General features: G+C 40.6%; 190 protein-coding genes, 21 tRNA genes, 9 rRNA genes, 3 pseudogenes and 1 riboswitch (2 of these 224 only partly in view). Of the genes and pseudogenes, 146 read left to right on the forward strand and 77 right to left on the reverse strand.

Features of this window, described 5'->3' with window-relative positions:
* From rho to fre, 5 genes are all read left to right on the forward strand, one after another.
* On the forward strand, positions 1-330 hold the 3' portion of the coding sequence (gene rho / locus AC2IP4_RS00240) for a transcription termination factor Rho (protein WP_105056658.1). Its footprint begins 930 nt before the window's first position; only the last 330 of its 1,260 coding nucleotides appear in the window; the start codon falls outside the window, past its left edge; its stop codon occupies positions 328-330.
* A 161-nt stretch (positions 331-491) separates the two neighbouring features.
* Complete coding sequence (locus AC2IP4_RS00245; RefSeq protein ID WP_486310455.1) at positions 492-1,271, forward strand: hypothetical protein; 780 nt, start codon at positions 492-494, stop codon at positions 1,269-1,271.
* A 315-nt stretch (positions 1,272-1,586) separates the two neighbouring features.
* Positions 1,587-3,431, forward strand: a complete 1,845-nt coding sequence (ubiD, locus tag AC2IP4_RS00250; RefSeq protein WP_486306877.1) for a 4-hydroxy-3-polyprenylbenzoate decarboxylase — start codon at positions 1,587-1,589, stop codon at positions 3,429-3,431.
* A gap of 182 nt (positions 3,432-3,613) precedes the next feature.
* Positions 3,614-3,877 (forward strand): 2Fe-2S iron-sulfur cluster-binding protein, encoded by a 264-nt coding sequence (locus AC2IP4_RS00255; RefSeq protein WP_105056661.1) that lies wholly within the window; start codon positions 3,614-3,616, stop codon positions 3,875-3,877.
* Positions 3,878-3,974: 97 nt separating this feature from the next.
* The gene (gene fre / locus AC2IP4_RS00260) at positions 3,975-4,685 is read left to right on the forward strand and encodes an NAD(P)H-flavin reductase (RefSeq protein WP_375321501.1); all 711 of its coding nucleotides are present in this window, start codon (positions 3,975-3,977) and stop codon (positions 4,683-4,685) included.
* A gap of 73 nt (positions 4,686-4,758) precedes the next feature.
* On the opposite strand, the gene AC2IP4_RS00265 is transcribed toward fre, so the two are convergent.
* From AC2IP4_RS00265 to hemC, 4 genes are read right to left on the reverse strand one after another with little or no spacing between them, the layout of a single operon-like run.
* Positions 4,759-5,943, reverse strand: coding sequence for a heme biosynthesis HemY N-terminal domain-containing protein (locus AC2IP4_RS00265; protein ID WP_486310456.1), 1,185 nt, complete (start codon positions 5,941-5,943; stop codon positions 4,759-4,761).
* A complete protein-coding gene (locus AC2IP4_RS00270) occupies positions 5,940-7,163 on the reverse strand; it encodes a uroporphyrinogen-III C-methyltransferase (protein WP_375321503.1) in 1,224 nt (407 codons plus the stop codon). Before AC2IP4_RS00270 ends, AC2IP4_RS00265 begins: the two co-directional genes overlap by 4 nt.
* Entirely contained in the window at positions 7,160-7,921 is a 762-nt protein-coding gene (locus AC2IP4_RS00275) for a uroporphyrinogen-III synthase (protein ID WP_375321504.1), read from the reverse strand. The genes AC2IP4_RS00270 and AC2IP4_RS00275 overlap by 4 nt, the downstream gene beginning before the upstream one ends.
* A gap of 1 nt (position 7,922) precedes the next feature.
* Positions 7,923-8,858: a hydroxymethylbilane synthase gene (hemC, locus tag AC2IP4_RS00280; RefSeq protein ID WP_375321505.1), complete on the reverse strand. Its 936-nt coding sequence runs from the start codon at positions 8,856-8,858 to the stop codon at positions 7,923-7,925.
* Positions 8,859-9,114: 256 nt separating this feature from the next.
* Here hemC and AC2IP4_RS00285 point away from each other — a divergent pair, with 256 nt between their 5' ends.
* Positions 9,115-11,637, forward strand: a complete 2,523-nt coding sequence (locus AC2IP4_RS00285) for a class I adenylate cyclase (protein WP_486310731.1) — start codon at positions 9,115-9,117, stop codon at positions 11,635-11,637.
* A 152-nt stretch (positions 11,638-11,789) separates the two neighbouring features.
* Positions 11,790-13,994, forward strand: coding sequence for a DNA helicase II (gene uvrD, locus AC2IP4_RS00290; RefSeq protein WP_375321507.1), 2,205 nt, complete (start codon positions 11,790-11,792; stop codon positions 13,992-13,994).
* A gap of 403 nt (positions 13,995-14,397) precedes the next feature.
* Here the strand turns inward: uvrD and rarD are convergent, their stop codons facing one another.
* Complete coding sequence (gene rarD, locus AC2IP4_RS00295) at positions 14,398-15,312, reverse strand: EamA family transporter RarD (RefSeq protein WP_375321508.1); 915 nt, start codon at positions 15,310-15,312, stop codon at positions 14,398-14,400.
* Between the two features lie 181 nt (positions 15,313-15,493).
* Between rarD and recQ the strand changes: the two genes are divergently transcribed.
* The 5 genes from recQ (at position 15,494) to spfP (ending at position 22,224) form a co-directional block, all read left to right on the forward strand.
* Positions 15,494-17,329 (forward strand): ATP-dependent DNA helicase RecQ, encoded by a 1,836-nt coding sequence (gene recQ, locus AC2IP4_RS00300; protein ID WP_486310457.1) that lies wholly within the window; start codon positions 15,494-15,496, stop codon positions 17,327-17,329.
* A 3-nt stretch (positions 17,330-17,332) separates the two neighbouring features.
* Positions 17,333-17,623, forward strand: a complete 291-nt coding sequence (locus AC2IP4_RS00305) for a DUF3630 family protein (protein ID WP_375321510.1) — start codon at positions 17,333-17,335, stop codon at positions 17,621-17,623.
* 138 nt (positions 17,624-17,761) lie between these two features.
* Positions 17,762-18,433 (forward strand): 7-cyano-7-deazaguanine/7-aminomethyl-7-deazaguanine transporter, encoded by a 672-nt coding sequence (locus AC2IP4_RS00310; protein ID WP_375321511.1) that lies wholly within the window; start codon positions 17,762-17,764, stop codon positions 18,431-18,433.
* A 699-nt stretch (positions 18,434-19,132) separates the two neighbouring features.
* On the forward strand, positions 19,133-21,937 hold the full coding sequence (gene polA / locus AC2IP4_RS00315; protein ID WP_486310732.1) for a DNA polymerase I: 2,805 nt from the start codon (positions 19,133-19,135) through the stop codon (positions 21,935-21,937).
* 239 nt (positions 21,938-22,176) lie between these two features.
* On the forward strand, positions 22,177-22,224 hold the full coding sequence (gene spfP, locus AC2IP4_RS00320; RefSeq protein WP_438616993.1) for a small protein SpfP: 48 nt from the start codon (positions 22,177-22,179) through the stop codon (positions 22,222-22,224).
* 438 nt (positions 22,225-22,662) lie between these two features.
* On the opposite strand, the gene yihA is transcribed toward spfP, so the two are convergent.
* On the reverse strand, positions 22,663-23,310 hold the full coding sequence (gene yihA, locus AC2IP4_RS00325) for a ribosome biogenesis GTP-binding protein YihA/YsxC (RefSeq protein WP_375321512.1): 648 nt from the start codon (positions 23,308-23,310) through the stop codon (positions 22,663-22,665).
* 288 nt (positions 23,311-23,598) lie between these two features.
* Here yihA and AC2IP4_RS00330 point away from each other — a divergent pair, with 288 nt between their 5' ends.
* From AC2IP4_RS00330 to hemN, 5 genes are all read left to right on the forward strand, one after another.
* Positions 23,599-24,216 carry a c-type cytochrome gene (locus AC2IP4_RS00330; protein ID WP_060993401.1) on the forward strand — a complete coding sequence of 206 codons (618 nt, stop codon included), beginning with the start codon at positions 23,599-23,601 and terminating at the stop codon, positions 24,214-24,216.
* A gap of 154 nt (positions 24,217-24,370) precedes the next feature.
* Entirely contained in the window at positions 24,371-25,012 is a 642-nt protein-coding gene (locus AC2IP4_RS00335) for a class I SAM-dependent methyltransferase (protein ID WP_060993400.1), read from the forward strand.
* Positions 25,012-25,566, forward strand: coding sequence for a Der GTPase-activating protein YihI (yihI, locus tag AC2IP4_RS00340; RefSeq protein ID WP_105056674.1), 555 nt, complete (start codon positions 25,012-25,014; stop codon positions 25,564-25,566). The genes AC2IP4_RS00335 and yihI overlap by 1 nt, the downstream gene beginning before the upstream one ends.
* Before the next feature lie 2 nt (positions 25,567-25,568).
* On the forward strand, positions 25,569-26,060 hold the full coding sequence (locus tag AC2IP4_RS00345) for a DUF2489 domain-containing protein (RefSeq protein ID WP_105056675.1): 492 nt from the start codon (positions 25,569-25,571) through the stop codon (positions 26,058-26,060).
* 106 nt (positions 26,061-26,166) lie between these two features.
* Positions 26,167-27,540: an oxygen-independent coproporphyrinogen III oxidase gene (hemN, locus tag AC2IP4_RS00350; RefSeq protein ID WP_375321513.1), complete on the forward strand. Its 1,374-nt coding sequence runs from the start codon at positions 26,167-26,169 to the stop codon at positions 27,538-27,540.
* A gap of 458 nt (positions 27,541-27,998) precedes the next feature.
* Here hemN and asnC read toward each other — a convergent pair whose 3' ends face one another.
* The gene (gene asnC, locus AC2IP4_RS00355) at positions 27,999-28,460 is read right to left on the reverse strand and encodes a transcriptional regulator AsnC (RefSeq protein WP_105056677.1); all 462 of its coding nucleotides are present in this window, start codon (positions 28,458-28,460) and stop codon (positions 27,999-28,001) included.
* A 152-nt stretch (positions 28,461-28,612) separates the two neighbouring features.
* On the opposite strand from asnC, the gene AC2IP4_RS00360 reads away from it, so the two are divergent.
* Positions 28,613-29,395, forward strand: coding sequence for a class I SAM-dependent methyltransferase (locus AC2IP4_RS00360; RefSeq protein ID WP_486306882.1), 783 nt, complete (start codon positions 28,613-28,615; stop codon positions 29,393-29,395).
* On the opposite strand, the gene AC2IP4_RS00365 is transcribed toward AC2IP4_RS00360, so the two are convergent.
* Positions 29,392-29,817 (reverse strand): universal stress protein, encoded by a 426-nt coding sequence (locus tag AC2IP4_RS00365; RefSeq protein WP_486306883.1) that lies wholly within the window; start codon positions 29,815-29,817, stop codon positions 29,392-29,394. The genes AC2IP4_RS00360 and AC2IP4_RS00365 overlap by 4 nt on opposite strands.
* A gap of 182 nt (positions 29,818-29,999) precedes the next feature.
* On the opposite strand from AC2IP4_RS00365, the gene ftnA reads away from it, so the two are divergent.
* From ftnA to AC2IP4_RS00385, 4 genes are all read left to right on the forward strand, one after another.
* The gene (gene ftnA / locus AC2IP4_RS00370) at positions 30,000-30,527 is read left to right on the forward strand and encodes a non-heme ferritin (RefSeq protein ID WP_060993393.1); all 528 of its coding nucleotides are present in this window, start codon (positions 30,000-30,002) and stop codon (positions 30,525-30,527) included.
* A 103-nt stretch (positions 30,528-30,630) separates the two neighbouring features.
* The gene (uspB, locus tag AC2IP4_RS00375; RefSeq protein WP_060993392.1) at positions 30,631-30,969 is read left to right on the forward strand and encodes a universal stress protein UspB; all 339 of its coding nucleotides are present in this window, start codon (positions 30,631-30,633) and stop codon (positions 30,967-30,969) included.
* A gap of 50 nt (positions 30,970-31,019) precedes the next feature.
* Positions 31,020-32,204, forward strand: coding sequence for a BaiN/RdsA family NAD(P)/FAD-dependent oxidoreductase (locus AC2IP4_RS00380; RefSeq protein WP_486310458.1), 1,185 nt, complete (start codon positions 31,020-31,022; stop codon positions 32,202-32,204).
* Positions 32,205-32,321: 117 nt separating this feature from the next.
* On the forward strand, positions 32,322-34,808 hold the full coding sequence (locus AC2IP4_RS00385; protein WP_486306884.1) for a bifunctional diguanylate cyclase/phosphodiesterase: 2,487 nt from the start codon (positions 32,322-32,324) through the stop codon (positions 34,806-34,808).
* Between the two features lie 12 nt (positions 34,809-34,820).
* On the opposite strand, the gene AC2IP4_RS00390 is transcribed toward AC2IP4_RS00385, so the two are convergent.
* Positions 34,821-35,441, reverse strand: coding sequence for a tRNA-uridine aminocarboxypropyltransferase (locus AC2IP4_RS00390; RefSeq protein WP_375321518.1), 621 nt, complete (start codon positions 35,439-35,441; stop codon positions 34,821-34,823).
* Positions 35,442-35,443: 2 nt separating this feature from the next.
* The gene (locus AC2IP4_RS00395; RefSeq protein WP_486310459.1) at positions 35,444-36,460 is read right to left on the reverse strand and encodes a COG3650 family protein; all 1,017 of its coding nucleotides are present in this window, start codon (positions 36,458-36,460) and stop codon (positions 35,444-35,446) included.
* 146 nt (positions 36,461-36,606) lie between these two features.
* On the opposite strand from AC2IP4_RS00395, the gene AC2IP4_RS00400 reads away from it, so the two are divergent.
* A complete protein-coding gene (locus AC2IP4_RS00400; protein WP_375321520.1) occupies positions 36,607-37,242 on the forward strand; it encodes a bifunctional 4-hydroxy-2-oxoglutarate aldolase/2-dehydro-3-deoxy-phosphogluconate aldolase in 636 nt (211 codons plus the stop codon).
* Between the two features lie 141 nt (positions 37,243-37,383).
* Here AC2IP4_RS00400 and add read toward each other — a convergent pair whose 3' ends face one another.
* The 6 genes from add to glnA form a co-directional block, all read right to left on the reverse strand.
* Complete coding sequence (gene add / locus AC2IP4_RS00405) at positions 37,384-38,385, reverse strand: adenosine deaminase (protein ID WP_486310460.1); 1,002 nt, start codon at positions 38,383-38,385, stop codon at positions 37,384-37,386.
* Positions 38,386-38,519: 134 nt separating this feature from the next.
* Positions 38,520-41,072, reverse strand: a complete 2,553-nt coding sequence (gene gepA / locus AC2IP4_RS00410) for a phosphodiesterase GepA (RefSeq protein ID WP_375321522.1) — start codon at positions 41,070-41,072, stop codon at positions 38,520-38,522.
* 212 nt (positions 41,073-41,284) lie between these two features.
* Positions 41,285-42,685, reverse strand: a complete 1,401-nt coding sequence (gene glnG / locus AC2IP4_RS00415) for a nitrogen regulation protein NR(I) (RefSeq protein ID WP_375321523.1) — start codon at positions 42,683-42,685, stop codon at positions 41,285-41,287.
* Between the two features lie 73 nt (positions 42,686-42,758).
* A complete protein-coding gene (gene glnL / locus AC2IP4_RS00420; RefSeq protein ID WP_375321524.1) occupies positions 42,759-43,802 on the reverse strand; it encodes a nitrogen regulation protein NR(II) in 1,044 nt (347 codons plus the stop codon).
* 121 nt (positions 43,803-43,923) lie between these two features.
* Positions 43,924-44,463, reverse strand: a complete 540-nt coding sequence (locus tag AC2IP4_RS00425) for a DUF4124 domain-containing protein (RefSeq protein ID WP_375321525.1) — start codon at positions 44,461-44,463, stop codon at positions 43,924-43,926.
* 370 nt (positions 44,464-44,833) lie between these two features.
* Complete coding sequence (gene glnA / locus AC2IP4_RS00430) at positions 44,834-46,243, reverse strand: glutamate--ammonia ligase (RefSeq protein ID WP_060993380.1); 1,410 nt, start codon at positions 46,241-46,243, stop codon at positions 44,834-44,836.
* A gap of 558 nt (positions 46,244-46,801) precedes the next feature.
* Between glnA and typA the strand changes: the two genes are divergently transcribed.
* The 4 genes from typA (at position 46,802) to AC2IP4_RS00450 (ending at position 51,557) form a co-directional block, all read left to right on the forward strand.
* A complete protein-coding gene (gene typA / locus AC2IP4_RS00435; RefSeq protein WP_375321526.1) occupies positions 46,802-48,637 on the forward strand; it encodes a translational GTPase TypA in 1,836 nt (611 codons plus the stop codon).
* 229 nt (positions 48,638-48,866) lie between these two features.
* The gene (locus AC2IP4_RS00440) at positions 48,867-49,799 is read left to right on the forward strand and encodes a virulence factor BrkB family protein (protein ID WP_375321527.1); all 933 of its coding nucleotides are present in this window, start codon (positions 48,867-48,869) and stop codon (positions 49,797-49,799) included.
* Positions 49,771-50,205 carry a D-aminoacyl-tRNA deacylase gene (gene dtd, locus AC2IP4_RS00445; protein WP_486310461.1) on the forward strand — a complete coding sequence of 145 codons (435 nt, stop codon included), beginning with the start codon at positions 49,771-49,773 and terminating at the stop codon, positions 50,203-50,205. The genes AC2IP4_RS00440 and dtd overlap by 29 nt, the downstream gene beginning before the upstream one ends.
* A 452-nt stretch (positions 50,206-50,657) precedes the next feature.
* Positions 50,658-51,557, forward strand: a complete 900-nt coding sequence (locus tag AC2IP4_RS00450) for a bifunctional GNAT family N-acetyltransferase/hotdog fold thioesterase (protein ID WP_375321529.1) — start codon at positions 50,658-50,660, stop codon at positions 51,555-51,557.
* Positions 51,558-51,962: 405 nt separating this feature from the next.
* On the opposite strand, the gene trmH is transcribed toward AC2IP4_RS00450, so the two are convergent.
* The 4 genes from trmH to gmk all read right to left on the reverse strand — a co-directional run bounded on the left by trmH (position 51,963) and on the right by gmk (position 56,025).
* A complete protein-coding gene (trmH, locus tag AC2IP4_RS00455) occupies positions 51,963-52,652 on the reverse strand; it encodes a tRNA (guanosine(18)-2'-O)-methyltransferase TrmH (RefSeq protein ID WP_375321530.1) in 690 nt (229 codons plus the stop codon).
* Positions 52,653-52,840: 188 nt separating this feature from the next.
* Entirely contained in the window at positions 52,841-54,967 is a 2,127-nt protein-coding gene (gene spoT, locus AC2IP4_RS00460) for a bifunctional GTP diphosphokinase/guanosine-3',5'-bis pyrophosphate 3'-pyrophosphohydrolase (protein WP_375321531.1), read from the reverse strand.
* Positions 54,968-55,020: 53 nt separating this feature from the next.
* Entirely contained in the window at positions 55,021-55,293 is a 273-nt protein-coding gene (rpoZ, locus tag AC2IP4_RS00465) for a DNA-directed RNA polymerase subunit omega (protein WP_060993374.1), read from the reverse strand.
* A 108-nt stretch (positions 55,294-55,401) separates the two neighbouring features.
* The gene (gene gmk, locus AC2IP4_RS00470; protein WP_375321532.1) at positions 55,402-56,025 is read right to left on the reverse strand and encodes a guanylate kinase; all 624 of its coding nucleotides are present in this window, start codon (positions 56,023-56,025) and stop codon (positions 55,402-55,404) included.
* Between the two features lie 231 nt (positions 56,026-56,256).
* On the opposite strand from gmk, the gene AC2IP4_RS00475 reads away from it, so the two are divergent.
* Both AC2IP4_RS00475 and ltrA (AC2IP4_RS00480) read left to right on the forward strand, forming a co-directional pair.
* Positions 56,257-56,682: a phosphate-starvation-inducible PsiE family protein gene (locus AC2IP4_RS00475; protein ID WP_130087352.1), complete on the forward strand. Its 426-nt coding sequence runs from the start codon at positions 56,257-56,259 to the stop codon at positions 56,680-56,682.
* An 857-nt stretch (positions 56,683-57,539) separates the two neighbouring features.
* Entirely contained in the window at positions 57,540-58,775 is a 1,236-nt protein-coding gene (gene ltrA / locus AC2IP4_RS00480) for a group II intron reverse transcriptase/maturase (protein WP_486310462.1), read from the forward strand.
* A 99-nt stretch (positions 58,776-58,874) separates the two neighbouring features.
* On the opposite strand, the gene AC2IP4_RS00485 is transcribed toward ltrA (AC2IP4_RS00480), so the two are convergent.
* The 3 genes from AC2IP4_RS00485 to rsmD form a co-directional block, all read right to left on the reverse strand.
* Positions 58,875-59,468, reverse strand: a complete 594-nt coding sequence (locus tag AC2IP4_RS00485) for a YhgN family NAAT transporter (RefSeq protein WP_375321387.1) — start codon at positions 59,466-59,468, stop codon at positions 58,875-58,877.
* Between the two features lie 137 nt (positions 59,469-59,605).
* On the reverse strand, positions 59,606-59,878 hold the full coding sequence (locus AC2IP4_RS00490; protein WP_105056957.1) for a DUF1145 domain-containing protein: 273 nt from the start codon (positions 59,876-59,878) through the stop codon (positions 59,606-59,608).
* The gene (gene rsmD / locus AC2IP4_RS00495; protein WP_105056958.1) at positions 59,879-60,481 is read right to left on the reverse strand and encodes a 16S rRNA (guanine(966)-N(2))-methyltransferase RsmD; all 603 of its coding nucleotides are present in this window, start codon (positions 60,479-60,481) and stop codon (positions 59,879-59,881) included.
* 70 nt (positions 60,482-60,551) lie between these two features.
* On the opposite strand from rsmD, the gene ftsY reads away from it, so the two are divergent.
* The 8 genes from ftsY to glpG all read left to right on the forward strand — a co-directional run bounded on the left by ftsY (position 60,552) and on the right by glpG (position 68,181).
* Positions 60,552-61,790 carry a signal recognition particle-docking protein FtsY gene (gene ftsY, locus AC2IP4_RS00500; protein WP_486310463.1) on the forward strand — a complete coding sequence of 413 codons (1,239 nt, stop codon included), beginning with the start codon at positions 60,552-60,554 and terminating at the stop codon, positions 61,788-61,790.
* Positions 61,791-61,793: 3 nt separating this feature from the next.
* The gene (gene ftsE, locus AC2IP4_RS00505; RefSeq protein ID WP_060993993.1) at positions 61,794-62,462 is read left to right on the forward strand and encodes a cell division ATP-binding protein FtsE; all 669 of its coding nucleotides are present in this window, start codon (positions 61,794-61,796) and stop codon (positions 62,460-62,462) included.
* The gene (gene ftsX, locus AC2IP4_RS00510; RefSeq protein WP_375321385.1) at positions 62,455-63,408 is read left to right on the forward strand and encodes a permease-like cell division protein FtsX; all 954 of its coding nucleotides are present in this window, start codon (positions 62,455-62,457) and stop codon (positions 63,406-63,408) included. Before ftsE ends, ftsX begins: the two co-directional genes overlap by 8 nt.
* Before the next feature lie 866 nt (positions 63,409-64,274).
* Positions 64,275-65,195, forward strand: a complete 921-nt coding sequence (ltrA, locus tag AC2IP4_RS00515; RefSeq protein WP_486310412.1) for a group II intron reverse transcriptase/maturase — start codon at positions 64,275-64,277, stop codon at positions 65,193-65,195.
* 97 nt (positions 65,196-65,292) lie between these two features.
* Positions 65,293-65,499: a hypothetical protein gene (locus AC2IP4_RS00520; protein WP_486310464.1), complete on the forward strand. Its 207-nt coding sequence runs from the start codon at positions 65,293-65,295 to the stop codon at positions 65,497-65,499.
* A gap of 236 nt (positions 65,500-65,735) precedes the next feature.
* Positions 65,736-66,596, forward strand: coding sequence for an RNA polymerase sigma factor RpoH (gene rpoH, locus AC2IP4_RS00525; protein ID WP_060993991.1), 861 nt, complete (start codon positions 65,736-65,738; stop codon positions 66,594-66,596).
* Between the two features lie 421 nt (positions 66,597-67,017).
* A complete protein-coding gene (gene glpE / locus AC2IP4_RS00530; RefSeq protein WP_375321384.1) occupies positions 67,018-67,341 on the forward strand; it encodes a thiosulfate sulfurtransferase GlpE in 324 nt (107 codons plus the stop codon).
* Positions 67,342-67,347: 6 nt separating this feature from the next.
* Complete coding sequence (glpG, locus tag AC2IP4_RS00535) at positions 67,348-68,181, forward strand: rhomboid family intramembrane serine protease GlpG (RefSeq protein ID WP_486306811.1); 834 nt, start codon at positions 67,348-67,350, stop codon at positions 68,179-68,181.
* 71 nt (positions 68,182-68,252) lie between these two features.
* On the opposite strand, the gene AC2IP4_RS00540 is transcribed toward glpG, so the two are convergent.
* Positions 68,253-68,663 (reverse strand): flagellar basal body-associated protein FliL, encoded by a 411-nt coding sequence (locus tag AC2IP4_RS00540; RefSeq protein WP_375321382.1) that lies wholly within the window; start codon positions 68,661-68,663, stop codon positions 68,253-68,255.
* Positions 68,664-68,784: 121 nt separating this feature from the next.
* On the opposite strand from AC2IP4_RS00540, the gene AC2IP4_RS00545 reads away from it, so the two are divergent.
* Together AC2IP4_RS00545 and ubiA are read left to right on the forward strand one after the other, a co-directional pair.
* Positions 68,785-69,324 carry a chorismate lyase gene (locus tag AC2IP4_RS00545; protein WP_375321381.1) on the forward strand — a complete coding sequence of 180 codons (540 nt, stop codon included), beginning with the start codon at positions 68,785-68,787 and terminating at the stop codon, positions 69,322-69,324.
* Positions 69,324-70,181, forward strand: coding sequence for a 4-hydroxybenzoate octaprenyltransferase (gene ubiA, locus AC2IP4_RS00550; protein WP_486306810.1), 858 nt, complete (start codon positions 69,324-69,326; stop codon positions 70,179-70,181). The genes AC2IP4_RS00545 and ubiA overlap by 1 nt, the downstream gene beginning before the upstream one ends.
* Positions 70,182-70,265: 84 nt before the next feature.
* On the opposite strand, the gene plsB is transcribed toward ubiA, so the two are convergent.
* Complete coding sequence (gene plsB, locus AC2IP4_RS00555) at positions 70,266-72,689, reverse strand: glycerol-3-phosphate 1-O-acyltransferase PlsB (protein ID WP_486306809.1); 2,424 nt, start codon at positions 72,687-72,689, stop codon at positions 70,266-70,268.
* A 240-nt stretch (positions 72,690-72,929) separates the two neighbouring features.
* On the opposite strand from plsB, the gene lexA reads away from it, so the two are divergent.
* The 3 genes from lexA to dinF all read left to right on the forward strand — a co-directional run bounded on the left by lexA (position 72,930) and on the right by dinF (position 75,925).
* A complete protein-coding gene (gene lexA / locus AC2IP4_RS00560; protein WP_375321378.1) occupies positions 72,930-73,550 on the forward strand; it encodes a transcriptional repressor LexA in 621 nt (206 codons plus the stop codon).
* A gap of 143 nt (positions 73,551-73,693) precedes the next feature.
* Complete coding sequence (locus tag AC2IP4_RS00565) at positions 73,694-74,488, forward strand: class I SAM-dependent methyltransferase (RefSeq protein ID WP_486306807.1); 795 nt, start codon at positions 73,694-73,696, stop codon at positions 74,486-74,488.
* Between the two features lie 108 nt (positions 74,489-74,596).
* Positions 74,597-75,925 (forward strand): MATE family efflux transporter DinF, encoded by a 1,329-nt coding sequence (gene dinF, locus AC2IP4_RS00570; protein ID WP_486310465.1) that lies wholly within the window; start codon positions 74,597-74,599, stop codon positions 75,923-75,925.
* Between the two features lie 102 nt (positions 75,926-76,027).
* Here dinF and sthA read toward each other — a convergent pair whose 3' ends face one another.
* The gene (gene sthA, locus AC2IP4_RS00575) at positions 76,028-77,443 is read right to left on the reverse strand and encodes a Si-specific NAD(P)(+) transhydrogenase (protein ID WP_486310466.1); all 1,416 of its coding nucleotides are present in this window, start codon (positions 77,441-77,443) and stop codon (positions 76,028-76,030) included.
* Between the two features lie 233 nt (positions 77,444-77,676).
* Here sthA and fabR point away from each other — a divergent pair, with 233 nt between their 5' ends.
* Both fabR and AC2IP4_RS00585 read left to right on the forward strand, forming a co-directional pair.
* Entirely contained in the window at positions 77,677-78,354 is a 678-nt protein-coding gene (gene fabR, locus AC2IP4_RS00580) for an HTH-type transcriptional repressor FabR (protein ID WP_486306806.1), read from the forward strand.
* A 51-nt stretch (positions 78,355-78,405) separates the two neighbouring features.
* Positions 78,406-78,780 carry a YijD family membrane protein gene (locus AC2IP4_RS00585; protein WP_486306805.1) on the forward strand — a complete coding sequence of 125 codons (375 nt, stop codon included), beginning with the start codon at positions 78,406-78,408 and terminating at the stop codon, positions 78,778-78,780.
* A 102-nt stretch (positions 78,781-78,882) separates the two neighbouring features.
* On the opposite strand, the gene trmA is transcribed toward AC2IP4_RS00585, so the two are convergent.
* Positions 78,883-79,989 carry a tRNA (uridine(54)-C5)-methyltransferase TrmA gene (trmA, locus tag AC2IP4_RS00590; RefSeq protein ID WP_060993978.1) on the reverse strand — a complete coding sequence of 369 codons (1,107 nt, stop codon included), beginning with the start codon at positions 79,987-79,989 and terminating at the stop codon, positions 78,883-78,885.
* Between the two features lie 148 nt (positions 79,990-80,137).
* Positions 80,138-80,367, forward strand: a riboswitch (cobalamin riboswitch).
* Positions 80,368-80,413: 46 nt separating this feature from the next.
* On the opposite strand from trmA, the gene AC2IP4_RS00595 reads away from it, so the two are divergent.
* The 3 genes from AC2IP4_RS00595 (at position 80,414) to murI (ending at position 83,841) form a co-directional block, all read left to right on the forward strand.
* On the forward strand, positions 80,414-82,258 hold the full coding sequence (locus tag AC2IP4_RS00595) for a TonB-dependent receptor domain-containing protein (RefSeq protein WP_486306804.1): 1,845 nt from the start codon (positions 80,414-80,416) through the stop codon (positions 82,256-82,258).
* A 57-nt stretch (positions 82,259-82,315) separates the two neighbouring features.
* Positions 82,316-82,987 carry a Dph6-related ATP pyrophosphatase gene (locus AC2IP4_RS00600; RefSeq protein ID WP_486306803.1) on the forward strand — a complete coding sequence of 224 codons (672 nt, stop codon included), beginning with the start codon at positions 82,316-82,318 and terminating at the stop codon, positions 82,985-82,987.
* A 65-nt stretch (positions 82,988-83,052) separates the two neighbouring features.
* The gene (murI, locus tag AC2IP4_RS00605; RefSeq protein WP_486306802.1) at positions 83,053-83,841 is read left to right on the forward strand and encodes a glutamate racemase; all 789 of its coding nucleotides are present in this window, start codon (positions 83,053-83,055) and stop codon (positions 83,839-83,841) included.
* Here murI and AC2IP4_RS00610 read toward each other — a convergent pair.
* Positions 83,804-84,286, reverse strand: coding sequence for an RNA-binding protein (locus AC2IP4_RS00610; protein ID WP_061013898.1), 483 nt, complete (start codon positions 84,284-84,286; stop codon positions 83,804-83,806). The genes murI and AC2IP4_RS00610 overlap by 38 nt on opposite strands.
* A gap of 587 nt (positions 84,287-84,873) precedes the next feature.
* Here AC2IP4_RS00610 and AC2IP4_RS00615 point away from each other — a divergent pair.
* From AC2IP4_RS00615 to AC2IP4_RS00685, 15 genes and pseudogenes are all read left to right on the forward strand, one after another.
* A 16S ribosomal RNA gene (locus AC2IP4_RS00615) occupies positions 84,874-86,416 on the forward strand.
* 69 nt (positions 86,417-86,485) lie between these two features.
* Positions 86,486-86,561: transfer RNA gene (locus tag AC2IP4_RS00620), tRNA-Ala, on the forward strand.
* 378 nt (positions 86,562-86,939) lie between these two features.
* Positions 86,940-89,830, forward strand: a 23S ribosomal RNA gene (locus AC2IP4_RS00625).
* 136 nt (positions 89,831-89,966) lie between these two features.
* Positions 89,967-90,082 (forward strand): 5S ribosomal RNA (gene rrf, locus AC2IP4_RS00630).
* Positions 90,083-90,483: 401 nt separating this feature from the next.
* Positions 90,484-92,026 (forward strand): 16S ribosomal RNA (locus AC2IP4_RS00635).
* A 96-nt stretch (positions 92,027-92,122) separates the two neighbouring features.
* Positions 92,123-92,198, forward strand: a tRNA-Glu gene (locus AC2IP4_RS00640).
* Positions 92,199-92,200: 2 nt separating this feature from the next.
* Positions 92,201-92,276, forward strand: a tRNA-Lys gene (locus AC2IP4_RS00645).
* A gap of 31 nt (positions 92,277-92,307) precedes the next feature.
* Positions 92,308-92,383: transfer RNA gene (locus AC2IP4_RS00650), tRNA-Val, on the forward strand.
* A gap of 268 nt (positions 92,384-92,651) precedes the next feature.
* Positions 92,652-95,542: ribosomal RNA gene (locus tag AC2IP4_RS00655) — 23S ribosomal RNA — on the forward strand.
* Between the two features lie 136 nt (positions 95,543-95,678).
* A 5S ribosomal RNA gene (gene rrf / locus AC2IP4_RS00660) occupies positions 95,679-95,794 on the forward strand.
* Between the two features lie 399 nt (positions 95,795-96,193).
* Positions 96,194-97,736: ribosomal RNA gene (locus AC2IP4_RS00665) — 16S ribosomal RNA — on the forward strand.
* 362 nt (positions 97,737-98,098) lie between these two features.
* Positions 98,099-100,989 (forward strand): 23S ribosomal RNA (locus tag AC2IP4_RS00670).
* A 136-nt stretch (positions 100,990-101,125) separates the two neighbouring features.
* Positions 101,126-101,241: ribosomal RNA gene (rrf, locus tag AC2IP4_RS00675) — 5S ribosomal RNA — on the forward strand.
* Together the 16S, 23S and 5S rRNA genes with 5 tRNA genes alongside form the textbook arrangement of a ribosomal RNA operon.
* Positions 101,242-101,308: 67 nt before the next feature.
* Positions 101,309-101,385 (forward strand) — tRNA-Asp (locus AC2IP4_RS00680).
* 156 nt (positions 101,386-101,541) lie between these two features.
* Positions 101,542-102,424 (forward strand): annotated as a pseudogene (locus AC2IP4_RS00685) (IS630 family transposase); the annotation flags it as partial.
* 19 nt (positions 102,425-102,443) lie between these two features.
* On the opposite strand, the pseudogene tnpC reads toward AC2IP4_RS00685, so the two are convergent.
* From tnpC to tnpA, 3 genes and pseudogenes are all read right to left on the reverse strand, one after another.
* Positions 102,444-103,912, reverse strand: a pseudogene (gene tnpC, locus AC2IP4_RS00690) (IS66 family transposase).
* Positions 103,913-103,978: 66 nt separating this feature from the next.
* Complete coding sequence (gene tnpB / locus AC2IP4_RS00695) at positions 103,979-104,158, reverse strand: IS66 family insertion sequence element accessory protein TnpB (protein ID WP_486310467.1); 180 nt, start codon at positions 104,156-104,158, stop codon at positions 103,979-103,981.
* 41 nt (positions 104,159-104,199) lie between these two features.
* Positions 104,200-104,499, reverse strand: coding sequence for an IS66 family insertion sequence element accessory protein TnpA (tnpA, locus tag AC2IP4_RS00700; RefSeq protein WP_486310468.1), 300 nt, complete (start codon positions 104,497-104,499; stop codon positions 104,200-104,202).
* A 74-nt stretch (positions 104,500-104,573) separates the two neighbouring features.
* Between tnpA and AC2IP4_RS00705 the strand changes: the two are divergent.
* Positions 104,574-104,717, forward strand: a pseudogene (locus tag AC2IP4_RS00705) (IS630 family transposase); the annotation flags it as partial.
* Positions 104,718-104,808: 91 nt separating this feature from the next.
* On the opposite strand, the gene pssA reads toward AC2IP4_RS00705, so the two are convergent.
* Positions 104,809-106,161 carry a CDP-diacylglycerol--serine O-phosphatidyltransferase gene (gene pssA / locus AC2IP4_RS00710; RefSeq protein ID WP_105053806.1) on the reverse strand — a complete coding sequence of 451 codons (1,353 nt, stop codon included), beginning with the start codon at positions 106,159-106,161 and terminating at the stop codon, positions 104,809-104,811.
* A gap of 71 nt (positions 106,162-106,232) precedes the next feature.
* Positions 106,233-106,664: a GNAT family N-acetyltransferase gene (locus AC2IP4_RS00715; protein WP_105053807.1), complete on the reverse strand. Its 432-nt coding sequence runs from the start codon at positions 106,662-106,664 to the stop codon at positions 106,233-106,235.
* 72 nt (positions 106,665-106,736) lie between these two features.
* Here AC2IP4_RS00715 and murB point away from each other — a divergent pair, with 72 nt between their 5' ends.
* Together murB and birA are read left to right on the forward strand one after the other, a co-directional pair.
* Entirely contained in the window at positions 106,737-107,786 is a 1,050-nt protein-coding gene (gene murB, locus AC2IP4_RS00720; protein ID WP_375321367.1) for a UDP-N-acetylmuramate dehydrogenase, read from the forward strand.
* On the forward strand, positions 107,770-108,729 hold the full coding sequence (gene birA / locus AC2IP4_RS00725) for a bifunctional biotin--[acetyl-CoA-carboxylase] ligase/biotin operon repressor BirA (RefSeq protein ID WP_486310469.1): 960 nt from the start codon (positions 107,770-107,772) through the stop codon (positions 108,727-108,729). Before murB ends, birA begins: the two co-directional genes overlap by 17 nt.
* Here birA and coaA read toward each other — a convergent pair whose 3' ends face one another.
* Positions 108,730-109,653: a type I pantothenate kinase gene (gene coaA, locus AC2IP4_RS00730; RefSeq protein ID WP_486310470.1), complete on the reverse strand. Its 924-nt coding sequence runs from the start codon at positions 109,651-109,653 to the stop codon at positions 108,730-108,732.
* A 195-nt stretch (positions 109,654-109,848) separates the two neighbouring features.
* On the opposite strand from coaA, the gene AC2IP4_RS00735 reads away from it, so the two are divergent.
* The 12 genes from AC2IP4_RS00735 (at position 109,849) to rpoC (ending at position 123,557) form a co-directional block, all read left to right on the forward strand.
* Positions 109,849-109,924: transfer RNA gene (locus AC2IP4_RS00735), tRNA-Thr, on the forward strand.
* Between the two features lie 43 nt (positions 109,925-109,967).
* A tRNA-Tyr gene (locus tag AC2IP4_RS00740) sits at positions 109,968-110,051 on the forward strand.
* A gap of 35 nt (positions 110,052-110,086) precedes the next feature.
* Positions 110,087-110,161: transfer RNA gene (locus AC2IP4_RS00745), tRNA-Gly, on the forward strand.
* A gap of 91 nt (positions 110,162-110,252) precedes the next feature.
* Positions 110,253-111,437 carry an elongation factor Tu gene (gene tuf / locus AC2IP4_RS00750; protein WP_375321364.1) on the forward strand — a complete coding sequence of 395 codons (1,185 nt, stop codon included), beginning with the start codon at positions 110,253-110,255 and terminating at the stop codon, positions 111,435-111,437.
* Positions 111,438-111,665: 228 nt separating this feature from the next.
* Positions 111,666-112,043: a preprotein translocase subunit SecE gene (gene secE / locus AC2IP4_RS00755; protein ID WP_023604471.1), complete on the forward strand. Its 378-nt coding sequence runs from the start codon at positions 111,666-111,668 to the stop codon at positions 112,041-112,043.
* Between the two features lie 12 nt (positions 112,044-112,055).
* On the forward strand, positions 112,056-112,601 hold the full coding sequence (nusG, locus tag AC2IP4_RS00760) for a transcription termination/antitermination protein NusG (protein WP_060992739.1): 546 nt from the start codon (positions 112,056-112,058) through the stop codon (positions 112,599-112,601).
* Positions 112,602-112,719: 118 nt separating this feature from the next.
* Positions 112,720-113,148 carry a 50S ribosomal protein L11 gene (rplK, locus tag AC2IP4_RS00765; RefSeq protein WP_060992738.1) on the forward strand — a complete coding sequence of 143 codons (429 nt, stop codon included), beginning with the start codon at positions 112,720-112,722 and terminating at the stop codon, positions 113,146-113,148.
* A 4-nt stretch (positions 113,149-113,152) separates the two neighbouring features.
* Positions 113,153-113,857, forward strand: coding sequence for a 50S ribosomal protein L1 (rplA, locus tag AC2IP4_RS00770; protein WP_105053811.1), 705 nt, complete (start codon positions 113,153-113,155; stop codon positions 113,855-113,857).
* Between the two features lie 243 nt (positions 113,858-114,100).
* Entirely contained in the window at positions 114,101-114,595 is a 495-nt protein-coding gene (gene rplJ, locus AC2IP4_RS00775) for a 50S ribosomal protein L10 (protein WP_060992736.1), read from the forward strand.
* Between the two features lie 55 nt (positions 114,596-114,650).
* On the forward strand, positions 114,651-115,019 hold the full coding sequence (rplL, locus tag AC2IP4_RS00780) for a 50S ribosomal protein L7/L12 (protein WP_105053812.1): 369 nt from the start codon (positions 114,651-114,653) through the stop codon (positions 115,017-115,019).
* A 232-nt stretch (positions 115,020-115,251) separates the two neighbouring features.
* Positions 115,252-119,280: a DNA-directed RNA polymerase subunit beta gene (rpoB, locus tag AC2IP4_RS00785; RefSeq protein WP_105053813.1), complete on the forward strand. Its 4,029-nt coding sequence runs from the start codon at positions 115,252-115,254 to the stop codon at positions 119,278-119,280.
* Between the two features lie 71 nt (positions 119,281-119,351).
* Entirely contained in the window at positions 119,352-123,557 is a 4,206-nt protein-coding gene (rpoC, locus tag AC2IP4_RS00790; protein WP_486310471.1) for a DNA-directed RNA polymerase subunit beta', read from the forward strand.
* A gap of 79 nt (positions 123,558-123,636) precedes the next feature.
* On the opposite strand, the gene AC2IP4_RS00795 is transcribed toward rpoC, so the two are convergent.
* Entirely contained in the window at positions 123,637-124,578 is a 942-nt protein-coding gene (locus AC2IP4_RS00795) for a curlin associated precursor, CsgA like protein (RefSeq protein WP_105053815.1), read from the reverse strand.
* 22 nt (positions 124,579-124,600) lie between these two features.
* Positions 124,601-125,170, reverse strand: a complete 570-nt coding sequence (locus AC2IP4_RS00800; protein WP_486310472.1) for a curlin subunit CsgB — start codon at positions 125,168-125,170, stop codon at positions 124,601-124,603.
* A 258-nt stretch (positions 125,171-125,428) separates the two neighbouring features.
* Between AC2IP4_RS00800 and AC2IP4_RS00805 the strand changes: the two genes are divergently transcribed.
* Genes AC2IP4_RS00805 through AC2IP4_RS00820 form a run of 4 tightly spaced genes read left to right on the forward strand, consistent with a single transcriptional unit; the run spans position 125,429 to position 127,798 of the window.
* Complete coding sequence (locus tag AC2IP4_RS00805; RefSeq protein ID WP_105053817.1) at positions 125,429-126,070, forward strand: LuxR C-terminal-related transcriptional regulator; 642 nt, start codon at positions 125,429-125,431, stop codon at positions 126,068-126,070.
* Complete coding sequence (locus AC2IP4_RS00810) at positions 126,070-126,531, forward strand: curli production assembly/transport protein CsgE (protein WP_375321361.1); 462 nt, start codon at positions 126,070-126,072, stop codon at positions 126,529-126,531. The genes AC2IP4_RS00805 and AC2IP4_RS00810 overlap by 1 nt, the downstream gene beginning before the upstream one ends.
* A 9-nt stretch (positions 126,532-126,540) precedes the next feature.
* On the forward strand, positions 126,541-126,942 hold the full coding sequence (locus AC2IP4_RS00815; RefSeq protein ID WP_105053819.1) for a curli assembly protein CsgF: 402 nt from the start codon (positions 126,541-126,543) through the stop codon (positions 126,940-126,942).
* 22 nt (positions 126,943-126,964) lie between these two features.
* Positions 126,965-127,798: a CsgG/HfaB family protein gene (locus AC2IP4_RS00820; protein WP_375321360.1), complete on the forward strand. Its 834-nt coding sequence runs from the start codon at positions 126,965-126,967 to the stop codon at positions 127,796-127,798.
* A gap of 47 nt (positions 127,799-127,845) precedes the next feature.
* Here AC2IP4_RS00820 and rsd read toward each other — a convergent pair whose 3' ends face one another.
* Complete coding sequence (gene rsd, locus AC2IP4_RS00825; RefSeq protein ID WP_486310473.1) at positions 127,846-128,328, reverse strand: sigma D regulator; 483 nt, start codon at positions 128,326-128,328, stop codon at positions 127,846-127,848.
* A gap of 162 nt (positions 128,329-128,490) precedes the next feature.
* On the opposite strand from rsd, the gene nudC reads away from it, so the two are divergent.
* The 3 genes from nudC (at position 128,491) to AC2IP4_RS00840 (ending at position 131,041) form a co-directional block, all read left to right on the forward strand.
* A complete protein-coding gene (nudC, locus tag AC2IP4_RS00830; RefSeq protein WP_375322828.1) occupies positions 128,491-129,267 on the forward strand; it encodes an NAD(+) diphosphatase in 777 nt (258 codons plus the stop codon).
* A gap of 136 nt (positions 129,268-129,403) precedes the next feature.
* The gene (gene hemE / locus AC2IP4_RS00835) at positions 129,404-130,471 is read left to right on the forward strand and encodes a uroporphyrinogen decarboxylase (protein WP_375321358.1); all 1,068 of its coding nucleotides are present in this window, start codon (positions 129,404-129,406) and stop codon (positions 130,469-130,471) included.
* 117 nt (positions 130,472-130,588) lie between these two features.
* Entirely contained in the window at positions 130,589-131,041 is a 453-nt protein-coding gene (locus AC2IP4_RS00840) for a tellurite resistance TerB family protein (RefSeq protein WP_375321357.1), read from the forward strand.
* Between the two features lie 40 nt (positions 131,042-131,081).
* Here AC2IP4_RS00840 and AC2IP4_RS00845 read toward each other — a convergent pair whose 3' ends face one another.
* Complete coding sequence (locus AC2IP4_RS00845; RefSeq protein WP_375321356.1) at positions 131,082-131,996, reverse strand: D-2-hydroxyacid dehydrogenase; 915 nt, start codon at positions 131,994-131,996, stop codon at positions 131,082-131,084.
* Between the two features lie 71 nt (positions 131,997-132,067).
* On the opposite strand from AC2IP4_RS00845, the gene AC2IP4_RS00850 reads away from it, so the two are divergent.
* Positions 132,068-132,661, forward strand: a complete 594-nt coding sequence (locus AC2IP4_RS00850; RefSeq protein WP_060992721.1) for a YjaG family protein — start codon at positions 132,068-132,070, stop codon at positions 132,659-132,661.
* Between the two features lie 96 nt (positions 132,662-132,757).
* Here AC2IP4_RS00850 and AC2IP4_RS00855 read toward each other — a convergent pair whose 3' ends face one another.
* Entirely contained in the window at positions 132,758-133,819 is a 1,062-nt protein-coding gene (locus AC2IP4_RS00855) for a CNNM domain-containing protein (protein WP_375321355.1), read from the reverse strand.
* 221 nt (positions 133,820-134,040) lie between these two features.
* On the opposite strand from AC2IP4_RS00855, the gene AC2IP4_RS00860 reads away from it, so the two are divergent.
* Positions 134,041-134,313 carry an HU family DNA-binding protein gene (locus AC2IP4_RS00860; RefSeq protein WP_375321354.1) on the forward strand — a complete coding sequence of 91 codons (273 nt, stop codon included), beginning with the start codon at positions 134,041-134,043 and terminating at the stop codon, positions 134,311-134,313.
* A gap of 39 nt (positions 134,314-134,352) precedes the next feature.
* Positions 134,353-135,057, forward strand: a complete 705-nt coding sequence (locus AC2IP4_RS00865; RefSeq protein WP_375321353.1) for a DUF1481 domain-containing protein — start codon at positions 134,353-134,355, stop codon at positions 135,055-135,057.
* A 72-nt stretch (positions 135,058-135,129) separates the two neighbouring features.
* Here the strand turns inward: AC2IP4_RS00865 and purD are convergent, their stop codons facing one another.
* On the reverse strand, positions 135,130-136,422 hold the full coding sequence (gene purD, locus AC2IP4_RS00870) for a phosphoribosylamine--glycine ligase (RefSeq protein ID WP_375321352.1): 1,293 nt from the start codon (positions 136,420-136,422) through the stop codon (positions 135,130-135,132).
* Between the two features lie 293 nt (positions 136,423-136,715).
* The gene (gene purH / locus AC2IP4_RS00875) at positions 136,716-138,308 is read right to left on the reverse strand and encodes a bifunctional phosphoribosylaminoimidazolecarboxamide formyltransferase/IMP cyclohydrolase (protein ID WP_375321351.1); all 1,593 of its coding nucleotides are present in this window, start codon (positions 138,306-138,308) and stop codon (positions 136,716-136,718) included.
* Between the two features lie 284 nt (positions 138,309-138,592).
* Between purH and zntR the strand changes: the two genes are divergently transcribed.
* Both zntR and AC2IP4_RS00885 read left to right on the forward strand, forming a co-directional pair.
* Positions 138,593-139,012: a Zn(2+)-responsive transcriptional regulator gene (gene zntR, locus AC2IP4_RS00880; RefSeq protein WP_105055523.1), complete on the forward strand. Its 420-nt coding sequence runs from the start codon at positions 138,593-138,595 to the stop codon at positions 139,010-139,012.
* Between the two features lie 89 nt (positions 139,013-139,101).
* Positions 139,102-139,410: a hypothetical protein gene (locus AC2IP4_RS00885; protein WP_060992715.1), complete on the forward strand. Its 309-nt coding sequence runs from the start codon at positions 139,102-139,104 to the stop codon at positions 139,408-139,410.
* 152 nt (positions 139,411-139,562) lie between these two features.
* Here AC2IP4_RS00885 and fis read toward each other — a convergent pair whose 3' ends face one another.
* The 9 genes from fis to AC2IP4_RS00930 form a co-directional block, all read right to left on the reverse strand.
* Positions 139,563-139,859: a DNA-binding transcriptional regulator Fis gene (gene fis, locus AC2IP4_RS00890; RefSeq protein ID WP_005421285.1), complete on the reverse strand. Its 297-nt coding sequence runs from the start codon at positions 139,857-139,859 to the stop codon at positions 139,563-139,565.
* Between the two features lie 22 nt (positions 139,860-139,881).
* Positions 139,882-140,850, reverse strand: a complete 969-nt coding sequence (gene dusB / locus AC2IP4_RS00895) for a tRNA dihydrouridine synthase DusB (RefSeq protein WP_274442524.1) — start codon at positions 140,848-140,850, stop codon at positions 139,882-139,884.
* A gap of 195 nt (positions 140,851-141,045) precedes the next feature.
* Entirely contained in the window at positions 141,046-141,930 is an 885-nt protein-coding gene (prmA, locus tag AC2IP4_RS00900; RefSeq protein WP_375321350.1) for a 50S ribosomal protein L11 methyltransferase, read from the reverse strand.
* Between the two features lie 115 nt (positions 141,931-142,045).
* On the reverse strand, positions 142,046-143,389 hold the full coding sequence (accC, locus tag AC2IP4_RS00905) for an acetyl-CoA carboxylase biotin carboxylase subunit (protein WP_375321349.1): 1,344 nt from the start codon (positions 143,387-143,389) through the stop codon (positions 142,046-142,048).
* A gap of 11 nt (positions 143,390-143,400) precedes the next feature.
* Complete coding sequence (gene accB / locus AC2IP4_RS00910; protein WP_375321348.1) at positions 143,401-143,856, reverse strand: acetyl-CoA carboxylase biotin carboxyl carrier protein; 456 nt, start codon at positions 143,854-143,856, stop codon at positions 143,401-143,403.
* 30 nt (positions 143,857-143,886) lie between these two features.
* A complete protein-coding gene (aroQ, locus tag AC2IP4_RS00915) occupies positions 143,887-144,336 on the reverse strand; it encodes a type II 3-dehydroquinate dehydratase (RefSeq protein ID WP_375321347.1) in 450 nt (149 codons plus the stop codon).
* Between the two features lie 439 nt (positions 144,337-144,775).
* Positions 144,776-146,725 (reverse strand): acetate--CoA ligase, encoded by a 1,950-nt coding sequence (gene acs, locus AC2IP4_RS00920; RefSeq protein ID WP_486310474.1) that lies wholly within the window; start codon positions 146,723-146,725, stop codon positions 144,776-144,778.
* 205 nt (positions 146,726-146,930) lie between these two features.
* Positions 146,931-147,572 carry a 3'-5' exonuclease gene (locus AC2IP4_RS00925; protein ID WP_375321345.1) on the reverse strand — a complete coding sequence of 214 codons (642 nt, stop codon included), beginning with the start codon at positions 147,570-147,572 and terminating at the stop codon, positions 146,931-146,933.
* A 2-nt stretch (positions 147,573-147,574) separates the two neighbouring features.
* A complete protein-coding gene (locus AC2IP4_RS00930; RefSeq protein ID WP_486310475.1) occupies positions 147,575-149,407 on the reverse strand; it encodes a DUF294 nucleotidyltransferase-like domain-containing protein in 1,833 nt (610 codons plus the stop codon).
* Positions 149,408-149,619: 212 nt separating this feature from the next.
* On the opposite strand from AC2IP4_RS00930, the gene AC2IP4_RS00935 reads away from it, so the two are divergent.
* Both AC2IP4_RS00935 and AC2IP4_RS00940 read left to right on the forward strand, forming a co-directional pair.
* The gene (locus AC2IP4_RS00935; RefSeq protein WP_375321343.1) at positions 149,620-150,765 is read left to right on the forward strand and encodes a 3-phenylpropionate MFS transporter; all 1,146 of its coding nucleotides are present in this window, start codon (positions 149,620-149,622) and stop codon (positions 150,763-150,765) included.
* Between the two features lie 128 nt (positions 150,766-150,893).
* Entirely contained in the window at positions 150,894-154,334 is a 3,441-nt protein-coding gene (locus AC2IP4_RS00940) for a PAS domain-containing hybrid sensor histidine kinase/response regulator (protein WP_375321342.1), read from the forward strand.
* 120 nt (positions 154,335-154,454) lie between these two features.
* Here AC2IP4_RS00940 and AC2IP4_RS00945 read toward each other — a convergent pair whose 3' ends face one another.
* From AC2IP4_RS00945 to AC2IP4_RS00960, 4 genes are all read right to left on the reverse strand, one after another.
* Positions 154,455-156,158 (reverse strand): sodium:solute symporter family protein, encoded by a 1,704-nt coding sequence (locus AC2IP4_RS00945; protein WP_130088035.1) that lies wholly within the window; start codon positions 156,156-156,158, stop codon positions 154,455-154,457.
* A gap of 11 nt (positions 156,159-156,169) precedes the next feature.
* Positions 156,170-156,436 carry a DUF4212 domain-containing protein gene (locus AC2IP4_RS00950; protein WP_130043815.1) on the reverse strand — a complete coding sequence of 89 codons (267 nt, stop codon included), beginning with the start codon at positions 156,434-156,436 and terminating at the stop codon, positions 156,170-156,172.
* Between the two features lie 194 nt (positions 156,437-156,630).
* Positions 156,631-157,254, reverse strand: coding sequence for a MarC family protein (locus tag AC2IP4_RS00955; protein WP_130048526.1), 624 nt, complete (start codon positions 157,252-157,254; stop codon positions 156,631-156,633).
* A 90-nt stretch (positions 157,255-157,344) separates the two neighbouring features.
* On the reverse strand, positions 157,345-157,974 hold the full coding sequence (locus AC2IP4_RS00960; RefSeq protein ID WP_486310476.1) for a response regulator transcription factor: 630 nt from the start codon (positions 157,972-157,974) through the stop codon (positions 157,345-157,347).
* A gap of 226 nt (positions 157,975-158,200) precedes the next feature.
* Between AC2IP4_RS00960 and AC2IP4_RS00965 the strand changes: the two genes are divergently transcribed.
* Together AC2IP4_RS00965 and glmS are read left to right on the forward strand one after the other, a co-directional pair.
* Positions 158,201-158,965 carry a DeoR/GlpR family DNA-binding transcription regulator gene (locus AC2IP4_RS00965; RefSeq protein WP_274440847.1) on the forward strand — a complete coding sequence of 255 codons (765 nt, stop codon included), beginning with the start codon at positions 158,201-158,203 and terminating at the stop codon, positions 158,963-158,965.
* 121 nt (positions 158,966-159,086) lie between these two features.
* Complete coding sequence (gene glmS, locus AC2IP4_RS00970; protein ID WP_375321339.1) at positions 159,087-160,919, forward strand: glutamine--fructose-6-phosphate transaminase (isomerizing); 1,833 nt, start codon at positions 159,087-159,089, stop codon at positions 160,917-160,919.
* A gap of 57 nt (positions 160,920-160,976) precedes the next feature.
* Here glmS and AC2IP4_RS00975 read toward each other — a convergent pair whose 3' ends face one another.
* Positions 160,977-161,969, reverse strand: a complete 993-nt coding sequence (locus AC2IP4_RS00975; protein WP_486310477.1) for a sensor domain-containing diguanylate cyclase — start codon at positions 161,967-161,969, stop codon at positions 160,977-160,979.
* 257 nt (positions 161,970-162,226) lie between these two features.
* Here AC2IP4_RS00975 and AC2IP4_RS00980 point away from each other — a divergent pair, with 257 nt between their 5' ends.
* The 4 genes from AC2IP4_RS00980 to arsJ all read left to right on the forward strand — a co-directional run bounded on the left by AC2IP4_RS00980 (position 162,227) and on the right by arsJ (position 165,380).
* Positions 162,227-162,556: a metalloregulator ArsR/SmtB family transcription factor gene (locus AC2IP4_RS00980; protein ID WP_486306790.1), complete on the forward strand. Its 330-nt coding sequence runs from the start codon at positions 162,227-162,229 to the stop codon at positions 162,554-162,556.
* Positions 162,557-162,572: 16 nt separating this feature from the next.
* On the forward strand, positions 162,573-163,574 hold the full coding sequence (locus AC2IP4_RS00985; RefSeq protein WP_375321336.1) for an ArsJ-associated glyceraldehyde-3-phosphate dehydrogenase: 1,002 nt from the start codon (positions 162,573-162,575) through the stop codon (positions 163,572-163,574).
* A 30-nt stretch (positions 163,575-163,604) separates the two neighbouring features.
* Positions 163,605-164,102: a phosphatase domain-containing putative toxin gene (locus tag AC2IP4_RS00990; protein ID WP_375321335.1), complete on the forward strand. Its 498-nt coding sequence runs from the start codon at positions 163,605-163,607 to the stop codon at positions 164,100-164,102.
* A 66-nt stretch (positions 164,103-164,168) separates the two neighbouring features.
* Entirely contained in the window at positions 164,169-165,380 is a 1,212-nt protein-coding gene (gene arsJ, locus AC2IP4_RS00995) for an organoarsenical effux MFS transporter ArsJ (RefSeq protein WP_486306789.1), read from the forward strand.
* 441 nt (positions 165,381-165,821) lie between these two features.
* Here the strand turns inward: arsJ and nagB are convergent, their stop codons facing one another.
* On the reverse strand, positions 165,822-166,622 hold the full coding sequence (nagB, locus tag AC2IP4_RS01000; protein WP_375321333.1) for a glucosamine-6-phosphate deaminase: 801 nt from the start codon (positions 166,620-166,622) through the stop codon (positions 165,822-165,824).
* 104 nt (positions 166,623-166,726) lie between these two features.
* The gene (locus AC2IP4_RS01005; protein ID WP_375321332.1) at positions 166,727-168,580 is read right to left on the reverse strand and encodes a protein-disulfide reductase DsbD; all 1,854 of its coding nucleotides are present in this window, start codon (positions 168,578-168,580) and stop codon (positions 166,727-166,729) included.
* Positions 168,581-168,793: 213 nt separating this feature from the next.
* Here AC2IP4_RS01005 and AC2IP4_RS01010 point away from each other — a divergent pair, with 213 nt between their 5' ends.
* Together AC2IP4_RS01010 and ltrA (AC2IP4_RS01015) are read left to right on the forward strand one after the other, a co-directional pair.
* On the forward strand, positions 168,794-169,219 hold the full coding sequence (locus AC2IP4_RS01010; RefSeq protein ID WP_375321331.1) for a universal stress protein: 426 nt from the start codon (positions 168,794-168,796) through the stop codon (positions 169,217-169,219).
* 841 nt (positions 169,220-170,060) lie between these two features.
* Positions 170,061-171,296 (forward strand): group II intron reverse transcriptase/maturase, encoded by a 1,236-nt coding sequence (gene ltrA, locus AC2IP4_RS01015; RefSeq protein ID WP_375321735.1) that lies wholly within the window; start codon positions 170,061-170,063, stop codon positions 171,294-171,296.
* A gap of 110 nt (positions 171,297-171,406) precedes the next feature.
* Here ltrA (AC2IP4_RS01015) and AC2IP4_RS01020 read toward each other — a convergent pair whose 3' ends face one another.
* Both AC2IP4_RS01020 and aspA read right to left on the reverse strand, forming a co-directional pair.
* Complete coding sequence (locus tag AC2IP4_RS01020; protein ID WP_375321329.1) at positions 171,407-172,708, reverse strand: anaerobic C4-dicarboxylate transporter; 1,302 nt, start codon at positions 172,706-172,708, stop codon at positions 171,407-171,409.
* A gap of 174 nt (positions 172,709-172,882) precedes the next feature.
* A complete protein-coding gene (gene aspA / locus AC2IP4_RS01025) occupies positions 172,883-174,331 on the reverse strand; it encodes an aspartate ammonia-lyase (RefSeq protein WP_375321328.1) in 1,449 nt (482 codons plus the stop codon).
* Positions 174,332-174,761: 430 nt separating this feature from the next.
* On the opposite strand from aspA, the gene AC2IP4_RS01030 reads away from it, so the two are divergent.
* A complete protein-coding gene (locus tag AC2IP4_RS01030; RefSeq protein ID WP_375321327.1) occupies positions 174,762-175,277 on the forward strand; it encodes an FxsA family protein in 516 nt (171 codons plus the stop codon).
* Between the two features lie 102 nt (positions 175,278-175,379).
* On the opposite strand, the gene AC2IP4_RS01035 is transcribed toward AC2IP4_RS01030, so the two are convergent.
* Entirely contained in the window at positions 175,380-176,525 is a 1,146-nt protein-coding gene (locus AC2IP4_RS01035; protein WP_375321326.1) for a murein hydrolase activator EnvC family protein, read from the reverse strand.
* Positions 176,526-176,747: 222 nt separating this feature from the next.
* Between AC2IP4_RS01035 and AC2IP4_RS01040 the strand changes: the two genes are divergently transcribed.
* The 4 genes from AC2IP4_RS01040 (at position 176,748) to cysE (ending at position 179,836) form a co-directional block, all read left to right on the forward strand.
* Positions 176,748-177,200, forward strand: a complete 453-nt coding sequence (locus tag AC2IP4_RS01040; RefSeq protein WP_375321325.1) for a rhodanese-like domain-containing protein — start codon at positions 176,748-176,750, stop codon at positions 177,198-177,200.
* A 130-nt stretch (positions 177,201-177,330) separates the two neighbouring features.
* Positions 177,331-177,801, forward strand: a complete 471-nt coding sequence (gene secB, locus AC2IP4_RS01045) for a protein-export chaperone SecB (RefSeq protein ID WP_375321324.1) — start codon at positions 177,331-177,333, stop codon at positions 177,799-177,801.
* A gap of 163 nt (positions 177,802-177,964) precedes the next feature.
* Positions 177,965-178,996 (forward strand): NAD(P)H-dependent glycerol-3-phosphate dehydrogenase, encoded by a 1,032-nt coding sequence (gene gpsA / locus AC2IP4_RS01050; RefSeq protein ID WP_486310478.1) that lies wholly within the window; start codon positions 177,965-177,967, stop codon positions 178,994-178,996.
* Positions 178,997-179,014: 18 nt separating this feature from the next.
* Complete coding sequence (cysE, locus tag AC2IP4_RS01055; protein WP_375322827.1) at positions 179,015-179,836, forward strand: serine O-acetyltransferase; 822 nt, start codon at positions 179,015-179,017, stop codon at positions 179,834-179,836.
* 75 nt (positions 179,837-179,911) lie between these two features.
* On the opposite strand, the gene trmL is transcribed toward cysE, so the two are convergent.
* The 3 genes from trmL to AC2IP4_RS01070 form a co-directional block, all read right to left on the reverse strand.
* Positions 179,912-180,385 (reverse strand): tRNA (uridine(34)/cytosine(34)/5-carboxymethylaminomethyluridine(34)-2'-O)-methyltransferase TrmL, encoded by a 474-nt coding sequence (trmL, locus tag AC2IP4_RS01060; RefSeq protein WP_375321322.1) that lies wholly within the window; start codon positions 180,383-180,385, stop codon positions 179,912-179,914.
* 117 nt (positions 180,386-180,502) lie between these two features.
* Positions 180,503-181,894 carry an envelope stress sensor histidine kinase CpxA gene (gene cpxA / locus AC2IP4_RS01065; RefSeq protein WP_375321321.1) on the reverse strand — a complete coding sequence of 464 codons (1,392 nt, stop codon included), beginning with the start codon at positions 181,892-181,894 and terminating at the stop codon, positions 180,503-180,505.
* 3 nt (positions 181,895-181,897) lie between these two features.
* Positions 181,898-182,584 (reverse strand): response regulator, encoded by a 687-nt coding sequence (locus AC2IP4_RS01070; protein ID WP_375321320.1) that lies wholly within the window; start codon positions 182,582-182,584, stop codon positions 181,898-181,900.
* 201 nt (positions 182,585-182,785) lie between these two features.
* Here AC2IP4_RS01070 and AC2IP4_RS01075 point away from each other — a divergent pair, with 201 nt between their 5' ends.
* The 3 genes from AC2IP4_RS01075 to pfkA all read left to right on the forward strand — a co-directional run bounded on the left by AC2IP4_RS01075 (position 182,786) and on the right by pfkA (position 185,537).
* On the forward strand, positions 182,786-183,292 hold the full coding sequence (locus tag AC2IP4_RS01075) for a CpxP family protein (protein ID WP_486310479.1): 507 nt from the start codon (positions 182,786-182,788) through the stop codon (positions 183,290-183,292).
* A 159-nt stretch (positions 183,293-183,451) separates the two neighbouring features.
* Entirely contained in the window at positions 183,452-184,357 is a 906-nt protein-coding gene (gene fieF, locus AC2IP4_RS01080; protein WP_375321318.1) for a CDF family cation-efflux transporter FieF, read from the forward strand.
* Between the two features lie 217 nt (positions 184,358-184,574).
* On the forward strand, positions 184,575-185,537 hold the full coding sequence (pfkA, locus tag AC2IP4_RS01085; RefSeq protein ID WP_375321317.1) for a 6-phosphofructokinase: 963 nt from the start codon (positions 184,575-184,577) through the stop codon (positions 185,535-185,537).
* Between the two features lie 88 nt (positions 185,538-185,625).
* On the opposite strand, the gene epmB is transcribed toward pfkA, so the two are convergent.
* Positions 185,626-186,648 (reverse strand): EF-P beta-lysylation protein EpmB, encoded by a 1,023-nt coding sequence (gene epmB / locus AC2IP4_RS01090; RefSeq protein WP_486306786.1) that lies wholly within the window; start codon positions 186,646-186,648, stop codon positions 185,626-185,628.
* Between the two features lie 32 nt (positions 186,649-186,680).
* Here epmB and efp point away from each other — a divergent pair, with 32 nt between their 5' ends.
* Entirely contained in the window at positions 186,681-187,247 is a 567-nt protein-coding gene (efp, locus tag AC2IP4_RS01095) for an elongation factor P (RefSeq protein ID WP_375321315.1), read from the forward strand.
* A gap of 159 nt (positions 187,248-187,406) precedes the next feature.
* On the opposite strand, the gene frdD is transcribed toward efp, so the two are convergent.
* The 4 genes from frdD to frdA are packed head-to-tail and all read right to left on the reverse strand — an operon-like array spanning position 187,407 to position 190,721.
* On the reverse strand, positions 187,407-187,769 hold the full coding sequence (gene frdD, locus AC2IP4_RS01100) for a fumarate reductase subunit FrdD (RefSeq protein ID WP_375321314.1): 363 nt from the start codon (positions 187,767-187,769) through the stop codon (positions 187,407-187,409).
* A gap of 11 nt (positions 187,770-187,780) precedes the next feature.
* Positions 187,781-188,164, reverse strand: a complete 384-nt coding sequence (frdC, locus tag AC2IP4_RS01105; protein WP_012551226.1) for a fumarate reductase subunit FrdC — start codon at positions 188,162-188,164, stop codon at positions 187,781-187,783.
* Between the two features lie 2 nt (positions 188,165-188,166).
* The gene (locus tag AC2IP4_RS01110) at positions 188,167-188,910 is read right to left on the reverse strand and encodes a succinate dehydrogenase/fumarate reductase iron-sulfur subunit (protein ID WP_130043849.1); all 744 of its coding nucleotides are present in this window, start codon (positions 188,908-188,910) and stop codon (positions 188,167-188,169) included.
* The gene (gene frdA, locus AC2IP4_RS01115; protein WP_130043850.1) at positions 188,910-190,721 is read right to left on the reverse strand and encodes a fumarate reductase (quinol) flavoprotein subunit; all 1,812 of its coding nucleotides are present in this window, start codon (positions 190,719-190,721) and stop codon (positions 188,910-188,912) included. The genes AC2IP4_RS01110 and frdA overlap by 1 nt, the downstream gene beginning before the upstream one ends.
* 407 nt (positions 190,722-191,128) lie before the next feature.
* Between frdA and epmA the strand changes: the two genes are divergently transcribed.
* Entirely contained in the window at positions 191,129-192,103 is a 975-nt protein-coding gene (epmA, locus tag AC2IP4_RS01120; protein ID WP_375321312.1) for an elongation factor P--(R)-beta-lysine ligase, read from the forward strand.
* Between the two features lie 16 nt (positions 192,104-192,119).
* Here epmA and AC2IP4_RS01125 read toward each other — a convergent pair whose 3' ends face one another.
* The 3 genes from AC2IP4_RS01125 to rsgA form a co-directional block, all read right to left on the reverse strand.
* Complete coding sequence (locus AC2IP4_RS01125; RefSeq protein ID WP_130048554.1) at positions 192,120-193,007, reverse strand: DMT family transporter; 888 nt, start codon at positions 193,005-193,007, stop codon at positions 192,120-192,122.
* Between the two features lie 104 nt (positions 193,008-193,111).
* Positions 193,112-193,975, reverse strand: a complete 864-nt coding sequence (gene asd, locus AC2IP4_RS01130) for an archaetidylserine decarboxylase (protein WP_130048555.1) — start codon at positions 193,973-193,975, stop codon at positions 193,112-193,114.
* Between the two features lie 58 nt (positions 193,976-194,033).
* Positions 194,034-195,089: a small ribosomal subunit biogenesis GTPase RsgA gene (rsgA, locus tag AC2IP4_RS01135; RefSeq protein ID WP_375321311.1), complete on the reverse strand. Its 1,056-nt coding sequence runs from the start codon at positions 195,087-195,089 to the stop codon at positions 194,034-194,036.
* Between the two features lie 99 nt (positions 195,090-195,188).
* On the opposite strand from rsgA, the gene orn reads away from it, so the two are divergent.
* The 14 genes from orn to AC2IP4_RS01205 all read left to right on the forward strand — a co-directional run bounded on the left by orn (position 195,189) and on the right by AC2IP4_RS01205 (position 197,643).
* Positions 195,189-195,734, forward strand: coding sequence for an oligoribonuclease (gene orn, locus AC2IP4_RS01140; protein ID WP_375321310.1), 546 nt, complete (start codon positions 195,189-195,191; stop codon positions 195,732-195,734).
* A 142-nt stretch (positions 195,735-195,876) separates the two neighbouring features.
* Positions 195,877-195,952: transfer RNA gene (locus tag AC2IP4_RS01145), tRNA-Gly, on the forward strand.
* 77 nt (positions 195,953-196,029) lie between these two features.
* Positions 196,030-196,106: transfer RNA gene (locus tag AC2IP4_RS01150), tRNA-Met, on the forward strand.
* Positions 196,107-196,140: 34 nt separating this feature from the next.
* Positions 196,141-196,216 (forward strand) — tRNA-Gly (locus AC2IP4_RS01155).
* A gap of 60 nt (positions 196,217-196,276) precedes the next feature.
* Positions 196,277-196,353 (forward strand) — tRNA-Met (locus AC2IP4_RS01160).
* Between the two features lie 34 nt (positions 196,354-196,387).
* Positions 196,388-196,463 (forward strand) — tRNA-Gly (locus AC2IP4_RS01165).
* Between the two features lie 182 nt (positions 196,464-196,645).
* Positions 196,646-196,722: transfer RNA gene (locus tag AC2IP4_RS01170), tRNA-Met, on the forward strand.
* A gap of 33 nt (positions 196,723-196,755) precedes the next feature.
* Positions 196,756-196,831 (forward strand) — tRNA-Gly (locus AC2IP4_RS01175).
* A gap of 84 nt (positions 196,832-196,915) precedes the next feature.
* Positions 196,916-196,992: transfer RNA gene (locus AC2IP4_RS01180), tRNA-Met, on the forward strand.
* Between the two features lie 34 nt (positions 196,993-197,026).
* Positions 197,027-197,102: transfer RNA gene (locus tag AC2IP4_RS01185), tRNA-Gly, on the forward strand.
* An 85-nt stretch (positions 197,103-197,187) separates the two neighbouring features.
* Positions 197,188-197,264: transfer RNA gene (locus tag AC2IP4_RS01190), tRNA-Met, on the forward strand.
* Between the two features lie 33 nt (positions 197,265-197,297).
* Positions 197,298-197,373, forward strand: a tRNA-Gly gene (locus AC2IP4_RS01195).
* An 85-nt stretch (positions 197,374-197,458) separates the two neighbouring features.
* Positions 197,459-197,535, forward strand: a tRNA-Met gene (locus AC2IP4_RS01200).
* Between the two features lie 32 nt (positions 197,536-197,567).
* Positions 197,568-197,643: transfer RNA gene (locus AC2IP4_RS01205), tRNA-Gly, on the forward strand.
* Between the two features lie 569 nt (positions 197,644-198,212).
* On the opposite strand, the gene queG is transcribed toward AC2IP4_RS01205, so the two are convergent.
* Positions 198,213-199,325, reverse strand: coding sequence for a tRNA epoxyqueuosine(34) reductase QueG (gene queG, locus AC2IP4_RS01210; RefSeq protein ID WP_375322826.1), 1,113 nt, complete (start codon positions 199,323-199,325; stop codon positions 198,213-198,215).
* Positions 199,326-199,543: 218 nt separating this feature from the next.
* Here queG and tsaE point away from each other — a divergent pair, with 218 nt between their 5' ends.
* The 11 genes from tsaE to motX all read left to right on the forward strand — a co-directional run bounded on the left by tsaE (position 199,544) and on the right by motX (position 211,155).
* Complete coding sequence (gene tsaE, locus AC2IP4_RS01215; protein ID WP_375321309.1) at positions 199,544-200,008, forward strand: tRNA (adenosine(37)-N6)-threonylcarbamoyltransferase complex ATPase subunit type 1 TsaE; 465 nt, start codon at positions 199,544-199,546, stop codon at positions 200,006-200,008.
* Positions 200,002-201,741 carry a LysM peptidoglycan-binding domain-containing protein gene (locus AC2IP4_RS01220; protein ID WP_486310480.1) on the forward strand — a complete coding sequence of 580 codons (1,740 nt, stop codon included), beginning with the start codon at positions 200,002-200,004 and terminating at the stop codon, positions 201,739-201,741. Before tsaE ends, AC2IP4_RS01220 begins: the two co-directional genes overlap by 7 nt.
* A 13-nt stretch (positions 201,742-201,754) precedes the next feature.
* The gene (gene mutL, locus AC2IP4_RS01225) at positions 201,755-203,752 is read left to right on the forward strand and encodes a DNA mismatch repair endonuclease MutL (RefSeq protein ID WP_486306783.1); all 1,998 of its coding nucleotides are present in this window, start codon (positions 201,755-201,757) and stop codon (positions 203,750-203,752) included.
* Positions 203,745-204,677: a tRNA (adenosine(37)-N6)-dimethylallyltransferase MiaA gene (miaA, locus tag AC2IP4_RS01230; RefSeq protein WP_375321306.1), complete on the forward strand. Its 933-nt coding sequence runs from the start codon at positions 203,745-203,747 to the stop codon at positions 204,675-204,677. The genes mutL and miaA overlap by 8 nt, the downstream gene beginning before the upstream one ends.
* 104 nt (positions 204,678-204,781) lie before the next feature.
* Complete coding sequence (gene hfq, locus AC2IP4_RS01235; RefSeq protein ID WP_017022675.1) at positions 204,782-205,048, forward strand: RNA chaperone Hfq; 267 nt, start codon at positions 204,782-204,784, stop codon at positions 205,046-205,048.
* 44 nt (positions 205,049-205,092) lie between these two features.
* Entirely contained in the window at positions 205,093-206,412 is a 1,320-nt protein-coding gene (gene hflX / locus AC2IP4_RS01240; protein ID WP_486310481.1) for a ribosome rescue GTPase HflX, read from the forward strand.
* An 18-nt stretch (positions 206,413-206,430) separates the two neighbouring features.
* Entirely contained in the window at positions 206,431-207,648 is a 1,218-nt protein-coding gene (gene hflK, locus AC2IP4_RS01245) for an FtsH protease activity modulator HflK (RefSeq protein WP_375321305.1), read from the forward strand.
* A 2-nt stretch (positions 207,649-207,650) separates the two neighbouring features.
* A complete protein-coding gene (gene hflC / locus AC2IP4_RS01250; RefSeq protein WP_486310482.1) occupies positions 207,651-208,535 on the forward strand; it encodes a protease modulator HflC in 885 nt (294 codons plus the stop codon).
* A gap of 88 nt (positions 208,536-208,623) precedes the next feature.
* Positions 208,624-208,809 carry a DUF2065 domain-containing protein gene (locus AC2IP4_RS01255; protein ID WP_105053859.1) on the forward strand — a complete coding sequence of 62 codons (186 nt, stop codon included), beginning with the start codon at positions 208,624-208,626 and terminating at the stop codon, positions 208,807-208,809.
* 178 nt (positions 208,810-208,987) lie between these two features.
* The gene (locus tag AC2IP4_RS01260) at positions 208,988-210,304 is read left to right on the forward strand and encodes an adenylosuccinate synthase (protein ID WP_375321304.1); all 1,317 of its coding nucleotides are present in this window, start codon (positions 208,988-208,990) and stop codon (positions 210,302-210,304) included.
* Positions 210,305-210,522: 218 nt separating this feature from the next.
* On the forward strand, positions 210,523-211,155 hold the full coding sequence (motX, locus tag AC2IP4_RS01265; RefSeq protein WP_375321303.1) for a flagellar protein MotX: 633 nt from the start codon (positions 210,523-210,525) through the stop codon (positions 211,153-211,155).
* 113 nt (positions 211,156-211,268) lie between these two features.
* Here motX and hmpA read toward each other — a convergent pair whose 3' ends face one another.
* The gene (gene hmpA, locus AC2IP4_RS01270) at positions 211,269-212,453 is read right to left on the reverse strand and encodes an NO-inducible flavohemoprotein (protein WP_375321302.1); all 1,185 of its coding nucleotides are present in this window, start codon (positions 212,451-212,453) and stop codon (positions 211,269-211,271) included.
* Positions 212,454-212,560: 107 nt separating this feature from the next.
* Between hmpA and nsrR the strand changes: the two genes are divergently transcribed.
* From nsrR to metF, 8 genes are all read left to right on the forward strand, one after another.
* A complete protein-coding gene (gene nsrR / locus AC2IP4_RS01275) occupies positions 212,561-212,986 on the forward strand; it encodes a nitric oxide-sensing transcriptional repressor NsrR (protein WP_486306782.1) in 426 nt (141 codons plus the stop codon).
* Between the two features lie 87 nt (positions 212,987-213,073).
* Positions 213,074-215,590, forward strand: coding sequence for a ribonuclease R (gene rnr / locus AC2IP4_RS01280; protein WP_486310483.1), 2,517 nt, complete (start codon positions 213,074-213,076; stop codon positions 215,588-215,590).
* 70 nt (positions 215,591-215,660) lie between these two features.
* Positions 215,661-216,404, forward strand: coding sequence for a 23S rRNA (guanosine(2251)-2'-O)-methyltransferase RlmB (gene rlmB / locus AC2IP4_RS01285; RefSeq protein ID WP_060992651.1), 744 nt, complete (start codon positions 215,661-215,663; stop codon positions 216,402-216,404).
* A 233-nt stretch (positions 216,405-216,637) separates the two neighbouring features.
* Positions 216,638-217,018: a 30S ribosomal protein S6 gene (rpsF, locus tag AC2IP4_RS01290; RefSeq protein ID WP_045101091.1), complete on the forward strand. Its 381-nt coding sequence runs from the start codon at positions 216,638-216,640 to the stop codon at positions 217,016-217,018.
* 8 nt (positions 217,019-217,026) lie between these two features.
* Entirely contained in the window at positions 217,027-217,329 is a 303-nt protein-coding gene (gene priB, locus AC2IP4_RS01295) for a primosomal replication protein N (RefSeq protein ID WP_060992650.1), read from the forward strand.
* 15 nt (positions 217,330-217,344) lie between these two features.
* Positions 217,345-217,572 (forward strand): 30S ribosomal protein S18, encoded by a 228-nt coding sequence (rpsR, locus tag AC2IP4_RS01300; protein WP_005421136.1) that lies wholly within the window; start codon positions 217,345-217,347, stop codon positions 217,570-217,572.
* Between the two features lie 40 nt (positions 217,573-217,612).
* The gene (gene rplI, locus AC2IP4_RS01305) at positions 217,613-218,062 is read left to right on the forward strand and encodes a 50S ribosomal protein L9 (RefSeq protein ID WP_060992649.1); all 450 of its coding nucleotides are present in this window, start codon (positions 217,613-217,615) and stop codon (positions 218,060-218,062) included.
* 299 nt (positions 218,063-218,361) lie between these two features.
* Positions 218,362-219,252: a methylenetetrahydrofolate reductase gene (gene metF / locus AC2IP4_RS01310; RefSeq protein WP_375321298.1), complete on the forward strand. Its 891-nt coding sequence runs from the start codon at positions 218,362-218,364 to the stop codon at positions 219,250-219,252.
* A gap of 133 nt (positions 219,253-219,385) precedes the next feature.
* On the opposite strand, the gene ppc is transcribed toward metF, so the two are convergent.
* On the reverse strand, positions 219,386-222,016 hold the full coding sequence (gene ppc / locus AC2IP4_RS01315) for a phosphoenolpyruvate carboxylase (protein ID WP_486310484.1): 2,631 nt from the start codon (positions 222,014-222,016) through the stop codon (positions 219,386-219,388).
* A gap of 178 nt (positions 222,017-222,194) precedes the next feature.
* Positions 222,195-223,331, reverse strand: a complete 1,137-nt coding sequence (gene argE, locus AC2IP4_RS01320) for an acetylornithine deacetylase (protein ID WP_486310485.1) — start codon at positions 223,329-223,331, stop codon at positions 222,195-222,197.
* Positions 223,332-223,537: 206 nt separating this feature from the next.
* On the opposite strand from argE, the gene argC reads away from it, so the two are divergent.
* From argC to argH, 4 genes are all read left to right on the forward strand, one after another.
* Complete coding sequence (gene argC, locus AC2IP4_RS01325; RefSeq protein ID WP_486306778.1) at positions 223,538-224,542, forward strand: N-acetyl-gamma-glutamyl-phosphate reductase; 1,005 nt, start codon at positions 223,538-223,540, stop codon at positions 224,540-224,542.
* Positions 224,543-224,557: 15 nt separating this feature from the next.
* Positions 224,558-225,340, forward strand: coding sequence for an acetylglutamate kinase (gene argB, locus AC2IP4_RS01330; RefSeq protein WP_486306777.1), 783 nt, complete (start codon positions 224,558-224,560; stop codon positions 225,338-225,340).
* Between the two features lie 69 nt (positions 225,341-225,409).
* On the forward strand, positions 225,410-226,621 hold the full coding sequence (locus tag AC2IP4_RS01335) for an argininosuccinate synthase (protein WP_486306776.1): 1,212 nt from the start codon (positions 225,410-225,412) through the stop codon (positions 226,619-226,621).
* Positions 226,622-226,921: 300 nt separating this feature from the next.
* Positions 226,922-228,796, forward strand: coding sequence for an argininosuccinate lyase (argH, locus tag AC2IP4_RS01340; protein ID WP_486306775.1), 1,875 nt, complete (start codon positions 226,922-226,924; stop codon positions 228,794-228,796).
* Positions 228,797-228,948: 152 nt separating this feature from the next.
* Here argH and AC2IP4_RS01345 read toward each other — a convergent pair whose 3' ends face one another.
* On the reverse strand, positions 228,949-229,212 hold the full coding sequence (locus AC2IP4_RS01345) for a DUF3624 domain-containing protein (RefSeq protein ID WP_375321292.1): 264 nt from the start codon (positions 229,210-229,212) through the stop codon (positions 228,949-228,951).
* Between the two features lie 124 nt (positions 229,213-229,336).
* A protein-coding gene (locus tag AC2IP4_RS01350) for a dihydrolipoyl dehydrogenase (RefSeq protein WP_486310486.1) crosses the window boundary here: on the reverse strand, positions 229,337-230,686 show its 3' portion. 117 nt of this gene lie beyond the right edge of the window; 1,350 of the gene's 1,467 nt are visible here — the last part of the coding sequence; the start codon falls outside the window, past its right edge; the stop codon is at positions 229,337-229,339.

Consider the following 230,686-nt stretch of genomic DNA (forward strand, 5'->3'; position numbering starts at 1 on the left):
GGTAGTTTAACTATCATTGCAACGGCATTGGTTGATACTGGCTCTAAAATGGATGAGGTTATCTACGAAGAGTTTAAAGGTACTGGTAACATGGAATTACATCTAAACCGTAAAATTGCGGAAAAACGTGTATTCCCTGCAATCGACTTTAACCGTTCAGGTACTCGTCGTGAAGAGCTTCTGACTAAGACGGATGAGCTACAAAAAATGTGGATTCTGCGTAAAATTGTTCACCCAATGGGCGAAACAGATGCAATGGAATTCCTAATTGATAAATTATCAATGACAAAAACGAACGATGAGTTCTTTGATGCGATGCGTCGTCAATAATTGAGTCTTTACTCAGTAATTGATACTTAGTTCTATAAATAATAAAACGCTGCCTACTTAGGTGGCGTTTTTTGTTGCTTATTTGTTAATTTGACGGCATCATCATCTGTACTAAGCTTTGGAATAGGAATGTCCGCTTAGTTTATCTAAAGGAGCAACATATGCGACAAGGACTGTTAGCATCGATCCTCCTCTCTGCAAGTTTGCTGGTTGGTCACGTATCTGCGTCAGAAATTCAACCTAACTTTGCACAAAGTTTATTAGTTGATCAGCGACTTAATAAGAAGGTGGATGAACTACATCAATATTTGATTGATGGAGATATCATTACTCTCAACTTTTCTCTTAACCGCCTTTCAATGCCGCAACAAGAAGCGGTTCGTTTTATGTTGCTACAGCAAATAGAGCAACAAAATTTAGTTTTAGATCCCAAAGGCACTCTCTGGCTAAAAGAACAATTATCTATTCACCCAACGTATACAATTAAAGAGCAAGGCAATGGGTATGTCGTGACTAAACTGGCTTTTGATTATTCGAGTATAGCTTCTCGTGTGTTAAGCCAAATGTCGAAAGACCAACAAGTTTTAGATTTTATTCTTGCAGCAGAAGAGCATCGTTTAGTGTTGTCTGAATGGCTAGTAGGTGAACCCCATGAGGTTCGAGTTCGTCAATCTATTGTATTGGCAGAGTTAGACAGTTTAACGCCTGAAGCATTGGACAATTTAGTTTCTCAAATTACTGGTGATCCATTATCAGTATGGCTACCAACGACAGAGGTGATGGTGCGTTTGGCACAGTTATCTAAAAGTAATGATATGTATAAAATCTTATGGAAGATGCGTAAAGATCAATACAGTATTTCTGAATTGGAGCGTTTATCGAATGCCGCGCCAGATCCATTTGCGACTCAACAATTAATGGCTGCAACGAATAACCCTTAGTTAAAACAAAGTGCGTTTGCCTCGCTTGCAAAGCTTCATCCGCTTCCTCAGGAAGTTCAAATTTTTCTATTAGCTAAGATTGATCATATACAAGATGGTGGTGCGGTTGCTATGCATCTGGCGAATTACGGTCATGTTCCTTGGTTAGAGAGTTTATCAACAACGAGAAACAAGGTACGCCAACAACATGTACGTTTAGCATTATCACAACGTTAGTGTAATTAGACTTAACTCCAGTTAATGGCTTTGAAGTAGGTTGGGGATATGAGGGAGTTTGGGTATAATCTATCCAAACTTCACTACATGTAGATAGCGATGCAATATAAGGATTTACGTGATTTTCTCGATCACTTGGAAGAGATCGGGCAGTTAAAACGCATTTCACACCCCATTGACCCTCATTATGAAATGACAGAGATCAGCGATCGTACTTTACGTGCGGGTGGTCCAGCATTGTTGTTTGAAAATCCTATCGGTTACGATATTCCTGTATTAACGAATCTATTTGGTACACCTGAACGTGTTGCGATAGGTATGGGACGTAAAGACGTTCTTGAACTGCGTGAAGTGGGTAAATTACTGGCGTATTTAAAAGAGCCTGAGCCACCAAAGGGTTTTAAAGACGCACTAGATAAATTGCCTGTATTCAAGCAAGTATTGAATATGCCAACTAAGAATATTCGCAAGGCAAATTGCCAGCAGATTGTTTGGCAAGGTGGTGAGGTTGATTTAGATAAAATCCCCGTAATGAGTTGTTGGGCAGATGATGTTGCCCCGCTATTAACTTGGGGTTTAACTATCACTAAAGGCCCAAATAAGAAACGTCAGAATTTGGGTATTTATCGTCAACAGAAACTGAGTAAAAACAAAGTCATCATGCGTTGGCTTGCTCACCGTGGTGGTGCGCTTGATTTACGTGATTGGATGGAAACCAATCCCGGTGAACCTTTCCCTGTCTCTGTCGCATTTGGAGCCGATCCTGCCACTATTCTTGGCGCAGTAACGCCTGTCCCTGATACCTTATCTGAATACGCATTTGCGGGTCTTTTGCGTGGTAGTCGAACTGAGATCACCAAGTCTATTAGTAATGATTTAGAAGTTCCTGCCAGTGCTGAAATTGTATTTGAAGGTTATATCGACCCAACAGAATTTGCCGATGAAGGTCCTTATGGCGATCACACCGGTTACTATAACGAAGTTGAAAAGCATCACGTATTTACCGTAACGCATATCACCATGCGTAAAGATCCTATCTATCACAGCACCTACACAGGCCGTCCACCAGATGAGCCAGCAGTATTAGGTGTGGCATTAAACGAAGTGTTTGTGCCGATCTTACAAAAGCAGTTTCCTGAAATTATTGATTTCTATTTACCACCAGAAGGTTGTTCGTATCGCATGGCGGTAGTGACGATGAAGAAACAGTACCCAGGACACGCAAAACGCGTGATGATGGGAGTGTGGTCGTTTTTGCGCCAGTTCATGTACACTAAATTTGTTTTAGTATGCGACGAAGAAGTAAATGCTCGAGATTGGTCACAAGTAACAGCAGCAATGTCTCAGCATATGGACCCATCACGTGATAGTTTGATGATAGAGAACACACCAATCGATTCATTAGATTTTGCTTCGCCAGTCGTTGGTTTAGGCTCAAAAATGGGTTTAGATATCACTAAGAAATGGGATGCTGAATTAGCACTGTCACCAGATGTTGAATGCTTACTAACCAATAAAGAAAATATTGAAGGTTGTCTGGCTGAAATTACTAAAACGTGCCCTGAAATCATTGATATTCATTTGCAGAATGACAATGCGAGCATGGTAGTGGTGTCTATTGATAAACAAATCTCAGGTAATGGCAAAAAGGTCATGGAGGCTGTTTGGTCTCAATTTGATGAGAATAAGTTTGTTATTGTATGTGATGGCGATGTTGATGTGAGTGATTGGAACGACATTATTTGGGCGGTCACCACTCGAATGGATCCAGCAAGAGATACGCTGTTCTTACAAAACGGAATTGGTCATTCAAAAATGGGGTTTGATGCGACCAATAAATGGGAAGATGAGTGCCTTCGTGAGTGGGGTACACCAATCAAGAAAGACTCAGAAGTTGTTGCTAAAATCGATGCCATTTGGGATGAATTAGGTATTTTCAAATAAGTATTGGTTTACTACATATTTTAGTGAAGTGTAATGTCTTGTAGCAAAACAGCTGTTGTTATCGATAAGCTATCAACATTAATTAAATCCATTCTGCTTTTGCGGAAAGACATTTCATTTCACTGGATAAAGTAAACGAAAAGGTATTTCATTAAGCTCTGAAAAAGATAAAGAAAGGTGTGATGAAAAAAATAACCTTACTCCCACAGCAAAAAGAATTCAACATCGAAGAAGGGCAAACCATCTTAGATGCGGCATTAGAAGCGGGGATAAACTACCCAAATCGATGCCAAGTAGGTGCATGTGCCATGTGCTTATGTAAAAAGTTAGAAGGGGAAATAGAATACGATTTAGAACCGCTTCTAACCGACAAAGAACAACAAGAAGGGTGGGTATTTGCGTGTCAGGCAACAGCAAAAAGTGATTTAGTGCTGTTGTTAGAATAAATCCTCCCCGTATAATTAGAGCTTAATGCTCAATACACATAATAATTACAGCGTATAAATACCATTTTAAATAGGTATCAGCTGAAAAAGGAAAGTCATGCCAATCAATTGCAAAGTAAAGTCTATCGAGCCATTGGCTTGTAATACTTTTCAAATATTACTTCACCCAGAACAGCCCATTGCTTTTAAAGCGGGTCAATATCTAATGGTTGTTATGGGAGAGAAAGACAAACGCCCATTCTCAATCGCTAGTAGCCCTTGCCGCCATGAAGGCGAAATTGAGCTTCATATTGGTGCAGCAGAGCACAATGCTTATGCGGGAGAAGTGGTTGAATCAATGAAAGCCGCGCTAGAGAATGGCGGAGATATTCAAATTGATGCGCCTCATGGTGAAGCATGGATCCGTGAAGACAGTGAGCGCTCAATGCTGTTAATTGCTGGCGGTACAGGTTTCAGTTATGTGCGCTCAATTTTAGATCATAGCATCAGCCAAAACATTCAAAAGCCAATCTTCCTATACTGGGGTGGCCGTGATGAATGTCAGTTATATGCTAAAGCAGAGATTGAAGCGATTGCCGCAGCACATGAACACATTACGTTTGTACCTGTTGTTGAGAAAGCAGAAAACTGGGCAGGAAAAACAGGTAATGTACTTGAAGCGGTAAAAGCCGATTTTAATTCTTTAGCGGAAATGGATATTTATATTGCTGGTCGTTTTGAAATGGCAGGCGCTGCGCGTGAACAATTCATAACAGAGAAACAAGCGAAGAAAGAGCAATTGTTTGGTGATGCATTCGCTTTTATCTAATTTTAGCTTTAGTTAATACAAATAAAAATGCCACTTTTGAAGTGGCATTTTTATGAACAGTATTTAAGTATAATTAGTTGTTATCATCAACCATAGTTAATGCTTTACGAGAAAGATCAGCCGCCGCTTGCTTACGGTTTTGTTTATCTAGCACTCGTGCAAGGTAGGCGTAATCAGACATATTTTCACGTACTTCCAATGCAGCTTCGAAATGTTCACGCGCAGGCTGCCATTTTTGCGTCCGCATATAAAGCTGGCCAAGTGTACTTTGAATCACAGGGTTACGAATATCGTAATTTGCCATGTCTTCAAGCAATATCGTTGCAGGGTGATAATCTGCAAGATTTAGAGTCGGTAATAATTCAACTAAGCGATCATCACTGCGTTTTTTTAGGTTATCTCGCAAGATAATATACGCTTCAGAATCGGCTTTACGAGCATGTAATTGTTTAATTAAACATATCAATATAGGAATGTGCTTCTTTAGTTTTTTAGGTAAAGAGTTCCAATGTTCTAATAAGCCAGCAGTGCCTTTGTTCGAAGTAATAAAGGCCATCAATCCACATTCAGCTTTTTCTTCTAACTCTAAAGCTTGTTGATCTGAAATCAAATTTGCTTTCGTTAATGGATGGATGATGTTTTTCAATGCTTGCCATTCATTTAGGGCTAAATAACATTCTTTAAGCAACTCTAATAAAACAGGGTTGCGAGGGTAATCGACTTTTACAGATTGGAGTGTAGCAAGAGCCAATTCATATTGCTCTTCGCGCATTTGCAGTTTAGCACTAGTGAGCGCAACAGCGAGTGTGCTATCAGCTTGCTCTGAGGCTAATTGTAAGTAGCGATCACGTTGTTCTATTTGTTGGCGACCTTGTGCGGCTTCTGCTGCTGCAAGGTAATTCAATAATGGAAAGTCGTTGTGGCGACCGCCTTTAGTGATTAGACGTTCAGCTTCTTTCCATTCACCTTCATGCAGTTTAATCATACCTTTGAACGTGTTGTAGCGTGCTTTTCGTAAATGACGAGCACTAAACCAACCACGAGTAAAATTACTGACAGAGAGAATACGTTTAACTACTATTTCTAATAAGAATAATCCGGCGATTAGCGCACCGATAAAGAGAACTAACGTTGTTAAGCTCATTTCAACCGTTGTATTTGCGACTGAAATTAATACATAACCTTGTTGATCGGCGAACGTCGTTCCCACGATTAATCCACCGACTAAGACTATTGCCAGAAGAAGTAATCGGATCATGATTTATCTCCTTCAACCATTTCAGCTTTTTTTGTTGGCGTTGCTTTGACTGGATCGGACCCAACGGCTTGAACATTTCGGCGTAAGCGCTCAGAAATGAAGTCTGATAATAAAGCCTGTGTTTCCATTTTTTGTGGGTAGCGAACATCAACCTTGAATTTTGCTAGTGAGTCCAATTGCGCCATGAAACTCTTAACCGCGGGATCATCTTGTTGGAAGTACTGAGAAGACCATAGCTTAGCACTCTCTAGTGAGGTCGCATAAACTTCACTTTGTTCACGATATAGCGCTTTAGAAGCAAGCAGTAGTTTTCCTTTGATGTTCTCTTTTAGGTAAAAATGTTGTTCGGGACTAAGCAAAGGAATGACATTGCCTTCACGGACACGATAAGTAATGAAATGACCAGCAAAGTCATCCAGAGACTGCATTAAGTTTGATTGCCAATCATTAATGTTAGTTGACACTTTCTTTTGTTCTACTGCATCAGCTTCAGGGAGTACAGCACTAGCAAGAGGCAGTTTATTAATCTGTTGTTCTAGGCTATTCAGTTTTAACACCAAGCCATCACGGTCAATTAATGGAATCGCTTTTAACGTAGCAATATCGTCTGCCATAGCACGGCGAAGAGGCGTTAGGCTTGGATCGTTAAGTGCGGAGATACGTTGATCGGCATTTTCCATCAAACGCGTCGCACTGACGACATCATGTTCAAGCCATAATTTACGACCTGCGATTTTTACTAAGTAATCAGCCTCTGCTAGCAACCAATCATTAGGACGGCGGCCTTTTATATCGGCAATTGCCAATTGGAGGCTGGCAATACTTTTATTTTGTTGTTGCATTAGTACCGTTGCTTTACGAACAGTCTCATCTGCTTTATCTGTAATGCGTTGCTCTGCTGTGACTAATTTTGCATCAAAAGTACTGTCTGCACTTTTTAATTGTTGTTCAAGTTGAGCAATTTTAATCTGTTGCTGAGTTACTTGCTGTTGCGATGCTAAAAAGGCACCACCACTTAATAAGATCGAAATAATAATCGCAACAGTGCCTAAACGACGTCCTTTTTTATCAACAAGTTTTTCTTGTTTTTTAGGTGTTGCGGCAGAAGTTGAATACGTAGTTGGTTCTGTTTTTTTCTGCTCTTGTGCAACTGAAGAAGACGCGATAACCGGCGCTGCGTTTTCTTCGGCAGGCTGTGGCTTATTGTTATTTTTTGTCATTTGAAAGTCCCATCATGATGATGCTCACTGAGATAGTGCAGCAAGTCGGAATTAGAGGCTCCGCCAACCGTTTCAATATGTTGATAACCAAGCTGTTGTCCAATTTGGTTAATTCGTTCGCTAGGCACTAATAATCGACACGTTAATACCCAATTTAAGTCTGTGTTGGTAAATTGTGAAGTGAAAAAAGTGAGTTGTTCACCACTGGTTACCACCAATGTATCTACGTTTTTCACTTGCCACTCTTTGGTTTTTATTGAACCATTAAATGACGTAAGTTGTCGTTGATAAGTTTCACAATAAGTAACTTTTACCCCAAGGCCTTCGAGTGCTTGATAAATAAGGTCTCGTCCACCATTGCCTCTTAGAATTATAGCTCTTTTTCCAGTAACGTTTTCTAAGACAGGAAGTGCGAGTAAATGTTCACTGTCGCTTGGTGTTGGAAAGTGTACTGGATCTGAGATATAGGTTTTGAGCTGTTGAGCGCTCTTTTGACCAACCGCTATATAATTAACACCTTTTTTCCACTTTTTGTTCTGTTTTTCGAGGAAGTTTTGTGCGTGTTCAGCGGCATGTTGACTGACTGAGATGATAAAATCACCATCAGACAAAGAAGAAAAAAGCGATGGTAACAGAGGGAGTTCTTTTCCTGGGTGAATAGTTAAAAGAGGATGAGAAATAGCATGATGCCCTAATGCTTTTAGGGCATCACACAATGCTTGGCTCTCTTGCTCAGGGCGAGTCACCAATATGGTCATATTAAGCGTCTGCGTATAGGCGATCTAAAATATCTTTCGCGCCATCGTTAAGTAGTTGCTCAGCCAATTGCGTACCTAATGCTTCAGCATCTGACACTGGCCCCGTAATTTCGCCACGAACCATGATAGTGCCGTCCGGTTCACCAACTAAAGCGCGTAACCAAATCTGGTCACCGTCAATTAATGAATAACTACCGATCGGAACCTGACAGCCACCTTCAAGACGGTTGTTCATTGCTCGCTCACACAATACACGATGTGCGGTTTCTGGGTGATTAAGTGGTTCAAGTAGAGCACGAATACGAGTGTCATCTAGGCGAGTTTCAATACCGACAGCGCCTTGGCCAACAGCAGGTAACGATTGCTCTGGTTCAATTGAGCTTTTGATTCGATCTTCTAGACCAAGACGAATAAGACCTGCACAGGCAAGAATGATCGCGTCATAATTACCGTCGTCTAATTTCTTTAGACGAGTACCTACATTACCGCGAAGTTCTTTAATAATTAAATCTGGACGTGCTTCTTGTAACTGGCATTGGCGACGTAAACTACAAGTACCAACAACTGAACCTAGTGGTAAGTCTTCAATACAAGTATAAGTATTAGAGACGAATGCATCTCGTGGGTCTTCACGCTCACAAATTGTGACTAAACCTAATCCTTCAGGAAACTCAACGGGCACGTCTTTCATTGAGTGAACCGCAAGATCAGCGCGACCTTCTAGCATCGCAACTTCAAGTTCTTTTACGAATAATCCTTTTCCGCCAACTTTTGCTAATGGTGTATCAAGAATGATGTCACCTTTAGTTACCATGGTAACTAATTCTACTTCCAAACCAGGGTGAAGAGACTGTAGCGCGTCTTTAACAAAATGAGCTTGCCATAGAGCTAAAGGGCTTTTACGAGTGGCAATACGAACTGGTAATTGCTGTGACATAGTAGTATCCGATCAAAATAATTACCTTATCCTACCACTACTTGAGGGTGAGGTGAAAATACAGGATGACAACAGTGTGATTATAGGTTAAAAACAACACCGCAATTACTAGGGGACCTAGGATTGCGCTTAATGCGTAAACTTTACGCCAGTAATGAAAAGTGTTATCTTGATCACGTTTTATAGTCGGTATTGGACGAGTTATGTTCAATATGAATCGTCATCATTGATGACAAAGATGAGCCAGGCTTTCTATTTGCAAACCTATATTGAAACATTAATCGCCCGACAACAGCGTCTTACTGAACAGCGTATAGATCGCGCGTTAGCATTAATGAAACCACTTGGGCAAGAGATCTTCCATCAATTGCCATTGCTGCTGCATTTCAATCACTCGGAGCTTCCGGGGTTTATTGAAGGTGCACCTAGTGGTATTAAACAATTTCATGCAAATAAGAAACAGCGTGAGTGGATGGCTCAACTGACGCTTCGTTATCCTCTTTCTACTTCTAACCAAGGCAATATTCTTGGTTTGTATTCAATGGGCAGTACTTCATCTATCGGACAAACTGTCACCAGTGATCTTGATATTTGGGTGTGTATACCAGAGCACCTTCCAGCAGAGAAAAAAAACCTCTTGCAACAAAAATGCGATGCTCTGACTGAGTGGGCTGCGCAGTTTTATATTGAAGCAAATTTTTTCTTGATGGAACAAACGCGTTTCCGTGACACTTATTCTGAAGAAATGACAGGAGATAACTGTGGGTCTTCACAGCATCTGTTGTTACTTGATGAGTTTTATCGAACCGCAGTATGTCTTGGTGGGCAACAATTATTATGGCAGATCATTCCTCCAGAAATGGAAGAAAGCTATGACGAATATGTTGATCAGCTTTGTCAGCAAGGTGTAATTAGAAAAGAAGAGTGGATTGACTTTGGTCGTCTAAATCATATCCCTGCTGAAGAGTATTTTGGGTCGAGCTTGTGGCAACTTTATAAAAGTATCGACTCACCGTTCAAATCGGTATTAAAAGCGATTTTATTGGAAGCCTATTCTTGGGAATACCCACACACTCAATTATTAAGTATTGATAGTAAACGTCGTTTTTTTGCCGATGAGCCAGATCTCTATGGTATGGATGCGTATTATTTAATGCTGGAAAAAGTAACGCGGTACCTTGAGCGAACCAATGATATGGCTCGTTTAGAACTTGTACGTCGTAGCTTTTATTTAAAAACTCATGAGAAACTGTCTCGTAAGCAAGGAAAAGGTTCAGTTGAGTGGCGTCGTAAGGTGTTAACAGAGCTAACATCACAATGGGGGTGGTCTCAAGCAACGATAGTTGAGCTTGATTCTCGTCGTACATGGAAGGTTGAGCAAGTTAAAAAATCACATAATGATTTGCTTGAAGCCTTAATGCAAAGTTACCGTAACTTGATCCGTTTTGCGCGTAATAATGACATAACATCGTCGATTAGCCCCGAGGATATCAGTATTCTTGCTCGTAAGCTTTACGCTGCATTTGAAGAGCTTCCTGGTAAGGTTACTTTACTTAATCCACAAATTTCCCCTGATCTGCATGAAGCTGATTTAAGCTTTATTGAAGTGCAAGATACTGGCGTTAATAAAGCGGGTTGGTATGTATATAAACAACCACTAATCGCTAAAGAATTGATGGGTGCAAAGCAATTAGAGCATAATAGATACTTAAGTAAATTGGTGGCGTGGGCATTCTTTAATGGCCTGCTGACGGAATCAACACGATTAGATGCGGTTGTACGCCAAGCCGATCTGAATATTGATAAGTTTTACCAAATGGTAAGCGACTTAAGAAATACATTTTCTGTGCATATGCCACAGCCGACCAAAGAAGAGTTAGGCAGCCCATGTGAGGTTCGCCAATTATCAATATTTATCAATTTAGAAAGTGATCCTACTGAAACATTGAAGATGAAGCCTGAGCGTATGAATCAGACGGATGCAGATATCTTTAGTTGCGGTAGCGAGCAGAACAATCTTATTGGTAGCGTGGATTTAGTATATCGAAACTCATGGCATGAAGTTAGAACGCTTAATTTTAGTGGTGAGACGGCAATTCTTGATGCTCTGAAAACGGTATTATGCAAAATGCATCAAGATGCAGCTCGTCCTGAATCGGTTGATGTTTTTTGCTATAGCAAACAAATGCGTGGCATTATCCGTAACAACATTTACCAACTATTGGCTGAATGTATCGAACTTCGTTTAAAACCTGTCGAAAATAACGAAAAGCGTCGTCGCTTTAAGGGCATTAAAATTGGATCGACTATGTATGGCTTGTTCTTTGAGCGTCGTGGTGTATCTATTCAGAAATTAGAAGATTCAGTACAATTTTATTCAAGTATTTCAACTAATAAAGCGATTGGTTCAACGACAATACCTTTAGGTGATAATAGTGGTGTTGTTATTCCTGATGTCGTGGATTCATTTGCGAGTGAAGGACTCATTCAGTTCTTCTTTGATGCCTCAGACTATAATGATGATGGTTTTAATATTTACGTCTTAGATGAAGATAATAAGATTGAAATTTATCATGAGTGCTACGGCAGCAAAGATGACATGGTGAATAGTATTAATCATTACTACACCTCAAGTCGTAATAATATTGATTTAGAATTCCCAGATAAAGTGAACTTTAATTTACCTCAATTTTATGAAGTGGTTTACAGTGATATAAAAGAAGCGTCAGTGCTTTCTTACCGCAGTGGACAGCAACAATGTAAATCAAAGCAAGTGTAATTTATCTCTAAATAAAGCATAAAATAAACAAAGTTAGGTTGCGAGTCAGTCTTAGCTTTGTTCAATTCAAAAGCAAATCTGACCTCTAGGTTGGGTCTCACCTCATTTCAGTATATACTTCACTCACATGTATAAATAACCAGTGTGATGTGATGGACGTTTCTTTTCTTCTTGATGGTCTTAATGACAAACAGCGCGAAGCCGTAGCCGCTCCGTTAGAAAACATGCTTGTACTTGCGGGTGCTGGTAGTGGTAAAACTCGAGTACTTGTTCATCGTATCGCATGGTTAATGCAAATCGAGCAAGCTTCTCCCTTCTCTATTATGTCAGTGACGTTTACTAACAAAGCGGCAGCAGAAATGCGTGGTCGTATTGAAGAGTTAATGCATGGCAGTGCGGGCGGAATGTGGAACGGTACTTTCCATGGTATCTGTCATCGTATTCTTCGTGCACATTATCTGGATGCGAAATTACCTGAAGGCTTTCAAATTATAGACTCTGATGATCAACAACGTTTATTGAAACGTTTGATCAAAGCTCAGAACTTGGATGATAAGAACTGGCCTGCGCGTCAAGCAGCTTGGTTTATTAATGGCAAGAAAGACGAAGGATTACGTCCTCATCAGATTAATACCTTTAATGATCCTATCGCTCAAACATGGTTAAAAGTATATACCGCTTATCAAGAAGCGTGTGATCGTTCAGGTCTGGTTGATTTTGCTGAAATCTTACTTCGTGCTCATGAATTACTGCGTGATCACAAACACGTTCGTAAGCATTATCAAGCGCGTTTTAAGCACATTTTGGTCGACGAATTCCAAGATACCAACAACATCCAATACGCATGGTTACGTATGATGGCGGGTGCTGATTGTAAAGTGATGATCGTGGGTGATGATGATCAGTCTATCTATGGTTGGCGTGGTGCTCAGATCGAAAATATTCAGAAATTCTTAGATGAATTTGTGGGAGCAAAAACCATTCGCTTAGAGCAAAACTATCGCTCAACAGCTAACATCCTAAACGCCGCCAATGAACTGATCAGTAATAACACTGAGCGCATGGGTAAGAAGTTATGGACTGAAGATGCTGATGGCGATTTGATTTCTATTTATTCTGCTTATAACGAAATGGATGAAGCTCGTTTTGCTGTAGGTAAAATTAAAGAGTGGCGCGATAACGGTGGCACTCTGCAAGATTCTGCATTCTTATACCGTAATAACGCCCAATCTCGTGTATTAGAAGAAGCCTTAATTCAAGCAGGATTACCGTATCGAATTTATGGTGGTATGCGATTCTTCGAACGACAAGAGATCAAAGATGCTTTGTCTTACCTTCGTTTAATGAACAATCGCCATGATGATGCGGCTTTTGAGCGTGTTGTAAATACACCAACGCGTGGCTTGGGTGATAAAACATTAGAAACGGTACGTTTTGCAGCGCGTGAACGTGGGGCGACCATGTGGCAAGCCAGCCTTGCTTTGATTGAAGAGCAAGTATTACCGGGTCGTGCTGCGGGGGCGCTAAGCCGTTTTATCGAACTAATTAATGCATTAGAAGACGATACTCGTGATTGTCGTTTACATGAACAAACGGACCAAGTAATTAAAAGCTCAGGACTGTTTACCATGTATGAGCAAGAGAAAGGCGAAAAATCAAAAGCACGTATTGAAAACTTGGAAGAATTGGTAACGGCGACTCGTCAGTTTGATAAGCCTGAAGAAGCAGAAGAGATGACCGATCTTACTGCTTTCTTAACTCATGCAGCATTAGAGGCCGGTGAAGGTCAAGCAGATGAGTTTGAAGATGCGGTTCAACTGATGACATTACACAGTGCCAAAGGGTTGGAATTCCCATTAGTATTTATGGTAGGTGTTGAAGAGGGCATGTTCCCAAGCCAAATGTCAGCAGAAGAAGCGGGGCGTTTAGAAGAAGAACGTCGTCTTTGTTATGTCGGTATGACGCGAGCGATGGAAAAGCTGTATATTATTTATGCAGAAACACGCCGAGTGTATGGCCAAGAGAAATACCACAAACCGTCGCGCTTTATTAAAGAGTTACCAACTACTTGTGTTGAAGAAGTTCGTATGAAGGCCAAAGTAAGTCGAACTGGATCTTATGGTAGCTATGGTTCTCAAGAAGGGTCATCTGACAGTCGGTTTGGTCAAAAAGCGATTAATAATAACTTTAATGAAACCGGTTATGCACTAGGTCAACGAGTTAAACATCCTAAGTTTGGTGAAGGTACGATCATTAACTTTGAAGGTGCAGGTGCACAAGGTAGAGTACAAGTTGCCTTTAATGGCGAAGGTATTAAATGGCTTGTTACTCAATATGCAAAGTTAGAGTCAATGTAATATAAAGTTATACATAGAGTATAAAAAAGAGAGCGAATTCGCTCTCTTTTTTTATTTTGCCATGTCTGTTTTTACTGAATCAAAGGGACTCGTAAATTGTAATTCATTACATTCATGACATTTAAATTTCTTTGTGTTGCGTTGTGTTATATGTCTTTCTACAAAGCTTCTCTTAGATGGTAATAACGGTAATTCCGCTTTACAATTTTTACACCTAGCCATAGTTCCAACCTATTTACAATATTGTCAGTTATTTATAATTTTATTATTGGCTTAGTGTCACATATTAAGGAATAAACTTCATGACTAGGTTTGGTTTTCTTTGTTAAAATGACAAAAATAAAACATAAATCGAAAAAACACAGTGTAAATGCTGTAATTTTGTTTGCTTATTGTTTTTGCACTAGGGTTGTATTTGTTTTTTCTTTTTGTTGATGATAAATGCATCACTAGTAAAGAGGATTAATGCACACCAAATGAATCCAAAGGTAGTGGCCTTATCTGCACTAAAAACTTCATCGTATAAACCAACCGCAAGAATAAACATTAGGCTTGGTCCAACATATTGAAAGAAACCTAATGTGGTTAGTTTTAATCGAGTCGCAGCACCAGTAAAACAAAGTAAAGGTACGGTTGTGATAATACCTGCAGCAATTAATAGCAAATTTAGGTTTGTGGAATTCGTTGTGAAATCAGAAGTCGGAGAATTTGCGATAAATAATAAATAAGTTGTAGCTATCGGCAATAGAACTAAGGTTTCAATAAATAAGCCAGATTGTGCATCCATCGCTACTTTTTTACGTAATAAGCCATAAAAACCAAAACTACAAGCTAGTGCTAATGCAACGATAGGGATAGAGCCAAAAGTGACTAGCTGAATAACCACACCAATGACGGCAAAAGTAACCGCAAGCCACTGTAGTTTGCGTAGCCTCTCACCCAAGAAAACCATTCCTAGCATGACGTTAAAAATAGGGTTGATAAAGTACCCGAGACTGGCATCCAACATATGATCGGCGGTAACAGCCCAGATAAAGATGAGCCAGTTAGTCCCTATTAATAATCCTGAGGTTGCCAGATAAGCCATTTTTTTCTTATCTTTTAACGTGTTAGAAACGGTTTTCCAGCCTTTAGATAGAAACAGTAATCCAGCCAGAAAAAAGAAAGACCAAATTACACGGTGGCTTAAAATCTCAAAAGGCGAAACTTCACTGATGGTTTTAAAATAAATAGGTGCAATGCCCCACATGGTGTAAGCACCAAGAGCAAAAAAAACACCCTGGCGAGTGCGCTGTTGTTCGAGTTCTGTGGCTGGCATAAGCAAATTCTTAATGAAGTATTGTAATAGATAAGGTGTTTTTATGATCACACCTTGTAGGCGTTATTATGCGACGAAGTATAGAGTGGAGTGTCGAATGTGCCTAGTATTTTCCTATTGCTCTTTTCCTCACCAATAACCATAGGTAGAATGAGCCTCCCATAGTATTGATGAGTTTTTTATGTCCAGCATTATCGCAGAGCAGTTAATGGAACAGGTATCGCCAAGTTATACCGTTTTAAAAGACGTGTTTGGCTACCAAGAATTCCGTGTTGGACAAGAAGAAGTCATTAATGCCGTCCTTGATGGTAAAGACAGCCTCGTTATTATGCCAACAGGTGGTGGTAAGTCGCTGTGTTATCAAATTCCCGCGTTGGTTTTTGACGGGCTAACCTTGGTTATTTCTCCTTTAATCTCATTGATGAAAGACCAAGTTGATCAGCTTAAAGCCAATGGGGTAAGAGCGGAGTGTTTAAATTCAACCATTGATCGCGAAGAACAAATAGCGATTTGGAATCGTGTGAATTCGGGTCAGGTGAAAATGTTGTATGTTTCTCCTGAGCGCGTGATGATGCGTGATTTTATGGATCGTTTAGAGTCCTTAAACCTATGTATGATCGCTGTTGATGAAGCGCACTGTATTTCACAATGGGGGCATGATTTCCGTCCAGAATACGCCTCTCTTGGCCAAATCAAACAACGCTTTCCTGCTGTTCCTATTATGGCCTTAACCGCGACAGCTGATGATGCTACGCGTAAAGACATTTTAAATCGTCTCTCTTTACCGAATCCTCATGAATATTTGGGCAGTTTTGACCGCCCAAATATCCGATATACGGTATTAGAAAAACACAAGCCAGTAAGTCAAATTGTTCGTTATCTTGCCACACAGAAAAACCAGTGTGGTGTGATCTATTGTGGCAGTCGTAAAAAAGTAGAAATGCTGACGGAAAAGCTCTGCAACAATCATATTCGAGCGGCGGCTTATCATGCTGGTTTGGATTTGGATGAGCGCAACTACGTACAAGAAGCGTTTCAGCGAGACGATATTCAGATAGTAGTCGCTACGGTTGCTTTTGGTATGGGGATTAATAAATCAAACGTCCGTTTTGTCGCACACTTTGATATTCCTAAGAACATTGAATCTTACTACCAAGAGACAGGACGAGCAGGGCGTGATGGTTTGCCAGCAGAAGCGGTAATGTTATACGATCCTGCGGATATTGTATGGCTAAGAAAACTGGTAGAAGAGAAGCCTGAAGGTCCTCAAAAATTGGTAGAAAGCCATAAACTGAATGCCATGACCGCTTTTGCTGAAGCCCAAACTTGCCGTCGCCAAGTACTATTAAACTACTTTGGAGAATACAGCGCTAAGCCTTGCGGTAACTGCGATGTATGTTTAGATCCACCAAAACAATTTGATGGTACAGAAGCGGCACAAAAAGCATTATCTTGCGTATATCGAGTAAACCAAGGTTTTGGTGTTAGCTATGTGGTGGAAGTATTACGAGGGCTAAAGATCGCCCGTATTCGTGAACATGGCCATGATAAGTTATCGACTTATGGTATTGGTAAAGAACACAGTCATGAGTACTGGGTTAGTATTATTCGCCAATTGATTCATAAAGGCTTATTAGCTCAAAATATTACCCGAAATTCGACATTGCAATTAACCGAAGAAGCTCGCCCAATTTTAAAGGGGCAAGAAGCGTTAGAACTTGCCGTTCCGCGATTAGATACTGCTGCGAAAACGGCTAAATCAGAGAAATTAAATAATCGTCATTATGATAAACAGCTGTTTGCCAAGTTACGAAAATTGCGTAAATCGATTGCAGATCGTGATGACTTACCGCCTTATGTCGTTTTTAGTGATGCGACATTAATGGATATGGCAGACATAACTCCAACCTCATACGGTGAAATGCTTGCTGTGAATGGCGTAGGGCAGAAGAAGTTAGAAAAATATGCCGATCCATTCTTGGATTTAATAGAAATGCACATTACCGGACAAGGATAAGTCATGAGTTTATTTTCAGTGGTGGAGTTTGATGAAGAAGCTGGGCGTATTATTTTTTCTGTACCTGAATTTCATTTTGACTCATTTGAAGTCATTGGTAAGCAATTAATTACAGCAATGGACGCTACAATAGTGGAACAACAAATGGATGCCGATCTTCATTCTTGGTTGATTGATTTTGAAGGTGCACAATTTATGTTACGTGCTGAGCATTATTCTAATTCAGTGTGGTTAGAGGCATTAGCACGAACTGAGCATCAAGAAGAGTTAGCATTTATTGCGGGTTTGTTCTAAGCTGTTCTTGTGATCAAAAGCGGTTAATGTATAATCACCGCCCTGAAAATTGGCTAGAGTCATTACGTAAATAAACGGTGATTTTAGCTTTGTGTTTAATTTGGGTTCCCTCGCCCCCAATGACAAAAAGGTACTTGTATGAGTACATTTACGCTCGCGCAACAGCGCAACGCTTTATCCTTCCTTGTTGTGTTCCACCTTGTGATTATTGCATCAAGTAACTATTTGGTTCAGATCCCATTCACTTTGTTTGGATTTCATACCACGTGGGGTGCATTTACCTTCCCATTTATTTTCTTAGCAACGGATTTAACGGTTCGGATCTTTGGTGCAAAAATGGCAAGAAGTATCATCTTCTTTGTTATGTTGCCAGCATTAGCGGTATCGTATTTCTTATCTGTTGTCTTTTTTGAAGGCCAGTATCAAGGTTTTTCCCAGCTTGGCGAGTTTAATTTATTCGTTGCGCGTATTGCGATAGCAAGCTTTATGGCTTATTTACTTGGGCAGATATTAGATGTTCATGTGTTTAATCGTCTTCGTCAGTTAAAACAGTGGTGGATAGCACCAACGTGTTCAACTCTATTTGGTAACGCGATTGATACCTTAGCGTTCTTTGCTATTGCTTTTTATCACAGCCCTGATGCTTTCATGGCAGAACATTGGACTGAAATTGCGTTGGTTGATTACGGTGTAAAATTAGTGATTAGCTTAGGCTTATTTGTTCCAATGTATGGTGTGCTACTGAATTACTTGATTCGTAAGTTAACGTCAGAAGGGCATCAATTAGCAACTCAGCCTTCTCAGTCGTAGAGTTTCACTAAAATGTATACCAAGGTCAGCAATTTGCTGGCCTTTTTTATTTTCTATCTTATTGATTATTAATGTGTTGAAAAATTAAGTGAGATCTTTTCTCATTTAACCATTGCAATACAAGTGAGAATGGTTATTATTACCTTGTCTTCAGGGAATAACGCAAACACAAGTTACCCCGCACTATTTCAAGAAGGCACGACATTGCTCACATTGCTTCCAGTGTAAATCAGCTATATGAGTAGTGGTGACGTTTCTAAGTTAACGACTGCCATTATTCTCTTTTTGCTGAGCGGCGCTTCTTTACGAAGACGCCGCTTTTTTTTGTCTTTTTTTTGAGTTGTTAGCCCATTTTTTAGAAAAACATACGTTTTTAAATGATCAGTTTTTTAATAGAAAATGTCATGGTTAATATTATTGTCCACAAGGGATGATCAAGTGAGGATCTCTTTGTTGATCGTTTTAGTTGAACTAAGCTTTTGATTTTTTAGTTTTTAATCTGCTTTTTTTGAAATGATAAAATAGTTATTAATTGCGCGAAAAATAATTACAAACAGAGTTATCCACAGATGAGTTATAAATGTAATGTGAACTTTTGATAAATAAAATGAGAAAAAAGGAATGAAGAGCAGCATTTTGATGTGGCTTGGGTATAAAATGAAACTCATTGATCATAATAACTTCTGGATAATACCGACTATGGCAAGAATTCCTGATAATCCATTCATCTTAGTGGATGGCTCTTCGTATCTTTTCCGTGCGTATCACGCAGCGCCTAATTTTACTAATGGCGACGGCCAACCAACGGGTGCGGTGTATGGCGTTATCAACATGCTACGTAGTCTTCTTAAACAATTTGAAACGGATCGTGTTGCGGTTATTTTTGATGCGAAAGGAAAAACCTTCCGTAATGATATGTATCCAGAATACAAAGCAAATCGTCCGCCAATGCCAGATGATTTACGTTGCCAAATAGAGCCTTTACATAAATTGATCAAAGCAATGGGCCTACCATTGATCTCTATCTCAGGTGTAGAAGCCGATGATGTGATTGGTACATTAGCATCTCAAGCATCGAAAGCGGGTATTCCAGTACTGATCAGTACTGGTGATAAAGATATGGCACAGCTGGTTGATGAAAACGTAACACTTATTAATACCATGACAAATGTGATCATGGGGCCTGAAGGCGTTGAAGAGAAGTTCGGCGTTCCACCAGAGCTGATTATTGATTATCTCGCACTAATGGGTGATACCTCAGATAACATTCCGGGTGTTCCTGGCATTGGTGACAAAACAGCAAGAGCACTATTGCAAGGTGTGGGTGGCTTAGATGCGCTTTATGCCAACCTTGATGATATAGCACCATTAGGCTTCCGTGGCTCAAAAGGCATGGCGAAGAAGTTAGAAGAGAATAAAGAAGGGGCTTACCTTTCTTATGAATTAGCAACGATTAAGCTTGATGTTGAATTAGAGCAAACCCCTGAAGATCTTGTAAAACAAGAGCCAAATGTGGATGAGTTAATTCAGATGTTTGGTCAAATGAATTTTAAGCGTTGGCTTACGGAAATGCTGGACGGCAGTGATGGCAAGATCGTTTCACATGAAACATCAGCAAATCGAGCGGTAAGCTCATCATCAGACAGCGCTAATGAAGCTGAAGAAGAAACAATTGTTGCAGCTCAAGTTGATCGCTCAAAGTATGAAACTATCTTGACCCAAGACGCTTTCTTGTCGTGGTTAGAAAAATTAAACAATGCTGAAGTGGCTGCATTTGATACAGAAACTGACAGTCTAGATTACATGGTGGCTAACCTAATTGGTCTGTCATTTGCCATCGAAGAAGGTGAAGCGGCGTATGTGCCTGTTGCTCATGACTACCTTGATGCCCCTGAGCAACTTGATCGTGATTGGGTTCTTGAGCAATTAAAACCGTATTTAGAAGATGACAGCAAAGCAAAAGTGGGTCAAAACTTAAAATACGATGCAAGTGTATTGGCGCGTTATGATATCGAAATGAAAGGCATTAAATTCGATACCATGTTGGAGTCATACGTTTATAACAGCGTCGCTGGTAAGCACAACATGGATAGCCTAGCACTGCGTTACTTACAGCATAATACGATTTCATTTGAAGAGATCGCAGGTAAAGGTAAGAAACAACTTACGTTTAACCAAATTGCATTAGATGAAGCGGCACCTTATGCGGCGGAAGATGCTGACATCACACTGCGTCTACATAATGTATTGCACGCAAAATTAGTAGCGGATGAAAAATTAAATACCGTCTTTACTGATATTGAGCTTCCTTTGATTTCTGTTCTTTCTCGTATGGAAAGAAAAGGGGTTTATATTGATGACATGCTGCTTTCTGCACAATCACTTGAGATTGGCCAGCGTCTTGATGAGTTAGAAAAAGCGGCGTATGAAGTTGCAGGACAAGAGTTCAACATGAATTCTCCAAAACAGCTTCAAGCGATTCTATTTGAGAAAATGGAACTACCAGTTATTAAAAAGACGCCATCAGGTGCTGCATCAACCAATGAAGAAGTACTGCAAGAATTGGCTTTAGAGTATGAACTTCCTAAGCTGATTTTAGAATACCGTGGTTTAGCCAAGTTGAAATCAACCTATACAGATAAACTACCGAAGATGATAAATCCGTCTACGGGTCGTGTACATACCTCTTATCATCAAGCGGTAACAGCGACGGGGCGTTTATCATCGACTGATCCAAACTTACAAAATATTCCAATTCGTAACGAAGAAGGTCGCCGTATTCGTCAAGCGTTTGTGGCTCCTCATGGTTGGAAAATCTTAGCAGTCGATTATTCTCAAATTGAACTTCGTATAATGGCGCATTTATCTCAAGATAGAGCGTTACTAGAAGCGTTTTCAGCAGGTAAAGATATCCACTCAGCAACGGCTGCAGAAGTAAAAGGTGTACCGATTGAAGAGGTGACATCGGAAGATCGTCGCCGAGCAAAAGCCATTAACTTCGGGTTAATCTATGGCATGAGTGCGTTTGGCCTTGCGAAGCAAATAGGCATCCCTCGTGGTGAAGCACAAGATTACATGAATGTGTATTTTGAGCGTTATCCTGGTGTAATGCAGTATATGGAAGAAACTCGTTTGCTAGCAACGGAGCAAGGTTATGTTGAAACCCTATACGGGCGTCGTCTGCATCTACCTGAAATTAACGCTCGTAATGGGATGCGACGTAAAGCTGCAGAACGTGCAGCAATCAATGCGCCAATGCAAGGTACTGCAGCGGACATTATCAAAAAAGCGATGATTCTAGTGGATAACTGGATTGAAGCGGAAGGTAATGGTCGAGTTAGCTTATTAATGCAAGTACACGATGAATTAGTATTCGAAGTGAAAGAAGATGCATTAGAGGAAGTTATTAAACAAGTGACAGCATTAATGGAAGGAGCAGTGACGTTAGATGTCCCATTAATTGCAGATAGTGATTTTGGTGATAACTGGGACGAAGCACATTAATCCAAAGTGCTAATCATGAAAGATGAGTAAAGTGTTACTGATTAGATTGTAATTCAGTTACACCTGAAATTAAAACTATGAGCCAGCGCACGCGTTGGCTTTTTTTTGCCTAAAATAAAGTGAGCTATGTCAGGTGTTTGTTGTGTTTTTATGAACAAAACTGAAAAAAAATTACAAAAAAAGGTTTTCAAAACTGTTCGTTTGTTGTACATTTATCTGCGTAGGGTACAGAGGTAAAGATGTTCTATCTTTCAGACCTTTTGTTTCACGTTATTGGATTTGGCTAAATTCAGCCGCCTCAGTCAACCTTTTTGACTGGGGCGTTTTTTCTTTCTAGGCCTTCAAAAAATACGTTCTCACTTTCTTCTAAAATACGTCTTTCTGTAATTTTCCCACGAAATGTAATTTTCACTACACGTTGCGATATTGATAATTTACTTACATTATTATCTTAACTATCTGTTTATAAAGGATTGATTCTGTATTTTGTATCAACTTTTAGATGGGTTTAAAGACAGTGTGAGGTTTTGGAACATTAGAGAGAGAATTGCTAGGAGTGATATTTGTTTCGTAAGAGGGCTTGGTGCATGATGCGTGGCAGAAAAATAATAACACCTCTTTATCTCTCCCATTTCCCCACCAGTTAAGGTGGGGTTATTTTTTGTCACAGGCTGAACCTGTAATATCAATCTATATAGACAATGCTTATACAGATTGAGGTTAGATTATTCAGCGTCTAGCTCTTCAATGAGGTCTTCATCGATTTCAAAAGCAGGAGCAAACCAAGTGTCTAGCTTCGCGCGAAGAATATCAACACCAATGCCCTTTAATGAAGAAAACGCATCAACGACCACTTCACCGCCAAAATCAACTGCAGCTTCACGTACTTTAAGTACTTGAGCTTTACGCGCGCCGCTTTTCAGCTTGTCAGCTTTCGTTAACAAGATTTGTACTGGGATGTTTTGATCAACAGCCCAAAACACAAGTTGTTGGTCAATGTCTTTTAACGGGTGACGGATATCCATCAATACCACTAAGCCTTTTAAGCACTGACGTTTCTGTAGGTATTCACCTAAAGACTTCTGCCATTTCTTTTTCATCTCAATCGGTACTTGAGCAAAACCGTATCCTGGTAAATCCACAATATGACAGTTTTCATCAACTTTGAATAAGTTAATCAACTGTGTACGACCCGGAGTCTTAGAGGTTTTAGCCAAGCCTCTTTGGTTTGTTAAGCGGTTTAATGCGCTTGATTTACCCGCATTCGAACGGCCAGCGAAGGCAACTTCAATACCTTCATCTTCAGGTAGATGGCGAATATCTGGTGCACTGGTAATGAAGTGCGTCTTTTGGTAGTGAATGATTTTGCTCACTGTTAACTCCGTCTCGAAGGAAACCAAGCTGTAGATAATGATCCAAGTAGGATTATTGTAGTCAGCTGATTACTTTTTTGTGAAAATGTGTAAAATAACCGCAGTAAGGATGTCATAATTAACGTTATAGTGACAAACTTGTAATAAAAACGGTAAAGGTCGCTCATTGTACCATGCTGTAGCCAATTTAGAGCGGTACTGGAAGCTTAATATCCAACACAATGTAAATAAATCCTGTTTACAAGGATAACTCATTGTGAGGGAACGATAATAATAAAATGGAATGTCATGAAAAAATTAGCGCTGATATTAACTCTCCTAGCTAGTTGCTCAACATGGGCTCAAGGAGACATCGAAGCTGGAAAGCAAAAATCTGCAACATGTACAGCTTGTCATGGTCAAGAAGGTAACAGTACTTTGACCCAATATCCAAATTTAGCTGGCCAGCATGCAGGCTATCTTGAAAAGCAAATCAATGAATTTAAATTGGGTATGCAAACTCAAGGTAAACAAGGCCGTATGGATCCGGTTATGGGGGCAATGGCAATGGGTGTTGATGAGCAAGGAGCAAAAGACATCGCAGCGTATTATGCCTCTTTACCAATGGCAGATAATACGACACCTGAAGAGTCTATTCCTGAAGGCAAAGCTTTGTATTTAGCCGGTGATATGGAGCGTGGTATTACAGCATGTGTTGCGTGTCATGGACCTCGTGGTAATGGTACATCACTGTCAGGATTTCCTAAGATCTCAGGTCAACATTCTGATTACGTTAAAGCGCAGTTAGAAAAATTCAGAGCGGGCGATCGTGCAAATGATATGAATGGCATGATGCGCGATATCGCGAAAAAGCTGACTGATGAAGATATTACAACACTATCTAAATATGTTGGTGGCCTACATTAATTGCTAATGTAAGCTCGATAATTAAGACCAAATTTGAAGAAGCAGCTCTCGTAGCTGCTTTTTTTTTATGAAAAAGGCGTTAAAACGATTATCTTTGCACCAGTATCGGGTATACTTCCCGCCCTAGAATTTTCAGGCAGTGGAGTGAGTTTATATGCAATCTTGCCCTTTGTGTCAGCATTCACAGGCTGATGACTTCCATCAAGATAAGCGTCGACGTTATTATCGTTGTCAGCAATGTTATCTTGTTTATGTGGATGAGGCGGATCGTTTAGACCCAGAGACAGAGAAAGCTCACTACGATCTCCATGAAAACAATCTTGACGATGAAGGATATAGAACCTTCTTATCACGATTTGCTGAGCCTTTGTTGTTACGTGTTGGTGAGACACCTCAACAGGGACTAGACTTTGGATGTGGCCCTGGACCATTGCTTGCTCATATGATGAGAGAAGCGGGTCACCATGTCGAACTCTATGATATTTATTACGCCCCAGATAAGCACGTGCTTACTAAGCAGTATGACTTCGTCAGTTGTACAGAAGCGATTGAGCATTTTTACCAACCTCAAAACGAATTGGAATTGTTATTGAGCTTGGTGAAACCTGGTGGTTGGTTAGGTATCATGACGAAACTAGCCAGGGACGAAAGCGCGTTTGCCACTTGGCATTACAAGAATGATTTAACCCATGTCAGCTTTTTCAGCAGAGAAACGTTTGAGTTTGTAGCAAAGCGCTACCAACTTGACTTAGAGTTTGTTGGAAATGATGTCATCTTACTGAGGAAAACCCAGTAATGAGCCGTACTAAAAAAGCCCGTACTCCGGGAATGGCGAGTGAGCCAGTTGTTGTTACACGTAACCGTACCGATCGTGACGTAGACAGTCGTGAAATTAAGCGTAAAAGAAAACGTAAAGGCCTAAAAGCCGGTGCTCGTAATGCTGAAAGTAATGCAGAACAAGCGCGTCGTTTCGCTCAGAAAAAAGATCCTCGTATTGGTAGTAAAAAGCCAATTCAACTTGTTGTTGAAGAGAAGAAGAAAACAAGTAAGCAAGAGCGTCGTCTAACGAACGAACAAGAATTAGCAATGCTAGAAAATGATGCACAGCTAATGGTTCTTCTGGATCGTATCGATAATGGTGAAAACCTAGGTACAGGTCTTCAGAAATACGTAGATGAGAAATTAGCACGTATCGAACACTTAATGGGTCGTTTAGGCTTATTAGATGACGAAGAAACAGAATCAGAAGAAGAGATTGCAGAATTCCCAGAATTTGAAGATCGTAAAGCGAAAAGCGACGATGATCTACTGGCAGAATTCGATAACTTCAATATGGACGATTTTAAATAATTATGTCTACAGTAACCCTGTTAGCACTGCTTGGCGGTGCAATTATTCTTGCGCTAGCTGGTTATGCTGGCAGCTTACTGATGAAGTTAAAAAAGCAGAAGGAACTGCAAGAACAACACAGAAAATTGGCGATACAAAAACGTAACGCCAATATTTTTGAGAATGTGGTTTTACTTTGCCAAGCAGGAATGCAAGAGCAATGTGATTACTCTGAGCTGTCTATTCGCTTGTACAGCATTATGGATTATCTACAAGAAGATGACCGTATTGATGTAGAGCAAGATTACCCGGCCTTATCTGAATTATTTCATGTTGTTAAAGACATGCCACGTGGTGATGCAAGACAAGAACTCGCTAAGCAAGAGCGAATGAAAGATAATTTAGTTCGAACTAAAGCGGAAGCTCGTCTGCAAGATACGATTAAAATTGAAATTCAACAATTGCACGATCGTATTAAGCCACTGAATCAAAAAATTGATATTAAAATGATCTGATCGACACTTCTATTTATCACTGCATTGAAGTCATCGGCTTTATGAAGCAAATGCTTTATGATGCAGAAATAGTGTCAATGCAGATATAAAGAGATGGAAGTAAGTCATGTCAAATCAACAAATCGTATGGGATCAAGAGATCATCGAGAAGTATAACTACTCTGGTCCACGTTACACCTCTTACCCAACGGCTTTAGAGTTTCACGAAGCCTATACTCCTGCTGAATTTGATATGGCGTGTACTCAGTACCCTGAGCGTCCACTGTCTCTTTATATTCATATCCCATTTTGTCATAAGTTATGTTACTTCTGTGGCTGTAATAAAGTGATTACTCGTCATCATCATAAAGCGGATATTTATTTAGATTCATTAGAACTTGAGATCCGCCAGCGTGCAGCTCTATTTACTGAACGTAAAGTAACGCAACTGCACTTTGGTGGTGGTACGCCTACCTTCTTAACTAAGGTGCAATTTACGCGTCTTATGAATTTATTACGTGGAGAGTTCACGTTTGAAGAAGGTGCAGAGATCAGTATTGAAGTTGATCCACGTGAAATTGAGCTAGATATGCTTGATCACCTGCGTGACGAAGGCTTCAATCGATTAAGTATTGGTGTGCAAGATTTCAATAAAGAAGTTCAGTTGTTGGTTAACCGTGACCAAGATGAAGATTTCATTATTTCGATGGTACAACGAGCAAAAGAGTTAGGCTTCCGCTCAACCAATCTTGATTTGATTTATGGCTTACCAAAGCAATCTGCAGAGTCTTTAGCATTAACGATTAAGCGCGTTCTAGAAATGGAACCGGGTCGTTTGTCTGTGTTTAACTATGCACACATGCCAACTCTGTTTGCTGCGCAGCGTAAAATTAAAGACGCTGATTTACCAGCACCCGCTGAAAAACTAGTGATGCTGCAAGAAACCATCGAGAACTTAACTGGTGCCGGTTATCAATTCATTGGTATGGATCACTTTGCACTTCCTGATGATGAACTTGCAATCGCACAACGCGAAGGCATTCTTCACCGTAATTTCCAAGGTTACACCACTCAAGGTGAGTGTGATTTATTAGGAATGGGCGTGTCAGCTATCTCAATGATTGGCGACAGCTACGCACAGAATAAGAAAGACTTAAAAGAATACTACGCTCAGGTTGATGAAAAACGTCATGCTCTGTGGCGCGGTGTTGCGCTTGATCAAGATGATTTAATCCGTCGTGAAGTGATTAAACAGCTTATCTGTAATTTCACTCTAGATACCACAGCAATTGAAGCTGAATTTAATTTAGACTTTGATAAATACTTTGCGGAAGATATTAAATTACTGCAAACGTTTATTAACGATGAATTAGTAACAATGCATGAAGGGCGTATTGATGTTGAATTACGCGGTCGTTTATTGATCCGTAATATCTGTATGTGTTTTGATAAGTACTTACGAGACCGTGCGCGTCAGCAGCAGTTTTCTAGAGTTATCTAAGAGCGGATAAAACGGGGAAGAGCGGTCCTATGGTCCTGTGAAAGCCTGATTTTTTGTCTAAAAATTTGAAGCCGTAGGTGTTGATGCATCTGCGGTTTTTTTGTTTTTAGAGCAAGGTTTCAGGATTTGTTATTTTTAGCCTTGGTGTTAGCAACCCCCTCTAACTCCCCCTTGCATTAGCTTGATCGATTTCAAGGATTCAGTGTTAAAGGGGGGGGAATCATCTTTGGCGCTGTAATTACAACGATCACAATACAATTCCTCCCCTTGGGCGAGAAACTAATGAGATTAGTAATGTTGATATAAGGGGAGGTTAGGAGGGGTTGGTAAGGAACAACTAGAAACTATGCTCAGTTCTAAATTTCAGGAAATAAGCTCAAGAGTTCGTTTTATACTGTAATTACAGCGATCACCCCTGAACCCTTTAAGGGAGCTTGCGACCGATCTGAACCCTGCTCTTAAGGTTTCACATTCCTACTGATCGGATTCTGCAACGAAATCAGCGTCTCTGTTGATTGCACTTCTTCAATCGCCTGTAGCTTGTCAATCAATACAAATTGAAGCTCTTGAATACTCTTACACATCAGTTTCACGAAGATATTGTAAGCGCCAGTCGTGTAGTACGCTTCGACCACTTCTTCTAAGGCATCTAATTTAGCGAGAGCTGAGTGATAATCACGAGCGGCGTATAAATTAATACCAATAAAACAACACACATCGTAACCTAAGGTTTTAGGATTCACGATAACTTCAGTGCCTTCGATGATTTTTGCCGATTTCATTTTTTCAATTCGTACATGGATAGTTGCAGGGCTAACGTCAAAGCGCTTAGCTAATTCAGCGTAAGGGGTTCGAGCGTCATTCATCAAGGCTTGTAGAATTGCTCGGTCAAGATCATCGATTTTACTAGTGTTGTTCATTAAGTGCTTTATCCCTGTACCTAAAAGTATCTAACTATTTAAACTACCCTAAGATAAAGCGTTCAGCGAGCACTTTATCTAGTCGTTTTTATTAATATCTATTACCATAGGCGCTTGCTGTTCCTAATTGATTGAGCCTGTTGGAGTACCCTGTGCAAATAGCGTTATTGTGTGAAGACCAAACCCGTAAACCTGAGTTAGAGGCGATTGCCGCTCGCTGGGGGTTAACGCATGACGAAGAGAATGTTTTTGCATTGGTATTAACCACAGAGCAGCTTGAGCTACGAAAAAGAGATGAATCTAAACTCGGTGCAATATTTGTAGATTTAGTTTCAGGTGCGGTTGGGCATCGCCGTAAATTTGGTGGTGGTAAAGGGCAGTCAATAGCAAAAGCAGTTGGATTGAATAAAGGGGCAACTCCGATTGTTCTCGATGGTACGGCTGGATTAGGCCGTGATGCGTTTGTATTAGCTTCTTTGGGTTGTAAAGTGCAAATGGTAGAGCGTCACCCTGTGGTTGCAGCTTTGCTTGATGATGGGTTAGCCCGTGCAAAACAAGACGCAGATATTGGGGTGTGGGTTTCTGAACGAATGTCTTTGTTGCATGCGTCGAGTCATGATGCTCTAGCTCAATTAATGGCTCAAGATGATTTTGTTCAGCCTGACGTGGTTTACCTTGACCCAATGTACCCGCACCCAGAAAACAAAAAGAAAAGCGCATTAGTAAAAAAAGAGATGCGAGTTTTTCAATCATTAGTAGGTGCAGATAATGATGCCGATGCATTGTTAGCGCCGGCATTATTAATGGCAACCAAACGTGTTGTTGTTAAACGACCTGATTACGCTGAATGGCTAGATAATCAAAAGCCATCAATGGCAATAGAAACGAAAAAGAACCGTTTCGACGTGTACGTAAATGCAGGTATGAAGTCTTAGTCTTTAAATGGCACAACCAATACATCAATTGGGCAGGTATTAATAACTTGTCTGGTTGATGATAATAACTTACTCCAGAAATCTTGGTGATGACCACACACGACAAGGTCGACATCAAGATTATCAATAGCCTCACATAATTCATTACTTAAATCGCCACTGCTGACCAATGTTTTATGAATAGGGTACTCAGCAAACTCAACCAAGTGCTTCATTGCTTCTTTCGAGGCTTCCATCGCTTGGTGCTGTGTTTCAGCAAGGTTGATATCAATTAAGCCGGTATATAGTTCTGCATAGCTCACATCAATGTGAATAAAAGAAACTTTAGCCTCTAGCGCTTTGGCTAAGTCCGCAGCTTTAGTGACCAATGATTTACTCTCTTCTGTTAAATCGACAGCGACAAGAATATGTTGGTAACTCATGATGTTTCTCCTATAAATCCAATATGGAATCTGTTCATAAACATAGATTAGCACCAGATCTATTCTTTTTTTGTCGTTTAGATCTCGTTCTGATTGATGATTATTGATTAATCAAGTCATGCGTGAGTTATGTTATAGTTGTATGAATTTTGAATGTAAATAGCTCATAAAGGAACCTGAATATGTTAGCTAAAACGATGGTCGATCATCTAAATGCACAAATTAACCTAGAATTTTTCTCATCTAACCTATACTTACAAATGAGTGCTTGGTGTGAAGATAAAGGATTTGATGGTGCTGCGTCATTTTTTAGAGCGCATGCAACAGAAGAAATGGAACACATGCAGCGTCTATTTACTTATGTAAGTGAGACGGGAGCAATGCCTATTTTAGGAGCGATTGAAGCACCACAATCAGAGTTTTCTGGTTTAGGTGATGTATTTCGTACCACGCTAGAGCATGAGCAAATGATCACACAAGAGATCAATAAACTGGCTCATGTAGCCTTTACTTCTCAAGATTACTCAACGTTTAATTTTCTTCAGTGGTATGTAGCAGAGCAGCATGAAGAAGAGAAATTATTCAAAGGTATTTTAGATAAAATTGACTTGGTAGGTGAAGACGGTAAAGCGTTATTCTTTATCGATAAAGATTTAGCGGTATTAGCAAAATCTGGCTCTACATCTATTATGGATAACACTGCTGGGTAAGTTTCCCCCCACATGTAGTAAGCGTGTAATATCTTCTATAGATACATAAGCGCATAGGGTCGTTACTTTCCTAAGCACACAGACAAGTATGTCGGAGGTGATTATGATAAGTGGCGACCTTATATTATTAGCATTATTTTCAGTAACGGGTATCAATATTATTCGTTATTTGAGCACATTAAAAACACTCCTTTTTGTGATGAAAGAAGCCCATCCAATGCTATACCAACAGGTGGATGGTCGAGGTTTCTTTACTACTCACGGTAATATCGGCAAGCAAACCAAACTATTTCAGTATCTCTGGCAAGAAGAGTATCTGGATCATTACGACACACTCTTTGTCTTCAAATGTGAAAAAGCACGTTATTTATTTATGCTCTCTAGTGCGTTGCTGCTCGTGAGTGTAGCGGTGTTTTTCTTAGTAATTAGTTTGGGCATCTAGCGCCGATAATAGTACACTCCCTGCCAATTGAATTTGTGGTTGAGAGTGACATGAAAAAAGTAGACGTAGTAGTTATCGGTGCCGGTGCTGCGGGATTAATTTGTGCAGCAGAAGCAGGTAAGAGAGGCCGCAGTGTATTGGTGGTTGATCATGCTAAAAAACCAGGCCGAAAAATTTTGATTTCAGGCGGTGGTCGCTGTAATTTTACTAACTACGATGTTACTGCTCATAACTACGTTTGTAAGAATGCGCATTTTGTAAAGTCTGCATTATCTCAATACACTAACTGGGATTTCATTTCATTGATTTCTAAGTACGGTATTGAATTTGAAGAACGCGATCATGGACAATTATTTTGCGCTGATTCAGCGAAAGAGATTGTCGATATGCTGCTTAAAGAATGTGAATTGGCGGGTGTTAATTACCGTTACCGTTGTGCTATCTCAGACATTACTAAGCAAGATTCTGGTTTTTCTCTAAAATTAGATAGCGATACTATCGAATGTGAGTCTCTTGTTGTTGCAACAGGAGGCTTATCTATGCCTAAACTTGGAGCTACTCCGTTTGGTTATCAATTAGCAGAGCAATTTGGTTTGGCTATGATACCGACAACGGCTGGTCTTGTTCCATTTACCCTTCATAAAGAAGATAAAGAGGCTTTTTCTGAGCTATCAGGGATAGCAATCCCTGTTGTTGTAGAATCAGAAAGTGGTGATTTTTTTAAAGAAAACTTACTCTTTACCCACCGTGGTTTATCTGGCCCATCTATTTTACAAATATCTTCATATTGGAACGCAGGTCAAAAAGTAATAATAGATCTATTACCTAATGACGACTTATCTGAAGAATTAGATAAGATGCGTGAAGTCCATCCAAATCAAAGTGTTAAAAACTCATTAGCTAAGCTTTTACCAAAAAGAGTCGTAGAAACGTTATTAAATAAGACGATTTTTCAAGAACGCTCTTTAAAGCAAGTTAATCATAAAGAGCAAGAATTATTATGTTCTTTAATTCATCAATGGAAAGTATTACCAAATGGTACTGAAGGGTATCGTACGGCCGAAGTCACTCTTGGCGGTGTCGATACAGATGAGTTGTCATCAAAAACAATGGAATCAAAAAAAGTATCTGGTTTATACTTCGTTGGAGAGGTGATGGACGTGAGTGGTTGGCTTGGTGGCTATAATTTCCAATGGGCATGGTCAAGTGGTTACGTTGCCGGGATCAATGTGTAAGCTTATCTAATTATTGTTAAGTTAATATTGACTGATTCTGGAAGTAGAGGTGCGTGCGTACCTATTTTTGTGCAGCGTATTAAACAGGTGTTTACAATAATAAGGGCTTAATTAACAATGCAAACTCTCTCGTTTAGTGTTCAAGGACTTAAACAACTTAAAGAGGAGTGTGATTCCCTATCTATAGAGCTGGGAACTGCGTGTTTAATTCAACTATTTTCTTCTCAACAACCAGAGATTGTTGATGAATATTATGCTTACCTACAGCATTTTTTCCCTAATTCTGAGGTGATTGGACTTAGCGTCATTCATTCAAGTATTGGTGCTTCTATTTTTACTGATTCAACCGTAATCAGTGTTTCTATTCTCAATGTATCTCAGCTTACTTCTGCTTCTGTCTTCCATTCTCAAGATGAAAACCGCGTCGGTCATCATCTATTAAAACGACTCTCTATTAGTGATGCAACAAAAGCGATCATTGCTTTTGGTTGTCATGGTTCAGCAAGTAATTACCCTCTTTTTGATGCCTTTTCTGAGCATGAGAATCAAGTACCAGTCTCTGGAGGTGTTGCTGCGGATACTGGAAAAGGAACGTGGGTATTTTTAAATGGTCAATTTTACCATGACCAAATTGTTGCCGTTGCATTGCATGGTGAGCAGTTACAAGCGTGGTCTGAGGCGTTTGTTGAATGGAACCCAATTGGTAAGCGCTTTCGCATTACTTCCTCAGAAGGTAACGTTGTAAAAACGATAGATAATATTTTAGCGTATGACTTTTACTGCAAGTATCTCTCAGATAAAAAATCGACGCAGCTAAGTCAAATCCAAGCCTTTCCTTTAATGCAAGAAGAAGATACTGCGCGTCACATTAATGCGGTTGAAGAAATAACAGAAGAGGGTTACCTTAAATTTGCTTCAGCTGTACCTGTCGGCAAAGAAGTGAGGTTATGCTATTACCATCCTTCTCTAACTCAAGAGCAAGTAAATCAAGGTGCTATGAGGCTCGCCCAAAAGCAGCCTGAGTCTATTTTCATTTATAATTGTGAATCTCGAATAGAAAGCAGCTCTGAGTCAACAGAACTACAAACTTTTTCTGATATTGGCCCTTGCCAAGGGATCTATGGTATGGGGGAGTTTTTCCGCTCTCATAAGCAATTAATTTTGCACCATAGCTTAACGTATTTGGCATTAAGAGAATCCGAATTAACAGCAATGGACTCTTTATATTCTCATTCACCGAGAGAGCATAATTTAACGCCGTTATTTTCATTAATAAAAAACTCAATTCAAGACGTTGATCAGATGACGCTTGCGATGGAGAAAAAGATTAGTGACCAATCCATGCGTTTAATGCATACCTATCGTACGGATCGACGTACGGGGTTATTCAATCGAATGGTTTTAAAAGAGCGTCTTGAAAGTATTACTCGAACTGATCATCTACTGTCTTTTAAGTTAACTAATTTAAGTCAAGTGAATGAAAAGTATGGTTATCAGGTTGGGGATAAATTACTGCAAGACGTCAGTCATTATTTAGTTACACATTTAGCCGATGCCGTTCATGCACCAATAGAGCTTTATAGTATTGGTATTGCTGAATGGGGGGCTGTATTTAACAGTGATATTAATAGTGAAGTACTTCGTAAATACATTACTGATTTTATAGAAGATATTGAGCACTTTAGCTTTGAGCCTTATGGGTTAGGTGATGTCGATTATCTCAGTGTTTCTATTTCTGGAGGCTTGATCAGTCGTCGAGACTTTATAAATACGACCGTAGAAGAATTGATTTTGAAGGCGGTAGAAGCTCGTCGAATTGCGATGCGCAGAAATCGTCATCTGTGCAATGCGCGTGATTTATTAAAAGAAGAGCGCTTACGCCAGAGTCAGCTAGATTGGTTAACAAGCGTCAATCGTGCAATCTCTCAGAAAGGCGTTTTGGTGTATGGGCAGCCAATTTTTAGTGCTGGTAGCCATGAGCTAGTTTCTACAGAGTGTTTAATGCGTATTTGTGAAAATGGACAGGTGTTTGCTCCGGGGCAGTTTTTACCTGCGGTTGAGGGAACTCATCTTTATACCCGTTTAAGCAGAGAAATGATCACTCGTACGTTTGAAATCATGCAATCGAATAATATGGATTTTTCAATCAACCTCTCTCCTCAAGACTTAATGAGTGACCGAACATTGGATTTGTTAGAATCATCTGTCATTCGTTTGGATAATCCTTTTCGAGTGGGGTTTGAAGTATTAGAAACAGAACAAATTCAGGATTATGACCGTATGATTGAGGTATGTAATCACTTTAAACGTTTAGGGGCTCGTATTATTGTTGATGATTTTGGTTCGGGCTACTCTAACGTTGATGAGATCATGAAATTGGAGCCTCAAGTGATTAAGCTTGATGGGTCGATCATTAAGAATGTACATCAAGATAAGCGTCAGCGTTTGATATCTCAGCAAATGGTACAGCTTTGTCATGCACTAGAAGCCAAAGTGGTGGCTGAATTTGTACATAACAAAGAAGTTTGTGACATTGTTGAAGACATGGGAGTTGATTACTTACAAGGGTACTTCTTAGGTGCACCTAAGTCGCTCATGTCATAACATAATAGAACGCTACTCTTCTGACTTTTTATGGGCATCGAGAAATTGATGCCCACTGCGTTCTGCTTGAAATACGGTTAGAAAGCGTTCGTAATAATGAGCAATCGCTTGAGCATGTTCAGGTTCTTTGACCATGTCTAATATTTCAATTCCTGCTTCGCAAGTACACAAATTACCTTCACTTTGATTTCGACGTAAATGATAACAAGAAGTTGTCGTTGCCTGTATTTCGAGGCAAGGTAAGTGTTTAAGCCAAGGGGTCTTATTGACCATTTTCTTCGCTTCTTGCCATGTAGCATCTAAAAAAATAAAAAGCTGTTTTTTGTTTGAAGAATGGCGAATTGGGTAATCGCCACTTAACGTAGAAACCTCATTTGGAAATAATAACCAAGTTTCAGTATCCTCCTGATTTATTTTTTTAATTAAAGTTTCAGGGTGTTCTTTTCTTTTCCATAAATAGCTTTTGGCATTAGGTAGGCTATTTAATAATAAACGGCCCGTATTGGTCAGTTTATTCATCTCGTTTTCGTGATAAAGCAAGGCAAATTCAATCTGTGAATTTAAGGTAGGTTGATGGTCGCAGATGCAATTATGTATAAAGCCACATCTTGAGCAAGGATCTTTTTTGTCCATTGTTATTTATTTAATTCCGTCGGTGTAGAGTAGAGAGTTAATCCTGATTGAATTGGAAAGGTAACGCCATTTACCGTTTCATTTTTGGTGGATAGTTTGTTTTCATCTTTTGAAAAGGTTCGTTCTGAAATCATATATTGACGCTGATGACGACTCATTAAAACATGGACTTTATCGTTATTGGTTGCTTGCCACACTCCAGTTTCAACGAGTTGCGGCTCATCGGTATTGTAATCATAGATCGTAATAGCTGAGTGATCGGCATTGAGTGTTAATCCAACAGTTAACCCTGAAACGCTTGATCCAGTGTAAGTATTGGCCCAGTTAAGTGTTGTGTCTTTAGCTGAAAGCGTAGCGCAACCTTGATATGTTTTATCATGAATGACCACTTCGGAATTCCATCCGTAAATTGATTCAACCATGTTGTCTTTACAGATCCCTTTAGTCATCGTTAATGAGAAATCATCACTTTGGTAGTGACGTTTGTTCACTGAAAATTCTTGGTCCGTGATTGACTGCTTCTGCTTTGATTTTCCTATTTCAGAGAAAACTAAAGAGCCATCAACTACTTGAATATTCCAAAACGGGTCATTACCAAACGCTTTGGTTGGTTGAATGCCCTTTTGACAAGAAGCCCCTTCACCAGCAACCAATGTGTTGATTTGAGAGACGACAAAACGAGCTGGGTAATCATTAGCAAATCCACCTTTAGGTGGTGCTTCAAAATGACCAATTAATTCGCCATACATCGCTTGGTAAGGGGTAGATTGGATATCATTACCTGCCTTCCATTGTTTTGGGGTTAGGTTTACCCAATATTGTTGGTCACTGCCACAAGGTTGAATACTTTGAGATTCATGCCCAATAATAACAGTGCCATGCAGTGTAAAAGTATGAGGGACTTTTGGTTCGTTTGCATTGCTATTTTTAGGTTCTGAGTGGGATGTCCCCGCCGAAAACTGTTGGCTACATCCAGCTAAAAATAATAAAGGAGCCAAAGCCAGTAGTGATTTTTTCATCCTATTTTCCTGCATGATTAACATAAAGATTAGTATGCCATATGACACTAAAAATAGATTGGAATTCACCTTTATCAGAGCTATTGATAATAAATTAGCGTAAAATAGTGGGGTTATTTAAATAAGCAAAGAGAGCTAAGAGCAATATGAGTTGGAACCTTTCGCCTTCAGACGTATTTAGCGCATCACCAGTTGTTCCAGTTATGGTTATTGAACAGCTTGAAGATGCGGTGCCAATGGCTCAAGCATTAGCCGCTGGTGGCATTAATGTATTTGAGATTACCCTACGAACTGCAGTTGCTTTAGAGGCGATAACCGCAATTCGTAAAGCTATGCCAAAAGCACTGGTTGGTGCTGGTACAGTGATCAGTACTCAACAATATGATCAAGCAGTTGAGGCTGGTGCTCAATTTATTATTTCACCAGGATTTACTCCAAGCTTATTAGCACATGCAAAAACCGCTGACACTCCATTGATTCCAGGGGTTGCAACACCATCAGAAGTAATTCGAGCTATCGAGCTTGGTTATGCGCACTTAAAATTTTTCCCTGCAAGTGCATTTGGTGGTCCATCAGTATTAAAAGCGATGGCAGCACCATTACCTCAAGTTCAATTTTGCCCAACCGGTGGCATTAATCCACAGAATGTTAATGATTATACTGCGTTAGATTGTGTTGCGACGGTGGGTGGCTCTTGGATGTTGCCAAAAGAAGCAATAGCTAATAAAGATTGGGCTCAAGTGACGAGACTTGCAAAAGAAGCGGTTGAATTGATTAAGTAAGTATTGAGAAGCTATGCGCTTCGCTAACTAGATACTATAAGAGTAAGGGAAGAAAGGTAGAATTCAGGGCTCAGGCTTCAGGAATTTCAGAAGCAAAAGCTCCTGAAACCTGCAAGCGTAGCGCCCTGAAACCTGTTTTAATTAGCGTTTTGCTGCAATATCACGCAATGCTTTTTTCTCTGCATCTGATAGGAAAGCCAGATCCAAACCATTAATTTGAATTTGACGAAGTTGTTCCTGAGTTAGGCCAACTTTTGGTGCCGAAACTTCGTATTCATGAGGCAGTTCAATGCCTTCTACCGCCGGGTCATCTGTATTTAAACAAACCTTAACACCGTGAGAAAGGAAGGTTTTGATTGGGTGAGATTCAAACGAAGCCACTGTACTTGTTTGGATGTTAGATGTTAAACATGATTCGATACCAATATTATTTTTAGCTAAGAATTCCATCAGTTTAGGGTCTTCAATGGCTTTCACACCGTGGCCGATTCGAACCGCCCCAAGCTCATTGATTGCTTGCCACATGCTTTCTGCGCCTGCCGCTTCGCCGGCATGAACAGTTACACGTAAATCGGCATCACGTACTTGTTTAAAGTGGCTAACAAAACGATCGCCAGGTTGACCGAGTTCATCACCAGCAAGGTCGATAGCAACCAGTTTGTTCTTTTGAGTTAATAGACCATCAAGTTCTTGCTGACAGGCATCTTGGCCGAAAGTACGGCTCATAATTCCGATTAAATTAGCTTTCACACCAAAATCACGACAACCCGCTTCAACACCATCAACAACAGCTTCAACAACACCTGCAATTGGCAGGTTATGTTTCATTGCCATGTAATATGGTGAAAAACGTAGCTCTGCGTAATCGATTTGTGCGTTCATAGCATCTTGTACATTTTCATAAGCAACACGTCGACAAGCGTCTAGATCGCCCAATACAGCAACACCCCAATCAAGTTTAGATAGGAAAGCCACTAAGCTAGGCTCTGCTTCAACGATCTGAACGTGTGGGCGTAGCGCTTCTAAGTCATAAGCGGGTAATGCAAGAGCAAATTTTTGGCCTAGATCTAAAATGGTTTCAATGCGAATGTTGCCATCAAGGTGACGGTGAAGATCCGTAAGAGGGAGTGTTTTAGTTATCATTATTGAACTATTCCTACAAAGAAGACGTGAATGCGTATAAATATTAAGAATAAGTATAGAGAGTCGTGATGGTTATGTCAGCAGTAAAACGAATGAAAACAGCGCAATCTTAGGGATTACGCTGCGATGTTTACTTATTCTGTTGGCCACTCAGTCAATGGTAATGGTCGACTATAAAGAAAGCCTTGGGCGTGGTTATAGTTTAATTTTGCTAATAGATCTGCTTGCTCTTGCGTTTCAATTCCTTCGGCGACAAGGGTAATATTAAATCCTTTTGTCATGTTATATACGGCTGCAGCAATGGAAGATTCAACATTTTCAGCAGTCAGATCTTTAATAAAGGTGCGGTCTACTTTTAATACATCAAAGGGTAGTTTATGGATGTAGGCTAATGAAGAATAACCAGTACCAAAATCATCAATGGCAATTTGTATTCCTAAATCACGAATTTTTTTCATGGTATTGGTAGTACTTGTATCGTGATTCACTAAGCGAGATTCTGTAATCTCAAGGGTTAAGTTTTGCGCTGGTATTTTAGTTTGTTGGAGTATGCTGTTTAACTCATCTAAGAAACCATCTTGGGTTAATTGGCAGACAGATAGGTTTACGTGCATATGGAAATCTTTCGGCCACAATCCTTTATTTATTCGCTCAACTGTATCCAAACAGGTCTGAGTTAATATTTGAGTGCCTATTGGAATGATCATACCGTTGTCTTCTGCTAGAGGGATGAAATCTAAAGGAGAAACTAAGCCTCTTCGTGGATTCATCCAACGGATAAGAGCTTCAGCGCCAATAATTCTCCCTGTTTTAAGATCAATAATGGGCTGATAAAAAGGCAGCATTTCGTTATTTTCTATTGCAGAAGCGAGCTCAGCTGTAATGTTCGCTTTGTACTGTGAAGCGATTGCCATTTCTGGGGCGTAAAGAGAGGTATCTAAATTATTTTTCTTTGCTTGGCTTAAAGCAATGCTGGCATTTCTTAGCCATAGAGTCATGGCATCGCAATTTAAATTATCGTAGACAAGCCCAATTGATATCGAAATTAATGTAGGGTTTGCGCTGATATGAAAAGGCGTCATGAAGCAAGCGTGCACATCGAGCGCATGTTGTTGTAATTGATCAGTGCTATTTAAATTGGAAAAGAATAATCCAAACTCATCCCCACCAACACGAGCAATCGCTATGTTTGATGTATGGAAGCTAGCTTTTAGGCGCTCAGTAATGCGTTGTAGTAACTGGTCACCCTCTAAGATACCTAAACTGTCATTGATGTCCCTAAAGTTGTCTATCCCAATTAATAATAAGCCTTGCTCGTATTCTTTTTGTTCACTAAGCATGGTACGACTATGTTCGATAAGACCTTGCCTGCTGAGTACTTGAGTTAGAGGATCAAAGAGTATTTGTTGGCGCATGGTTTCAAACGAAGATTGCAATTTATGGGTCATGTCATTGAAGGCATTCATTAACAAGGTGGTTTCATAAATACTGCCTTTGGCTTCAACGTTATTATCCCAATTCCCTTTGGCGATATTTCTGGCTGCATTAGCCGCTGTAAAGATCGGTTGAGTGACTTGAGTAATCGTGTAGATACCAACAAGCAACCCAGCGAAGGCGAGTAATATACCAAAGAGTAATCCTTTACGTTGCTCTTGTTGTAGGTTGCCGAGTAAATCACTTTCGACAATAGATGTGATAATGTACCAGTTGATGCCGTGATTATCGTTATATGGTGTAATTTGACTAAAGTAGCGTTCACCCTTGTAAGAAAAATAAAAAAAGTTAGCTATTTCCTTGTTTAATAATTGGTGTTTTTGGATATATTCAGCGCTTTTTTGTATTGCGATATCGGAGCTTTCTGTTGCTAATAATCGTGCACCATAAGGGCTTTGCTTTGTTCCTGAAGAAATGACGCTATCAATATTAGAGTGGGCAATAAGACGTTGTTGGTTATCGATAAGGTAAATTGAACCTTTTGTGTCTTTTATTTTTTTTTGGAGAAAGTCATTAAAAGCGTCTAATTTTATATCTGCAGCGAAAACACCGACAAAATTTTTCTTATAAAAGACAGGGTGCATCGTAGAGATGGTTATTTCTTTAAGCTCGTCAGCATTGGTATAAATTTGAGACCACCTTAAAGTTAAGGAATTAACAACAGGTGTGTACCATGGTCGTTGGCGGGGGTCGTAATTAGGTATAATTGAGCGAATATCGTTAGATACTTGATTACCATGATAAATAATCAGATCGTCATCCGTTCTTTCATCCTGAAGCATGAGTGAGAGGCCGTTATCACTGTTTCGACGAAAACCAATGTACTCTTTTTGCTCTCCACCAAATGAAAGTACATCCATTTGTTTTAAATCGGTATATACCTCACGCAAGCTGTGTCTTAAGTAGTCTTGAATATTTTCAGTATTATTTGGTTGATACATTTGATAACGCTGGATTTGATCAACCATATTTTGAACCGCGACATAGGGTGCTTTTAAGAAAACATTAAGGTCGGCGTGAGTATTTTGGGTGTAAGAGGTGAGTATTTTTTGGCTTACATTATCAATCAGTTTTTCATAACTTTTATTTTGGGTGTAAAAAACCACGCTGAGCGTTAACAGTAACACCGTAATGAAGGGGAGCATTACGGCGGTTCTTAAAGAAAACTGTTTTTTTGTGGTTAAATTATTCATAACGCTTTTGTTTACACCATCCAATTTTGTTTATTGCGAACGATTAATTCTATGCAAAGATAGTTATATCTACTTACATCGCTTTCTATCTACATAAGTATAAGTAAGTTATCGACGACAATAAAGAAAACTTCAGTGGAGTTATCGCGTTATATGAGCGTTTCCTTCTTTATTAGTTATAGTGGTTTGATTAACTTATTGTTTAAAAAGTACTATTCAATTTCTTTTAATTTTCTGGTTAAGGTGTTTCTTCCCCAACCAAGCAGTTTCGCTGCATCTTGTTTATGCCCGTGAGTATGATGAAGGGCTTTTTCTAATAAAATACGTTCCACGTTAGGAATTACTTTATTTAAAATATCGACCTCTCCTTGAGCGAGTTGCTCTTCTACCCATTCACTTAATTGGGCTTGCCAATCTGATGTACCTTGTTCGGATGCGGTGATGGTTGTGAATAGTTCTAGTGGTAAGTCAGAGGCAAGCACCTCTTGGCTGCTTGCCATTACGGTTAACCAGCGGCAGGTGTTTTCTAGTTGTCTTATGTTGCCTGGCCATGCGCATTCGCTGAGTTTACTACTCGCTTCTTTGCTGAGTGTTTTGCATTCAATCCCTAGCTCTTTAGAGGCTAAATGTAAGAAATGTTCTGTTAATTTTGTTATATCTTCACGACGTTCACGTAGGGCAGGAATGTGTACCCGAATAACGTTTAATCGGTGGTATAGATCTTCTCGAAACCCCCCATCAGAAACCAACTTTTCTAAATTTTGGTGTGTTGCTGCGATGATCCGCACGTCAACTTGAATTGGTGAATGCCCGCCAACACGGTAGAACTGCCCGTCAGCAAGCACGCGAAGCAATCTTGTTTGAATATCTAATGGCATGTCGCCAATTTCATCTAAAAATAAGGTGCCACCATTTGCTTGCTCAAATCGACCTTTACGAACCGAATTTGCACCAGTAAATGCGCCTTTCTCATGGCCAAATAGTTCCGATTCAATTAAATCTTTTGGGATAGCTGCCATATTAAGGGCGATAAATTCACTACTTGCTCTAGGGCTGTGACGATGAAGCGCGTGGGCAACTAATTCTTTACCGGTGCCTGATTCCCCATTAATTAGTACTGAAATGGAAGAGCGAGATAACCGACCAATGGCACGAAAAACCTCTTGCATTGCAGGTGCTTCGCCAATAATTTCAGGAACATGATGCTCTTTATTTGGTTTATTAGTACTTTGTTTTTTTTGCTCTTGGCTATGAGCGAGCGCGCGTTCAACCAGAGTGAGTGCTTCATCAATATCAAATGGTTTTGGTAAGTATTCAAAAGCGCCTTTTTGATAAGCGCTGACAGCAGCATCGAGATCAGAGTGAGCCGTCATGATGATTACGGGTAATTCGGGGTAGTTTTCTTGAACATGATTCAAGAGAGATAAACCATCCATTCCCGGCATTCTGATGTCAGAAATGATCACATCAGGAACATTACGTTCTAATGCTTGGATAACACTTTCAGCATCGCCAAAACTTTCACACATCATATTGGTGCTTGTTAATGTTTTTTCTAATACCCAGCGAATAGAGCTGTCGTCGTCAACAACCCAAATAAATCCTTTGCTCATAAATTCTTCTCCGCGGTGTTTTTCAAGATAGTTGTCACTTATAAATTTATCTTTATTGTGGTGGTTATTTTTATTATTTAAGTGGTAGGTAAACTGTAAATGCTGTTTTTCCTGGCCAACTGGTGACATCAATTTTACCGTTGTGTTGGTCGATTAAGTTTTGTGAAATCGATAGTCCAAGACCTGTACCTCCTTCACGCGCACTGACCATGGGGTAAAAGAGGGTGTCTTGGATATGATTTGGAATACCTGGACCGTTGTCGATGATCTCTATTTTGACTGCAAGTCGATGGCGTTGACCATGAATATTAGTTTGATAGTCAGTACGAGTTCGTAGCGTAATACTACCATCGGGTTGATCTTTTAATACCTCAGCTGCGTTACTGATGATATTTAATAGTGCTTGTTCTATTTGCTCTGCATCCATATCAAAGTCGGGCAAGCTAGGGTCATAATCTCGAATAATACGAACCTGATAGCTTGAATTTAATTCAATTAATTGACGTACTTTTTCGATAATTGCGTGTAGGTTTTCAGGCTTTTTTTGCCCCAACTTTTGCGGACCCAGCAAGCGATCAACGAGATTACGTAATCGGTCGGCCTGCTCGATTATTATTTGGGTATATTCATGTAAATCAGGGTTTGGTAGCATTCGCTCTAGTAATTGAGCCGCGCCACGTAAACCGCCTAATGGGTTCTTTATTTCATGCGCTAAGCTACGTACCAATACTTTGGCTGCTTGTTGCTGGGCGTGTTGATTAATTTCCTGAGATAAACGACGTTGTTGTTCTATTTGGCGAATTTCGACCAAAAGATACAATGATTTCTTTATTTCAATAGGGCTTGAAGTGACTTCTATGTATAAGGGACAGTTGTTAACGATCATGCAAACATCGCTATCAGTAACACTTTGCCCTGTATCTAAAGGCAGTATTAACGTCGATAGATCAAACTTAGTGTGCTGAAAAAGATCATCAAAAACATGAGCGGCCATTCGCTGGGCGCTTTGTGAAAAGAGTTGTTCAGCAGCAGGGTTGGCATAATGAATATTACGTTGGTCATCAAGCAGCAAAATAGCAGTGACTTGGTTATCCAGTAGTTGCGTTGAAAAATCCATAATCGAGCCACATCCTTGTCATCACATTTGAATGCACCATTCTAGTGCATTGTTACCTTTCTTAAAAGGCAGTGACTCTCCAAATTACGTGAATTTATACGCTCTTATTCACTATATGTACTTATAGTTTGGATGGTCGATGCAAGTGCACAGTCAGTATCTTTGATGATGCAATTCTCTTGCCGTCTTTTTGTGCGATAACGGTAATGATGTGAGTACCTCTTTCTATATTTGTAAGCTTCCATTCTTTAGAAGTCTGAGGTAAACCATAAGGTGAGCCATCGAGAATTAATTGAAGTTTTTCACCGACAACAAGTTTACGAGTAAGGTCTGTTAGTACCATTATATGGCCTCGTGAACTGCGAATAGTTTCTTCTTGAGAAAGGTTAGTTATAGAAATATCTAATGGAGCTAGTGGTTCTTTAGATTTACTTTTTGCTTTTTTAGAGGTGTTTTTTTTCGATGCAGAAGGTGTTGGAATATTTTCAATTTCATTGGGTTCTGACGAAAATGAGAGTTGTTTTGATTTTACACTGCTAGGAGGTGGAGTATCACTGAAATGCCTAACGCCTTTACTGTCTTCCCACGTATATACGGCATCCGCCATTGCTGGAAGAGAGAAAAGACTAAAAAATAAAAGAATTATGTAGGTATGAAGCATAGTTCCACCATTGATGATGGTTATTATTTGATTTCAAAACGGCTTTATATATGAAATCTCGTTTAGGTTATGTAATACATTAATTATCTGCTCATTATTACTGGTTAAATAACTCAATAGCTATGTTAAAAATTATTGTAGAATAACTACTTATAAGCATTTTTGTCTTACTCTTAAGTGATTTTTCTGCGTAATAAATAGATCATCTAATTAGTTACATTGGTATAATTCAATACAATAAAACGTCAGTTATTTATTGTATGAATAAGAGTTAGTGTTGCGCGTAAACGAGGTTTTGCCAATATAAAAAAGGCCCGCTTGTGAAGCGAGCCTAAAAACATTGATTTGATTTCAATTTGTTACGTCAGAATTAAACTGAGTAATACATTTCAAACTCAAGTGGATGAACTGCAGTGTTGATAGCAGCAACATCTTGAGCTTTAAGGTTGATGTAAGAATCAATGAAGTCATTAGAGAATACGCCACCAGCCGTTAAGAATTCACGATCTGAATCTAGAGCTTGTAATGCGATATCTAGAGACTCTGCAACTTTTGGAATTTCAGCCGCTTCTTCCGCAGGAAGGTCATATAGATCTTTATCCATTGCTTCGCCTGGATTGATCTTGTTCTTAATGCCGTCAAGACCAGCCATTAGCATTGCAGAATAGCTTAAGTATGGGTTAGCTGCTGGGTCACCAAAACGAACTTCGATACGACGTGCTTTCGGACTTGGTACCACAGGGATACGGATAGAAGCTGAACGGTTACGTGCAGAGTATGCAAGCATAACAGGTGCTTCAAAGCCAGGGACAAGACGCTTGTATGAGTTCGTTGTTGGGTTAGCAAATGCATTGATTGCACGAGCGTGTTTAATGATGCCACCAATGAAGAAGATAGCCATTTCAGATAGGCCGCCGTACTTATCGCCAGCAAATAAGTTTTGTCCATCTTTGTTCAATGACATATGAACGTGCATGCCTGAACCGTTGTCACCAACAAGAGGTTTTGGCATGAAAGTCGCTGTTTTACCGTAAGCGTGGGCTACGTTATGAACAACATACTTATAGATTTGAGTTTCATCAGCCTTGTTTGTTAGCGTATTGAAGCGTGTTGCGATCTCATTTTGACCCGCAGTTGCTACTTCATGGTGGTGCGCTTCAACAACAAGGCCCATTTCTTCCATGATTAAACACATAGCTGAGCGGATATCTTGAGATGAATCAACAGGAGCTACTGGAAAGTAACCGCCTTTAACGCCAGGACGATGGCCTTTGTTGCCGCCTTCGTATTCCGTACCTGAGTTCCATGCTGCTTCAATATCATCAATCTTAAAGAAAGAACCTGACATATCAGTATTGAAACGAACGTCATCAAATAGGAAGAATTCTGGCTCAGGACCAACTAAAACGGTATCAGCGAGACCTGTTGAACGCAGGTAATCTTCTGAACGTTTTGCGATTGAGCGAGGATCACGATCGTAACCTTGCATTGTTGTTGGCTCAAGGATGTCACAGCGAACATTTAATGTTGGATCAGCAGTGAATGGGTCAAGAACTGCACTTGCTGCATCCGGCATCATTACCATGTCAGATTCATTAATGCCTTTCCAGCCTGCAACTGAAGAACCGTCAAACATTTTGCCGTCTTCGAAGAAGTCTGCATCAACTTGATGAGAAGGAATTGAGATGTGTTGCTCTTTACCTTTTGTATCGGTAAAGCGTAAATCAATAAATTTTACTTCGTTCTCTTGAATTAGAGCTAATACGTTTTCTACTGACATGTAGGATAACCTCCGGTGTTATAATATAAATATTGGCCAGCTAAGCTGTTATTTACTATATAGCTAGAACTGTGCCAAAAGTAATAATCCTTTAATATTAATGACTTATATTTAGTTCTTCTGTGGTGGGTTTTATTTTTGCACCAATCTTATCTCTGTTTGCACTGTTTTGGTGCAGCTTTGAACTGAGATAAATAAAAAATAAATAGTCATTAATTTACTTCTAACCGCTATTCAGCAGTGAAATCGTATATTTGTCAATCTAATTCCCTTGTAAAATGCATGCTAAATTAAATATAATTTAATTAACTGTATGATATAAAAGAAATTTTATTTTTTGTTTCAAAAAATAAAGTGAAGAAAAAAATCGAATAAATTATGACTTAATTGTTCTTTTTTTCGTCGTTTTTGTGGGCTCTATTAAATTAATTGAAAAAAAATTGTGTCTTCAATCACATATTTCGTGGGTTTTGCTCTAAAATCTGTTAAATTATTGACCGTTTTTAAACCAAAGTAGCGCCAATGGTGGCTCTACACGCTCTGAGTGAATTTGAATCCATGTCTACTCCACAGATTGATAAACTAAGAAATATCGCAATTATTGCGCACGTTGACCACGGTAAAACAACGTTGGTTGATAAGCTATTACAACAATCAGGCACACTAGAATCATCTCGTGGTGAGACTGAAGAACGCGTAATGGACTCGAACGACATCGAGAAAGAGCGTGGTATTACGATCCTTGCTAAAAATACAGCAATTAACTGGAACGATTACCGCATCAACATCGTAGATACTCCTGGACACGCCGATTTCGGTGGTGAAGTTGAGCGTATCATGTCTATGGTTGATTCAGTTCTTCTTATCGTAGATGCCGTTGACGGCCCAATGCCTCAAACGCGTTTCGTTACACAAAAAGCATTCTCACACGGCCTTAAGCCAATCGTTGTTATCAACAAGATTGACCGTCCTGGTGCTCGTCCTGATTGGGTTATGGATCAAATCTTTGACCTATTCGACAACCTAGGCGCAACAGATGAGCAACTAGACTTCACAGTTGTATACGCTTCAGCTCTAAACGGCTGGGCGACAATGGAAGAAGGCGAAGTTGGCGAAAACATGGAACCATTGTTCCAAGCAGTAGTTGATAACGTAGATGCTCCAAACGTAGACATCGACGGTTCTCTACAAATGCAAGTTTCTCAACTTGATTACAACTCTTATGTTGGTGTTATCGGTGTTTGTCGTGTTACTCGTGGTTCTGTAAGAGCAAACCAACAAGTAACTATCATCGGCGCTGATGGTAAGCAACGTAATGGTAAAGTAGGTACAGTTCTTGGTTACCTAGGTCTTGACCGTCACGAAGTTGAAGTTGCAAATGCTGGTGACATCATTGCAATCACAGGTCTTGGTGAGCTGAAAATTTCAGACACAATCTGTGACGTAAACAACGTTGAAGCGATGAAGCCACTGTCTGTTGACGAACCAACAGTTACAATGACTTTCCAAGTAAACAACTCTCCTTTCGCTGGTAAAGAAGGTAAGTTCGTTACTTCACGTAACATCCTTGAGCGTCTAGAAAAAGAACTAGTTCACAACGTAGCATTACGTGTTGAACAAGCGTCAGATCCAGATAAATTCCGCGTATCAGGCCGTGGTGAACTTCACCTATCTATCCTGATCGAAAACATGCGTCGTGAAGGTTTCGAGCTAGCAGTATCTCGTCCTGAAGTTATCATCAAAAATGATGAAAACGGTAACCTAACAGAACCGTTTGAAACAGTAACTATCGATGTTATGGAAGAGCACCAAGGTGCAATCATGGAAAGCATTGGTATCCGTAAGGGTGAGCTAACAGATATGGCTCCAGATGGTAAAGGCCGTGTTCGCATGGACTTCATGATGCCTTCTCGTGGTCTTATCGGTTTCCAAACTGAATTCCTAACAATGACGTCTGGTTCTGGTCTAATCTACCACTCATTTGATCACTACGGTCCACACAAAGGCGGCGAAATCGGCCAACGTGCTAACGGCGTATTAATCTCGAACGGTATGGGTAAAGCAGTAACTTACTCTCTATTCAACCTTCAAGAGCGTGGTCGTCTATTTGCTGAGCACGGTGACGAAGTATACGAAGGTCAAATCATCGGTATTCATAACCGTGCTAACGATCTGACTATCAACTGTCTACGCGGTAAACAACTGACTAACGTACGTGCATCTGGTACAGATGAAGCACAAACGCTTTCTCCTGCTATCAAGTACACACTTGAGCAAGCTTTAGAATTCATCGATGATGATGAGCTAGTAGAAGTAACACCAGCAAGCATCCGTATCCGTAAGCGTCATCTTACAGAGAACGATCGTAAGCGTGCTGGTCGTGCACCTAAATAATTATTGATTTAGAGATTTAGCTTTCGTTAAATCACAAATCGAATAAAATTTAAAATCCCTTTGTAGGCAACTACGAAGGGATTTTTTTTATCTGCTATGATAATACCAACCCAAATAAGTTGGTGACCATTCTTGCTTGTTCTAATCTATTTTTTCTACGCAATTATCTGGACACACACTTACTTGAATTGGTATATGTAAAAGCTGATATTTTTTTAAGAGTAAATCGATGGAAGAGAAATTTAAACATACGCTAAGGATTAGCTGGTCATACTTTTTATTTTTAAAGCAGCGAATCCTTCATGACAGGCTGACCGTTAGTGCTGGTTATATGGCTTACATTACGTTGCTATCATTAGTACCTTTGATTACCGTATTACTTTCTGTGCTTTCTCAATTTCCTATATTTTCAGGGGCGGGAGAAACGGTTCAAGCATTTGTGATTCAAAACTTTGTACCGGCAGCCAGTGATGCTGTTGAAGGGAGTTTAAAAGAATTCATTTCCAATACAGGAAAAATGACAGCAGTAGGCTCTGGATTCTTATTTGTTGCCTCTGTGATGCTGATATCAGCAATTGATCGTAGCCTGAATTACATTTGGCGAGTGAAGAAAAAGCGTCGTCCAATGTACTCCTTTTCTCTTTATTGGATGATTCTAACTTTAGGTCCGCTATTGGTTGGGGCAAGTATTGCAGCGACTTCGTATGTAACCTCTCTAAATATAATGGAAGATGAAATCGTCTCGAGTTTTTATCGGACTTTATTAGGATGGTTGCCTATTATATTGTCATTCTCAGCTTTTGTTGGGTTGTATTTATTGGTACCAAATAAAAAAATACAAATTAGGCATGCACTTATCGGGGCTATGTCTGCAGGTTGTTTATTTGAGATCAGTAAAGTGGGTTTTGCTCAATATATTACGCAATTTCCTTCTTATCAGGTGATTTACGGTGCGCTAGCTGCGGTACCTATTTTATTTGTTTGGGTTTATTTGTGTTGGATTATTGTTTTGATCGGTGCAGAGATCACCGCCAGTTTAGGTGAATTTGATGAATGGTTAGCGGGTAAAGTTAGCTCCAATGTATTGGAATCCGATATTAAAGCATTAACACAACAGCAAGGATTTATAGAAAGTGATAGCACTGATCCAGAGAGTAAGTGAAGCCGCAGTAAAAGTTGATGGCGAGATCACCGGTGAAATTAATCAAGGTTTATTAATTTTATTAGGTGTTGAAAAAGAAGATGATGAAGCAAAAGCTAAGCGTCTAATGGAAAGAGTATTAACTTACCGAATCTTTGAAGATCAAGACGGTAAGATGAACTTAAATGTGCAACAAGTCAGTGGTAGTGTACTTGTAGTTTCACAATTTACCTTACCGGCAGATACTAAAAAAGGCACGCGCCCAGGTTTTTCTAAAGGCGCACATCCTGCTGATGCAGAGCGCTTGTATGATTATTTTTCAGATCTCTGTGAAGAGAAATTAAATACGCAAAGAGGGCGATTTGCCGCGGACATGAAGGTATCGTTAGTGAATGATGGACCAGTGACGTTCTGGTTGCAGATTTAAAAGTAGGGGCGAGATTCTAGGACGCTTCGCTGACGAAACTAGAGACTATAAGAGCGAGAGTGTTGATGTGGTGAGTTTTTAGGTTTCAGGACGCTGCGCTTGCAGGTTTCAGAGGTGTTCGCTGAAATTACAGTGACAAAGAATGGTTCTCCCCCTTTATCACAATAGTTGTGAGATCGATATAGTGAATACAAGGGGGAGTTAGAGGGGGTTGGTAATGTGTTTTATATTATGCCGATAAATCAAACTACATCATTTACAACCCCTCCTAGCCTCCCCTTATATCGGCAGTTTCTACCAAGTTACATTGGTTAAAAAGGGGAGGAACAGTATTGCAAACGCTGAAATCACAACGATCCCCCCTGCTCTCTCAGTTCTTTCTCGAGGACGAAGTCCGTACTTGTATCTCGAAGCGTAGCGCCCTCGTCCCTAATCACAATAAAAGGATTTATATGTTTCGACTTATCACCCCAACCACAGAGGTTGAACTTAATGCCTACTACCATTTCCGTTGGCAAGTATTGCGTGAGCCTTGGCGCCAACCTGTGGGTTCAGAACGTGATGCGTATGATGAAATGAGTCAGCATCGAATGATTTTGGATGGTAGGGGTCAACCGATAGCAGTAGGGCGCTTATATTTAACTCCTGATAATGATGGTCAAATTCGCTATATGGCGGTTTCTTCTAATTATCGAGGGAAAGGTATAGGTGCACTGATAATGGTCGCTCTAGAGTCTTATGCGCGCCAAGAAGGAGCAAAGCGATTAGTATGTAATGCTCGTGAAGAAGCGATTCCGTTTTATGTGCGAAATGGGTTTGAAAGCCAAGGCGAGCTAAATGATGAGCGAGGTCCGATTCGTCATCAGCAAATGCTTAAGCAACTTGATCCTCTAGCAGATGTTTTACGCCGTCCAGATTGGTGTGCAGAACTACAAGAGCGTTGGGAAAGTGAAATTCCAATCAGTGATAAAATGGGCATTAAAATTACCCAATATACAGGTTATCGCTTTGAAGTTGGTGCAGTACTAAATGCCAATTTAAATCCTCACAACACCATGTTTGCAGGAAGTATTTTTACTATGGGGACGCTAACTGCATGGGGAATGGTATGGTTACTTTTGAAAGAACGGGGTTTAGATACGACGAGCATCATGTTAGTGGATAGTCATATTCGCTATCGACAACCGATCACTGAAAACCCAAAAGGCATTACGTCATTAAATTGCCTACAAGGGGATTTTGATCGCTTGAAATCAGGTAAACGAGCAAGAGTGAAAATAACTGTAGATTTGTGTAATGGGGATAAGCCTGCGGCCGAGTTTTCAGGAACGTTTATGTTGATGAGGGAGTAAGAGCAGGACGCTTCGCTTAAGGACGGACTTTGTCCTAAAGGTTTCAGGTTTCAGGAAGAGCTAAAAAAGAAGAGTTCAGATCGCTACGCTTGCAGAATTCAGAGGCAATCTGCTGTTATCACAGTAACAAAGAATGGTTCTCCCCCTTTATCGCTATTGCTATGAGATCGATATAGTTGATACAAGGGGGAGTTAGAGGGGGTTGGTTACGTTGTTTCTTATTATGCAGACAAACAAAATCTCATCACTTACAACCCCTCCTAGCCTCCCCTTATATCGGCACTTTCTACCAAGTTACATTGGTGAAAAAGGGGAGGAACAGTCTTGTGAACGCTGTGGTTATAACGAACACCCCTGAACTCTGCAAGGGAGCTTGCGACCGATCTGAACCCTAAGATCTCGCTCTTAATCCGCCGCCTGCATTCTTGCCCACCAAACGTCATCTGCAACAATCTGTCCCGTCTCATCCAATTGAGGGTAAGCAAGACCTTTACGCTTTGCTACTTTGGCAAGAACTGGGTGACCACGTTCAAATAGTACGTGATTAATATACTCTGCAGGTAGTGTGCTCTCTTCACGGTCATACATGCCCGCTAAATCACGCTGACGCTGTGCTTCATATAAAATTAATGCACTAGCTACAGATACATTTAAAGACTGCACCATGCCAACCATAGGGATAATAATGTCATGATCAGCCATCGCCAATGCTTTCTTGCTGATCCCTGTTTTCTCACTGCCTAAAATAATAGCTGTTGGTTTGGTGTAATCAATTTCACGAAAATCAACCGCAGTGTCTGATAGATTCGTTGCTAGGATCTGCATCCCTTGGCTTTTTAGCACAGCAAAAGCATCATCAATATTTTTATGTGTTTCAACATCAACCCAGTTACGAGCTCCAGCCGAAGTGTGTCCTAACATTTGCATTTGCTCTGTTGGCCATACGGCATGAATTTTATGTACGCCAGTCGCATCAGCAGTGCGAACAATCGCAGAGACATTATTGGCTTTATGCACTTCTTCTAGGCAGAGTGTAAGGTCAGTTTGACGAGATTTTAATACAGAAGTAATTCGTTGATAGCGTTCTAAGTTCATGTTTTTTTTATTTCTTGGAATAGGTTAGAGGGACTAGGGGCGAGTAAGGATAAGCGAGGATTCAGGGCTCAGGTTTCAGGAAGATCAAAAGTGAGTACACCTGAACCCTGCGAGCGAAGCGACCTGAAACCTAGCTCTACTAAAAGGACGAAGTCCGTACTCGAACCTCGTCCCTTCATTTTCTGCTTCTAGTTCTTATGTCTACGAACTTTAAGTGCGTGTGGCATGACACGAATACGGCGCATAATCTCAGCTAAATGCTTGCGATCTTTTGCTGTTAACTCAATAGTTATAGTATACAAACGTCCGTCTTTTTCCTCGGTAGTAATACCGCGGATATTAGAGCCAGTGCCTGCGATTACATTCGCTAAATCAGCTAGTGCACCTTGATGGTTCTGAATATCAATATCTAATGCAGTAGCAAACTCTTGATCAAATTCATCAGCCCACTCAACACCCATGTATTTATCCAGTTCTTTTTGATAACCACGAACGTTGGCACACTCTTCCATATGAACCACAAGACCACGACCAGGACTTACATGAGCAATAATGTGATCACCAGGAATAGGGCGACAACAGTTTGCAAAGGTTAGTAAAATACCGTCCGCACCACGAATTGGTAATTTCTTACCTGTAGACGTTTCGATATTTGAAGAGTCTTGTTCTGTTAGTTCATCAGCATCACCAAGAAGACGACGAGCAACAACAATGCTCATTAACTCACCTAAGCCAATAGCTGCGAGTAAATCATCAAACTCGGCAAGTTTTAGATCAGAAAGAACATGGTTGATGTTGTCCTGTGAAACATTATCAAGCGATACATTATGACCAAGCGCATGGTTAAGTAGACGGCGACCTAAAATCACAGAATCTTCTTTACGCATTGTCTTAAGAACTTGGCGGATTTTAGTGCGGGCCTTTGATGTCACTACATAGTTCAACCAAGCTGCGTTTGGACGCGCGCCAGGAGCACTGATGATCTCGACCGTTTGACCGCTCTTAAGAGGTTTACTTAATGGATAAGGCTGACGGTTAACACGAGAACCAACACAGCTGTTACCAACATCAGAGTGAACGGCATAAGCAAAATCAACCGCTGTTGCACCAACAGGCAATTCAAAAATACGGCCTTTTGGCGTGAAGACGTAAATTTCATTCGGGAAGAGATCCGATTTTACGTTTTCAATAAATTCAAATGAGCTACCTGCACTTTGTTGCAGTTCAAGTAAGCTTTGCATCCAACGCTGAGCGCGGATCTGTGCCGTAGTACTAGAGTTATCACCCTCTTTGTACGACCAGTGTGCTGCTACGCCTTTATTTGCCATCTGTTCCATGTCTTCAGTACGTATCTGAACTTCAACTGGAACGCCGTGAGGACCAACCATTGAGGTGTGAAGAGATTGGTAACCGTTGGCTTTTGGCACAGCAATGTAATCTTTAATACGGCCTGGACGAGGTTTATAAATACTATGAACCTGACCTAGTGCGCGATAACAAGTATCGACATTGTCTGTAATCACTCGGAACGCGTAGATATCCATAATGGTATGGAAACGCTGCTCTTTATTTTTCATTTTATTGTAAATAGCGAACAGGTTTTTTTCTCGACCAATCACACGACCTTTAATGCCAGCTTCAGCAATACGGCCTTCGATTTCAGAGTGGATTTTTTGGATCATCTCTTTACGGTTACCACGAGCTGACTTTACTACTTCTTTTAATACGCGATAGCGATTTGGGTAAAGGGCTTCAAAACCTAGCTCTTCAAGCTCAGTTTTAATGTTATGGATACCAAGGCGATGCGCCAAAGGAGAAAAAATTTCTAAGGTTTCACGGGCAATACGACGGCGTTTATCAGGGCGTAATGCACCTAATGTACGCATATTGTGGGTACGGTCAGCAAGTTTGATCAAAATAACGCGGATGTCTTGCACCATCGCCATGACCATTTTTCGGAAGTTTTCAGCCTGTGCTTCTTTTTTATCGCGGAACTTAAGTTTGTCCAGCTTAGAAACGCCATCCACTAATTCAGCAACAGTCTCGCCAAATTGTTCTGCTAGCTCTTCCTTGCTAACTTCAGTGTCTTCAATAACATCATGAAGCAGTGCAGCCATTAGCGTTTTATGGTCGAGTCGCATTTCTGCAAGAATACGAGCCACCGCTACTGGATGAATGATATAAGGTTCGCCACTTGAGCGAGTTTGCCCTTCATGGGCCTCTTTTGCTACCAGATAAGATCGACGAAGAGCCTCAATGTGAGGCTCTGGCAGGTAATCTTTGGCAACATCTTTCAGGCTATCGAATAAATCCAAATTTCGCCCCGTCAGGTTTGCTGTAATTTATAATCTATAAAAGATTATAGAGATTAACGATTGTGAGTGATTGAGCTTACTGCTGCTAATTCAGCGGCATCTTGCTCTTGTTGCTCTTGACGTTCACGAGCATCAAGTAATTCTTTAGTGATCAGGCCTTCTTCAATTTCACGAAGAGCGATAACAGTCGTTTTATCGTTCTCTTCAGGCACTAGCGCATCTTTACCACCAGTTTGCATTTGACGTGCGCGACGAGATGAAACTAAAACAAGGTCGAAACGGTTGCCGATTTTTTCAACTGCGTCTTGAACGGTTACACGTGCCATGAGGACTCCAATTTATTAACAAAAATAGTTATATGTTGAGAAAGTATACAAGTAACCGGTATAAGTTTCTAGCTAGGGTTACGAGATACTAATAGAAATACGAAGAAATTAGTCAGCTAATAGTGCGTCTAACATGCCTTTGTATTTCATAGTTTGTTTGTCTTGCTTTAAGCGCTCTGCACGGATAATGGCACGGAAGTCCATTTGTGCAGTATCAAAGTCATCATTAATAATCACATAATCGTATTCATCATAGTGAGATATTTCAGACTTTGCTTCGCTCATGCGCTTAGCAATAACAGCATCGCTGTCTTGACCACGTGCATTTAGGCGTCGTTCAAGTTCTCCATTTGATGGAGGTAAAATGAACACACTTTTTGCTAAAGGCATTTGTTCACGGATTTGACGAGCGCCTTGCCAGTCAATGTCCAAGAATACATCAATGCCCTTATCAAGAGTTTCTTCGATCCAAACACGAGAAGTTCCGTAATAATTACCAAATACTTCTGCATATTCTAAGAATTCATTTTTTTCAATCAGTTCTTCAAAATGCTCTTTCTGCATAAAATGGTAATGAACACCATCTGTTTCTCCTGGGCGCATACCACGAGTAGTATGAGACACAGAGACTTTCATAGCATAAGTTGGGTTGCTTTCTAACAGTGCCGAGATCAAACTCGACTTACCAGCACCACTTGGCGCTGACACAATATAAAGTGTACCTTTACTCATGATGGGTTCTCTTGGGAGTTATGGCATTTCTCTTTACGTTACACTTTAAAAGGTAAAAAAAAGATGGATGCGAAGCATAGAAAATTGGGTGGCGAAGAATAGCACAATCAAGAATCAATTTGAATGAAATAAATACGCTAATTGAAATAATAATTTTGTGTTAGCGTATCTTAGCACTATCATTAGAAGTTCAATTAATCCTCAACCTTAATAATAGTGGATATTTTAGTTATGCCTTCTCATCTGCCTAAATCATTTAGTAAGCCTTTCTTAAAAGTATTTCATATTTTAGAAGCGATCCTGCTGGTTGCGATAACGTTAGCGACCTTATTTGCGATGGTGAATGAATTTATTCATGTTTTTGTTGAGCAGCAAATTCAGTTAACCGATATTTTATTGATGTTTATCTACCTTGAAGTGTTGGCCATGGTGCAGCAATTTGTGATGAACGGAAAAATCCCAGTGCGTTATCCTATTTATATCGCCATGATGGCCATTGCTCGTTACATCACGCTAGGAATGAAAGAGATCGATGCGGTATTAGTGGTTTGGTTGGCGCTAGCGGCCTTTATCCTTGCAGCAGCGACATTATTGATCCGTGTTGGGCATCATTATTGGCCGTATGAAATAAACGAAAACAAACATTATGATGAGTAGTGAGTAATTCCAATCCAGATAATAAAAAGCCTCGAAGATATGCATCAACGAGGCTTTTTTGTTTGCCCAGCAAAGCTGGCAAACCCGTCTGCTTGCAAGATAGCAGAGTCACCCCGACTAAGGGGAAGACAATCTGAATGGCAAGGGCGTCACTGGCCAACGGTGGGGTCTGAAGGAAGCCATAGGAAGTTAGATGTACACAACTAACCGTAACCTGTTTCGGCGGGATTGGTGGGTAAGCGTCCAAAATAGCGCGAAGCCCAATACTTAGTCAGACCAATTCTGTGCTTGAGGGTGGCATATCTAACAGGGAGTCAGTGCAATAACTGGGGAAGCCTGGCATCTAAACTTAATTGTCAGTAAGTGGCTTAGATTCAAGAAGAAACTCAAGATCTAATGCCGATGTGAGGTGGCAGATGAACCCGTAGTAGTGAGTAAGGCTAGGCCTGTGAAAGCCAGTGATGGTGTGGAGGACAAAACCAAGCCGACTATCAGTAATATATCTGATAGAGTCAATTTGAGCCAAAAGCACTTATTGATTGCGAAGGGGGGAAGTGATTTATAAATTACCTTAAAGTGACGTAATTTATGATGGGTTCACGAATTACCAAATAAGGTAAAGTCTCTATTTTAATGGCTAAGGGTGATACTAAAGCTGTGAATAGAACTGGGCACGGGGAGTAAGTGTTTCTCTTTACTAGAGGCATAGAGGCGGTTAAGCATATTGCGAATAAAAGGGCGTAGCCTTGCTAGAAAACTTAACGCGACAACGAAATAAACCTAACCAACATAAATAAAGTCAGCAGCAGGTGATGTGAGATAATAATTTGAGAGTACACTATAGCCTTTACGGGCGCATGCTATCACTGCAAGCGCTTTACGTGGCATACAAACAAGTGAGAAAGAATGGAGGCGCAGCTGGTATTGACGGGCAGCGTATCGATGATTTCACACAAAATTTGGAAGTAGAGCTCAGAAAACTATTACTTGAACTACAAGAAAAGCGCTATCAAGCGCGGCCCGTAAAACGAGTTGAGATCGCCAAAGACGATGGCGGTATCAGGTTATTGGGGATCCCCACAGTTCGAGACCGAATTGTTCAACAATGTTTAACGAATATAATGACTCCCATATTTGACCCAAACTTTCATCCATCCAGTTATGGATATCGGGTTGGGCGAAGCTGTCATCAAGCCATCAGCAAAGCTACCCTCTTTATACGTAAATATAATAAGCGGCATGTTGTTGATATGGATCTGTCTAAATGCTTTGACATGCTTGACCACGATCTGATAATCAAGTTCGTGCGAAAGCGCATCGTGGATGGCAGTATCTTAGGCTTGCTCCGTCAATTTCTAAAAAGTGGAGTCATGGTTGGTGAAAACTGGCAGAATAGTGTAATAGGCAGTCCACAAGGTGGGGTGATTAGTCCACTACTTGCTAATATCTACTTAGATGAATTCGATCAAGAAATGATGAGGCGTAAGCATCGAATAGTGCGATACGCGGATGACATTTTGATATTCTGCACCTCGAAAAAGGGTGCAGAGAATGCATTAAAAGTAGCTAGCCATATTTTAGAAGTAACGCTAAAACTTAAAGTGAATGAGCGGAAAACCCATATAGCACATAGCGATACAGGTATTAAATTCTTGGGAGTGGAAATTTTTACAAATTACACTGCAGTTCAAGAAAAGAAGCTCAAAACATTAAAAGCGAAAGTAAGACAACTCACCAAGCGTAATGGAGGATTGAATTTAGCGAGAGTGCTAAAGCAACTGAATCCAGTGCTCAGAGGGTTTGTAAACTACTTCAAAATAGCCAATATTACGAGCACACTGAAAAGCCTTGCGGCTTGGATAAGGCGGAGATTGCGAGCGGTACAAATGAGTTTGTGGAAGAAGCGGTGCAGATTGCATCGTCGTCTTAAGCAACTAAAGTACAAACCGCCATTTAAGTCCATAAAAATGGACTCATGGCGAAACAGTGCGAGTCCGTTAGCAAGCTATGCGATGCCTAATCAGTGGTTCAAAAATCTAGGCTTGTATTCAATAGACGAAGTTAAAACAGGTGTACTCGCTTCTTTTTATTAAGAAATAGTAAATTGCAGGAGCCGTATACGAGGTCCGTACGTACGGTTCTGTGAGAGGGATGAGGCAAAAGCCTCACCCTACTCGATGTAACACGGGAGGTTATGCGTGCGAAAAGTAGCTTGTAATACCATCTAAGAACATTTGTACTGAAATCATAAGTAATAACATTCCCATCAGTCTTTCTATTGCTGCTAAGCCCTTCTCTCCCACAATGCGCTGGAATAACTCTGAGAACATTAAAATAACTGTTGTTAAAGACCAAGCGCCTAATAACGCTAAACTCCAGTCAACCATACGATCTGGTTCTTGATGGGCAAGTAATAATAGTGTTGCTAGAATTGAAGGACCGGCAATCATCGGGATAGCTAAAGGTACGATTAAAGGTTCATCTCCAGCACCCAAGCTAGCACCTAACCCTCCTTCTGGAGGGAAAATCATTTTTAAACCAATTAAAAATAGAATAATCGCACCCGAGATAGAAACTGCTTCTTTTTTCAAACTTAAGAAATTGAGTATCTGCTCTCCCATAAATAAGAAGGCCATCATAATTGCAAGAGCGATCAATAGTTCTCTAATTAAAATAATACGTCTTCGTTTCTTTTCGACATGTTTAAGGATGGAGGTAAAAACAGGTAAGTTACCCATTGGGTCCATGATTAGAAAAAGCATGACCGCAGCTGAAAGTGTTTCCATAAATGAGTACCAAAATTAAAATCATAAAAATAAGATAAGATCATAACATAGATAATTAATTGAAATAGGAGTAAGCATAATGTTGAGACGTAAAAAAGGAGCCGTACATGCTCCTAATTGAATCATTTGATGAGGTGTTATTTATCCATCATATGTTTTTTTCTAATATCAAGTAGTGCAAAAACACCAAAGATAAGAATGGACCACTTCTCCCATCGACTCATTGATATTTTATCGCCAAAAGCACCAATGAAGATAAGCATTTGTAGACCGTGCATCATAAATAAAAATGCAGTTAGGATATAAAGTGCAATTGCCCCTTTTCCTGGAAATGGCATAAATAGGTTAAGTAATAGTATTAACCAAACGCCTCCAAGAGCGATTTTGGTTAGAATGATCAATCCTTTCATCTATTCCTCTCTTTCATATAATTTAAACGTAACCTGCCCAGCTGTTTTATCTCGATGTAAATGCCAATGAGCGGGTACGGGTAATGAGCTGAGTTCTTTTTCTGCTTCAATATATATCATGGCATTTGCCGCTAACCATCCATTATTTTCTAATTTTGTTAGCGTTGCTTCTAATAAATCTTTTCTAAATGGAGGATCAATGAAAACCACATCAAATGGTGTTGCCGCTTTATCTAAAAAGGTAAGTGTATCGATATGGTGAAGTTCGATATTATCGGCTTTTAAGCTTTCTGCATTTTGCTTTAATTGAGAGTGTGCTTGTTTGTTTAATTCAAGCATGACTACTTTTTCTGCACCGCGAGATGCAGCCTCAAAACCTAAACCACCGCTGCCTGAAAACAGATCTAAACAACGAGCGCGAGGAATATCTGGCGCTAACCAGTTGAAAACTGTTTCTTTTATTCGGTCGGTTGTTGGTCTTAATCCTTCCGCATCATGTACTGGAAGTTTGCGTCCGCGCCAGCGTCCGCTGATAATACGAATGCTTCCAGAGCGACCATTTGTGCCAGAAGTGCGAGATGAATGTTGTTTACGTTTAAGCATAGATTTTTTGACCGCTCAGAAAGTGATAGTATACGAGAAAGTGGTACCAATTTAATTCTAGGATTTCCCAATGACAGGCAAAAAGAAACGCGGATTATTGTCTTGGTTAGGTTTTGGTGATGAAGAAAAAGCCGAACAACCAACCGTAGAACAACAATCAGTAGAAAATACCGATACTCTTTCTCAAGCACCATCTCTAGAAGACAGCGCTGCAGAGAGTGTAGTGGAAGACGTTGAACTTGAACAGCGTAAAACTAATGAAGATTTAATAGAAAGCAACGATAGTGTTGTTGAGACTATTTCTGAAGAAGATGTAGAAAAAGTAGAAGAACCACTTGTTGAATTGAATACTGAGTCTGTAATAGAAGAAGTACAAGAAAAACCAACAGAAAGTTTTTTTGCTCGCTTAAAGCGTAGCTTACAACGTACTAAAGAAAATATTGGTGCGGGTTTCTTTGGTTTGTTCAGCGGCAAGAAAATTGATGACGATCTATTTGAAGAATTAGAAGAACAGTTATTGATTGCTGATGTCGGTATGGATACGACCGTCAAAATCATTAATAGCTTAACCGAAAAAGCGAATAAACGTGACCTGAAAGACGGTGAAGCGCTTTATGGTTTGTTAAAAGAAGAAATGGCGGAAATTTTAGTTAAAGTTGAAAAGCCATTAGAGATTGATGAAAAGAACATGCCTCACGTGATCTTAATGGTAGGGGTTAATGGCGTTGGAAAAACAACGACAATTGGTAAGTTAGCAAAACAATTCCAGAGTGACGGTAAATCAGTCATTTTAGCGGCGGGCGATACATTCCGTGCTGCTGCGGTTGAGCAACTTCAAGTATGGGGTCAACGTAACGATGTGCCAGTGATTGCACAACACACAGGAGCAGACAGTGCTTCGGTGATTTATGATGCAATTGAAGCGGCAAAAGCACGAAAAGTGGATGTTGTTATCGCAGATACTGCGGGTCGTCTCCAAAATAAGAGCAATTTAATGGAAGAATTGCGTAAAATCGTACGTGTAATGCAGAAGATTGACCCAACAGCACCGCATGAAGTGATGTTAACGCTTGATGCCGGTACGGGGCAAAATGCCATTAGCCAAGCCAAATTATTTAGTGATGTTGCGCCAGTAACTGGCATTACGTTAACTAAATTAGACGGTACAGCAAAAGGTGGTGTTATCTTCTCTATTGCCGATCAATTTCAAATTCCAATTCGTTATATTGGTGTTGGTGAAGGTATCGATGATTTACGTCCATTTGTGGCGCAAGATTTTATTGATGCACTGTTTAGTCGTGAGGAATAACGCGTGATTCGATTTCAGCAAGTATCAAAAGCCTATCGAGGTGGTCGCCCAGCATTACAAAAAGTGAACTTTCACCTTAATAGAGGTGAGATGGCTTTTTTAAGTGGTCATTCAGGTGCAGGTAAAAGTACCTTGCTGAAATTGATCTGTGCAATTGAGCGACCAAGTGATGGTAAGATTTTATTTAATGGTCATGACATTACTAAGATCTCTAATCAAGACATTCCCTTTTTACGTCGCAATATAGGGATTGTTTTTCAAGATCATAAATTATTAATGAACCGAACTGTATTTGATAACGTTGCATTGCCAATGCGTGTTGAATCAGTTCGTGAAAATGATATTAAACGCCGTGTTTCTGCTGCTTTGGATAAAACAGGTTTATTAGATAAAGCTAAAAGTTACCCAATGCAGTTATCTGGTGGTGAACAACAGCGTGTTGGTATTGCTCGTGCTGTGGTTAATAAGCCAATGTTATTGTTAGCCGATGAGCCAACAGGTAATTTAGATCCTCAGTTATCTCGCCAAGTATTTAATTTATTTGCTGAGTTTAATCGAGTGGGAGTGAGTGTATTAATGGCGTCGCATGATTTGTCGTTAATTGGTGGTAATAAATACCGTCGTTTTGATTTGCACCAGGGTTGCTTGCGTGAGGTTTCTGATCATGGCTAAACGTAAACCAAAAAATACCCAAGGAGCATCAAGCGATGGTTTTTGGGCTACTCACAAAAAACAAGCAAAACTCTCTTTTCAAGAGTTGCTGCGTCGTCCTCTTGGTAATATGTTGACGTTAGCCGTAATTGCGATGTCACTCACTTTGCCATCGACTATGTATTTAGTTGGTAAAAATTTAACGATGGTTGCTTCTAAATGGCAAGCGCCTTCGCAAATAAGTTTGTATTTACAACAAGAGACGCCAGAATCAAAAGTAAAGAACTTACAATCTGAGCTAGAAGGGTGGAAAGAGATTGATGCTGTTCAATATATTTCACCGCAAGAAGGTTTGAATGAACTGAGTGAACATTCAGGATTCGAACAAGCGCTAACATTACTTGATACTAATCCACTACCATCAATATTGATTGTCTCTCCTAAAAGTGAGTGGCAAAGTACCGATAACGTAAATCAGTTAGTCAGCCGCCTTAAACTTCAATCTAATGTGAGTGAGGTGCGTTTAGACGATGATTGGCTGCAACGTTTAGATGCGATTAAACATGTAGCGGTAGTGGTTGCAACTACCTTGGCGATTTTGATGTTTATTGCTGTTTTCTTAATTGTGGGTAACACCCTACGCTTTAATGTATTAGAGCAAAAAGATGAAATCCAAGTGATGAAATTGGTCGGTGCAACGAATACCTTTATTCTACGTCCATATTTATATACAGGTATGTGGTTTGGTTTATTAGGTGGTTTTGTTGCTTGGCTATTAACCGCTATCATTACCATTACGTTAAATGGTGCTGTTGATAATGTAGCTGTGCTTTATGACAGCGTATTTAGGTTGATAGGATTAACTTGGGATGAAAGCTTATTGCTTCTGATGTTATCGTCATTTTTAGGCTTACTGGCCGCTCGTATTTCAGTGTTACGTCATTTAAAAGAAATAGAGCCTGTTTAGTAGCAAAGATCGTATCTACGTTTACTAAGATCTTATGAACCGTTAATTCATTGAATTAGCGGTTTTTTTGTTTGCCCAGCAAAGCTGGCAAACCCGTCTGCTTGCAAGATAGCAGAGTCACCCCGACTAAGGGGAAGACAATCTGAATGGCAAGGGCGTCACTGGCTAACGGTGAGGTCTGAAGGAAGCCATAGGAAGTTAGATGTACACAACTAACCGTAACCTGTTTCGGCGGGATTGGTGGGTAAGCGTCCAAAATAGCGCGAAGCCCAATACTTAGTCAGACCAATTCTGTGCTTGAGGGTGGCATATCTAACAGGGAGTCAGTGCAATAACTGGGGAAGCCTGGCATCTAAACTTAATTGTCAGTAAGTGGCTTAGATTCAAGAAGAAACTCAAGATCTAATGCCGATGTGAGGTGGCAGATGAACCCGTAGTAGTGAGTAAGGCTAGGCCTGTGAAAGCCAGTGATGGTGTGGAGGACAAAACCAAGCCGACTATCAGTAATATATCTGATAGAGTCAATTTGAGCCAAAAGCACTTATTGATTGCGAAGGGGGGAAGTGATTTATAAATTACCTTAAAGTGACGTAATTTATGATGGGTTCACGAATTACCAAATAAGGTAAAGTCTCTATTTTAATGGCTAAGGGTGATACTAAAGCTGTGAATAGAACTGGGCACGGGGAGTAAGTGTTTCTCTTTACTAGAGGCATAGAGGCGGTTAAGCATATTGCGAATAAAAGGGCGTAGCCTTGCTAGAAAACTTAACGCGACAACGAAATAAACCTAACCAACATAAATAAAGTCAGCAGCAGGTGATGTGAGATAATAATTTGAGAGTACACTATAGCCTTTACGGGCGCATGCTATCACTGCAAGCGCTTTACGTGGCATACAAACAAGTGAGAAAGAATGGAGGCGCAGCTGGTATTGACGGGCAGCGTATCGATGATTTCACACAAAATTTGGAAGTAGAGCTCAGAAAACTATTACTTGAACTACAAGAAAAGCGCTATCAAGCGCGGCCCGTAAAACGAGTTGAGATCGCCAAAGACGATGGCGGTATCAGGTTATTGGGGATCCCCACAGTTCGAGACCGAATTGTTCAACAATGTTTAACGAATATAATGACTCCCATATTTGACCCAAACTTTCATCCATCCAGTTATGGATATCGGGTTGGGCGAAGCTGTCATCAAGCCATCAGCAAAGCTACACTCTTTATACGTAAATATAATAAGCGGCATGTTGTTGATATGGATCTGTCTAAATGCTTTGACATGCTTGACCACGATCTGATAATCAAGTTCGTGCGAAAGCGCATCGTGGATGGCAGTATCTTAGGCTTGCTCCGTCAATTTCTAAAAAGTGGAGTCATGGTTGGTGAAAACTGGCAGAATAGTGTAATAGGCAGTCCACAAGGTGGGGTGATTAGTCCACTACTTGCTAATATCTACTTAGATGAATTCGATCAAGAAATGATGAGGCGTAAGCATCGAATAGTGCGATACGCGGATGACATTTTGATATTCTGCACCTCGAAAAAGGGTGCAGAGAATGCATTAAAAGTAGCTAGCCATATTTTAGAAGTAACGCTAAAACTTAAAGTGAATGAGCGGAAAACCCATATAGCACATAGCGATACAGGTATTAAATTCTTGGGAGTGGAAATTTTTACAAATTACACGGCAATTCAAGAAAAGAAGCTCAAAACATTAAAAGCGAAAGTAAGACAACTCACCAAGCGTAATGGAGGATTGAATTTAGCGAGAGTGCTAAAGTAACTGAATCCAGTTTGTAAACTACTTCAAAATAGCCAATATTACGAGCACACTGAAAAGCCTTGCGGCTTGGATAAGGCGGAGATTGCGAGCGGTACAAATGAGTTTGTGGAAGAAGCGGTGCAGATTGCATCGTCGTCTTAAGCAACTAAAGTACAAACCGCCATTTAAGTCCATAAAAATGGACTCATGGCGAAACAGTGCGAGTCCGTTAGCAAGCTATGCGATGCCTAATCAGTGGTGCAAAAATCTAGGCTTGTATTCAATAGACGAAGTTAAAACAGGTGTACTCGCTTCTTTTTATTAAGAAATAGTAAATTGCAGGAGCCGTATACGAGGTCCGTACGTACGGTTCTGTGAGAGGGATGAGGCAAAAGCCTCACCCTACTCGATGTATTGATTTTGTTAAAAATTGAACTTAGTTAACAGAATTTAGTCCATAAAGTGTGGATAATTTTCCGCCTTTCACTTGCAGTCTGTTTATTTTAAGTACATTATTGCAAGGTTAAGTTAAGTAACACCTAGATATAAATGGGGATTTGAATGTCGAAAGAGATGTATTCAATGGCTGCTATTTCACAAGATAGTGTAGATAGCTATCTGCGATCTGTTAATAGTTATCCGATGCTAACGGTAACAGAAGAACGTGAATTGGCTGAGCGTTTACACTACAAAGAAGAAATAGAAGCAGCGAAAGAGCTAATTTTATCTCATCTTCGTTTCGTCGTGCATGTTGCCCGTGGTTATTCTGGTTATGGCCTACCTTTAGCAGACCTTATCCAAGAAGGTAACGTTGGCTTAATGAAAGCGGTAAAACGTTTTAATCCAGAAGTGGGCGTTCGTTTGGTTTCTTTTGCTGTGCACTGGATTAAAGCTGAAATTCATGAATACGTATTAAGAAATTGGCGTATTGTGAAAGTAGCAACGACGAAAGCACAACGTAAACTATTTTTTAACTTACGAAAGAATAAAAAACGTCTTGGTTGGTTTAATAATGGTGAAGTTGAAGCGGTTGCTAAAGATCTTGGTGTTGCGCCCTCAGAAGTGAGAGAGATGGAATCCCGCCTTGCTGCACAAGATTCTACGTTTGAAGCGCCAGCAGAAGATGATGACCGTGATATGGCCTTTACGGCGCCAGTTTACTATTTAGAAGATAAGCAGTCAGATGTTGCTCATTCTTTAGAGGAAGATAACTGGGAAGATTACACCAATAATCGTCTAGCGAGTGCAATTGCAACCTTAGACGATCGTAGTCAGCATATTGTACAATCTCGTTGGTTAGCTGATGAGAAGGTAACGTTGCAAGAATTAGCTGATACTTACCAAGTGTCTGCTGAACGTATTCGTCAACTTGAGAAGAATGCAATGAAAAAGCTAAAAGACGCCGTTGGTGATGTGTTTTAGTTAAATAGAATTCGATAGAAGGCTGATCTCGAAAGAGGTCAGCCTTTTTTTTATCTTAAATAATGGATCGAATTTTATATACTAGGATATTATTTCTTGTGTATAAGTAGGGAATTATCTGTTTAGATCTTACTGTTTTTCTGATAATACTAGGGAAAACGGACACTTGGCGCTAATATTTATATCCACACATTAAAAAGGATCTTTACTACATGTAGTGGATCGAATTCATTAAAAACACTTTATCAACGTAATCCACAAGCTTTTCCACAAGAGGTTAAAAAATAACCACTAAGTATTCTCGTTAAAAATAATGTGGATAATAAGTCTGTGAATAACTTTGTTTAACCCTTACATACTCTGTGTTTTTCTTGTGGTTAATCGAGAGTACAATGAATAAAAAATAGAGAGAAAGGCTCAAATGGAACAGTTTCAGCATATATCGGTCGAAGACGCACAAACAAAATTAATGAATCAAGATCTCAACGCAGTGATCGTTGATATTAGGGATCCTCAATCATTCAGTCGTGGGCATGTAGATCGTGCTTTTCACTTAACTAACGATACTGTTGTGGAGTTAATGAATACCGTTGATTTTGAACAGCCAGTATTAGTGATGTGCTATCACGGTCACAGTAGCCAAGGTGCAGCGCAATACCTTATCAACCAAGGTTATGATGAGGTGTATAGTGTAGATGGTGGATTTGAAGGTTGGCATAAAGCAGGGTTGCCTGTGGAGAAATAAAATTATATGCAGAGATTAATGGCATTATCTAACCCAAGAGCAGGGCAAGCGTTTATTGATTATATGGCTTCTCGTCAAATTGATATTCGTATGATGCCGGAAGGCGAGGGACAATTTGCGTTATGGGTTGTGTCTGATGATACGTATTTATTAGAGGTTGAATCAGAGCTACAAGCTTTTTTGAATAACCCTAATGATACTAAATATCAGTCTGCATCATGGGAAATGGCAGATACCCGAACGGCTAAATTTACTTATGGCTCTCCAAATCTGCTTAAGATGATCAAAGCCAAAGCTGGTGCTTTTACTTTGTTGGTCATGGTTGCTTGTATTGTTATTTTTGCTTTACAGCAATTAGGTTGGAATAATTCGATTTTCCAAGCGCTACATTTCCCCGCATATCAAGGGCAAAGTATCGAGGTGTGGCGTTGGTTCTCTCATGCATTACTTCACTTCTCTACAACCCATATTATTTTTAATTTATTGTGGTGGTGGCAACTTGGTGGTGATATTGAACTGCGGCTAGGTAAGACAAAACTTGTTCAGTTATTTTTGTTTTCCGCTCTGTTTTCTGGTTTAGGTCAATTCTGGATTGAGGGGGCTAATTTTGGCGGCTTATCAGGGGTTGTATATGCGTTACTTGGCTACTCTTGGTTTATTGGTTGGTTAGCGCCAGAGAAAGGTATTTCAGTCTCTAAACCTATCGTTGGTTTTATGTTAGCGTGGTTGGTCTTAGGGTATGTTCAGCCATTTATGGCGATTGCGAATACAGCGCATCTTGCAGGATTAATTACGGGGTGTGCGATTGCATTTATTGATAGCAAGTTGAAGAAAGTATAGCCACAGAGCCATCTCTAGAAAATGAGCGAGGTAGAAATACGTCGCTCATTTTTATTTCTGGTTTTAGTTTTTTATTGATAAATATACTTAGTAAAAAGTAAATCTACGGCTAAGGTTTTTCCTGTTTCAGTTAATAAAACTTCATTGATTGCTGTTAAGCACTCTTTTCGGATCTCTTCTCGACCAGCCAGTGATTTAATGCGTTGCTCTGGTTGTTGACCAAGAACTTCGACTAATGCATTTCTGATTTGTGGGTTATGGTGTTCTAAGTTTGGTAACTCACGGTTATCTGCCACTAGAATATCAACTCGAACTTGAATGTAGCCGAGTTTTTTTCCTTTCGTGACAAAGTTGGTTGTTAAGTCCGGCGCCAAAGTAAAGTAGCCCATTTGGGGGGCCGTGTCTTCTTCTGCAAAAACAGCAGGAGAAAAAAGTTGGCTAATAATTAGCAGCAACCCTACAAATAATGATTTCTTTGTCATTTTCTAATCCATTCGTCAGTCAATTTATTATATTACTTGTTACAATAGTCGGCCGTTGTGAGAAAAAATTAACCGTGATCTCTCAATTTAATCGATATATGTGAGAGATGTTATAGAGAATATGTCAGAGATCAATTCTTGGTGTGCTTCTGTGCTTAAAAAAGTACTTTGGCAAGATGCCGATACCTTTGAGTGTCATAATGAATGGCAGCGATACTGGTTGCTTGGATTAGATTCATTATCACGCCGTTTAGAGCAACATTGCCAATTGTTGTCTGTATCGGTATTAGATAATACACACGTGAACCCAGACACATTAACCGAAGTAGAATTAGATCTTCTTGGTAATGAAGTATGTTTGCGTCGAAAAGTTATTTTAAAAGGAGATCAAAAGTCGTGGGTATATGGTAGAACATTAATTCCATTGTCATCACTTCAAGATCAGCCACATGATTTAACTCGTCAAGGTCATGTACCATTAGGTATTACCGTTTTTAGTGCTCAAAGTGCACACAGAGATAAGTTACAAGTTGGACAGATTGAAACAGAAAAAGGAATGCTATTTGCTCGACGTTCTCGTTTATGGATGAATGAAAAACCTATGTTGGTAGCGGAATTATTTTTACCTAGTGCACCTATTTACTCAAAGGAAATTGAATAATGACCACGTCAAAAGCACAAGCGTTTTGGCAATTAACTCGAATGAATCGTCCTATCGGTTCTTTATTGCTTTTATGGCCAACGCTGTGGGCATTGTTTTTGGCTGCAGATGGGCTACCTGATTGGCATGTACTGATTGTTTTTGTATTGGGCGTTTTATTTATGCGCTCTGCTGGGTGTGTAATTAATGATTTTGCTGATCGTAAAGTGGATGGTCATGTAAAGCGTACCGCTAATCGTCCATTGCCTTCTGGATTAATCTCATCAAAAGAAGCATTAACGTTTTTTGCTGTTTTGGTGGTGTGTTCATTCTTATTGGTATTAACCATGAACATATTGACCATAATGCTTTCTGGGATTGGTATCGTTCTAGCTGTTGCTTATCCTTTCATGAAGCGAGTGACTTACTTACCTCAGTTTGTTCTTGGTTTGGCATTTAGCTGGGCGATCCCAATGGCGTATGCAGCAGAATCAAATCAAGTGCCGCCTGAAGCATGGTTGCTGTTTGTGATTAACGCACTATGGACTATTGCTTATGATACACAGTATGCGATGGTCGATAGAGATGATGACCTTAAGATTGGTATTAAATCAACCGCGATATTGTTTGGTCGATTCGATAAGCTCATCATAGGCTTATTGCAACTGGGTGTGTTAACGTTATTGATTATTCTTGGCTCTCAGCTGGTTCTTTCAAGTGTGTACTATTGGGGAGTGTTAGCGTCGGCAGGATTTTTTGTTTATCAACAATGGTTGATTAAAGGTCGTGAAAGAGAAGCGTGCTTTAAAGCATTCTTAAGTAATAATTATGTCGGTGGTTTAGTGTTTGTAGCTATTGGCGCAAGCGTTTTGATTTAAATCCTGATTGATTAAAAATAAAAGCCAGTATGGAACTTTCAATAAGAAATCTCATACTGGCTTTTTTGTGTTTAATTTATGGTATTAGTCTTCTTTATTCATCACCGCTTGGATTGTTAATTTAATCTCTGGGCTTAATAATTTCGAGATATCGTGTGCGAACGGTGCCACTTTCTCAAGTACAGCATTTCCATCGCTATCTAGATAACCTTCGGTTTTTAAACTATTAAACAAAATACCAAAAACCCCTTTATCAAAGAATTCGGGTGCATTAATTCCATGCAGACGACTTAGACGCTGAGCCATGATTTGACTTTGCTCTTCTAACTCACTCTTATCTAATTCAGGCGACGCTTGCAGATGCGTAAGAGCAATGGCATAGCGTTGTAGTGTTTCTGAAATAGTGTAGGCTAATAGATGAAGTTTACGAATATTAGTCGAGTTAAGTTGTAATAGCCCATTTTCTTGTATTATCAACTTTTGACGAACTAATTCTTCAATATGTAGATTCACAACGTCATTTAATTCATCTTGACCATAGTGCAGAAATAATTCTGCTTTCAAGAATGGATAGATTTGTTGAATTTGTCTTTGAATGTTCTCTACAGAAATAGAACGAGATTGAACCACTAATTTTGCTATTAATGATGGCAATGCAAACAAATGAATGATGTTATTACGGTAATAGGTCATCAGGATAGATTGGTTTCTATCTAATGAAATAATTTCGCCTAATGTATCTTTCTCTATTACGAATTTATCTAAAGCAATGGCGTGCTTTAAGAGTGCTTCTGCATTTTCTGACGGTACTGTTGCTGTGTCTGAATACGGAATATTACGCAGTAGCTGTAAATAACACTCTAATTGTTCAGTAAGGTCTTCTTTACTCAGTGCTCGTTGACGAGCAGAAAGTAAAGCGGTTGCACATAGGGTTAATGCATTGGCCGCTGCTGCATCATTAATGTGCGTCATCATTTTATTCGCGATGCCATTTACGACTGGTGTCATCCATTCTGGTTTTTGTGGCTCAATTGGATTAATTGATTCAGACCAATTTGGTGCGTGTTCATTTAAATAATGGTTTAGTGAAATAGGCTCACCAAAGTTGACGTATCCTTTACCGAAATTACGCAGTTTACGTAGCGTACGTAATACCTGTCCTGCATTTTCTTTTTCTTTACGCTTACCTTGCAGCTCTTTAGCGTAAGTGGTGACTTCCATTACGTGTTCATAGCCGATATAGACTGGCACAAGCGTTACTGGGCGGTTTAACCCTCGCAGCATAGCTTGAACGGTCATTGCTAGCATTCCGGTTTTTGCTTCCAATAAACGGCCAGTACGTGAGCGTCCGCCTTCACTGAAATACTCAACTGAATAACCTTTTGCAAAAAGTTCTGCTAAGTATTCACGGAAAATTGTCGAGTAAAGACGGTTACCTTTAAAACTACGACGAATAAAGAAAGCTCCGCCACGACGGAAGATAGGACCCGCAGGGAAGAAATTTAAGTTAATGCCAGCTGCAATGTGTGGTGGTACTAACCCTTCATGATAAAGCACATAGGAAAGCAACAAGTAATCCATGTGGCTACGGTGACAAGGAACGTACACAATTTCATGGCCTTCTTGTGCTAGCTTACGCACAGTAGACGCGTTATTAATGTTTAAACCTTGATATAAACGATTCCATAGCCATTTAAGAATACGGTTACCGTTTTTTATCAGTGAGTAAGAGAAGTTTGTTGCGATCTCTTCCATGATGTTCATGGCTTCTTTACGCACTTTTTCTACATCGACGTTACGCGTTTTAGCTTCTTCAAGAATGACCTTTTCAATCGCTTGTGATTTTAATAAACGATTAAATAACGCTTGGCGATTAGGTAGATTAGGACCAGAGGCCGCCAATTTTTGACGAGAGAAGTGAATCTTAGCCACTCGTGCCAGTTTATGAGCAATCGCTTCATCTGCACCGTGGTTATCTGCCATGTAGCGTAAAGATACCACTGGGCTGATACGAACGGTTGAATCACGTCCTGCTTTAATTAAGGTTACAAATTTTTGAGGGCCATTCAGAGGCATCAGATGAGGTTTACTCGTTCCTTCTTTTCCTGGTCTTCTTCCCCATAAAATTGAGGTTGGGATCAGTTGAAAGTCTGCGTCTTTGTTTTCTTCGTGATGTTTTAGAACGATTTTAAATAGATCTAGAGACTCTTGTGGCAGGTCGTCATCAGTATCGAACATTTTAGGTCCGATAGATGTGAACACGTAGCGTGGGTATTCCACATCATCAATCGTGATCGGAGAAAGAGGGTCTGGTAGCCCTAGTTCTAATGTACTTTTTTGTAATGTCAGTAAATCAACATGCGAGCGAAATGGCAGGGCATAGATGATTGGACGCTCAAGATCGATCTTAAGGTCTTCAATTGGGTTCGATGGAATCGAAGTACTCTTCACCATTACTGATAATGGCAATTTTAGCAAAGAGTGATAAATAGTGTGTCCTGTAGACATAATGACAATAACGCCTTAGTTATGTACCGATCGGTCGGTTTATATAGTTGCTTACAATTTCACGGCAAGAATAGCAGAACTGGTCAAACCTTTTAATAGAAATGAACACATAATCCACAATAGTACGAGTAATATGACATAAAAGTCGTTAATTTTGCCGCCTTTTTAATCAATAGGTCTTTCAAAGCATAGCACAGCTGTATATACTCACAGTTAACTGTATAAACAGACAGGTGATTTATGAAGCCGCTAACGGCAAGACAGCAAGAAGTCTTTGAGTTAATCAAAGCAAAAATTGATGATACTGGCATGCCACCGACACGAGCAGAGATCGCTCGTGAGTTGGGATTTCGTTCAGCGAATGCGGCAGAAGAGCACTTAAAAGCCCTTGCTCGTAAACAGGTTATCGAGATTATTCCTGGCGCTTCTCGAGGTATTCGAATTCTTTTACAAGATGCAGAGAATGAAGAGTTTGGTGTTCCTTTAATTGGTCAAGTGGCAGCAGGAGAGCCAATTCTTGCTCAAGAGCATGTAGAGAGTCACTATCAGGTTGATCCTAGCATGTTTAAACCACAAGCTGATTTTCTATTGCGAGTGAATGGGGAGAGCATGAAAGACATCGGAATTATGGATGGCGATTTGCTAGCGGTTCATAAGACGCAAGATGTTCGTGATGGACAAGTGGTTGTCGCACGAGTAGATGATGATGTAACCGTTAAACGTTTAGAGCGTAAAGGGGCCATGGTTTTCCTTCATGCAGAAAATGAAGAATTTGCTCCAATTGAAGTAGATTTAACATCACAGAGTTTAAGTATTGAAGGTCTTGCTGTTGGTGTTATCCGCAGTACAACTTGGATGTAATACTTACGTATAATTACTATTCATTTAGATCATCTTAGGAATGAATATTATTAAATTGTCATTATCACTTGTTTTTCTGAAATAGAACTTTACAAGTGGTAATGATAGTTATTATCATCTAATCTCTTTCATAGGAGATGATAATGACACAGCTCGGCCATAAAATTCCTTCTCGCCTATTGCAACCTCTTTGGTTGAGAAGTCGCGAGAGTATGATCGACAATGGATTGATTTATGATCCTATCGCTGCTGCAGCCTGTCGACATTGTCACCTTTCTTCTGAATGCCTCTCTGGAGATATCGATCAAAAGCAATTATTACACGCCACTCTGACTGTTCAATGTGATCAACAAGTGTCTCAATTTCTTAAGCGCCATCCTTCTGGTTGGGTCGTTAATGTTGGTGCAGGACTAGATACTCGTTTTTATCGTTTGGATAATGGCCGTTGTCATTGGCTTGAACTGGATATCAATGAAAATCTTTTGTGGCGTCAAAAGTTGTTTCATACCAATGAGCGTTATTATTTACGTTGTGGTTCTGTGACAGAAGAGAGTTGGGTTGATAATCTTCCTGTACCTAATGAGGTGCCTTTAATGATTGTTTGTGAACATGCTTTATTGGAATGCAATGAAATACAATTAGCTAAATTTATTCAATTACTAGGCCGACGTTTTCATCATGCTGAAGCATTATTTGTGGTGGCGGGTGACCGTTGTAATACCGTGATAGGAAAAAAGCTTGGGAGTATTGAATATAAACACGGATTGCATCAACCTAAACAGCACTTTACTGGGTGGTTACCTTGGATAGATAGCCTGTCAGTAAAATCTCCTATTGAGCATGATTGTGGAAGATGGAAAGCGTGGCAGCGTTGGTTGGTTAAATTCCCGCTATTTAAGCATCGTGTGACTCCGCTGCTAATCCATATGAATTGGTAGTGGTGTGATAATACTGCGCGGCTAGGTTATTAATTCAATTAAGCAAAGGTTTAGGATTGAAAGAAAGTAAGTAATACTATTGTTACTTTTCTCTATCGGTATGATCCAATGTGGCAATCATTAAAAAACCTTTCTTTACACCGACAGGTATTAGCGCTAGCTATTCCTATGGTGCTTTCAAATATTACTATTCCATTATTAGGTTTAATTGATGCTGCTGTAATTGGTCACCTTGAACACGCATGGTATTTAGGAGGTGTTGCAGTAGGCGGTACCATGATCAGCGTGACGTTTTGGTTGTTGGGTTTTTTACGTATGGCAACCACGGGCTTATCTGCACAAGCGTATGGTGCTGAAAATAAAATGCTGCTGAGCCAAACATTTTCTCAGGGTATTTTCTTAGCTCTCTGTTTTTCTTTTATTCTTCTTATTTTTCATCAACCGCTTTCTTACGCTATTTTTTCTTTTAGTGACGCAGCACCTGAAGTTAAGTTGTATGCCGAACAATATTTCTCTATTCGGATATGGAGTGCACCAGCTGCGTTGAGTAATTTGGTTATCATGGGCTGGTTACTCGGAACGCAGAATGCTCGTTATCCGATGTGGCTTGTGATTATAACGAACAGCATCAATATTATTCTCGATCTACTCTTTGTTGTCGGATTTAACTGGAAGGTAGAAGGGGCTGCACTAGCTTCTGTTATTGCTGATTATTCAGCGTTTGTAATTGGTCTGTTTTTTGTTCTTAAGCAAAGTAAAACATTAGACTTACCGCGTTTTATTATGCCACTTACCGATCTTCTCTCTGGCTTTAAGCGTTTATTTAAATTGAACCGAGATATTTTCTTACGTTCATTATGCTTACAAGCTTGTTTTACTTTTATGACTTTCCAAGGGGCATCACTAGGGGTAGACATTGTTGCAGCTAATGCCGTATTGATGAGCTTTTTGATGATGATTTCATATGGCATGGACGGTTTTGCCTATGCAATGGAAGCGATGGTAGGAAAAGCCATCGGAGCGAAGAGTAAATCTCAGTTATCTGATTCTTTAATAGGTACTACTTTTTGGAGCTTCATTATTAGTTTGATACTTAGCTTAGTTTTCGGGTTTGGTGGCTATCAATTAATTTCGATGATTTCTTCTATTGACGCGGTACAACAAACAGCACTTATTTATCTTCCTTGGCTTGTTGCGATGCCATTAGTGTCGATGTGGTGTTTCTTATTAGATGGTATTTTTGTTGGGGCAACCAAGGGATCTGAGATGAGAAATTCTATGTTTATAGCTATGTTGACGTTCTTTACTACGTGGTGGTTAATGCAGGGTTATGGCAATCATGCTTTGTGGGCGGCGATGCTATCTTTTATGGCGATGCGTGGTATCAGCTTAGCAATTACCTTTTCTATTCAATGGAAAAAAGCAATTTTCCTATAATAGGCCAAATACTTTATTTTATTGATAGTTAAAATAAAAAGGGATTAAGTCATGCTTAATCTCTTTTGTTATCTGCTGATGTATGTAGCTCTATTTTTTGATTTAAAAGAGGCGGTTTAATCCATTTAGAGCCGCAACACGATAGGCTTCAGCCATTGTAGGGTAATTAAATGTGGTATTAACAAAGTACTCAATAGTGTTCGCTTCGCCTTTTTGTTCCATAATGGCCTGACCGATATGAATGATTTCAGCAGCACGTTCACCAAAGCAATGTATGCCTAAAATTTCTTTAGTTTCACGATGGAAAAGAATTTTTAAACTACCGATATCCATTCCTGCAATTTGAGCACGAGCTAAATGTTTGAAGGAGGCTCTCCCTACTTCATAGGGTACTTTTGCCGCCGTTAATTCTTGTTCTGTTTTTCCTACTGAACTAATTTCAGGGATGGTATAAATACCGGTAGGGATATGATCAATTAATTGAGCTTCAGCTTTGCCTTTAGTAATGGCTTGAGCTGTGAATCGACCTTGGTCATAAGCGGCACTGGCTAGGCTTGGGTAACCAATAACATCACCAACAGCATAGATGTGTTCGACAGGGGTTTGGTAGCTGCCGTTGACTTTAAGTTGCCCACGTGAGTCAGCTTCGAGTCTAACTGCTGATAGGTTTAATTTATCTGTATTTCCCGTTCTACCATTGGCAAATAAGATGCAGTCGGCTTTCATTTTTTTACCAGATTCAAGGTGCATCACTATGCCATCATCACTGGCTTCAATCTTTTCAAAGGTTTCGTCATTACGGGTAACGATCCCACTGTTCCAAAAATGGTAAGATAGGGCGTCAGACATTTCATTATCTAAAAAAGAAAGTAAGCGATCGCGAGTATTTACAAGGTCAACTTTTACGCCTAATCCCCTAAAGATGGATGCGTATTCACTACCAATAACGCCTGCCCCATAAATAATGATATGGCGCGGGTCATGCTTTAATGACAAAATTGAGTCACTATCATAAACACGGCTATGGTTGAAGTTTACACCGGCTGGGCGGTAGGGACGAGAGCCTGTTGCAATAATGAACCTATCTGCGGTATAAGTTTCTATCGAACCATCTTTTGCGGTCACTGCAATCGTATTTTTTTCGACAAAACTGGCTTCACCAAAAATGAGTGAGCATTGGTTTCGATCATAAAATCCTTGCCTCATTCTTGTTTGTTTATCGATAACACTTTTCGCATGCCCTAAAATATCCGAAAAAGTAGAATGAAGACTGGTATTATTCTTACAGTAAAGAGGATTGGAGTTAAATTCGATAATACGGCTAACAGCATGACGCAGTGCTTTTGATGGAATGGTTCCCCAGTGAGTACAACCGCCACCAACACTTGGTTCTTTTTCAATAATGGCCACATTTAGGTTTGCTTTGGTCAATCCCATTGCAGCTCCTTCTCCCCCTGGACCACTCCCTATTACGATGGCATCAAAGTGGGTTGAATGTGTAGGGGTCGAGTTAGTCATTATTGGCGCCTTATTATTATCAATCTCGCAACATTGCTAGCTAACTATATTAACCTTTTCATTCGTTTGGTAAATCAAGTGAGTAAGATAGAGTGGAGAGGATCACGTTGTTTATGGAAATCTAGGTGATTATGGATTTCATTATTTACATCGCTCGATAGAAATTCATAATGTGAGTTAGCGAAAGTTTGTGATGCCCATTTAATTAAATTGTGAAATATACGGTAAAGAATATGTATCCTGAATTTGAAGCGGATGATCTCAATGCAGTATCAGAAGTAAAGCGACCAGTAAGTACCAAAGGTGTGAGAGCACAACAAAAAGAAAGAACACGCAGAACCATTATTGATGCAGCTTTCTGCCTACTATGTGCCGAAAGAGGCTTTACGAGTTTAAGCCTACGCGAAGTGACCAGAGAGGCTGGTATTGCGCCAACCTCATTTTATCGTCATTTTAAAGATATGGACGAACTTGGCTTAACTTTAGTTGATGAAGGTGGCTTAATTTTACGCCAATTAATGCGCCAGGCTAGACAACGTATTGTGGTTGAAGGGAGTGTTATCCGAACATCGGTGGAAACTTTTATGGAATTCATTGAAGGTAGCCCGAACGTATTTCGCTTGTTATTACGTGAGCGTTCAGGTACATCTCCAGCATTCCGAGCTGCTGTAGCAAGAGAGATTCAACATTTTGTTGCGGAACTAACTGAATATTTAATTGCCACAACAGGTGTTGCGCGTGAAGAAGCATCGGTTCAAGCTGAGGCATCAGTAACCTTAGTCTTTAGTTCAGGGGCTGAAGCTCTGGATCTTGATACTCCACATAGGGAAGAGCTCTCGAGACGTTTAATTTTTCAATTACGCATGCTATCTAAAGGTGCTTATTGGTATCGGAAAGAAAATGAAAAATAGAATTTAGATGCATTGGTCGCAGTGAGCCAATGTCTACACAAGGTGGTTAACATGACACATGAAAATAGTAGAAATGAACGTAAAACATTAGCGCTATCTGTGGTGACAGGCCTTTGTTTGAATGCCGTTTGGGTTGGTTTTACGGTAACTGAAGTCGCATTTTCAATTTTTCCAATTATAGCATTGGTTCTAGCTGCTCAAGGGTTGTATCAAGAGTATTTACGCCAACCAGAAAATGACGATACATCTCTTGTTGCTGTCGCTTGTTTTTTTGTTGGTTTATTTGGCCACTCCGCTTTCGTCAAAGCACAATACCCTGAAATTGGTTCAAACCTTTTTTCAATTATGGCGGCATTAGGTTTGCTGCTTTGGATTGGCGTGAAGATGGCTGTCTTGAAAAAGAAAGAAGAAGTGACAGAACTTTAATCACTCGTATATTTGATAAATATTAAATGAATTAATATTAGAATTTTAAAAAAGGCTCAGAATATAATGTTCTGAGCCTTTTTTATTTTTAAACGTTTAGAATTATTTTCTTTCTAAGAAAACACCTGCTTCCATATGGTGTGTATATGGGAACTGGTCGAAAAGAGCAAAACGAGTGATGTTGTGTGTTTTGCTTAATATCTCAAGGTTTTCTTTTAATGTATCAGGGTTGCAAGAGATGTACATTATGCGTTCATAGCCTTGAACCATTTTACAAGTGCCTTCATCCATACCTGAGCGTGGTGGATCGACAAAAATGGTATTGCAGTTATAGCTTTTCAGATCAACATTTTGATCTTTTAAGCGTCTGAATTCGCGTTTACCTTCCATTGCATCAGTAAAATCTTCTGCTGACATACGAATAATTTGCACATTATCAATATTATTGGCAGCTATATTATATTGAGCTGAGTCTACAGAAGGCTTTGCAAGCTCTGTAGCAAGTACACGATCAAAGTTTTTAGCTAATGCTAAAGAGAAGTTACCATTACCACAGTAAAGTTCTAATAAATCGCCTTGGCTGTTTTGAGTACAATCTACAGCCCACTCCAACATTTTTTGAGCTACAATACCGTTAGGTTGTGTAAAGCTGTTTTCAACTTGCTTATAAGTCAAAATATCATCATTAACTTTTAGTTTTTCAATTACAAACTCTTGGTCTAGAACGATTTTCATTTTTCGAGCACGACCAATTAGATTTAAATTAAATCCTTCATCGTTTAAACGTTGCTTTAATGCTGCGGCTTCTTCTTTCCAAGCATCGTCTAGTTGACGGTGGTAAAGCATAGATACCAAGATCTCACCGCTGAGAGTTGATAAAAAATCAACCTGAAACATTTTATAGCGAAGTGTTTTACTTTCTTTTACAGCTTCAGCAAGAAGTGGCATTAGGTCGTTAATAAGACGAGTGGCTGGTAAGAAATAATCTACACGGTACTTCTCTTTGGTTTTTTGATCGAACATGACGTAATACATGTCATCACCTTCATGCCAAACTCGAAATTCTGCACGCATACGGTAGTTTTCAGCAGGAGAAGAAAAGACTTCCAATTCTGGAACGTCAAATTCAGAAAATAGAGCAGACAGTGTTTCTGCTTTTTCATCTAACTGTACTTGATAATTTTCTGGGTTCATGACGGATTGTGTCATTGTCTTGCCTCGCGCTGCTCAAAATAAGAGCGCCGATTTTATGCGATAGAGATCTGTTGTCCAGTATTTGTGTGTGATTGGTCGAAACTAATTGGATTTGTGCTGCGATATTAAGCGCATAAACCTAGACAAATATAACGTACGCCATTACTATTCCGGCCATGTTGGTGCGCTATTTTCATTTTTGATAATAGCCTGAAAAGGGAATCTGGTGAAAATCCAGAACTGACGCGCAGCGGTAAGAGAGAACGAAGGTACAACTATTATTCACACTGTTATTTTTCTGTATGGAAAGGATATCGAGAAAAATGATGGGAAGTGAGTACCGTAGGTTAACTGCTCTCAAGTCCGAATACCGGCCAACAATAAGTAATGCATTATGCATTGCTATATGGACTTAACGCGATTTTAGGAAACAATGGAAATGAAAAAAACTGCCCTTGCGACTGCAATAGTGTCGCTGCTTTCTCACACCTATACTTCCCCTGTATTTGCCCAAAACACCACAACTGAAACTGATGAAACTATGGTTGTCACTGCTAATAGATTTGAGCAGTCAGCGAAAGATGTCATTGCGCCAGTAGAAGTGGTTACTAAAGAAGAAATTGAAGCGATGCAAGCTAAATCTCTTGATGAAGTACTACGTCGACTGCCAGGTGTTCAAATTGGAAAAAATGGTGGTTATGGTCAGAAAACGAGTTTATTTATTCGTGGAACAGAATCTGATCATGTACTTATTTTAATGAATGGGGTGAGATTAGGTAGTGCAACTTCAGGCGTTGCTGCTATTAATGCTATTTCATTAAATGGTGTAGAAAGAGTTGAGTATATTAGAGGGCCTCGTACTGCTATTTATGGTGCAGATGCTATTGGTGGTGTAATTAATATAATTACATCAACAATTGATGAATATACAGAAATTAGTGGTGGTTTTGGTTCTAATCAATATCAACAACTAAGTGCAGTAACAAGTACAAAAGTAAATGATAATTTATATGTAAAAGTAGCAGTTAGCCAAGAAAAAGAAGATGGCTTTTCTGCATATAGTGAATCGAATAGTTATTATGATCCCAGTAAAGATAGTGATAATGATGGATTTGAAAGTAATAATTTATCTTTAGAATTAGCATATAAATTCTCAGAATCATTTACTAGCCGAGTAAATATTGATTATAGCGAAGGTTCAGTAGATTATGATCCAGCTGCGTCATATAAAGATAGTAAGAATTATAATGTAGCTTTGAGTAATGAATATAAAACGAATAAATGGGTAACGTCATTAGTTGTGGCAACTAATCAGGATCATAATGATGAACATGCTTATAGTTCTTGGGCTGGTGTTTATACTGATGCTGTTTTTGAAACTCAGCGCGACTCTATTTATTTGAATAGCTTTTATCAATTAACCAATGAGTTAAATGTTGGAGGTGGTATTGATTGGTATAAAGATGATGTATCTAATTCAACAGATGCTGCAACATTTGATGAAACCTCAAGAACAAATTTAGCCGGTTTTGTAACGGGAGTTTATCAAAAAGACAACCTCCAGTTGGAAGCTAGTTTAAGAAATGATGATAATCAGCGTTATGGCAACAATATAACGTGGCAATTTGGTGTTGGCTACCAAGTTATAGAACATTATAAACTTACTTTTAATTCAGGAACTGCATTTAGAGCTCCTACATTTAATGATCTTTATTCAACTAACCCTATTTATGGCGATAGTGGTAACCCAGATTTAAAGCCAGAACAATCAGAAAATATGGAAGTTGCACTTATTGTTGATTATTCGTTAACTACTGTTCGTTTAGCTGCATATAAAAATAAAATTACAGATTTAATTGCTTATGGCAAACCTAGTGAGAATGTAGATAAAGCAACAATTGAAGGAATAGAAATATCCAGTAGTTTTGATACAGGACCAATTTTCCATCAAGTGAGTTTTGATTGGATGGATCCTAAAAATGAAGAAACTGGTGAGGTTTTAGCACGAAGAGCAAAAAAGAGTGGAAAATGGAATAGTTCATATGCAATTAATGATTTCCTATTTGATTTGAGTTATTTATATCAAGGTGAACGCTTAGATTATTCAGGTGGTGATATGCTTGATTCGTATTCACTTTTTGATCTTGCTGGAACTTATTTTATAACTGACTCTTTTTCGGTAAGCGCTCGAATTGCTAATATGTTTAATGAGGAATATGAAACTGCGGGTGGTTATAATACACAAGAACGTAGTTATTACGGAACGGCAACATATAAATTCTAAGTTATACATTTACTTAAACCGCCATTCATCGGCGGTTTTTTCTTTTCTGAGGTTCATATGAAAAAGAAAGTTATCATCAGTTGGTCTTCTGGAAAAGATTCAACACTCACTCTTATCCGTTTACTTCAAAATCCTGATTATGAGGTTGTTGCTTTATATACAACCCATGTAGCAAATGAAGTACCTTTTCAAGCAACTCCTATTTCTGTTGTTCAAATGCAAGCTGATTTAGTTGAGTTACCATTAATTGCGATTGAACTACCCACGGTGTTCCCTACCAATAATGAATATCAAAACTTAGTCGTTAATGGTTTAAAGGGATGTGGTATTGAGTTTGAGGCTGTAGCCTTTGGAGATATGTTTTGTAATGGCATTGTAGAATATCGAAAAAGTTATATAGAAGAGGCGGGTTGGGAGTGTGTGTTTCCTCTTGTTGGTCAATCTAGCTATGATTTGGCAAGCGAAATTATTTCTTGTGGAATTAAAACAATTTTAGTTACAACAGATGGAACTCAGTTAAGTAACTATTTTTGCGGTAGAGAATATACTAAAGAACTTTTAATTGAATTACCTGAGAAAGTAGATCCATGTGGTGAGGATGGTGAGTTTCATACTTTAGTTATCCAAGCGCCTTGTTTTAAAGGAGCTATTCAATTATTTGATCTTAAGGTTGATGAACAAGAACGTTTTACTCATTTACGTTATAGCGCTTCTATTTTACAAAAATAGTGCAGGCGGTATGATAAGTCCCTTAAGTTCTCATATCGATTTAAATAGAGTCTGTGGTTTTAGTTATGCCAAAACACATTTTAATTTTTGATTCAGGTGTCGGTGGATTATCTGTATATAAAGAGATCCAACAACAATTACCTTCAGAGAAATATATTTACGCATTCGATAACGCAGCATTTCCATATGGTGAGTTAACTGAATCTGTATTGATAGAGCGTACAACACACATAATAGCTCAACTATGTAGCCTGTTTCCTATTGATATTATTGTTATCGCATGCAATACTGCAAGTACAATTGTTCTTCCTACTCTTAGAGAAAAACTTTCTATTCCTGTTGTTGGTGTTGTCCCTGCGATTAAACCTGCAGCGTTGGTATCTAAGAAAATTGGTTTGCTAGCGACCCCTGCGACAGTAAAGCGCAGTTATACTTATGATCTTATCAAATCTTTTGCTCCGATATCCGATGTGCAACTATTAGGTTCAACACGTTTAGTTGAAATGGCAGAAGAGAAGATGATTGGAAAAAACGTAGATTTAAAAGAACTAGAAGAAATTTTATTACCATGGAAAGAGACGGTAGATACTATCGTTCTTGGTTGCACGCATTTCCCATTCTTAAAAAGTGAAATTAAAAAAGTACTTAATAATAACGTTTTACTTATCGACTCTGGTGAAGCCATTGCAAGAAGAGTGACACAGTTATTAGGGACGATAGAAAGGGGAGGTCAAAGTGAACAGAAAGGAGAAGTGTATTGTAGTGCCCCTACAAAGAATGAAGAGGCACTAAATAAAACATTTAGAGAACTAGAATTTAGTCCTCTTCAATATTTGGATTACCCGAAGTTTTAGGATCGTTAGCAATACGAACTTTAAGTGTACGCTGATCAAATTCGTTATTGTTTAAGTTTTCGATAACGTTATCCGCATCTTTACTTGCAACAACAACAAAACCAAAGCCTCTTCGTTTACCTGTACGTTTGTCTTTCATTAAACGCACGGCAAATACATCACCGAATTCAGCAAATAGATCTTTTACATCTGATTCATTTGCACGGTAAGGCAAATTACCAACATAAAGAGTTGTACTTGCTTGATCTGTTGTTTGAGTATCATCAACAGATGTCTTTGTACTTGGCTTAGTTGGAGCTTTATTAATAGTTAATAATGTAAAACCTGTAATTACTGCGCCAAAAGCGAAAGCAAAAGCGGGAGATACCGTTGGGAATAGCGACATTGCACCTGCACCTAGTGCAGCAATAACAATAATAATAATATTTGAGTTAGTAGATTTCATGATAAGTAAGGTCTAATAAATAAATGGAAAGTGATGAATTAACAATAAAATCACATTGATACTACTTATATTATTTATCAATTGCCAACTAATTAAGCCATTGTTCATTTCTTGTAGGGCTTTTGTTTGAAAAAAAGTGATCTGTGTAGAAAATAATCACTTAGATTGGAATATTGAAAAAGTACTTGCGAAACACTTTTAGCTCCCTATAATGCGCATCCGTTCCCAAGGGAAAAGTAATAGCTTAACCCTGAAGAACATTAAGTTTTGAGTATTTAAAATTAGTTTTAAATAACCCTTGACTTAAAAGTCTGGCTAGGTATTATACGCAGCCTGAAATGACGAAGCTGAAACGCTAAGTGGTTGAAAGACAACGCTCTTTAACAATTTAACCAAATCAATCTGTGTGGGCACTTGTGAGTTGATAATCAACTAGTTTACTCTTACTTCTCGAAGTAAGACAAACAAAATAATCAATGAACTGAGTGACTACACAAAATTACTTTTATGTAACAATCAGTATTAATCATTGAGCCGGTTTTGTTTCTGCTTCTCTTTATAGAAAAGACAGAGCAACCAAAAAACTTTAATTGAAGAGTTTGATCATGGCTCAGATTGAACGCTGGCGGCAGGCCTAACACATGCAAGTCGAGCGGTAACAGGAATTAGCTTGCTAATTCGCTGACGAGCGGCGGACGGGTGAGTAATGCCTGGGAATATGCCTTAGTGTGGGGGATAACTATTGGAAACGATAGCTAATACCGCATAACGTCTTCGGACCAAAGAGGGGGATCTTCGGACCTCTCGCGCTAAGATTAGCCCAGGTGAGATTAGCTTGTTGGTGAGGTAAGAGCTCACCAAGGCGACGATCTCTAGCTGGTCTGAGAGGATGATCAGCCACACTGGAACTGAGACACGGTCCAGACTCCTACGGGAGGCAGCAGTGGGGAATATTGCACAATGGGCGAAAGCCTGATGCAGCCATGCCGCGTGTATGAAGAAGGCCTTCGGGTTGTAAAGTACTTTCAGTCGTGAGGAAGGGTGTGTAGTTAATAGCTGCACATCTTGACGTTAGCGACAGAAGAAGCACCGGCTAACTCCGTGCCAGCAGCCGCGGTAATACGGAGGGTGCGAGCGTTAATCGGAATTACTGGGCGTAAAGCGCATGCAGGTGGTTCATTAAGTCAGATGTGAAAGCCCGGGGCTCAACCTCGGAACCGCATTTGAAACTGGTGAACTAGAGTGCTGTAGAGGGGGGTAGAATTTCAGGTGTAGCGGTGAAATGCGTAGAGATCTGAAGGAATACCAGTGGCGAAGGCGGCCCCCTGGACAGACACTGACACTCAGATGCGAAAGCGTGGGGAGCAAACAGGATTAGATACCCTGGTAGTCCACGCCGTAAACGATGTCTACTTGGAGGTTGTGGCCTTGAGCCGTGGCTTTCGGAGCTAACGCGTTAAGTAGACCGCCTGGGGAGTACGGTCGCAAGATTAAAACTCAAATGAATTGACGGGGGCCCGCACAAGCGGTGGAGCATGTGGTTTAATTCGATGCAACGCGAAGAACCTTACCTACTCTTGACATCCAGAGAATTCGCTAGAGATAGCTTAGTGCCTTCGGGAGCTCTGAGACAGGTGCTGCATGGCTGTCGTCAGCTCGTGTTGTGAAATGTTGGGTTAAGTCCCGCAACGAGCGCAACCCTTATCCTTGTTTGCCAGCACGTAATGGTGGGAACTCCAGGGAGACTGCCGGTGATAAACCGGAGGAAGGTGGGGACGACGTCAAGTCATCATGGCCCTTACGAGTAGGGCTACACACGTGCTACAATGGCGCATACAGAGGGCAGCAAGCTAGCGATAGTGAGCGAATCCCAAAAAGTGCGTCGTAGTCCGGATCGGAGTCTGCAACTCGACTCCGTGAAGTCGGAATCGCTAGTAATCGTGAATCAGAATGTCACGGTGAATACGTTCCCGGGCCTTGTACACACCGCCCGTCACACCATGGGAGTGGGCTGCAAAAGAAGTGGGTAGTTTAACCTTCGGGAGGACGCTCACCACTTTGTGGTTCATGACTGGGGTGAAGTCGTAACAAGGTAGCCCTAGGGGAACCTGGGGCTGGATCACCTCCTTAAACGATAGATTGCAATTTATGAGTGTTCACACAGATTGATTAGGTTAAAAAATAAAAGAGACGTTATGTGGGGCTATAGCTCAGCTGGGAGAGCGCTTCGCTGGCAGCGAAGAGGTCTGCGGTTCGATCCCGCATAGCTCCACCATCTTTAAGTATTCTCTTTGAGAGTCTTTAAAAATGGTTTCGAAACCTTTTATTAGGTTGAAAAACAATTGCTCTTTAACAATTTGGAAAGCTGACTGATTTAGCTTAATTTATTTTTACTTTTGAAAAAGTAAAACAAAACAGCTCAGGCTGTAATTAAGTTAAATCAAAATTTAAAAGTTCTTAATATCTTTTGTTTATTTTTAGATAAACAAACTAAAAACACATTCAAGTGTTCTTGTATTTTGAATCCGGCGAAAAACCAGAACTCCCTATCTTTTATACAGAGATAGCGACGAGTTCAACCTTGGTTGCTGTTTTGTCTTCACTTTTGAAAAGTGAAAGCAAATGGTCCATACGAAACCTCTTGGGGTTGTATGGTTAAGTGACTAAGCGTACACGGTGGATGCCTTGGCAGTCAGAGGCGATGAAAGACGTATTAACTTGCGATAAGCGTAGATTAGGTAGTAAAAACCATTTGAGTCTACGATTTCTGAATGGGGAAACCCACTAGCATAAGCTAGTATCGCTGCGTGAATACATAGCGCAGCGAGGCAAACCGGGAGAACTGAAACATCTAAGTACCCCGAGGAAGAGAAATCAACCGAGATCCCGAAAGTAGCGGCGAGCGAAATTGGGTTAGCCCTTAAGCTTTTAATGAGACAGGTGAAGCCTCTGGAAAGTGGCGCGATACAAGGTGATAGCCCTGTAACCGACATCTCATCATCAGTGAAAACGAGTAAGGCGGGACACGTGATATCCTGTCTGAATATGGGGGGACCATCCTCCAAGGCTAAATACTACTGACTGACCGATAGTGAACCAGTACCGTGAGGGAAAGGCGAAAAGAACCCCTGTGAGGGGAGTGAAATAGAACCTGAAACCGTGTACGTACAAGCAGTAGGAGCATACTTGTTATGTGACTGCGTACCTTTTGTATAATGGGTCAGCGACTTATATTCAGTGGCAAGGTTAACCGTTTAGGGGAGCCGTAGGGAAACCGAGTCTTAACTGGGCGTTCAGTCTCTGGATATAGACCCGAAACCAAGTGATCTAGCCATGGGCAGGTTGAAGGTTGAGTAACATCAACTGGAGGACCGAACCGACTAATGTTGAAAAATTAGCGGATGACTTGTGGCTAGGGGTGAAAGGCCAATCAAACTTGGAGATAGCTGGTTCTCCCCGAAATCTATTTAGGTAGAGCCTCGGACGAATACTACTGGGGGTAGAGCACTGTTAAGGCTAGGGGGTCATCCCGACTTACCAACCCTTTGCAAACTCCGAATACCAGTAAGTACTATCCGGGAGACACACGGCGGGTGCTAACGTCCGTCGTGGAGAGGGAAACAACCCAGACCGCCAGCTAAGGTCCCAAAGTTATAGCTAAGTGGGAAACGATGTGGGAAGGCTCAGACAGCCAGGATGTTGGCTTAGAAGCAGCCATCATTTAAAGAAAGCGTAATAGCTCACTGGTCGAGTCGGCCTGCGCGGAAGATGTAACGGGGCTAAGCTATACACCGAAGCTGCGGCAGTGCAATTTATTGTGCTGGGTAGGGGAGCGTTCTGTAAGCCGTTGAAGGTGGTCTGTAAGGGCTGCTGGAGGTATCAGAAGTGCGAATGCTGACATGAGTAACGATAAAGGGGGTGAAAAACCCCCTCGCCGGAAGACCAAGGGTTCCTGTCCAACGTTAATCGGGGCAGGGTAAGTCGACCCCTAAGGCGAGGCTGAAAAGCGTAGTCGATGGGAAACGGGTTAATATTCCCGTACTTCTTATAATTGCGATGGGGGGACGGAGAAGGCTAGGTAGGCTTGGCGACGGTCGTCCAAGTTCAAGTGCGTAGGCTAAGAGTTTAGGTAAATCCGGACTCTTGTTAGGCTGAGACACGATGTCGAGCATCTACGGATGTGAAGCTATTGATGCCATACTTCCAGGAAAAGCCTCTAAGCTTCAGATTATAAGGAATCGTACCCCAAACCGACACAGGTGGTCGAGTAGAGAATACTAAGGCGCTTGAGAGAACTCGGGTGAAGGAACTAGGCAAAATGGTACCGTAACTTCGGGAGAAGGTACGCTCCTAGCGGTGATGAGACTTGCTCTCTAAGCTGCCGGGAGTCGCAGATACCAGGTGGCTGCAACTGTTTATTAAAAACATAGCACTGTGCTAAATCGTAAGATGACGTATACGGTGTGACGCCTGCCCGGTGCTTGAAGGTTAATTGATGGGGTTAGACTTCGGTCGAAGCTCTTGATCGAAGCCCAAGTAAACGGCGGCCGTAACTATAACGGTCCTAAGGTAGCGAAATTCCTTGTCGGGTAAGTTCCGACCTGCACGAATGGCGTAATGATGGCCACGCTGTCTCCACCCGAGACTCAGTGAAATTGAAATCGCTGTGAAGATGCAGTGTACCCGCGGCTAGACGGAAAGACCCCGTGAACCTTTACTACAGCTTGGCACTGAACATTGACCCTACATGTGTAGGATAGGTGGGAGCCTTTGAAACCAGTACGCTAGTATTGGTGGAGGCAATCTTGAAATACCACCCTTGTATGCTTGATGTTCTAACGTTGGCCCCTTATCGGGGTTGCGGACAGTGCCTGGTGGGTAGTTTGACTGGGGCGGTCTCCTCCCAAAGAGTAACGGAGGAGCACGAAGGTGGGCTAAACACGGTTGGACATCGTGTGGTTAGTGCAATGGCATAAGCCCGCTTGACTGCGAGAATGACAATTCGAGCAGGTGCGAAAGCAGGTCATAGTGATCCGGTGGTTCTGAATGGAAGGGCCATCGCTCAACGGATAAAAGGTACTCCGGGGATAACAGGCTGATACCGCCCAAGAGTTCATATCGACGGCGGTGTTTGGCACCTCGATGTCGGCTCATCACATCCTGGGGCTGAAGTCGGTCCCAAGGGTATGGCTGTTCGCCATTTAAAGTGGTACGCGAGCTGGGTTTAGAACGTCGTGAGACAGTTCGGTCCCTATCTGCCGTGGGCGTTGGATGATTGAAAGGGGCTGCTCCTAGTACGAGAGGACCGGAGTGGACGAACCTCTGGTGTTCGGGTTGTTACGCCAGTAGCATTGCCCGGTAGCTAAGTTCGGGATCGATAAACGCTGAAAGCATCTAAGCGTGAAGCGAGCCTTGAGATGAGTCATCCCTGATACTTTAAGTATCCTAAAGGGTTGTTGAAGACTACGACGTTGATAGGCAGGGTGTGTAAGTGCTGCGAGGCATTGAGCTAACCTGTACTAATTGCCCGTGAGGCTTAACCATACAACACCCAAGGGGTTTTGAACGGATTTGAAGTTGCAAGAAACGTATTGAATGTGATTAAGAACAGCTCTTTATATAGAGAAACAGCTTTCCAGATTATTATTTATCTCTTATTGAGGTAGATAGAAAGAATTTGCTTGGCGACCATAGCGTTATGGACCCACCTGATCCCATGCCGAACTCAGAAGTGAAACGTAATAGCGCCGATGGTAGTGTGGGGTTTCCCCATGTGAGAGTAGGACATCGCCAGGCTTGAATTTGAGTAAGAGCCCGTTCAATAGAACGGGCTTTTATTTCGCTCTCAGATTGTCACTGTGAGCCAAGTCAACATAGCGTTTTTAACTCATTCATAATTAAATGAAAAAGTTGAAAATATTATCTTGACTTTCAAATCAGACAGCGTATTATACGCAGCCTGAAGCGACGAAGTGGTAACGCTAAGTCGTTGAAAGACAACGCTCTTTAACAATTTAACCAAATCAATCTGTGTGGGCACTTGTGAGTTGATAATCACTATTTGCGAAAGCAAATAAAAATAATCAATGAACTGAGTGACTACACAAAATTACTTTTATGTAACAATCAGTATTAATCATTGAGCCGGTTTTGTTTCTGCTTCTCTTTATAGAAAAGACAGAGCAACCAAAAAACTTTAATTGAAGAGTTTGATCATGGCTCAGATTGAACGCTGGCGGCAGGCCTAACACATGCAAGTCGAGCGGTAACAGAAATTAGCTTGCTAATTTGCTGACGAGCGGCGGACGGGTGAGTAATGCCTGGGAATATGCCTTAGTGTGGGGGATAACTATTGGAAACGATAGCTAATACCGCATAATGTCTTCGGACCAAAGAGGGGGACCTTCGGGCCTCTCGCGCTAAGATTAGCCCAGGTGAGATTAGCTAGTTGGTGAGGTAAGAGCTCACCAAGGCGACGATCTCTAGCTGGTCTGAGAGGATGATCAGCCACACTGGAACTGAGACACGGTCCAGACTCCTACGGGAGGCAGCAGTGGGGAATATTGCACAATGGGCGAAAGCCTGATGCAGCCATGCCGCGTGTATGAAGAAGGCCTTCGGGTTGTAAAGTACTTTCAGTAGGGAGGAAGGCGTTGTCGTTAATAGCGGCTTCGTTTGACGTTACCTACAGAAGAAGCACCGGCTAACTCCGTGCCAGCAGCCGCGGTAATACGGAGGGTGCGAGCGTTAATCGGAATTACTGGGCGTAAAGCGCATGCAGGTGGTTCATTAAGTCAGATGTGAAAGCCCGGGGCTCAACCTCGGAACCGCATTTGAAACTGGTGAACTAGAGTGCTGTAGAGGGGGGTAGAATTTCAGGTGTAGCGGTGAAATGCGTAGAGATCTGAAGGAATACCAGTGGCGAAGGCGGCCCCCTGGACAGACACTGACACTCAGATGCGAAAGCGTGGGGAGCAAACAGGATTAGATACCCTGGTAGTCCACGCCGTAAACGATGTCTACTTGGAGGTTGTGGCCTTGAGCCGTGGCTTTCGGAGCTAACGCGTTAAGTAGACCGCCTGGGGAGTACGGTCGCAAGATTAAAACTCAAATGAATTGACGGGGGCCCGCACAAGCGGTGGAGCATGTGGTTTAATTCGATGCAACGCGAAGAACCTTACCTACTCTTGACATCCAGAGAATTCGCTAGAGATAGCTTAGTGCCTTCGGGAGCTCTGAGACAGGTGCTGCATGGCTGTCGTCAGCTCGTGTTGTGAAATGTTGGGTTAAGTCCCGCAACGAGCGCAACCCTTATCCTTGTTTGCCAGCACGTAATGGTGGGAACTCCAGGGAGACTGCCGGTGATAAACCGGAGGAAGGTGGGGACGACGTCAAGTCATCATGGCCCTTACGAGTAGGGCTACACACGTGCTACAATGGCGCATACAGAGGGCTGCAAACTAGCGATAGTAAGCGAATCCCAAAAAGTGCGTCGTAGTCCGGATCGGAGTCTGCAACTCGACTCCGTGAAGTCGGAATCGCTAGTAATCGTAGATCAGAATGCTACGGTGAATACGTTCCCGGGCCTTGTACACACCGCCCGTCACACCATGGGAGTGGGCTGCAAAAGAAGTGGGTAGTTTAACCTTCGGGAGGACGCTCACCACTTTGTGGTTCATGACTGGGGTGAAGTCGTAACAAGGTAGCCCTAGGGGAACCTGGGGCTGGATCACCTCCTTAAACGATAGATTACGATTTATGAGTGTTCACACAGATTGATTAGGTTAAAAACGTAAAGAAGCAATAGAAGGTGCCCAACACCTTCAAATATCCAGTGTCCCGTTCGTCTAGAGGCCTAGGACACCGCCCTTTCACGGCGGTAACAGGGGTTCGACTCCCCTACGGGATACCATTGGGTCGTTAGCTCAGTTGGTAGAGCAGTTGACTTTTAATCAATTGGTCGCAGGTTCGAATCCTGCACGACCCACCATTCTTTCTCACGAAGGAATTAAAACTTTCGTGGGCGATTAGCTCAGTTGGGAGAGCACCTCCCTTACAAGGAGGGGGTCACTGGTTCGAGCCCGGTATCGCCCACCATCTTTAAGTATTCTCCTTGAGAATCTTTAAAAATGGTTTCGAAAGAAACATTGCTCTTTAACAATTTGGAAAGCTGACTGATTTAAATAACTTACGAGTTATCTAAATCAAAATTTAAAAGTTCTTAATATCTTTTGTTTATCTTAGATAAACAAACTAAAAACACATTCAAGTGTTCTTGTATTTTGAATCCGGCGAAAAACCAGAACTCGCAATGACGAGTTCAACCTTGGTTGTTTATGCCATACGAAACCTCTTGGGGTTGTATGGTTAAGTGACTAAGCGTACACGGTGGATGCCTTGGCAGTCAGAGGCGATGAAAGACGTATTAACTTGCGATAAGCGTAGATTAGGTAGTAAAAACCATTTGAGTCTACGATTTCTGAATGGGGAAACCCACTAGCATAAGCTAGTATCACTACATGAATACATAGTGTAGTGAGGCAAACCGGGAGAACTGAAACATCTAAGTACCCCGAGGAAGAGAAATCAACCGAGATCCCGAAAGTAGCGGCGAGCGAAATTGGGTTAGCCCTTAAGCTTTTAATGAGACAGGTGAAGGCTCTGGAAAGTGCCGCGATACAGGGTGATAGCCCCGTAACCGACATCTCATCATCAGTGAAAACGAGTAAGGCGGGACACGTGATATCCTGTCTGAATATGGGGGGACCATCCTCCAAGGCTAAATACTACTGACTGACCGATAGTGAACCAGTACCGTGAGGGAAAGGCGAAAAGAACCCCTGTGAGGGGAGTGAAATAGAACCTGAAACCGTGTACGTACAAGCAGTAGGAGCATACTTGTTATGTGACTGCGTACCTTTTGTATAATGGGTCAGCGACTTATATTCAGTGGCAAGGTTAACCGTTTAGGGGAGCCGTAGGGAAACCGAGTCTTAACTGGGCGTTCAGTCTCTGGATATAGACCCGAAACCAAGTGATCTAGCCATGGGCAGGTTGAAGGTTGAGTAACATCAACTGGAGGACCGAACCGACTAATGTTGAAAAATTAGCGGATGACTTGTGGCTAGGGGTGAAAGGCCAATCAAACTTGGAGATAGCTGGTTCTCCCCGAAATCTATTTAGGTAGAGCCTCGGACGAATACTACTGGGGGTAGAGCACTGTTAAGGCTAGGGGGTCATCCCGACTTACCAACCCTTTGCAAACTCCGAATACCAGTAAGTACTATCCGGGAGACACACGGCGGGTGCTAACGTCCGTCGTGGAGAGGGAAACAACCCAGACCGCCAGCTAAGGTCCCAAAGTTATAGCTAAGTGGGAAACGATGTGGGAAGGCTCAGACAGCCAGGATGTTGGCTTAGAAGCAGCCATCATTTAAAGAAAGCGTAATAGCTCACTGGTCGAGTCGGCCTGCGCGGAAGATGTAACGGGGCTAAGCTATACACCGAAGCTGCGGCAATGCAATTTATTGTGTTGGGTAGGGGAGCGTTCTGTAAGCCGTTGAAGGTGGTCTGTAAGGGCTGCTGGAGGTATCAGAAGTGCGAATGCTGACATGAGTAACGATAAAGGGGGTGAAAAACCCCCTCGCCGGAAGACCAAGGGTTCCTGTCCAACGTTAATCGGGGCAGGGTAAGTCGACCCCTAAGGCGAGGCTGAAAAGCGTAGTCGATGGGAAACGGGTTAATATTCCCGTACTTCTTATAATTGCGATGGGGGGACGGAGAAGGCTAGGTAGGCTTGGCGACGGTCGTCCAAGTTCAAGTGCGTAGGCTAAGAGTTTAGGTAAATCCGGACTCTTGTTAGGCTGAGACACGATGTCGAGCATCTACGGATGTGAAGCTATTGATGCCATACTTCCAGGAAAAGCCTCTAAGCTTCAGATTATAAGGAATCGTACCCCAAACCGACACAGGTGGTCGAGTAGAGAATACTAAGGCGCTTGAGAGAACTCGGGTGAAGGAACTAGGCAAAATGGTACCGTAACTTCGGGAGAAGGTACGCTCCTAGCGGTGATGAGACTTGCTCTCTAAGCTGCCGGGAGTCGCAGATACCAGGTGGCTGCAACTGTTTATTAAAAACATAGCACTGTGCTAAATCGTAAGATGACGTATACGGTGTGACGCCTGCCCGGTGCTTGAAGGTTAATTGATGGGGTTAGACTTCGGTCGAAGCTCTTGATCGAAGCCCAAGTAAACGGCGGCCGTAACTATAACGGTCCTAAGGTAGCGAAATTCCTTGTCGGGTAAGTTCCGACCTGCACGAATGGCGTAATGATGGCCACGCTGTCTCCACCCGAGACTCAGTGAAATTGAAATCGCTGTGAAGATGCAGTGTACCCGCGGCTAGACGGAAAGACCCCGTGAACCTTTACTACAGCTTGGCACTGAACATTGACCCTACATGTGTAGGATAGGTGGGAGCCTTTGAAACCAGTACGCTAGTATTGGTGGAGGCAATCTTGAAATACCACCCTTGTATGCTTGATGTTCTAACGTTGGCCCCTTATCGGGGTTGCGGACAGTGCCTGGTGGGTAGTTTGACTGGGGCGGTCTCCTCCCAAAGAGTAACGGAGGAGCACGAAGGTGGGCTAAACACGGTTGGACATCGTGTGGTTAGTGCAATGGCATAAGCCCGCTTGACTGCGAGAATGACAATTCGAGCAGGTGCGAAAGCAGGTCATAGTGATCCGGTGGTTCTGAATGGAAGGGCCATCGCTCAACGGATAAAAGGTACTCCGGGGATAACAGGCTGATACCGCCCAAGAGTTCATATCGACGGCGGTGTTTGGCACCTCGATGTCGGCTCATCACATCCTGGGGCTGAAGTCGGTCCCAAGGGTATGGCTGTTCGCCATTTAAAGTGGTACGCGAGCTGGGTTTAGAACGTCGTGAGACAGTTCGGTCCCTATCTGCCGTGGGCGTTGGATGATTGAAAGGGGCTGCTCCTAGTACGAGAGGACCGGAGTGGACGAACCTCTGGTGTTCGGGTTGTTACGCCAGTAGCATTGCCCGGTAGCTAAGTTCGGGATCGATAAACGCTGAAAGCATCTAAGCGTGAAGCGAGCCTTGAGATGAGTCATCCCTGATACTTTACGTATCCTAAAGGGTTGTTGGAGACTACGACGTAGATAGGCAGGGTGTGTAAGTGCTGCGAGGCATTGAGCTAACCTGTACTAATTGCCCGTGAGGCTTAACCATACAACACCCAAGGGGTTTTGAACGGATTTGAAGTAACAAGAAACAGATTGAATGTGATTAAGAACAGCTCTTTATATAGAGAAACAGCTTTCCAGATTATTATTTATCTCTTATTGAGGTAGATAGAAAGAATTTGCTTGGCGACCATAGCGTTATGGACCCACCTGATCCCATGCCGAACTCAGAAGTGAAACGTAATAGCGCCGATGGTAGTGTGGGGTTTCCCCATGTGAGAGTAGGACATCGCCAGGCTTGAATTTGAATAAGTGCCCGTTCAATAGAACGGGCTTTTATTTCGCTCTCAGATTGTCACTGTGAGCCAAGTCAACATAACGTTTTTAAGTCTTTCATAAATAAATGAAAAAGTTGAAAATATTATCTTGACTTTCAAATCAGAAAGCGTAATATACGCAGCCTGAAACGACGAAGCTGAAGCGCTAAGTGGTTGAAAGACAACGCTCTTTAACAATTTAACCAAATCAATCTGTGTGGGCACTTGTGAGTTGATAATCACTAGTTTGCTCTTACTTCTCGAAGTAAGACGAACAAAATAATCAATGAACTGAGTGACTACACAAAATTACTTTTATGTAACAATCAGTATTAATCATTGAGCCGGTTTTGTTTCTGCTGAAACAAACCAAAAAACTTTAATTGAAGAGTTTGATCATGGCTCAGATTGAACGCTGGCGGCAGGCCTAACACATGCAAGTCGAGCGGTAACAGGAATTAGCTTGCTAATTTGCTGACGAGCGGCGGACGGGTGAGTAATGCCTGGGAATATGCCTTAGTGTGGGGGATAACTATTGGAAACGATAGCTAATACCGCATAATGTCTTCGGACCAAAGAGGGGGATCTTCGGACCTCTCGCGCTAAGATTAGCCCAGGTGAGATTAGCTTGTTGGTGAGGTAAGAGCTCACCAAGGCGACGATCTCTAGCTGGTCTGAGAGGATGATCAGCCACACTGGAACTGAGACACGGTCCAGACTCCTACGGGAGGCAGCAGTGGGGAATATTGCACAATGGGCGAAAGCCTGATGCAGCCATGCCGCGTGTATGAAGAAGGCCTTCGGGTTGTAAAGTACTTTCAGTCGTGAGGAAGGGTGTGTAGTTAATAGCTGCACATCTTGACGTTAGCGACAGAAGAAGCACCGGCTAACTCCGTGCCAGCAGCCGCGGTAATACGGAGGGTGCGAGCGTTAATCGGAATTACTGGGCGTAAAGCGCATGCAGGTGGTTCATTAAGTCAGATGTGAAAGCCCGGGGCTCAACCTCGGAACCGCATTTGAAACTGGTGAACTAGAGTGCTGTAGAGGGGGGTAGAATTTCAGGTGTAGCGGTGAAATGCGTAGAGATCTGAAGGAATACCAGTGGCGAAGGCGGCCCCCTGGACAGACACTGACACTCAGATGCGAAAGCGTGGGGAGCAAACAGGATTAGATACCCTGGTAGTCCACGCCGTAAACGATGTCTACTTGGAGGTTGTGGCCTTGAGCCGTGGCTTTCGGAGCTAACGCGTTAAGTAGACCGCCTGGGGAGTACGGTCGCAAGATTAAAACTCAAATGAATTGACGGGGGCCCGCACAAGCGGTGGAGCATGTGGTTTAATTCGATGCAACGCGAAGAACCTTACCTACTCTTGACATCCAGAGAATTCGCTAGAGATAGCTTAGTGCCTTCGGGAGCTCTGAGACAGGTGCTGCATGGCTGTCGTCAGCTCGTGTTGTGAAATGTTGGGTTAAGTCCCGCAACGAGCGCAACCCTTATCCTTGTTTGCCAGCACGTAATGGTGGGAACTCCAGGGAGACTGCCGGTGATAAACCGGAGGAAGGTGGGGACGACGTCAAGTCATCATGGCCCTTACGAGTAGGGCTACACACGTGCTACAATGGCGCATACAGAGGGCAGCAAGCTAGCGATAGTGAGCGAATCCCAAAAAGTGCGTCGTAGTCCGGATCGGAGTCTGCAACTCGACTCCGTGAAGTCGGAATCGCTAGTAATCGTGAATCAGAATGTCACGGTGAATACGTTCCCGGGCCTTGTACACACCGCCCGTCACACCATGGGAGTGGGCTGCAAAAGAAGTGGGTAGTTTAACCTTCGGGAGGACGCTCACCACTTTGTGGTTCATGACTGGGGTGAAGTCGTAACAAGGTAGCCCTAGGGGAACCTGGGGCTGGATCACCTCCTTAAACGATAGATTGCAATTTATGAGTGTTCACACAGATTGATTAGGTTTTAATAAGTTGAAGTGACAGAGCTTTAATTAATGATTTCGATTATTGATTAAAGCTTTTTGCTTTAAGCTCTTTAACAATTTGGAAAGCTGACTGATTTAAATAACTTACGAGTTATCTAAATCAAAATTTAAAAGTTCTTAATATCTTTTGTTTATCTTAAATAAACAAATTAAAAACACATTCAAGTGTTCTTGTATTTTGAATCCGGCGAAAAACCAGAACTCGTAATGACGAGTTCAACCTTGGTTGCTGTTTTGTCTTCACTTTTTAAAAGTGAAAGCAAATGGTCCATACGAAACCTCTTGGGGTTGTATGGTTAAGTGACTAAGCGTACACGGTGGATGCCTTGGCAGTCAGAGGCGATGAAAGACGTATTAACTTGCGATAAGCCCAGATTAGGTAGTAAAAACCTTTTGAGTCTGGGATTTCTGAATGGGGAAACCCACTAGCATAAGCTAGTATCGCTGCGTGAATACATAGCGCAGCGAGGCAAACCGGGAGAACTGAAACATCTAAGTACCCCGAGGAAGAGAAATCAACCGAGATCCCGAAAGTAGCGGCGAGCGAAATTGGGTTAGCCCTTAAGCTTTTAATGAGACAGGTGAAGGCTCTGGAAAGTGCCGCGATACAGGGTGATAGCCCCGTAACCGACATCTCATCATCAGTGAAAACGAGTAAGGCGGGACACGTGATATCCTGTCTGAATATGGGGGGACCATCCTCCAAGGCTAAATACTACTGACTGACCGATAGTGAACCAGTACCGTGAGGGAAAGGCGAAAAGAACCCCTGTGAGGGGAGTGAAATAGAACCTGAAACCGTGTACGTACAAGCAGTAGGAGCATACTTGTTATGTGACTGCGTACCTTTTGTATAATGGGTCAGCGACTTATATTCAGTGGCAAGGTTAACCGTTTAGGGGAGCCGTAGGGAAACCGAGTCTTAACTGGGCGTTCAGTCTCTGGATATAGACCCGAAACCAGGTGATCTAGCCATGGGCAGGTTGAAGATTGAGTAACATCAATTGGAGGACCGAACCGACTAATGTTGAAAAATTAGCGGATGACTTGTGGCTAGGGGTGAAAGGCCAATCAAACCTGGAGATAGCTGGTTCTCCCCGAAATCTATTTAGGTAGAGCCTCGGACGAATACTACTGGGGGTAGAGCACTGTTAAGGCTAGGGGGTCATCCCGACTTACCAACCCTTTGCAAACTCCGAATACCAGTAAGTACTATCCGGGAGACACACGGCGGGTGCTAACGTCCGTCGTGGAGAGGGAAACAACCCAGACCGCCAGCTAAGGTCCCAAAGTTATAGTTAAGTGGGAAACGATGTGGGAAGGCTCAGACAGCCAGGATGTTGGCTTAGAAGCAGCCATCATTTAAAGAAAGCGTAATAGCTCACTGGTCGAGTCGGCCTGCGCGGAAGATGTAACGGGGCTAAACTATACACCGAAGCTGCGGCAGTGCAATTTATTGTGCTGGGTAGGGGAGCGTTCTGTAAGCCGTTGAAGGTGGTCTGTAAGGGCTGCTGGAGGTATCAGAAGTGCGAATGCTGACATGAGTAACGATAAAGGGGGTGAAAAACCCCCTCGCCGGAAGACCAAGGGTTCCTGTCCAACGTTAATCGGGGCAGGGTAAGTCGACCCCTAAGGCGAGGCTGAAAAGCGTAGTCGATGGGAAACGGGTTAATATTCCCGTACTTCTTATAATTGCGATGGGGGGACGGAGAAGGCTAGGTGGGCTTGGCGACGGTCGTCCAAGTTCAAGTGCGTAGGCTAAGAGTTTAGGTAAATCCGGACTCTTGTTAGGCTGAGACACGATGTCGAGCTACTACGGTAGTGAAGCCATTGATGCCATGCTTCCAGGAAAAGCCTCTAAGCTTCAGATTATAAGAAATCGTACCCCAAACCGACACAGGTGGTCGAGTAGAGAATACTAAGGCGCTTGAGAGAACTCGGGTGAAGGAACTAGGCAAAATGGTACCGTAACTTCGGGAGAAGGTACGCTCCTAGCGGTGATGAGACTTGCTCTCTAAGCTGCCGGGAGTCGCAGATACCAGGTGGCTGCAACTGTTTATTAAAAACATAGCACTGTGCTAAATCGTAAGATGACGTATACGGTGTGACGCCTGCCCGGTGCTTGAAGGTTAATTGATGGGGTTAGACTTCGGTCGAAGCTCTTGATCGAAGCCCAAGTAAACGGCGGCCGTAACTATAACGGTCCTAAGGTAGCGAAATTCCTTGTCGGGTAAGTTCCGACCTGCACGAATGGCGTAATGATGGCCACGCTGTCTCCACCCGAGACTCAGTGAAATTGAAATCGCTGTGAAGATGCAGTGTACCCGCGGCTAGACGGAAAGACCCCGTGAACCTTTACTACAGCTTGGCACTGAACATTGACCCTACATGTGTAGGATAGGTGGGAGCCTTTGAAACCAGTACGCTAGTATTGGTGGAGGCAATCTTGAAATACCACCCTTGTATGCTTGATGTTCTAACGTTGGCCCCTTATCGGGGTTGCGGACAGTGCCTGGTGGGTAGTTTGACTGGGGCGGTCTCCTCCCAAAGAGTAACGGAGGAGCACGAAGGTGGGCTAAACACGGTTGGACATCGTGTGGTTAGTGCAATGGCATAAGCCCGCTTGACTGCGAGAATGACAATTCGAGCAGGTGCGAAAGCAGGTCATAGTGATCCGGTGGTTCTGAATGGAAGGGCCATCGCTCAACGGATAAAAGGTACTCCGGGGATAACAGGCTGATACCGCCCAAGAGTTCATATCGACGGCGGTGTTTGGCACCTCGATGTCGGCTCATCACATCCTGGGGCTGAAGTCGGTCCCAAGGGTATGGCTGTTCGCCATTTAAAGTGGTACGCGAGCTGGGTTTAGAACGTCGTGAGACAGTTCGGTCCCTATCTGCCGTGGGCGTTGGATGATTGAAAGGGGCTGCTCCTAGTACGAGAGGACCGGAGTGGACGAACCTCTGGTGTTCGGGTTGTTACGCCAGTAGCATTGCCCGGTAGCTAAGTTCGGGATCGATAAACGCTGAAAGCATCTAAGCGTGAAGCGAGCCTTGAGATGAGTCATCCCTGATACTTTACGTATCCTAAAGGGTTGTTGGAGACTACGACGTAGATAGGCAGGGTGTGTAAGTGCTGCGAGGCATTGAGCTAACCTGTACTAATTGCCCGTGAGGCTTAACCATACAACACCCAAGGGGTTTTGAACGGATTTGAAGTAACAAGAAACAGATTGAATGTGATTAAGAACAGCTCTTTATATAGAGAAACAGCTTTCCAGATTATTATTTATCTCTTATTGAGGTAGATAGAAAGAATTTGCTTGGCGACCATAGCGTTATGGACCCACCTGATCCCATGCCGAACTCAGAAGTGAAACGTAATAGCGCCGATGGTAGTGTGGGGTTTCCCCATGTGAGAGTAGGACATCGCCAGGCTCCTATTTATTTTACTTTTTAATAAAAAGTAAAATCAAAAATAGCATTTATGCTGAATAGACACTGCGGAGTGGTAGTTCAGTTGGTTAGAATACCGGCCTGTCACGCCGGGGGTCGCGGGTTCGAGTCCCGTCCACTCCGCCACTATACCAAAGAAAGCCCTAATCGAAAGATTAGGGCTTTTTTACGTTTGTATAAAAGTAGAATGATGCTGAATAGACACTGCGAAGCGGTAGTTCAGTTGGTTATACCAATTCCGTTAATTTTATGATCTAATATGGACTCTTAAAAGGAGTCCTTATGAAGCATGATTTTCCGAGTTTGATTAATTCCACATCCAATGCTCGACTTAGAATGCGTTATTTATCCGTTTCTTATTTTGTTGACGGTAAAAGTCGCACCAAAATAGCTAAGTACCTTAAAGTTAGCAGAGTAAGCGTCAATAAATGGGTCAAAGCATATCTCGATAATGGTCTTGAAGGGCTTCAAGAGAAACCACATTCAGGTAGACCTCATCGCCTAACAAATGAGCAAAAATTACACCTCAAAGAATATGTTATCGAACATGCCGTAAATGAGAGTGGCGGTCGTCTTCAAGCGAGAGATATTGGGCTTTATATAGAAAGCAATTTCAATACATTATATAAAAAGTCGGCGCTCTATCTGTTATTACATGACATAGGTTTGAGTTGGATTACTACTCGCTCTAAACATCCTAAGCAGTCAGTCGAAGCTCAAGAAGCTTTTAAAAAAATTCCCAATCGAAACAATCCTTAAGATCCCTGGCCATGTAGCCTTAAAAGATGTTCAAATATGGTTTCAAGACGAGGCTCGATTTGGTCAGCGAAATACAACAACGCGGATATGGGCAGAAAAAGGTACGCGGCCTAGAGTAGTACAACAACAGCAATTTGAGTATGCATACCTTTTCGGAGCAGTATGTGTCACGACAGGAGAAGCTGAAGCGATAGTGGTTCCCCTGAGCAATATGGAAGCGATGAAAGAGCAACTCAGATTGATTTCTCAAGCTACGCCAGTAGGCAAGCATGCTGTTGTTATCATGGATCAAGCGAGTTGGCACCAGAGGTATCTTGCCGATGAATTTAATAACCTCACAGTAATCCATATCCCACCTTATTCTCCAGAACTTAACCCTATAGAACAGGTATGGAGTTGTAAGCGCTTAATGAACTAGTGATGCTTTACTCTGCATCACTCATTTCAACGAGCCACGGCATAAGATCCGACATATCATCAGCTGGATCACGTTTAGGTAACTCCGTAAATAAATACTGGAAGTAATAATACGGGTTAATGTCATTAGCGCGGCATGTCATTACCAAGCTATACAAGTTAGCACTCGCCTTCGCACCCTCTACAGAAGTCGAGAACATCCAGTTTTTTCTACCTGTGGTAAACGGCCTAATGTCTCTTTCTGTGACATTATTATCGATGCTGATATCACCATCCTCAAGATAGGTGAGTAATTTAGGCCATTGTTTTTGAGTGTAGGCGATAGCTTTACCTAATGCCCCTTTTGGTAAGACATTTTGAACATCAAGCAACGCTTTAAATTCACTCAATATAGGCTCTGCTTCCTGTTTTCTTATCTTTTGTCGCTCATTTGCAGATAATCCCTTTGCCTTTTTTTCTACGCCGTAAAGTTTGGCGATGAAGTTGAGGGCTTTTTCAGGTTTTTCCGCTTTTTTAGAGGGTGACGCTTTTTGTGCATCGGTGAATTTTCTACGAACGTGTGCCATGCACGCGGCTTGTGTTATGGCATCTAATGTGTCGTATACGCTGTAGCCATCAGAGAGTAAGTATCCTGAGTAATCACCTAAAAAGTCTTTTGCACACGTTGCTGCACGGCTTGGGTGATAATCATAGATAACTACAGGGGTTTTAATGAATTCACCACTCCGGTAAACCCACATATAAGATTTGCTTTGCGCTTTTCTATCTTCTTCGCGTAGCACTTGTACTGTGGTTTCATCTGCGCAGATAAGCTTTTCATTAAGCAGTCTTGATTTCATTTCATCAATGATTGGTTTCACTTTGTTACCCAACTGAACGCACCAATTGGCTAACGTCGCACGACTTATATCAATGCCTGAGCGGTTTAATATGTCGACCTGACGATACAATGGCAAGGCATCCACGTATTTAGCGGTCACGACTGCCGCAAAGGCGTCAGCGCTTCCTATGCTTTTTGGGATCATGCTAGCGGGCTTTGGTGCGGTGATAATGTTGGATTTGGTTTGTGTTTTTTCACATTGGCGACAAGCGTACTTAGTGCGCTCGTGGCGAATAACACTGACCTTTTGAGGAATGATTTTAAGATCTTCTGAGGTTTCTACACCGCATTCATGCAATGGTTCATCACAACATTCACAGTAAGGAGCATTCAGTTCATGCTTGTGTATCTCACGCTCAAGCTCTTTTGGTAGAGGCTTGCGACCTGTTTTTTCTTTTCATCATTAGATTTAGGGAGCGCTTTTTGCTGCTCGGCCTCATTAAAAGTACCTTTTGGTACTTTTTCACTTTGTGATGAGAAGCGCTTAGATTTATTCAGGTTTAGTTGCTCAACCAAGAGTTCAACTTGCGTTTTTAATTCAGCGACTTCTTCTTGTTTGGCAATAAGTAACTTATCTTCAGCATGATCTAAAGTCAGCTCTGATAAAAGCCAGTTGAGTTGTTGCCTGCTAATGTGGAGCGTACCATCAATATTGGGTGTTGGCTATTTGAAGGTTCCTTTTTCTAAGCGACGATAATAAAGCCAAAAGCCATTGGTATCCCAAAACAAGATCTTGAGTTTATCTCGATTGCGATTACAAAAAATAAACCAGGCTTCACTGAATGGGTCCATTTCCAGCGTTTCGGCGACAATGAGTGATAAGCCATCAATGGATTTTCTCATGTCGGTGACGCCAACGACGAGGTAAACCTTTTCTGACTGTATCATTGCAATGCATCAATCCAATGTTTGATTTGTTTGAAATTAAGATTTGCTGGTAACTCGGCACGAAGGCCATTATTTAATGTCAGCACCACAATATTCGACTGCTCTTGTGTTAGCTCTGTCACGATAATGGGGTGAATTTTTGTTGTGACTTCTGACTCGCTGAGCTTCTTTGACCAGTAATAAAAGGTTTGGTAGCTTATTTCATTATCAATACAAAATTGCTTAATAGATAGGTTACTCTCTTTCTGTTGCTCTAAAATATTAGTCCAATGATCGCGCTTACTTTGCTGATCCATAATACCTCCGATTAAAAAGATACTATGGCAAAGCATTCTTAATATTGATATGTGTGGTTAGTTAAACGCTTACATGGAGTTGGCTCCGTCAAAATGAAGTAGCAAACAGATGTTTCGAAAACTATGACGATATTGTAGAGACATTATGTGGAGCGTGGAATCGATTTTGTGAAGATAAAAGCATCAGCTTTAGAGATTGGTTAAAGTTGACAAGTTAATTAACGGAATTGGTATGATAATTTGGAAAAGGTTTTGATTGAAGGGGAATGTATGAGGGTAGTCTCCTATCCTCATACTTTAATTTTTTAGTTATAGAATTTGATTTAAGATATGATCTGCTTTGATACGTTTGATTCGTTTTATTAAACGTTTTACGTCAGAAGGGTAGGTATCTAGTTTATCAATTTGTTTATATGAGCCAATAACTTGCGTGTGCTTTAATATTACGCTCAATTCAGATTGTTTTTCATCAAGAAGTAACTGTTCTGGGTCTTGTAATAGCAATCCATTCTCTAAATCTAGCTTCCAAGCTCTTGGATTTAAATTACTACCAGTAATTAGAGTGAACTCATTATCTACCCAGACTCCTTTTAAATGGAAACTGTTATTTTCATGCTTCCATAAATGAAGGGAGAGTTGTCTGTTTGCAATTGATGCTTCATTGGCTTTAGCAAAAGTCCTAAGGTTTATTTCATATAAATAAGGTAAACCCGCAATCGTTCTAAATTCTTCTTCTGGCGATATATAAAAATCATTAGCAGTTTTGTCACCAACAATAATAGTTACTTTTACACCACGCTGTAAGGCTTTTCTAAGCTCTTTTGCTATTGGTTTAGGGAAATTGAAATAAGGTGTGCAAATTGTAATTTCAGACGTTGCAGAAGCTAGTAGTAGCTTTATATGGTTATTTAACTTATTTCCTTTACGCCCAAGACCAACCAAAGGTGTAATGCCCACTTCCCCTGCTTTTCTCATTTGAGGTGTGAACTGGTAATTTGCCAAGCTAAGCTGTTTTCGAAGCTCTTTTATTGCAGGTCGTAAAGTTTTTGTATTAGGACGGTTTTGTTGTGATAAGCAATTTACTGCAGGGCTAGATACTAATGTTTTATTGATAAATGAAACCATTGAATTCGCTAAAAATGCGTTATTCAAAACATGATATCTGTCAAAGCGATATTTTTCTTTGTGGGCTAAATATACATCATTCAGACTCGCACCACTGTAAATAACCGTATCGTCAAAAATAAAGCCTTTAAGATGAAGAACACCAAATACTTCTTTATTTCGAACAGGTACACCTAATACATTTATTGGATGTTTATATTTTTCAGAAAATTCTCGATAAAGAGCAGCATTACCATCACTGGCTTCGGCACCAATTAAGCCTCGCTGTGCTCTATGCCAGTCAACAAGGACATTAATATCAAGAGTTGGCTGTTTTTGTTTGGCTTCGTATAGCGCCGTAAATATCTCACGCCCAGCATCATCGTTCTCTAAATAAAGAGCTACGATATAGATACGGTGCTTAGCTTTTTCTATTTGTTTTAAAAGCTCATACCGAAAATCCTCAGCCGAATGAAGAGTCTTAATATTCTCAGGATTTTGAGACAACATTGGGAGCTTAGATAGCTGTTCTTTACTTTCTTGAGGTTTTGAATTCATAACCGATCATTAAATTATCAATATAAGATCGATAATTTTAGCAAACTAAATGGCTATTGCCGAGAGTAATATCAAATAGTTGAATTTTTATATACTAAAATATCTAAGATTTTGCCATCTTTTGTGTAGCGGTCATATTTAATTTTAATTGAATTCGGTACCGAGTTGTATTCAGCATACTTAAAACTATTTTGTAGGTAGAAACTAGTTAAGGTTGGTTCGCATAAGCAATAAGAAAGACTTAATGGCAGAAATGGGGTTAGATTTTGCAAAAGGTAACTGCCTAAATCTTGTTGTCTCATTTCTTTTGTTATCATCATTCCTGTTAGGAAGTGACAGTCTTCATAAGTCTTTATTCGTATAGAACCGATGATTTTATTATGTGTTTCCAATACCACTATTTTTTCATTTCCTTTAGGTTTTCCAGACGGGTAATTGTCTTTATATAACTTATGTAACAGTGGAAGGCGAATTTTTTCTAAATAAGAAACGGTAAGATTCATTTGTAGTATTCTATATAGTTGTATTGTATTAAGTTAGAATGTACTTAATTTAGCCTTTTAAATACAGTTGATATGAAAATTTTACCTACTAAAAATTTAAAATCTTACAATAGTTTTTCTTTAAATGAGCATGCAGCGCTGATCTTAGAAGCAGAAACGATTAAGGATTTAATTCAGATATGGTCATGTGACGAATATTCTGAATATAAAAAACTCCCCCTAGGTCGAGGAAGTAATACTTTGTTTTGTGGATCTTTTTCTGGAATTGTCGTTCTTAATCGACTTTTTGGAAAGAAGGTTGATGAGCTTGAAGATAGTTATTTAATTACGGTTTCAAGTGGTGAAGACTGGCCTTCTTTTGTTGAGTGGTGTGTCGAGCGTAACTATTATGGTGTAGAGAATCTTGCGATGATCCCTGGCTGTGTAGGTTCTTCTCCTATTCAAAATATAGGGGCTTATGGGTTGGAGTTAAAGGATCTTTGTGAGTCCGTGGAGTATTTAGAGCTGGCTACGTTAACATTAAAAAGATTAAATAATGATGAATGTCTTTTTGGTTATAGAGATTCGATTTTTAAACAACAATTAAAAGATAAAGTGATAATTACTGCCGTTACTTTACGTTTAACTAAAAAATGGCAGCCCTTACTGACTTATGGTCCATTAGCGAGTCTAAACAAAAATGGAGTAACAGTAAAAGATGTATATGAAAAAATATGTAAAATTCGAAGTGCCAAACTACCAGATCCAGATGTATTAGGGAATGCAGGGAGTTTTTTTAAAAATCCAATTATATCTAACGAAAAGTATGCCGATTTACTCATTAAATATCCTAATATTCCAGGGTATGCATTTGGAAATAAAAAGAAAGTTGCTGCAGGCTGGTTGATTGATAACGCTGGGCTTAAAGGGTTTGAAGTTAATGGTGCGGGAGTTCATAAAGAACAAGCGCTTGTTCTAGTTAATAATGGTAATGCTACATCTAAGGATGTTTTAGAGTTAGCTCATTATGTAAAAACTAAAGTGTTTGAAATGTATCAAATAGAATTAGAGCACGAAGTTAGGTTTTACTCAGGAGAAAGAGAAACTTTGTTATCGGAGCTGTTTAATGAAAGAGCATTCTAAAAAATTAGCAATACTCCAACAGTTAAGTGATGGGCAGTTCCATTCTGGGGAAGATCTTGGTAACTGCTTAAATATCTCTCGTTCAGCGATTAGTAAGCACATATCAATTATTCAAAATTGGGGATTGTTAATATATAAAGTTAAAGGTAAGGGGTATGCGTTATCAGCTCCGATTGAACTCCTCTCTTCTGATAAAATAGTGTATAGGAAATTACCAGAACCACTACTTTTAGGCGTTGTTGATTCAACCAACCAATATTTATTAAATGAAATGGAAGGCTTAGAGTCTGGGCAATCTTGTTTTGCTGAGTATCAAACTTCCGGAAGGGGTCGAAGAGGGCGAAGCTGGGTGTCTCCTTTTGGGAGTAATATTTATTTTTCTTTGTATTGGAAACTTGAGAATGGTTTAGCTGCCACTATGGGGTTAAGCCTTGCAGTTGGTATTGCTGTTGTTAATGCGTTAGAACAGCTTGGTTGTTCTAATTTAAAATTGAAGTGGCCGAATGATATTTATTGGAATAATAAAAAGTTAGCGGGTGTTTTAATTGAACTTTCAGCACAGTCTGGTGGTGCTGCACATATTGTTATCGGAGTAGGTATTAATGTGGAGCTGGATGACCGTTTTAATGTTGAAATAGGACAGCCATGGATTGATCTGAAGTCTATTTTAGGAAAAGGTAATCAAAGGAATAAGCTAGCAAATGAATTATTAAGCTCTTTGCATGAAACGATGCTATCGTTTGAAAATAATGGACTAAGTCCATTTATTGAGCGATGGAAGGCTCTTGATAATTATATTGAGCAACGTATTACGCTGCAGTTAGGTGCTACTAATATTGAAGGTATCTGTAAAGGCATTGATGATCAGGGTGCTATATTACTAGACATTAATGGACAACAACATTCGTTTGTCGGTGGCGAAATCTCAATTCAAAAAGATTGATTATTTTCTTATTGAAACATGGTTAACTGAATGGTTTTTTGTTTTTGATAAAATTAAATTAGCCCTGTTTTTAGTAGGTAATATGTTTTCTTCTAAATTGAGACCATTTATTGTATCCCATATGTATTGCGCCTTTTCTATCGATTTTTTTATAGATAATTCAGTATAATGAGAAAAATAAGCCCCTTTTTGTTTAAATGCGCTTGTTCGAAGTTTTAAGAAGCGTTCAACATACCACTGCTTTAATTGTTCTTTAGATGCATCAACATAGATTGAAAAGTCTAAAAAATCAGAGACAAACCGATTATGTTGTTTATTGGGGTAGTCATAACTATTTTGTAAAACATTTAGTCCCTCAATAATTAGAATGTCAGGCTTAGAAATGATTTTTTTTTCTTCTGTAATATCATAAGTTAGGTGTGAATAGGTAGGAGCTTCTACATTAAGTTTCCCACCTTTAATATCGGCAATGAATGAAACCAGAGAAGGCATGTCATAAGATTCTGGGAATCCTTTTCTGTGCATTATGGCTTTATCATTTAATACTTGATTAGGGTACAAAAAACCATCAGTTGTTATGAGGTCTGTTTTTAAGCTTGGTATTAGTTGATTGAGTAGAGTTTGAATTATTCTTGCTGTTGTGCTTTTTCCTACAGCAACGCTTCCTGCAATACCAATAATGAAAGGAGAGTTGATAGCGTCATTTAAAAGGAAGTGCTCTAAAATGGCATTTTTCTCTCTATGGTTTTCAATATTAAGTTGAAGTAAGCGAATTAATGGAAGATAAATCTCTTCAACCTCGTTTATATTGATTTCTTCATTAATACCTCGTAAATGTGTAAGTTCCTGCTCGGTTAATGTTAAAGGAGTCGAATTTCGTAATTCAGCCCAGTTTTCACGAGAAAAAGTTAAATAAGAACTCACATTGCTTACCAGTTGGAGATAATGAAGAGTGAACAATACAATAAGGTAGAATAAGAAAAAAGTGTTCTTATCTTATTTTCAACGATGAATTAGCTTGAATATACATAAATTCCATTGAAAAAGTAAAAAAAGGCATTTTATTTGATTTTTAAGTTGCATGATATTTCGAGATTAACTAGAATGCGCACCAATTGTGCCGACTTAGCTCAGTAGGTAGAGCAACTGACTTGTAATCAGTAGGTCACCAGTTCGACTCCGGTAGTCGGCACCATTTTCTTTATTTCTAGTTTTAGTTATAAAAGAAATTAAAATTTGGAGGGGTTCCCGAGTGGCCAAAGGGAGCAGACTGTAAATCTGCCGCGAAAGCTTCGATGGTTCGAATCCGTCCCCCTCCACCATATTTCAAGGTAAAATAGCTCTGTCGAGTTTCATTGCGTGCATCGTATAATGGCTATTACCTCAGCCTTCCAAGCTGATGATGCGGGTTCGATTCCCGCTGCACGCTCCATCTCCTATTTTTCCTTTATTATTTCAAATGAATTTTTTTGGTTACGTGGTCATATTATATGCCACCAATAGCCGTACCTAGAGGGACTATCATGTCTAAAGAAAAATTTGAACGTACGAAACCGCACGTAAACGTTGGTACTATCGGCCACGTTGACCACGGTAAAACAACTCTAACTGCTGCTATCTGTACTACACTTGCAAAAGTGTACGGTGGTGTTGCTAAAGATTTCGCATCAATCGATAACGCTCCTGAAGAGCGCGAGCGTGGTATCACAATCTCAACTTCTCACGTTGAGTACGATACTCCTGCACGTCACTACGCACACGTTGACTGTCCTGGACACGCCGATTATGTTAAAAATATGATCACAGGTGCTGCTCAAATGGATGGTGGTATCCTAGTTGTTGCTGCAACAGATGGTCCAATGCCACAAACACGTGAGCACATCCTACTTGGTCGTCAAGTTGGTATTCCTTACATCATCGTATTCATGAACAAATGTGATATGGTTGATGATGAAGAGCTTCTAGAGCTAGTTGAAATGGAAGTTCGTGAACTTCTTTCTGAGTACGACTTCCCAGGTGATGATCTACCAGTAATTCAAGGTTCAGCTCTTGGCGCACTAAACGGCGAAAAAGAGTGGGAAGACAAGATTGTTGAGCTTGCAGCTGCACTTGACTCTTACATCCCAGAACCAGAGCGTGCTGTAGACCAACCGTTCCTACTACCAATTGAAGATGTATTCTCAATCCAAGGTCGTGGTACAGTTGTAACTGGTCGTATCGAACGTGGTATCCTACGTGTAGGTGACGAAGTAGAAATCATTGGTATCAGAGACACAACAGTTTCTACATGTACTGGTGTTGAAATGTTCCGTAAGCTGCTTGACGAAGGTCGTGCAGGTGAGAACGTTGGTGCACTTCTACGTGGTACTAAGCGTGATGACGTTGAACGTGGCCAAGTACTTGCTGCTAAAGGTTCAATCAACCCACACACTAAATTTGAGTCAGAAGTATACGTTCTTTCTAAAGATGAAGGTGGCCGTCATACTCCTTTCTTCAAAGGCTACCGTCCACAGTTCTACTTCCGTACAACGGATGTAACTGGCGATATCACACTTCCAGAAGGTGTTGAAATGGTAATGCCTGGTGACAACGTTCAAATGACGGTTGAGCTAATCGCTCCAATCGCAATGGACGAAGGTCTACGCTTCGCAATCCGTGAAGGTGGCCGTACAGTTGGTGCTGGTGTTGTTGCTAAAATCTTTGCTTAAGATTTGACTAAGTACTAATAAAAAGGGCATCATTCGATGCCCTTTTTCTGCGTTGTATTGTGTGTTGTTTTATTTTTGCTCTACAATTTTAAGAAAATGCAGAGCACAGCGCAGATAAATTAGCAAATCGCTGGTTTATAGGATGAAGAGAGTAAGGTATATTTACTCTTGTTTTTGAATTTCTGTCTAATGATAGAAAATGATTTTAGTTATGTCACAGGTTGGTTTATGAAAACAAATACTGAGACGACAGAAACTTCAGGCGCAGTTGATACAATTAAGTGGTTACTAGTTTTAGTACTACTTTCTGCTGCGGTTATTGGTAATTATTTACTAGCTGATTTATCTGTTGTTATTCGAGCTGCCGGTGTAGTTGCATTGATTGCTGCTGCTGGTGGTATTGCTGCCTTCACAGCAAAAGGTCAAACTGCAATTGCATTTGCTCGCGAATCAAGAATGGAAGTACGTAAAGTTGTTTGGCCTACGCGCCAAGAAACAACGCAAACAACTTTCATTGTTCTTGCTGTATGTATCGTAATGGCTCTGATTTTATGGGGTATTGATGGTATTATGGTTAGACTAATTGGCTTAATCACAGGTGTTTGAGGATAAGTGATCATGAGTGAAGCTCCAAAGAAACGTTGGTATGTAGTTCAAGCCTTTTCAGGTTTTGAAGGTCGTGTATCACAATCGTTACGCGAACATATTAAAATTCATAACATGGAAGAGTTATTTGGCGAAGTACTTGTACCAACTGAAGAAGTGGTAGAAATGCGTGCTGGCCAACGTCGTAAAAGCGAACGTAAATTTTTCCCAGGTTACGTGTTAGTGCAAATGATCATGAATGATGAATCATGGCACTTAGTACGTAGTATTCCACGTGTTATGGGGTTCATTGGTGGTACTTCAGATCGCCCTGCACCAATCACTGATAAAGAAGCGGATGCTATTTTAAATCGTCTTGAACAAGCGAGCGAAGCTCCTCGTCCTAAGACATTATTTGAAGCAGGTGAAGTGGTTCGTGTTACTGAAGGTCCATTCGCTGACTTTAATGGTACTGTTGAAGAAGTCGATTATGAAAAAAGTCGTATCAAAGTATCTGTTTCTATCTTTGGCCGTGCAACTCCAGTTGAACTAGAGTTTAGTCAAGTAGAAAAAAACTGATCGAAAAATCAGCAAAGCTATTGTAAAACGCGCGGATTATTATTATAATTTCGCGCGTTTTTGTTAACGGGGAGCTAATCCAGTTGGATGGCGTTTGAACCCAAAATTAGGAAATATTATGGCTAAGAAAGTTGAAGCTTATATCAAACTGCAAGTTGCAGCAGGTATGGCGAACCCAAGTCCACCAGTTGGTCCTGCTCTAGGTCAACACGGTGTGAACATCATGGAATTCTGTAAAGCGTTTAACGCAAGAACAGAATCTGTTGAGAAAGGTCTACCTACTCCAGTTGTTATCTCTGTATACAACGACCGTTCTTTTACGTTTGTAACTAAGACTCCACCTGCTGCTGTTCTTCTTAAGAAAGCTGCTGGCGTTAAGTCTGGTTCTGGTCGTCCAAACAGTGAGAAAGTTGGTACTGTTACTGACGCTCAAATTCAAGAGATCGCAGAAACTAAAGCTGCGGACATGACTGGTGCTGACATTGAAGCTATGAAGCGTTCAATTGCTGGTACTGCTCGTTCAATGGGTCTAGTGGTAGAGGGTTAATAGAATGGCTAAACTTACTAAGCGTATGCGTAATATCCGCGAAAAAGTGGAAGTTACTAAAGACTACGAAATCAATGAAGCTGTTGCTCTTCTTAAAGAACTAGCTACTGCTAAATTCAATGAAAGTGTTGACGTTGCTGTTAACCTTGGCATTGATGCACGTAAATCAGATCAAAACGTACGTGGTGCAACTGTACTGCCTCACGGTACTGGTCGTGATATCCGTGTTGCTGTGTTCACTCAAGGTGCAAATGCAGAAGCTGCTAAAGAAGCTGGCGCTGATCTAGTAGGCATGGAAGATCTTGCTGAGCTAGTTAAGAAAGGCGAAATGAACTTTGACGTTGTTGTTGCTTCTCCTGATGCAATGCGCGTTGTTGGTCAACTAGGTACTATCCTAGGTCCTCGCGGTCTTATGCCAAACCCTAAAGTTGGTACTGTAACTCCTAACGTTGCTCAAGCAGTTAAAAATGCTAAAGCTGGTCAGGTTCGTTACCGTAACGACAAAAACGGCATCATCCATACTACTATCGGTAAAGTAGATTTTGATGCTGCTCAACTTAAAGAGAACCTAGAAGCTCTTTTAGTTGCACTGAAAAAAGCAAAACCAACTTCAGCGAAAGGTACTTTCCTGAAGAAAGTAAGCATCTCTACTACAATGGGTGCTGGCGTATCTCTAGATCAAGCGACTCTAGATACTGCTACAAACTAATTTGCAAAAGCGTAGAATTTGTGTATAATTTTGCGCTTATCAAATTTATGGTTGGGGCTGTTTGATTTTTAATTGAACAGTCTCCGTCCAAGACCGTAGGCGCTCGAAAGAGCTTAATAAAACCTGCGTAGACGGTGCCCGAACTAAAAGCTAGTTTATTAAATTGGTTTTCTGGGACTGCATCGTAATTACTCTCCTACATTTTGTAGTGAGTGGTGTAATCACAACCAGAGGTTAATCCAAATGGCTTTAAATCTTCAAGACAAAAAAGCAATTGTTGCTGAAGTCAACGAAGCAGCCAGTGGTGCACTTTCTGCAGTTGTAGCTGATTCTCGTGGCGTTACTGTTGGCGCGATGACTTCTCTACGTAAACAAGCGCGTGAAGCGGGTGTTTACATGAGAGTTGTTCGTAACACTTTAGCACGTCGTGCAGTAGAAGGTACTCAGTACGAGTGTCTACAAGACACATTTACTGGTCCATCTCTACTTGCATTCTCTAACGAGCACCCAGGTGCTGCAGCACGTCTTTTTAAAGACTTTGCTAAAGAGAATAAAGACTTCGAGATCAAAGCTGCTGCATTTGAAGGCGCAGTTACTGATGCTGATGTACTAGCGACACTACCAACTTACGACGAAGCTATCGCACGCCTAATGATGTGCATGAAAGAAGCTTCTGCTGGTAAACTGGTACGTACTATCGCTGCTGTTCGTGATCAAAAAGAAGAAGCTGCGGCATAAGCCCTGCTTTATTTGATTACAAAATAAATTATTGTTGACTTAAAAGAGAATTGTTATGTCTATTACTAACGAGCAAATCCTAGACGCAGTTGCAGAAATGTCTGTAATGCAAGTTGTTGAGCTTATCGAAGCTATGGAAGAAAAATTCGGTGTTACTGCTGCTGCTGCAGTAGTTGCTGGTGGTGCTGCAGGCGCTGACGCTGCTGAAGAGCAAACTGAATTTGACGTCATCCTAACTGCTGTTGGCGGAAACAAAGTTTCTGTAATCAAAGCAGTTCGTGGCGCTACAGGTCTTGGCCTGAAAGAAGCTAAAGGTCTTGTAGACTCAGCTCCAGCACCTCTAAAAGAAGGCGTTGACAAAGCTGAAGCTGAAGGTCTTAAAGCACAGCTAGAAGAAGCTGGTGCGACTGTTGAAATCAAGTAATTATTACTTAGTTTCATAGCCTAACGGCTAATGGCTGGTGGTTTATTAACCACCGGCCTTTTTGCGCTGTAGGGTTTAGGGTAATTTCACACTGTTTAAAGTCCCTATATCCGAGCAAAAAACATAGTCTCAATCAGAGATTATGTCCTACAGAAAACAGTGTTATTAGTCACTGTCCCAACCTTTCGAAGGCGGACGGTTCGGGTCACTTATCAGCGAGCTGAGGAACCCCATGGTTTACTCTTATACAGAGAAAAAGCGCATCCGTAAGGATTTTGGTAAGCGTCCACAAGTGTTGGACATACCATACTTGCTATCGATCCAGCTTGATTCTTTTACTAAGTTTATCGAGCAAGATCCTGAAGGGCAATACGGTCTTGAGGCTGCTTTCCGTTCTGTTTTTCCAATTCAGAGCTATAACGGCAACTCTAAGCTAGAATACGTTAGCTACAATCTCCGTGAACCAGAATTTGATGTTAAAGAATGTCAAATCCGCGGTGTTACATATTCTGCACCACTACGCGTTAAGTTACGTTTAGTTGTGTACGATAAAGACGCACCTGCAGGCACGGTAAAAGACATTAAAGAACAAGAAGTCTACATGGGCGAAATTCCGCTTATGACAGACAATGGTACTTTTGTAATCAATGGTACTGAAAGGGTTATCGTATCCCAGCTGCACCGCAGCCCAGGTGTCTTCTTCGACAGCGATAAGGGTAAAACCCATTCATCTGGTAAAGTTCTTTATAACGCACGTGTAATTCCTTACCGTGGTTCATGGTTAGATTTCGAATTTGATCCTAAGGATAACTTATTCGTACGTATCGACCGTCGTCGTAAATTACCAGCAACGATCATCTTACGTGCACTTCGTAAGACAACAGAAGAAATCTTAGATTTATTCTTCGATAAAGTTGTATTTGAAGTGAAAGACCAAACGCTAATGATGGAATTACTTCCTGAGCGTTTACGTGGTGAGACTGCAACATTTGATATTGAATCGAACGGCAAAGTTTATGTTGAAGCCGGTCGTCGTATTACTGCGCGTCATATTCGTCAATTGACGAAAGACGAAGTAAACTCTATCGAAGTACCAGTAGATTATATTGTAGGTAAAGTAGCTTCTCACGATTATGTGAATGAAGATACTGGTGAGATCATTATCGCGGCTAACCAAGAGTTTAGCTTAGAAGATCTTGCTAATTTATCTCAAGCTGGCCACAAAAAGATCGAAGTGTTATTTACGAATGACCTTGATCATGGTGCATACATTTCTGACACATTACGTGCAGATTCAACTGTTGACCGTTTATCGGCATTAGTTGAAGTTTATCGTATGATGCGCCCTGGCGAGCCACCAACAAAAGAAGCTGCTGAATCATTATTTGAAAGCCTATTCTTCTCAGAAGATCGCTATGACTTATCGACTGTTGGTCGTATGAAGTTTAATAGCTCAATTGGTCGTGATAATGACGAAGGCGCTGGCATTCTTGATGAGACAGATATCATTGAGGTTATGCGCAAACTGATCGATATTCGTAACGGTAAAGGTGAGGTTGATGATATCGATCACCTTGGTAACCGTCGTATTCGTTCTGTGGGCGAAATGGCAGAAAACCAATTCCGTGTTGGTTTAGTTCGTGTAGAACGTGCTGTTCGTGAGCGTTTAAGCCTTGGTGACCTTGATGCAATTATGCCTCAAGATCTTATCAATGCTAAGCCTATTTCAGCTGCAGTTAAAGAATTCTTTGGCTCTTCACAGCTATCTCAGTTTATGGATCAGAATAACCCATTGTCAGAAGTTACGCACAAGCGTCGTATTTCTGCATTAGGTCCTGGCGGTCTAACTCGTGAGCGTGCTGGTTTCGAAGTTCGTGATGTACACGCGACTCACTACGGTCGCCTATGTCCAATCGAAACACCTGAAGGTCCAAACATCGGTCTAATTAACTCATTATCAGCATTCGCACAATGTAACGAGTATGGTTTCCTAGAAACTCCATACCGTCGTGTTGTTGATGGTGTTGTTACTGAAGATGTTGATTACCTATCTGCTATCGAGGAAGGTACTTTTGTTATTGCACAGGCGAATGCCGTGTTAACAGAAGAAGGTACTTTCGCTGATGAATTAATCATCGCTCGTCAGAAAGGTGAATCTGGACTGCACCCACGTGAACACATCCAATATATGGATGTCGCGACAAACCAAGTTGTATCTGTAGCTGCATCGCTTATCCCGTTCCTAGAACACGATGATGCGAACCGTGCCCTAATGGGTGCGAACATGCAACGTCAAGCCGTTCCTACACTAAGAGCAGATAAGCCTTTAGTTGGTACTGGTATTGAACGTAATGTAGCTGTTGACTCAGGTGTAACTGCTGTTGCTAAACGTGGCGGTATGGTTCAGTCAGTAGATGCTTCTCGTATCGTTATTAAAGTGAACGAAGAAGAATTGGTACCTGGCGAAGCTGGTATCGATATCTACAACTTAACTAAATACACTCGTTCTAACCAAAATACGTGTATCAACCAACGTCCTACAGTACTTCCTGGTGAACCTGTAACTCGTGGTGATGTACTTGCTGATGGTCCTTCAACGGATCTTGGTGAGCTTGCACTTGGTCAGAACATGCGTATCGCGTTCATGCCTTGGAATGGTTATAACTTCGAGGATTCAATCCTTGTATCTGAGCGTGTAGTTCAGGAAGACCGTTTCACGACAATCCATATTCAAGAACTATCTTGTGTGGCTCGTGATACTAAACTTGGTTCAGAAGAGATCACTGCAGATATCCCTAACGTAGGTGAAGCTGCACTGTCTAAACTTGATGAATCAGGTATTGTTTACATTGGTGCTGAAGTTAAGGGTGGTGACATCCTAGTTGGTAAAGTAACACCTAAAGGTGAAACTCAACTGACTCCTGAAGAGAAGCTACTACGAGCTATCTTTGGTGAAAAAGCATCTGATGTTAAAGATTCTTCTCTACGTGTACCAAACTCTGTTTCAGGTACTATCATTGATGTACAAGTATTTACGCGTGATGGTGTTGAAAAAGATAAACGTGCTCTAGAAATCGAACAAATGCAGCTTAAAGAAGCTAAGAAAGACATTACTGAAGAATTCCAGATTCTTGAAGGTGGCTTATTAGCACGTGTTCGCACACTTCTACTTGCTGCAGGTACTTCTGAAGTTAAGCTTGATGCGATGGATCGTAAGCAGTGGTTAGAAATCACTCTTGATGATGAATCACAACAAAATCAACTTGAGCAGCTTGCTGAGCAATATGATGAGCTTAAAGCAGAGTTCGATAAGAAATTCGAAACTAAACGTCGTAAGATCACTCAAGGTGATGATCTTGCTCCGGGCGTACTGAAAATCGTTAAAGTTTACCTAGCGGTAAAACGTCGTATTCAGCCTGGTGATAAGATGGCGGGTCGTCATGGTAACAAGGGTGTAATCTCTAAGATCAACCCTGTTGAAGACATGCCTTATGATGAAAAAGGTCAGCCAGTAGATATCGTACTGAACCCACTGGGTGTACCTTCTCGTATGAACATCGGTCAAATTCTTGAAGTTCATATGGGTCTTGCTGCGAAAGGCGTTGGTGATAAGATCAACCAAATGCTTAAAGAGCAACAAGAACTACATAAGTTCCGTAACTTCTTACAAAAAGTATACGATCTTGGTGAAACTCGCCAAGAAGTAGACATCGCTGCATTGTCTGATGACGAAGTTCGTACATTAATTAAGAACTTACGCGGTGGTTTACCAATCGCAACACCAATCTTTGATGGTGCTCCAGAAGCATCAATTAAAGAACTATTAAAACTTGTAGATCTGCCAGAGTCTGGTCAGTTGAAACTGTTTGATGGTCGTACTGGTGATGCGTTTGAGCGTCCTGTAACTGTTGGTTACATGTATATGCTAAAACTAAACCACTTAGTTGATGACAAGATGCACGCACGTTCTACCGGCTCTTACAGCCTTGTAACTCAGCAACCACTTGGTGGTAAAGCTCAGTTCGGTGGTCAGCGTTTCGGTGAGATGGAAGTATGGGCACTTGAAGCATATGGTGCTGCATATACCTTACAAGAAATGCTAACCGTTAAGTCGGATGACGTGAACGGTCGTACTAAGATGTATAAGAACATCGTAGATGGCGATCATCGTATGGAACCTGGTATGCCGGAATCATTCAACGTATTGTTGAAAGAAATCCGCTCACTTGGTATCAACATCGAGTTAGAAGACGAAGAATAATCTCATTGAGATTGTCCGGTAGAATATAAGGCGCTCGCCGAGCGCCTTTTTTCTCCTTACAGGAGCCGAATGTGAAAGACTTATTAAAGTTTCTGAAAGCACAACATAAGACTGAAGAATTTGATGCAATCAAAATCGGTCTTGCTTCACCTGACCAAATTCGTTCATGGTCTTTTGGTGAAGTTAAAAAGCCAGAAACAATCAACTATCGTACCTTTAAGCCAGAACGTGACGGTCTTTTCTGTGCACGTATCTTTGGCCCAGTTAAAGACTACGAGTGCTTATGTGGTAAATATAAGCGCCTGAAGCACCGTGGTGTTATCTGTGAAAAATGTGGCGTAGAAGTAACGCAAACTAAAGTTCGTCGTGACCGTATGGGCCACATTGAACTTGCGTCTCCTGTTGCACACATCTGGTTCCTTAAGTCACTTCCATCTCGTATTGGTTTGTTAATGGACATTCCTCTACGTGATATCGAACGTGTACTTTATTTTGAATCATATGTGGTTACAGAGCCAGGTATGACTGACTTAGAGCGCAGCCAACTTCTTTCAGAAGAAGAGTACCTTGATAAGCTAGAAGAGTTCGGTGACGAATTCACTGCTAAAATGGGTGCTGAGGCGATTAAAGATTTGCTTGGTTCTATGGACATGCAAGCTGAAATCGAGAACATGCGTGAAGAGCTAGAAACAACTAACTCTGAAACAAAACGTAAGAAACTGACTAAGCGTTTGAAACTTGTAGAAGCGTTCGTTCAATCTGGTAATAACCCAGAGTGGATGATCTTAACTGTACTACCAGTTCTTCCGCCAGATCTTCGTCCTCTAGTTCCACTAGATGGCGGCCGTTTTGCTACGTCTGATCTAAATGACTTATACCGTCGTGTGATCAACCGTAACAACCGTTTGAAGCGTCTTTTAGACCTAGCTGCACCAGATATCATTGTACGTAACGAAAAACGTATGCTGCAAGAGTCTGTGGATGCGCTGCTTGATAACGGTCGTCGTGGTCGTGCGATTACAGGTTCTAATAAACGTCCTCTGAAATCTCTTGCTGATATGATCAAGGGTAAACAAGGTCGTTTCCGTCAGAACTTGCTTGGTAAACGTGTAGACTACTCTGGTCGTTCTGTAATTACAGTTGGTCCATACCTTCGTCTACATCAGTGTGGTCTTCCTAAGAAGATGGCACTTGAACTATTTAAACCATTTATCTACAGCAAACTAGAAGGTCGTGGTCTTGCTACGACAATCAAAGCAGCTAAGAAAATGGTCGAGCGTGAAGAAGCGATCGTTTGGGATATCCTAGATGACGTAATTCGTGAACACCCAGTACTGCTTAACCGTGCACCAACACTTCACCGTCTTGGTATCCAAGCGTTTGAACCAGTACTAATCGAAGGTAAAGCGATTCAGCTTCACCCACTAGTGTGTGCCGCATATAACGCCGACTTCGATGGTGACCAGATGGCGGTACACGTACCTCTAACTCTGGAAGCTCAATTAGAAGCACGTACCCTAATGATGTCGACGAATAACATTCTGTCGCCAGCATCAGGTGACCCAATCATCGTTCCTTCTCAGGATGTTGTATTAGGTCTGTACTACATGACACGTGATAAAATTAACGCGAAAGGCGAAGGCATGTACCTTGAAGGTTTTGCTGAAGCTGAGAAAGCATACCGTACAGGTTGTGCAGAGCTACATGCTCGCGTTAAAGTTCGAATCACAGAAGTTCTTCGTGATGAAAACGGTATTGAAACTCGTGAAACTAAACTGGTTGATACGACTGTTGGTCGTGCAATGCTATGGCAGATTGTTCCTGAAGGTCTTCCTTACAGCATCATTAACCAGAAGTTAGGTAAGAAGCAAATCTCTAACCTACTAAACGAAGCATATCGTTCTCTTGGGCTAAAAGACACAGTAGTGTTTGCTGACCAAATCATGTACACCGGTTTCGCATACGCAGCATTGTCTGGTGCGTCTGTTGGTATCGATGACATGGTTATTCCTGATGCTAAGTACACTAAAGTTGCTGATGCAGAAGAAGAAGTTAAGCAAATTCAAGAACAGTACCAATCTGGTCTTGTAACTGCAGGCGAACGTTACAACAAAGTTATCGATATCTGGGCAGCAACGAATGAACAAGTTGCTAAAGAGATGATGGATAACTTGTCTTCAGAAACTGTGCTTAACCGCGATGGTGAAGAAGAGCAACAAGAATCGTTTAACAGCGTTTACATGATGGCCGATTCCGGTGCTCGTGGTTCTGCAGCTCAGATTCGTCAGCTTGCTGGTATGCGTGGTCTGATGGCGAAACCAGATGGTTCAATCATCGAAACACCGATCACGGCGAACTTCCGTGAAGGTCTAAACGTAAACCAATACTTCATCTCAACGCACGGTGCGCGTAAAGGTCTTGCCGATACAGCACTTAAAACAGCGAACTCAGGTTACCTGACTCGTCGTTTAGTTGACGTTGCTCAAGATGTTGTCGTTCACTTAGATGACTGTGGAACACTGGAAGGTGTAACCATGATCCCTCTAATTGAAGGTGGTGATGTTAAAGAGCCTCTACACGAGCGTGTTCTAGGTCGTGTGGTTGCTGAAGATGTATTGAAACCAGGTACAGATGAGATCCTTCTTCCACGTAATACGCTTCTTGATGAGAAGCAGTGTCAAATCGTTGAAGAAAACTCAGTTGACCAAATTAAAGTACGTTCAGTAGTAAGCTGTGAAGCTGACTTCGGTTGTTGTGCTAACTGTTACGGTCGTGACTTGGCTCGTGGCCACATGGTAAACCAAGGTGAGTCAGTAGGTGTTATCGCTGCTCAATCAATCGGTGAACCTGGTACACAGCTAACGATGCGTACGTTCCACATCGGTGGTGCGGCATCTACGGCAGCAGCAGACAACAGCATTCAAGTTAAAACGACAGGTTCAATTAAACTTCATAATGCTAAGCACGTAACAAATGGCGAAGGTAACTTAGTTATTACTTCTCGTGCTTCTGAATTGACAGTTATTGACGAGCATGGCCGTACAAAAGAGAGCTATAAGCTTTCTTACGGTACTATTCTTTCTAAGAAAGATGGTGATGCAGTGGTTCAAGGCGATAAGATCGCAGCTTGGGACCCGCATACAATGCCAATCATCACAGAAGTACAAGGTCAAGTTCAATTCGTGGACATGATTGATGGTGTGACAATTACGACTCAAACTGATGAGTTAACAGGTCTATCTTCAATTGTTATCCTTGATGCGGCTGAGCGAGCTTCTGCTGGTAAAGACATGCGTCCAACAGTGAAACTTGTTGATGCGAATGGTCGTGACATCATGATCCCTGGCACAGAAATGCCAGCACAATACTTCCTACCTGGTAAGGCGATTGTTAACCTTGCAGATGGTGGTAACGTAGGTATCGGTGAAACACTAGCTCGTATTCCTCAAGCGTCAAGTGGTACTAAAGATATTACCGGTGGTCTTCCACGCGTTGCGGACTTATTTGAAGCTCGTAAACCTAAAGAGCCAGCAATTCTTGCTGAGCACGCAGGTATTGTTGCGTTTGGTAAAGAAACTAAAGGTAAAGTACGCTTATTGATCACTCGTGACGATAACAACGAAGTTTATGAAGAAATGATTCATAAACACCGTCAACTTAACATCTTTGATGGTGATAAAGTTGAACGTGGCGATGTTATCTCTGATGGTCCAGAAACTCCGCACGATATCCTACGTTTACGTGGTATCCATGCAGTGACTGAATACATCACTAACGAAGTTCAAGAAGTATACCGCTTACAAGGCGTTAAGATTAACGATAAGCACATTGAAACTATCGTTCGTCAAATGCTACGTAAGTGTACGATTACACATTCTGGCGACTCAACCTTCCTTGAGGGTGAGCAACTAGAATTCGCTAACGTAACGATTGCAAACCGTCTGCTTGAAGCGGAAGGCAAACAACCAGCTCGTTTCGAACGTGATCTACTAGGTATTACTAAAGCGTCTCTTGCTACTGAGTCGTTCATCTCTGCTGCATCGTTCCAAGAAACGACGCGCGTACTTACTGAAGCAGCTGTTTCTGGTAAGCGTGATGAGCTACGTGGTCTGAAAGAAAACGTAATCGTTGGTCGACTAATTCCAGCGGGTACAGGTTTCGCGTACCACCAAGAACGTCAAAAGCAAAAAGCAGCATCGCAAGAAGCGCCATCTGCTGAGCAAGCGACTGATAACTTAGCAGCACTATTGAATGCAGGTTTCTCTTCTGAAGAGTAATTGATTTCGATATACGTTAAATAAAAAGCCCTGCAGAAATGCAGGGCTTTTTTATATTACAATGTATTTAAAAAGAAATTTAAAATTGTACAACAAATACATCATTACTATTACTATTCGTTAATGTCACATTAGCAATATCATTGTTCGTTTGAGCGACGGCAATAAGGTTTTCAGAAGAATTAGCTAACGATACAGTGGCAACTGAATCATTACCAAATTGACCTACATAAACTTCGTTCAAGTTACTATTCATTGAAAGGTCAACATCTGCGCTATTTCCATCCCCCCATTGACCGACTGCCGCCAAGTTATTATAGCTATCATCAATATTTATATCTGCTTTGACATTATTACTTCCAAATACATTTACATAAGCTTCATTATCTGAGGCATTAGTACTAATTGTTATATTAGCTGTATTATATGAACCGCCCATGAAATTAGTTTCAGTATAGTTATTATCTCCTTGGATACTTGTCATTGCACTATTATTAGTACCACCATCTACATAGATAATTGAATCATTACTATTACCATCTTGGTGTATTTCTAAGGGACCGTTATTATCAGCATTCATTAATCTTATATTTGCTCTGTTTAGATCGCCATCTTGTTCAATTAATGCGTCATTTTCATTACTAGAGTCTGCAACGATTCTCCCTAGGTTGTTCATTCCATCTTGCTCTACATCAAAGTTATTTAGCTCACTACCTTGTCTAGCCTTTATTACCCCTTTGTTGTTTTCACCATCTTGATCTATATCTAAGACATTTCCATGGCTGCCGTTACGAACTCTAACTTTTGCTTTATTTTCATTTCCGAATTGTGTGACCCCTACAAGATTACCGTCCGAATTACGAATTAAAACATTAGAGTCATTTCCCGGTGTACCTGGTGAGAATTGGATAACACCAACTACATTACCTTCTGCATTGTGTAAGGTAGTATCTGATGTGTTATCAGCATAAACTGCACCAGAAAGTAAGATGGTTGAGATTGCGATTGCTAGCTTTTTCATAATAAACTTCCTTGAAATGATTTTAATTTATAATGGATATGAATCTATCCATTCCATTTACTAAGATAATTCCTTGATTGCCAGTCTGATTAATGGAAAAACCTGCACCATTATTTTTATTCACTGCCGCTGCAATATTTGAATCACCTGTTTGGTTTACTACATTTTGTTTATCATTACCCGTTTGTCTTAAATGGGCTATATTGTCATTACCATTTTGTAAAATAGCGCCTTCATGGTTGGTTCCCCATTGATCTAGGGAGGCGGAATTATTATTACCATTTTGAATGACTAGCCCTGTATTGTTACTTCCAAGCTGCAATACTGCCGCTGTATTGTTATAACCAGCTTGTTTTACTTTTGCTTTATTATTTCCCACTCCATTTATATTATGTTGGACAATAGTTATTCGAGAATTTGTCGAATTCGTCAGTTCTACGATGGCATTATTGCTATGACCAGTGTTGAGCTCTGATAATTCAGTTAGCTCGTTGGGTGCATTAAATTCATTAATACCTAAGTCTAAATCTGCATATGTATAACTACTGACAGCCACTAATAAATAAAGATAATTTACTGATAATTTTTTCATATCAGTATCCCTCTTTTCTTGATAGCTCACTTGCTACTTAAAAAGTATGGGATTTACTCAGAGAAGCACCATAAACTTTATTATGATATTTATTAATAAGATAAATAAACTAAAGGACTAGAGGTCCTGTTTTTATTGATATTATTTTTTTCTCAAAAGTGAAACAAACGATAAACTACTTAGTTAATACTTAATAATTCGGTGGATATATAGTCTTTTTGAACTAGTTTTAAGTAACAACATTTATGGAGGGCTGAGATGAACATTTATTATTTATCTTCAAACCCAACTTTGTACTCTTCTTTACTTATTGATTTATTAGAGAAAACATCTAATAAAAAGATAATGGTAGTTGACTGTGAGGTACTAAGTACTAAAGGAAATCAAGATGATGAAATGTTAGTTATTTTGGATTTTAAAAATCAAACAGATAGTAAATATAAGCAATATTTATCTGTAATAACGGAGTATAAGATAAAGGCGAAAGAAATATTATTTAATGTAACAGACGAGAATATAACAAAAAATATAATGAAATATCCCAGCGTTGTCGGCGTTTTTTATGAAAGCGATAATGTAAATATTATATCAGAAGGTGTTAAAAAGATAATTGATGGTGAATTGTGGCTTAGTCGTAAAGTCACGAATGATTTAATTTCAATATATCGTTCAAAACAAAATGGGATATTAACGACATCAGTATCTCTAACAGCTAGAGAAAAAGAAATATTACAACTTCTTTCATTTGGTTCATCAAATGTTGATATAGCGAGCACTCTTTTTGTTAGTGAAAATACAGTTAAAACACATTTACATAATGTATTTAAAAAATTAAACGTGAGAAATAGATTGCAAGCAATGATCTGGGCTAAAGGTTATGATTTTGAAGGATTAAAATAATGAAATTTTATATTTTATTTAAAATATGCATTTTCTTTTTATTTCCTCTTATTGTTAACGGTGCTGAAAATAAAATAATTTTAGAGTCACCAAAAGCTTTAGAAGAGATCAGTATTGATGAGGTTGATGATCTTATTGAAATTGATGGATTAATAATAGACAGAACATTAACTCGTCTAGGTAAAGATTTTTATTTTTCTTTTTCGATAAAAATGAACAGTAAGCACAATGATTTAGACGTCAATCTAACGGTAAAAGAAAGGCCAACAGCATTATCAGGAAGCATAATAGGGGTTTATCATTTTGACAAAGTTATCTATCGAGGAGCGCTTTCTCCCGGTCAAAGACAAGCAGAAGAGAAAGCAGAGCAAGCTATAGAAGCGGTGGACAGATATATTGTTAGGTGGCAAACGGAGAAATTGTTTAAAGATACGTATGATCTCGATTTTCCAGAGATCTAAGGATATAACATGAAAATAAGGATGATTTTTTTTATTTTATTTAGTGCAATTATAAGCTTAAGCCACGCTAGTGAACTTGTATATACACCAGTAAATCCTAATTTTGGAGGGAACCCTCTAAATACAACTCATTTGTTTGCTGGTGCAAATGCGATTAATGATTATAAAGGACCACAAGATGATTCATTATTCGAACAAGAATCAGCACTAGATCGTCTGACTTCAAGTTTAGAGTCTCGTCTAATTAGTCAGTTACTTGCCGATGTTGGTAATGGTAATACTGGGCAACTAGTTACCGATGATTTCATCTTAAATATTGTTGATGATTCAGGGGCATTACTTATTCAAATTGTTGATAAAGAAACGGGTGAAACTTCTGAGATACAGGTTAGTGGGCTCACTCCAGATTAATTTCTAAGCTAAGGAATCAGCAATGAAATATTCAATATTACTTTTACTACTTATTATTTCAGGTTGTTCTAACTCAATTGATGTGCCTGATACCTCAGAGCTGCCAACATTGATGCAGCGTGGTGTAAGTTATGTCGACCTTATTTCACTACCTAAACCACAAGGGAAAATTTATGTCTCTGTTTATGATTTTAGGGATCAAACAGGACAATATAAACCTCAACCAAACAGTAATTTTTCAACAGCTGTACCACAAGGCGGAACGGCCCTTCTAACGATGGCATTGCTCGATTCTGAATGGTTTTTTCCATTAGAAAGACAGGGTTTACAAAATCTATTAACAGAAAGAAAAATTATTCGGGCTGCACAGAAAAAACAGGAATCAATTAGTAATCATGGTTCAACATTACCTTCCTTATTGTCTGCAAATGTAATGATAGAAGGTGGCATTGTTGCTTATGATTCTAATATTAAAACTGGTGGGGCAGGTGCTCGATATTTAGGTATTGGTGGCTCTGGTCAGTATAGAGCGGATCAAGTAACAGTAAATATCAGGGCTGTAGATGTTAGAAGTGGAAAAATTTTAACAAGTGTAACGACAAGTAAAACGATTTTATCTTATGAAGTGTCTGCAGGAGCATTTAGATTTGTTGATTATAAAGAATTGTTAGAAGTAGAATTAGGTTATACAAATAATGAACCAGTAAACATAGCGTTAATGTCAGCAATTGATTCTGCTGTTATCCACCTTATTGTTAAAGGTATTAAAGATGGTTTATGGCGTCCGGCTAATCCTGCAGGAATCGAAAACCCAATATTCCGTAAGTATGCCTCAGAAACCAATCAAATATTATAAGACCATATAGAGTGTTTAAATATAATCTAAACACTCTATTTACTTTTTTAAGCACCTGGTGGGTGGCTTAAACTCGTTGAAATCTGTTCAATTAATCCATCCTCTAGCTCAAACCTCATTTCAATAATCTCACCTAACGCTGAAAAATCTTTATCAAAATCCTTCAATAGCAGATCCTCATCGTCTTTTGAGTACTTATCGGTGAAATTAAGAATTGGATCTGTTGTTTTGGTGATGTTTGCATATAGCTGGCTCATTTCTTCCGTTGGAGAAAAGCCTGTCGCATCCCATTTGGCCATCACCACATTGTAGATTTTGAAATGCCCTTCAGAAATATAGTCAATGAGATGTTGAGTGAAAGATTGGATTTCAGAAAATGGTGGGAGAGAGGATGTTGACGTATCAAATGGAGGAAGGCCTGCCAATTTACAATATTCAACCAATAAGTCTTGGCGAGTTGATAGCCAATGGTCAATAACGTCGTTATTCCCGCCCCATTGTTCTTGGAATTGATTTAGTTTAGTAAGCATAACGATATCCTTGTAGTTGCAAGCAATAAACTAACGCTTTATATCAATACCTAAGTAATTTCAAAATGCGGTTTCAGTAAGAATTACTAAGGTATACACTCATTATTATGTTTATTAAGATTGCCAGTAAATATTGATTGCTGCAAGAGGGTTATGATAAAGATGTTAGACCAACATACAAAAGCGTATTGGTGTGTCGTAAATGATTCTGCAGTTTGGTTAGAGGGGAAAACACTTCCTTATGGTAGCGCTGTTGATTTGAATTTGCCTTTTGAAAGTGCAATATGTATTGGTAATTATGATAATCATCTGGTGATGTGGCTGAACGATGAGCATATAGAAAAAGCGGTAGAATTTACTAACTTAAGAGAGCTACTACTCGTTAAGGAGTCACTTTTCTTAATGATAAGTAAGGCTATTCAATATGGTTTTATGGCTCGTGAATTTCGTTTTTGTCCTCAATGTGGTGGTCGAACACAGCTCAATCTTAATCAAATAGCAATGCAATGTAATGAGTGCCGAAAGTTACATTACCCTCGAATATTTCCTTCAATTATTGTTGCCATTCGTAAAGATGACTCGATTCTATTAGCTCAACATCAAAGGCATAAAGGCGGTTTATTCACTGTATTGGCAGGTTTTGTTGAAGTTGGGGAAACGCTAGAAATGGCGGTTGAACGTGAGGTATTTGAGGAAACAGGTATCAAGATAAAAAATATTCGTTATGTGGCCAGTCAGCCTTGGGCATTTCCTTCAAGTCTTATGATGGGCTATATGGCAGATTATGATTCTGGAGAAATTAAGGTGGATCCCAATGAGTTGGTCAAAGCTGACTGGTATTATCAAGCTAATTTACCTGAGTTAGCACCAAAAGGAACGATAGCCAGGTTGCTAATAGAATCAACACTTGATGAAATTAACGCAAGTAAAGAATATTAATTAATCGACTTTCTGACTAAGAGCTCAGGTATTGTAAAATGTAGAAGATTGGTTAAATATGATCTCGATAGCAAAGGTGGGCTTTTGTTCATCAAATTGAATGCTACAATAGCGAGATCTAATATGAGGAAAGATCATGACAGAATTAAAAAATGACCGCTATTTACGTGCGTTATTAAAACAACCAGTAGATTACACACCAGTTTGGATGATGCGCCAAGCAGGTCGATACCTTCCAGAGTACAAGGCGACACGAGCAGAAGCGGGTGATTTCATGTCTCTGTGTAAAAATGCAGAGCTTGCTTCTGAAGTGACGCTACAGCCTCTACGTCGTTTTCCTCTAGATGCTGCGATTCTATTTTCAGATATTCTGACTATCCCTGATGCAATGGGATTAGGTCTGTATTTTGAAACAGGTGAAGGTCCTAAATTTGAACGACCAATTACCTGTAAAGCAGACGTGACTAAAATTGGCCTTCCAGATCCAGAAGGAGAGCTGCAATATGTAATGAATGCCGTTCGTCAGATCCGTAAAGATCTTAAAGGTGAAGTTCCATTAATTGGCTTCTCTGGTAGCCCTTGGACACTAGCAACATACATGGTTGAAGGTGGAAGCTCAAAAGCCTTTACTAAAATTAAAAAAATGATGTATGCAGAGCCTGCAACATTGCACCTATTACTAGATAAACTATCAGATACCGTTATCGAATACCTAAACGCGCAAATCAAAGCTGGCGCACAATCAGTTATGGTGTTTGATACATGGGGGGGAGTATTAACTCCTCGTGATTACAATGAATTCTCGTTGCAGTACATGCATAAAATTGTTGATGGTTTAATTCGTGAAAACGAAGGTCGCCGTGTTCCTGTTACGCTATTTACTAAAAATGGCGGTATGTGGTTAGAGTCAATTGCAGCAACAGGTTGTGATGCAGTAGGTCTTGATTGGACAATTAATATTGCAGATGCGAAAGCTCGTATTGGTGATAAAGTGGCTCTACAGGGCAATATGGATCCATCCATTCTTTACGCGCAACCTGAACGAATTCGTCAAGAGGTAGGTACTATCCTTGAAGGATTTGGTAATGAAGGAACCGGTCACGTATTTAATTTAGGTCACGGTATCCACTTAGATGTCCCGCCTGAAAATGCAGGTGTATTTGTTGATGCAGTACATGATTTATCTAAGCCATACCATAAATAAAATCTTAATTTAAAGATTTGATAGCAAAAGGAGACTCATTGTGGTCTCCTTTTTTATTGGAACAGAGATATACTTTTGTTGTCATAGCAATAATTAAGAATTTTAAAAGAGGCCATTATGTTTAAAAAATTACAAACCTTACTGCGAAAAGTAATGCATGATGGAACAGAGAGTGGAGCGACAGATATTGCCTCTATACATTTAGCGATGGCATCTTTGTTATGTGAAGTGTCTAGAGCGGACCATCAAAGTGATCAAAGAGAAGATGATGCGAAACTTCAATTGCTTATGAAGTTACTTGATATTAATGAAGAGCAAGCTGAACAATTATTAATTCAAGCAATAAGTAAAAGTAAAGCATCAGTATCTCTCTACGAGTTTACCACCAAACTTCGTGCGCTAATGCCGCAAGAACGTTATGAGTTGATAGAGGCTATGTGGTCTGTTGCTTATGCAGATGGAGTGATTGAGCCTATGGAAGAGGCCGTTATTCGTCAAGTCGCTGATCTGATTTATCTCGACCATTTAGAGTTTATTCGTGCCAAGCTATCTGCAGCACCTAAAAAATAACCTTATTTAAAGCCTGTAAATTTACAAGCTTTATGATTTTTTAATACCCTTTATCAAAATCAATTAAATTCAGTAGAGAAAATCCATCACGCCAGCGTAGGTAGTTAATAGAGAATTGCTCGAAAACTTGTTCAGGGAAGCTTACCGCCGCAATGTGTGGGGTAACTGTGATGTTTGGATGATGCCAGTAGGGGCATTCTTGCGATAATGGTTCATTCATAAACACATCCAGAAAAGCGTGAGAAATAGTTTTATTTTCTAATGAATGTAATAAACCATAATTATCTAATATTTCTCCACGACCCACACTAAACAATAAAGCTCCGTTTCCGTGGCTTAATATCTCTGTATTTAATAAGCCTATCGTTTGATCTGTTTTGGGAAGTGTACTAACAATGACATCTGCTTGTTTAAAGGCGGTGTTAATTTCTGTTATATGGAAGACTTGTTTAAAAGGGGATTCTTTTGGAGGAATGCCAGAACGATTAATTCCGTAAACAGTAAAACCAAGTGCTTTGGCTGTTATTGCAAGAGAGCAGCCAATAGATCCAGTGCCTAAAATAACCATGGTTTTATTTGATAATGAAATATAGTCATGAGGTAGCCACTGTTTCTTATGCTGTTGTTGAGCATATTGTGTGAAATGGCGGAAATGTTGAATACAATAACCTAAAACATATTCTGAAATTTGTTGGCCAAAGATCCCTTTTACATTAGTAAGCTCATAATCTTGTTTTAAATGCGGATCTACTAAAACATCAATGCCAGCAAAGGTGGATTGAAGCCATTCCACGCGTTCACATTGATCAAGAAGGTCTTTAATAAGTGGTGGATCTGCAAGAATGATGTCAGCTTTTCTTAGATCATGGCAAATTTCAAGATCAGGAAGATCTGAACACTCAAAAAGTGAGAGGTACTTCTCTTTTTCTTTTGAAATGATAAGTAATTTATTCATAACCTTCCTTTTGTCATTCGTGGTTATCAAGTACACTTAAAGCGTCATTTTTTTATAGTGTAGAATCGTATATGTTACGCAATCCTATCCAAGTTCGTTTAGAAAAGTTTGAACCATGGCAACAAATAACTTTTATGGCTTCTTTATGTGAACGTATGTATCCAAATTACGCACATTATTGTGAAGCAACAGGCTTTGCTGAGCCTCAAACCTATCGAGTTATTCTGGATAGTATTTGGGAGCTACTGACCGTTAAAAATGCCAAGATTAATTTTGAACGTCAATTAGAAAAACTTGAAGAAATGATCCCTGAGTTAAATGATGACTCAATTTATCTAACTTACCCAGCAATTGATGCGTGTGTCGCGCTATCTACTTTTTTACATGGGATCTTAGATCGTGATGTACTAGAAGATGCTATGTTTAAAGTTAGCCAATTATCAGTTACGACAGTTGCTCAATTAGTTGAAGCGCAAACAGGTGAAGAAGTTACTGATGAAAATCAAAAAGAGATCGAAGTGATTTGTGAAGAATGGGATGTTCAATGGGCTATCTTCCGACCACTGCGTGAAGCTGAAGAGCGCGATATTGATTTGATCAAAGATCTACGCCAAGAATTAAGAGATGAAAATGTGAGTAATATTGGCCTAGAGTTGCAATATTAATTTTTGTTTTGATGTAAAAAAACCGATGATAATTCACCGGTTTTTTTATGTTTACTTAAAGGGGCTTGCTAACACCTTTATCTTAACACTAAGTTTTTAGTGCTCTTCTTCATCTGTATTATCAATCACACCGTGTTTCGTTTTCCAATTTGTCCAACGTTGTTGAGCAAGTTGCTGCATATCTGTTGTTTTGTCAGCTTCATCAATGATTTCTTCGCCAACCATATATTCAAATATATCTTCAAGGGTTAATAAACCTTGGACCGTACCGTATTCATCAATAACTAAAGCAAGCTGTGCTCTGTGCTTCATTAAGTGCTCAAATGCTTTTGGTAAGGTAGAGGTACTGATTACTACTTGAATAGGACGCATAATAGCCCCAAGAGGACGGTAACCTTGGCCTTCATGCATAGCAGAGAACAGCTCTAATCGATGTGTAAAGCCAATAATATTATCACTGTCTTCGCTGTAAACTAGAGGGCGAGAGAATGGCGTATCCATGTGTTCCTTTAAAAAGCCTTCAACCGTCATTTCTGCATTTACACGAAATAAGACCGTTCTTGGTGTCATTACCTGAGTTACAGGAACATCTTTGATATTTAAGATGTTTGTTAATATTTTTGATTCACCTTCAGCGAATTCACCATTTTCTTTTGCAAGAGTAGCCATCGCAGCAATCTCATCTCTTAACTTAGGAGCTTGGTGACCACGAGCTAAGCGTTTCGTTAATTGTTCTGATGCCCATACTACTGGAGTTAATAATAAAACCATCCAATAAAGCATTCTGCCTGCTAGTGGAGCAAGTTGGCGCCAATAGGTAGCTCCAATTGTTTTTGGAACAATCTCTGAGAATAATAAAATTGCAAACGTTAAAAACGCAGAGAAAACACCTAACCACTCACTACCAAAGACGATAGAAGCTTGAGCACCCGATGCCGCAGCACCTGCCGTATGGGCGATTGTATTTAGCGTTAAAATTGACGCTAAAGGGCGGTCTACATTATTTTTTAATTGCGTTAATCTTTCTGCGGAAGGATGATTTTCCTGTCGCATTTGAGCTAGGTAGCTAGGACTGATACTGAGTAAAATAGCCTCAAGAACAGAACATATAAAAGATACGCTGATGGAAATAGCGATATAGATGGATAAAATAAACATTATTAATCTCAAAAAAAGTAAGCAAGCCCTTATAAAATGGGTGCTCATTGACCAAAATACAATGACTCAGAAATGAAAATTAGTAACAAATTGTGAGACGTTACTCAGTTTGTGCCTAAAGAATACGCATTCTGTAGCAAGAAGTGTGACAAACCTTTGCCAGATGGGGGCTTTATGCATTAGAGTTAACGGGATTTTAAAAAAATAGAAGGGAAACCCTAATGAATAAAACCCAGTTAATTGACGCTATTGCTGAAAAAGCAGACCTATCAAAAGCACAAGCAAAAGCAGCCCTTGAAGCGACTCTAGAAGGCGTAACTGGCGCACTTAAAGATGGTGAACAGGTTCAACTTATTGGCTTCGGTACGTTTAAAGTAAACCACCGTGCAGCTCGTATTGGTCGCAATCCTAAGACTGGCGAAGAGATTCAAATCAAAGCAGCTAATGTTCCAGCATTTGTTTCAGGTAAAGCACTGAAAGAATCAGTGAACTAAGCTATACTTTGCCGAGTTAACCCTTAACTCGGCATTTTTATGAAGCGCATTCTATCTACCTTACTTCTTTCCGTTTTTCTTTTTGGCTGTTCATCAAACCCATCAGATGAGCAACGCATTAAATCTGTTACTTTTACTGGTGGTCAAATTCAAGGCGATGCCACAAGTTATTACTGGTATACCCGTCGACTGCAACAACCTCTTAATGCCTCAGATTATGTGACCATGGGAAATTATGGTTGGTACAAAACTACTTATCGTTGGGAAAAAAATGTATTGGTTGAAGCCGTCAGAGAAGGAGAAATGCTAGATAGCTCCGATGAACTAATTCCTTACATGATGCACGTTCGTTATAACGACAGTGGTGAAGCGGTATATCAACGTTATCGTAAAGATGGCCGTATTTTTCCATTGATGCCAAATCAGTTAACCCAATTTCAAGACCAATCGAAATATTTGATTACCAAGGTTGAAGGCCTAGATAAAGAAAATGCTTCTTTATATCAAGGCGAGTGGGATGGCGAAACATTTTATTCTTGTGATGGTAAGCAATACGATCAATTAGAGTTTAATCAAATATTGCCTAACTTTGTGGTGGCACGGTTATCTGACTTAGATAGCTTTATTTCATTTTTAGGTGAAGAAATTGACCGAGATAAAAAAGTGTTGAAGATGTCAGAGCTATTGCTACTAACGGATGACAGCTATAAGTGTGTAGAGCGTCCAAATCTTATTGAAGATTAGTTCTAGCCGCTATTATGGATGAATAAAAAGGCGCTATACAGCGCCTTTTTGTTGCTTGTAGAAAAGTAATGCTTATTTGCTTTCTAATTCACGAGCAATGGCACGGTAACCAATGTCATTGCGGTGAAACATTCCATTCCAGCTAACTTGTTTAGTTAGCTCATATGCACGTTCCTGAGCTTCTAAGACGGTATTACCTAATGCAGTTGCACATAACACACGTCCGCCATTTGTAACTACATTACCAGCGTCGTTGTTTTTTGTGCCGGCATGAAATACTTTCTGGCCTTCAACTTCAGTCGTTGGAAGAGAGATGATATCTCCTTTTGCGTAATCTGAAGGGTAACCACCAGCAGCAAGAACAACACCGATAGACGCACGTGGATCCCATTTAGATTCTGCTTCATCCAGTTTCTCATCGATCGCCATTAGGCATAGCTCAACAAGATCTGATTCCATACGCATCATGATAGGCTGTGTTTCTGGATCACCAAAGCGACAGTTATATTCGATGACTTTTGGTGTGCCATCAGCATCAATCATCAAACCAGCATATAAAAATCCAGTGTAAGGCGCGCCTTCAGCATCCATTCCACGAACCGTAGGATAGATAACTTCTTCTAGAATACGATTATGGATTTCAGGAGTAACAACAGGAGCAGGAGAGTACGCGCCCATTCCACCTGTGTTAGGGCCAGTGTCTTTATCGCCTACACGTTTGTGATCTTGGCTAGTCGCCATTGGTAGAACACTCGCGCCATCAACCATAACGATAAAGCTTGCTTCTTCGCCTTCCAAAAACTCTTCAATAACGACACGACTGCCGGCGTCACCAAAGGCATTACCAGCAAGCATATCTTTAATTGCCTCTTCTGCTTCTTCAAGCGTCATTGCAACAATAACGCCTTTACCAGCAGCAAGGCCATCGGCTTTAACGACAATCGGTGCACCTTGTTCACGAACATAAGCTAATGCTGGCTCAATTTCAGTGAAGTTAGCGTAGTAGCCTGTTGGGATATCATGGCGAGCTAAGAAGTCTTTAGTAAACGCTTTAGAGCCTTCTAGTTGTGCTGCCGCTTTCGTAGGGCCAAATATAGGTAATCCGGCTTCACGAAATGCATCAACTACACCAATCACTAATGGGCCTTCTGGACCAACGATAGTCAGTTCAATTTCTTTTTCTTTAGCAAACGCAACAAGAGCAGCAATGTCTTCAACATCAATCGCCACATTTTCTAATTTTGGTTCAAGCGCTGTACCTGCATTACCTGGAGCGATAAATACCGTTTCAACGTTTGGGTTTTGTGCCGCTTTCCAACCTAGTGCGTGCTCACGACCGCCAGCACCAATAATTAATACATTCATTTATTTATCCTTTGATAGCTGCGCCATATTGCTAATCTCTATGTCGAGCTTGCTCATTTATACTTATAAACTCCGCGAGCTCTCCTTGACCTTATCAATATGGCTTTGCTCTAAAATGAAAATGTCTAAAACGAAGAATATTTCAAATTAGCTAAATTAAATAAGTTTTGCTCAAAGTAGTTGGTGGTGTGGCTAGGCAACAATTGAGCCCATCCCCAGTCACATAGCTCGCTATGTGACTGGGGTGGGCGAAAGCAGTTAACGACGCCACAGTGCCAAATACGAAGAGAAAATTAGTGACGGAAGTGACGCATACCCGTAAAGATCATCGCCATGCCATGTTCGTCAGCTGCTGCGATAACTTCGTCATCACGCATAGAGCCACCTGGTTGGATAACACACTTAATCCCTGCTTCTGCTGCTGCATCAATACCATCACGGAATGGGAAGAATGCATCAGATGCCATTGCACAGCCTTCAACAACAAGACCTTCATCAGCAGCTTTGATACCTGCAATTTTTGCAGAGTAAACGCGGCTCATTTGACCTGCGCCGACACCAATGGTCATATCGCCTTTTGAGTAAACAATCGCGTTAGATTTAACGTATTTAGCTACTTTCCAGCAGAACAGTGCATCTTTTAGCTCTTCAGAGGTTGGTTGGCGTTTAGAAACCACTTTAAGCTCATCTTCAGATACCATACCTTGGTCGCGATCTTGAACTAGTAGGCCGCCATTAACACGTTTAATGTCAAAGCCAGTTGTTTTACTTGTCCACTCACCACATTCAAGTAGGCGAAGATTCTTCTTAGCTGCAACGATTTCAATTGCTTCAGCAGAAACAGAAGGGGCAATGATAACTTCAACGAATTGACGCTCAGTAATTGCCGTTGCTGTTGCTGCATCTAGTTCGCGGTTAAATGCGATGATACCGCCAAATGCAGAGGTTGGGTCTGTTTTGAAAGCGCGGTCATAAGCTTCAAGAATATCTTTACCTAGGGCAACGCCACATGGATTTGCGTGTTTTACGATAACACATGCAGGTTCGTCGAATTCTTTCACACACTCTAGAGCTGCATCTGTATCTGCAATGTTGTTGTAAGAAAGCGCTTTACCTTGGATCTGACGAGCCGTTGATACTGATGCTTCTTCAGGATTTGTTTCGACATAGAATGCAGCAGCTTGATGACTGTTCTCACCGTAGCGCATGTCTTGTTTTTTCTCGAATTGCTGATTAAAAGTACGTGGGAACTTACTCTCTTCATCACCTTCTTTGTTCTCACCGTAAGATGGAACCATAGTGCCAAAGTAATTAGCGATCATGCCATCGTAAGAAGCGGTGTGCTCAAATGCTGCAATCGCAAGGTCAAAACGCGTTGCTTGAGTCAGTGATTTGCCGTTAGCGTCCATTTCAGAAATTACGCGATCGTAATCGTGAGCATTAACGACAATAGCGACATCTTTATGGTTTTTAGCCGCAGAGCGAACCATTGTAGGGCCACCGATATCGATGTTCTCAACGGCATCAGCTAACGTACAGCCTTCTTTTGCTACGGTTTCAGCGAATGGATAAAGGTTAACAACAACAATATCGATTGGATTGATACCATGTTGAGCCATGATGTCATCATCTTGACCGCGACGACCAAGAACACCACCATGAACTTTAGGATGAAGAGTTTTAACGCGGCCATCCATCATTTCAGGGAAGCCTGTGTAATCAGATACTTCTGTTACAGGGATATTTTTTTCTGCCAGCAGGCGAGCTGTGCCGCCAGTAGATAAAATATCAACACCACGTTCAGTCAGTGCTTGAGCAAATTCTACAATACCAGTTTTATCAGATACGCTAATTAGCGCGCGACGGATCGGACGTGGGTTATTCATTGCTACTTTCTTCCTTTAGAATTAAGTTAGGATTTTTGCCAAAAATGAACTTGTTCTGTTTGTCATTCTTAATGATAAAGACAACAAACAGCAATTGGCCAGTTTTGGGAAATACCCTAATAAAGAGTTAAGCGCGAAACATCAGATCAACGTAATGGCGCATATTCTAACTAAAGTTAAACAAAAAAGCTTCCGCAATCGATTGCATTCTCAAAAAAAGATGCCCTTTTTATTAAAAAAGAATGAAAATAGGCACTAACAAAGAGGGATTAGAGTTAATGAAAATGTATTTAATTGGTGAATTGGCAAAACACTGTAATGTAACCAGTGATACATTACGTTTTTATGAAAAAAATGGATTACTCATTCCGTCGGGAAGAAGTGCTAGTGGTTATCGTCTTTATAATGAAGAAAACCTAGCGCAAATCCGTTTTATTTTAAAAGCAAAGCAATTAGGTCTAACTCTTGATGAGATTAAAGAGTTGCTTGCGATTCGTTTAGAGGCAACCAAACACAGCTGTGCAGAAGTTAAATCCATTACACAAACGAAGCTAACGATTATAGATGAAAAGATTGCACAACTAACGGACATACGCACTGCATTGAAAAGCATTAATGATGCGTGTTGTGGTCATATTGATGACGATGCTTCACATTGTTCAATTCTTTCCGCACTGGCTGATTTAGAAGAGAAAAAAGCGTAATTTATTGTGACTGTTTATTAAAGATGTTGATAAAATGGTCGATAGTTAATGTATAAGAACACGAGCAAAAATTAGGTGAGAGCCAATTAATGGAAAAACAATACGTAATGAAATTGCTTTCCGCTCTGAAAGTTATCGATAGAAAAATCAGTGAGCAAGGGAAAGCAGTAATGGAGCTTGATGCTCGCATTAAGCGTATTGAAGCTCAGAATGCTAAAATCGCGAAAATGATTGATAGTGGAGGTGCTCAAGGAGCGAGTACAGCAGGAGCCTCAGCTGATTTAAGTGAACTTGATGAGCGTTTGAAAGGAATTGAAGAGAAAACAGCAAAAGCAGTCGAGCTTATTCGCTCTGGTGCTGGCGCTGGTGGTGGTAAGAAACGAGCTTGGCCGCCATAGTCGGTGATAGATTTAAAAGCCGATATTGCAGAAATGCAGTATCGGCTTTTTTATACCTATTGTCCGTAGAAAGGCATGAGTGTACTTATTTTCGGTATAAAAAAAGCAGCGTTAATTGCTTAACACTGCTTTGAATTTTTAATAAGGCTTGATTAGTTCATGCCGTATTTTTTAAGTTTCTTACGAAGCGTACCACGGTTGATACCCATCATGTTTGCTGCTTTTGTTTGGTTGCCGCGAGTATGCTGCATGATCATGTCTAGTAGAGGTTGCTCTACTTCAGCTAATACTAATTCATATAAGTCGTTAACTTCTTGACCGTTTAATTGGCCTAAGTAGTTTTTCAGCGAAGCCTTAACAGAGTCACGTAGTGGTTTCTGAGTAATTTGGTCTTGTGCTGTAACTGTTGTAACTGTTAATGCTTCTGAAGTCATAGATTGATCGAACATATTCTGTTTAGCTCTTCTGTTATTATGATGCAACGTGGTCGAAATAGCTTTCAAGCTGACGGAGTTGCTGTGAAGCGTCCTCTATCGCGTTAAAGCTGCGGCGGAACTCATTTGCTTGCTCATGCTCTTTTAAGTACCAACCCACATGCTTACGAGCAATGCGAGGGCCTAAAAACTCACCATAAAATAGGTGAAGCGCATGAACGTGGCCAAGTAAAGTGGCCTTCACTTCTTCAATTGGAAGAGGTGGCATAAGTTCGCCCGTTTCTAAATAATGTTGGATTTCTTGAAAAATCCATGGCCTACCTTGTGCAGGACGGCCGATCATTAAAGCATCTGCGCCTGTGTAATCAAGCACAAAGCGAGCCTTCTCCGGTGAGTCGATATCACCGTTCGCTATAACCGGAATAGAAATCGCTTCTTTTACCGCTTTAATGTTGTCGTACTCAGCATCACCTTTGTACATACAAGCTCTAGTTCTCCCATGGAGCGCTAACGCTTGAATGCCACACTGTTCTGCCATTTTTGCAACCTGAACACAGTTTCTATTGTCTGGATCCCAGCCTGTGCGAGTTTTCAGAGTGACAGGAACATCAACCGCATTTACAACAGCCAGTAAGATCTCTTCAATCAAATCTGGTCGTTGTAGAAGCGCTGAACCCGCAAGCTTCTTATTCACTTTTTTTGCAGGGCATCCCATATTGATATCGATGATTTGCGCACCGGTCTCAACACAGTGTTGCGCCGCTTCCGCCATTAACTTTGGATCTGCCCCTGCAATTTGTACTGAGCGAATACCAGATTCACCTTCATGTACCATGCGATTTTGGGACTTAGATGTTTTCCACAGTTTTGGATTAGAAGACATCATTTCGCTCACAGCCATGCCTGCGCCGTAACGCATACACAACTCACGAAAAGGCCTATCGGTTACACCAGCCATAGGAGCAACGATAAGATTGTTGTTTAATGTATATTTACCTATCTGCAAAACATCCACACACGTTTGTGTCAGCAAGGGCGCGCATTTTACGCATTTTTTGCTCGCCTGAAAAGACCAAATTTTGAGCATTTACAAATTGTTTGTTCAATTTGTTTATATTTCAGTCAATTAGACGGTTTTATGCCTCAAATTTAGTATTGAGGCATTGAAGTTTTTTCTAGGAAGAGTAGGTCTGAGGGGACATTACTTCTTAATTCCTGAGATTCTGCACCATTCTTGTTGTTCTGCAATTGCATCAAGAGTGAAGTTTTCTGAGTAGTATGAAGCGACATCAAGCGCTTGAGTATCAAGTACACCAGACATTGCTAAGACACCCTCAGGCTTAACGTGAGCTGTAATAATGCTTGAGAGTTCACGTAAAGGAGCAGCAAGAATATTAGCGACTACAACGTCAGCTACAAGGTTTTCTGGTTGGTCTTGAGGTAGGAATAATTCAAGTTGATCAGCTACGCCATTACGAGCAGCGTTGTCTTTTGATGCTGTGATCGCTTGAGGATCAATGTCGATCCCAACCACTTTTGCAGCACCTAGTTTGATCGCGGCGATCGCTAATATGCCAGAACCACAACCAAAATCGATAACTGTTTTACCTTCAAGATCGATACTTTCTAACCATTCAAGGCAAAGTGCTGTCGTTGCATGAGTACCAGTACCGAATGCTAAACCTGGGTCAAGCATGACGTTAACCGCGTCAGGTTCAGGGATTTCAAGCCAGCTTGGACAGATCCATAAACGTTCACCAAATTTCATTGGATGAAAGTTATCCATCCACTCACGTTCCCAGTCTTTGTCTTCCAGTTGCTCAACTTTATAAGCAAAGTTATCGTCTAGCACGTTACTTGCTTTCAACTGTGTAACCACTAAATCCATGTCGGTTTCTGCATCATAAAGAGCAACAATATCCGTTTCGCCCCATAAACGAGTCTCTCCTGGAAGAGGTTCGAAAATAGGAACATCTTTGGCATCTAAAAATGTTACAGAAAGAGCACCAGTTTCTTCCATTAGCATGTCACTGATTTGTTCAGCATTTTCAGAGATAGCGTTTAGTTTTACTTGAATCCAAGGCATGGGGATCACTTTGTTTAGTTGAAAATATCGGCGAATTTTACCATAGAAAAAGACCGTGAGTGTAATCACTCACGGCCTTTATTTATTTCTTTAGTTTAAAGAATCAAATTGACGTCTATTGAAGACCTAATTTTTTCTCAAGATAATGAATATTAGCACCGCCGTGTTGGAAGTTTTCATCGTTCATGATTGATAGTTGAAGAGACGTATTTACGTTAATACCTTCAATAATCATTTCACTTAATGCGTTCTTCATACGAGCAATAGCAACATCACGGTTCTCACCGTAAGTAATTAGCTTACCGATCATTGAATCGTAGTGTGGTGGCACTGTATAGCCAGTATAGATGTGAGACTCCCAACGAACACCCATACCACCTGGAGCATGGAATCGCGTGATCTTACCTGGAGACGGTAAGAATTTAACTGGGTCTTCAGCATTAATACGACACTCAATAGAGTGGCCACGTAGCTTAATATCATCTTGGGTATAAGATAATGGTTGGCCAGCAGCAATACGCAGTTGCTCTTTTACTAAGTCGATACCCGTTACCATTTCAGTAATCGTGTGCTCAACTTGAATACGTGTATTCATCTCAATGAAGTAGAATTCGCCATTTTCATATAGGAATTCAAACGTACCTGCACCACGGTAACCAATTTCGATACACGCACGAGTACAACGATCACCGATGTATTTACGCATCTCTTCAGTGATACCAGGAGCCGGAGCTTCTTCAACCACTTTTTGGTGACGACGTTGCATAGAACAATCACGTTCACCAAGGTGAATAGCATTGCCTTGGCCATCTGCAAGAACTTGAACTTCAATATGACGAGGGTTTTCAAGGAACTTTTCCATGTAAACCATATCGTTATTGAAACATGCCTTTGCTTCTGCACGAGTCATAGCGATTGCTTCAACAAGATCTTTTTCTGTACGAACAACACGCATACCACGACCACCGCCGCCACCAGAGGCTTTGATGATTACAGGAAAACCAATACGTTTTGCGTGAGCTTTATTCTTAGCTGCATCATCATCTAATGGGCCGTCAGAACCAGGTACACAAGGTACGCCAGCTTTCTTCATTGAAGTGATTGCAGATACTTTGTCACCCATCATGCGGATAGTTTCCGCTTTTGGACCAACAAAGATAAAGCCAGAGCGTTCAACTTGCTCAGCAAAATCTGCATTTTCAGAAAGGAAGCCATAGCCTGGGTGAACGGCAACAGCACCAGTTACTTCTGCTGCACTGATAATACGAGGAATATTTAGGTAACTGTCGATACCACGAGCTGGACCAATACAAATCGTTTCATCGGCAAGAAGAACGTGCTTTAAATCACGGTCAGCTGTAGAGTGAACTGCAACCGTTTTAATGCCAAGTTCTTTACATGCGCGCAAGATACGTAGTGCGATTTCACCACGGTTTGCGATAACTAATTTATCTAACATAAAGACCTCTATTATTCGATGATAACAAGAGGTTGATCAAACTCAACCGGGTTGCCGTCTTCAACTAGAATTGCGGTAACTACGCCTGATTTATCTGCTTCGATTTGGTTCATCATTTTCATTGCTTCGATGATACATAGCGTATCGCCAGCAGTAACTTGTTGACCAACTTTAATAAATGGTTTTGCATCAGGGCTTGAAGCGCCATAGAAAGTACCAACCATTGGAGAGCAAACAGTATGGCCTGTTACTTCAGCAGGAGCAGCAACAGGAGCCGTTACAGCAGGTGCTGCTGTTGGAGCTGCCACAGGAGCAGGAGCTGCAACCGTTTGCATTGGTGCAAGTTGAGCCATAGGCGCTACCGCACGGCTGATACGTACAGATTCTTCACCTTCAGAAATCTCAAGTTCTGCAATACCAGATTCTTCAACTAGTTCGATCAGTTTTTTAATTTTGCGGATATCCATTATGTAATCTCTTCTGTTTATATTCAGTGATCAATTTGAACGCAGGCGTTTTATTGCAGCATTCAAAGCAAATTCGTAACCATCGGCACCTAACCCACAAATCACACCAACCGCTTTATCTGAAAGATAAGAATGGTGGCGGAAAGGTTCGCGCGCATGGACATTAGATAAGTGTACTTCAATAAAAGGAATATCAACCCCAAGCAGTGCATCACGTAAAGCGACACTCGTATGGGTAAATGCGGCAGGATTGATAATAATGAAATCAATACGTTGATAAGCATTATGAATCGCTTCAATCAACTCATATTCACGATTTGATTGTAAATGCTCGAGTTCAATACTGAATGTATCGGCTTGAATGCTCAGAGCGTTAACAATCTGTTCTAAATTTTGATTGCCATAATGTGCTGGCTCTCGAAGACCTAATAAATTAAGGTTCGGACCATTGAGAACTAAAATTCGCGATTGAGTAGACATTGTGATGCTAAATTCCTTGTTTTTACGGTTAAAGTAAAAAAAGCACATCTTTTATATTAGATTCGATGAGCTTTTGCAATTTTTGTCTTGCGAATGCTCATAAAAAGCAATTATAGACAATATCACAGCAAATCGCAGCAAAATACTGGTCTTATCAGCTCTAAGTTTCATCCTTGCTGTCGGTAATAAAACATTTTTTGGCTTAGATATGATAATTAGAATAGTTGAGTAGTATTAAGTTCAGTGATTTTATCCGTTAGTTAACAAATACTTTCAACTTGTAGAACAATTATACGGTTTTTTATTTTGTTTAATTAGAGATGAAGAGGACTGGTAGGAAAAGATCTGTCAATTTGAGCTAAGAGTCACAAGAAAAAGCCACTATAACGTAATTAATAGTGACTTTTTAGAGGTTAGATTCAGATTTTTCTTATTTTATTTAAGCAATTTTTCTTTGCTCTTCAATAAGTTTATCAACCACGCTAGGGTCTGCAAGTGTGGAAGTATCACCTAAATTAGATGTGTCTCCTGTTGCGATTTTTCGAAGAATACGGCGCATAATTTTGCCCGAGCGAGTTTTTGGTAATGAATCAGTCCAGTGTAGAAAGTCAGGCGTTGCTATTGGTCCAATTTCTTTTCTGACCCAATCTTTTACCTCTTTATGCAATTCTGCACTTGGGTATTCGCCCGAATTTAGTGTTATGTATGCGTAAATGGCTTGGCCTTTAATATCATGGGGAACACCGACAATTGCAGCTTCGGCAATTTTATCAAACGCAACAAGAGCGGATTCTACTTCCGCCGTGCCCATGCGGTGACCTGATACATTTAATACATCATCGACACGTCCAGTAATCCAGTAATAACCATCTTCATCACGTCTAGCGCCATCGCTGGTAAAATACATGCCTTTAAAGGTAGAAAAGTAAGTTTGTTCAAAGCGGTCATGATCACCATAGATGGTACGCATCTGTCCCGGCCATGAATCAGTAATAACCAGGTTACCATCGGTTGCACCATCAAGGATGTTTCCCATATTGTCGACTAAAGCAGGTTGCACACCAAAAAATGGGCGAGTTGCTGAACCTGGTTTTAATGCGGTTGCTCCTGGTAGTGGTGAGATTAAAATACCACCGGTTTCTGTTTGCCACCACGTATCAACGATAGGGCAACGAGTATCACCAATCGTGTTGTAATACCACTCCCATGCCTCAGGGTTGATTGGCTCACCAACCGATCCCATTACACGTAATGAGGTTCGCGACGTGCCTTCGACTGCATCATTGCCCTGCGCCATCAATGCTCGAATCGCTGTTGGGGCAGTATAGAGAATATTTACATTATGCTTATCCACCACTTCGCTCATGCGGCTTGTATTTGGATAATTTGGCACGCCTTCAAATAGAATGGTCTTCGCCCCATTGGCTAGAGGACCATAAATTAAGTAAGTATGGCCAGTAATCCAACCCACATCAGCAGTACACCAGAACACTTCGCCTTCTTGGTAATCAAAAATATATTTAAAGGTCATTGCTGCATACACAAGGTAGCCGCCAGTGGTATGTAATACGCCTTTTGGTTTACCTGTTGAGCCTGAGGTATAAAGAATAAAAAGAGGATCTTCAGCATTCATTGCTTCAGGCTCACTGTGAGCAGAAGCAACGGCTGTCGCTTCATGCCACCATACATCGCGTGCTTCATTCCAATCAACATCATTACCTGTACGTTGGAACACTACGACTTTTTCAATGGTGGTTACTTCAGGGTTATTTAATGCATCATCAACGTTTTTCTTTAGTGGAACGGTACGACCACCACGAATACCTTCATCGGCAGTGATCACGACTTTAGCGTCGGAATCGACAATTCGGCCAGCAAGAGCTTCAGGAGAGAATCCCCCAAATACAACGGTATGCACAGCACCAATACGAGTACAAGCAAGCATAGCGACTGCGGCTTCAGCGACCATCGGCATATAGATACATACCACGTCCCCTTTACGTACACCTTGGCTTTTAAGTGCGTTTGAGAATTTACACACTTGTTCGTGAAGTTCGTTGAAGGTGATTGATGCATCATCTTGTGGATCATCGCCCTCCCAAATAATAGCAACTTCATTACCGCGAGTTGCAAGGTGGCGATCAACACAGTTTGCAGAGACATTTAATTCGCCATCCTCAAACCATTTAATATCTACGTGACCAGTATCAAAAGAGGTATTTTTTACTTTAGTATAAGGAGTCATCCAATCGACTATTTGTCCATGCTCACGCCAGAAACCTTCAGGGTTAATTACGGATTGCTGGTACATTTCACGATATTTATCTTCATCGGCATGTGCATTTTTTGCGATGTCTTGATTGACTGGGTATACGTGAATGTCACTCATAGTGGTTCTCCTTGTGAATACAGCAAATATCCAGATTAGTATGTTGCTGGATTTATGGCAGTGCCTTCATTGGCTCTGCTTTTTTAATTAGTAGGGTTGATATTACTTTCTGCTAGAAATGAATTTTCAACAATTAGACTTTAGTCAGAGAAAGAAGGGTTTACTGAATTTTTGGTAAGAGAAGTGTTGATTTTTGAGATACAGATCAGTAACTGTGAGCATTTCTTATTTTAGGTAAATCAGGAAAGTCACCATAAGTTAAGCGCACATAAATAAGAGCGGCTGCAATGGCATCTTCAAGGGCGTCATGGCGTTTTGCCTGCGGTAGGTCTAAGTGTCTAGAAATGGCCTCAATACTTAAATCGTAATAGGCATTAGGCAATAATCTTTCTAATTTATTATGATAAAGATGGCTAACTTCAATAAGTGAGTTTGGTAGCGGGTGCATGAAGTGACGCAGGCTAGCGCGATCTAAAATCTTTTTATCATAACGAATGTGATATCCAACAATTGGACAACGCCCAATAAATCGAATTAGTTGTCCAAGAGCTTCTTTTTCTGATATCCCATGAGTTAAATCTTGATGTCGTAGTTGGTGTATTTTTATCGAATCAGAAGTTAGGTTTTGTGGAGGCCTTAACTTTAGATGAAGGGTTTGGCTTGTAAGTACTCGATTATTTTTTATTTTGATGGCCGCAATTGAGACCAATTCAGCATGGTTAGGATCAAGACTGGTGGTTTCACAATCAATAGATACCAACTCATCGCCAGTGTATTGAGTGAATAATTTACGGTGCGGATGAACTCGTAATTTATAGTGCCACCATAGGCGTTGTAATCGATTCATTATTAATCCCTGATTTGATAATGATAACCGAGCCATTCTTTGAACTTTTTAACCACGTGCAAACTGTGGCGTAGTAAATCACGTTCAGTGCGGTCAAGTTGTTCTATGTGAATATGATTAGTGAGTTGAGTGGGTTTTTCTTGTAATTGATGACGTAAGCGCCATTTAAAAAATAATTTTAATGCTTCGCTTAAATTATCTGCCGTTGATGGTTCTAGTACTTTACGTAAGGATAATTCATCAATGCGTTGGAAAGTGTTAGTTTTATCTATCCCTTGCTCTAGTGACAATGCACGGATCCCGTGAACAATTGGAAAAATAGCGCCTTGCTTAATATCAATCCCTTCTTTTTTATTTTTTATATTGCCAAACAAAGTCAATGGAACGGTAAATTGAAGAGCAGGGCGAGTAAAAATACTGAGAGCGAGATCGTTATTTTTGAGCTTGTTAGTCATACGTTTTTTTAAGGGAGCAAGTAACTCACGATTACCAGCAACGGCTTGCGCATCAGAAAATATGGCTAAGTTCATCATATTCTCACTATTGTGCTCTGTGCACATTCGTTCAATATAACGCTGCCACTCTTGCTCTGTTTTGACCCAGTGAGGGTTACTGACCATGACATTTCCTTTGCATAAAGGGTAGCCAAGCTGCAATAACGTCTGTGTAAATTGGGTCATTAATTCATTTACTTGGTGCCACTCTAAGCCATTCTTAATGATTAAGGCGTTATCTTGATCGGTTTTTAAGATCTGCTCACCTCGGCCTTCTGAGCCCATGACAATTAAACAGCAGTGATCATGAAGCCCTTTGGGGATGGTTAAACTAAATGCTTTTTCAATGATTTGTTCATTAAGCGTAGAAATTAATTCCATGATAAATCGCGTTCGAATGCCGTTATTTAATAAGGTATTAATGAGCTGGGTTTGGCTATTAGCAGCAATGGCAAGCTCTTCAATACTTTGGGCTCTGGCGATGCGAAGTGTTAAGACGTGAGAGTGAGTTGAAAAAAGGCTTAATACCTGAGTCATATCGAGCATACCAACTAATTGCTGATTATCTAATACAGCCACTCTTTTTACGTGGTGGCGAGTCATTAGGGTCATGGCATTAAAAAGGTAGTCGTGTTTTTGTATCGATACGATAGGGTAGGTTGCAATTGGACCTACAGGGTGGTTCGGCTCGTGATTATTCAGGACTAATGCGTGTAATAAGTCGGTGCGGGTTATGATCCCGATTGGCAATGAGTATTTATTTCCTTTATGCCTTGGGTCGTATTGGTTTAGTTCTACAAAAAGGGCATCAATATTATGTTCTTTAAGTAAATGTGTGACCTGTTTTAATGATGTATTCCAATCGACAGAAATGGCGGTTTGAATCGTATCATCATCAATTTTTGTCAGAATAAATTCGGCTAAATTTTGTTGTTGATTTGCTTGAGTGAGAAGCGCTTTGCGTTTCGCTAAACTGCCATTGAAATAAGCAGAGAAATCAGCATTTTCGTGATAAATGGAAAGAAACACTTCGGTAGGAATAAGGTGACATAACGTATCTTCAAGGGCGTGATAGCAATGCTTTACTGAGCCTTCGAGTTGGGATCTGACATCAAAAATATCATCATGAGTGTAATGAGCATAGATCTCTCCACTGTCGTTAGATCGCTCTTCAACTACGCCTTTGATAATAATGTATAAGCTTTCTGAGGATTGGCTTTGATGTAAAATAATGTCATTTTCACGAAAGTAAGCAATGTCGACATGACGCGTTAATTGCTCTTTCTGGTTTGCTGTTAGGGTATTAAATGGAGCAATTGAGAAATTGAGTTCACTTGGCATAGCTCCACCCTTTAATTGATGATTTCCCTTATTCTCGCTAGATATGCAATAAGAATGAAGACGACTTTAGTCTAGAGTTTTCATAAAGAGCGTGAAAATTGAAGGTGAAGTCACATTTTAAAAGGTGCAGTTTTTTTCAATTCGTTTTTCCCTTTTTATAAACCCATACAATGCCATAATGAACGTCTCTTTTATTCCCTTTGGACATTGTCATGTTTCGCGTTTCTCCTTTTGCTTGGATCTCTCAATACTTTGGTGGGTTCTTTTTTGCCTATGGTGTTTATTTACCATTTTGGGCGTTGTGGTTTGAAGAACAAGGCGTCTCAGCAGGGGATATTGGTGTATTAATTGGCCTCGGGTTTGCGACGCGTTGTGTGGCGAACTTAGTTATCACGCCACGTTTGCATAAAGTGGAATATTTACTTCCCGCGTTACGAATTCTTACTTTCGCCTCATTAATCGCCCTTGGTTTGTTTTTAATTAATGGAGGGAGTTTCTGGTGGATGGCATTTGTCACCGTACTCTTTAATTTATCCTGTGGTCCTGCAGTTCCATTGTCTGATGCGATGACAAACTATTACGCGAAGAATAATTTATTAGATTATGGACGTACTCGTTTATGGGGTTCGGTGAGTTTCATCGCGGGCTCTACGGTTGTTGGCTATTTAGTCTCAGGGCTCGGTACTGACATGATCGTGTATACCGCGATTGCTGGGATATTAGCGGCACTGTTTTTAGTGATGCGAAACCCAAACCCAATGCCAGTCTCGGTGTCTGAAGAAGATCAAACTCGTCCACCATTACTTGCACTATTAACCGAAACGCCAGTATTAAAGTTCATTATTTTAGTCTCGCTAATTCAAGGTAGCCACGCAGCATATTACAGTTTTAGTTCTATCTACTGGAAAGAATCAGGCTATCAAGAAAGTACGATTGGTTACTTGTGGAGCCTTGGTGTTGTTGCTGAAGTCATGGTATTTGCGTTTAGTAAGCGACTGTTTGCAGGGTGGAAGGTATCAACACTATTTAAAGTGGCTGCCGCTGGGGTGATGGTTCGTTGGGGGTTAACTGCAGCAACGACAGAACTGTTTGCGTTAGTGTTAGTTCAAGCTTTACACGGGGTGACATTTGCAATGGCTCATTTGGCAGCAATCCAATACATTCAACGCTTCCCTCAAAATAAGATGATCCCTTTGCAAGCATTATACAATGCGATTCCGTTAGGGGCATTTATTGCGCTAATGACGACATTAAGTGGTTGGGGCTATGAAGCGTGGGGAGCCAATATTTTCTGGTTAATGGCAGCAATGGGTTCGTTTGCTTTACTGATTAAATTGGATAAAGTGACCGATAAATAGGCCTTAATCACATTTGTAGGCTTGAGTAAAAAACAAGCGACAATTATAACGCTAGAATGGTGCTACAGAGTATTTGTACCCTTCTAGCGTTTTTTATGGCACTAGAGTGGTATCACCAAGGATGAGTGATGACACAAGGATGGATTGTGGTGCCAGTGTCGCTGGCGTATTTAGGATTATTGTTTTTAATTGCTTGGTATGGCGATAGACAAAAAGGGTGGCTAGCGCAATATCGCCCGTGGATTTATAGCCTCTCTATAGCGGTTTACTGCACCTCATGGACCTTTTATGGCACCGTAGGCCAAGCCACTAATAACCCGTGGTCTTTCCTTCCTATTTATCTTGCTCCTATTTTTGTGTTTGTATTTGCATGGCGATTTCTTGCCAGAATTATCTTGATTGCCAAGCGAGAACACATTACCTCGATAGCTGATTTTATTGCTGCACGATATGGGAAATCTCAAGGATTAGCTGGGGTGATCACGATTATCGCTGTTGTTGGGATACTGCCTTATATTGCATTGCAATTGAGGGGCATCACTATGGGGCTTGATCTTGTTGCGCCTAATTTGGCTCTGGATTTAGGTTATCAAGATGGGCATATTTCTTGGTTTGTTGGCGGTGCCCTTGCTGTATTTACGATTCTTTTTGGTACTCGACATATTGATACGACAGAGCATCATCGTGGTTTGATGATGGCTGTTGCCTTTGAATCGATAGTGAAATTGGTCGCCTTTCTCGCGGTCGGTGGTTTCATTCTTTATTTGGCTTATTCTGATGCTAATGTTGATTTAATTTCTATTGCCAAAGAAACCTACCAATCCCCCAATCTCATTACGCTTTTATTCCATACGATCTTAACAATGGCGGCGATAATCTGTTTACCGCGCCAGTTTCACACCACGGTTGTAGAGAATGAGCAGGCGCAAGACTTACGAATGGCGCGTTGGGTATTTCCACTCTATCTAATATTAATTGGCCTATTTGTACTACCTATCTCTTGGGCTGGACAAGCTCTGCTCTCTGGTGGTGTTAGTGATAGTTTTGTTATTAGTGTGCCGTTGTCGGTTGATGCTGAGAATATGGCATTACTGGCTTTTGTTGGTGGAACCTCAGCCGCCAGTGGTATGGTTATCGTATCTACCATTGCACTGGCGATTATGGTATCGAATGATTTAGTTTTACCTTTGCTATTACGTCGAGTAAAAACCACAGGACGATCGTTCGGACATTTTTCTAAATTATTAGTAACGATTAGACGCGTGCTTATTCTATTACTGTTATTAGCGGCGTGGGGGTTTTACCAAGCACTTGATTCGATTGATTCATTGTCGGTCATTGGCTTATTAGCTTTTGCGGCCATAGCTCAATTTGCACCAGCGTTAATTGGTGGATTGTATTGGCGAAATGCCAACAAAAAAGGCGTGTATGCAGGGTTAATTATCGGCTTTTTAATTTGGGTTGTTACTCTGATGAGCCAAACTCAAATGTTAGCAGGCAGTGCTGAAAATAACGTTTTATTATGGTTAATCACTCCTCCGGAATGGTTGCAGCAGCTAGAGGTGAAAACCTCAGATTGGGGAATGATGCTTAGTTTAGGTCTTAACACCCTATTATTTATTCTTGTTTCATCAATCACTCGGGCATCATTAAGCGAGCGTTTACAAGCGGCTGCATTTGTTGGCGCTCCTTTACCAGAAAATGAAGATGTCAGTGTTTATCAAACTCGCGTTACGGTGGGTGAATTAGAAATGTTGGCTTCACGGTTTGTTGGTCGCCGACGTGCTCAAAAAGCCTTTCGCCAATTCTCTCAACAGAATGATGAATCCTTATTGCCGCAACAACAGGCAAGCTCTGCACTAATTCGCCATACCGAGCGTGTACTGGCTGGCGTATTTGGCGCTTCTTCTTCTCGTTTGGTTCTTACTTCAGCTTTACAAGGCAGAAATATGCAGTTGGAAGAGGTGGCAACCATCGTTGATGAAGCCTCTGAGTTGTATGATTTTAGCCGTGGTTTATTGCAAGGAGCGATTGAGCACATTAGCCAAGGGATCGCCGTGGTTGATAAGCAGATGAAATTGGTTGCATGGAATCAACGTTACTTGGAGTTATTTACTTTCCCTTCAGGATTAATTCAAGTGGGTAGACCAATAGCTGATGTGATCCGTCACAATGCAGAGCAAGGTTTGTGTGGACCGGGTGATCCTGAAATACACGTCCAGCGACGAGTGGAGCATTTAGAGCGAGGAACTCGTCATGTCTCTTCTCGTATTCGCCCTGATGGTCAGGTTATTGAAGTGCAAGGTAACCCGATGCCCAGTGGTGGATTTGTGATGAGTTTTACAGATATCACTGTATTTAGGCAGGCAGAAAAAGCATTAAAAGAGACCAATGAAACTCTCGAGTCGCGCGTTCACGAGCGCACCAAAGAGTTAGAAAAATTAAACCAGCGATTGGTTGGTGCAACCCAAAGCGCCGAATTGGCGTCTCAATCGAAAAGTCGTTTACTTGCCGCTGTTAGCCATGACTTAATGCAGCCTTTAAATGCTGCACGTTTATTTGCCTCTTCATTGAGTGAAGTTGCCCAAGAAGTAGAAACAAAAAAAATATCAGGCCATATTGAAAGAGCGTTAGGCGCCGCTGAAGAGCTGATTGGGGATTTACTCGATATTTCTCGCTTAGAAGCCGGTAAGTTAGAAACACATGTTCAAAGTTTTTCATTAAAAAGTCTGTTTTCTAATTTGGAAGCGGAGTTTGGTGCGTTAGCCAAGCAGCAAGGCATTGACTTTACGGTTATTCATTCAAATGTGGTAGTGGAATCCGATCCAAAACTCTTACGCCGAGTCGTGCAAAACTTTTTAACTAATGCGTTTCGATATAATCCTCAAGGTAAAGTGGTACTTGGAGCAAGAAGGGTCAAAGGTCAAATACGTTTGGATGTATGGGACAGTGGAATTGGTATCCCTGAAGAAAAACAACAAGCCATTTTTGATGAGTTTACTCGGGTCGATCAAAGCCGGGCTGACCAAGGCTTAGGTTTAGGTTTAGCCATTGCTCGTGGTATTTCTCATGTGCTTGGACATACAATTTCATTGCGTTCATGGCTTAATCAAGGTTCGGTATTTTCAGTTACACTTGATAGAGGCGTACTGCTTGAGAGTAATGCGCCTACGATAGAGCAAAAGCCTGAATTACCATTGAGTTTAGTTCGAGTGCTATGTGTTGATAATGAACCAGATATTCTTATTGGTATGGAGTCATTGATATCTCGATGGGGCTGTGAAGTAAAAACCGCAACCGATTTAATGAGTAGCCTGCGTTGTCTAGAAGAGGGTTGGGTGCCAGATGTGATCTTCTCTGATTATCGATTGGATAACGACAGAACAGGACTTGAGGTATTACAACAATGCCGTTTACGTTTAGGGAATGCATTTGAAGGGGTGATGATCAGTGCGGATAAAACCGATGATTTATTGGAAAGTATTAAAACGAATGGATTTGGGTTTATTGCAAAACCGGTTAAACCTTTAAAGTTAAGAGCGGTGTTGAATCGTCATGTTAGAAAGTAATCATGAATTAATAAGCGCGATTGTATTGATATAAATAGCTAAAAGTTAAATGAAATAAAAGGGAGTTAGCATTCACTAACTCCCTTTGCTTAGCCAATATCTGACGTTATTTATATACAATTAATGATCGTGTGCTTCACCTGCACCTTTAGGGAAACGAATTGATTCCACAAGGTCCTGCACATCTTTAGGCACTTCTGCTGTCACTTTGTTTACTGCAATTGAAACAATGAAGTTCACACACATACCTAGTGTACCAATCCCTTCTGGGCTGATACCAAACCACCAGTTATCAGGTGTGCTTGCAGCAGGGTTAATGAACTTAAAGTAAACAATATAAGCCGTGGTAAAGGTAACACCAGAAATCATACCGGCAATCGCCCCTTCCTTATTCATCTTCTTATAGAAAATACCCAAGATAATCGCAGGGAAGAAGGACGCTGCTGCTAAGCCGAAGGAGAAGGCAACCACCTGTGCTACAAAGCCCGGAGGGTTTATCCCTAAGTAACCAGCACCAATAATAGCAACTACGGCAGCCAATCTAGCGGCGAGCAGTTCTTGTTTATCGGTCATGTTAGGCTTAAAGCCTTTCTTCAATAAATCATGAGAGATAGACGTCGAGATTACCAGTAGTAGGCCGGCAGCCGTTGATAATGCAGCGGCTAAGCCACCCGCAGCTAATAGTGCCACAACCCAGTTTGGTAAACTTGCTAGTTCAGGTGACGCCAGTACGATGATATCTCGGTTGATGTCCATTTCATTACGTTCATCACCAGAGTAAAACATTTTGCCATCGCCATTTTTATCATCCCAACCAACAAGGCCTGTGTCTTCCCAGTTTTTATACCAGCTTGGTGCATCAGCCGCAGCAACCCCTTGGCTATCTGGACCATTAATAGTTTCAATCATATTTACACGAGCAAACGCGGCTACCGCAGGTGCTGTGGTGTATAAGAATGAGATAAACAGTAACGCCCAACCCGCAGAGATACGTGCATCTTTAACACGAGGTACCGTGAAGAAACGGATAATTACATGAGGAAGTCCAGCCGTACCCACCATTAGCGCCGCACAGATAAAGAAGACATCAACCATGCTTTTAGAGCCGTCAGTATATGGGGTGAACCCGAGTTCAGTCGTTAATCCATCCAACTTATCTAATAAGTAGACTTCAGATCCAGTAACGGTTGATCCCATACCAATTTGAGGGAATACGTTACCTGTCATCATAATAGAGGTGAAAACCGCAGGAACAAGGAAGGCGAAAATGAGGACACAGAATTGAGCAACCTGCGTATAAGTGATGCCTTTCATGCCACCCAGTACCGCATAGAAAAATACGATCCCCATACCAATAATGATACCGATATTAATATCAACCTCTAGGAATCGTGAGAACACCACGCCAACACCACGCATTTGTCCTGCCACATAAGTGAAAGAAACAAAGATGGCACAGAACACGGCAACCATACGAGCGGTTCGAGAGTAGTAACGTTCACCGATAAAATCTGGCACGGTGAATTTACCAAATTTACGTAGATAAGGAGCAAGACAAAGTGCTAATAGTACATAGCCACCGGTCCAACCCATAAGATACACAGCACCATCATAACCAACAAAGGAGATGATACCGGCCATTGAAATGAATGACGCCGCAGACATCCAATCTGCCGCGGTTGCCATGCCATTAGCAACAGGGTGAACCCCGCCACCTGCCACATAGAACTCACTGGTTGATCCGGCGCGAGCCCAAATTGCAATTCCGATATAGAGAGCAAAAGTGATACCGACTAATATAAACGTCCAAGTTTGGATACCCATGATAATTCCTTTTAATCTTCTTGTACGTTGTATTTTTTATCTAGCGCATTCATGCGAGCAACATAGATAAAGATCAGTGCGACAAAGGTATAGATAGACCCTTGTTGTGCAAACCAGAACCCCAATTTGAATCCAGCAAATTGAACGGTATTAAGAGCATCAACAAATAATATCCCTGCGCCGTATGAGACTAAGAACCAGATCGCAAGCAGTCCACCCATGATCCCTAGATTTTCCTTCCAATAGGCTTGTGCTTGTTCTTTTGTTTCGAACGCCATAGCCAGCTCCTTTTTTATGTTAATAATATGTAACCAAAAAGAGATTAGCAGTGAGAAGAGAAGAAAGCAGTGCAACTTTAGTCGAGCAGATAAAGAAAAACGCCCAAAATATGAGCGTTTTATGTGAGGTGACTACGGGAATTGATGTGTTAATTTTATGTTAATTAATACCAAGGTCTAAGGTATATTCATAACTAAAAATAGAAGTCTTTAATACCAAGCAGTAAATTGTTAACGGCAACAGCGGCTAAGATTAATCCCATAACGCGGCTAATAATCGCGGCACCAACGTTGCCAATTACCTTATGGATAAACGTTGCACCAAGTAATAAACATAACGTAATGACGAGAACGACAATCATGACTGCTGCTGTAATTGACTGATCTAAAAAAGAATAGCGAGAATTATCGGTTAGCATCACAATGGCCATCATAGCGCCGGGCGAGGCGATTGATGGGATAGCTAAAGGATAAACCGCTAAATCTGCTAGATCTGAATGACTTAGTTCCTCGCTCATCTTCTGTTCTTGATCTGGCTTGCTCTCACCAAAAATCATAGTAAGAGCAAAGATTAATAAGACTAACCCGCCAGCAACCTGAAAGGCAGGCAAAGGAATTTGCATTGCTTCTAAGAGAAGTTGACCAATAACAAGGAAAAATAAAAGTACAGCCGTCGCGATCGCTACCGCTTTAAGAGCTACGACTTTACGTTGTTTAGCGGTTAGGTGTTGAGTTTGTGAAAGATAGACAGGAACGGATCCTATAGGGTCAATGACTGCCCAAAGAACAACAAATTGAGTGATGAGGATACTTATCATGGGTTCTCCCAGAGGTTAGGTTACGCAGAGGGATTAAAATAATGAATGGGCAACCTAACTGATTTTAACGGCTAGAGTGTTATATCAAGGTTAACTTTCCGTTTGTTGCAATAAAATAACCGCTTGAGTGCGATTTTTAACGCCCAATTTTCTAAATATTGCCGTCATGTGCGCTTTTATCGTGGCTTCTGATACTTCTAAATCATAAGCGATTTGTTTATTGAGTAAGCCGTCAGATAGCATGCCAAGCACCTTATATTGCTGAGGGGTAAGGGCTGCTATTTTTGTCGCGAGATCATCGCACGCTGCTGAATTTTTTATTGACCCTGCAGGGAAATAGGAATCACCAGCAAGAATTTGATTTAAGGCTGCAATGAGTGATTTCATATCGCTAGATTTAGGAATAAAGCCAAAAGCACCATGACTTTTGACTTGAGAAACAATACTAGGTTCTTCACTGGCTGATACAACAATAATAGGCAGGTCTGGATATTGAGAGCGAAGTTGTATTAATCCAGACATCCCATTGCTACCAGGCATTTTTAAATCCAATAGAAGCAAATCTGGATCGGAGTCTTTTTGTAATACCGTTAATAACCCTTCAAGCGAATCCGCTTCTATTAAATTAGCACCACTGATTGCCATGTGAATGGATTGAAAAAGCGCATTGCGAAATAAGGGGTGATCGTCCGCGATGATAATGGTGTAGTTGTCGTCCATGGCTACAAAATTCCTTATAAGTGATTAAATAAAATTAACATCCCCTTCGGTTTTGAGCAATTTTTAGTCGCTAAAGTCTGCGCTGTCTCTCTAACTCATCTCTTATTTTAAATAAACGGGCATTTTTGATGGGATCTTAATATTTAAAACGAATTAATTTGAAGGGCTAGACAATTAAATGAAACGAAACTAAACTTCTTTCAAATCGAAACTTATTGAGTTTGTTATGTCAAAAAGAAACACGAAACAACGCCGTCATATGATCCTTTCCCTACTAACAGAACAAGGTGAAGTTAGCGTCGAATATCTTTCTGATTTATTTGATATCTCTGAAGTGACCATTAGGAAAGACCTAACAGAATTAGAAAAGAATGGTTTACTGATGCGTAAGTATGGCGGAGCGGTTTTAATGCCATCAAATATTATACAAGAAGACAGTTGTGAAGAAGTTTCGAATCGAAAGTTATCTATAGCCACTGCAGCGGTAGAACTGATTAAAGATCATAATCGGATCATTATTGATAGCGGTAGCACAACCGCGGCATTAATTAATCAATTATCGAAACGAAATGGCTTAGTGGTGATGACCAACTCATTACCCGTTGCTAATGCGCTGCAAGAAATTGAAAACGAACCAACGTTATTAATGACGGGTGGTACATGGGACAGTCATTCTGATTCATTTCAAGGTCAAGTGGCCGAATCGGTTTTAAGATCCTATGATTTTGATCAGCTGTTCATTGGTGCTGATGGGATTGATTTGGAACGCGGAACAACCACATTTAATGAATTAGTGGGTTTAAGCCGCGTGATGTCTGAAGTGGCTCGTGAAGTTATTTTAATGGTGGAATCTGAAAAAATTGGTCGAAAAATCCCTAACGTTGAATTGCCATGGGACAGCATTGATGTGTTGATCACCAATAACGATTTAAGCCAAGAACAGCAACAGAAAATTGAATCACATAATGTACGAGTCATCAGAGCTCAGTGATTTAATTTATATGACACCGTTGATATTTTTTGCTGCCAATCAACGGTTATTTATAACCTAAGAAGCAATAATAGGCTTCTTAAAACCTAGAATTTAAGATTAGAATAATTGGAGTATTGCTATGTGTGGGATCGTAGGTGCTGTTGCACAAAGAGATGTAGCGGAGATTTTAGTTGAAGGATTACGTCGTTTAGAATATCGCGGCTACGACTCTGCAGGGGTTGCGGTTGTTGATGCTGATAGCAATTACACACGTTTACGTCGTTTGGGTAAAGTTAAAGAATTAGCTAATGCAGTAGAAGGATCTCATGTCGTTGGCGGTACAGGCATAGCTCATACCCGTTGGGCAACGCATGGTGAGCCTTCTGAAATCAATGCACATCCTCATGTCTCTGGCGATATTACGATTGTTCATAATGGCATTATTGAAAACCATGAAACATTGCGTTCATTATTGCAAGAACGTGGTTATGTTTTTGAATCTCAAACTGATACTGAAGTGATTGCACATTTAGTGGAGTGGGAGTTACGTACTTCAGATTCATTAATTGAAGCAGTACAAAAAACAGCAAAACAATTAGAAGGTGCTTACGGTACTGTGGTTATGGATCGTCGTGATCCAGAGCGTCTTGTGGTTGCTCGTTCTGGTAGTCCAATTGTGATTGGTCGTGGTGTTGGTGAAAATTTCTTGGCTTCTGATCAACTTGCCTTACTGAATGTGACTCGTCGCTTTATGTATCTTGAAGAAGGCGATGTTGCAGAGATTACTCGTCGTGATGTGGTGGTTTTTGATGCCCGAGGTGAACGAGTAGAACGTGAAGTAATAGAATCAAACGCTGAGCACGATGCGGGTGATAAAGGGCAATATCGTCACTTTATGCAAAAGGAAGTGTTTGAGCAGCCTAAAGCGCTTATCAACACAATGGAAGGGCGTATTACTCACGATTCAGTGGTAACTGAGAGTATTGGTGTTAACGCGGTTGAGATACTAAATAAAGTTGAACACGTACAAATTATTGCTTGTGGCACCTCTTACAATGCAGGCATGACGGCTCGTTATTGGTTTGAATCATTGGCGGGTGTGAGTTGTGATGTGGAAATTGCTTCTGAGTTTCGTTACCGTAAATTTGTGACTCGTCCAAATAGCTTATTGATTACTTTATCTCAATCAGGTGAAACGGCAGATACCTTAGCGGCACTTCGTTTAGCCAAAGAGCGTGGTTACATGGGCGCAATGACAGTGTGTAACGTAGCAGGCTCTTCTCTGGTTCGTGAATCTGATTTTGCTTTCATGACACGAGCAGGAACTGAAATTGGTGTAGCCTCAACAAAAGCTTTCACCACACAACTTGCTGCGTTATTGATGTTAGTTACTGCATTAGGTAAGCAGCAAAATCGTATTTCAAAAGAGAAAGAGAAAGAGATAGTTGAAGCCTTGCATGCATTGCCTGCTCAAATTGAACAAGCGTTATCGTTTGATAAAGAGATTGAAGCGTTAGCACCAGATTTTGCAGACAAACAACACACGCTGTTTTTAGGGCGTGGTGAGTTTTACCCAATTGCCGTTGAAGCCTCTCTGAAACTTAAAGAAATTTCTTATATTCATGCTGAAGCTTATGCGGCAGGTGAATTAAAACATGGTCCATTAGCATTAATTGATGCTGACATGCCAGTGGTTGTGGTTGCACCAACCAATGATTTATTAGAGAAACTAAAGTCAAACGTAGAAGAAGTACGTGCTCGTGGTGGTTTACTTTATGTATTTGCTGACGAACAAGCAGGTTTTGAAGCGGATGAAAGCATGAAGATAATCACCATGCCTCATGTGAGCGATATTACCGCACCAATTTACTATACGATCCCGATGCAGTTATTGTCTTATCATGTTGCGTTAATTAAAGGGACGGATGTTGATCAGCCTCGTAACTTAGCGAAAGCGGTAACGGTAGAATAGATTTTTAACCTTTAGATAATGAAATAAAAAACGGTAGCCTCAAAATAGGCTGCCGTTTTATTTATATTCCTTGATTGATTTTTTCTGCTCTTTTTCTTTATACATAGAGGCATCAGCATTCATGAACATGTCTTTTAGTGAGGTTGTTGAGTTATGGGATTCAAGGTGCTGACCAATACTAATGCTACTGATATTTAGACCTGGCTGGTGTTGTGTTTTCTTTTGGTAACGTTGACGAATGCGTAATGAAAGGGCATTTAATTCAGTTTCTTGTTCTTTATTTAATAACGTTAAGACGATAAATTCATCGCCACCCGTACGAGCGATAAGATCTGATCCTCTGACTTCGCTTTTTAGAATATCAGCCAAAATTTGAATGCATTGATCCCCAGTTGAGTGACCAAAATTATCATTTACTTGTTTTAGGTTATCAATATCAAGATAAAGAATACCAATAGTGTTTTGGTATCGTTTCGCATCTTTTCGTTTTTGTTTACCTAAAATTCCTAACCCACGACGATTAAGTAATTCTGTCATTGAATCAGTAAGAGCCATTTGTTTATGTTGTTCAATTTTTTCTACCATTTTTAAGTCAGCAGTGATGAGTTTTGAAAGGTGAAGTAATAGTTTAATTAATGCATTTTTATAATCGGTATGTTTTGTATCTATCGCACAAATAGTGCCATAAATAGAACCATCAGGATGAAAGACGGGAACCCCACAGTATGATCTGACCGGACCATTTTCCACCACAGGAGAATCAACCCAATATTCACTATTTAAGGCGTCTGGTACATATAGCTCTTTGCCTGTTTCAACAATTGTACGGCAAAAACTTTTACTGCCACTAGACCACTGAGCTCCTTGATGAAGAAAGCTTGTTTCATTACTACTACTTACAAGAGTATGAAAAGAATGACCTGTAAATTCGATAATTGCGCCGCAATCTACACCAAAAATATCAACAATCAAATCGGCAAGCTCTTGCCATTTTGATAGGTCTACGATGCTGTTTTGTGAGTCAAAACGAGAAGTAAAAAATGCTGTCATACGCACATCCATGTAAAGCGATTATTATTTGAATTTTATATACTTATAAAACTATCACTATTAAATTTTAATTTCTTTGAATTAAGTTTAAAACCACACTATTTATCTTTTAGTTTAGGAAAGTGATAACTGAAGCGCTATTTTTTTTAATTTTTCTTAATATGAATCTTTTATGACACTCAGTTTTCTATCCTTGATCTTTCCCATTTTTTATCTAATATATATGGAAATGCATATATCCATATTTAAGGTCTGCTATGTTACCTCATCAATTCTTCAAACTGCTTTCTGATGAAACGCGCATGCGCTGTTTGTTACTTATCGCTCGTGAAAGTCGTTTATGCGTAAATCAACTGACAGAAGCATTAGATGAAAGCCAACCGAAGATCTCACGTCATTTAGCTTTGTTACGTCAATCAGGTGTATTGGTTGATACGCGTGAAGGTCAGTGGGTGTATTACCAAATCAGCGCCGAATTACCAGGCTGGCTAAACAAAATTATAGAGGGTTTGAAGCAATCGAACTGTTTGCAAACTCAATACAAAAAAGACACTGATAAATTAAACGCAATGAAAGCGTGTTGCTAAATTAAGGATTAAGACGATGACAATTAAAGTAGGAATTAACGGTTTTGGCCGCATTGGACGTTTGGCATTAAGAGCTGCATTTGATTGGCCTGAGCTGGAATTTGTGCAAATCAATGACGTCGCGGGTGATGCTCATACCTTAGCGCATTTACTTGAATTTGATTCAATTCAAGGACGTTGGAACCATGAAGTGACTACCGATGGAAGTACTATGATCATCGGTGACCAAAAGCTTAAAACCACTCAAGAGAAAGAGATTGATGCGGTTGATTGGTCTGGTTGTGATGTTGTGATTGAAGCTACAGGCGTCCATCGTTCTCGTTCATTTTTAGATAAATATTTGGCTCAAGGTGTTAAACGTGTTGTTGTTTCTGCTCCAGTTAAAGAAGAAGGGGTAGCGAACATTGTAGTTGGTGTAAACGACGATATTTTTGACCCTGATGTTCACCAAATTGTGACTGCGGCATCTTGTACTACCAACTGCCTTGCTCCAATTGTTAAGGTTATCAATAAGGAGTTAGGTATCGAAAATGCAGCATTTACCACTATTCATGATTTGACCAACACACAAACCATTTTAGATGCTCCTCATAAAGATCTTCGTCGTGCTCGTGCGTGTGGCATGAGCTTGATCCCAACAACAACGGGCTCTGCTAAGGCGATTGTAGAAATCTTCCCTGAGCTTAAAAATAAAATTGATGGTCATGCGGTACGCGTTCCTTTAGCGAATGCCTCACTGACTGACATTATCTTTGAAGTAAAAAGAGATACCACGGTTGAAGAAGTAAATCAGTTATTAAAGGATGCGGCACAGGGTGAGCTAAAAGGTATTTTAGGTTACGAGGAGCGCCCACTTGTATCGATTGATTACAAAGGCGACCAACGCTCAACGATTGTAGATGCACTATCTACTATGCTTGTGGGCAAGCGCATGGTGAAGATTTACGCTTGGTATGATAACGAAATGGGCTATGCAACTCGTACTGCTGAGTTGGTTCGTAACGTTGGCCTAGCTTAATATTAATGGCATTGGTTTAAGGAATTTAAAATGACACATCCTATTTGGGAACTACCGGTTACAGACACTAATGGCGCATTAATTTTGACTCCGTGTCCGGGCACAAAAGGGGTTGAGTTAACGGCCTCATTAGAGCAATTAAAAGCACAAGGTGTTGAAGCGGTAGCAACGGCATTAAGCCAAGATGAATTAACAGAAAAAGGCGTAGGATCTCTTGGTGAAGAAGTACAACGCCTAGGCATGAAATGGTTTTATTTACCAATTGAAGATGATTGCGCCCCAGGTGATGAGTTTGCTGCACAATGGAAATCTGCAACCCAAGAGCTTCAACAAGTATTAGAAAATAATGGCAAGGTAGCAATGCATTGTATGGGCGGGTCTGGTCGAACTGGTTTGCTTGCTGGACATTTGTTGTTGGACTTAGGTTGGGATCTAGACGTGATTAAGCAACAAGTACAAGCACTACGTCCGGGCGCATTTACTAAACCTGTGCAAATTGAATATATAGATTCTATAGCACATAAATAATTTGTTTTAGGATGGGTCTCAGAGAGAATTATCTTCTGGGACTTTTTATTTAGACGGAAGAGTTTTATGTTTTCTCAACTAAGCCATAGTGTACGACAGTACATGATAGTGACGTTTAATTATTGGAATTTCACCATTACTGATGGTGCATTACGCATGTTAGTGGTGCTCTATTTTCATGATTTAGGTTACAGCACATTAGCCATTGCTTCGCTCTTTTTGTTTTATGAATTCTTTGGGGTAGTGACGAATTTAATTGGTGGTTGGCTTGGTGCACGTTTGGGGTTAAATAAAACCATGAACGTCGGTTTAGGGATGCAGGTATTTGCATTATTGATGCTTGCAGTGCCTACTGTGTGGCTCACTATCCCTTGGGTAATGGTGGCTCAAGCACTTTCTGGTATAGCAAAAGATCTCAATAAAATGAGCGCTAAAAGCGCGATAAAAACATTAGTGCCAAGTGAGCAAGAAGGAGCTCTCTACAAGTGGATTGCTATCTTAACGGGATCTAAAAATGCACTAAAAGGAGCGGGTTTCTTCTTAGGAGGGGTTCTGCTTTCTACTATAGGATTTAAAGCGGCAGTTATTACCATGGCTGTGGTTCTTTTTGTCGTATTGATTGGCAGTTTAGCTTTTCTTGATGGAGATATGGGTAAAGCCAAATCTAAACCTAAATTTACACAGCTGTTTTCTAAGTCGAGTGAGATCAACATTCTTTCCGCTGCGCGCTTATTTTTATTTGGCGCAAGAGATGTCTGGTTTGTTATCGCATTACCGATTTACTTAGGCACAACCTTTGGCTGGGATCATTCGTGGGTTGGTGGGTTTCTCGCTCTGTGGGTGATTGGTTATGGATTTGTACAAGGCTTTGCGCCAAAAATCACAGGCAAAGCAGAAGGTAAGGTGCCTGATGGCCGCGCTGCAATGTGGTGGGCTGGCTTATTAACTCTGGTTACTGGGTTTATTGCTTATGGTGTGCAAATCGGGTGGCAAGCTCAATATGTTATCGTCATTGGCTTATTGATTTTTGGTGCCGTGTTTGCGATTAACTCATCGCTGCATTCTTATTTAATTGTCAGCTATGCCAAAGGTGATGGGGTGTCGATGGATGTTGGTTTTTATTATATGGCCAACGCAATGGGACGTTTAATCGGAACTATTTTATCGGGATTGGTATTTCAGATAGCAGGGCTGGCTGCGTGCTTATGGGTGTCGTTTGGATTTTTGTTATTGGCTACGCTGATATCGGTTAAGTTGCCTAAGAGAATAAAGGCTTAAACTCAAGTAATACCAATCTACATAAGTATTTGATCATTCTTGCTTGTTAAAATCGATTATATCTGCGTTATAAATTTTGTAATTAGATCCACTAGTTACTGTAATTTATGCCTTGATCTAATCAATTTTTCCTACGCAATTATCTGAACAACTACTTATCCAGAATGGTACAATCTTCATGCATAAAAAAACCACCGTTTAATTGGTAATGCCGATCAGTTAGTCACTTTATTGAGTAATTATGCACTATTTATTCAATGTCTAATAGATATGGCAAAGTACCCGTTAAGAGAGTGAAAGATAGATACAACAAGGGCTCCAGAATGATTGTAATAAATTCGTCTGAAGCCCTTGTTTTTATTGATGTTCGCTTAACTGACTGGCATTACCGTTTAATTGGTGGTTTTTTTTAGCTTAATTTAAGTGAATGTTCACTATAAATTAAAAGCCTTCCATGTTTTTAGCTTCAAGCTGTTGGAAGTATTTTACTGTCTTCACTTTCAGTTCTTGTGTTGATGGCTCATCACAAACGATTACTGATTTAGGGTGAAGTTGAAGTGCAGATACAGTCCACATGTGGTTTACAGAACCTTCAACTGCAGCTTGCAGTGCAAGACCTTTGTTGTGGCCTGTAATTAGGATCATGATTTCTTCTGAATCAAGCAGAGTACCAACACCGATAGTTAGTGAGTACTTAGGAACAAGTTCCATGTCGCCACCGAAGAAGCGAGAGTTAGCAATACGCGTATCTTCAGTTAGTGTTTTGATACGAGTACGAGATGCTAAAGAAGACGCAGGTTCGTTGAATGCGATGTGACCGTCGTTACCCACGCCACCCATGAATAAGTTGATGCGTCCGTAAGACTTAATTTTGTCTTCGTAACGTTGACATTCTGCTTCGTTATCTGCTGCATTACCATCTAATAGATTGATGTTTTCTGCTTGAATATCGATGTGGTTGAAGAAGTTCTCGTGCATGAAAGTACGGTAAGATTCTGGGTGATCAGCATCTAGGCCAATGTATTCATCCATGTTGAATGTTACTACGTTCTTAAAGCTTACTTCGCCAGCTTTATGAAGCTCAATAAGTTTCTTATACGTGTTTAATGGAGTACCGCCAGTTGGTAAACCAAGAACAAATGGACGATCTGCTGTTGGGTTGAATGCATTAATACGGTTAACGATGTGCTGTGCAGACCATGCACCTACTTGTTCAGCGCGATTTAGCGGGATTAATCTCATTTGTATACCTCAAAAAAACGTAAGTCGTAGAATCAAAAATCATTAATTCGCATTATAAAATAAGTTTCTGTGTATCACCAATGATTTTGCTCAATAAAGAAACATTATTCTTCAACATTGGTCACGTTTGTACTTAAATGGTTCATAAATGGCTCTGCTTTCATAAATCCTGTTAATCGAGCATTCGATAAATAATCGCCATTTGAATTCCAAAAATCGATGGTTGGTAACCCAAGAACTTTGAGTTGTTGTAATAGGGCAATATCTTCTGGGCTGTTTTTGGTTACATCGGCTTGCAACAAGATAAATTGACCTAAGAGCGGCTCTACCTTTTCATTATGGAAGGTGTATTTTTCAAATTCTTTACACGCGACACACCAGTCAGCATAAAAGTCGAGCATCACAGGTTTTCCTTGGGCTTTTGCTGCTTCCAACTCTCGGTTTAAGTCTTCAATCGTACTTATTTTTTTAAACGTGACAGCTTGAGTGGTGGTGTTTACTTCGGTATTGGTTTTTCCTGAAATAGCATCAATCACCGGAATTGCTGAGCCAACAATACCTAAGATCGCGATGATCCCAGCAACACTTGTTTTCCAAGATTGAGGCATGGTTGCTTTGACATGATAGAGCCAACCAAACGCAGCAACGCCAAGAGCAGACCAAACAAATGGTGTAATGCTATGAGGAAGAATTCGCTCTAATAAGAAAACAGGAACAGCCAGTAAAATAAAGCCAAACAGTGTTTTTATATGTGTCATCCAAACACCGGCTTTTGGTAGCAGTTTATTACCAAATACAGCGGCTAAAATTAATGGAATACCCATACCAATAGCTAAGGCATACAGCGCAACTGCACCCGTTAGTAAGTCACCACTTTTGGCTACATAAAGCAATGCACCCGAAAGAGGAGCGGTCGTACATGGTGAGCAGACTAAACCAGAGATAGCACCCATTGCAAAAACGCCGCCTAAGTTTCCGCCTTTTTGCTGGTTACTAATGTCATTTAATTTAGTTTGTAGGCTGCTTGGTAGTTGAATGGTGTAAGCACCGAACATTGATAGGGCAAGCAGAACAAACATGATGCTCAAACCAATCAATACATAAGGATGCTGTAGTGCCGCTTGAAATTGCATACCCGCCGAAGCAACTACTAACCCAAGTAAGGTGTAAGTCAATGCCATGCCTTGCACGTAAACAAAAGAGAGCTTGAAAGCTTTGCCATGAGACAGTTTACCGCCACCTAAAACAATACCCGTTAAGATAGGGTACATAGGCAGTACACAAGGTGTGAACGCAAGTCCAATACCAAGCGCTAAGAATAAAAATGGAGTCCACCAAGCGTCACCCAAGTTGTCAGCCAGTTCTTGCTGTTGAGTTTGAGTGACTATTTTTGGTTCAGGAGCCAACGATGTGTTCTTTTCTACGCTAACGGGTGCGCTATCACTTTTTGCCACAACATGGGTGTTGGGCGCTTCATTTTGATATGAACTTGATGTTGTTAATTCTGATAGCGGGATTTTACGGATCTCTGGTGGGTAGCAGAAGCCAGCTTTTGCACACCCTTGGTAACGAACGGTTAATTCTGCATTATCGCCAACAGAAATTAATGGCACAGTAATGGTTAATGGTTTTGTGTAGATATTCACGTTACCAAAAAACTCATCGTTATGAGGAGTCCCTTCCTCCATGACTAAATCTGCAATTTCAGCACCATTAGAAGAGACTGAGATACGCTGTTGATATAAATAGTAATCAGGTTTTACCTGCCAATCTAAATAAACACGATCTCCTTGTTGCATGAAATTAAAAGGAAACGCTTCATTCACCGTAACAAAAGAAGAATCTTGTTGGTTCTGTAATTTAGTTAAATCAAACGCAGCCAAGGCTTGTGGAGCGAAAGAAGTGAACAGAATGAAGAATGATAAAAGTGCAGCTCGAAATCGGAGTAAATTCGTCATGTGGAAGTCTTTATAAAAATAGATACGGGTATGACTATCGAAATGGTCAAGAGTTCGACAAGTATAGTATCAATTGCATTAATGTTCTGCTCATTTCTCTTTGGATTCTCGGATAATTCTTTTTGATTTGTTGCGGTTTCGAGATCTCTACGACACTATTTTTATTCGACTAAAACTATGCTTATTCGACTAATAGATGAAGAGGGCGTTGTGATGAAATACAAACATATCCTTGTAGCATTGGATCTGTCAAAAGAGAGTCATATTCTGATTGATAGAGCGGTTTCTATGGCTGGTTTAGTCGGTGCAAAAGTGTCTTATATTCATATTGATGGGACTCATGGAGAGATTTATCCAGAGCTTATCGATATACAAGTAAAGCCTGAACGTAAACCGCTTAATGAGCCTTCAAATAAATGGCTGGCTGATTTTCAGCAGTATACTGATTTTCCTATTGAGAGCTTTTGGGTAGGAACTGGAGATCTTAGTCATAAAGTTGAGGCAGCGGTTAAAGATAATGAAATTGACCTGTTGATTTGTGGTCATCACCATGATTTCTTGAGTAAAATTATTTCCTATTCTCGACCTCTCATTCATCACTCTCCTATTGATATATTGGTTGTACCGATTACGTCATAACTTAAAAGACATAAAAAATGGCAGCTAAATTAGCTGCCATTTTTGTTTGCCCAGCAAAGCTGGCAAACCCGTCTGCTTGCAAGATAGCAGAGTCACCCCGACTAAGGGGAAGACAATCTGAATGGCAAGGGCGTCACTGGCTAACGGTGAGGTCTGAAGGAAGCCATAGGAAGTTAGATGTACACAACTAACCGTAACCTGTTTCGGCGGGATTGGTGGGTAAGCGTCCAAAATAGCGCGAAGCCCAATACTTAGTCAGACCAATTCTGTGCTTGAGGGTGGCATATCTAACAGGGAGTCAGTGCAATAACTGGGGAAGCCTGGCATCTAAACTTAATTGTCAGTAAGTGGCTTAGATTCAAGAAGAAACTCAAGATCTAATGCCGATGTGAGGTGGCAGATGAACCCGTAGTAGTGAGTAAGGCTAGGCCTGTGAAAGCCAGTGATGGTGTGGAGGACAAAACCAAGCCGACTATCAGTAATATATCTGATAGAGTCAATTTGAGCCAAAAGCACTTATTGATTGCGAAGGGGGGAAGTGATTTATAAATTACCTTAAAGTGACGTAATTTATGATGGGTTCACGAATTACCAAATAAGGTAAAGTCTCTATTTTAATGGCTAAGGGTGATACTAAAGCTGTGAATAGAACTGGACACGGGGAGTAAGTGTTTCTCTTTACTAGAGGCATAGAGGCGGTTAAGCATATTGCGAATAAAAGGGCGTAGCCTTGCTAGAAAACTTAACGCGACAACGAAATAAACCTAACCAACATAAATAAAGTCAGCAGCAGGTGATGTGAGATAATAATTTGAGAGTACACTATAGCCTTTACGGGCGCATGCTATCACTGCAAGCGCTTTACGTGGCATACAAACAAGTGAGAAAGAATGGAGGCGCAGCTGGTATTGACGGGCAGCGTATCGATGATTTCACACAAAATTTGGAAGTAGAGCTCAGAAAACTATTACTTGAACTACAAGAAAAGCGCTATCAAGCGCGGCCCGTAAAACGAGTTGAGATCGCCAAAGACGATGGCGGTATCAGGTTATTGGGGATCCCCACAGTTCGAGACCGAATTGTTCAACAATGTTTAACGAATATAATGACTCCCATATTTGACCCAAACTTTCATCCATCCAGTTATGGATATCGGGTTGGGCGAAGCTGTCATCAAGCCATCAGCAAAGCTACACTCTTTATACGTAAATATAATAAGCGGCATGTTGTTGATATGGATCTGTCTAAATGTTTTGACATGCTTGACCACGATCTGATAATCAAGTTCGTGCGAAAGCGCATCGTGGATGGCAGTATCTTAGGCTTGATCCGTCAATTTCTAAAAAGTGGAGTCATGGTTGGTGAAAACTGGCAGAATAGTGTAATAGGCAGTCCACAAGGTGGGGTGATTAGTCCACTACTTGCTAATATCTACTTAGATGAATTCGATCAAGAAATGATGAGGCGTAAGCATCGAATAGTGCGATACGCGGATGACATTTTGATATTCTGCACCTCGAAAAAGGGTGCAGAGAATGCATTAAAAGTAGCTAGCCATATTTTAGAAGTAACGCTAAAACTTAAAGTGAATGAGCGGAAAACCCATATAGCACATAGCGATACAGGTATTAAATTCTTGGGAGTGGAAATTTTTACAAATTACACGGCAATTCAAGAAAAGAAGCTCAAAACATTAAAAGCGAAAGTAAGGCAACTCACCAAGCGTAATGGAGGATTGAATTTAGCGAGAGTGCTAAAGCAACTGAATCCAGTGCTCAGAGGGTTTGTAAACTACTTCAAAATAGCCAATATTACGAGCACACTGAAAAGCCTTGCGGCTTGGATAAGGCGGAGATTGCGAGCGGTACAAATGAGTTTATGGAAGAAGCCGTGCAGATTGCATCGTCGTCTTAAGCAACTAAAGTACAAACCGCCATTTAAGTCCATAAAAATGGACTCATGGCGAAACAGTGCGAGTCCGTTAGCAAGCTATGCGATGCCTAATCAGTGGTTCAAAAATCTAGGCTTGTATTCAATAGACGAAGTTAAAACAGGTGTACTCGCTTCTTTTTATTAAGAAATAGTAAATTGCAGGAGCCGTATACGAGGTCCGTACGTACGGTTCTGTGAGAGGGATGAGGCAAAAGCCTCACCCTACTCGATGGTGGTATATGTGCATTTTCTTAATTAAAGAATAATACCGCCAAATACAAAGCCTAGTGCAACAGAAGTCGAAATCGTTGCAACACCCGGAATGAAGAATGGGTGGTTAAATACAAGATTACCAATTCGTGTTGAGCCAGTATCATCCATCTCAACCGCCGCCAGAAGCGTAGGGTAAGTAGGAAGTACGAACAATGCACTCACTGCCGCAAAAGAAGCAACCGCAGTAATTGGTGCAACACCAATTGCTAATGCTGCAGGCATTAATGCTGTTGTTGTTGCGCCTTGAGAGTAAAGAAGCATAGAAGCAAAGAATAAAACAATCGCTAGCATCCACGGATATTGTGCAAGGATCTCAGCAGAGAATTCTTTGATTTCACCAATGTGAGAAGAAACGAAAGTATCACCAAGCCATGCTACACCAAGAACACACACACACGCACTCATGCCTGATTTGAATGTTGCTGCGTTAGCAATTTTAGATGCATCAATTTTAGTGAAAGTAACGATAGCCGCTGCCGCTGTTAGCATTAGCGCCATGATAGCTTCGTTACGGCCAATTGTTGGATGTTCAATCAGGCCAACACTGCCACTGATCATCGTTGCATAAGCAACAACAGCGACGATAGCAACACAGAAGATATAAACAGATGCTTTTGCTGTTGGTAAAATTTCACGCTTACCAGCACCGTTCATCTTAATTAGGCCTTTTGCAAGACGTTCTTGATAAACCATATCGTCTTTCAGTTCACAGCCTAGGAAGTTAGCAACGAACGCACCAACCATGCATGCTAGGAATGTTGATGGAATACATACTGCTAATAGTGTTAAGTAATCCACACCTAGAGGCTCAAGGATACCAGAGAAGAAAACAACTGCCGCAGAGATTGGAGACGCAGTAATTGCAATTTGAGAAGCAACAACAGCGATAGAAAGTGGGCGAGAAGGACGAACACCTTGTTCTTTAGCAACTTCTGCAATAACAGGAAGTGTAGAGAATGCAGTGTGACCTGTACCTGCTAGCATCGTCATGAAATAAGTCACGATAGGTGCGTAGAAAGTAATACGTTTTGGATTTTTACGTAAGAATTTTTCTGCTAGGTCAACCAACCAATCCATACCGCCAGCGACTTGCATAGCAGCAATCGCAGTAATAACAGACATGATGATTAAAATAACGTCAATAGGGATAGAACCTGCATCTAAACCTAAGATCATAGTAAGAACAAGAACACCGGCTCCCCCGGCAAAACCTATTCCAATACCTCCGATGCGTGCACCTAAATAGATGAACAGCAGTACGACAAGAAGCTGTACAGCAATCATAATGTAACTCCAATGTTTAAGTTTGAATTTAAAATAATTATTCAGATTTTTATTAAACAGCTATATACAGCAAATTAATAAAAGTATGAATGATTACTTGACGGGTTTGTCAGTAAAATTTTTAATATAAAAAAAAGCGAGCTTCAGTGAGCTCGCTATTTGAGGTGCTACGAATTAATCGTAACGTTTTGCTTTGTATTGTGGGTGCATTAGATTCTCTACTGAGAAGATGTCATCTAATTGCTCTTCTGTTAGAAGGCCACGTTCAAGAACTACATCACGAACGTTTTTACCTGTTTCAGCACAAATTTTACCAACAATGTCACCTTCGTGGTGGCCAATGAATGGGTTTAGGTAAGTGACGATACCGATAGAATTAAATACGTGAGCTTCACAGATTTCTTTGTTTACCGTAATGCCATCGATGCATTTGTCACGTAGGTTCACACAGGCATTTTTCAAGATTTCGATAGATTCGAAAAGTGCTTGACCAATTACAGGTTCCATTACGTTTAATTGCAGTTGACCTGCTTCAGCAGCGAAAGTCACTGTAGTATCGTTACCGATTACTTTGAAACAAACTTGGTTTACAACTTCTGGGATTACTGGGTTCACTTTAGCAGGCATGATTGAAGAACCAGCTTGAAGCTCAGGTAAGTTCAATTCATTAAGACCAGCACGAGGACCAGAAGAAAGAAGACGTAAATCATTACAAATTTTAGACATTTTAACCGCAGTACGTTTTAGCGCACCGTGGATCATAACGTAAGCACCACAGTCAGACGTTGCTTCGATTAAGTCTTCAGCAGCAACACACTCTAGGCCTGTTACTTCAGCTAGATGGCGAACCGCCGCTTCTTGGTAACCAGTCGCTGCGTTTAAGCCTGTACCGATGGCTGTAGCGCCAATGTTTACTTCTAAAAGAAGTTGCGCTGTGTAGTTAAGGTTTTTCACTTCTTCTTGAAGTAGAACACCCCAAGCGTGGAACTCTTGACCCACAGTCATTGGAACAGCATCTTGAAGTTGAGTACGGCCCATCTTCAGAATGTTACGGAACTCTTGATCTTTAAGATCGAATGCGCCTTTTAGGTATTCAATCGCTTCGATTAATTTCATCATGCTGTTGTATACAGCAATACGGAAACCTGTTGGGTACGCACAGTTAGTTGATTGAGAACGGTTAACGTGATCATTAGGGTTAATGATGTCGTATTCGCCTTTCTCTTTCCCCATTAGCTCAAGAGCAACGTTAGCAATAACTTCGTTAGCATTCATGTTAACTGAAGTGCCCGCACCGCCTTGGTAAACATCTGATGGGAATTGATCCATGCACTTGCCAGTCTCAAGAATTAAATCACATGCTTTGATGATGTACTCACCAACTTGTGAAGGAATAGCACCTAATTCTTTGTTAGCTAAAGCGGCTGCTTTTTTAGTGTAGATCATGCCACGAACAAACTCAGGAACATCAGAAATAGTTACATTTGAAATGTTGAAGTTTTCCATAGCGCGAAGGGTATGAATGCCGTAGTAAGCTTCAGAAGGAACGTGACGTTCACCTAACAAATCTTCTTCAATACGAGTTGCAGTATTCGTTTTTTCTAAATCAAGCATCTGAGTCATAGTAAGCCTTTAAGGTTCTATATTTTAATTATTGGATTCTGTCCAAGTGATCATATCTGCGAGTAGAGTCCGTTCGTCAGAGGGTGATCAATATCGTACCTGATGCCTTGTTTTGAAGTTATCATACACCTCTTTAGTGGTAAAAGTGTTAAGTTGATCACTTTTTACGTCTAGTTTTTGCAAAATATTTCAAATTGAGATAATGCTCTCACTAGTTGTTAATATCTTTACTTTATAGGTTATATAACTGCTACTTGAGTTAATGAATTTAACGGCTGTTTACACTCTTTTACAGAGTTCTTTCTTGAAAATTGAGGGGATGTGCCGCATCTATCATAATAGAAAGAGAAAAAGTGGTTCGCAGTGAATGCCTGCTACACTAAATGAAGCAAAAAATGAAAGGTAGTATCAAATCCAATCGAGGTATATCGTGTTTCCTATTTTATTATTAATGTTTATTTTTGTTCCCATTATTGAAATTGCCTTATTTGTGCAAGTTGGGGGAATGCTAGGCATGTGGCCGACGCTTGGGTTAGTATTGATCACCGCTTTTGTTGGTGCGTCATTAGTTCGTAGCCAAGGCATTCAGACATTGATGTCAGTACAATCAAAAATGCAGCAGGGCGAATTACCTGCACAGCAAATTGTTGAAGGTGTCATGCTTGCAGTTGCTGGTGTGCTATTGCTTGTTCCTGGCTTTATGACTGATGCATTAGGTATGTTGGTTTTACTGCCGGCTCCAAGAGCTTATTTGGCTAAACAGTTAATGAGTCGAGTTAAAGTGAATGGCATAGGAGCATCACAAGGTGGCTTCCATGCAGGTTTTGGTGGTGGGTTTGACCAAAATGGTCCATTTAATCAAGCAAATCAGAATGATCAACAAGGTGATGTATTTGAAGGTGAGTTTCAACGTAAAGAAGATGATCCAAACAAAACCTTAAAATAATCTACTCGCTATACGAATAGAATAAAAAAAGCCGCGTTATTTTCTAATGAATAGAGATAACGCGGCTTTTTTAATAATTAGTACTTAATGGCTTCGTAACGATTAACGTCTTAACCAGGAGCGTGGATTTTGTGCTTTACTGTTACGGCGGATCTCAAAATAGAGTGACGGTCTATCTTGGCCGCCACTGTCACCAACCACCGCGATTGTTTCACCTGCGCGTACTTTATCGCCTTCTTTCTTCATTAGGCTTTGGTTATAACCGTAAAGTGTCATGTCCCCTTTACCATGGTCAATTAGGATCATTAAGCCATAACCACGTAGCCAATCAGCAAAAACGACTTTACCAGAATCAACGGCTTTCACTGGGGCGCCATATTGGCTGGCTAATACCATGCCTTTCCAAGTTAGCTGTCCCGTTTGTTTGGTTCCGAAGCTATGCAATGTTTTAGGGTTGTCGATTGGCCAAGGTAGGCGGCCTTTTTGGCGTGCAATACCATCCATAGGGACATTGTTTTTAGCTTTGGCTTTAGCAATCGCAACCTTTAAGCGCTTTTCATTTTGCTGTAACTCATTTAAATAACCACTTTCACTGGATATGCGGTTTTTAATGCTTGAAACGGTTTTCTTACGCTTATTTTGAGATGTTTGCAGAGTTTGTTTTTCTTTAGTGTATTGCGCAAGCAGTTCAGTTTGTCGTTGCTGTTGTTTAACTAAGGATGCTTCTTTTTCTTTCAGCTGCATTGTGGTGAATTCTAATTGAGAAATAGCACCAACTCTTGCTTCTGATAGACGCTGAGCATATTGAGTCATACGGTCTATTTTATTGACATCATCGCCGCTCAATACGTTGGATAACTGATTATTTCGACTTGTGAGGTAATAGTTAACTAATAGGTCTTTCAGTATTTCAATTTGACCCACTTGTTGCTGGGTTAGTTCTGACTGTTGTTTTTTTAGATCGGAAATCGAGGTTTTTAAGGAATTAAGTTCTCGCTCTGCGTTACGCGTTTTTTGAGAAGCGTTAGCAATGGATAACTCATGTTTTTTCAAACTAGTTTGAAGACTAGAGAGTTCTTTTTTCTGTTTACTTAATAGTGAGTTTTGACGAGATATCTCTTGTTTCATTCCCTTTAATTCTGCGTCATTAGCATGAGAGGTTATAGGGAAGCTAAATGTCAGGCACACTAACGCCGTCGTACAGATTTTACGAAAAGAAAAAAACGTATTTGAAAGGGATATGTTCATCGCAGCATTATTTCAGATAGAGTGGACTCTGACTAGGTAGAGTTTGTGTTTGGTCTCAATTGTAAAACCAATATCACAGCATTTTAGCTGTATTAGCCTGTTTTTTTATCCTCGCTAGTTTCAAAAGAAACCCTAGGGTATACTTTCGCCTTAATTTTAGCGCCTATGGTAACTGAACTGTCTAATGGCATGTGGTTATCCAAAAAATCAGAGATAAAGAATATGGAAACGTCAATCATCGATTTTGTAACCAACAACATGATTTTAGCCGTTGTTTGGGTTGGTATTATTGTTGCGTTAATTCAAAACGTAGTAAAACAAAAAACGTCTGGCTACCAAGAAGTTGATTCAGCGCAAGCTACGATGCTGATGAACCGTGAAGACGCAATTGTTGTAGATGTTCGCTCTAAAGATGAATATAAATCAGGTCATATTACGGATGCTCGTCACATTTTACCAAGTGATATAAAAGCAGGTAACTTATCTGGTCTTGAAAACTCAAAAACTACCCCAATTATTGTTGTATGTAAAACAGGTCAAACAGCTCAAGCGGCAGCAAATGATTTACATAAAGCAGGCTTTGAGCAAGTTAAGCTTCTTAAAAACGGTTTGATCTCTTGGAATGAAGCTAACCTACCGTTAGTAAAAGCGAAATCGGCAAAGAACAAAAAGTAATTGCCGATTTCCTAAGCAATCGATTCATTTTGATGTGATATCTGGCTCATTTTTTAGATGTCACGAATGCAGAGTAATAAGACATCGTTATTCTGCATTCATACCTATTTAAATTTAAAGGACTTTTCCCATGGCTGAAGCAGCACAACAAGAACAACAGAACTTTGCAATTCAACGTATCTTCCTAAAAGACGTGTCTTTTGAAGCGCCTAACTCACCAACTATGTTCCAAAAAGAGTGGAATCCAGACGTTAAACTGGATCTTGATACTCAAAGCCGTGAACTAGGCGAAGGTGTTTATGAAGTGGTTCTACGTCTAACTGTAACGGTTAAGAACGAAGAAGAAACTGCATTCTTATGTGAAGTTCAACAAGGTGGTATCTTTACTGCTGGTCAAATGGAAGAAGCTCAACTAGCACATTGCCTAGGTGCATTCTGCCCGAACATTCTTTTCCCATACGCTCGTGAAACAATCTCTAGCTTAGTGGTTAAAGGTACGTTCCCACAACTTAACCTTGCGCCAGTTAACTTTGACGCATTGTTCATGAATTACCTACAAAACCAAGCTCAAGAAAACGCAGAAGCACCAGCTCAAGCGTAATTTTTTGAAGATGATGAATTGATGGCATTTGCTATTGATTAATTTGTAGAGAATAAATGCACTTTTTTATCTAATATGGTCCTATAGTTTTTATAGCTTCTATATTCTGATAACAAGTGCATTTTGTTTTTATTACTACTGTATCTTTCTGATACTGCTTTGGATGGTCACAATGACAACACAAACTGATTACTCTGATATTTCAATGACCGTACTTGGTGCTGGTTCATACGGAACTTCTCTTGCTATCTCTCTTGCTCGTAATGGCGCAAAAGTGATCTTATGGGGCCATGAAGAAGCGCATATGAATCGCCTTGAAGCCGATCGTGCTAATGAAGAGTTTTTACCTGGTGTTGCTTTTCCACCGTCATTGATTATGTCTACTGATCTTGAAAAATCAGTTCAGGCGAGCCGCGATTTACTTGTTGTGGTTCCAAGTCATGTATTTGGTCTAGTACTAGGCAATGTAAGCCCATTCTTACGTGACGATTCTCGTGTGTGTTGGGCAACAAAAGGATTAGAACCTGAAACAGGTCGTTTATTAAAAGAAGTGGCAGTAGAAGCTTTAGGTGAGTCGCATTCACTGGCTGTACTTTCTGGACCTACTTTTGCTAAAGAACTTGCTTTTGGTATGCCAACAGCGATTGCTGTTGCGTCACCTGATCAACAATTTGTAAAAGATCTTCAAGAGAAAATTCATTGTTCAAAAACGTTCAGAGTATATGCGAATAACGATTTCACTGGTATGCAACTTGGCGGTGCAGTGAAAAACGTGATTGCTATTGGCGCTGGTATGTCTGATGGTATTGGCTTTGGCGCTAATGCTCGTACGGCATTGATCACTCGCGGTTTAGCTGAGATGACTCGTCTAGGTGTAGCGTTAGGTGCAGAAGCGGAAACCTTTATGGGGATGGCTGGTTTAGGTGATTTAGTATTAACTTGTACCGATAATCAATCACGCAACCGTCGCTTTGGTCTTGCTTTAGGTCAAGGTGGTGATGTAGAAAGCGCTCAGGCTGAAATTGGTCAAGTGGTTGAAGGCTATAGAAATACCAAAGAAGTATTCTTACTTGCAGAGCGTATGGGTGTAGAAATGCCTATAGTTGAGCAAATTTATCAAGTATTGTATCAAGGAAAAGATGCAAGAGTTGCTGCGCAGGATTTATTGGCACGAGATAAGAAATCAGAATCATAATTCAAGGATGGTATGAAAATGAAAGAATGTAAAAAACATCAAGTGTGGGAATGTATTGTTCGAGAAGCGCGTGAGCAGTCAGAACAAGAACCCATGCTTGCAAGCTTTTATCATGCCACCATTATTAAACATGAAAACCTTGCTGCGGCATTAAGCTATATTCTTGCGAATAAATTAGCGACTGCGTCTATGCCAGCAATGGCAGTTCGTGAAGTGGTAGAGGAAGCATTTGCTTCAGACCCTTCTCTTACCGATGCTGCTGCTTGTGATATTTGCGCGACGGTAAATCGAGATCCTGCGGTTTCTATGTACTCAATGCCTCTATTATATTTAAAAGGCTATCACGCACTGCAGGGTTATCGCGTATCGAATTGGTTGTGGAAACAAGGCCGAGTAGCATTAGCAACTTATTTACAAAATGAAATCTCAGTAGCTTGTCAGGTGGATGTTCACCCTGCGGCAACGATTGGTAAAGGGATTATGTTTGATCACGCTACTGGCATCGTTATTGGTGAAACGGCAGTAGTTGAAAATGATGTATCTATTCTTCAAGATGTCACCTTAGGTGGTACAGGTAAAGAGTGTGGTGACCGCCATCCAAAGATCCGTCAAGGAGTCATGATTGGTGCTGGTGCGAAGATTTTAGGGAATATTGAGGTGGGAATAGGGGCTAAGATTGGGTCTTGTTCTGTCGTGCTTCAAGCTGTTCCAGCCCATACTACTGTTGCTGGTGTTCCAGCTAAAATTGTTGGCCGTCCGAGTTCTGAAATGCCGTCTCTTGATATGGACCAGCAGTTTAACGGTAAGTCACAGACTTTTATTTCTGGTGATGGAATTTAATAAACCCCATTATTCACATACAAAAATAGCCACTATTGAGTGGCTATTTTTGTATGTGAATAATGAGGGGGAAGTTTATAGCCCGCCTTCAAACCCCATTTGACGCCATGCTTCAAATACGATGATAGCAACAGAGTTTGATAGATTTAAACTGCGGCTGTCTGGCATCATTGGAATGCGAACACGTTGTTGCATTGGTAAAGCATCGATTAAATCCGCGGGTAGGCCACGTGTTTCTGGGCCAAACAATAATACGTCACCTTTCTGGTAACTTGGTGTTGTGTGGTGCCCGGTGGTTTTGGTGGTACAAGCAAAAATACGGTGTTTGCCTTCATTTTCTAAATACTTAAGAAAAGCAGCGTAATTTTTATGGCGTTTTACATGAGCTAAGTCATGATAATCTAGCCCTGCTCGGCGAAGCTTTTTCTCTTCTAAATCAAATCCTAATGGTTCAATTAAATGCAGGTTTGCACCGCAGTTAGCAGACAGTCGAATAATATTACCTGTATTTGGTGCGATTTCAGGTTCGTACAGCGCAATCTCAAACATAATGAACTCTTGAATAAACGGAAATTAAACGCAGTATATCTAATTGATTGGTATCGGGGTAGGGCGTACGAGTAACAACATGGCTTACTTTGAGATAAGTCATGTTGTTAGAGATAATTATTGTTCGATAGGTAAAGTGATTGTCATTCGTAATCCACCAAGAGGGCTTTTGCTCGCAATGATGGTTCCGCTATGTTGATGCATGGCACTCTCGGTAATGGCAAGACCTAAACCAGTACCGCCACTGCTTCTGTCTCGGGCGGTTGATACACGATAGAAAGGTTTAAAAATATCGTTTAGTTCATCTTCTGGAACACCTTCACCATTGTCATCTACGTGGATAACTAATGAATTTTCATGTACTGCGAGATGAACGGTAATGACATCATTACCGTACTTAATGGCGTTTCTTATTACATTTTCTATCGCACTCATTAGCAGGTTTGGATTACCAAAAATAGGGGTTTCTGTTAGCCCTACATATGAGAGTGTTTTGTTCATGTGCTCAGCTTCAAATTTGGCGTCTTCTAAGATATCAAACCAAAGTGTATAGGCATCTGTTTTCTCACGTTCTTGGTGGCTATTTACTTGGATACGAGATAGCTCCAGTAGTTCTGAAATCATCTGCTCGAGGCGCTCTGCTTCCATATCAATACGAGACAATTCAGCACTTTCTCCTTGCTTACGGGTAGCAAGAGCCGTAGCCATTCGTAACCGGGTTAATGGTGAACGTAGCTCATGTGAGATGTCAGAAAGTAACCGCTGTTGACCTGAGATCATCGTGTTTAATGATCCCACCATTTGGTTAAAGCTTTGTCCTGTTTTTCTGAATTCTTTTGGCCCTTTTTCTAAGGTTTCGTCTTTTTCGAATTGGCCTTTGGCAACCCGTTCAGCTGCTTTTTGTAGTCGCCTTGCTGGTTGGCTTAATGCCCAAGCTAACCATAATAAAAATGGGGTGCTAACGAGCATAGTTACTAATAAGAGCTGTATGGGTTTATCTAAAATACGAAGAATGAAAGGAGGAGGTTTTTTCCAATATCTCCCGACGTACATATAAACGGTTTCATGAGCGATTACGATATCGAATGGCCCTGCCATCATCGTCCTACCATAGAGCTTTTGTTGTGGTAGTTTTGGGTTATCAGATAGGGTCAAAAAATTAAGTAATGCCTTCTTTCTGCCTCGTAATTCTTTTGGTTTATCTAAAATTTCACCGGTTGGTGTGGTAAAAAATAGGTCTAGATTCTCGTCGTGCTTATGTGCCTTATGACTGATAACTCTTAACGTAGCTTTAAGATCACTTCGTTCGGAGTATTTTCCTGTAATGTAGGCTGCAATTTGTGTCATCTTAGTTAGATGTTCTGTTGCGATATTATGGCGAGCTCGTGGATCAAAATTAGGGCCGATAACTACCCCAATAAGAACAAGCAATAAAGTAAACCAAAAAATGGCAAAGATACGACCATATAAACTTGATATTAAAGGAAATTTAATTTTCTTAGCAAACAAGAGTTATTCCTCTACAAATAAATAGCCACGCCCACGTAATGTTTTAATGCGAGGCTTTCCTTCGGTTAGTGGTGGTAGTTTCTTGCGCAAATTAGATACGTGCATATCAATTGCACGATCAAAAGGCGCAAGGCGTTTTCCAAGCACTTCTAAACTAAGGTCTTCTTTTGAAATGATCTCTCCGGGCTTTTGAATAAACTGAGACAGTAATCCAAATTCAGTTCCCGTTAAATCTAATAAGTCACCATCATGGTAGGCTTCTTGTTTACCTATGAATATTTCTATATTTTGATATTTAATACTGCTGCTATTATGGCTTTCTTTAGTTTTGCTTTGTGTTCTACGTAAGATGGCACGAATGCGAGCAAGCAACTCTCTGTCGCTAAAAGGTTTTGGTAAATAGTCGTCAGCTCCAAGTTCTAAACCGATAACTCGGTCTATTTCTTCGCCTTTGGCTGTTAGCATTAATACTGGAGTTTCATTGGTTTCACGTAATTTACGTAGCATGTCCATGCCATTCATTTTTGGCATCATAATATCAAGTAAGATAAGATCAAGGTCATCACTAATTGCAGCTAACCCTTCTATACCATTGTTGGCTTCAACAACGTTATAGCCTTCCAAGCTTAAAATATCTTTAAGTAATGCGGTCAGTTCCACATCGTCATCAACTAATAAAATTTTTGCCATTATTATTCACCTGCGTAATACCTTATGGATATAGTATCGCCAAATACACTGATGAATACCAACCTTGAAAATGCTCTTTACGTTGATTTACGCTCAAAAGACACTCATTTACTTTGCTTGCGCTATTCTTAATCCATACCAAGCAGCACGAAAGTGAGCTGCGTTTAATAACACTGAATTTTCTGTCACGGAGATAACACAATGAACATGATGAAAAAAATGATTTTAGGTGCAGTAGTACTTCCTCTTTCTTTAGCTTCTGCTTCTGTATTAGCAGCGGGCGGGAGTCATCATGAAGGGGGAATGAAAGGCGGCATGAAAGGTGGTGAAGGTATGCACGGAAGCAAGTGCATGATGAAAGCCAATAAAAAAGCCTTTAAAGATTTAGAGCTTACTGATGCACAAGAAGACCAATTTGATGCAATGCGTGATGCTCGTAAAGCTGAACACAAGGCTAAAAAGGGTCACAAACGTCAACCGACGGCTGAGATGAAAGCGGATCACCAAGCAATGCAAGACTTAATGCTAGCGGATAGCTTTGATGAGCAAGCAGTACGTTCATTAGCTGAGAAAATGTCAGAGCGCCAAATTGATCGTCGTGTAGAAATGATGAAGAAGCGTCATGAGATGATGAATATTTTAACACCAGAGCAAAAAACAGAATTTAAAGCAAACCAAGATAAATACATCGCAGATTGTGCTAAATAATTAGATTTAAGCTGAAGATAGATAAAAGCGAGCCTTTATGAAAATAGAGGCTCGTTTTTTTATATTAGAATTTTGTTGAAAATATATTAACAATTGGAATAACGATTATTGAATTAAGGCTTTATACTAAGGGTTGATTTTTTAGGTAATGGAAAAAAGATGACTCAACGATACGCTTCTTTAGTCACAATGGCAGCATGGCTTGCAACCATTGTTGCGACGATCTTAATGTTATTCAAGTTAGGAACTTGGTGGGTAACCGGCTCGGTAAGTCTCTTGGCATCTTTGGTTGATTCTTTACTTGATATGGGCGCTTCCATTACCAATCTTTTAGTTGTGCGTTATGCATTGCAACCAGCAGATGAAGAGCACAGTTTTGGTCACGGAAAAGCTGAGTCTTTAGCCGCATTAGCTCAAGCGATGTTTATTTCTGGCTCTGCTTGTTTCTTATTACTGAATGGGGTTGAGCGTTTTTTCCGTCCTCAAGATGTGATTGCACCTGAACTCGGGGTTTATGTCAGTGGTTTTGCGATTATTTTAACCTTTGGTCTTGTGTTGGTTCAGCAATGGGTAGTTAAGCAAACGGGAAGCCAAGCGATTGCCGCAGATTCATTGCATTATAAAACCGATTTATTTATGAATGCCGCAATCATGCTAGCCTTGGCATTAAGCTGGTATGGCTGGCATCAAGCAGATGCTATTTTTGCTCTTATTATTGGTGTTTATATTTTAATTAGCGCCTTTAAAATGGCGTATGAAGCAATTCAGTTATTATTAGATAGGCAGCTGCCAAAAGAAGAATTAGAGCAGATTAGAGAAGCATGCTGTCGTGTTGATGGAGTAAAAGGAATTCATGATTTACGAACTCGTCTTGCTGGACCAACTCGATTTATTCAATTGCATTTAGAGCTTCCAGATCAAATGCCATTGGTTGAAGCGCATCGAATTGCTGATAAAGTGGAAGATGAACTTTTAACAGTATTCCCACATTCTGATATTATTATTCATCAAGACCCGCTTTCAGTTGTGCTAGACTCAGACAGAGAGCAAACTCAGTTCCAATAAGAATTAGTAGTATTATTAGCAATTATTGTTTTTTCGTAACAGAAAAATCAAATAGTCGTGATTGATTCTGATGTGAATCAACGAACTTTTTCAGTAAAATGGTAATACTCTTACATAAGAAAAAAAATTACAGATTATTAATGGTGAGCAGATTAGGGAGTGTGCTTGCTGTATTAGAAATTGAAATTGAAATTCCCAACCATATTAGAGGGTAACCATGGTCAAGAAGATTGGTGTTTTAACAAGTGGTGGCGATGCGCCAGGTATGAATGCGGCAGTTCGTGGTGTTGTTCGTACAGCATTAACGCAAGGCTTAGAAGTATTTGGGATTCATGATGGCTACTTAGGTCTTGTTGAAGATCGTATCGAGAAATTAGAGCGCCATAGCGTATCTGATATGATCAACCGCGGCGGTACATTTCTAGGTTCAGCTCGTTTTCCTGAATTTAAAGAAGTTGCTGTTCGTGAAAAAGCGATTGCAAACCTTAAGAAACACGACATTGATGCGCTAATTGTTATCGGTGGTGACGGTTCTTACATGGGTGCTAAGAAGCTAACTGAAATGGGTTACCCATGTATCGGTCTTCCAGGTACTATCGATAATGATATCGCAGGTACGGATTACACTATCGGTTACTTAACGGCATTAAATACAGTTATTGATGCAATTGACCGCTTACGTGATACATCGTCTTCTCACCAACGTATTTCTATTGTAGAAGTTATGGGCCGTCACTGTGGTGACCTAACATTAATGGCTGCAATTGCGGGCGGTTGTGAGTATGTAATTACTCCAGAGACTGGCTTAAATAAAGAAGCGTTAATTCAAAACATTCAAGACGGTATTGCGAAAGGTAAGAAACACGCAATTATCGCTATCACTGAATTAATGACTGATGTTAATGGTTTAGCAAAAGAGATAGAAGCTGAAACTGGTCGTGAAACACGTGCAACGGTTCTTGGTCACATTCAACGTGGTGGTCAACCTGGTGCGTTTGACCGTATTTTAGCATCTCGTATGGGTAACTATGGTGTTAAGCTACTGATTGACGGACATGGCGGTCGTTGTGTTGGTATTCAGAATGAGCAGCTTGTTCACCACGATATCATTGATGCGATTGAAAACATGCGTCGCCCAGAAAAGCTTGAGCTATACAAAGTAGCTGAAGAGTTATTCTAATTTAGAATAGACCGATGATATAAAATAAAAACCGAAGTTTAGGCTTCGGTTTTTTTATATCTGCAAAATAGCTTTTTAATTAATTGCTTTACTCTAAATATAAATCGAGGGGAGTTTTGCTTTTTCTTCCTCCGACCTCTCGCGCTAAAGTAGGCACTAGATAGCCTGAAACGTTTTCAATTAACTCTCCCATTAATCGTTTTGCTTCCTTATCGGAAACCAAAAAATGAGCCGCGCCTTGAACCTTATCTAATACATGAAGGTAGTAAGGTAAAATACTGGCATCAAATAGAGCTTCACTTAAGTCGGTTAATGCTTCTGTTGTATCATTTACATTTTTAAGTAATACACTTTGATTTAATAGTGTGACGTTTGATTGCTTTAATTGAGTCATTTTATTTACTAACTCAGCGTTAATCTCGTTAGCATGGTTAATATGAGTCACTAGAATGATTTGTAAGCGTGTTTGTTTAAATAGCTGACACAACGTATCAGTAATACGGTTCGGTATTACAACAGGCAAACGACTATGGATACGCAGACGTTTAATATGAGGAATACTTTCTAATTGCTGGATTAACCATTTTAACTCATGGTCTTTTGCCATTAATGGGTCACCGCCAGAAAGAATTACTTCATTTAATTCTGAGTGCTCTGCAATATAATCAATCGATTTTTGCCATACTGATTTACTGCCTTTGTTGTCTTGATAAGGGAAATGACGGCGGAAGCAATAACGACAATTGACTGCGCAACCTCCTTTTAATATTAATAAAACACGATTTTTGTATTTATGCAGTAAACCCGGTTGTTCATTGCTTTGTTCGTCAAGAGGATCGGTTGAATATCCGTCATGTACTTCGAATTCTTGATCTAAAGGCAATACTTGGCGTAATAAAGGATCAAAAGGGTTGCCAAATTCCATTCTATCGACAAAACTTGTCGGCACACGTAACGCAAATAACCTTTTTGCTTCTAATCCTTTCTCCCAAGGAGAGCTATCAATCCCTAGAGTTGAAAGCAGTTGATGGGGATCTGAGATCGCATTTGAGATTTCTTTGAGCCAGTTTTGCTCAACAGGAGCGTCATTTCGGGTTATTATGTGTGACATTATTTATAACTCAACGATGTTAAGAGGAAATCATGGCGTCAGTAAGTACCAATGAATTCAAAGGCGGTTTGAAATTTATGTTAGATAATGAGCCATGCTCAATTATCGATAACGAATATGTGAAACCTGGTAAAGGCCAAGCATTCAACCGTGTAAAACTTCGTAAACTGCTTTCTGGTAAGACACTAGAAAAAACATTTAAATCAGGTGAAAGCTTTGAGCTTGCTGATGTAGTCGATGTAGATCTTGACTATTTATACAGCGATGGTGAATTCTACCACTTCATGAACAGCGTAAGCTTTGAGCAAATCGCCGCTGATGTTAAATCAGTGGGTGATGCTGCTAAATGGTTAGTAGAAAACGACACTTGTACACTGACTCTTTGGAATGATAATCCAATTACAGTGACACCGCCAAATTTTGTTGAGATCGAAGTAACTGAGACAGACCCAGGTCTGAAAGGTGATACTCAAGGTACTGGTGGTAAACCAGCAACGCTTTCTACTGGTGCAGTAGTTCGTGTTCCACTATTCATCGCTATCGGCGAAGTAGTTAAAGTTGATACACGTACTGGCGAATATGTTGGTCGTGTGAAGTAATTTCGATTTATATCGAGAATAGCTTTATATAAAAGGTCACTTCGGTGGCCTTTTTTATTATCTATACTATTAGATAATTAATGGGAATGGGGTTATGGGTATCGTAGATACAAAAAAGGTTGGCATAAAGCCAACCTTTTTTTTGTACCTAAATGATGATTAGATCATAAAGATAAACACAACAGAAAGAACTGTCGCTAGTGCAGCAATTGCGTAACATGCAATTTTACCAGCCGTTCCTGTGTGGAATTTTAGGTCGTGCATACCATGATGTAAACGGTGCATCGCATGCCACATAGGCATAGAGATAGAACCGATAACAAATAGTGCACCAATGATGCTAGTAACAAAACCAGCAACACGTAGGTAGTTCATTGATTCAGGACCAATCACACCGAGTGGAACTAAAATACCAAGAACTAAGATAGTTACTGGTGTTAGCATTGCAAACCAAGTACCACCGGCACCGAATAAGCCCCACCATACTGGTTCGTCAGAACGCTTTGGATTAAGATTTACCACAATAATTCTCCTTAAACGATAACCAATACAAGTAGTGTGATTGCAGCAACTGCTGCCCATTGTGCAAGAACAACCACTTTCTTATCCAGTGTTTTACCACCAAGACGAATAGGCATTACTTGCGGCATCATGCTAAAGAATGTTTGAGCATGGAATAAGCTACCCGCTAAAGCAACAATGTTCAGAGCAACCACAATAGGGTTTGCCATGAAATCTAACCAAGAAGCCCAAGCAAGTGGACCTTTCACTAAACTACCTAAGCCAACAAGCAGACAGATAGTAAAGAAAATTAGCGGTAAAATTGTTGCTTCACGAACCATGTAGAAGCGGTAGAAAGGGTGATCTTTCCACCAAGTACGTGTCATTTCGCGAACGTAAGGTTTACGGTTGCTCATCCTTATGCCTCCTGTGGTTTAAGCATTGCGATAACAAAGTCTTGAGACGATGCGATCTTACCTTGGTTAACTGCTGCTGCAGGGTCAACGTGTTTTGGACATACTTCAGAACAGTAACCTACAAACGTACAGCCCCATGCGCCGTTGTCGCCATTGATTAGCTTCATACGCTCAGCAGAACCGTTATCACGGCTATCAAGATTGTAACGGTGTGCCAGTGTTAGTGCTGCAGGACCGATGAATTCAGGGTTTAGACCGAATTGAGGACACGCTGCATAACATAGACCACAGTTGATACAACCAGCGAACTGCTTGTATTTTGCCATTTGCTCAGGAGTCTGAGTGTTAGGACCTTGATCTGGAGTACGGTCGTTACCAAGAATATAAGGCTTGATTGCTTCTAGACGTTCGATGAACGGCGTCATATCAACAATTAAGTCTTTCTCGATAGGGAAGTTTGCTAATGGTTCTAGTGTTAAACCATTTGGGTAATCACGTAAGAACGCTTTACAAGCAAGCTTAGGTACGTTGTTTACCATCATGCCACAAGAGCCACAGATCGCCATACGACAAGACCAACGGTAAGATAGGTTTTTGTCTAGGTTATCTTTGATGTAACCAATTGCATCAAGAACAGAAGTTGTGTCATCACAAGGTACGTCGAACGCTTGTAGATAAGGTTTCTCATCTACCATAGGGTCGTAACGCATAATGCTTACTTTTTGAACTCTCTTACCAGCTGTCATTATGCTTGCTCCTCTGCGATCTTAGCTGCTTCAGCTTCTGCCGCTGCTGCTTTTTCTGCTGCTTCACCGTATAGGCGAGCTTTTGGTTGAGATTTGGTGATAGTTACATCGCTGTATTTAATTGTCGGCGCTGCATCTTTGTTGTAATACGCTAATGAGTGTTTTAGGAAGTTCACATCATCACGTTCTGTACAACCTTCATCTAGACGTTGGTGTGCACCACGAGACTCTTTACGTAGAATCGCAGAGTGAGCCATTGTTTCAGCAACTTCAAGGCCGTAACCTACTTCAATAGCGTATAATAGGTCAGTGTTGAACACTTTGCCTTTATCTTTGATGCTGATGTTTTTATAACGTTTTTTCAGTTCAGCCAGTTTCTCAATCGTATCTTGCATCTCGTGCTCTTTACGATAGATACCACAACCCGCTTCCATTGAATGGCCCATTTCCGTACGGATATCAGACCAGTTTTCATCGCCTTCTTGAGCTAGTAATGCATCAATACGGCCTTGTACTTCTTCAATTTGTGCTTTGATAGCATCGTCATTCCAAGTTGTGAATTCAGCAGCACGCTCAGCGGCTTTTTCACCTGCAAGGCGACCAAATACAACTAACTCAGCAAGTGAGTTTGAACCCAGACGGTTTGCACCGTGAAGACCAACAGAAGAACATTCACCAACAGCAAATAGACCTTTGATGTTTGTTTCGTTGTTCTTATCCGTTTCAATACCACCCATGGTGTAGTGAACAGTAGGACGAATTGGAATTGGCTCTTTTGCTGGATCAACGTTAACGTAGGCTTTTGAAAGCTCACAGATAAACGGTAGACGTTCATTTAGGTACTCTTCACCTAGGTGACGAAGATCCAAATGCACTACATCACCAAGAGGGTGTTTGATAGTGTTGCCTTTTTGTTGTTCGTGCCAGAACGCTTGAGAAACTTTGTCACGAGGACCCAGTTCCATGTACTTGTTCTTAGGCTCACCAACAGGAGTCTCAGGCCCCATGCCGTAATCTTGTAGGTAACGGTAACCATTTTTGTTTACGATGATACCGCCTTCACCACGACAACCTTCAGTCATCAGGATGCCTGTGCCAGGTAGGCCTGTTGGGTGGTATTGAACAAATTCCATATCACGCAGTGGAACACCGTGACGGAATGCCATAGCCATACCATCACCAGTAACGATACCGCCATTGGTATTACAGTGGTAAACACGACCTGCGCCACCCGTTGCAAGAACAACAGATTTTGCTTTAATACAAATAAGTTCGCCTTCAGCCATATGAATAGCAATCAGACCTTGAACTTGACCATCTTCAACTAAAATATCAACAACAAAGTACTCATCAAAACGGTTGATTTGAGGGTATTTCATTGAAGTTTGGAATAGGGTGTGAAGCATATGGAAGCCAGTCTTATCGGCAGCAAACCATGTACGTTCAACTTTCATACCACCAAAACGACGAACGTTTACTTCGCCATTTTCTTTACGGCTCCAAGGACAACCCCATTGTTCTAATTGAGTCATCTCGCGGTATGCATTTTTTACAAAGTATTCAACAACATCCTGTTCACACAGCCAATCACCACCGCCAACAGTATCGTTGAAGTGATTGTCTAGTGTATCTTCTTCCTTGGTCACGGCTGCTGACCCACCTTCCGCGGCAACAGTGTGCGAACGCATTGGGTAAACTTTTGAGATTAGAGCAATTTCTAGCTCTGGGTTCGCTTCTGCTGCTGCAATGGCAGTACGTAGACCTGCACCGCCCGCGCCGATCACTGCAATATCTGTGGTTATCGTTTTCACAGTTATTCTCCGGGATAAAAGATAAAAAATTAAATTAACCACCTAAATGTGATTAATTATGAGAATCTAGCCTGCTCGTGTGACAAATAAAGAGCAAATAAAACTTAAAAATTCTGATGCCTATTCTATGTGAGCTTTTGTAATAAAAATTGATATGGATAAAGTTTTGTCGTGCAAGTACCACTAATGGGGTGGTTTGTTGTAAATAATGTGATCTCCGTCAACTAGTTAAAGCTGTTAATATTCGCTACTATTTGTAGTTAAGTTGTTGCTTTATAAGTGATAATGATTCTTATCGGTCTCGTATCCCCTTGATGGGTAAGGGTATTTATAAAGTTAAAAAATAGGTAACCTTAAAGTGGGTTATCAGGTATCATTTTGGATAAGTTTTTCTAATGTATAAGATTATGACTAGTCAAAATTGGATGCCAAGTGCATCAATTGAGCAATTACAGCAACGTGCTGAGATTATGGCTTCTATTCGTTTGTTCTTTTCTGAGCGAAAAGTGATGGAAGTAGATACCCCTGCAATGAGTCATGCCACTGTTACAGATGTGCACCTTCATACCTTTCAAACTGATTTTGTTGGGCCGGGCTATGCCGATGGCGCGCATTTGTATTTTATGACTAGCCCTGAATTTCATATGAAGCGACTATTAGCGGCTGGCAGTGGTGCGATTTACCAAATTAATAAAGCATTTCGTAATGAAGAAGCCGGGCGTTTCCATAACCCTGAATTTACGATGTTGGAATGGTATCGCCCAAGCTTTGATCATCATCAGCTAATGGATGAAATGAATGAGCTGATGATGTTGGTGTTAAAGTGTCATGATTCAGAGCGTATGACATATCAGGAAGCCTTTATTAAAGTGCTTGGTATTTGCCCTTTAGAATCATCTATGGATGAATTAAGAGCGGTTGCCGCTCCTCTAGGCTTATCAGATATTGCGGATATTGAAGAAGATAGAGATACATTACTGCAGCTGCTATTTAGCATGGGGGTTGAAGAGAAAATAGGCTTAGAGGTTCCTGCTTTTGTTTATGACTTCCCAGCCTCTCAAGCTGCACTTGCTAAGATTAATCCGACGGATCAGAGAGTGGCTGAGCGTTTTGAGGTGTACTTTAAAGGCATTGAACTAGCGAATGGTTTCCATGAATTGGATAATGCAAAAGAACAACTTGCTCGTTTTGAAGAAGACAATGCGAAACGTAAATCGATGGGATTAATTGAACAACCCATTGACTATCATTTGATTGCGGCACTAGAAGCAGGCCTTCCTGATTGTGCTGGTGTTGCTCTAGGTATCGATCGTCTTATTATGTTGGCTATGGGAGAAAAGCACATCGATCAAGTGATGGCTTTTCCTTTTGATAGAGCCTAGTTATTTTTACGTTCAATTAGCTAACGATTAATCCAGTACCAATGACCGCTAAAAAAGCACCTAACCAAGCAAAACGGTTTGGTGCTTTTTTTGTGTATAGCCACAATAAAGGTAAGATCATGATTGGTGTGGTTGAAGAAAGCAGGGCTACCATACCTACATTGCCTTTTTGTAGAGCATATAAAATTAACGTCATACCGACAGTCATAGCAAGAAATCCATTCAATGCGACAATACCTAAAATACGTGCATTAATTGGCGTAATTGGTCGTGCCAGAGGGAAATTAGTCATTCTTAGTAAACTATGAGCACCAAATGCTGACGCCATTCGAATCGCTGATGCAGCAATCGGATCAGCACTGGTTAACATCACCGGTTTTGCTATTACCCCTCCAAGCGCTTGGCAAAAAGCAGCAAGTAACCCTAGAAATATGGCTATCCAAATATTGCCTTTGACTTCATCCCATGTCCCTTGATTGTCTGTTTTTTTACCAAAGAAAATCGCAATTGAGACGCCAGAGAAAACTGAAATAGCACCAACTAGCTCCCAACCTTGTAAGGTTTCATTAAATAGCCAGTAACCAAGGATAGCTGAAAATAGAGCATGGCATGAGAAGAGTAACCCAGCTTGTCTAGGTCCCATGCGATTAAAGCAGGCAAATAAGGCCGTATCTCCAATGAAAATGCCTATCAAACCAGAAAGCATCATTGGATAAAGGTGAGAAGAATCAATAGAGAGCCAGCCGCCTGTAAACCAAGCGAGCGTGGAGAGCATTATTGTTACGCAGCCCATGCGCCAGCGACTATAAGCGAATGCACCAAGGTGGCGAGCAGGAGCGACAGATATCATACTTGATAGTGCCCATAAACAAGCTGCACCAAGCGCTAACCATTCATATCCCATTGTCATTCCATTCATTATTACTAGTCATGAGTTTTAGATTATCTGAACTTAAAAAAATAGCGAACACAAGGTTCGCTATTTTTGCTTTATTTTAAGTAAATTACTTATTTTGCAATATGTGCAAATGGAGTACCCATACGAGTTGGAACGCCATTTTCCATTGATGCATCAAACTTAATTGAGTTAGGTGCAAATAAGTTAATAACTGTTGAACCTAATTTAAAGCGACCCATCTCTTCACCTTTCTTAAAGCAAATCATATCGTCGCCAGAAAGTGGGTAATGCCATGTTTTAACTGCAGGACCTGTCGGTGGTGTTACCGTCTCTGCCCATGTTGTTTCAATGCTACCAACGATGGTTGCACCAACAAGAACTTGAGCCATAGGGCCAAACTCAGTATCAAAAATACAGACAACACGTTCGTTACGAGCGAATAGGTTTGGTACGTTTTCTGCGGTTAATGGGTTTACAGAGAAAAGATCACCAGGAACGTAAATCATTTTACGTAGTGTTGCATCACAAGGCATATGAACACGGTGGTAGTCACTTGGTGATAAATACAGAGTTGCAAATTCGCCACCCATAAATTCTTCAGCAAGATCAGCGTCGCCACCTAATAGCTCTTGAGCTGAATATACATGACCTTTAGCTTGAACTAATTGACCATCTGTAATTGGGCCAAATTGACTTACACACGCGTCCGCTGGATGAGAAATAACGCTTGCGTCTTCATCAATTGGGCGAGCGCCATCTTCTAATTCACGAACAAAGAAGTTATTGAACGTAGAGTACGCTTTAGGATCTGGGTTTTTAGCTTCGTTCATGTCAACTTTGTATTGTTTAATGAACCACTTAATTACCGCTGTTGTTAACCAACCCATTTTTGCTGATGCTAATTTGCCAGCCAAACGAGTAAGTGCATGTTTTGGGGTTAAATACTGTAACCCAATTTTTAAATTATCTGACACGTTATTTGCCTACTAGTTATCAATTAAGACGGATATTACCACATCTTTACTTGGTTTATTAATCGGCTTTTTTGCCGCGTGAGAATTGGCGATTAGCTTTATTCTCTGACATGCTTTCAATAATTCGGTGATAGCTATCAAAACGTAACTTAGCAATTTTGCCATCTTTCACTGCTTCTTGAAGAATACAGCCCGGATCATCTTTATGTTTACAGTCTCTAAACTTACAGCCACCAATAAAATCTTTGAATTCAATAAAAGATTCGGTAACTTCATCTTTTTCTAAGTGCCACAGACCAAATTCACGAACTCCTGGGGAGTCGATAAGATCGCCACCATGAGGGAAATGATATAGACGAGCTGCAGTTGTTGTATGTTGACCAAGACCTGAGTTCTCAGATACGGCACCTTCCATAATTTCAAGCTCTGGCATTAATGCGTTTACTAAACTTGATTTACCAACGCCAGACTGCCCTACGAAAATATTAATATGATCTTTTAGTTCAGCTTCTAATTCTTCAATGCCGTAACCTGACTCTTTACTGACAAATTTCACTTTATAGCCAATATCTTCATATAAACTTAAAATCTGTTTTACATCTATAAATTCTTTATCGGACAATAAATCGACTTTATTTAGTACGATTAATGGCTTTATGTGCAATGTTTCCGAGGCGATAAGGTAGCGGTCAATAATATTCAGTGACAGCTCAGGAAGGATAGAGGAAACAATAACCATTTGATCGACGTTAGCTGCAACTGGTTTTATACCGTCGTAATAATCAGGACGAGTTAGCATTGAAGTTCGTGGCTTAACCGCTTCAACAACACCTGAAATACCTGCAAGTACTTCTGTACCAGGACGCCAAATAACGCGATCGCCAGACACCAAGCTTTCGATACCTCGACGTAAGTTACAACGATGTATCTCTTTGGTATCTGGATCTTCAATATCTGCATGTTGACCAAAGCGAGTGATCACTAGGCCTTCTTTAGCTGCTTCTAATGAAGATTCATCCCACTCAACAGTGGTTTTAATTTTTTCTATACGCTTACTTTGGTTAGAGCGTACTCGGCGTACTTGGCCTTTGGTTAGCTTTTTCTTCTTTGCCACGAAATGATTTCACTTGTAGGGTTGGCTTTCAGTTTTATGTTGAAAGATAAATCGGCCCGAGTATCATACCCTTTTTAGTTACAAAATAGGCAACTCTCTATGGCAATTAATGATCAAAACCTGATTTGGGTTGATTTGGAGATGACAGGTTTAGATCCTGAAACTCATAAAATCATCGAAATCGCATCCATTGTAACTGATGCTCAGCTAAATATTTTAGCAGAAGGGCCTGTTATTGCTATTCATCAATCAGAAGATGAGTTGGCTAAAATGGATGGTTGGTGTACTAATACTCATACTAATAGTGGTTTAGTTACTCGTGTAAAAGCGAGTGAATACAACGAAGCTGCAGCGATTGAAGAAACAATAGCGTTTCTTGAGCAATGGGTACCAAAAGGCGTATCCCCAATTTGTGGTAACAGTATTGGCCAAGACCGTCGTTTTCTTTATAAACACATGCCAAAGTTAGAAGAATATTTCCATTATCGTTATGTTGATGTTAGTACAATTAAAGAACTTACTCGTCGTTGGAAACCAGAAGTACTTGATGGCTTTGAAAAAACAGGTACGCATTTAGCACTAGATGATATTCGTGAATCAATTGCTGAATTGAAGTATTACCGTCAACATATTTTCACTATTTGATCTTTTGATGGTTTGTTGAGCGAAACAGGCGGGTTTTAAAGATTTTTTAGTTTTTTTTCAAAATCCGCTTGCATCATCACGTTTTACTCGTATAATTCGCAGCCTCTGAACGAGGAGCAACTCCTTATCAGATTATCAGTATGCGACACTAGCTCAGCTGGTAGAGCGCAACCTTGCCAAGGTTGAGGTCACGAGTTCGAGCCTCGTGTGTCGCTCCAATTTCTCTTTAGTATTTAGGTACTTCTCGAAAATTGAAATTGGTGTAAGTCTCATTGTCTTAAACAATGCATCCGGACGCGGGATGGAGCAGCTTGGTAGCTCGTCGGGCTCATAACCCGAAGGTCGTAGGTTCAAATCCTGCTCCCGCAACCATATTTAGATTGAATGCTTTATAAGCGTTGATCATGCGACACTAGCTCAGCTGGTAGAGCGCAACCTTGCCAAGGTTGAGGTCACGAGTTCGAGCCTCGTGTGTCGCTCCATTTTCTCTCTTGAAGAGTAAGATGGTTTATAGTTTCATTGTCTTAAACAATGCATCCGGACGCGGGATGGAGCAGCTTGGTAGCTCGTCGGGCTCATAACCCGAAGGTCGTAGGTTCAAATCCTGCTCCCGCAACCACATTTAGATTGAATGCTTTATAAGCGTTGATCATGCGACACTAGCTCAGCTGGTAGAGCGCAACCTTGCCAAGGTTGAGGTCACGAGTTCGAGCCTCGTGTGTCGCTCCAAATTGAAAGTGAAACATAAGGGTACTCTGGCAGAGTGCAATCCTTGCCAAGGTTGAGGTCACGCCTAAGCCTTGAAGATCGGGAGCCTCGTGTGTCGCTCCAATTTCTCTTTAAGAGCCTAATGGTTCTTCTCGAAAATTGAAATTGGTGTAAGTCTCATTGTCTTAAACAATGCATCCGGACGCGGGATGGAGCAGCTTGGTAGCTCGTCGGGCTCATAACCCGAAGGTCGTAGGTTCAAATCCTGCTCCCGCAACCACATTTAGATTGAATGCTTTATAGCGTTGATCATGCGACACTAGCTCAGCTGGTAGAGCGCAACCTTGCCAAGGTTGAGGTCACGAGTTCGAGCCTCGTGTGTCGCTCCAATTTCTCTTTAAGAGCCTGATGGTTCTTCTCGAAAAGAGTTTTTGGGTAAAGTTCCTATTGTACTTTGAACAATGGCATCCGGACGCGGGATGGAGCAGCTTGGTAGCTCGTCGGGCTCATAACCCGAAGGTCGTAGGTTCAAATCCTGCTCCCGCAACCACATTTAGATTGAATGCTTTATAAGCGTTGATCATGCGACACTAGCTCAGCTGGTAGAGCGCAACCTTGCCAAGGTTGAGGTCACGAGTTCGAGCCTCGTGTGTCGCTCCAATTTCTCTTTAAGAGCCTGATGGTTCTTCTCGAAAAGAGTTTTTGGGTAAAAGTTCCCATTGTACTTTGAACAATGGCATCCGGACGCGGGATGGAGCAGCTTGGTAGCTCGTCGGGCTCATAACCCGAAGGTCGTAGGTTCAAATCCTGCTCCCGCAACCACATTTAGATTGAATGCTTTATAGCGTTGATCATGCGACACTAGCTCAGCTGGTAGAGCGCAACCTTGCCAAGGTTGAGGTCACGAGTTCGAGCCTCGTGTGTCGCTCCAATTTCTCTTTAAGAGCCTGATAGTTCTTTTCGAAAAGAGTTTTTGGGTAAAAGTTCCCATTGTACTTTGAACAATGGCATCCGGACGCGGGATGGAGCAGCTTGGTAGCTCGTCGGGCTCATAACCCGAAGGTCGTAGGTTCAAATCCTGCTCCCGCAACCACATTTAGATTGAATGCTTTATGCGTTGATCATGCGACACTAGCTCAGCTGGTAGAGCGCAACCTTGCCAAGGTTGAGGTCACGAGTTCGAGCCTCGTGTGTCGCTCCAAACAAAATAAAAGCGCTGAATTATATTCAGCGCTTTTATTTTCTTTAAAATTAATGCTGTGAAGCATTAACCCCACGAAAAATTCTGCTCTTTTAGAACATTCTGATTCAAATACTGAACAAGAATCAAACCGTCTATTGAACTATCTGTATTTACTGTATCTCTCAATGAGTTATAGCTACAGAGGGATAGTTATATACGTTAATTCCCATATAACTAACAGAGTTATCCACATATTCATTTTTGTGGATAACTCTGTTAGTTGTTTGGGAATTGCCCTAAAAAAAAGAGAGAAAATAAAGATCTTATTTTTATTTAATGATCGAGGGCTTTTTAGGGTTTTCTTATCTATATGATTTTTAAAGGTTTAATGTTTTATATGCATTATTCTTTCAATTTTTAAAGATCTTTTTGCTTGACTTCTTTGATCCTAATCATATTCCTGTCTTGTGTTTAACTTTTCTATCTTTTGAATTGTTTACCTCATCTAGTAATGTTTTCCACATTTATTACGATCCACCTCAAACTTTGTGAACCGTAATCTCGTACTATATAAAATGATTACTTATTTAAGCATCTCTTGGTAAACCCTTTTCAATGATACGGATAAGGCGTTGTTCTTTTCTATTTTGGTTTATTTGTCCAGATTTTTGCTGCTCTATCGCCCAATTTAAATGAATATCTAAATTAGTATCTAAACCAAGTTTATCGTTTAATGCTGAAATAATGATCTCAGAATGTGGTGCATTTCCCATCGCAATAGAAATATTGCGCAGCCACTGCAAGTGACCAATACGACGAATTGCGGAACCTTCCATATTTTTTAAGAATGTTGATTCATCCCAAGCAAACAGAGAAAGCAAATCTGCATTATTTAGTGAATCTCTGCGGTGAAAGTCGCTCTGTTGTGTGATGTCTGCTTCTCGGTTCCAAGGGCAAACAAGTTGGCAATCATCGCAGCCATAAATGCGATTCCCCATTAAAGATCGAAATTCTTCTGGAATGACATCGCTATTTTCAATCGTGAGATAAGAGATACAACGTCGAGCATCAACAACTCCGTTATCTAATATCGCATTCGTTGGGCATGAAGTAACACAAGCGGTGCATTTTCCACATTGATTTTCAAGAGGAGTATCAACGGGGAGTGGAATATCAACTAACAGCTCACCTAAAAAGAACCATGACCCTGCATCTTTATCTAATAACAGCGAGTGTTTACCTGTCCAACCAAGCCCCGCTTTTTCTGCTAGTGGTCTTTCTAAAATAGGGGCAGAATCCACAAAAGGTCGATAACCGAGCTCTTCAACTTCAGCTTCAATTTTTTGACCTAGCTTTTTTAATTGGCTGCGAATAAGTTTATGGTAGTCACGACCAAGAGCGTAGCGGCTGATATAAGCTTGGGTTGAATCACTTAAATTGCTAGCAAATCCAGCTTCCGGAGGAAGATAATCCATACGAGCACTAATGACTCGGATAGTTCCAGGGTGAAGTTCATCTGGTCTTGCTCTCATTACGCCATGGCGAGCCATCCAATCCATAGAGCCATGATAGCCAGCATCAAGCCATTGCTCTAAAGCAGCTTCGTGTTGAGATAAATCGATGTCACAGATCCCGACCTTTTGAAAGCCGAGTTCTTGCGCCCAAAGTTTGATGTTATTCGCGAGTTCTTGATAGTCAATTTTCACAAGGAGATTACATTTTTTTATTACAGTATAATGAGTAAAAGTTTATCATATAGCCAAGATAACTCGTAATTTGATACTGCTAGTAAAAGCACTATTGAGTGATAGATATAAATATAGAAGATAGCTTGTGTATAAACATTCGCCATATTAAATTGTGAATCTGATACCAAGTCTATTAATTTAGACAATTAAAATAGTGAAACTAGTGAATAATGGAACGCTTTGAATTTAATTTAGCTACTGAAGACGATACTGTTGAATTTGGTAGGCAGCTTTCTCAAGCTTGTAATCAACAAACTACCATCTTTCTGCATGGTGATCTTGGGGCTGGTAAAACGACCTTTAGCCGAGGATTTATTCGTTCATTAGGTCATGTCGGCAATGTAAAAAGCCCAACATATACTCTAGTTGAACCTTATGAATTGGATCAGTGGCAAGTATATCACTTTGATCTATACCGTTTAGCTGACCCTGAAGAATTAGAGTTCATGGGTATTCGTGATTACTTTACTGATGATGCAATCTGTTTAGTTGAATGGCCTGAGAGAGGACAAGGGTTATTGCCTAATCCCGATATTGATATTGATATTCGCTATGATGGTGAAGCTCGTCATGTTGTGATTACTGGCAATAATGTGTATGGATGTAGTTTAGTGCAGCGGTTGGATTTGTGTTAATCGGTAAATATTTTCGAGTTATTTGGTATTCGTTATTTGTTGTTCTATCAACAAGTAGTTTTTTTGTCTCTGCTAATACGCTTGAGGGTATACGAGTCTGGCCCTCGCCAGATGAAACCCGTATTGTTATCGATCTAAATTCGGAAGCAAATTACAGCTATTTTACGTTGAGTAGTCCTTACCGTTTGGTGGTAGATCTTAAAAATACCAATGTAAAAGCAAAGCTGCCCCTAAGTGTGAAAGACAGTAAAGTTCTTACTAATATAAGAAAAAGTTCTTCTCCTTCAAAGGGAACGACGCGTCTTGTCTTCGAATTAAAGTATGCAGTTACAGCGGAAGTCTTTAAGTTATCGCCAACGCCAGGTGGGCAGTATGGACATCGCTTAGTGATGGATTTACCTCATTCAGGATCCAGTGCCTCTAAACCTACAGCGAGTAAGCCTGCGAAGCCTTCAAAATCAGTAATAAATTCGAATACCAACCACATTGTTGGCAACGGAGAAATTATTATTGCCATTGATGCAGGGCATGGTGGTGAAGATCCTGGTTCGATTGGCCCAACAAGAAAATACGAGAAGCATGCGACTCTTGCTATTTCTAAGAAGGTGGTTGCTCAGATAAATGCACAACCAGGCATGAGAGCTATCATGACTCGTAGTGGTGATTACTTTGTTAATCTAAATAAACGTACTGATATTGCTCGTAAAAATAAGTCTCACTTATTAGTTTCAATTCATGCGGACAGTTTTAGATCGCCACAACCAAGAGGGGGGTCTGTTTTTGTTCTTAATACACGTAGAGCGAATACAGAGATTGGTCGTTGGGTAGAGCAACATGAAAAGCAATCTGAATTACTTGGTGGTGCAGGTGATGTGCTGGCAAAAAATAGTAATGATCGAAACGTAAGTCAAACGTTATTGGATTTACAGTTTAGCCATTCGCAAAAAGAAGGCTATAAGCTAGCGACAGATGTTTTATCTGAAATGGGTAAAGTGATTAAGCTTCATAAAAAAGCGCCTGTAAATGCGAGTCTAGCGGTATTAAAATCACCTGATATTCCTTCTATTTTGATTGAAACAGGCTTTATATCGAATCCGACAGAGGAGAAGCAGCTTTTCCAACGCGGACATCAAGATAAGATTGCTCGAGCGATTTCAAAAGCGATTATTCGCTACCTTAATGATAATCCACCTCAGGGAACGTTATTGGCAAGCAAGAAAGAGCAAACAACGCATAAAGTTCGTTCTGGAGAATCACTGTCACGTATCGCACAAAAATATGGAACAACAACAGCAAAACTTAAGAGCGCAAATAAACTGAAAAGTACAAGTTTAGCGGTTGGACAAGTATTAAAAATTCCAAGTAATAAACCCGTTTATGTTGCTCCTAAAGCATCGATGAAAAAAGCGAAGTCGTCAGTGAGGCAATCGCGTAAAACGATTACCCACACGGTCCGCTCTGGCGAGTATTTAGGAAAGATAGCATCGAAATATAAAGTATCGACAAGTAGTATTCGTTCATTGAATAGACTTAAATCAGATACTTTATTTGTCGGTCAAAAACTAAAAGTAAGCATTGTTGCTCCAATTCAAAAGCATACAGTGAAACGCGGTGAATTCTTAGGTAAAATTGCGACTAAATATGGAGTTACCGTTTCTAGTATTCGAACAGCCAATAAATTACGTTCAGATAAATTGGCTGTAGGACAGGTACTTATTATACCAAACAGTTAACAAGGATAAGATCATGCCAATTCAAATCTTACCAGCTCGATTAGCCAACCAAATTGCGGCGGGTGAGGTTGTGGAGCGGCCTGCGTCCGTTGTTAAAGAATTGGTAGAGAACAGTATCGATGCGGGAGCGACTCGCATCGATATTGATATTGAGAAAGGCGGAAGTAAGTTAATTCGTATTCGAGATAACGGCTCTGGTATCGCTAAAGGTGAATTGACTCTAGCCTTGAGTCGTCATGCTACTTCCAAAATTACCACGCTTGATGACCTTGAAGCGATTGTCAGTTTAGGGTTTCGTGGTGAGGCACTTGCTTCGATAAGTTCAGTTTCCCGTCTTACATTAACCTCTCGAACGATAGCTCAAGAAGAAGCATGGTCGGCACACGCTGAAGGGCGAGACATGGATGTTAAACTGAAACCAGCCGCACACCCTATTGGCACTACGATAGATGTGGTTGATCTCTTCTTTAATACGCCTGCTCGTCGTAAATTTCTTCGTACTGAGAAAACAGAATTTACTCATATTGATGAGTTACTTAAGCGTATTGCGTTGAGTCGATTGGATATTACAATCAACTTACGTCATAACGGGAAACAAGTTCGTCAATATCGAGGGGCTCAAACAAAAGCGCAAGTTGAAAAGCGCTTAGCTGCAGTATGTGGTTCTAATTTCTTGCAGCATGCGCTAGAGGTTGAATTAGAGCATGGGGAGCTAAAATTTCATGGTTGGATATCTTCTCCAGAAGGTGCTCGTGCGCAAGGTGATATCCAATATTGCTATGTAAACGGACGCATGATGAAGGATAAGCTCATTAATCATGCGATTCGACAAGGTTATGAATCTTCATTATTAGCAAATCAATACGCGGCGTATATTTTATTTATTGAGATAAACCCACATGATGTTGATGTAAATGTGCATCCAGCAAAGCATGAAGTTCGCTTTCATCAAGCACGTTTAGTTCATGATTTTATCTATCAAGCAATTTATGGTGCATTACAACAAGGGGCGGCATTGCCTTTGCTTAATTCTGATGAAAAGGAGAGGGCTCTAATTGACGAGAAGGAGGTGTATTTCCCCCCCATGAAAGAGTATGTTCGTCAGCCTCAACAAGAGTCGCTAACTCCTCATCAAAATAAGGCTGAGCAATTAAGAAATGCGGTGGACTCAACACCTAGTTATCCAAATAAAGCACCATCAGGTTCTTGGGTTTCAAGTTCTGCGCCTTCTTTAAGAACTGACTCTTCTGCGACAATGAAAAATACCTCTCGTTCTTTTCAAAATGACAAGCCGTCTCAAAAAGAGCTTAATCAATATAAGGCTTTATTAACAACAAAAGATAGAGAGAACGAGTCACCATTTCATCAAGTTAATGAAGCTCAATTAAATACGGTTACTGATATTCCAGCCATAGAAAAATATGTTCCAACAATGAGTGTTGTTTTAGATAATAATGCATCATTAGGGAAGGTACTAAGTGTGGTAGAAAAGGTCTTTGCTTTATTGCAGCAAGGGACTCAATTGCAATTGGTTGATTTACGTTATGCTGAATTTTTAAAAAGTTACGGTCAACTTAATAGTATTCATATTGAACCATTAAAAGCTCAGCCTTTATTAATCCCACTTTCGGTCGGTGTGGAAGAAGGAATATGTAATAAAGTATTGGATTACGTTTCTTTCTTGAAACCTCTCGGTATTGATCTTAAAGTTAAAAATAGTACTAACGTGATCGTTATGGCGGTTTGTCAGCCGATCAGACAGCAGAATTTACAACAATTGATCCCGAATCTGTTAAGGTATCTAAACGGCATCAATCCGTCACTTGAACAGGTAATAACTTGGCTTGCTCATCAGGTTCAACATGAAGAAGCAAATTATAGTACCGCTCAAGCGATACAATTAGTGATGGAATTAGAGCAGCTATGGGGAGAGAAACTCCCTCAGTTTAATCAAAAGCTGCTAAAAAACATCGATATTACTCAGGCGATACAAGCATTTAGTCATGAATAAAGCATTACCACAAGCCATCTTTTTAATGGGACCGACTGCGTCAGGAAAAACAAGCTTAGCAATTGAATTGCGAAAACGTTTTCCTGTAGAGTTGATAAGCGTAGACTCAGCCCTTATCTATAAGGGTATGGATATTGGTACAGCAAAACCAAATGAAGCGGAACTTTTACAAGCTCCTCATCGTCTTATTGATATTCTAGAACCGACGGAAAGCTATTCAGTAGCAGAATTTCGTCGTGATGCGCTAAAAGAGATGGAAGATATTGTTGCTCAAGGAAAGATACCTTTATTAGTCGGTGGTACCATGTTGTACTACAAAGCGCTACTTGAAGGTCTTTCGCCATTACCAGCAGCGGATGCTGACATTAGAGCTCAAATTGAGCAAGAAGCGGAGAATCTTGGGTGGGAGGCTATGCATGATCAATTAAAACAAATTGATTCTGTATCAGCTGAGAGAATTCATCCAAATGATCCACAACGACTTTCCCGAGCGTTGGAAGTATTTCGAATTTCGGGTAAAACATTAACAGAATTAACCCAAATAAAAGGTGAACCTCTACCTTATGAAGTGCATCAATTTGCTATTGCACCGAAAGAGAGAGCTGAAATTCACCGTCGTATTGAGCTACGATTTGAGAATATGATGGAAGCTGGTTTTGAGGAAGAAGCTCGAGCGTTATACGAACGAGAAGAACTTCATGCTGATTTGCCTTCTATTCGATGCGTAGGTTATCGACAAATGTGGGACTATTTTGATGGGGAAGGCACATTAGATGACGCAATTTTTCGCGGAGTTTGTGCGACTCGTCAATTAGCCAAGAGGCAAATTACCTGGCTACGTAGCTGGAAAGAACTCACTTGGCTGGATAGTGATGACATTGATGGTGCCCTACAGACGATCTCTGATCGTTTAGAGAAAAAATAAGCACAATAATGTATCAATGTTGTTTAACTTCAGAGCGTTTAGTCATAAGCTAAAGGCTAATAGCTAAATAAAATTACAATTACAAACCAAAAAGGAAAAAAAAAATGGCTAAAGGGCAATCTTTGCAAGACCCATTTTTGAATGCGCTGCGTCGTGAAAGGATTCCAGTGTCTATCTATTTAGTTAATGGGATTAAATTACAGGGGCAAATCGAGTCATTCGATCAATTTGTTATCCTATTGAAGAATACAGTAAATCAGATGGTATATAAGCATGCGATCTCTACTGTAGTTCCCGCTCGTGCTGTAAGCCATCACACTGCAAGTGATCGCCCACAAGGCGAGCGTCCACAAGAAACAACTGAAGAATAGTCCTATTCTATTATTGAATAGATGGCCTATTAAGGAGTTAATGCTTGTTTGACCGTTATGAATCCGGTGAACAGGCTATTCTTGTGCATATTAACTTCACTTATGAAGGGGAGTTGGAAGATCTCGACGAATGTAAGATGTTGGTTTCTTCTGCGGGGGTAAACACATTGGCTGTTGTGACGGGAACCCGTCAATCTCCACTCCCTAAATATTATGTAGGTGAGGGTAAGGCACTAGAAATTGCCGATGCTGTTCGAGCGAATAATGCGGACATCGTGATTTTTAATCATGCTTTGTCTCCAGCTCAAGAGCGAAATTTAGAACAAATATGTCAATGTAGAGTAATCGATCGAACAGGGTTAATACTTGATATATTTGCTCAACGAGCACGAACCTATGAAGGTAAGTTGCAAGTTGAATTAGCACAATTACGTCACATATCTACTCGATTAATCCGTGGCTGGACGCACCTTGAACGCCAGAAAGGCGGAATTGGTTTACGTGGTCCTGGTGAAACTCAATTAGAAACTGATAGACGACTATTGCGAGATCGAATCAAAGCAATTTTACGTCGATTAGGTAAAGTTGCAAAGCAGCGTGAGCAAGGTCGCCGAGCAAGGCTTCGTGCTGAAATTCCAACTATTTCATTAGTCGGATATACCAACGCAGGGAAATCTACGTTATTTAACCGAATTACTGAAGCTGGAGTTTATGCCGCTGACCAATTATTTGCTACGCTTGATCCTACATTACGTAAGATTGAAGTTGCAGATGTTGGTGCTTCAATTCTTGCTGATACGGTAGGTTTTATTCGTCATTTACCACATGATCTTGTTGCTGCTTTTAAAGCAACATTACAAGAAACGCAAGAAGCTAATATCTTGTTACATGTTGTTGATGCGAGTGATGAACGTTTTCGTGAGAATATGGAAGCAGTAGATATTGTTCTAGAAGAAATAGATGCCCATGAGGTACCTTATCTTCTCGTAATGAATAAAATTGATAACTTAGAAGATCAACAACCGCGAATTGAACGTGATGAGGAGGGAGTTTCTCGATGTGTTTGGGTTTCAGCAATGGAAGGCCAAGGCATTGAATTACTCTTTCAAGCATTAACGGAACGATTAGCTGGTCAAATGGTAGTGCATACGCTGTTACTGCCACCTGATTTGGTTGGACGTCTTCGAAGTAAGTTCTTTCAAATGCAAAGCATTATAAAAGAAGAATATCAGGATGATGGCAGCTTGCTTATCGATGTACGTATGCAGCAAGTTGATTGGTCTAAGTTAGAAAAACGTGAAGAGACTCCATTAAGTAATTTTTTAATTACTAATGAGAGTACACAGAATTCTTTATCTTCATAATTACCTTGGAGTTTTCTAATGGCGTGGAATGAGCCTGGAAATAACAACAATAATAATGGCGGTGGCGATAATAAAGACCCTTGGGGTAATAAAAATCGTGGCGGTCGTGATCAAGGTCCACCAGATCTTGATGAAGTATTTAACAAGCTAAGTCAAAAACTGAGCGGTAAGTTTGGTGGTGGCAATAAAGGCGGGAACAATAAAGGAGGCAGTGGTCTACCTTCATTTGGTAATGGGGGCGCAGTTGGCTTAGGTCTTATTGCTGTTGTCGCTATTGGTATTTGGGTTTTCTCTGGTTTCTATACGATTGGTGAAAGTGAGCGAGGTGTCGTTTTACGCTTAGGTAAATATGATCGTATGGTAGATCCTGGTCTAAACTGGAAACCAACATTTATTGACCAAGTAACACCAGTAAATATTCAATCAATTCGTTCATTAAACTCAAAAGGCTTAATGTTAACGAAAGATGAAAACGTAGTAACTGTAGAAATGGGTGTTCAGTATCGTGTTGCTGATGCAAGAAAATACCTATATACAGTGACGAATGCCGATGACAGCTTACGTCAAGCGACTGATTCTGCATTACGTGCCGTTATTGGTGACGCAAAGATGGATGATATCCTAACGAGTGGTCGCCAAGTTATTCGTCAACGTACACAAGAAACATTGAACCGTATTATTGATAAGTATGATATGGGTTTAATCGTTGTTGATGTTAACTTCCAGTTAGCTCGTCCACCAGAAGAAGTGAAAGCGTCATTCGATGATGCCATCGCAGCTCGAGAAGATGAAGAACGTTTCATTCGTGAAGCAGAAGCGTACAGCAATGACATTCTTCCTAAAGCGACTGGTCGTGCGGAGCGTCTGAAAAAAGAAGCTCAAGGTTACACTGAACGCACTGTCAACGAAGCTATTGGTCAAATTGCACAGTTCGAGAAACTATTGCCTGAATACAATAGAGCACCTGAAGTCACTCGTACTCGTTTGTACCTTGATACGATGGAACGTGTATACAGCAATACAAGTAAGGTTCTGATTGATTCTGAATCAAACGGTAACTTGTTATATCTTCCATTAGATAAAATTACAGGTAACCAACAAGGTTCTGTTAAGTCGTCTCCTAAAACATCAACATCATCATCTAAAAATTATGATTTTGAGTTAGAGAAGAATGGACAGCCTGATTCAAAGACTACTACAACTGGTCGTAACTCAACTCGTGAAGGGAGATATTAATCATGCGTAAGTTAATGATCCCAACGCTTATCGTTGTTATCGCTATTTTCTTAATGTCACTGTTTGTAGTCCGTGAAGGCGAACGCGGTATTGTTACTCGATTTGGTCGTTTAATTAAAGATGACAGCAACATTACACGTATTTATGAGCCTGGCTTGCATTTTAAAATGCCAATGTTCGATCGTGTAAATATGCTAGATGCTCGAATTCAGACAATGGATGATCAATCAGATCGTTTCGTAACATCAGAGAAAAAAGACGTTATTATCGACTCATACGTTAAGTGGAAAATTAAAGATTTCGGTCAATTCTACCTAGCAACAGGTGGTGGTAATATCTTAACGGCAGAGTCTTTACTACAACGTCGTGTGTCTGATGGCTTACGAGCTGAGATTGGTAGTAAAACGGTTAAAGAAATTGTTTCTGAGAAACGTGAACAAGTAATGGCAACAGTACTTTTAGATTCTCAAGAAGGAACTGGCGATTTAGGTATTGAAGTGATTGATTTACGAATCAAGAAAATCAACTTACCTGAAGAGATCTCTGAATCGATATACCGTCGTATGCGTGCAGAGCGTGAAGCTGTTGCTCGTAAACTTCGTTCTCAAGGTCGTGAGAAAGCAGAAGTTATTCGTGCTCAATCAGAACTTGAAGTTGCAACGATCATTGCAGAAGCAGATAAAACAGCACAAATCACTCGTGGTGATGCAGATGCGAAAGTAGCAAAACTGTATGCTGATACATTTAATAAAGAGCCAGAGTTCTTTGGATTTATCCGTTCTTTACGCGCGTATGAAAAATCATTTAATAGTAAGAATGATATCTTGGTACTTGATCCTAAGACTGATTTCTTTAAATACATGAATGATTCAAAAGGTGGAAAATAATCTCTTGTAGATTATGATTCATTTTAATTAACAAGGTCCTTCGGGACCTTGTTTTGTTTCTGCTTGATAGATATTGATAGGGTTTGTGATGAGTAATGCAATATGGTTAGCGATTGGTGGTGTACTTATTGTTGAAGGTTTAGGTCCATTAATTGCGCCTAATGGGTGGCGTAACATGGTCGCTAACTTAAGTGAACAGCCTGATAATACTCTGCGCCGTATTGGTGGGTGTTTAGTTGTCGCTGGTGTTGTTATTTGCAGTGTGATGCTTTGAATTTCAGCGAAAAGGCAAAACCGTAAGCTTATTTTTGATTTTATTGAGAAAATAAATAATAGAATTGTTTATATTGACAGCGCTTTATTGTGAAAGTGAGATTTCGTTTAAAAATAACTGAAAGATTTTTCTATCAATGCTAGAATCCATTTTTAACTAACAAGCAGACTTTGGAAAGATGGGAAATAACGTAGTCGTTCTGGGCACCCAATGGGGTGACGAAGGTAAAGGTAAAATAGTAGACCTTTTAACTGAAGATGCAAAGTATGTGGTTCGCTATCAAGGCGGTCACAATGCAGGCCATACTCTAGTTATCGACGGTGAAAAAACCGTTCTACACTTAATTCCATCAGGTATCTTACGTAATAATGTTGAATGCATTATTGGTAATGGCGTAGTGCTTTCACCTGATGCTTTACTAAAAGAAATGGCGCCACTTGAAGCGCGTGGTATTCCAGTTCGTGAACGCCTATTCATTTCTGAAGCTTGTCCTCTAATTCTTCCTTATCACGTAGCGCTAGACCAAGCGCGTGAAATCGCACGTGGTAATAAAGCAATAGGTACAACTGGTCGTGGTATCGGTCCAGCGTACGAAGATAAAGTATCTCGTCGTGGTCTACGTGTTGGCGATCTGTTTGATAAAGTTACTTTTGCTGAAAAACTAAAAGAAGTAATGGAATACCATAACTTTGCATTAGTTAACTACTACAAAGTAGATGCAGTAAGCTATGAAGAAGTTCTTGAGCAAGCAATGAGCTATGCTGATCTACTTACTTCAATGGTTATTGATGTTACTGATACTCTTGATGCTGCACGTAAGCGTGGCGACAAGATTATGTTTGAAGGTGCTCAAGGTACACTTCTAGATATCGACCACGGTACTTACCCTTATGTAACGTCTTCTAACACTACTGCTGGTGGTGTTGCCGCGGGTTCTGGTTTTGGCCCTCGTCATTTAGGTTACATCCTAGGTATTACTAAAGCATATTGTACTCGTGTAGGTTCAGGTCCATTCCCTACTGAGTTATACGATGGTTTAGAAAAGCAAGATCCAGTAGGTAAGCATTTAGGCGATGTTGGTCATGAATTTGGCGCAACAACTGGTCGTCTACGTCGTACAGGTTGGTTTGATGCCGTTGCTATGCGTCGCGCAATTCAAATCAATTCACTGTCTGGTATGTGTCTAACTAAACTAGACGTATTAGATGGCCTAAAAGAACTTAAAATCTGTACTGGTTACAAGATGAATAATGGTTCTGTATTAGAAGTTTCTCCAATGGCTGCTGAAGCGTTTGAAGAAGCAACGCCAGTATACGAAACTATGCCTGGTTGGTCTGAAAATACATTTGGTGCGAAAACAATTGAAGAGCTTCCACAAGCTGCTCTAAATTACGTTAAGCGTATCGAAGAGTTAACAGGCGTGCCTATTGATATTATCTCTACTGGTCCTGACCGTAACGAGACAATCATCAAAGTACACCCATTCCAAGCTTAATAGCTTAGAGAATGATAAAAGCCAGCTTATGTAGCTGGTTTTTTTATATCTGGTATTTAGTCCCTAGTCCCTACTTCTTCCTCATTAAGTCTCTAAATTTCATTTAATCAATAACTTATAAAGTATGGGCAAAAAATTGCCACTTAGGGCAAATTTTGTCTAAAGAACTTTCCGTTGACGTCGATATAATAAATACAGTTATAAAGAGTTGATGAATTATGAAACTACGACATCTCGTAGCAGCTTGTATGGTGGCTCTTGTGCCCATGCATGCTGCTAGCGAAGAGATCGGAGATCCGATCCCAATCTATACCGAAAACCAACTATTTCGATTGTTTGATACTAATTCACACTTAAACCGTGTGAAGAACGTGGATAATTGTCAATTAGTTGAAGATATCGTTGCACGAGCAACTAAAATTGATTCCCCTGCTTATGAATTTCTTTATGGAGATATGCTTGCATGGGGGGTATGTGTTGACCGTGATGTAGAGTTAGGTCTCTATTACATGGAAAATGCAGCAAGGCAGGGGTTACCTGCTGCGCTAGAGCAGGTTGGTCGATATTATGCCAAGGGCACATTAGTGCAGCAAGACAGAGAGCGAGCTATCCCATACTTACGTGAAGCCGCAGGGATGGGAAATGTAAATGCTCGTATCCACCTCGCGGAGTTACTTCTGAGTGATTACGGTAGTCCGCTAGACTACGAAGATGCATATCGGTGGTTATACAATACAGTTACTGCTGATGGACGTAAGCATAAACGGATTGCTAACTTAAGAAACGGGTTAGAAATGCGTATGCCTGGTAATGTTATTGCTAGAGCAAAAAGAAGAGATACCTTTTGGTAGAACCTAATTTTTAATATTTAACTGTTTTTGTTAAATATGTAATTTCATCAGCTCTAAAAAACGCCCAGTGATAAATTATCACTGGGCGTTTTTGCATTTTTGTACCTATCAATTTATAGAACTTTATGAGGACCAAAGCATTCATAATGAATACGATCTTCAGTGACACCTAGTTCAATTAACTGTTTAGCAACATATTGCATAAAGCCAACAGGACCACAGAAGTAGTAATGACCATTGTCTGAAGTTATCTCTGTTTTAACTTCAGCTAAGTTAATTAAGCCGCTGAATTGGAAGTCTTGATTTAGCGTATCTGTTTCTTGTGCTTGGTTGTACCAAGTATATGCAGAGATATGCTCATGCTTCTCAGCTAAAGCAGAAATGTGTTGTTTAAATGCGTGTTGAGAACCATTCTCTGTCGCGTGTAACCAATTAACTTGTGCTTGATGCTCAGTCAATGTTTCCAGCATGGAAAGGGTGGGAGTTAAGCCAACACCAGCAGAAATAAGCGTAACAGGTGTTGATGCTTCAACTTCTAAGAAGAAATCGCCCGCAGGTGCGGTAAGATTTACTTTGTCGCCAATATTAAGTGATGCGTGTAGGTAATTTGATGCTTTACCACCTTCCTCACGTTTTACTGAAATACGGTATGTTTTATCTTGAGGGGCTGAAGATAAGCTGTATTGACGAACTTCTTGGTTTTCAAATTCTTCAGGATTTAAATAGATACCAATATATTGTCCTGGTTTAAATGAAGATACTGATAAGTCATCTGTTGGCATAAAAGTGAAACTAGTGATGGATTCACTTTCTTTTTCTTTCGCGATAAGTTCAAACTCGCGCAGTCCACGCCAGCCGCCATCAAGAGCGTTGTTATCTTGATAGATCTGCTCTTCACGTTGAATGAATACATTAGCAAGTACGCCATAAGCCTCACCCCATGCATCTAATACTTCTTGGCCAGGAGAAAACATTTCATCAAGCGTCGCAATTAAGTGGCCACCAACAATATTGTATTGTTCAGCAGTGATCATAAAGCTTGTGTGTTTGTGGGCTATTTTTTCAACAGCAGGCAGTAAGGCCGCTAGGTTTTCAATATTACCCGCATAAGCACAGATTGCATTGAATAGTGCTTCACGTTGATCGCCGTTACGCTGGTTACTCATGTTAAAAATATCTTTTAACTCTGGGTTATGAGTAAACATACGATCGTAAAAATGAGCGGTTAATGCAGGACCTGTTTGTGCAAGTAATGGGATGGTTGATTTAATAATATCGATAGTGTTTTTGCTGAGCATATGATGTACCTTTAAAGGTGTATTTATAATGTATGTTATAAGTTGTATCTAAAATATATCTTTTAGTCAAGAGAAGAATTACAATAAATAAGAGATAAGGAGAGGATATGCAACTTACAAATTTTACTGACTTTGGCTTGAGAGCCTTGATATACCTAGCATCATTACCGAAAGATGAATTGACTAGCATTACTATTGTGACTGAAACGTTTGATGTATCGCGTAACCATATGGTGAAGATTATCAATAAACTGGGTCAAGAAGGTTATGTGAAAACCGTTCGAGGAAAGAACGGTGGTATCTGTTTAGGGAAGCCCGCATATCAAATTATTATTGGTGATGTCATTCGTTCTATTGAGCCACTACAAGTTGTAAATTGTGCTCCTGAGTTTTGTCATATTACGTCGGCTTGTCGATTGAAGAGTGCACTCGCTAAAGCGAAACAAGCATTTCTAGATGAGTTGGATAATTACACCATTCAGGATATGTTAACGGATAACAATGAATTACTGATTTTGTTACAACGAGTTTAGATTACAATTCCAGATCCTTTCCTATCTGTTGTTTCTATACTCAGGTACAATTACCTTATTATCTCCTCCGACTAAGCAGGTCAGCCTATGTCTAAGATTATTCAAAACGATCCTTTCAAAGATCGAGAAGCAGAAAAGTACGAGAATCCAATTCCAAGCCGTGAGTTCATTCTTGAATTTTTCCAAAAAGCAGAAGCGCCTTTAAATCGTAATGACTTATTCGAAGCCCTAGGTTTATCTGGTGAAGATAACTATGAAGGCTTACGTCGTCGTTTAAGAGCAATGGAGCGTGATGGACAATTAGTTTTCACTCGCCGTCAGTGTTATGCATTGCCAGAGAGCATTGAAGTATTAAAAGGTGTCGTACTTGGGCACCGTGATGGTTTCGGTTGGATCCGTCCTGAAGGCAGTGTAGGTAAAGACAATGATGTACTTTTACCTTTCCATCAAATGAAGAAACTCATTCATGGTGATGTGATACTAGCTCAGCCAACTGGTACAGATAAGCGAGGCCGTAAAGAGGGCCGCGTAGTACGAGTATTAGAACCACATAATGAAGGCATTGTTGGTCGATTCTTTATTGAAGATGGTCAAGGTTTTGTTGTACCTGATGATTCACGTATTAATCAAGATATCTTCATTCCTACTGAGCACAAAATGGGTGCTCGCATGGGTAATGTCGTAGTGATTAATATTACTGACCGTGGTGGCCGTGCTCGTGGTATGTCAGGTCAGGTTATTGAGGTTCTTGGTGAGAATATGGCGCCAGGAATGGAGATTGATATTGCACTGCGTACTCACAATATTCCTCATGTATGGCCTACGGCGGTTGAAAAACAAGTTGAAGGTTTAGCAGAAGAAGTGCCAGAAGAAGCAAAAGTAGGCCGTGTTGATCTTCGAGAATTACCATTAGTAACGATTGATGGTGAAGATGCTAGAGACTTCGATGATGCGGTATTCTGTCAAGCGAAAGCCTCCGGTGGTTGGCGTTTATGGGTTGCGATTGCTGATGTAAGTTATTATGTTCGTCCTGATAACGCATTAGATAAAGAAGCGATTCAGCGTGGTAACTCGGTTTACTTCCCTGCGCAAGTGGTACCAATGCTGCCAGAAGTATTATCGAATGGCTTATGTTCATTGAACCCACAAGTTGACCGTCTATGTATGGTGTGTGAGATGACTATCTCTGCATCAGGCAAGCTGTCAGGTTTTAAGCATTACGAAGCGGTAATGAACTCACACGCTCGTCTTACTTACAACAAAGTAAGTGACATTCTTGGTGGTGATGAAGAACTGACTCAACGTTATGAGCCATTAGTACCTCATCTTAAAGAGCTTCATAATATGTATCAGGTGCTAAAAACAGCACGTGAAGCGCGTGGTGCAATTGAGTTCGAAACCATTGAAACTAAGTTTATCTTCAATGCCGATCGTAAGATTGACCGCATTGAACCAGTGATTCGTAATGACGCTCATAAGATCATTGAAGAGTGTATGATCTTAGCTAACATCGCATCGGCAAGCTTTGTAGAAAAAGCGAAAGAGCCTGCGTTGTACCGTGTGCACGAGTCTCCAGGTGAAGAACGTCTACAAGGTTTTCGTGATTTCTTAGGCGAGCTTGGTCTAAGCTTGTCGGGTGGCTTAACACCATCGCCAACAGACTATGGTCAATTGGTGCATTTGATTGCTGATCGTCCTGACAAAGAATTGATTCAAACGATGCTGCTGCGTTCAATGAAGCAAGCAGTATACAACGCAGATAATCAAGGTCACTTTGGCCTAGCATTGAAGCGTTATGCGCACTTTACGTCGCCAATTCGTCGTTACCCAGACCTCTTGTTACACCGTGCAATTAAGTATCTAATTGCCAAAGAGAAAGGCCAAAATAACGATCGTTGGACACCAACAGGTGGTTACCACTATTCATTCGATGATATGGATGTGTTTGGTGAGCAATGTTCAATGACTGAGCGCCGTGCTGATGATGCTACACGTGATGTTGCTGATTGGCTTAAATGTGAATACATGCAAGATCATATCGGTGAAGAGTTAGAAGGTGTTATTGCCAATGTCACCGGCTTTGGTTTCTTTGTTCGATTAAATGATTTGCATATCGATGGTTTAGTCCATATTTCATCACTAGCCAATGATTACTATCAATTTGATGCTGCAGGTCAGCGTTTAACGGGTGAAAGCTCAGGTCAAATTTTCCGTCTTGGTGATCAAGTCACGGTTAAAGTGGTTGCGGTAAATCTTGATGATCGTAACATTGACTTTGAATGTACCAGTTCAATGCGTAAAGCACGTGGTCACGGTAAAACAGTGAAAGATAATGCAAAGAAACGCGATGGCAAAAAAGAACCTCGTCGTGATCCAAACTTCAAAGCGAAGAAAAAAGGGGATAAAGCGGAGCCAAAAGGTCGTGGTCAATTAGGTGATCGTAAATCCAAAGGTAAGAGCAAAGTGAAATCGAAAGCTCAAGCCATGGTTGAACCTACAAAACGTCCAGACGGTTCTGCCGAAGAGGTGAAGGCAAAGAGAAAGCCAAAACCTCAGCACAAGAAAAAAGTGCGCGCAAGAAAGCCTAAGCCAAAAGCGGAATAAGCAACCCTTCGATAATGAGGCAAGCTTGCCTCATTAGAACCACTAATTTGTAATAGAAAGAAGCGATAACATGAGTAATGAATTTCTTTTTGGTATCCACGCAACCAAAGCTGTATTAGAGCGTGATCCTGCTCGTTTCATTGAAATATTTGTATTAAAAGGCCGTGAAGACGATCGTTTATTACCTATTATCAAAGAGCTAACTGATCTTGGGTTTAAAATTCAAGAATTACCACGTAAAACGTTGGATGACAAAGCAAACGGTGCTAATCACCAAGGTATTATTGCTCGTGTTACTCCTGCTAAACAGCTTAATGAAAATGATTTAGATGACATCATGAACAAAACTGAGAACCCATTGTTCTTAGTGCTTGATGGTGTTACCGATCCCCACAACTTAGGTGCTTGTCTACGTAATGCTGACGGTGCTGGTGTGGCAGCAGTTATTGTACCTAAAGATAAATCGGCATCAATGACTGCAACAGTAAGCAAAGTCGCTTGTGGTGCAGCTGAAGTCGTTCCTTTGGTTCGTGTAACTAACCTTGCTCGTACGATGCGTGCTTTGCAAGAGAAAGGAGTTTGGTTCGTAGGCACTGCCGGTGAAGCAACGCATGATGTTTATCAAGCTAAACTAACAGGCCCTCTAGCGATTGTTATGGGTGCGGAAGGTGATGGCATGCGTCGCCTTACTCGAGAGACCTGTGATGACCTAATTAAAATCCCTATGGCGGGTTCTGTAACGAGTTTAAATGTTTCTGTAGCGTCAGGTGTCTGTTTGTTCGAGGCAGTGCGTCAGCGTTCATTACAAGGCTAAATAGTCTATAAAAACAAATGGCTAAGAGCGAAGGTAATGACTATTTCATTGCCTTCTTTTTTGGGACTAAATTAAAGAAAATATTTTTGTGATTTAGGTATCTTTTTCTTGCCAATAACGCTGTTTTTCTATACTATCCGCCGTTCTTAATTCTCAGTCTTTTTTTTAGTTCCTTGCTTCCCTTGGATGACTGAGCCAATCGTGGAAGCTGAATAATCCGTAAGGAGCAACCAATGCGTCATTATGAAATCGTATTCATGGTGCATCCTGATCAAAGCGAGCAAGTTGCTGGCATGATCGAGCGTTACACAGGTTCAATCACAGAAGCAGGTGGTACTATCCACCGTCTAGAAGATTGGGGTCGTCGTCAAATGGCTTACCCAATCAACAAATTGCATAAAGCACACTACGTTCTTATGAACGTTGAGTCTGAGCAATCTGTTATTGATGAACTAGAAACTGCATTCCGTTACAACGATGCTGTTCTACGTAACATGATTATGCGTACTAAAGCTGCGATCACTGAGCCATCAGTAATGATGAAAGCTAAAGAAGAGCGTTCTGCTAAGCGTGAAGACGCTGCACCACGCGCTGAAGAAGCTGCTGCTGAGTAATTGATTTGATGACCAATCGATTGGAGTTGAGCGGTATTATCGCCAAGACTCCGGTTCGAAGTCTTAGTCCTGCGGGCATACCTCATTGTCATTTTGTCATTGAGCATCGTTCGATTAAACAGGAAGCTGGCTTATCACGTGAAGTCTATTGCAGAATGAATGTGGTAGTTAGTGGACAAGGGTCTCAAGCTTTAACTGCAAACTTGGCTCAAAGCAGTAACGTTACGGTAGGTGGTTTTATCACTTATCAGACAGGCCGAAATGGCGTGGCGAGAGTAGTGTTACATGCTGAGCATATTAAATTAATTTAGATCTGGAGATAGCCCATGGCTCGTTTCTTCCGTCGTCGTAAATTCTGCCGTTTTACTGCAGAAGGCGTACAAGAGATTGACTACAAAGACGTAGCAACTCTAAAAAACTACATCACTGAAGCTGGTAAAATCGTACCTAGCCGTATCACTGGTACTCGTGCTAAATACCAACGTCAGCTAGCTCGCGCTATCAAGCGTTCTCGTTACCTTGCACTTCTACCGTACACAGATAAGCATCTGTAAGTCGATAGCGGTTTAAATAAGTTTATAGAGGACTAAGATAATGCAAGTTATTCTACTTGATAAAATCGGTAACCTAGGTAGCCTTGGCGACCAAGTTAACGTTAAAGCTGGTTACGCTCGTAACTTCCTTATCCCACAAGGTAAGGCTGTTATGGCAACTAAAGCTAACGTAGAGATGTTTGAAACTCGTCGCGCTGAATTAGAAGCTAACGTTGCTAAGCAACTAGCTGCTGCAGAAGCTCGTGCTGAGTCTGTTAACGCTCTAGAAGTTACTATCGCATCAAAATCTGGTGACGAAGGTAAACTATTCGGTTCAATCGGTACTCGTGACATCGCTGACGCTGCTACAGCTGCTGGCGTTGCAATCGCGAAAAGCGAAGTTCGTCTTCCTGAAGGCGCTCTACGTACAACTGGTTCTTTCGAAGTTAGCATCCAACTTCACTCTGAAGTATTTGCTACATTGAAATTAGAAGTTGTTGCTGCTGAGTAATCAATAGCCAACTAATAATTTAAACGCCAGCCTTAGTGTTGGCGTTTTTTTTGTCTGTTAATTTAGCTTGCCTGACTACCCGTATTTCAAACTGTACCACTCCTCCTCTAATTCTTTCATCTTCTTTATTTCATATTGAAAATAACTCAATTACTACTTGAGAAAAATTCATAATCAGATCCTTGACTTTGAACTCTATAACATACATCCTGTAGACATATAGACGTCTAAATTAACGTCTCATGGATGATAGATTTTTTGTAATACCCATTTTAGGTGTTACACAGGGAGAGAAAGATATGGCCTATTCACACGCAAGCCACCTAGAGTCACTGAATCAAAATATTGCTGAGTTAGATGGCAATATTAACGTATCTTTTGAGTTTTTCCCGCCAAGTTCGGAGAAAATGGAAGAAACACTGTGGAACTCTATTCACCGCTTAAAAACATTGAAACCTAAATTTGTATCGGTAACTTACGGTGCAAACTCGGGTGAACGTGATCGTACACATTCCATTATCAAAGAGATTAAAGAGCAAACGGGTCTTATTGCAGCTCCACATTTAACGTGTATTGATGCAAGTCGTTCAGAGCTTGTTGATATCGCCAATGATTATTGGGCCAATGGCATTAAAGATATCGTTGCACTGCGTGGTGATATTCCAGCTGGTGGCGGCGTACCTGATATGTACGCATCTGATTTGGTTGAGTTGTTAAAATCTCAACATGATTTTGATATTTCAGTGGCTGCATTTCCTGAAGTGCACCCTGAAGCGAAAAGTGCACAGTCTGATCTGCTTAACTTAAAGCGTAAAGTCGATGCAGGAGCGAACCGTGCTATTACTCAATTCTTTTTTGATGTAGAAAGTTACCTGCGTTTTCGTGACCGTTGTGTCTCTGCTGGCATCGATGTAGAAATCATTCCTGGAATTTTACCTGTATCAAACTTTAAGCAAGCTTCTCGCTTTGCCAAAATGAATAATGTGAAGATCCCTGGTTGGATGGCACAACAGTTTGAAGGTTTGGATGATGATCCAGTGACCCGTCAAATGGTAGGGGCAAGTCATGCGATTGATATGACGCGTATTCTAAGTCGTGAAGGTGTGAAGGATTTCCACTTCTATACTCTTAACCGTGCTGAGCATACTTATGCACTGTGCCATACTCTAGGTGTGCGCCCTAAAGGATAAGATTTTTCTAAATATTATTTATAAAGAACCGCTCACTGTAGCGGTTTTTTTATGCCAGTATCTATTTAAAAGATAAAAGAAAAGGCCACCGAAGTGACCTTTGAATATAGGAAGGAGGTTTAAACCCTAATGATTAGCCAGTATTACGCATACCTGCAGCAATACCAGCAATAGTAACCATTAGTGCTTCTTCAAGCTCTGGTGACGTCTCTTCTTGTTGACGAGTACGGAACAGAAGCTCAGCTTGTAGCATATTTAGTGGATCAACATAGATATTACGTAATTTAATAGATTCAGAACCCCATGGGTCACGTTCCATTAAGTGATCGCTGTTCTCTACGTTCAATACCGCTTTAATATCTGCTTGTAATTGATTACGTAGACGCTCACCTAGAGGCCATAGAGACTTATCTGTTAAACGTTGGTCATAGTATTCAGACATCTGTGGATTACACTTGGTGTAAACCATTTCAAGCATACCAAGACGTGTAGAGAAGAATGGCCATTCACGACACATCTCTTCTAATAGCTCTTGATGACCCTTATCAATTGAATATTGAATCGCTTCACCAGCACCTAGCCACGCAGGAAGAACCAAGCGGTTTTGACTCCATGAGAAGATCCATGGGATTGCTCGTAAGCTTTCAACACCACCATTTGGGTTACGTTTAGCAGGGCGAGATCCTAGCGGAAGTTTACCCAGTTCTAGCTCTGGCGTTGCCGCTCGGAAGTAAGGTACAAAGTCTTTTTCGCCACGAACTACATTACGGTAGGCTTCACATGACACTTCAGACAGCACTTCCATCAGATCACGCCAATCTTGTTTTGGCTCTGGTGGTGGCAGAAGATTAGCTTCAAGGATCGCACTTGCGTATAGGTTAAAGCTGTTTACAGCAACTTCAGGTAGACCCAATTTAAAGCGGATCATTTCACCTTGTTCAGTTACGCGTAAACCGCCTTTTAAACTTTTTGGTGGCTGAGATAGAAGAGCTGCGTGTGCAGGAGCACCACCACGACCAATTGTGCCGCCACGACCGTGGAATAAGGTTAGTTCGATACTTTCTTTCTCACAGACTTCAACAAGAGCTTCCATTGCACTGTATTGTGCCCAGCCTGCAGACATAACACCTGCATCTTTCGCTGAATCAGAGTAGCCAATCATGACCATCTGATGGTTTTGGATAAATCCACGATACCAATCAATAGAGAACAGCTGTTCCATTACTTCTTTTGAGCGATTCAAATCGTCCAGAGTTTCAAACAGTGGGCATACATCCATACGGAATGGACAGCCTGCTTCTTGAAGTAGAAGATGAACAGCCAATACATCAGAAGCAGTTCGAGCCATTGAGATGACATAAGAACCGAGTGCTTCACGAGATTGTTCTGCGACGACTTTACACGTATCGATAACTTCTTGAACTTCAGGTGATGGTTCCCAGTTACGAGGAAGTAGAGGTCGTTTAGAGCTTAACTCGTTTACAAGGAAAGAGATCTTATCTTGTTCGCTCCATTGATCGTAATCACCAATACCTAAGTATTTAGTCAGTTCTGAAAGTACATTTGAGTGACGAGTACTTTCTTGACGAATATCGAGACGAACAAGGTGCGCACCAAATGCTTTAACACGGCGAAGCGTATCAAGTAGAGACCCTTCGGCAATTATACCCATTCCGCAAGCGTGCAGAGATTGATAACACGCATACAGTGGTGTCCATAATTGGTCAGCATCAGTAAGAATTGCTTTATTAGGCGTTCGTTCACCTTTCATTTGAGCATCTAAGCTTTCAAGTGTATCGCTTAATAGTGTACGTAATTGCTTGAGAATTGCACGGTAAGGTTCGTGTTGATCACCTGCTAACTCACGTACTTCATCAGAACACTTCACCATAGAAAGTTCGCTGATCAGCTCGTTGATGTCTTTTAGGTAAAGATCTGCTGCTTTCCAGCGAGAAAGAAGCATCACTTCACGAGTGATTTTATGAGTTACAAACGGATTACCATCACGGTCACCGCCCATCCAAGAAGACATATGAACAGGACGAGCATCAATTGGAAGGCCTTCGCCTAAATGACCTTCTAGACGTTGATCGAATTCACGCAAGAAATCAGGGATACCTTGCCATAACGAGTTTTCAACAACCGCAAAACCCCATTTAGCTTCATCTAGTGGTGTTGGACGTTCTTGGCGAATAACATCAGAGTGCCATGCTTGAGCAATTAGTTGTTCAAGACGGCGCTCTGTTTTATCACGTTCGGAAAAAGAGATATCACCAAGTTCAAGTTTTGATAAACATTCGTTGATTTTCACCAACTTGTTGATCATGGTACGTCGTGCAATTTCAGTTGGGTGTGCAGTTAAAACAAGCTCAATATTTAATTCACGAACTGCTTGTGCTGTATCCAATTTGCTAACGTTATTTTGGCTTAATTTAGAGAATAGGGTGCTAATGGCATCAGGTTCACATACATGTGCTTCACAATGACGTGAAATAGTATGGTATTGCTCAGCCATGTTAGTTAGGTTTAGGAATTGGCTGAATGCACGGGCAACAGGAGTCAGTTGCTCATTTGGAAGATTTTTGATTTCTTCAATAAGTGCATTACGGTCATCGTCGCTTCCTGCGCGTGCTGTTTTAGACAGCTTACGAATGGTTTCAACTTTAGCTAATAGCTCTTCACCATGTGCGTCTCTAATTGTATTTCCAAGTAGATGACCCAACATGCTTACATTGCTTTTTAAAGCAGCGTACTTTTCATTCATACATACTTCCTATACTGTAATTTTGTTACATCCTAAGTTTTTTCTACGACCAATCTATCCGAATTTACGGCTCTTCGTCAAATATTGAAGAATAAACGGTGCCTTTTTAAACGATATATTGCCGTAGATCATCGAATCTCTATTTTGAGATTGACGAGTTTTGTAAATTTATTTCAGCTTAGAAGCAGTGCTTATACATTAACTTACTCAACACTGAAATCGTTGGGTCAATGAACGAAAATGCTAAGAATTCATCAGGTTGGTGTGCTTGCTCAATAGAACCAGGACCTAATACCAAGGTTGGGCAAAGGTCTTGTAAGAAAGGCGCTTCAGTACAATAGTTCACTGTTTCTACTTCTTGGCCACAAATTTCAGCTGTGCTAGTCACTATTGGGCTGTCTGCGCTACATTCGTAACCAGGAATCGGCTCATGAAGTGGGGTGATATCAATTCGTCCTGGCCACTTTGTTTCAACTTCTTTTAACGCATCACGCAGCATATTGTCTAACCCATCAAGACTTATCCCTGGTAAAGGGCGCACATCATAATGAAGCTCACAACAGCCACAAATACGATTAGGACTATCGCCACCGTGAATATGACCAAGGTTGAGTGTTGGGTAAGGGATTGAAAAACCAGGGTTATGATATTCCTTAACTAGCTTATTTTTTAAATGTATTAAGGCAAACATGATTTCATTCATAATTTCTAGCGCATTAACCCCAAGAGCGGGATCGGAAGAATGCCCAGATTTCCCTGTTACTCGAATAGCATTGGCTACATGACCTTTATGGCCACGGATAGGCTTTAAGCTTGTAGGCTCCCCAATAATGCAATAATCCGGTTGGATTTGTGTATTTGAAGCGAAATGACGAGCACCTAACATGGTCGTTTCTTCATCGCAGGTTGCCAGAATATACAGTGGTTTTGATTGGTCTTTCCAATTGATATTTTTGATTGCTTCTAAGATGAAAGCAAAAAAACCTTTCATATCAGCAGTACCTAAGCCATAGAAGCGATCATTCGTTTCGGTTAATGCGTGAGGTTCGTAGTTCCAACGACCTTGATCGTACGGCACGGTATCAGTGTGGCCTGCCAATAATAACCCACCTTTTCCTGAACCTAGTTTAGCCAGTAGGTTTAGTTTACCTTTTTCAATTTCTTCAATTTCAACTTCACAGCCTAAGTCTTCACACCATTGAGCCAATTTATGTATGACTTCGACATTACCTTCATCCCAACTCGGGTCGGTTGAACTGATAGAAGAGGTTGAAATGAGTTGCTGGTAATAATCTTTAAATTCTGGAAATTTCATTTATTCATACATCCACTGTTGACAGAAAAGAGAGAACCCTGTAAAAACATATTAAATCACATAAAGCGAATAGAAATACAGTTTAATTTAATTTTAATGAATAAACTAAATTTTAAAAAGGAAAAGCAGTATCTAATATACGTAACTCTCAAGTTACCCTGAATGGCTTTTTCCTTCAATAGTTGAAGAGATAAATGGACGTATTTATGTTGAAAACAACCATCATCGGAGCAAGCGGATACACAGGTGCAGAATTAGCACTGATGGTATTTAAGCACCCACACCTTTCTTTATCAGGCTTATATGTTTCTGAGAATAGCCTAGACAAAGGAAAAGCAATCAGTGAATTGCATGGTTCATTAAAAGGAATTGTAGATGATGCCCTACAACCTTTAGTTAATGTGAATCAAGTGGCTAAAGAGAGCGATATTGTTTTACTCGCAACAGCTCATGAAGTTAGTCACGATTTAGCGTCTACTTTTTTAGAGAATGGTTGTGTTGTTTTTGATTTGTCAGGAGCATTCCGCGTTCAAAAAGAAGGCTTTTACTCTGAATTCTATGGTTTTGAACATAAATACGAAGGTTGGTTAGATAAAGCGGTTTATGGATTAGCTGAGTGGAATGAAGAAGCAATTGCAAAAGCACAGCTAATCGCGGTACCAGGATGTTATCCAACTGCGTCACAATTAGCATTAAAACCATTAGTTGAATCTAACTTATTGGATAAAACTCAGTGGCCAGTGATCAATGCAACCAGCGGTGTGACAGGCGCAGGACGCAAAGCGAGTTTAACGAGCAGCTTTTGTGAGGTTAGCCTTCAGCCTTATGGGGTATTTAACCATCGCCATCAACCTGAAATTGCAGCGCATTTAGGATGTGATGTCATCTTTACTCCGCATCTTGGTTATTTTAAACGTGGAATTTTAGCGACGATTACAACGAAGTTAGAGAAGGGTGTTACAGAAGAGCAGATTAAGAAGGCGTTTGATGATGCCTACACGCATACACCTGTAGTTCGTTTACTTGGGAATGAAATACCGAAATTACAATCGGTTGAGAAAACACCTTTCTGCGATATAGGCTGGAAAGTACAAGGCGAACATCTGATTGTTGTTTCTGCGATTGATAACTTATTAAAAGGTGCGTCAAGCCAAGCAATGCAATGCATTAATATTCGTTTTCGTTTTCCAATGTTAACTTCTTTGATATAGAGTATGGAGTTTAGTATGAACCAGCGTCCATTGGTGATTAAGTTAGGTGGTGCAGTATTATCATCGACCGAAACGTTAACACAATTATTTAAAACGGTTTCAAATTATCAACAGCAAGCAAACAGAGCTTTAGTCATTGTCCATGGTGGTGGTTATTTAGTGGATGAATTGATGGCTAAACTTCAACTTGAAACTATTAAAAAAGAAGGTTTGCGTGTGACACCAAAAGACCAAATTGGCTATATCGCAGGTGCTCTGGCTGGAACGGCAAATAAAATGCTACAAGGCCAAGCAATGAAAAGTGGAGTGAATGCGATGGGATTAAGTTTGGCTGATGGCGGTTTATGTAAAATCACACAGCTTAATCCTGAACTAGGTAATGTTGGCTTGGCAACGGCAGGTGATGCAACAATATTAAATGCAGTACTAGCCACGCAAGTGACTCCGATTATTAGCTCTATTGGTATTACTACTGAAGGCGAGTTAATGAATGTAAATGCAGATCAAGCGGCGGTTGCGGTTGCTACGGCTCTTGATGCCGATTTAGTGTTGTTGTCTGATGTTGCGGGTGTATTGAATGGCGAAAAGCAATTAATAGCAAGCCTAGATTCAGAGCAAGCCGAGTTGTTGATCCAGCAAGAAGTAATAACAGATGGCATGATCGTAAAAGTTCGCGCAGCTTTAGAAGCGGCACAAGAGCTAGGTCGAGCAATAGAGGTGGCGTCATGGCGCTCACCAGAAAAATTAGCTGAGTTGTTTATTGGAAACAGCATTGGCACCCAGTTTCAGCCTCAATAGGCAAAGATGTTACCCATTTTAATTTTATAGAATACAGTCGCCGCGAGTATGCGGAGCAAGGAGAATAGAATGAGCAAGAAAGTAGAAGTAAACAAGGTTGTTGTTGCATACTCTGGTGGTCTAGATACGTCTGTGATTATTCCGTGGCTAAAAGAAAACTACAATTGTGAAGTTATTGCATTTGTCGCTGATGTTGGCCAAGGTGCAGAAGAGCTGGAAGGTATTGAAGCAAAAGCTATCGCATCAGGTGCGAGCGAGTGTTATGTTGCTGACTTAAAAGAAGAAATGGTATCAGAATACATTTTCCCTACGCTTAAAACTGGTGCGCTTTATGAAGGGAAATATTTACTTGGTACATCAATGGCTCGTCCTATTATTGCTAAAGCTCAGGTTGAAGTTGCACGTAATGTTGGTGCGGATGCACTGTGTCACGGCTGTACTGGTAAAGGTAATGACCAAATTCGTTTTGAAGGTGCATTCGCAGCATTAGCGCCAGATCTACACGTAATTGCACCATGGCGTGAGTGGGATTTAGTGAGCCGAGAAGAGTGTCTTGATTACCTTGCAGAGCGTAATATTCCTTGTACCGCGTCACTTACTAAAATTTATTCTCGTGATGCGAATGCATGGCACATTTCAACAGAAGGTGGTGTTCTAGAAGATACATGGAATGCGCCAAATGACGATTGTTGGGCATGGACAGTTGCTCCAGAGCAAGCGCCAAATGAATCAGAAACAGTATCAATAAAAGTTGAAAAAGGCGCAGTTGTTGCTGTTGATGGTAAAGAAATGACACCTTATGAAGTGGTTGTTTATCTAAATGAGAAAGGCATTAAACATGGCGTTGGTCGTATTGACATCGTAGAAAACCGTTTAGTGGGTATGAAATCTCGTGGTTGTTATGAAACCCCAGGGGGCACCATTATTAATGAAGCGCTACGTGCAGTTGAGCAATTAGTGCTAGATAAAGCCTCGTTTGAGTTCCGTGAGGAGTTAGGGATTAAAGCTTCTCACCTTGTGTATGACGGTCGTTGGTTTACTCCTTTATGTAAATCAATCTTAGCGGCAACAGAAGAGCTAGCTCAAGATGTAAACGGTGAAGTCGTTATTAAGCTGTATAAAGGACAAGCAACAGTAACTCAGAAGCGTTCAGATAATAGCTTATATTCAGAAGAGTTTGCTACTTTTGGTGCTGATGAAGTATATGACCAAAGCCACGCAGAAGGTTTCATTCGTCTTTATTCTCTATCAAGTCGTATTCGTGCGCTAAGTAGTAAGTAAATTTAAGTTAATGACTAACAGATATCAGTGGCTAGCATATAATTAATAACAACTGTTAAACAATTTGATTTACACTAATCGAAGTTCATTTAATGATTAAATGAACTTCGATTTTTTTGGCCTAATTATTTATAATTGAGTCAATTATTTTATTTTGAATAAATATGTAAAAATAGTGAATTTAATCCTTTATTTTTACATGGAATTGCCGTAAGTTTAAACCATCAAGAAAAATACTGAATTGAATCAGACTTAATATTTGCAAAAAGCAGTGAGCACTGTCCATTTAGGAGATACACCATGGCATTATGGGGCGGACGTTTTAGTCAGGCAGCAGACACAAGATTTAAACAATTTAACGATTCACTTCGTATCGATTATCGCCTTGCAGAACAAGATATTGTTGGTTCTATTGCGTGGTCTAAATCACTGCTTTCAGTTAATGTTATTTCAGAGTTTGAGCAACAAAAACTTGAATTAGCATTGAATGAATTAAAGCTAGAAGTGATGGAAGATCCTGAGCAAATATTACTTTCTGATGCTGAAGATATTCATAGTTGGGTTGAAACTCAGCTTATTGGCAAAGTGGGTGATTTAGGTAAAAAATTACACACTGGTCGTTCTCGTAATGACCAAGTGGCGACGGATTTAAAGTTATGGTGCCGTCAACAAGGACATCAACTTCTTCGTACGCTTGATTTGCTTCTTAATCAATTGGTTAATGTCGCTAGTGAGCATCAAGCAACGGTACTTCCTGGTTATACTCATCTTCAGCGTGCTCAGCCAGTGACATTTGCACATTGGTGTTTAGCGTATGTTGAGATGATAGAGCGTGACTATTCTCGTCTTGAAGATGCTATTAAGCGTTTAGATACTTGTCCGTTAGGTTCTGGTGCGCTAGCGGGGACCGCTTATCCTATGGATCGTGAGAAATTGGCGCGTAATCTAGGTTTTCAACGTGCGACTCGTAACAGCTTAGATTCAGTATCGGACCGTGATCATGTGATGGAGCTAATGTCGATAGCGTCTATTTCTATGGTTCACCTATCTCGTCTTGCTGAAGATATGATTTTTTATAACTCTGGCGAATCGAATTTTATCGAGTTGGCAGATACGGTGACTTCTGGTTCATCACTCATGCCCCAGAAGAAAAACCCAGACGCATTAGAGCTTATTCGTGGTAAATGTGGCCGTGTATATGGTGCATTAGCTGGCATGATGATGACGGTAAAAGCATTGCCATTGGCGTATAACAAAGATATGCAAGAAGATAAAGAAGGTCTATTTGATGCGTTAGACAGCTGGTCTGATTGTATTGAGATGGCTGCACTTTGTTTTGAAGGCATTAAAATTAACAGTGAGCGTACACTTGAAGCGGCAAAACAAGGTTACGCAAACTCGACAGAGTTGGCCGATTATTTAGTAGCCAAAGGTATTCCATTCCGTGAAGCACACCATATTGTGGGGGTTGCGGTCGTAGGGGCGATTGAAAAGGGCTGTGCTTTAGAGGAGCTTTCAATTGCGGAATTAAAAGCATTTTCTGATGTTATTGAAGATGATGTGTATGCAATCTTAACGATTGAATCTTGTTTAGCTAAACGTTGTGCACTCGGTGGCGTTGCTCCTGAGCAAGTAGCTCACGCTGTTGAACAAGCAGGTAAGCGTTTGCAAGAGCGTGATTCAACAGGAGTTAAAGTTCGTCCTGCACGTTTAACTGATTTAGATGCGCTAGAAGGCATGGTTGCATATTGGGCGGGACTTGGTGAGAACTTACCTCGTAATCGTAATGAGTTAGTGCGCGATATTGGTTCGTTTGCCGTGTCAGAGCATCATGGAGAAGTGACTGGCTGTGCTTCCTTATATGTGTATGACTCTGGTTTAGCTGAAATTCGTTCTTTAGGTGTAGAGGCGGGTTGGCAGAGCCAAGGTCAAGGAAAAGCGATCGTTCAACACTTGGTAGAAAAAGCACGAGAGATGGCGATTAAAAAAGTGTTTGTACTGACTCGTGTTCCCGAGTTCTTTATGAAACAAGACTTTATTCCAACCTCTCGTTCGTTGTTACCCGAGAAAGTATTGAAAGATTGTGATCAGTGCCCTCGTCAGCATGCGTGTGATGAAGTGGCATTAGAGGTAAATCTGCAAGAACAAGTAATCATCAAAGCGAGTGTAGCTTAAGTTAAAATGATTATGCGGTGCATGCAGTTAGCTAATCATCCGAAATAAAAAGAAAAAGTGGTGAACTTTTTGATTAAGTACTAGTCTTATTTATACTGCTTTTTCTTAGAAAGATTCTAAGAGACCCCAATATCTTGATTGATATTGGGGTTTTATTTTTTATACGTCGTATTCTTTTTTGAAGGTTTTACGAAGCGATAATAACTCATCATCAATAGATGCAGAGCAAGTAAGCCTGTAAATGCCAAGCTAACCATGAAGGTGGCTATTGCCTCTATTTGGTAAGGAGTGGCTTGAAAAAACTCTAACCAAGTTAACCATCCTCCTATAGATAAGAACGTGAGTTGTTTCATGCAGCGTAAGCAACGACCTAATTTTTGTTTAAAAATATCAGTTCGACAAGTTTGGCAAGCCATATCGGTTCACTTAAAAATAATGAGTAGAGGACGCTATTTTAGCGAGAGGCTTTTAAGATAGAAATAAAAAAGTCGATGTTTTCACATCGACTTTTGTTTTGTCTTTTATGTTAATGATTGAGGGCTAACAACCAGGGCCACAATCCATGCAGTGTTTAATTGTTTCAGGACCTAAATGTAATTTTGCATTTAAATCACGAAGGGCAGTACGAACGCCTTCTTCAATCACTGGATGGTAGAAAGGCATATCTAACATGTCTGATATCGTCATCTTATTTTGATGTGCCCAAGCTAATAGGTGTGCTAAATGCTCGGCATTTGGTCCCATCATTTCAGCACCTAAGAATCGGCCTGTTCCTTGTTCTCCGTATACATGAAGTATCCCTTTGTTACGTAGCATGACTCGTGAGCGACCTTGATTTTCAAAAGACACTTCACCCGTTGCGAAACAGCCACAAGTACCTAGGCGTGTTGTAATTTCTTTATACGTTTCGCCAACCATTGCAATTTGCGGATCAGAGAATACTGCTGAGATTTTTGAGCGACGAAGGCCTGCTCGGATTTCAGGGAAGCGACCTGCATTATCACCAGCAATACGGGCTTGGTCTGCGGCTTCGTGTAATAGTGGCAATTGGTTACTTGCATCACCAGCAATGAAAATGGTTGGTTGTGATGTTTGTAATGTGTAGTGATCAGCCGTTGGTACACCGCGAGCATCCAGTTCAAGAGAGGTATTCTCTAGACCTAATTTGTCGGTATTTGGGCGACGACCTGTTGCTGCTAATACATATTCAACAAGATTAGTTTCTAGTTCACCTTGTTTATTGATGAATATAATCTCAACACGATCTTCACCAGATTCAGTGGTGATACGCTTCATGCTTTCTACTTTTACATCAGCATCAAGATAGAATTCTTCGTTGAAGGCTTTATTAGCATACGCCATTACTTCAGGGTCTGTTACTGGGCCGACTTGACCACCTAAACCAAACAATTTGGTTTCAACACCTAAGCGATGAAGTGATTGACCAAGTTCAAGACCAATAACACCAGGGCCAAATACCGCCACTGATTTTGGTAAATCATCCCAGTTAAATACATCGTCATTAATGATCAGACGGTCACCTAATTCATTCCATACTGCAGGATAAGCAGGACGAGAGCCTGTTGCTATTACAATGCGTTTAGCCGTTACGATAGTGTGATCGTCTATTTGTATCGTATTATCATCTAAAAATTTAGCGTAACCAGAGATTTTATCTTCAGCAGGAATTTCATCAACGCCTTCTAAAACAAACCCAACAAAACGGTCACGCTCAAACTTAACGCGCTCCATTACTTCACGGCCATTAATTACGATTTCACCTTGAGGGTGGATACCAAATTTAGGTGCTTTTTCAATTTGGTGAACGCTTTCTGCAGCAGCAATTAATAGCTTAGATGGCATGCAACCAACGCGAGCGCAAGTGGTACC

The sequence above is a fragment of the Aliivibrio thorii genome (genome assembly GCF_057368585.1).

Coding starts and splice junctions, on each gene's coding strand:
- glnA (WP_060993380.1), bottom strand. CDS start 46,243: ATGTCAGTAGAAAACGTATTAGCTCTAATTCAAGAGAACGAAGTAAAA.
- gepA (WP_375321522.1), bottom strand. CDS start 41,072: ATGAATAATTTAACCACAAAAAAACAGTTTTCTTTAAGAACCGCCGTA.
- rsmD (WP_105056958.1), bottom strand. CDS start 60,481: ATGCTTAAACGTAAACAACATTCATCTCGCACTTCTGGCACAAATGGT.
- secB (WP_375321324.1), top strand. CDS start 177,331: ATGGCTGAAGCAGCACAACAAGAACAACAGAACTTTGCAATTCAACGT.
- lexA (WP_375321378.1), top strand. CDS start 72,930: ATGAAGCCGCTAACGGCAAGACAGCAAGAAGTCTTTGAGTTAATCAAA.
- uspB (WP_060993392.1), top strand. CDS start 30,631: ATGATAAGTGGCGACCTTATATTATTAGCATTATTTTCAGTAACGGGT.
- AC2IP4_RS00390 (WP_375321518.1), bottom strand. CDS start 35,441: ATGGACAAAAAAGATCCTTGCTCAAGATGTGGCTTTATACATAATTGC.
- hfq (WP_017022675.1), top strand. CDS start 204,782: ATGGCTAAAGGGCAATCTTTGCAAGACCCATTTTTGAATGCGCTGCGT.
- rpoZ (WP_060993374.1), bottom strand. CDS start 55,293: ATGGCACGTGTAACCGTTCAAGACGCAGTTGAAAAAATCGGCAACCGT.
- AC2IP4_RS00440 (WP_375321527.1), top strand. CDS start 48,867: ATGGAAGAGAAATTTAAACATACGCTAAGGATTAGCTGGTCATACTTT.
- dinF (WP_486310465.1), top strand. CDS start 74,597: ATGTGGCAATCATTAAAAAACCTTTCTTTACACCGACAGGTATTAGCG.
- accB (WP_375321348.1), bottom strand. CDS start 143,856: ATGGATATCCGCAAAATTAAAAAACTGATCGAACTAGTTGAAGAATCT.
- frdC (WP_012551226.1), bottom strand. CDS start 188,164: ATGAGCAACCGTAAACCTTACGTTCGCGAAATGACACGTACTTGGTGG.
- AC2IP4_RS00810 (WP_375321361.1), top strand. CDS start 126,070: ATGAAATTTTATATTTTATTTAAAATATGCATTTTCTTTTTATTTCCT.
- ftnA (WP_060993393.1), top strand. CDS start 30,000: ATGTTAGCTAAAACGATGGTCGATCATCTAAATGCACAAATTAACCTA.
- AC2IP4_RS00490 (WP_105056957.1), bottom strand. CDS start 59,878: ATGAAAGGATTGATCATTCTAACCAAAATCGCTCTTGGAGGCGTTTGG.
- AC2IP4_RS00595 (WP_486306804.1), top strand. CDS start 80,414: ATGAAAAAAACTGCCCTTGCGACTGCAATAGTGTCGCTGCTTTCTCAC.
- AC2IP4_RS00965 (WP_274440847.1), top strand. CDS start 158,201: ATGTCAAAAAGAAACACGAAACAACGCCGTCATATGATCCTTTCCCTA.
- AC2IP4_RS00715 (WP_105053807.1), bottom strand. CDS start 106,664: ATGAATCTTACCGTTTCTTATTTAGAAAAAATTCGCCTTCCACTGTTA.
- aspA (WP_375321328.1), bottom strand. CDS start 174,331: ATGACTCAGATGCTTGATTTAGAAAAAACGAATACTGCAACTCGTATT.
- nagB (WP_375321333.1), bottom strand. CDS start 166,622: ATGAGATTAATCCCGCTAAATCGCGCTGAACAAGTAGGTGCATGGTCT.
- acs (WP_486310474.1), bottom strand. CDS start 146,725: ATGAGTGACATTCACGTATACCCAGTCAATCAAGACATCGCAAAAAAT.
- AC2IP4_RS01005 (WP_375321332.1), bottom strand. CDS start 168,580: ATGACGAATTTACTCCGATTTCGAGCTGCACTTTTATCATTCTTCATT.
- accC (WP_375321349.1), bottom strand. CDS start 143,389: ATGTTAGATAAATTAGTTATCGCAAACCGTGGTGAAATCGCACTACGT.
- pfkA (WP_375321317.1), top strand. CDS start 184,575: ATGGTCAAGAAGATTGGTGTTTTAACAAGTGGTGGCGATGCGCCAGGT.
- tnpB (WP_486310467.1), bottom strand. CDS start 104,158: ATGAGAAAATCCATTGATGGCTTATCACTCATTGTCGCCGAAACGCTG.
- ltrA (WP_375321735.1), top strand. CDS start 170,061: ATGCTATCACTGCAAGCGCTTTACGTGGCATACAAACAAGTGAGAAAG.
- trmH (WP_375321530.1), bottom strand. CDS start 52,652: ATGAACTTAGAACGCTATCAACGAATTACTTCTGTATTAAAATCTCGT.
- AC2IP4_RS00795 (WP_105053815.1), bottom strand. CDS start 124,578: ATGAAAAAGCTAGCAATCGCAATCTCAACCATCTTACTTTCTGGTGCA.
- zntR (WP_105055523.1), top strand. CDS start 138,593: ATGTATTTAATTGGTGAATTGGCAAAACACTGTAATGTAACCAGTGAT.
- AC2IP4_RS00330 (WP_060993401.1), top strand. CDS start 23,599: ATGAAAAAATTAGCGCTGATATTAACTCTCCTAGCTAGTTGCTCAACA.
- ubiA (WP_486306810.1), top strand. CDS start 69,324: ATGACCACGTCAAAAGCACAAGCGTTTTGGCAATTAACTCGAATGAAT.
- AC2IP4_RS00310 (WP_375321511.1), top strand. CDS start 17,762: ATGAGTACATTTACGCTCGCGCAACAGCGCAACGCTTTATCCTTCCTT.
- AC2IP4_RS00820 (WP_375321360.1), top strand. CDS start 126,965: ATGAAATATTCAATATTACTTTTACTACTTATTATTTCAGGTTGTTCT.
- gmk (WP_375321532.1), bottom strand. CDS start 56,025: ATGAGTAAAGGTACACTTTATATTGTGTCAGCGCCAAGTGGTGCTGGT.
- tsaE (WP_375321309.1), top strand. CDS start 199,544: ATGGAACGCTTTGAATTTAATTTAGCTACTGAAGACGATACTGTTGAA.
- AC2IP4_RS01110 (WP_130043849.1), bottom strand. CDS start 188,910: ATGACAGCTGGTAAGAGAGTTCAAAAAGTAAGCATTATGCGTTACGAC.
- ltrA (WP_486310412.1), top strand. CDS start 64,275: ATGCTATCACTGCAAGCGCTTTACGTGGCATACAAACAAGTGAGAAAG.
- AC2IP4_RS00600 (WP_486306803.1), top strand. CDS start 82,316: ATGAAAAAGAAAGTTATCATCAGTTGGTCTTCTGGAAAAGATTCAACA.
- polA (WP_486310732.1), top strand. CDS start 19,133: ATGGCAAGAATTCCTGATAATCCATTCATCTTAGTGGATGGCTCTTCG.
- rpsF (WP_045101091.1), top strand. CDS start 216,638: ATGCGTCATTATGAAATCGTATTCATGGTGCATCCTGATCAAAGCGAG.
- AC2IP4_RS00245 (WP_486310455.1), top strand. CDS start 492: ATGCGACAAGGACTGTTAGCATCGATCCTCCTCTCTGCAAGTTTGCTG.
- birA (WP_486310469.1), top strand. CDS start 107,770: ATGAAAGAGCATTCTAAAAAATTAGCAATACTCCAACAGTTAAGTGAT.
- uvrD (WP_375321507.1), top strand. CDS start 11,790: ATGGACGTTTCTTTTCTTCTTGATGGTCTTAATGACAAACAGCGCGAA.
- AC2IP4_RS01040 (WP_375321325.1), top strand. CDS start 176,748: ATGGAAACGTCAATCATCGATTTTGTAACCAACAACATGATTTTAGCC.
- AC2IP4_RS00955 (WP_130048526.1), bottom strand. CDS start 157,254: ATGATAAGTATCCTCATCACTCAATTTGTTGTTCTTTGGGCAGTCATT.
- prmA (WP_375321350.1), bottom strand. CDS start 141,930: ATGCCTTGGATTCAAGTAAAACTAAACGCTATCTCTGAAAATGCTGAA.
- tuf (WP_375321364.1), top strand. CDS start 110,253: ATGTCTAAAGAAAAATTTGAACGTACGAAACCGCACGTAAACGTTGGT.
- ltrA (WP_486310462.1), top strand. CDS start 57,540: ATGCTATCACTGCAAGCGCTTTACGTGGCATACAAACAAGTGAGAAAG.
- AC2IP4_RS00270 (WP_375321503.1), bottom strand. CDS start 7,163: ATGACAAAAAATAACAATAAGCCACAGCCTGCCGAAGAAAACGCAGCG.
- purD (WP_375321352.1), bottom strand. CDS start 136,422: ATGAATGTATTAATTATTGGTGCTGGCGGTCGTGAGCACGCACTAGGT.
- ftsX (WP_375321385.1), top strand. CDS start 62,455: ATGGCTAAACGTAAACCAAAAAATACCCAAGGAGCATCAAGCGATGGT.
- AC2IP4_RS01035 (WP_375321326.1), bottom strand. CDS start 176,525: ATGAACATATCCCTTTCAAATACGTTTTTTTCTTTTCGTAAAATCTGT.
- yihI (WP_105056674.1), top strand. CDS start 25,012: ATGAGCCGTACTAAAAAAGCCCGTACTCCGGGAATGGCGAGTGAGCCA.
- rnr (WP_486310483.1), top strand. CDS start 213,074: ATGTCTAAGATTATTCAAAACGATCCTTTCAAAGATCGAGAAGCAGAA.
- AC2IP4_RS00385 (WP_486306884.1), top strand. CDS start 32,322: ATGCAAACTCTCTCGTTTAGTGTTCAAGGACTTAAACAACTTAAAGAG.
- hmpA (WP_375321302.1), bottom strand. CDS start 212,453: ATGCTCAGCAAAAACACTATCGATATTATTAAATCAACCATCCCATTA.
- add (WP_486310460.1), bottom strand. CDS start 38,385: ATGATAACTAAAACACTCCCTCTTACGGATCTTCACCGTCACCTTGAT.
- rplK (WP_060992738.1), top strand. CDS start 112,720: ATGGCTAAGAAAGTTGAAGCTTATATCAAACTGCAAGTTGCAGCAGGT.
- AC2IP4_RS00985 (WP_375321336.1), top strand. CDS start 162,573: ATGACAATTAAAGTAGGAATTAACGGTTTTGGCCGCATTGGACGTTTG.
- glpE (WP_375321384.1), top strand. CDS start 67,018: ATGGAACAGTTTCAGCATATATCGGTCGAAGACGCACAAACAAAATTA.
- purH (WP_375321351.1), bottom strand. CDS start 138,308: ATGAATAACCCACGTCCGATCCGTCGCGCGCTAATTAGCGTATCTGAT.
- nusG (WP_060992739.1), top strand. CDS start 112,056: ATGAGTGAAGCTCCAAAGAAACGTTGGTATGTAGTTCAAGCCTTTTCA.
- fieF (WP_375321318.1), top strand. CDS start 183,452: ATGACTCAACGATACGCTTCTTTAGTCACAATGGCAGCATGGCTTGCA.
- typA (WP_375321526.1), top strand. CDS start 46,802: ATGTCTACTCCACAGATTGATAAACTAAGAAATATCGCAATTATTGCG.
- AC2IP4_RS00950 (WP_130043815.1), bottom strand. CDS start 156,436: ATGGCGTTCGAAACAAAAGAACAAGCACAAGCCTATTGGAAGGAAAAT.
- nsrR (WP_486306782.1), top strand. CDS start 212,561: ATGCAACTTACAAATTTTACTGACTTTGGCTTGAGAGCCTTGATATAC.
- AC2IP4_RS00815 (WP_105053819.1), top strand. CDS start 126,541: ATGAAAATAAGGATGATTTTTTTTATTTTATTTAGTGCAATTATAAGC.
- sthA (WP_486310466.1), bottom strand. CDS start 77,443: ATGACTAACTCGACCCCTACACATTCAACCCACTTTGATGCCATCGTA.
- argB (WP_486306777.1), top strand. CDS start 224,558: ATGAACCAGCGTCCATTGGTGATTAAGTTAGGTGGTGCAGTATTATCA.
- pssA (WP_105053806.1), bottom strand. CDS start 106,161: ATGAATTCAAAACCTCAAGAAAGTAAAGAACAGCTATCTAAGCTCCCA.
- epmA (WP_375321312.1), top strand. CDS start 191,129: ATGACTAGTCAAAATTGGATGCCAAGTGCATCAATTGAGCAATTACAG.
- AC2IP4_RS00885 (WP_060992715.1), top strand. CDS start 139,102: ATGGAAAAACAATACGTAATGAAATTGCTTTCCGCTCTGAAAGTTATC.
- ppc (WP_486310484.1), bottom strand. CDS start 222,016: ATGAATGAAAAGTACGCTGCTTTAAAAAGCAATGTAAGCATGTTGGGT.
- AC2IP4_RS00395 (WP_486310459.1), bottom strand. CDS start 36,460: ATGAAAAAATCACTACTGGCTTTGGCTCCTTTATTATTTTTAGCTGGA.
- glnG (WP_375321523.1), bottom strand. CDS start 42,685: ATGAGCAAAGGATTTATTTGGGTTGTTGACGACGACAGCTCTATTCGC.
- AC2IP4_RS00855 (WP_375321355.1), bottom strand. CDS start 133,819: ATGTTTATTTTATCCATCTATATCGCTATTTCCATCAGCGTATCTTTT.
- glnL (WP_375321524.1), bottom strand. CDS start 43,802: ATGGATTTTTCAACGCAACTACTGGATAACCAAGTCACTGCTATTTTG.
- hemE (WP_375321358.1), top strand. CDS start 129,404: ATGACAGAATTAAAAAATGACCGCTATTTACGTGCGTTATTAAAACAA.
- AC2IP4_RS00960 (WP_486310476.1), bottom strand. CDS start 157,974: ATGGACGACAACTACACCATTATCATCGCGGACGATCACCCCTTATTT.
- AC2IP4_RS00520 (WP_486310464.1), top strand. CDS start 65,293: ATGAGTTTGTGGAAGAAGCGGTGCAGATTGCATCGTCGTCTTAAGCAA.
- rlmB (WP_060992651.1), top strand. CDS start 215,661: ATGAGTAATGAATTTCTTTTTGGTATCCACGCAACCAAAGCTGTATTA.
- secE (WP_023604471.1), top strand. CDS start 111,666: ATGAAAACAAATACTGAGACGACAGAAACTTCAGGCGCAGTTGATACA.
- recQ (WP_486310457.1), top strand. CDS start 15,494: ATGTCCAGCATTATCGCAGAGCAGTTAATGGAACAGGTATCGCCAAGT.
- AC2IP4_RS00565 (WP_486306807.1), top strand. CDS start 73,694: ATGACACAGCTCGGCCATAAAATTCCTTCTCGCCTATTGCAACCTCTT.
- murI (WP_486306802.1), top strand. CDS start 83,053: ATGCCAAAACACATTTTAATTTTTGATTCAGGTGTCGGTGGATTATCT.
- argE (WP_486310485.1), bottom strand. CDS start 223,331: ATGAAATTTCCAGAATTTAAAGATTATTACCAGCAACTCATTTCAACC.
- AC2IP4_RS00865 (WP_375321353.1), top strand. CDS start 134,353: ATGAAGCGCATTCTATCTACCTTACTTCTTTCCGTTTTTCTTTTTGGC.
- AC2IP4_RS00840 (WP_375321357.1), top strand. CDS start 130,589: ATGTTTAAAAAATTACAAACCTTACTGCGAAAAGTAATGCATGATGGA.
- AC2IP4_RS01345 (WP_375321292.1), bottom strand. CDS start 229,212: ATGGCTTGCCAAACTTGTCGAACTGATATTTTTAAACAAAAATTAGGT.
- aroQ (WP_375321347.1), bottom strand. CDS start 144,336: ATGTCTACTCAATCGCGAATTTTAGTTCTCAATGGTCCGAACCTTAAT.
- AC2IP4_RS00475 (WP_130087352.1), top strand. CDS start 56,257: ATGCCTTCTCATCTGCCTAAATCATTTAGTAAGCCTTTCTTAAAAGTA.
- rpsR (WP_005421136.1), top strand. CDS start 217,345: ATGGCTCGTTTCTTCCGTCGTCGTAAATTCTGCCGTTTTACTGCAGAA.
- rarD (WP_375321508.1), bottom strand. CDS start 15,312: ATGCCAGCCACAGAACTCGAACAACAGCGCACTCGCCAGGGTGTTTTT.
- AC2IP4_RS00265 (WP_486310456.1), bottom strand. CDS start 5,943: ATGATCCGATTACTTCTTCTGGCAATAGTCTTAGTCGGTGGATTAATC.
- AC2IP4_RS00365 (WP_486306883.1), bottom strand. CDS start 29,817: ATGAGTTACCAACATATTCTTGTCGCTGTCGATTTAACAGAAGAGAGT.
- AC2IP4_RS00400 (WP_375321520.1), top strand. CDS start 36,607: ATGAGTTGGAACCTTTCGCCTTCAGACGTATTTAGCGCATCACCAGTT.
- AC2IP4_RS00540 (WP_375321382.1), bottom strand. CDS start 68,663: ATGACAAAGAAATCATTATTTGTAGGGTTGCTGCTAATTATTAGCCAA.
- AC2IP4_RS00380 (WP_486310458.1), top strand. CDS start 31,020: ATGAAAAAAGTAGACGTAGTAGTTATCGGTGCCGGTGCTGCGGGATTA.
- gpsA (WP_486310478.1), top strand. CDS start 177,965: ATGGTCACAATGACAACACAAACTGATTACTCTGATATTTCAATGACC.
- ubiD (WP_486306877.1), top strand. CDS start 1,587: ATGCAATATAAGGATTTACGTGATTTTCTCGATCACTTGGAAGAGATC.
- glmS (WP_375321339.1), top strand. CDS start 159,087: ATGTGTGGGATCGTAGGTGCTGTTGCACAAAGAGATGTAGCGGAGATT.
- AC2IP4_RS01020 (WP_375321329.1), bottom strand. CDS start 172,708: ATGATTGCTGTACAGCTTCTTGTCGTACTGCTGTTCATCTATTTAGGT.
- arsJ (WP_486306789.1), top strand. CDS start 164,169: ATGTTTTCTCAACTAAGCCATAGTGTACGACAGTACATGATAGTGACG.
- AC2IP4_RS01335 (WP_486306776.1), top strand. CDS start 225,410: ATGAGCAAGAAAGTAGAAGTAAACAAGGTTGTTGTTGCATACTCTGGT.
- AC2IP4_RS01255 (WP_105053859.1), top strand. CDS start 208,624: ATGAGTAATGCAATATGGTTAGCGATTGGTGGTGTACTTATTGTTGAA.
- AC2IP4_RS00585 (WP_486306805.1), top strand. CDS start 78,406: ATGACACATGAAAATAGTAGAAATGAACGTAAAACATTAGCGCTATCT.
- argC (WP_486306778.1), top strand. CDS start 223,538: ATGTTGAAAACAACCATCATCGGAGCAAGCGGATACACAGGTGCAGAA.
- trmA (WP_060993978.1), bottom strand. CDS start 79,989: ATGACACAATCCGTCATGAACCCAGAAAATTATCAAGTACAGTTAGAT.
- AC2IP4_RS00975 (WP_486310477.1), bottom strand. CDS start 161,969: ATGACAGCATTTTTTACTTCTCGTTTTGACTCACAAAACAGCATCGTA.
- argH (WP_486306775.1), top strand. CDS start 226,922: ATGGCATTATGGGGCGGACGTTTTAGTCAGGCAGCAGACACAAGATTT.
- AC2IP4_RS00990 (WP_375321335.1), top strand. CDS start 163,605: ATGACACATCCTATTTGGGAACTACCGGTTACAGACACTAATGGCGCA.
- plsB (WP_486306809.1), bottom strand. CDS start 72,689: ATGTCTACAGGACACACTATTTATCACTCTTTGCTAAAATTGCCATTA.
- AC2IP4_RS00860 (WP_375321354.1), top strand. CDS start 134,041: ATGAATAAAACCCAGTTAATTGACGCTATTGCTGAAAAAGCAGACCTA.
- AC2IP4_RS00940 (WP_375321342.1), top strand. CDS start 150,894: ATGACACAAGGATGGATTGTGGTGCCAGTGTCGCTGGCGTATTTAGGA.
- rpoB (WP_105053813.1), top strand. CDS start 115,252: ATGGTTTACTCTTATACAGAGAAAAAGCGCATCCGTAAGGATTTTGGT.
- AC2IP4_RS01010 (WP_375321331.1), top strand. CDS start 168,794: ATGAAATACAAACATATCCTTGTAGCATTGGATCTGTCAAAAGAGAGT.
- AC2IP4_RS01125 (WP_130048554.1), bottom strand. CDS start 193,007: ATGGGATATGAATGGTTAGCGCTTGGTGCAGCTTGTTTATGGGCACTA.
- AC2IP4_RS00450 (WP_375321529.1), top strand. CDS start 50,658: ATGTTTCGACTTATCACCCCAACCACAGAGGTTGAACTTAATGCCTAC.
- efp (WP_375321315.1), top strand. CDS start 186,681: ATGGCGTCAGTAAGTACCAATGAATTCAAAGGCGGTTTGAAATTTATG.
- tnpA (WP_486310468.1), bottom strand. CDS start 104,499: ATGGATCAGCAAAGTAAGCGCGATCATTGGACTAATATTTTAGAGCAA.
- rsd (WP_486310473.1), bottom strand. CDS start 128,328: ATGCTTACTAAACTAAATCAATTCCAAGAACAATGGGGCGGGAATAAC.
- asnC (WP_105056677.1), bottom strand. CDS start 28,460: ATGAACAACACTAGTAAAATCGATGATCTTGACCGAGCAATTCTACAA.
- miaA (WP_375321306.1), top strand. CDS start 203,745: ATGAATAAAGCATTACCACAAGCCATCTTTTTAATGGGACCGACTGCG.
- AC2IP4_RS00305 (WP_375321510.1), top strand. CDS start 17,333: ATGAGTTTATTTTCAGTGGTGGAGTTTGATGAAGAAGCTGGGCGTATT.
- AC2IP4_RS00275 (WP_375321504.1), bottom strand. CDS start 7,921: ATGACCATATTGGTGACTCGCCCTGAGCAAGAGAGCCAAGCATTGTGT.
- orn (WP_375321310.1), top strand. CDS start 195,189: ATGGCAATTAATGATCAAAACCTGATTTGGGTTGATTTGGAGATGACA.
- AC2IP4_RS00945 (WP_130088035.1), bottom strand. CDS start 156,158: ATGGGTATCCAAACTTGGACGTTTATATTAGTCGGTATCACTTTTGCT.
- epmB (WP_486306786.1), bottom strand. CDS start 186,648: ATGTCACACATAATAACCCGAAATGACGCTCCTGTTGAGCAAAACTGG.
- murB (WP_375321367.1), top strand. CDS start 106,737: ATGAAAATTTTACCTACTAAAAATTTAAAATCTTACAATAGTTTTTCT.
- AC2IP4_RS00800 (WP_486310472.1), bottom strand. CDS start 125,170: ATGAAAAAATTATCAGTAAATTATCTTTATTTATTAGTGGCTGTCAGT.
- AC2IP4_RS00930 (WP_486310475.1), bottom strand. CDS start 149,407: ATGCCAAGTGAACTCAATTTCTCAATTGCTCCATTTAATACCCTAACA.
- hemC (WP_375321505.1), bottom strand. CDS start 8,858: ATGTCACAGCAATTACCAGTTCGTATTGCCACTCGTAAAAGCCCTTTA.
- trmL (WP_375321322.1), bottom strand. CDS start 180,385: ATGTTTGAGATTGCGCTGTACGAACCTGAAATCGCACCAAATACAGGT.
- hflK (WP_375321305.1), top strand. CDS start 206,431: ATGGCGTGGAATGAGCCTGGAAATAACAACAATAATAATGGCGGTGGC.
- nudC (WP_375322828.1), top strand. CDS start 128,491: ATGTTAGACCAACATACAAAAGCGTATTGGTGTGTCGTAAATGATTCT.
- AC2IP4_RS01260 (WP_375321304.1), top strand. CDS start 208,988: ATGGGAAATAACGTAGTCGTTCTGGGCACCCAATGGGGTGACGAAGGT.
- ftsY (WP_486310463.1), top strand. CDS start 60,552: ATGACAGGCAAAAAGAAACGCGGATTATTGTCTTGGTTAGGTTTTGGT.
- rplI (WP_060992649.1), top strand. CDS start 217,613: ATGCAAGTTATTCTACTTGATAAAATCGGTAACCTAGGTAGCCTTGGC.
- AC2IP4_RS00345 (WP_105056675.1), top strand. CDS start 25,569: ATGTCTACAGTAACCCTGTTAGCACTGCTTGGCGGTGCAATTATTCTT.
- fre (WP_375321501.1), top strand. CDS start 3,975: ATGCCAATCAATTGCAAAGTAAAGTCTATCGAGCCATTGGCTTGTAAT.
- AC2IP4_RS01075 (WP_486310479.1), top strand. CDS start 182,786: ATGAACATGATGAAAAAAATGATTTTAGGTGCAGTAGTACTTCCTCTT.
- glpG (WP_486306811.1), top strand. CDS start 67,348: ATGCAGAGATTAATGGCATTATCTAACCCAAGAGCAGGGCAAGCGTTT.
- rpoH (WP_060993991.1), top strand. CDS start 65,736: ATGTCGAAAGAGATGTATTCAATGGCTGCTATTTCACAAGATAGTGTA.
- AC2IP4_RS00980 (WP_486306790.1), top strand. CDS start 162,227: ATGTTACCTCATCAATTCTTCAAACTGCTTTCTGATGAAACGCGCATG.
- mutL (WP_486306783.1), top strand. CDS start 201,755: ATGCCAATTCAAATCTTACCAGCTCGATTAGCCAACCAAATTGCGGCG.
- AC2IP4_RS00255 (WP_105056661.1), top strand. CDS start 3,614: ATGAAAAAAATAACCTTACTCCCACAGCAAAAAGAATTCAACATCGAA.
- AC2IP4_RS00935 (WP_375321343.1), top strand. CDS start 149,620: ATGTTTCGCGTTTCTCCTTTTGCTTGGATCTCTCAATACTTTGGTGGG.
- fis (WP_005421285.1), bottom strand. CDS start 139,859: ATGTTCGATCAATCTATGACTTCAGAAGCATTAACAGTTACAACAGTT.
- rplL (WP_105053812.1), top strand. CDS start 114,651: ATGTCTATTACTAACGAGCAAATCCTAGACGCAGTTGCAGAAATGTCT.
- AC2IP4_RS00425 (WP_375321525.1), bottom strand. CDS start 44,463: ATGCTTCATACCTACATAATTCTTTTATTTTTTAGTCTTTTCTCTCTT.
- AC2IP4_RS00925 (WP_375321345.1), bottom strand. CDS start 147,572: ATGAATCGATTACAACGCCTATGGTGGCACTATAAATTACGAGTTCAT.
- priB (WP_060992650.1), top strand. CDS start 217,027: ATGACCAATCGATTGGAGTTGAGCGGTATTATCGCCAAGACTCCGGTT.
- rplA (WP_105053811.1), top strand. CDS start 113,153: ATGGCTAAACTTACTAAGCGTATGCGTAATATCCGCGAAAAAGTGGAA.
- AC2IP4_RS00805 (WP_105053817.1), top strand. CDS start 125,429: ATGAACATTTATTATTTATCTTCAAACCCAACTTTGTACTCTTCTTTA.
- hemN (WP_375321513.1), top strand. CDS start 26,167: ATGTCAAATCAACAAATCGTATGGGATCAAGAGATCATCGAGAAGTAT.
- AC2IP4_RS00545 (WP_375321381.1), top strand. CDS start 68,785: ATGTCAGAGATCAATTCTTGGTGTGCTTCTGTGCTTAAAAAAGTACTT.
- metF (WP_375321298.1), top strand. CDS start 218,362: ATGGCCTATTCACACGCAAGCCACCTAGAGTCACTGAATCAAAATATT.
- AC2IP4_RS00845 (WP_375321356.1), bottom strand. CDS start 131,996: ATGAATAAATTACTTATCATTTCAAAAGAAAAAGAGAAGTACCTCTCA.
- AC2IP4_RS00610 (WP_061013898.1), bottom strand. CDS start 84,286: ATGAAATCTACTAACTCAAATATTATTATTATTGTTATTGCTGCACTA.
- AC2IP4_RS00850 (WP_060992721.1), top strand. CDS start 132,068: ATGTTACGCAATCCTATCCAAGTTCGTTTAGAAAAGTTTGAACCATGG.
- motX (WP_375321303.1), top strand. CDS start 210,523: ATGAAACTACGACATCTCGTAGCAGCTTGTATGGTGGCTCTTGTGCCC.
- AC2IP4_RS00485 (WP_375321387.1), bottom strand. CDS start 59,468: ATGGAAACACTTTCAGCTGCGGTCATGCTTTTTCTAATCATGGACCCA.
- AC2IP4_RS00335 (WP_060993400.1), top strand. CDS start 24,371: ATGCAATCTTGCCCTTTGTGTCAGCATTCACAGGCTGATGACTTCCAT.
- rplJ (WP_060992736.1), top strand. CDS start 114,101: ATGGCTTTAAATCTTCAAGACAAAAAAGCAATTGTTGCTGAAGTCAAC.
- AC2IP4_RS01070 (WP_375321320.1), bottom strand. CDS start 182,584: ATGGCAAAAATTTTATTAGTTGATGACGATGTGGAACTGACCGCATTA.
- fabR (WP_486306806.1), top strand. CDS start 77,677: ATGTATCCTGAATTTGAAGCGGATGATCTCAATGCAGTATCAGAAGTA.
- hflC (WP_486310482.1), top strand. CDS start 207,651: ATGCGTAAGTTAATGATCCCAACGCTTATCGTTGTTATCGCTATTTTC.
- cysE (WP_375322827.1), top strand. CDS start 179,015: ATGAAAGAATGTAAAAAACATCAAGTGTGGGAATGTATTGTTCGAGAA.